The following is a 161,932-nucleotide window of genomic DNA, read 5'->3' as shown; positions in this document are numbered from 1 at the left end:
AAGGGCAGGCCGTGTCGTGGCCACGACCTTCGTCTATCGCACGGCCTCCAGCGGGCTGACCACTTCGCGCAGGAGTTCTGTCGCGACCTGTGCATAGAGGGCTGTGGTGTCGAGCTTCTTGTGACCCAGCAGCACCTGGATAACACGGATATCAACCTTCTGTTCCAGCAGGTGGGTGGCAAAGCTATGGCGCAGGGTATGCATCGACACATTTTTTTCGATCCGGGCCTCGTGCGCTGCTGCATGGATGGCGCGCTTGAGCTGTCGAGCGCTGAGTTGATTGATGGGATTGAGACCCGGGAACAGCCAGCCGCCATCTGGCATTTTTCCCTGGGCGCGTGCCACACGCCACCACAGGCGCAGGCGTTCGAGCAACACCGGCGCGAGCATGGCGTAGCGCTCCTTCTGGCCCTTGCCTTGTTCCACGCGCAGTGTCATGCGCTCGCTATCGATATCAGCGACCTTGAGGGCGACAACCTCGCTGGCGCGCAGCCCCGTGGCGTAGGCCAGTGCGAGCGCCGTTTGATGCTTGAGGTTGCCGGCGGAAATGATCAGGCGACTGACTTCTTCACGGCTTAGTATCACGGGAAGGGTGCGTGGTACGCGCACCGGGCGCATCTTGGCCATCAATTCCGGATGATCGGCCGGTATGTCAAAGAAGAACTTCAGGCCGGTAATGGCCGCGTTCAGCGAGACCGGCGATGTGCCCTGGTCTACCGAATACAGCTGATAGCGCCGCAAATCTTCGGTGCTGGCAGTGTCCGGTGAGCGCTTGAGAAACTCCGCGAACCGGTGCACGGCTCGAACATAGTGTTGCTGCGTCTTGGGCGCGAGCTTGCGCATGCGCATGTCTTCGATCATCCGCTGGCGCAGCGGGCTGGGGGGATTTACTGGCGCTTTCATGGCTTGGCTCCTGTCGGAAACGAGGCGGATTGCCTCTGTTTCACGATAGAAACCGGAGCCATGGTGTCAACTACAAGCTACCTTCAATCGAAGTCCTACCGCGCGAGCGGTTTAGTCCTCTGGCCGGAAGCAGACCTCATGCCGAACTGGCCATTCTCGCCTCCCAAGGCCGCTTTAACTGGCTGGCGCATGCAGTTCCCGTTCAAACATCGTGAGCAAGTTTGCCGGCAATGCCCGCGATCCGCGCCTTAAGCGTCACCACATCGGTGAACTCGGCACGCTCGACCGGCTCGTCCCAGTTGCTATCGCTCACCAGCATCAGCAGAAAGTGGCCATGCTCATCGAACGAGGGAGTCCAGCCGACGTCCAGCACCAGATCGTCGGGAAAGACAATCTGCAGCAGGTCTTCCTTGAGGTAATCGGCATGGTGGGCCGCATCGAACGCGTCGGGAAGAAAAGAAATGTCGTCGAACACGACCACGCCCTGCCCGATATCAGTACTCCAGAACATCAGTGCCTTTCAGTGATCAATCAATCTCCGCTCACCTGCCGCGCTGCGCGGCAGGCACGTGCAGTACACGATATAGGAAAGCCGCCCCCGCCGCCCCCTCCAGCATCGCGATCAGCCAGGATGAGGATGCGAACTCCGGCAAACCCTCCCGCGCCTCGCGCACATCACTCCACTCCTGTGCGACGCACATGGTGTTATACGCGGCATGCAGTCCGATGCAGGGTAGCAAGGACTTGGTGCGCTCATACAGCCAGCCGAGAAACACCCCGATGATCACGGCACCGACATATTGATAGATATTCATGTGCGCAAAGCCGAACAGCCCGGCCGATGCCAGGATGGCAGCCCATTTCGGATATTGGCCCAGAAAGCTGCGCAAGATAATTCCGCGAAATAGCATTTCTTCCAGCACCGGGGCCAGAACGCAGATCACCACGATCATTCCCACGCTGTCGGCCTTCATGTTGGCAAACAGGGCATGCTCCTGGGACGTCATGGGAAACAGCATGAGCATCGCTGCGTCGAGCATGGACATGGCCATGAAGATCAAGGGAAGCGTCAGGGCGAGCGCCGGAAAGACCATCAGCACGGTGGCGCTGGCGGACGCCGGCGACGAGTGAAACAGCGCGCGGTAGCTCAGGCCTTTGTAGTGCATCACCACGGTAAAGATAAGGCCATTGGCGAGCACCATGATCATGCCGGCCAAGTCGCGCGGCTCCATCGACAACGCGCCGCGCACGTCATACAGCGCCGCGCCCACCACATATTCGGCCATATACAGCGCGACAAACAGCATCAGCGCTTCCAGCGCGTTGGGGAAGCTCTCTTTTTTCTTATCCATCAATCAGCAATCGTGTTTCCAGGCAGTGAAGCCAAGCAAAAGCACGAGTAAACGTGATTTCAAGAATTATTACAAGAAGGAAATTTCAATAAGGCCAAAGTGATCCCTGGCGACCGCAGGGGGAAAAGCGACAGCGGCCGCGCTCACACCTGCATATTCATGATCTCGTGATACGCCGACACCAGCTTGTTCCTCACCTGCACGGTTGCCTGAAAGCCAATACTGGCCTTTTGCATCGACACCATCACATCCGACAAACTCACCCTGTCGTCGCCCATGGTGAACGCCTTGCCCTGCTCGCCCGCCTTGAGCTGGGCATCGCTGACCTCGGCGATCGAATTCTTGAGCGCGTCGGCGAAGTCGACCTTGGCGACAGCCGGCTCGGGCACGACCTTGAGCGCCGGCCCGACGCCGCCAGCCGGGCGCGCAGCGGCCGCCTTGAGCTGGGCCATCATCGCTTCGATCCGGTCCGATCCGATTCCGTTCACGTTCATGTTATTTCCTATGTTCACACTGGCGGGCGCATCCCTGCCCCATCCCGCGAGTACAATATGCATACCAGCGAAGTCAGGGTGCCAGAATAGCACCCGGGTGGCGCGCCGGCCCCGCGAGCAGGGGCCAAAAGCGCGCTCTGTTCGATGCTTTGAGCGGGGGCCCCGCCCCACATAATGGAGTCTGAGCCCCAACCTTTGCGCAGGTTTGGGAAATTCCTACCAGTTTGGGCCTAGCCCGTCGGACACCCCCACCATGGCAGCTGCAACCGCAGAAGAACTCGTCGATATCCCCCAGGACACGCCGCCCCCCACGTTCCTGCAGACTCCGCTCGGAAAAAATTTCCTGCGTGGGGGCGGCATCGCGGCGGTGCTGGCCTTGATGCTGGGCATCTGGCTGTGGAGCCAGCGCACTGAATACGGCATCTTGTTTACCAATGTCAGCGACAAGGATGGCGGCGCCATCATGGCTTCGCTCGACCAGATGGCGGTGCCCTACAAGTTTTCCGATGGCGGCGCGTCCATCATGGTGCCCAACGAGCAAGTGCACGGCATCCGTCTCAAGCTGGCCGCGCAAGGCTTGCCCAAGGGCGGCACAGTCGGCTTCGAGCTGATGGAAAACCAGAAACTGGGCGTGTCCCAGTTCCACGAACAAGTCAATTACCAGCGCTCGCTCGAAGGCGAACTGGCGCGCTCGATCGAATCGATCGCCGCCGTCAGCTCGGCGCGCGTGCACCTGGCCCTGCCGAAACCGTCGGTCTTCGTGCGCGAGCAGCAAAAGCCGACCGCCTCGGTGTTGTTGAACCTGCAAACCGGACGCGTCATCGACCAGGCCCAGGTCAACGCCATCGTCCACCTGCTGGCGTCGAGCGTGTCGGAGTTGCCGGTCTCGAACGTGACCGTGGTCGACCAGAACGGCAACCTGCTGTCCGATCCGGACAAATCGGGCAACGCGCGCAAGCTCGATCCGAACCAGCTCAAGTACGTGGAAGCGGTGCAGAAGAACATCATCAAGCAGGTCGAGTCCCTGATCACGCCGCTGGTCGGCCCCGGCAATGTGCGCGCCGAAGCGACCGCCGACATCGACTTCGCCCAGGTCGACACGGCCGCCGAAGTCTACAAGCCAAACTCGCCACCGGAGCCGCAATCGATCCGCAGCCAGCAAACCTCGGAAGCGAACGGCCCCGGCAGCGCCAATCCGGCCGGCGTACCGGGCGCGCTCTCCAACCAGCCGCCGGGCCTGGCCACGGCGCCCCTGACCGCCACCGGAGCGCCCGGTACCGCGCCTGTGGCCACCACCGGCCCGACGCGCAAGGACACCACCACCAATTTTGAAGTCGACAAGACCATCCGCTACGAGCAGCGTCCGATGGGCCTGGTCAAGCGCCTGACCGTCGGGGTGCTGGTCAACCACCGGCGCACGGTCGACGCCAAGACCGGCCGCGTCACGGTGACCCCGCTCGCGCCCGACCTGGTGGCCAAGATCAACGAGCTGGTCAAGCAGGCGATGGGCTACTCCAAGGAGCGCGGCGACACGCTCAACGTGACCAATGCCGCCTTCGATGGCGTGGACAAGCCGGACGTGCCGGCCGCCACGCTCGACTGGTGGCGCGATCCGGCCAACCTGCCGCTGGCCAAGGACGTCGCCAAGTACCTGTTCGTGTTCGCCGTCATCGCGTTCCTGTACTTCCGCCTGCTGCGCCCGATGCTGCGCCCGGTGCTGACCAAGTTCGACAAGGCCCACGAAGTGCCGCCCGAGCCGGTCCCGACTGCGGAAGAAAAGGCCGAGGAAGCCGCCACCGCCGAGGCCGCCCAGCAGGAAGCCGAAGCCCTGGCCGAATCGCAGCAAGACCACAGCTACCGGGCCAACCTGGCGCTGGCCAAGAAACTGGCACAGGAAGATCCGCGCATCGTCGCAAACGTCATCAAGGCATGGGTAGGTACAAATGAATGATAATGGAATCCAGAAGGCAGCCATCCTGATGCTGGCCATCGGCGAGTCCGAGGCGGCCGAGGTGATGCGCTTCCTCGGCCCGCGCGAAGTGCTCAAACTCGGCGCGGCCATGGCCACGATGAAAAACGTGCAGCATGAACAGGTGGTTACCGTGCTCGACTCGTTCCGCGAGCAGACCGAACTGACCTCCACCGTTGGCCTCGATTCGGACGAATACATCCGCCAGGTGCTGACCAAGGCGCTGGGCGACGACAAGGCCGCGGTGCTGCTCTCGCGCATCCTGGGCGGCAAGGATGCGTCCGGCATCGAAAGCCTGAAGTGGATGGACGCCTCGTCGGTGTCGGAACTGATCCGCAACGAGCACCCGCAGATCATCGCCACCATCCTGGTCCACCTGGAGCGCGACCAGGCGTGCGAAATCCTGGGCAACTTCACCGACCGCCTGCGCAACGACGTGGTGCTGCGCATCGCCACCCTCGACGGGGTGCAGCCGGCCGCCCTGCGCGAACTGAACGACGTGCTCACCAAGCTCTTGTCGGGCAATGAAAACATCAAGAAATCCTCGCTCGGCGGCGTACGCGCGGCGGCCGAAATCCTCAACTTCATGAGCGGCGAGCAAGAGGGTTCGGTGATGGATAACATCAAGAACTACGACAACGACATGGCCCAGAAAATCATGGATGAAATGTTCGTGTTCGATAACATCATCGATATCGACGACCGCGGCATCCAGCTGCTGCTGCGCGAAGTGCAGTCCGAAATGCTGATCATGGCGCTCAAGGGCGCCTCGCAGGAATTGCGCGAGAAAATCTTCCGCAATATGTCGGCGCGCGCCGGCGAAATGATGCGTGAAGACCTGGAATCGAAAGGGCCGGTGCGCCTGTCCGAAGTCGAAACCCAGCAAAAGCAAATCCTGCAGATCGTGCGCCGCCTGTCCGACGAAGGCCAGATCGTGCTCGGCAAAGGTGAGGATTCCTTCGTCTGATGGCTACTCTTCCAAAAGAACTGCAAACCGCCTACCAGCGCTGGGAAATGAATTCCTTCGACCGCGTTCCGGAACCGGAACCGGTCTTGCTCGACAGCGCGCCCGTGCAGGAAGCGCTGCCCGACGAACCGCCGGCGCCGGCCTGGCCGAGCGAGGACGAACTGGCCGCCATCCGCGAACAGGCGCGCCTGGAAGGCTACGAAGCGGGCCACGCGGCCGGCTATGCCGATGCGCAGGCGCTCGGGCGCGAGGAAAGCGCGGCCGAGATGGCCAACCTGCAATCGATCGCCGCCACCTTCACCCAGGCGCTCACCCATGCCGACGAGAACATCGCCAACGACTTGCTCGAACTGACCTTGCACCTGGCCAAGAACATGCTGCGCACCGCGCTCACGGTCAAGCCCGAGCTGATCATCGCGGTGGTGCGCGACGCCATCTCCTACCTGCCAGTGCTGCAGCAGCCGGCCGTGCTGATGCTGCACCCGGACGACGCGCGCCTGGTGCGCGACGCCATCGGCGACGAACTCGACAAGGGCGGCTGGCGCGTGACGGACGATGCCCAGATCACGCGCGGCGGCTGCAAGATCGATACCGCCAGCAACCAGATCGATTCCCAGGTCGAGGTGCGCTGGCAGCGCCTGGCCGCCGCGCTCGGCAAGAACGACGTCGAGTGGCTGGACCGATGAGCCGCCCCAAGCCCGAGCTGGACCGCCATACCAGCCGCTGGTCGTCCTACCTGCGCGACTGCGGCACCCTGGTTGGCTTCGTCGAGCCGCAGCTGGTGTCGGGCCGCATCACGCGCGTGGCCGGGCTGGTCATGGAATGCGTGGGCCTCAAGCTGGCCGTCGGCAGCGCCTGCACCATCCCGATGCCGAGCGGCGCCCGGGTTGAAGCGGAAGTGGTCGGCTTCGACGGCGACCGCCTGTTCCTGATGCCGCAAAGCGATGTCGAAGGCATCGTGCCGGGCACCAAGGTGCTGCCGGTCGAAGCCACCCTGCCCCGTCCGGGCTCGGTGGCCCATCCACGGCGCCGTCCGAGCGACCGCGCGCGCCACTTGCCAGTCGGCATGGGCCTGCTGGGCCGGGTGGTCGATGGCGCCGGGCGCCCGCTCGACGGCCTGGGCCCCCTGCTCACCGACGACAGCGGTCCGATCAACGTGCGTCCCGCCAATCCGCTCGACCGCGCCCCCATCGTGGAAACGCTCGATGTCGGCATCCGGGCGATCAACGCCATGCTCACCGTCGGCCGCGGCCAGCGCCTGGGCCTGTTCGCCGGTTCCGGCGTCGGCAAATCGGTACTGCTGGGAATGATGGCGCGCTACACCAAGGCTGACGTGGTCGTGGTCGGCCTGATCGGCGAACGCGGCCGCGAGGTCAAGGAATTCATCGAACACATCCTGGGACCGGAAGGCCTGGCGCGCGCGGCCGTGGTGGCGGCGCCGGCCGACACCCCGCCGCTGATGCGCCTGCAAGGCGCGGCGTACACCACGGCGATTGCCGAACATTTCCGCGACCAGGGCAAGAACGTGCTCATGATCATGGATTCGCTGACCCGCTACGCCATGGCGCAGCGCGAAATCGCGCTGGCCATCGGCGAGCCGCCCGCCACCAAGGGCTATCCGCCATCGGTGTTCGCCAAGCTGCCGGTACTGGTGGAACGGGCCGGCAACGGCCTGGTGGGCGGCGGCTCGATTACCGCCTTCTACACCGTGCTCACCGAGGGCGACGACCAGCAAGACCCGATCGCCGACTCGGCGCGCGCGATCCTGGACGGCCACTTCGTGCTCAACCGGCGCCTGGCCGAGGCTGGCCACTATCCGGCCATCGACATCGAACAGTCGATCAGCCGCGCCATGCACACCATCACCAGCACCGCCCACCAGCACGCCGCGCGCCGCCTCAAGCAACTGTATTCGCGCTTCGAACGCTCGCGCGACCTGATCACGGTCGGCGCCTACGCCCACGGCAGCGACCCGGTGCTCGACCAGGCCATCGCCCTGAACGAGAAAATCGAAGCGTTTCTCTGCCAGGAAATCAAGGACAACGTCGGCATGCCGCAGAGCTTGGCCGAATTGACCTCTCTATTCTCGTGATGGAATCCGAATCGGCGTGCCTATAATGATGCATTATGGCAAAACAAACCGTCCTCGATACCCTGCTCGAACTCGCCCAGCGCGACACCGACGAGGCCGCCAAGCGGCTGGGGGTGGCGATCAAGGCGGCCGAAGAGACCGAACAAAAGCTGCAGATGCTGCTGGGCTATCTGGAGGATTACGCGCTGAAGCTGGACGCGGCCCAGCGCGGCGGCATGACGCCGATGGCGTACGCCAATTTCATTGCCTTCATGGGCAAGCTGGAGCACGCCATCCTGGGCCAGCGCGAGATCGTCAAGCATGCGCACAACCGCAGCGCGGTGGAAAAGGGCTTGTGGCAGGCGAGCGAGCGCAAACGGGTGTCGTACCGCACCCTGAACGAGCGCGCGGCGGCTGAAGCACTGCGCCTGGAAAACAAGCGCGACCAGAAACAGATGGATGAACACGCCGCCCGCCAGGCTTATTACAAACGTTGATGCACCCTGTCATAACCAACCGATCGCCCGCCATGTCCACGTCTCCGATTCCGCAGCCACTGACTTCCCTGAATGCCACGCCGGCACCGGCGCGCACCAATAACGCCGCCTCCACGGCACCGGCGGTGCAGTTCGGCCAGACGCTGTCGCGCGAAATCGCGCAGCGCCAGAGCATGACCCAGCAGCCACCGGCGCCGGCCAAGGCCGCCGCGCCGCGCCCGGCCGAGAAAGCCCCCGCCGCGCGCCCGGAACAAGGCGCCAAGGCGGAGCAGGCCAGCGCGCCCGCTGCGGACGCCGCGCCAGCCCGCCCAGGCGCCCCGGCCGCCGGTAATGGCGGCCATACCCAGTCCGGCGAGAGCGGCAACAGCCCCGCGACCGACGCTAGCGCGGCCGCCGCCGCCGCTGCCGCCGACAGCGCCGCCGCAGCGGCCGCACGCGCCGAACTGCCCCTGGCCGACATGCTGGCCCTGGTCGCCAGCCTGACCCAGCCTGCGCAAGCGGGGGCCGCGCCGGTGGCCACCGATCCGGCCTGGAGCACGCTGGCCGCGACCCGCAGCGCCAGCGGCGCTGCTGGTGCCGCCACCGATCCGGGCTTGGCGGCCGATGCCGCGCTGGCCGCCTTCACCGCGCCGGCCATGGCGGCGGCCGGGCGCTTCCCGACCATCGATGGCGCCCCCACCCCGCCCGCAGTCGGCGCGCTGGGCCTGCCAACCGAACCGGCCCTGGCCATGGAAACCGATGCCGCCCCGGCCGGCGAGCTGCGCGCCCTGCTGGAAGGCGCCATGCCGCGCGCGGCCGGCGCCAGCGCCAGCGCCGCCGCCGACACCACCCAGGCCCAGGGCACCGCCCCGGCGCTGCAAGCGGCGGTGCTGCAAACCGAGGCGGCGCGCATCGCTCCCGCCGCGCGCGAACTGCCCGAGGCGCTCGCCATCGAGACCAAGGCGATCGAGGCGACCCCGGTCGGCGCGCCGCTGCAGCAAGCCGCAGCCGGCCTGGCGCAGGCCGCCAATGCCGGCGCCGACAAGCTGTCGGCGCGCGTCGGCACCCCGGCCTGGGACAACCAGGTCGGCCAGAAAATCGTCTGGATGGTGGCCGGCAAGGAACAAAGCGCGACATTGACGCTCAACCCGCCCGACCTGGGTCCGGTCCAGGTGGTGCTCAACATCAGCGGCGACAATGCCAGCGTGACGTTCTCGTCGGGCGAGCTGGAAGTGCGCCAGGCCCTGGAAAACGCCATGCCCAAGCTGCGCGAGATGATGGATGAAAGCGGCATTTCGCTGGGCAACGCCAGCGTCAACGCCGGCATGCCGGAACAGCGCCAGGACCAGGATCAGGGCGGACGCGCGATGGCGGGCGGCAGCGGCACGGGTGAGGTGCGTGGCCTGGTCAACGGCAGCGCGTCCGACGCCAACGAGCGCCTGGCCGCCAAGGCCCCGGCCCAGGGTGGACGGCTGGGCGTGGTCGACACCTTCGCCTGATGACGGACGGCATGCACTGTCCGGCATTCCCGGCGGCACACCCGGCGCCGCGCTTGCACAGCGCATCGGCTGTCGATAGCTAGCCACGAGTTGGGCCGGGTTCGGCCCTGTTTTCCACGCATCCGCCCGCTCATCTCTTCGCGATAATGACATAATGCAGGCATGATCCACCGACGTCGTCTTGAGGTACTTTGAAAGCGAAAGCAAACATGAAAGCTGCAGCCCCCCCTGATGCGGCCGCCAAGCCGCCGTCGAAGAAACTGGCCATGATCGGTGCGCTGGTGGCCGTGCTTGCGCTGGGCGGCGGCGGTGCGGGCTGGTTTTTCATGCACAAGGGGGGCGATGACACCGAGGAATCGGCCAAGCCGTCCAAGAAAAAGAAAAAGGCCAAGGCCCACGCGGCGCCGGTGTTCGCCCCGCTCGAAGTATTTACCGTCAATCTGCAACCGGATGGCGAAGAAGAGAGCATGCTGCAAACGACCATCACGCTTGAAGTGCTGGGCCCCGAGCAGGCTGACCTGATCAAGGCGAACATGCCCAAGGTGCGCAGCCGCGTGCTGCTGCTGCTGTCGGCCAAGAAAGCCTCGGAAGTGAAGACGGTGGACGGCAAGAACAAGCTGGCCGCGGAAATTCTCGAGGCGCTCAAGAAGCCGTTCGTCGAGCACGACGAGCCGCAGGAAGTGAACGACGTCATGTTCACCCAGTTCATCATCCAGCCCCAATAATGCGCCATGGCCGATAATTTTCTCTCGCAGGAAGAAGTCGATGCCCTGCTCAAGGGCGTCAACGGCGACCAGGATGAAGCGTCCGCGCCCGAAGACAACACGGGCGTACGCACGTACAACCTGGCGACCCAGGAACGGATCGTGCGCGGCCGCATGCCGACGCTCGAAATCATCAACGAGCGTTTCGCGCGCCTGTTGCGGGTCGGCCTGTTCAACTACATCCGGCGCAGCGCCGAGGTCTCGGTCGGCTCGGTGCGGGTTTCCAAGTACAGCGAATTCATCCGTAACCTGGTGGTGCCGACCAACCTCAACCTCGTGCACATGAAGCCGCTGCGCGGCACGGCCCTGATCGTATTCGATCCAGGCCTGGTGTTTTTGCTGGTGGACAATCTGTTCGGCGGCGACGGGCGCTTCCATACCCGGGTCGAGGGGCGCGATTTTACCCAGACCGAGCAGCGCATCATCTTGCGCATCCTCGATATCGTGTTCGATTCGTATGCGAAATCGTGGGAACCGGTGTATCCGGTCGAGTTCGAGTACATCCGTTCCGAGATGAATACCCAGTTCGCCAACATCGCCACCCCGAACGAAGTGGTGGTGTCGTCCACCTTCACCATCGAACTGGGCTCGGTGAGCGGCCAGATTCACATCTGCATGCCGTATTCGATGATCGAACCGATCCGCGACACGCTCACCTCCAGCCTGCAGGGCGAGGCGCTGGAAGTGGACAAGCGCTGGATCCGCCTGATGACCCAGCAGATCCAGATCGCCGAAGTCGAACTGGTGGCCGTGCTGGGCACCGCGCGCGCGTCCTTCGACGAGATTCTCAATTTCAAGGTGGGCGATATCGTCGCCCTCAACGTGCCCGAACAGATCCAGGCCACCGTCGATGGGGTGCCGGTGATGGATTGTACTTACGGCGTGCTCAACGGACAGTACGCGCTCAAGGTCGAGAAACTGCTCGCCAATGCGGACACCAAATAATTTAGGAGAGCAATATGGCCGATAATCTGGAAGATGATGCAATGGACGACGACTGGGGCGCGGCCATCGCCGAACAGGCCAAGGCGGAAGCCGAGGCGCTGCAAAGCCAGGCCGCCAGCGCGGCCGTGTTCAAGGATTTTTCCAACAAGGGCACCAGGCCCGACACGCCGAACGATATCGACTTCATCCTCGACATCCCGGTCCAGCTCACGGTCGAGCTGGGACGGACCAAGATCGCCATCAAGAACCTGCTGCAGCTGGCCCAGGGCTCGGTGGTCGAGCTTGACGGACTGGCGGGCGAGCCGATGGACGTGCTGGTCAACGGCTGCCTGATCGCCCAGGGCGAGGTGGTGGTGGTGAACGATAAATTCGGTATTCGGCTGACGGACATCATCACGCCGTCCGAACGGATTCGAAAACTGAATAAATGACGGCCCGCCTGCTTGCCGCCGTGGCGCTGGCGTGCAGCCTGGCGCCGGCCCTGGCCGCCGATCAGGCGGCTGCGTCCGTTTCCGCCGATAAGGCGGCTGCGTCCGTTCCTGCGGTTCCGACCGCATCCGTGCCTGCCGCCGCCGCGCCGCAGGCCAGTCTTCCGGTTGCGGCCCCGCTTGCGGCCACGCTTGCACCTCCGGCTGCGGCCGCTGTCACGCCGGCGCCCGCCGCCGCCATGCCTGCCCCTGCCGCCGCGCAGCCGGCGCCCGGTCCGATGGCGGGGCCATCGGCCGGCAACCTGCTGCAAACCATTTTCGCCCTGACCCTGGTGCTGGCCTTGTTGGGCGGCATGGTCTGGTTCATGAAACGCTACGGTCCCCAAGCTGCCGCCGGCGCGGCCCAGATCCGCACCGTCGGCGCACTCAGCCTTGGCGGACGCGAACGCATCATCGTGGTCGAAGTGGGCGACCAGTGGATCGTGGTGGGCGCCTCGCCCGGCCGCGTCAACGCGCTGGCCACCATGCCCAAGCGCGATACGCCACCCGGCGGCCCCGCAGTGCTGGGCAACGGCCCGGCGTCCGGTACCTTCGCCGAGTGGCTGAAACAGACCATCGACAAACGCAATGGACGCTAAACCGCCTTCCCTGCCGCCGCTGCCCTCATTGAGCCGCGCGCGGCGCTGGCTGCCGCTGCTGGCGCTGGTGCCGGCCATCGGGCTGCCGGCGCTGGCCTTGGCCGCGCCGGGCATCCCGACCTTCACCAGCACGCCGGCCCCGGGCGGCGGCACGGCGTACTCGCTGCCGGTGCAGACGCTGCTCCTGATGACGGCGCTGTCGTTCCTGCCGGCGGTGCTGCTGATGATGACCAGTTTTACCCGCATCATCATCGTGCTGTCGCTGCTGCGCCAGGCGATCGGCACCCAGTCGGCCCCGCCCAACCAGGTCATGGTCGGGCTGGCGCTGTTCCTGACCCTGTTCGTCATGGGCCCGGTGTTCGACAAGATTTATGTGGAGGCCTACCAGCCCTTGCAGGAAAACAAGATCCAGATGGGCGAAGCCATGGACAAGGGGGTGGCGCCCCTGAAAACCTTCATGATCCGGCAGACGCGCCAGGCCGACCTGGCCATGTTCGTGCGCATTTCGCGCTCGGCGGCGCTGCAAGGGCCGGAAGACATTCCGCTGCGCATACTGATTCCGGCCTTCGTCACCAGCGAACTGAAAACCGCGTTCCAGATCGGCTTTGCCATCTTCATCCCGTTTCTCATCATCGACATGGTGGTGGCCTCGGTGCTGATGTCGATGGGGATGATGATGATGTCGCCGGCCGTCATTTCGCTACCGTTCAAGCTGATGCTGTTCGTGCTGGTCGATGGATGGCAGTTGCTGCTCGGCTCGCTCGCCCAGAGTTTTTACTAGAAAGGCCCGCCATGACCCCCGAAAGCGTGATGACAATGGGCCGCACGGCCATGGAAGTAACCCTGATGGTGGCCGCGCCCATGCTGCTGGTGGCGCTGATCATCGGCCTGATCGTGAGCATCTTCCAGGCCGCCACCCAGATCAACGAAGCGACCTTGTCCTTCATCCCCAAGCTGGTCGGCATCTTTGTTGCCCTGATCGTGGCCGGGCCGTGGATGCTGGCGGTCATGCTCGACTATATGCGCCAGGTGTTCAGCGGCATTCCCGGCCTGGTCGGCTAGGCGCGCCGCGCGCTTCCCGCATGATCACCCTGACCAGCGCCGAGATGAATGCGTGGATCGCCGGCCTGCTGTGGCCGCTGTCGCGCATCCTCGGCCTGATCACGGCCGCGCCCCTGTTCGGCAATGCCAGCGTGCCGGTGCCGGTGAAAATCGGGCTCGGCGTACTGCTGGCGACCATCATCGCGCCGGCCATTTCCGCCGTTCCGGGGGCCGATCCGCTGTCGATGGCCGGTTTGCTGATCCTGGTGCAGGAGTTGCTGATCGGCGTGGCGATGGGTTTCGCCATCCGCCTGGTGTTTGCCGCCATCGAAATGGCCGGCGAAATCTGCAGCCTGACCATGGGCCTGGGCTTCGCCAGCTTTTTCGATCCGCTCACCAAGGGCCGCTCCTCGGCCGTCAGCCAGTTCCTGGCGCTGATCGCGACCATGGCGTTTTTGGCCGCGAATGCGCACCTGGTGCTGCTCGAAGCGCTGGCCGAGAGTTTTATCACGATGCCGATTTCGGCCTCGCCGATGTCGTCGTCCGCGGAATGGGAAATGGCGAAATGGGGCGGCCTGATTTTCAGCGCCGGGCTGCATTTGTCGCTGCCGATCGTCGCCGCCCTGCTCATTACCCAGGTTGCGCTGGGGATCCTGACGCGCGCCGCGCCCCAGCTGAACATCTTCGGGATTGGTTTTCCGATCACCCTGGGGGTGGGCATGCTGGTGATCGTGATGGTGCTGCCGTACCTGGGCAATCCATTTCAGGTGCTGTTCAACCAGGGCATCGAAACGGCACGGCGGGTGCCGCGTATGGCGGCCACGCCGGCGCCGGTACCGGTACCGGCCGCGCCGCCTGCCAGAACCAACTGACATTTGACGATCCAATTGCGCGCCACAGCTACCCCAGCTCATCGCCTCCTTGTTTCGTGCAATTCGCTTGGCAGGAGCTTGCATATACGGATGCAATGAGAATGACGAATGAATTCAAAGGTAACCCAGGTGGCACCGGTTGCGCATGTGAAAAGAGGAAATGAAGATGGAAATCGCTGTCTCTTGGGTCATGTTTGGTGTTCTAGTGTTGATAGTTGTCGCAAACAGGTTTCGAAAAACCAAAGGAACAAAAAAATTCGAAGACGTATTGAGGCGTGGACTCTTCGTTATAGCCTTCATCCTCTTGGCAGGGCTCATCGGAGGAGTATATTTCATGGGGGAACAACTATCCTGAATTTTCCGCACGACATCCGGTGAATCATATTCTCAATTTTTGGCGGGAACGCGGTGGGGGCAGTGGCAGGTCAGCGGTCTATCGCAGTGGGCCTGCGCGATCGAACAAGGTTTCTAAGTGCGTCAGGTCCGCTACCGGGTACGGCGGCTGGCGGGCACGCAAGTGGCGCCTTCGCTGCTGCCAGTGAGAGTCGCATCGATAATCCCAGTAGAGGTCGCCGTCAGCTTGCGCGGCGAGCGCGGTTGGAAGTTGACTTCGCCGAGCGATGTGCCGGCCAGCTGGCTGGCCGAGTGAATGCGCGCCGTATGATGCAGGTGTCGGTTGATGCGATCTGGCTTGCAACGGCAGCGGTAGACACGAGCACTCGGATCGACGGGCTGTCGCCCTATGTTCAGCAAACACTACCCGATGTAGTTAAACAGCGATAATCCCGACAGTATCTTGAACGACTTCTGCGCCGCTTCGAGCGTGGTCTGCTGCTGCGCGAACTGCGACAGGGCCTTGACCATGTCCAGGTCTTGCAGGTTCGACAGCGCGGTCTGGTACTGGATGTCGCGGTCCGAACCGGCGCTGTCGAGGTAATCGAGTTCCTGCATGCGCGAGCCGAACGAGGCGCGCACCGACAGGATGTTGTCGAGCGACGAGCCGAGGTTGGCATTGGCCACGCTCAGGCTGTTGGCCAGCTGGGCCTTGCCACCGGCGCCGATAGTCGGCTGGCGCAGCGCCGCCACCAAATCGGTGATGGTGGTAAACACCGACTGGTTCACGCTCGGCGTGGTGGTAAAACTGTCGCCGTTGGCCGGCTCGCCCTTGACGTCGAGCGCCATGCCGTCGAACGCGATCTGCTGCCCGGTCTTGTAGGGCTGCGGCGTGGCCACGGCCGGCGGGCGCGGAATCGATTCGTTGGTGGTGGTGTCGGTCACCATGTAGGTCGTCACCGGCGGCGTGGTTGCCGTCACCGCGAAGGTCACGCTGTAATCGTGGCCGGTCAGGGCCGCCTTGTTGGTCACCGTGCCCGGCGACACCAGGCCCGAGCCGGTGTTCCCCGGCGCGGCGCGCGTCTGGAAGCTGCCGTTACCGGTCATATTGCGTTCGAAAATGGCGTTGCCGGTCTCGCTCACCGGCATCGTGCGCGATGAGCCCACCTGCAACTGGCGCTGGCCCTGGTCGCCGTTGTACTGGGCACCCGTGGCGGTCTGGGTGAACGGCTGGGTGTTGGCGCGGTGGCCGGCAAACAGGTAGCCGCCCACGCCGTCTTCGGTATTGGCCACGGCCAGCAAATCCTGCATGCGCGATTCGAGGTCAATCGCGATCGCTTCGCGGTCGGGCGGGGTCAGCGAGCCATTGCCGGCATACACGGACAAGCGCTGGATTTCCTGCATCAAGGTGGTAGCGCTGGTGAGCGCACCTTCGACCTGCCCCAGCGAACTGTTGGCGTTCATGCGGTTGACCTTGAACTGCTCGTTGACCGAGGCCGACTGGGTCAGTTCGAGCGCGCGCGCGGCCGCGACCGGATCGTCGGCGGCCGTCACCAGGCGCCGGTTGGTCGACAACTGCATCTGGGTCTTGGCCAGCTGGGTCTGCAAACTGCCGAGCTGGCCCGTGCCGTTGGCAAAAATGGTGCTGGTACTGATACGCATGGTGTTTCCCTCGACTGAACTGCTCAACTACAATGATTAACGGCCGATCGACAGCACCGTATCGAACAGGGTACTGGCCATCTGCATCACCTTGCCGGCCGCCTGGTAGGCTTGCTGGTACCTGAGCAGATTGGTCGCTTCTTCGTCCAGGTTCACGCCCGAGACATCCTGCTGGGCCGCCGTGACCTGCTTGAGCAGGGTATCGCCGGCCTGGCCGTTGACTTGCACTTCGCGCGTCTTGTTGCCGACAAAGCTGACCAGCTCGGCGTAGGCCGACTGGTAGGTGGCCTTGCCGCCATCGAGGATCGGCTTGGTTTGCAAGTTGCCCAAGAGGCGCGCGTTGCGGTTGTCGGCCGTGCCATTGCTGTTGGGAGCGACCGTGAAGGTGTCGCCCGCCACCGGGGTTCCGGCAAATTTGAGGTTGACGCCGCCAAAGTTGTAGTTGGCGCCAGCCGTGAACGGAATCGAGGCGGTGCCGGCCGGGTAGGTGGTCGCCACGCCATTGCTGGTGGTGACGGTCACGGCCTGGGCGGCCGGGAAACCCGACAAGCTGGCTGGCGCGCCACCCACGGTGAGGTTGACCGGGGCCGTCAGTGCATTGCCGGGCGTCAGGTAAGCCGCGTCGACAGTGCCTTCGCTGATGGTCACCGTGCCCTTGTTACTGAGCGGCATGCTGGTGCTGATCGGGGCTGCGGCGGCAATCGAATTGCGCTCGTTGACCATCATCGAAAAATCCGAGGCGCCGTTGATGGTCGGACGCACCAGGAAGCTGTCGCCGGCCGCCGCGCTGCCGGTGACGGTGAAGGCCACGCCATCGATGGTCTGCGGGCCGGTCTGCGGGAACGGGGTGACCGGAAACGGTTTGTTGTCCGACAGGCGGGTCACCATGTAATTGCTGCCGTCGTAGCTGACCTTGTAATCGCTCTGGGTCAGCGCGGTCGGGTCGACAATGGCGGCCTGCACATCGGTGGTGCTGCCGACCGCATTGTTGATATTGCGCCCGACCACGGGCACGCCGACCTTGAAGAAGTCGCCGCCCGGACTGCCAGCGGCATCGATGCCGAGGCGGTGCTGGGCGTTGAAGGTTTGCGCCAGGCCGATGGCCACCCGGCCCAGCGAATTCTGGGTGCGGTCGAGGGTGCCGGAACGAAATTCCATCAGGCCGCCGAGTGCGCCGCCGGTGAACACCTTGTCGTCCAGCACCGTTGTTTTGCTGCCGGTGACGAAGCCGACTTGCACCCGGCTCAGGTCGGTCGGCGAGGTGGTGGCCACCAGTTCGAAGGCCTTGTTGCCCACCACCAGCGGCTGGCCGGTGCCGATTGCGACCGTCATGCTGTTGTTGTTGCCGCGCGTGACGGTGGTCTTGACTTCCTTGTTCAGGTCGGCGATGAGCTGGTCGCGCGCATCCATCAGGTCGTTCGGCTCGTTGCCGGTACCGGTGCTGAGCTGGGCGATCTTGTCGTTGAGCTGGCCGATCTGCTGGGCGTAGGAATTGATGACACCGACCTTGGCCGTGATTTCGCTGTTGACACCCTGGCGGATCTCGGTCAGACGGTCATCGATGCCCTGGAAGCGCGACACCAGCGATTCGCCGTTCGACAACACCGCCTGGCGCGACGCGGCCGAGGACGGGTTCGAGGCCATGTCTTGCACGCCCTTGAAAAAATCTTGCAGCGCCGGCGACAGGCCGGACGTGGTGTCGGACAGCAAGTTGTCGACCTGGCTGATCTGGGAATAGAAGGCGTCGAGCGAGCTGACCTGGGTCTGGGCGGAACGCACCTGGCCGTTCAGGAAGGGGTCGGAAAAGCGCTTGATCTGCTCGACCTCCGTGCCGCTGCCGACGAAGCCATAGCCGAAAGCCTGGGCCGTGCCGCTCGCCTGTACCACTGTCTGGCGGCTATAGCCGGCCACATTGGCGTTGGCGATGTTATGCCCCGCCGTGGACAAGCCTACTTGCGCCGCGAACAGCCCGCTCTTGCCGATGTTAAGTAGATTTCCAGACATGATGTGTTTTCTTTCCTTGAATATCTCTATCTACGGCAGTTTTGCGAGAAACTTGAGCGGGCCGCGCAGGCCGGGCCGCGCAGGCCGGGCCGCGCAGGCCGGGCCGCGCAGGCCGGGCCGCGCAGGCCGGGCCGCGCAGGCCGGGCCGGTCAGGACAGGCGGGAAGTCGTTTCTGGCAGTGCCAGAAACGACGACGGGGTATTGGCCTATGCCAAGTTGCGCTGGATGATCTTGGTCAGCTTGGCCGCGTACAGGGGATCGGTGGCATAGCCGGCCTTTTGCAGCCCGTGGGCGAAGCCGGCCGCATCCTGGGCATTGGCCAGCACTTTCTCGTAGCGCGGGTTATTCGTGATCAGCTTGGCGTAATCCTTGAAACTGTCGGCATACGAATCGTAGGCGCGGAATTTCTCGACCCTGGTCTGCGGCTTGCCGTTGACGTATTCGGTCGTGACCGCGGTGGCAACCTTGCCAGTCCAGCCAGGGCCGGCCTTGATACCGAACAGGTTGTGGCTGGTGCCGCCGTCGGCATTGCGGATTTCGCGCTTGCCCCAGCCCGATTCGAGCGCGGCCTGGCCCAGCATGAACTTGGCCGGGATGCCGGTCGCGCGCGAGGCTTCGTCTGCGTGGGCGCCGAGTTTTTCCTGGAACGCGCGCACGTGCGGCGATTGCGGCCGTCCGCTCGCGCTCACGCCCGGCACCGTGGCGGTCGATGGCGTAACGAGTGCGCCCGGCACGGTGGCCGTCGATGGCGTGACGAGTGCGCCCGGCGTCTTGATCATTTCACCGGCATCGCGCCCGGCCGGCATGGCGATGCGCTTGGCGGGCTGGTCGCCGGCGATGGCGATCGGCTGGGCCGCCTGGACGGACGGATCGCCATTGATCGCCAGCGCCTGCGCATTCGTGGCCTGGCTGCTCAGCTGGCGGATCAGCACGTCGGCCAGGCCGACCCCGCGCTTGGCCAGGTTTTGGCTCATCTGCTGGTCGAGCATGGTGGTGAAGGTCTTGGTTTGCTGGCTGTCGAGCATGCCTTCGCCCTGGGGCGTGGCGTCGCGCATGCTTTTCATCATCATATTGATGAACATCGCCTCGAACTGGGTCGACGCCGTTTTCAGCGCTTCCGGGGAGCCGGCCTTGGCCGACTGCTTGAGCCCACCCAAGGCGTTGGTGTCGAGGGCGAGCTTGCTGCTCAGGTCGTTCGATGGGCCGATCATGATGGCATCCTCAAATGATTTCGAGTTCGGCGCGCAGCGATCCGGCCGCTTTCAGCGCTTGCAGGATCGAGAGCAAGTCTTGCGGCGAGGCCCCGATGGCATTCATGGCCTTGACCACGTCGGCCAGCGAGGCGCCGCCCTTGACCATGACCACCTTGCCCGGGTCTTTCTTGACTTCCACCTGGGTATTCTGGGTGACCACGGTCTGGCCGCCCGAGAACGGCCCCGGCTGGCTCACTTGGGGATCGGAACTGATCGTCACCGACAGGTTGCCATGCGAAATCGCGCACGTGTCCAGGGTCACGGTCTGGTTCATCACCACCGAGCCGGTGCGGGCATTCATGATGACCTTGGCGGCCAGCTTGGACGGATTGACTTCCAGCCCTTCCAGGATGCCGATGAAGGCCACCCGCTGGTCGCTCGACGAGGGCGAGCGTACGCGGATCACGCGTCCATCGAGCGCGGTGGCGATATCCGGGCCGAAATGGTTGTTGATCGCTTCCACCACCCGGGCCACGGTGGAAAAATCGGTGGTGTTCAGTTCCAGGCGGATCTGGTTGTTTTCGCCCAGGTTCGAGGCGACGGCGCGCTCCACCGTGGCGCCGGCCGAAATCTTGCCCACGGACAGATGATTGACCTGCACCTGGGCGCCGCCAGCCTGGGCGCCGACGCCGCCGACCAGCACATTGCCCTGGGCCATGGCGTAGACCTGGCCATCGGCGCCTTGCAGCGGGGTCATGATCAGGGTGCCGCCGCGCAAGCTCTTGGCGTTACCGATGGACGAGACCGTGATATCGATGGTCTGGCCGGGCTGGGCAAAGGCTGGCAGCGAGGCGGTGACCATCACCGCGGCCACGTTCTTCAGTTGCAAGCTGGTGCCGGGCGGCATGTTCACACCCTTCGCTTGCAGCATCGACACGATCGACTGCACCGTGAACGGAGTCTGGGTGGTCTGGTCGCCGCTGCCATCGAGGCCGACCACGATGCCGTAGCCGCTCAGCTGATTCTGGCGCACGCCGGCGATCGTGGTCAGGTCCTTCAGGCGCTCGGCCTGGGCGGCCTGCGGCAGCAGGGCCAGCGACAGCGCGAGAGCGGCGGTATGGAGAAATGCACGCATGGAAATTCCGATCAGAATGGCAGCAGGGACTGGAAGAAGCGCGACACCATCGCCGTCATTTCGGCGCGGTCGATCTGGCTGTTGGTGCGGTACTCGACGCGCGCATCGGCCACCTGGGTCGACGAGACGGTGTTGCCGGTGCCAATATTGTCGGGACTGACCATGCCGGAGAAGCGGATGAACTCGATGCCCTTGTTCATGGCGACCTGTTTCTCGCCGGCCACGATCAGGTTACCGTTCGGCAGCACTTCGGTGACGGTGACGCCGATGGTGCCGGTAAAGGTATTGCTGGCGCTCTGGTTGTCCGAATCGGAAAACTTGTTGGCGCCTTCGACCCCGACCGAGGCCCCGAACACGCCCTTGATCACGCCGGGCGCGGCGAAGCTGGCCGAGCCGGACTTGTTGCCCGAGCTGGCCCCGGCTTTCACGGCCGAGGTTTTCTCGGTGATATTAATGGTCAGCATGTCGCCGATATGCCGCGCGCGGCGGTCTTCGAACAGCGGACGGTACTGGGAACTCTGGTAGATGGCGCCGTTGGCGGGCGCGCTCTGCTCGGCCATGATCGGACGCGCGCTGGTGGGACGCTGCACGATCGAGCTCGGGGTGGCGGCGCAACCGGCCAGCGCCAGCAAGGAAACGATGAGGAAAGGTTTCATGAAGGTTCTCCTGGCCGCGCTTACAGCTGCGACAATTTTTGCAACATCTGGTCGGACGTGGTGATCGCCTTGCTGTTGATCTCGTAGGCGCGCTGGGTCTGGATCATGTTGACCATTTCCTCGACCACGTTCACGTTCGAGGTTTCCACATAGCCTTGCAGCAGCACCCCGGCGCCATTCGTGCCCGGGGTATTGGTGTTGGCATTACCCGAGGCACCAGTTTCCACGTACAGGTTTTCGCCTTTCGATTCCAGCCCGGCCGGGTTGACGAAGGTGGTCACTTGCAGGCTGCCGATCTGGGATGGCGCGTTGGTGCCCGGCAGGGTCACCGACACGGTGCCGTCGCGTCCGATGGTGAGCGACTGGGCATTGGCCGGCACGGTAATGGCCGGCTGGACCACGAAGCCGGACGAGGTCACCAGCTGGCCATTGGAATCGCTCTGGAAGGAGCCGTCGCGGGTGTAGGCGGCGGTACCGTCGGGCATCAGCACGGAAAAGAAGCCGGCGCCGTTGACCATCACGTCTTTCGAGTTGCCGGTCTGCTGGGGATTGCCCTGGGTGTGGATGCGTTCGACCGAGACCGCGCGTACGCCGGTACCGATCTGCTGGCCCGAAGGCAGCTGGGTTTGTTGCGAGGATTGGGCGCCTGGCTGGCGCACATTCTGGTACAGCAAATCTTCGAACACGGCGCGGCTGCGCTTGAAGCCATTGGTGCTGACGTTGGCCAGGTTATTGGTGATGACGTCCAGGTTGGTCTGCTGCGCTTCCAGGCCGGTCTTGGCGATAAAAAGGGAACGAATCATGGTCTTCTCCAGTAACGGCGGCCGGCGAACATCGCCACGCACCGATCAATGAAGAGATTATGCGCGCCCTGTTGTTATCCCAAAGCGAGGATCTGGGTGGCTTTCGCCGCGTTGTTCTCGGCATTCTTCATCAGGCTCATTTGCAGCTCGAAGGAACGGGCCAGCGAAATCATGGTCACCATGGCATCGACCGGGCTGACGTTGGAGCCTTCGAGGGCGCCGCCGGCCACCGCCACTTGCGGGTCGGCCGGGGCTGCCGTGCCGTCTTTCAGGCGGAACAGGCCATCGTCGCCGCGCACCAGGTCCTGCTCGGGCGGGTTGACCAGTTTCAGGCGGCCCAGCACGGTGGGCGCACCCGGTTTGGTGGTGGTGGCGATGGTCGAGATGGTGCCGTCGCCACCGATCGACACGGACACTTCGGGCGGTACGGTGATGGGGCCGCCGTCGCCCTGGATGGTGAAGCCGGCGGTATTGGTGAGCAGCCCGTTTTCATTCATTTGCAGGGCGCCATTGCGGGTATAGGCTTCGCTGCCGTCGGCCATTTGCACGGCGAGGTAACCTTTGCCCTTGAGGGCGACGTCGAGGTCGCGCCCGGTCAATTGCAGGGGGCCGGAGGAAAAATCGGAACTGACCGTAGCGTTGACCACGAAGGCGCGCGTGGCCAGCGGCAGGTTTTCGCCGACGATGGGCACGGCGCGGAAGGCGTCGATCTGGGCGCGGAAACCGGTCGTGGTGACGTTGGCCAGGTTGTGCGAGGTGGTGGCCTGCTGCTCCAGGATGTGCTTGGCGCCGCTGGCGGCTGTGTAGATGAGTCTATCCATGATTTTTCTCCTTGATGCCTACCGCCACTGTTCCCCTAGCCCGTCGTTCCCGGCATTGCCGGAACCGACTTCCCGCAAAGGCGGGAACCCAAGTTTGTTTATCCGCTAGTGGCGTCGGCACGTACTTGGGGGGAACGCATGCGTTCCCGCCGAGTGCCGCCTTGGCGCGGGAACGACGAAGGTGGTGGCCGGAAACGGCGGTACGTGACACGCAACGTATTACGTTTAACGCAGGTTGACCAAGGTCTGCAGCACCGAATCCTGCGTCTTGATGGTCTGCGCGTTGGCCTGGTACACCCGCTGCGCCGTGATCATATTGACCAGTTCGGCCGTCAGGTCGACGTTGGAATTCTCCACCGCCGACGCCTGCAAATTACCAAAACTGCCAGAATTGGGCGTGCCGACCAGCGGCGCACCCGAGGTCGGCGTCTGCGCCCACGCATTATTACCCAGCGGTTGCAGCCCGTTCGGATTGGCAAAATTGGCCAGCACGACCTGTCCCAGCGGACGCGATTCGCCGTTGCTGTACTGTCCCAGGATGGTGCCGTCGGGACCGGCCGAGAAACGCTGCAGGCTGCCGGCCGTGTATCCGTCCTGGCTCGACTTCTTCTCTTCCGTGGCGTCGCCGTACTGGGTCGAGCCGGCGAAATGCAAGTCCATCTGGATCGTCGGCTCGGCACCGGTAAGCGGAAAGACCGGCAATTCGATCTGCAGCGGCAGGGTCTGCGGCGCCATCGCGGCATTGCTCAGCACGCCATTGGTGTCGAAATTAAGGTGACCGACGCTCACACTCGGCACCTTGACGGCGGCGGCGATCAGCTTGTCGATTTCGGCCGGCGTGATGCCGGGAATGCCGCCCGCGCTGGTAGCGGCGGTGTTAATCGCGGTCTGCTGGGCGGGCGTGGCCCCGGCAGTGCCGGCGGCGGCGGCCACGGCGGCGCCGGCGGCGGTCGCGTAGGCAGCCGCGGCAGCGGTCATATTACCCGGCGGTATGCTGGTGGCGGCGGTCTGGAAGGCGTCGCGCGCGGTGCCGGAAGCGGCATCGGTCTGCGCCGCGGCGGCGACCGCCTGGTTGGTCATTTCCACCCCGTCCGAACCGACGTACACATCCCATGAGCCGGGACCGGTCTTGACGTAGAAGGTCGACATCACGTGCGAATTGCCGAGGCTGTCGAACACGTCGATCGAGGTTTGCTTGTTATAGGTTTCCGGATCGGCCGCATTGAAGGGCACGGTCTTGGGCAGCTCGCTGCGCGAGTCGAGATTGAGCTGGGTATCGACGCGGGTCGTTTCCAGCGGACTCATGTCGCTATTGTCGATCTTGAGCGGAATCGGCGAACCGGTCAGGATATTGCCGGTGCTGCTGACGCCATAGCCGGTCAGCTTGGCGCCCTGGGCATTGACCACGAAACCGTTCTTGTCGAGCGAAAACTGGCCATTGCGCGAATACTGGACGTCGCCGTTGACATCGGTGCGGAAAAAGCCGGCGCCGTTGATGGCGATGTCGAGCGGGTTGTTCGAGCTTTCGATATTGCCCTGGGTGAACTGCTGGGCGATCTGCGCCACTTTCACGCCGATCCCGGCCTGGTTGCCGCCGGCGCCGTTGAGCGAATTGGCGTACACGTCGGCAAACTGCGCCTGCGAACCCTTGAAACCGACGGTGCTGGCATTGGCGATGTTGTTGCCGATAACGTCGAGCGATTTGGCTGCGCCATTCAAGCCGCTAAGTCCTTGTTGAAACGACATGGTGTTTCTCCTAAATGGTGATAAGTAGCGGCTTGTTTACAGAATTTGCTTGACGTCGGACATGGTCACGACGCCCCGCGAAGGCAGATTCAGTTTCACGCCATCCTTGGCGCTGGTGGTGACGCTGGCGACCGTGTCGAACGAGAGGGCCTTGGCATCTTTTAAGACTTCGCCGCCGCGCTCGGCGACGACGCGAATCAGGTAATTGCCATCCTTGAGGGCGATCGGTTTCCCGGCCGCATCGAGTTTGGTCGGATCGACCACGCCGTCCCAGGCGATCGGCACGGTGCCGGCCGGCTGCTGGCCGAGGTCGATGGTCTGGATATCCTTGCCGGTCTTCGGATCGGTGATGATCAGCTGCACCTTGTCGGCCGGGCTGCCCACGTCCACGCCCATGATGCCCTTGCCGCCGGCCAGGGTCACGCCATTGCCGCCCACCAGCACGCCGTGGCCGATCAGGTTGGCGGCCTGCAAGCCTTCGGACGATTGGTAGCTCGACTTGAGCGATTCCATGGTCGTGTTCAGCTTGTTAACGCCAGTCACCGTCGACAGCTGGGCCAGCTGGCTGGTGATCTGGGCATTGTCGAGCGGATTCATCGGGTCCTGGTTCTTGAGCTGGGTGACCAGCAGGGTCATGAACTTGTCGGTATCGGCTTCGACGCTGCCTTCGGCCGCCTTGGGCTTCTTGGGATTGACGGCGTTGAGCAAGTCTTGCGACATCACGGGTGCATTCGAACTAACGGTTGCCATGGCGGTTTCTCAGGTTATTGACCGAGGGTCAAGGTTTTCATCAACAACGACTTGGCCGCGTTCATGGTTTCGACGTTGGTCTGGTAAGAACGGGAAGCCGACAGCATGTTGACCATCTCGTCGACCACGTTTACGTTCGGCATGGCCACATAGCCCTTTTCATCGGCCATCGGATGCTTGGGGTCGTACACCTGCTTGAGCGGGGAAGGATCTTCGATCACTTCGCGCACCTTGACGCCGGTGCCGCCGCCATCGGTCGGGACCGCCTCGAACACGACCTGCTTGGCGCGGTAGGCTTCGCCGCTGGCGCTGGTGGCGCTGTCGGCATTGGCCAGGTTGCTGGCGGTGGTGTTGAGGCGCTGGGCTTGGGCGCTCATGGCCGAGCCGGAGACATTGAAGATATTAAATAGGGACATGATTACTGGCCTCCCTGGATCGCCGCGATCATGCCGCGGATTTGCATATTGATCATCGTGACCCCGGCTTCGTAGCGCAGGGCGTTGTCGGCGAACTGGTTGCGCTCGACATCCATGTCGACCGTGTTGCCGTCGACCGCGCCCTGGGCCGGGGTGCGGTACAGCACCGGGGTCCCGTTCGGCAGCAGGTCGCCACGGGCGGTGCCGGTCGGCATGTGGGCCGCGGCGGTTTGCTTGAGCACGCCGGCCGGCGGGGTGGTCCTGGCCAGCACGCCCTGCAGGGCGCTGGCGAAGTCGAAATCGCGCGCCTTGTAGTTCGGCGTGTCCGCATTCGCGATGTTTGACGCCAGCAATTCCTGGCGTTGCGAGCGCAGGCTCAGGGCCGTCTCGTTAAAGCGCATGTAATCGTCGAGTTTGCCAATCATGTCGTGCTCCGCATCTGTCGACTGCCTCCGGGTTGGCGGCAATGTACTGGTGATGACAGGATGAATCATACGGGCCGCGTTGCCGGCCCAATCGAACGATAAGGAACACCAAAACACGGCTATTCGGGAATTCGGCAGCGTCGCGTGAAGCCTATGATGCTCTCATTCCTGAAAGCAATCACTATGAAAATCACCTTTATTACCGCCCTCTTGCTTGCCTCGCAATATTGCTGCGCGCCGCAGGCCGCCGCGCAGGCCGCCGCCGCCACCCCGGCGCTGGCGCTGCAAGATCCGGCCGTGTTAAAGCATGTGGCCGAGCAGTATCTGCAAGCCCAGAGCGCGGCGCTGGCGGGGGAAGTGAGCGTCACGGTCGGCCCCATCAATCAGCGCATGAGCCTCGCTTCGTGCCCGGCGCCGCAGGCATTCCAGCAGCCCGGCGCGCGGACCTGGGGAAAAACCACGGTCGGCGTGCGCTGTACCGCGCCGGTGGCGTGGACGGTGTATATTCAAGCCCAGGTAAGCGTGGTGACCGGGTATGTGGCCACGTCGGTGCCGCTGGCACAGGGCCAGACAATTGAACAGTCGCAATTAGTGCTGCTGAAAGGCGACATTTCCGCGATGCCGAACGGAATCGTCACCGACATGGCGCAGGCGGTCGGACGGACCAGCACGGTATCGCTGGCGTCCGGCGCGCCCTTGCGGCTCGATGCCCTGCGCGGCAAACCGGTGGTGCAGCAGGGACAGCTGGTCAGGGTGGTATCGAGCGGGAATGGCTTTCGCGTCTCGGCCGAGGCGCGCGCGATCGGCAACGCCAGCGATGGCCAGGTAGTCCAGGTGCGGACCCCGGCCGGCGCCATTCTCAGCGGCGTGGCCAAGGCTGGCGGACTGGTCGAAGTGGTGTTTTAGGCAAGGGTGGAAACTCGCGCCGGAAAGCGCTAAAGTTTACGACGCGAGCGCCGTTACTTACGCAGACCCTGGAGTTTTTACCGCTCCGCCCAGAGAAGGATAATGCTGTGAAAATTAACGATACCCTGAAGAGTAATCCCGGCTTGCCGGCGGCCAGTACGTCCGCAGCCAATGCCAAGAGCGCCGAAAAAGCCAGCAGCAGCGCGCCCGCCAGTTCGGACAGCGTCAAGCTGTCGTCGCAGGGCCAGGCCATGGCCAGCGCGGTGGGCAACAGCAATGGCGTGTTCGACACCAAGAAAGTCGAGCGCATCAAGCTGGCGATTGCCGACGGCCAGTTCCAGGTCAATTCCGAGAAAGTCGCGGATGGCTTGCTGGACACCGTGCGCGACCTGCTGCATTCCCGCAAACGCTAACCGCGCCGGTGTTCCGGCGATACCACGACCATGTCCACAGCCAGCCCAAGCACAACCCTGCCGCAGGAACTTGCCTTGATCACTTCCGTGCTGGAATTGATGAAGCAGGAACAGCAATTGCTGGTCAGCGCCGACACGGCCGGCCTGGGCGAGCTGACGCCGCGCAAGGCGCAGCTGGTGGTCGAGATGACGGCGCTGGGGCAGGAGCGCTACCAGCGCCTGGCGGCGGCCGGCTTTGCGGCGGACGACAGCGGCATGCAGGCGTGGATCGATGGCGGCGGCGACGCGCAAGCCTTGTCCAGCTGGCAAGCACTGCTGGACGTGACGCGCGAAGCCAAGGAACTGAACCGCATCAACGGCATGCTGATCAATAAGCAACTGTCGCATACCCAAAGCCTGATCAATGCGATGCGCACCCCGACCAGCGGTGGCGAAGCGGCCGTGTACGGCCCGCGCGGCCAGGCCGCGACCGCCGGGCCATCGAAGCGCTACGTGGTCGGTTAAGCCAGCCCGTTTCCTTGTTCTACCATGCCGGCTGCGCCGGTTCCGGGGCGGGCCGCCCTGGCCGGGTCCCGGACCGGAATGTCCTGAATGACAATCCCCCTTCGCATTCGCCGACCGGCGCGGTTGCTGGAGCAAGATATGATGGCGACCTGTGCAACATCACGCGGCGGCTCGCGCCGCTCCACCCACGCCGGCAAGGCCAGGCAAGCGTTCCTGCGCGGGCTTGCCTGCCTGTGCTGCGCACTCATCCTTCCCCCTCTTGTGCACGGCGCGCTGGCGCCAGTGGCGAAAACAGGCGCACAGGAAGCTGTGCCGGCCTTGCGCCTGTGCGTCGATGAACGATCCCACCTGCCATTCATCACACCCGAGGGCAAAGGAACGGCGGGCGAATTAATCCGCATGGCCGCCAGGGAAGCCGGCGTGGAAGTCGTGTTTTATGGCGCGCCGGTCACCCGCTGCCGTGAAGAGATTCGCGCCGGCATTGCGGACGGCTTTCCGACCGCCCCCTACACGCCCGCCCTGCTCCCGTTCATGTCGTTTCCCATGCATGGGGATGGGCCCGATGCAGCGCGGGCGGTGATGGTGGCGCGCGCGATGGTTTTTCGGCGCAAGGGCAGCGCGGTAGGATGGGATGGCGAGCGCTTTACCGGACGTACGCTGCCCGCCCTGGTGCCGTTCGGGGCAGTCCTGCTGGTCGACCGTTTGCAGGCCATGGGCGTGCCGCTGGACGACAAAGGCAAGACGCTGGACCTGATTTTTGCCAAGCTGGCGGCGCAGCGCGGCGACGTGGCCATTGGCGCCGAATTCAGCGGCATGGCCCATCTCGCCGAGCCGCGCTTCGCGGCGCAACTTGAGATGCTGCCCCAGCCGTTTTCGCAAGAACCGTATTTCCTCGGTGTCTCGAGCGCTTATTACCGGGCGCATTCCGCCCGGGTCGAGCGTCTGTGGGACGCCATCGGCCGGATCGGCAAGTCTGCCGATTACCAGGACTATTACCGCAAAGCGGTGAACGCCGCCATCCACTAACGCCGGGCTTGCAACGAGGAGGCGTACGGGGTCGGACTGTTTCAGGCCCTGGCCGGGTAGCGCCGGGCCGCGTGGGGCCCGCTTGCAGGTCGACGGCGTCCACCGACGGCCTTGCTTCTCCTTGCTAAGGAAAGCCCGGGCTTTGGTGCACGACCTTGCCGCCGACAACCGTCTGCAACACCTTGATGGCGGCGATTTCTTCGTCCGGGATCTGGAAGAAATTGCGGTCCAGCACGATCAAATCGGCCAGCTTGCCCACTTCCAGCGAGCCCACCTGCCCTTCCTGGCGCAAGGTATAGGCGGCATTCATGGTCGCCGCGCGCAAGACGGCGGCGCGCGGCATGCCCGGCGCCGGACCGAGCTTGCCCGCGAACTCGGGGCCGGCCGACGGCGCGTTGGTGCGGGTCACGCCCACCTTGAGCGCGAACCATTCGTCCAGCGCATCGACCGGCCAGTCGCTGCCGAATACCACGCGCGCCCCGGCATCGAGCAGCAGCGACTGCGGTTCGAGAATCGCGTAGCGCTGCGGACCCAGATACTCCTTCAGCCCGGCCACCGTGTCCGGCGCTGGTTTACCCCACTGGAAGGACAGCACCGCGCTCGCATCGAGCGCGGCAAAGCGGCCAAAATCGGCCGGGTCGACGATTTCAGCATGCGCCAGTGCCGGGCGCGCATCCTTGCCGGCGGGCACAGCGCGCAGGGCCTCGATGGCGTCGAGCGTTTCGCGCACCGCGCCGTCACCGTCCACGTGCACGTGGGCATCGATGCCGGCCGTGGCCAGCCCGATCACGATGGCTTTCAGCGCGGCCGGCGGAAAATAGGTGGGCGGCCCCTTGCTGTCGCCCGGCACCCAGTGCGGATGCTGGGGCGTGCCACGGTCGACATAGTAGGGCGCGAGCATGGTGCCGGTCAGGGCCGGCGCGGCGATCACGCCGTCCATGTACAGCTTGGCGTGGCGCACGCGCATGATCGGGGCCACGCCCTTCTTTTCCTGGTGATAGCGCTTGACCATCTTGAGCACCGACGCCACCGCGCGCGCCGGATCGGCGCCATCTTCGGTGGCCACTTCGGCGGCGAAATGGGCGCGCGCGCTCAGCTTGCCCTGGCGCTCGACGGCGGCAAAGGCGGCGAAGATTTCCGGGTCGCTGCTGGCGTCGAGAAAACTGGTCACGCCCTGGCGCCCCAGCGCTTGCATGGCGTAGGTGGCGGCGCTGACGTTTTCGGCCGGGGTGGTCTTCGGCAGCAGCTGGTCGACCAGCTCCATGGCCGCGTCTTCCAGCAGCCCGCTTGGCGCGCCGGTGGCGTCAAGCACGATCTTGCCTGTGGCCGGCTTGGGCGTGGCGCGCGTGATGCCGGCCACTTCCAGGCCGCGCGTATTGACCAGGTTGGAGTGGCCGAACGAGGAGCGCACCACGATCGGGCGCGCGCTGTTGATGGCGTCGAGCGTGGCGCGGGTGCTTACCAGGCCGGCTGGCAGCATGCCTTGCTCGAACCAGTTGACCACCTGTAGCCATTCCTTGTTGCCTTTGGTCTTGCTTTCCTTGTCGACGCAGGCCTGGATGCGCGCCTGGAACTGGGGCACGGTCAGCGCCTCGTAGTTCAGATTGCAACGCAGCAGGCGCTTGCCGCCGGACAGGGGATGCATATGGGCATCGATCAGGCCGGGCATGAGCATGCGTCCCTGCAAGTCGATGACGCGGGTCCCCTTGCCGGCCAGCTTGGCGGCGCCGGTATTGTCGCCCACGTAGACGATGCGCCCGGCGCGCACCGCCAGGGCTTGCTGCACGCTGTCGCCGGCATCCACGGTGTAGACGTAACCGTTGCGGTAGATAAGGTCGGCAGCGTCGATGGCGCTGCGCGGCGCACCCGCGTGAGCGGCGGCAGCTGCGCATGCCAGTATCAATACGGCGCCGGCGCGCCTGCCCAGGACAAGCACCCCGCGCTGCGTGCGTATGGCGCCATCCGGCAGCCGGCCATTGTTCTTTGTCATCGTTTTCCCTTTGCTCAGTTCACGTTATGCGCCCCGGCGCCAGAATACCCGTTTGCCCACGGCGTGGCACACCCTCGTCAAAATTTAACACTTTTGTTAAATACCGATGGAAATTTTTTCCCTCGACAAGCTTGATTTCATTGAGGGAATTGTGCGAAAGCACATTCTTTTAAGGGCGGCAATGATACGTTCAGAATTCGCCGGAAGGACACAATTACCGATGAATATGTATGTCCTGTGCCGATTTCGCGTGTAACGATGAGTTGTTGAGCCCGCTTATGGGCCGGCACTCAGAACAAGCACATTCACTCACGGAGAACTGTATGAACTGGAATCACTTGGTAAAATCAAGCGTCGGTATCGTAGCAGCAGCAGCCTGCCTGGCAGCCCAGGCGGGATCGAACGGGGTGACTGTCAGCCTGACGCCGGAAAAAGCATCGCTGAACAAGGAAGACGACGTCGTCATGCGCGTCACCATCACCAACACCTCGTCCAAGCCGCAATACGTGCTCAAATGGCACACGCCGTTTGCCGGGGTCCAGGATCACCTGTTCGACGTCACCCGCGATGGCGTGAATGTGCCGTACCAGGGCCGCCATTACAAGCGCCCCGCCCCGACCGCCAAGGATTACTACCTGCTCAAGCCGGGCGCTTCGCACACCGCCAAGGTCGAGCTGTCGGCCCTGTACGACATGAGCGTCACGGGTGACTACGCGGTGCGCTACCACGCGGCCTCGCTCAACCTGTTCAATTCCCCGCCGGATGGCAACAGCATGACCATGAGCACCGAACGCGAGATCGGCGAAATCGAATCGGCGCCGGTATCGCTGTGGATTGATGGACGGCTCGAGCGCGGCACGGTGGTGGCCGATCCGGCCGAGCTGGCATCGCGCCAGCAGTTGGCGGGAACGGCTGGCATTTCGTTTGCAAGCTGCAGCTCGGGACAGCAAACCTCGATCAACGCGGGGGTGGCGGCGGCCAAGAGCATGGCCAACAGCGGCGTCAATTACCTCAACAGCGGCCTGACCGGCACGCGCTACAAGAAATGGTTCGGCACCTACTCATCGGGGCGTTACGCGACCGTGAAGACGCACTATGCCAACATCAAGAATGCGCTTGATACCAAGCCGATCGTGGTCGATTGCAGCTGCAAGGAATCCTACTACGCCTATGTGTACCCGAACCAGCCGTACAAGATCTACGTCTGCAACGCCTTCTGGTCGGCACCGACGTCCGGCACCGATTCCAAGGGCGGCACCCTGGTGCATGAGCTGAGCCACTTCAACGTGGTCGGCGCCACCGATGACTGGGCGTACGGCCAGTCATCGGCCGCCAGCCTGGCGACCAGCAATCCGACCAAAGCCGTCGACAATGCCGATTCCCACGAATATTTCGGCGAAAACACCCCGTCGCTGCCATAAGCGAACGATGGAAGAAAAACAGCCTGGCCGCGCAAGCGTCCAGGCTGTTTTTTATTGGCCGGCGGCCTGCCCCTGCGTCGGGGTCTGACCCCGGTTAACAACGATGTGGGACGAGCATTATTGTTCCGCCGGCTGCGCGCCCTGGGTATGCGTGAACCGCGCCGATGCCGGCTTCATCGCCACCGGATTATCCAGCTGCTGCAAGCTGAGCACGTAACTTCCCGTATGGCTGAGCCGGTAGCGGTGCTTGCCCGGCTGGAAGTCATACGCGCCCGTGATGTCGATCGTATTGCTATGCACGCCGTTCGGCTCGACCTTCACATAATCATCCGGCCCCGGCGGCGCGCGCTTGACCACCGGGCCGATGTAATTGACCGGCGCCGCACTGCCCGCCGCGCTGATCTCGAACTCCGGCCCGAACAGTTGCTTGCTTGCGTAGGTGACCTTCCACAGGTAAATCGGCTGTGCCGACTTGTTGCTTACCGTCAGGGTCACCAGCACCTTGCCCTCGCGCGATGCCAGCGCGACTTTTTCGCTCACGCCACTTATCGGTTTATCCTTCGCATAGGCCAGCCCCAGCGCCATGAGCATCAATACGCCCGCCAGTGATCGTTTCATCGCCATGCTCCTTGTTTGGTTCGTCCCGGCTGCGGCTGTCGGTCGGCGGGGCCGGGTCGCCCGCCTGTGCCGTTCCCGGCCATTGTGCCTCGTTTCGCCCGGCCGCCCAGCCCGCTTGGATCAACGGGTTGGAATCTCGGTCGTGGTATCGGGCAGGGCCGACAAGATCGTTACCGCCACGCGCCGGTTGCGCGCGCGGCCTTCCGGCGTGGCGTTGGGCGCCACCGCGATGTTGGCGCCGTGCCCGACCACCGTCAGGCGCGCCGGCGCCACGCCGCTGTCGATGAACAGGCGCACCACGCTGCTCGCGCGCACCGCCGACAATTCCCAGTTGGATGGGAACAGCGCATTCCTGATCGGAGTCGGGTCGGTATGGCCTTCCACCTGCACCGCGTGCGGGTCGTCCTTGAGCAGCACCGCCAGCGCGCGCAGGGCCTGGTCCGATTCCGGCGTGAGCGTGGCGTCGCCCGGGTCGAACAGCACGCTGGCATTGATTTCCACGCTCACCCCGCGGCTGTTCTGGGTCACCCGCACCTTGCCTTCCCTGACCAGTGGCGCCAGGGTCGAGGTGAGTTTCTGCGCGAGGCTGGTCAAGCGGTCTTTTTCGCGCCGCATGGCTTCGGCGCGCCGTTTGATGAGCGGGTCGGGCAGCACGATCAGCTGCGGCACATTGCTGCTGGCGACACTGGCGGTGCTCTTGTCCTTGCCGCCGAAGGCGTCGCCCAGCGACACTGAAAACACCTTGTACTTGCCTTCGTTGACGACCGAGATCGCGTACATCACGACGAAAAAGGCGAACAGCAGGGTGATGAAATCGGCGTACGAAATAAGCCAGCGTTCGTGATTTTCGTGCTCGGCTTCGTACTTTTTGCGCGCCATGGCTCAGGGCCGCGACAGCAGGCAGGCGACCCGCTCTTCGATCACGCGCGAATGGTCGCCGCTGGCGATGTCGTGGAAGACGTCGGTGAGGATTTCGTACTGCGTCACCCGTTCGGCGACGATGGTTTTCAGCTTGTTGGCGATCGGGTAGAAAAACATATTCGCCAGCCCGACCCCATACACGGTCGACACGAAGGCCACCGCGATGCCGCTGCCCAGCTTGGCCGGGTCGCTCAGGTTTTCCATCACGTGGATCAGGCCCAGCACCGCGCCCAGGATGCCGATGGTAGGCGAATAGCCGGCCGCCGATTCCCAGATTTTCACCGCTTGCCGTTCGCCGAATTCGTAGGCCGTCACTTCCATCTCCAGCAGGCTGCGCAGCTTGTCGGGGGCGATGCCATCGACCACCAGGCGCAAGCCCTTCTGCACGAATTTATCCTTGTTGACGGCCATGTACTTTTCCAGCGAGAGCAAGCCGTCGCGCCGCGCGTGCAAGCCCCACACGGCGATCTCGCGCGCCAGGCCGGCGCGCTGGCTGGGCGGCGGCGCAAACACCCAGCGCAGCATGCGCACGCCGCGCATGAAGGTCGGCGCTTCGCTTTGCAGCAGCACGGCGCCGGCGGTACCGATGACGACGATGGCAAACGCCGCCGGCTGCACCAGCGAGGACAGCTTGCCGCCCTCCAGCGCCTGGCCGATCACCAGACCGGCCAGCGCCAGGAAGATCCCCGCTACGCTGGCCCGGTCCACGCCTGCTCCTTCAAGGACGCCCGCAGGCGCGCGACCGCCTGGGTGTGCAATTGCGACACGCGCGATTCCGATACCCCCATGACGGCCCCGATCTCTTTCAGGTTCAGTTCTTCTTCGTAGTACAGGCCCATGAGGATTTTTTCACGCGGCGGCAAATTGTCGATGGCGTCGATGACGGCGTGGCGGAAGTCGCCGTCGAGCAGGCTGCGCAGCGGATCGGCATCGTCCACCGCATAGCGGTCGAGGAAGCTGTCATTGCCGCCTTCGTTGTCGTGGAAATCTTCGTAGTACACCAGCTGGTGGCCGCCGCCGTCGGTGAGCATGTCCTGGTAGTCGGCCAGGGACAGCTTGAGGCTTTTGGCGACTTCGGATTCGGTGGGCGGATGGCCGAGCTTTTGCTGCAGGGTGCTCATCGCCGTTTCGATCTTGCGCATGTTCTGGCGCATCGAGCGCGGCAGCCAGTCGCTGCTGCGCAGTTCGTCGAGCATGGCGCCGCGGATGCGCAGCACCGCATAGGTCTCGAACTGGGCGCCGTGGGTTTCCTCGTAGCGGGTGATGGCGTCGAGCAGGCCGATCATGCCGGCCTGGATCAGGTCATCCACTTCCACGCTGGGCGGCAGCTTGGCCTTCATGTGGTGGGCGAGACGCTTCACCAACGGCATGTGCTCCGTCAGTAAATGGTTCTTGTCCGCTTTCCCTTTGACGGTGTACATAGTTATCAGTATGTTTTAAGAACCAAAATGGGAAGTCCCCCCTGTCCTGCCAAGTTGCGGCATGGCTGTCAGGGCAAAGCGCCCCGCCAGCTGGCGAAATGCCACCGACGCGCCGGCCAGCGGGAACGCATCGACCACGGCCCTGCCCAAGCGCGCGGCCCGGTGCAGGTATTCGTCCGCAGGGACCGAGCCCATCGACGTGAGCTGTACGGCAAGGTAACGACTTGCCGCAGATGACATATTATCGTATACCACCTTGGCTTCGGCTTCGGATGCGCCCGTTACCAGAATTCCGAACGGACGGCGCCCCAACTGTTGCGAAAGTCGCTTGATGAGGGCGTACGCGGCCGTGATCGAGGCGGCGCTGGTGGACACCTGGACCACGATTTCGGCGCTGTCCATGACCGGCACCGGGAAACTGTCGTCGTCGCCGAATTCGCCGTCGACGATGACGATGCCGGTCTGCTTGACCAGCACGTCGAAGGTCTTGGCCAGGCGGCGCGCTTCGTCCGGGCCGCCGCGCGCACGCGCCATGCTGACCACGCCGAAGCCTTGCGGCACCTGGTGGATGATCTGGTTCAGCGCGCACTGCTGGCGCGCCACTTGCAAGAGGCTGGCGCGGTCGGCCACGCCGAGGCGCTGGGCCACGCCGTATTCGCGGTCGCAGGCGTCGACGATGAGCACGTCGTTGCCGGCCCGGGCCAGCGAGGCGCCCAGGTTGACCAGCATGGCGCCCTTGTCGTCTTGCGGGGTGGCCGACAGAAAGGTGACGATGCGCGGCTTGGGGCCGGCCAGCATCCGGCGCAGGCCTTCGGCCTGGTCGAAATCGAAGTGATTAGCCAAGGGACACCTCGCGCAGGCTGCGGTCGTTGCGGGCGGTGCTGGCGTTGGCCATCAGCAGCGGCAGTTCGGCATCCGAAAACTGGGTCGCGGCGGCATCGCGCTTGAGGCGGAAGGCACGGTCGACCAGCATGTTGCGGTCGGCCAGGTGCAGGTCTTCCGGCACGCGCTGGCCGTTCGAGACATAGAACAGGTTCAGTTTCTGGCGGATCACGACGTCGAGCACATTGCCGATCGAGGCCGCTTCATCGAGCTTGGTCATGATGCAGCCGGCCAGGCCACTACCCTGGTAGGCGCGCACCACTTCGTTCAAGGTTTCGTTGGTCGAGGTCGAGTTCAGGCACAGCAGGCGCTTGACGTCGGCGCCGGTCTCGGACAGCATCGCCACCTGTTCGGCCACGTTCTGGTCGCGCTGGGATACGCCGACGGTATCGATCAGCACGGTGTGCTTGTTGCGCAATTCTTTGAGGGCGATGCGCAGGTCCGATTCATCCTTGACCGAGTGCACCATCACGCCCAGGATCTTGCCGTAGATGCGCAGCTGTTCGTGGCCGCCGATACGATAGGCATCGGTGGTGATCAGGGCCAGCTTTTCCGGGCCGTGGCGCATCACGCAGCGCGCGGCCAGCTTGGCGGTGCTGGTGGTCTTGCCGACGCCGGTGGGGCCGACCAGGGCGAACACGCCACCCTTTTCCAGGATTTCATCTTCGTTCGAGATGGTGCTCAGGTTGCGCGCGAGCACGGTTTTAATCCAGCGCAAGCTCTCGGCGGCATCTTTGCCGGCCGGGAGTTTTTCAATCAGGTAGCGCGACAGGCTGGCCGAGAAACCGGCGGCCAGCATGTCGCGCAGCACGCCGGCTTTTTGCGGCTCGCGCTGCTGGGTCGTGCCCCAGGCGATCTCGGCCAGCTGGCTTTCCATCAAGCCACGCATGGCGCGAATTTCATTCATCATGCCCGACATTTCGGCGCTGGCGCTATCCTTGGCCTGGGCCATGGCTTGCTGCATCATCGACGACATTTGCGAGGCCATCATCGACATGTCGAACGATTCCGGGGCGGCGTAGGCCGGGGCCGGCGCGGGTACGCTGCGGCGGTTGGCATAGGATTCGGGCGGGATCGACAGGGATGGGCGCGGCTGGGCCATCTCGGTTTCGTGCGCGGGCGACGAGATCGAGGCGACGTCGTCGCTGGCGAGGGCGAGGATTTCGACCACGCCGTCGACCGGACGGTTGGACAGGATGACGGCGTCGGGCCCGAGCGCTTCGCGTACTTTACGCAGAGCGTCGCGTGATGTTGCAGCCGTAAATTTTTTGACATTCATCGCCAACTCCTGGGTTCCTGCTGGGTGCGCTCACATGAGGCACTGACAGGATCCATTATTGACGATGCAGCTTGGAAATGATCGAGGGAGAAGGATGGTAAAAGGGGTTCATTTCGGAGGAGCTGGCGCGCGCGTTTGAGCGGGATGGGTGGGGCGGTGTTCTCAAGCGTTCACTATGCGCGGATGGACAGGTACAGCTTTGTGTATATTCTCGCCAGCGATGCGTACGACACCTTGTACATCGGGGTAACGTCGGACCTGGTCAAGCGCGTCTGGGAACACCGCAGCGGCGTGGTCGCAGGCTTCACCAAACAGCACAAGATCAACAGGCTGGTCTGGTACGAAACCCATGGCGACATCATGGAAGCGATCAAACGCGAGAAACAACTCAAGAAATGGGAACGAGCATGGAAGGTGAAGCTGATCTCGACCAGCAATCCGACGTGGCGAGACCTGTATGAGGATTTTACGGGCTGATTGCGTGATATCCGACGTTTGAACCACCAGCCTAAAAACCGTCTCTCCCGCGCAGGCGGGAACGACGGGCTAGCTGGAACGACGGGTGTAGGGGGCCGGAACGACGGAGGTATGGGTGCGAACAACGGACTAATTACTGCCCCCCCACCAAACTGGTCACATGAATCGTCTTGGTCTCCGGAATCTCATTGTGCGACAGCACCTTTAACTGCGGCAAGGCCCGGCGCAGGAAACGCGACAGCATCGCCCGCAGCGGACCCGGCACCAGCAGCACCGGCGTCAAGCCCATCTGTTCCTGCTGCGCCGCAGCCGCGCCGGCCTGCTGCGCAATCGTATCGGCCAGGCCCGGCTCGATCCCGGCGCCATCGCCATTCGTCCCCAGCGCCTGCATCAACAGCCGCTCAAGCCGGTTATCCAAGGTCATCACCGACAACTCATTGGTCCCCGGGAACAACTGCTGCACAATCGCCCGCCCCAGCGCGACCCTCACCACGGCGGTCAGGTCGGCCGGATCCTGGGTCTGCGGGGCATATTCGGCCAGGGTTTCGATCACGGTCCGCATGTCACGGATGTGCACGCCTTCGACCAGCAAATTCTGCAACACTTTCTGCAAGGTCGACAGCGATACCAGCTTCGGCACCAGGTCTTCCACCAGTTTCGGCGCTTCCTTGGCCAGATGATCGAGCAGTGCCTGCACTTCGGCCCGGCCCAGCAATTCCGACGCATGCGTCGTGATCAAATGATTCAGGTGCGTTGCCACGACAGTACCGGCATCGACCACGGTATAGCCCATGCTTTGCGCCTCATCGCGCAGCCCGGCATCGATCCACACCGCCGGCAAACCAAACGCAGGATCGGTCGTCACCAGGCCCGCCAGGGTGCCGCTGGCCATGCCCGGATTGATCGCCAGAAATTGCCCGTTCATCGATTCGCCACTCCCCACTTCCACCCCCTTGAGCGTGATCCGGTAGGCCGACGGTTTCAGCTCCAGGTTGTCGCGGATGTGCACCGGCGGCGCCAGGAAACCAACTTCCTGCGCGAACTTCTTGCGAATGCCTTTGATGCGCTTGAGCAGCTCGCCGCCCTGGGTCTTGTCGACCAGCGGAATCAAACGATAGCCCACTTCCAGGCCCAGCGTATCGACCGGCATGATGTCTTGCCAGCTGGCTTCTTCCTGCTCGGGCGCGGCCACCGGTGGCGGCGCTTCGACTTCGGCCGGCGGCGGAGCCTTGGCTTTCTTGTTGATCAGGTAAGCACTGCCGCCCAGCGCGCCGGCCAGCATCAGGAATACCAGGTTCGGCATGCCTGGAATCAAGCCCATGCCGCCGATGATCGCGGCGGTGATGTACAGCACTTCCGGCTTGGCGAACAACTGGTTCATCAGCTGCGTACCGATGTCATGCTCGCTGGCCACGCGCGACACCACGATACCGGCCGCGGTCGAGATGATCAGCGAGGGAATCTGCGCCACCAGGCCGTCACCGATGGCCAGCAGGGTGTAGGTCTTGGCCGCTTCGCCGAAGGCCATGTCGTGCTGCAAAACACCGACCAGCAAGCCGCCGATCACATTGATCACGGTAACCATGATGCCGGCCACGGCATCGCCGCGCACATATTTCGAGGCACCGTCCATGGCGCCGTAGAACTCGGCTTCCTGGGCGACTTCGGTACGGCGGCGGCGCGCTTCGTCTTCGGCGATCAGGCCGGCGTTGAGGTCGGCGTCAATCGCCATCTGTTTGCCAGGCATCGCGTCCAGGGCAAAACGCGCGCCCACTTCAGCGATACGGCCGGCACCTTTGGTGACGACGGTAAAGTTAATGATCGTCAGAATGATAAACACGACAATACCGACCGTGTAGTTGCCGCCAATCAGGAAGTGGCCGAATGCTTCGATCACCTTGCCGGCCGCCGCGCCACCGGTATGACCTTCAGTGAGCACGATACGGGTCGAGGCCACGTTGAGCGACAGGCGCAGCATGGTCGACACCAGCAGGATGGTCGGAAACGCCATGAAGTCGAGTGGCTTGACCGTGTACAGGCTGGTCAGCAGCACGATGACCGACAGGGCGATGTTGAAACTGAAGAACACGTCCAGCACGAAGGCCGGCAGCGGCAGGATCATCATCATGAGCAGCATGATGATGATGGCCGGCGCCGCCAGGGCGTTGCCGCCGCCTTTCATTGCACTTAACCAGGAGGGCATGTTCAGGCGGTTCATGGTGTGGCTCCGTTCTTCGGTTCAGGTTTGGTGTGCGATGCCGGGTCATGCGGGTCGAGCTCGGGTGGTACGCGCAGCCTGGTCGGCCGGTCGGGGTAAGTCCCGCCATCCTTCTTGTAGGCGCGCAGCTGGAACACGTACGCCAGCACTTCGGCCACCGCCGAGTACAGCGCTTCCGGAATCTCGTCGCCGATCTCGGTGTGCTTGTGCAGCGCCCGGGCCAGGGCCGGCGCTTCCAGCATGGCCACATTGTGTTCCTTGGCCAGTTCGCGGATGCGCGCCGCCACTTCATCGCTACCCTTGGCCACCACGCGCGGCGCGCCGCGCTGGCCATCGGCGTACTTCAGCGCCACCGCATAGTGGGTCGGGTTGGTGACCACCACATCGGCGGTCGGCACGTCGGCCATCATGCGGCGCTGCGACATCTCGCGCTGCATCTGGCGGATCTTGCCCTTGATCTGGGGATTGCCGTCCGACTCTTTCGACTCCTGGATCATTTCCTGGCGCGTCATCTTGAGCTTGTTCGCGTAATGCCAGATCTGGTACGGACCGTCAATCGCGGCCACTAGCCCCAAGCCGCCGACGATAAACAGGAACGCCGAGCCGATCAGGTCGACCATATGCGCGCTGCCGCTTTTCAGCGGCTCGACAGCCAGGCCGATCACGGCGTCTTTCTGGCTCATCACCACCATCCAGGCCACGCTGCCGACCACGATGGTCTTGGCGAGGGCCTTGAGCAGCTCGACCAGCGCGTTGGTCGAGACCATATTGCTCAGCCCGCGGATCGGGTTCAACTTGTTGAAATTAGGCATGAACGACTTGCTGCTGAACAGCCAGCCGCCGATCAGCAGGGGCGACGCCAGCGCCACCACCATGACCGCCGCCGCCAGCGGCAGGCAAGCCAGCATGACCTGGGCGATATCGCTGGCCACGCGCAGGATCATGGCGTTCGGGTCGAAGATTTGCTCGCGGCTCATGGCCAGGCCGGACACCATGGTCGCGTTCAGCTGGCGCACGATGCCGGTGCCGAAGAACCACAGGGTGCAGCCGGCCGTCATCAAGACCGTAAACGTCGCCACTTCGCGCGATCGGGGCACGTCGCCTTCTTCGCGCGCCTGCTCCAATCGCTTGGCTGACGCGGCTTCGGTCTTTTCTGCGTCGCTTTCGTCTGACATGCCAGGCTCCCGTTAACAGATGCCATTATTCGCGACATCGCCCTGGCGCTATCCATGGAGCAAGGCGGGAAACAGGGGTCAATTCGGGTGGTGGCAGGCGAACGGGGCTCCGGGGCGGGCTCTCGTATAATCAAAAATTATCAACTTCTACACGATTGCCATGAATTCGCTGGTACCGCCCGATCCCCAAGAGCCGCTGGTCGCGGCCGACCTCAAGGAGGATGGGGACTTTTCCGACATGCTCAGCGAGCAGCGCATCCTGCTGCCGGGAGCGCAGATGCTGACGGCCTTCCTGATCATCCTGCCGTTCAATGGCGGCTTCCGCCAGATCGTGCACACGGAAAAGCTGGTTTTCCTGGCCACCTTCGTGCTGGCGCTGACCAGCCTGGTGTTGCTGAGTGCACCAGCGATCCAGCATCGGCTGATGCGCCCGCTCAACGACCGCGCACGCTTCAAGCGCGTCGCGACGCGCCAGATCGTGGCCGGCGCGTTCACCCTGGCGGTGGCGCTGATCCTGGCGACCAACCTGGTGATGTCGGAAGTCTTCGGTACGCTGGTCGGACTGGCCGTGGCGGCGACGATCGCCACCTTCATCCTGTGCTTATGGTGGCTGTTGCCAGCCTATTTGAAGCGGATGCACGGATATTAGCGAGCGCCCCCGCTAGCGGCTCTTTTTCGCCTCGGCCTGCTTGAGCGTTTGCTCGATCGCCCCGAACACGGACTTGCCTGCGCCATCGAGCATCTCGATCCGGATCGTGTCGCCAAACAGCATGAACGGCGTGCTTGCGACGCCATCGGCGATCATCTCCAGCGCGCGCTTTTCGGCAATGCAGGAGTAGCCGCGCTTGGCATCCTTGTTCGACACCGTGCCGGAACCGAGTATCGTCCCGGCACGCGCATTGCGCGTTTTGCACAAATGTGCGAGCAGTTGCGCGAAGTTGAATACCATATCCACACCGGCATGCGGCTGGCCGACCAGCTTGCCGTTCCAGGTCGAGCGCAGCGGCAGGTGCACCTTGGCATCCTGCCAGTGCTCGCCCAGCTCATCCGGCGTGACTGCCACCGGCGAAAACGACGAGGCCGGCTTGGACTGCAGGAAGCCAAAGCCCTTGGCCAGCTCGGGCGGAATCAGGTTGCGCAGCGAAACGTCATTCACCAGCATGAGCAGGCGGATCTGTTGAAAGGCCTGGTCCGGTGTGCTGCCCATCGGCACGTCGCCCGTGATCACGGCCACCTCGGCCTCGAAATCGATGCCCCACTCCTCGTGCGCCAGCACGATCTCGTCCATCGGCCCGAGAAAATCATCGCTGCCGCCCTGGTACATCAGGGGATCTTCCCAGAACGAAGCCGGCATGTCGGCGTTGCGCGCCTTGCGCACCAGTTCGACGTGATTGACATACGCCGAGCCGTCAGCCCACTGAAAAGCGCGCGGCAAGGGCGCCATGCAGTTGGCGGGATCGAAATCGGCACTGCGCGAAGTCCGTCCGCTGTTGAGCATCTGGTACAAGTCGCCCAGCTGGGGCGAGATGAAGGCCCAGTCGTCCAGCGCCGCCTGCAGGGTCGGCGCGATGCCGTCGGCCACATGCATGGTTTTCAGGTCGCGCGAGACCACCGCCAGCTGGCCGTCGCGGCTACCGTCCTTGAGTGTGGCTAATTTCATGATCTGATTCGGCGCACGGGATCAGCCCGGCACCAGCAAGTCCAGCCGCGCCTGGTCCAGATAGCACCACTCGCCTTCGGCCAGGCCGAGCGATTCCAGGGCCAGCTGGCCGATGGCGGAGCGGTGCAGCGCGCTGCAATGGTTGCCGGCGGCGGCCAGCATGCGTTTGACCTGATGGTACTTGCCTTGTTCCAGCACGATTTCGAGCCGATGCTCGCCGCGCTGGACGCAGCTGAGCGCCGCCAGCGGCGCCGGCTCGTCATGCAGTTTGACGCCGGACAGAAGTTCCGCAATCAGTTCTGGCGTGACGGGGTCCTGGGTGGTGGCCTGATATATCTTGGGGATGTGGCGCTTCGGCGACGATTGGGTGTGGATAAATGGACCATCGTCCGACATCAGCAACATGCCGGTGGTGTCGTGATCGAGCCGGCCCACCGGCTGCACGTCGCGCCAGGTAAATTGCTCCGGGAGCAATGTCAATACGCCGGGGTGGTGGCTCGGCTTGCGCGAACACTCGACATTGACCGGTTTGTGCAGCGCGATATACACATGTTCGCGGTAAACCCATTCGTCGTCGAAGATCGTCATGACCAGCCCAGCGGTGTCGATAGCGGTCTTGTAGTCGGTGTGGGGGGCGCCATTGATGACGACTTCGCCGTCTTCAATGAGGGCGCGGCAATATTTGCGTGTGCCGAAACCCTGCGATTGCAGGATGCGGTCCAGGGATAATTTACTCATGGGCGAGACTTTACCAGATGCGCCCATGACGGCATAGGAATGCGCTTAGCGCTTTGTAGGATAAAGACCCGAGTGATGGCGAGTTAAGGAAGAGCCTTCACGCATCTTTGACACAGATCAAGAATAGCAAGAGCCCGGTTGTTAAACTGAAACTTCAGTAGGAATCGGCCTAACGCCACCTGCGAATGCTTACAGCAGCACCAGGGAAATTGAACAGGACAACATGATGAGGACCAGGATGCGCACTATTACTTCCGCCGCCACGCAATTGAACACCGCCGACTTCCTGGAATCGGCTGCCGACAATCTTCCCGACAATCCCCTGGCCCAGTCGGCGCTGGAGACCACGCGTGACGCGATCGCACGCTGGACCGGCGGCATCCACCTGCCGCGCATGCTGGTGCCGGGCATGGTGCGCGTGTCGCCGCAGGCGCGCTGGTATGCGCAGGCCAACAATGGCTTCCAGGAATGGCTGAGCCAGGGTGGTTTCGGCCAGGGCTTCGATGGCGAGCCGGGGCAAGCCAGCAGTGCCGATTGCGCCGGCGCGGCTGCCCTCGATGTCGACTGCACCGAACGCAGGGTGGCGCGCCTGGGCACGGTCGACGCCGACAGCAGCGATGCCTGCATCGATTAATCCGGGTGGACAGGCTTGCGCCTGCCACCCTTGAGCGCGCCGCCAGGCTCCCGGCGCTGAAGCGGGTCCTTCAGCGCGCCCATGGCGGGCATGACGGATCTGCCGCTCCCGCCGCCCGCAGTGGGGATGCGCCTGGCACCGAAGGCCTCAAGTCCCCTCGCGCGTGGCCAGCACGCGGTCGATCAAACCGTATTGCGCCCCTTGGGCGGCCGACATGTAATTGTCGCGGTCCGAATCCTTGTCGATTTGCGCCAGCGTCTGTCCGGTGCGTTCGGCATAGATGGTGTTGAGACGGTGACGCAGGTACAGCACTTCGCGCGCCTGGATCTCGATATCGGCGGCCACGCCCTGCGACCCGCCATGCGGCTGGTGCATCATCAGGCGCGCATTCGGCAAGGCGTAACGCTTGCCGGTCGCGCCGGCGGCCAGCAGGAACGAACCCATGCTGGCGGCGAAACCCGTGCACAGGGTCGACACGTCCGGCTTGATGAACTGCATCGTGTCGTAGACCGCCATGCCGGCATACACCGAGCCGCCCGGCGAATTGATATAGAGTGAAATATCCTTGTCGGGATTGTCCGATTCCAAAAACAGCAATTGGGCGACGATCAGGTTGGCCGATTGCTCGGTCACTTCCCCCACCAGGAAAATCACGCGTTCTTTCAGCAGGCGCGAGTAAATGTCGAAGGCGCGTTCGCCGCGTCCTGTCTGTTCGATCACGGTGGGCACCAAGCCTAGTCCCATAGGAAAATTCGAAGTCATATGCATTCTTTCGCGGTAGAGTTGAATCGCGGAGCCGATTCCGCCCGCTTGACGCCTGCGCCGCTGCGCCATGTGACAATAAAAAAATAGATCGCTGGCGTGTCACATCCGGGCAATGCCGGGCGTCAGGTGGTACCACACCCTCACAGGAGATTCCCGATGCCGCGCACGACCGATACCGAGGGTGCCTTGTTCGAACAGTTGCGGCCGCGCCTGACCGCGATCAGCCGCCGCATCGTCGGCAGCGAAGCGGAAGCTCAGGACATCGTGCAGGACTGCTTTCTGAAATGGCAAGGCACCGATCAGGCGGCGCTGGCAACGCCGGCGGCCTGGCTGACCACTGTGGTGCGGCACCAGTCGCTCGACTGCCTGCGCAAACGCGCCCGCGACAGCGTGGCCGCGCGCGGCGCCATGGAACTGGTGCCCGAGGCGCCGCCCGCGCCGCCGGAAGAGGGCTTGCTGCGGCGCGCCGAACTGGGCGAGGCGCTGGCCCGCCTGCTGGCCTGCCTGTCGCCGTCCGAGCGCCTGGCATTGATCCTGCATGAAGTGTTCGAACGCGAGCACGCCGACATTGCGGCGGCGCTCGGCACCACTACCGTGAATGCACGCCAGTACCTGGCGCGCGCACGCCGGCGCCTGCGTGAGCACGAGGCCGCAACGCCGGCCAGCGAGAAGCTCTGCCGCGAGCTGATCCGCCGCTTCCAGGCCGCGATCAACGGCCTGGACCTGCCGGCGATGGTGACCCTGCTCGGCGAGGAGCAGCCTGTGCCGGTACGCGCATCGCCCCGGATCCGCGCCGGCGCATGTGCCAACGATGCGGCCTACCGTGTCGTGCTGGCGGCCTAGAAGGCAGGCCACGCGGCAATGGCGGGATCAAAAAGAAGTCGCCAACGGCGAGACCCAAGCCATTTGGCCAAGGGATCGCACATCGACAAGATGGCGGAACAAACAAGGGCGGGAATAACATCGGCCAGATGGAAAACGACGGCTTTCGGCCGCCGTTTCCATGTCCCCAAAGAGGACTTCATGCGAGGAATTGTAATTCTCTCTATGCCGCATCATGATGCGGTTAGTAGTTCATTTCAAACAATATGCTGCCAACACACGCTTTACTTTTTATATCGGCCTCCCTTGGAAAGAACTACAGGTCTAATATAGAACACCTGCCCGAACATTCAAGGAAAATATTTGCCGGCGCTGTCAACGCAACGCTGGCCGTGCCGCTGGACCCAGGGTGTTGACCATCCCCGCGCCCACCGAGGCGCCGAATTTTTTCAGCACCCGCTCCGGCAAACCTTCATGCGCCGTGTAGTCGACAATATCTTCCGCCTTGACCACATCGCGTGCTGTCGTCTCGACCGTACCGAAGCCGTCGGCCAGGCCCATCTCGACCGCCCTGGCACCGCTCCAGAACAGGCCGGAGAAGGTCTCCGGCGTCTCTTTCAGGCGCTTGCCGCGCCCGCTGCGCACCACGGAGATGAATTGCTGGTGAATTTCGTTGAGCATGGCCTGGGCATGCGCCTTGTGCTTGTCGGACTGCGGGCTGAAAGGATCGAGGAAGCCCTTGTTTTCGCCGGCCGTCAGCAAACGCCGCTCGACCCCGAGTTTGTCCATGGTGCCGGTAAAGCCGAAACCGTCCATCAATACCCCGACCGATCCGACAATGCTGGCCTTGTTCACAAAGATCTTGTCGGCGGCGGCGGCAATGTAATAGCCGCCCGAGGCGCAGATTTCATCGACCACCACATACACCGGCTTGTTGGGATAGGCCTGTTTCAGGCGCAGGATCTCATCGACGATATTGCCGGCCTGGACCGGACTGCCGCCCGGGCTGTTAATGCGCAGGACCACCGCCACCGAACCGGCATCGGCAAATGCCTTGTTCAATGACGGAATCACCACATCGGCCGAGCCGCTGCCTTCCGATTCGATGCTGCCGTCGATTTCAATCAGCGCGGTATGGCGCCCCAGCGTTTCCATGTCGGAACCGCTGAAATCGAAATCGAAAAACGCCCACAGCCCGAAAAATGCCAGCCCGAGGAAGGTCAGCTTGAAGAAAATCCCCCAGCGGCGCGTGGCACGCTGTTCCCGCACCGTGGCAAAAACCAGCTTTTCCAGGGTGTCGCGCTCCCAGTTGCCCGTGGTCGGTGCCGCAGCCAGCGTGGTTTCCTTGGAATCGCCGAAAGTGTTGTCGCTCATAAATCGCTTTACGTAATAGGGTGTCAGTACTGCGCGCTCACGCCGCGGGCGGCTTGATGAACTCGTCGGGCTGCCAGTAAATCTGCCCGTCTTCCTCGCGCACGCCGATCGGACGCAGGCGGCCGCCCTTGCACGGTCCACCCGCGCAAAAGCCGCTTTCCGGTACATAAATGGCGCCGTGGGTCGAACACATCAGGTACAGGCCGCTCGACTCGAAGAACTCGCCTTCGGCCCAGTCCAGCTCGATGGGCACGTGGGCGCAGCGGTTCAGGTAGGCGTACACCGTGCCTTTGTGGCGCACCACGAAGCCGGTGGCCTTGTCGCCGAAGGCGCGCACGCCAAAGCGCACGCCGCGCCCGCCCTCGAGCACCTGGTCGGAACCGCAGACGAGCACGCCGCCAGCCTGGTCCGCCATCATGCGTTCTCGCTCAGCCAGGTGCGCAGCTGGGCCACGCTTTCGGCTGAGTAGATAGGATTGCAGGCGCTCAGCTGCTCGTGCGGATGGGCGCCGTACTGCACGGCGATCGCGGCCGCACCGGCGTTATTCGCCATCAGCACATCATGCGTGGTGTCGCCGATCATCACGGTGCGCTTCATATCCTGGCCCAGTTCACGGGTCAGTTCCTGCAGCATAGCTGGATGGGGCTTGGAGAATGTCTCATCGGCGCAACGGGTGGCATCGAACAGCGACAGCAGGCCGACCGCGTTCAGCGAACGGTTCAGGCCCACCCGGCTCTTGCCGGTGGCGACCGCCAAAAAGTAAGCTTCCTGCGAAAGTTCGGTCAACATCTCGCGAACGCCCTTGAACAGCACCAGTTCGTGGTCTTTCGACAAAAAGTGAAAACGGTAGCGTTCGACCATGCGCGGGTAGAAAGCGGGGTCGATATTCGGCATCACGGCCTGCATCGCTTCGTGCAAGCCCAGGCCGATCACGTGCGAAGCGGCATCGTCGCGCGGGATCGGCAAGCCCAAGTCCTTGGCGGCGGCCTGGATGCACTTGACGATGGTGGACGTGCTGTCCATCAAGGTTCCATCCCAGTCGAAAACGATCAGATCAAATTGCTTACGTGCCATGTATTGCGGCCGCTTGTGGCGGCCGGCTCCTTCCAGGATTGATCAACGCGCCAAGTCTAGTGAGACTAGCGCGGTGCTGTGTTCAGCGGTTTCCCCAAGCTTACCAAGAAACGTTCGCATTCTGCTGGCAACGGTGCATTTATCGTCACATCCTTGCCGGTTTCAGGATGGGTAAACGTAATCTGGTGCGCGTGCAGGAACATCCGCTTGAGCGCGCCGCGCGTGGCGTCGGCTTTGAGCAGGACACGGTTTAACGCAAAATCGCCGTACTTATCATCGCCAACAATGGGAAAGCCCGACGAAGCCAGATGAACGCGAATCTGGTGGGTACGCCCGGTTTTCAGCTCGGCTTCGAGCAGGGCGAACTTGTCGAACTTGCGCAGCAGGCTGAACACGGTGTGCGATTCCATGCCGCCGGCCTGCACGCAGACGCGGCGCTCGCCATCGGCCGTGGTGAACTTGTGCAGCGGCAGCTTGATGTGCTGGCGCGCGTTTTTCCAGTCGCCGTACACCATGGTGAGGTAGCGCTTGTCGGTCAGGCCGTCGCGCATCTGCTCGTGCAGATTGGTCAGGGCCGACCGTTTCTTCGCCAGCAACAACAGGCCCGACGTTTCGCGGTCGAGCCGGTGCACCAGTTCCAGGAACTTGGCATCCGGCCGGGCCGCGCGCAACTGTTCGATCACGCCGTAAGACACGCCCGAACCGCCATGCACCGCCACGCCGCAAGGCTTGTCGATGATGAGCAGGTGCGCGTCCTCGAACAGGATCGGAAACTCGGCGCCGGGCACCACGGCGGTCGATTTCTCGGCCACCCGCACCGGCGGAATGCGCACCACGTCGCCGCTTTCGAGCCGGTACAACTGGTCGATACGGCCCTTGTTGACCCTTACCTCGCCCGAGCGCAGGATGCGGTAAATATGGCTTTTCGGAACGCCCTTACAGACCCGCAACAAGTAGTTGTCGATCCGCTGTCCGGCTTCCTCTTCGGTAATTGTGACAAATTGGGCTTGAACGGGGGCCTGTGATGAAGGGGGAACAACATCGTTTTGCATCTTCATTTGCTCTGTCTTCCCAGAAATTCTCTCTAAGTCCTTCATTTTGAATATATAATCGACAGGCGGCGGTCAAACCTCTGCTGGTGTAAGAATTAAAACGATATTTTACACAGGGGCGTCTCCATCGGCCCCGCCAAATTGCAAATTCGATGGAAAAAATGTGTACGCACATCCCGGCGCGAATCAAGGTTGCACCGTTGTTGTAATCGGATAACGCGCAAGGCTGCGGAATGGATTGTTTGGAATTGTAAGGATAAGTACTGGCAAGCTGTCCCTCGGGGCCAGCTTGCCGGATGATGGCGTCGATAACGCTTGTCGTTTTCGCCCGACCCGATGTAAGCCTCATCCTGAAGGCTTGAGAAGAAGGGCTGGTGTTTAAGCCTGGTATCGAGTCTTAGTATGTTCGCTGGCTACGGTTTGGCTCAATGATTTCGCTCAGCCTGGCTTTGTCTGTGCCCCGGTCACACCGGGGCTGCTTCAGCTAAGTTGCAGGTGATGCGTGCACTCGGCATGTCGATCGACCCCACCGCGCCCTGTTGCGGCCGTAACGCTTTGCGTTGCTGCGCCGTGCGAAAAGGCATACCCACCCTCCACTTCCCTTCCCGCGTACATCCCTGTACTTTTCGCCGCCCCGCGCCCAGCGCAGAGCGGCACTAGAACGGCCCCCGGGTCGCGGAGTCAATAAAAATGAAACGCATGTTGTTTAACGCTACGCAGCAGGAAGAACTGCGCGTAGCGATTGTCGACGGTCAGAAACTGATCGACATCGATATCGAAACCGCTGGTCGCGAACAGCGCAAGTCGAATATCTACAAGGGCGTGATTACCCGGATCGAACCCTCGCTCGAAGCTTGCTTCGTCAGCTACGGCGAAGACCGCCACGGTTTCCTGCCATTCAAGGAAGTCGCCCGCACCTATTTCCGCGAAGGCGTCGATGTGCGTACCGCTTCGGTCAAAGAAGCGCTGCGCGAAGGCCAGGAAATCATGGTCCAGGTCGAAAAAGAAGAACGCGGCAACAAGGGCGCCGCCCTGACTTCCTTCGTTTCCCTGGCCGGCCGTTATCTGGTCCTGATGCCGAACAATCCGCGTGGCGGCGGCGTCTCGCGCCGGGTCGAAGGCGAAGAACGCCAGGAACTGCGCGAAACCATGGACAAGCTGGACTTGCCGCAGGGTATGTCAGTGATTGCCCGTACCGCCGGCATCGGCCGCAATGTCGAAGAACTGCAGTGGGACTTGAATTACCTGATGCAACTGTGGCGCGCGATCGAAGGCGCCGGCAAGTCGGCCAGCGGCGCCTTCCTGATCTACCAGGAATCGTCGCTCGTGATCCGCGCGATCCGCGACTACTTCCAGCCCGATATCGGCGAGATCCTGATCGATACCGACGATATCTACGAACAAGCGCACCAGTTCATGCGCCACGTGATGCCCGACATGATCCACCGGGTCAAGCGTTACAGCGACGATGTACCGCTGTTTTCGCGCTTCCAGATCGAACACCAGATCGAAACCGCGTATTCGCGCACGGTGCCCTTGCCATCCGGCGGCGCCATCGTCATCGACCACACCGAAGCCCTGGTTTCCGTCGACGTCAACTCGGCCCGTGCCACGCGCGGCTCCGACATCGAAACCACCGCATTCAATACCAACTGCGAAGCCGCCGAAGAAGTAGCACGCCAGCTGCGCCTGCGCGACCTTGGCGGCCTGATCGTCATCGACTTCATCGACATGGAAGTGGCGAAAAACCAGCGCGAAGTCGAAACCCGCCTCAAGGATGCCCTGCACCACGACCGTGCACGCGTTCAGATGGGCAAGATTTCCCGTTTCGGCCTGATGGAACTGTCGCGCCAGCGCCTGCGCCCTTCGCTGTCCGAAGGCTCGCACGTGACCTGCCCGCGCTGCTCCGGCACCGGCCACATCCGCGATACCGAATCGTCCGCCCTGCAGGTGCTGCGCATCATCCAGGAAGAAGCGATGAAGGAAAACTCGGCCACCATCCACGTGCAAGTGCCCGTCGATGTTGCCGCTTTCCTGCTCAATGAAAAGCGTGGCGAAGTGCTCAAGATCGAGAACCGCCACCGCATCAGCGTGATCCTGATCCCGAACAAGCATCTGGACACGCCGCACTACAAGCTCGAACGCATCAAGCACGACGATCCGCGCCTCGAAGACAGCCAGGCCAGCTACAACCTGGCCGAAGAAGCGGAAACCGACATGGCTTACAGCAAGCGCCAGAAGGAAGAAGTCAAGCCGCGCCAGGAAGCCGTCGTCAAGACCATCACCCCGGACCAGCCGGCCCCAATGGTGGACCGCTCCGAAGTGCTCAAGCCGGTCGCCCCGCCAGTCCAGGCACCGGTACTGACCGCCCCCGAGGAAGAAGGCTTCCTGGCCAAGATCATGGGCTTCTTCTTCAAGAAGGAAGCACCCGTCATCGCCGCTCCGGCGCCAGTCGCCCCGGCCAAGCCGGCCGCTGCGCCTGCCGGCCGCGAAGACCGCAACGGCCGTGGCCCGCGTGCCCGCACCCGTGGCGGCAAGCCGGACGGCCGTCCTGAGCGCGAGCCGGGCAAGCCAGCCGCACTGGAAGATGCCGGCAAGCCGGGCGATGCCGACAAGGCCGCCCGTCCGCCGCGTCCTCCACGTCCACCGCGCGAGCCGCGTGAACCGCAGGTCGACGCCGCCGGCGCGCCAGTGGCAGCGCGCGCCGAACGTGGCGAGCGCGCCGAGCGTGGCGAGCGTCCGGAACGTGGCGAGCGCACCGAGCGCGCACCGCGTCCACCGCGCGAACGCGCCGACTACCGCACCCCGGTAGCCGAAGCGAAAACCGACGAACTGGCCGTGGCGCCGGTCGTGGCTGACCCAGTCATGGTCAATGTCGCCGTGCCGCAAGGCGATGAAGAAGCAGCCGTGCCGAAAATGATCACCACGATCGGCCCGAACGGTGAAGAAATCGAAGTCGAAGCCGGTGGCGATGAGCCGCGCCGTCGCCGTCGTCGTGGCGGACGCAACCGCAATCGCCGCGACCGCGACCAGGCCGAGGGCATGGATGGCGAAGACGGCGACGTTGTCAATGAAGCCAGCTTCACCGTCGAACCAGCGCCAGCGGATGCACCGTCCTTCGAGAAGACCGAAGCGCCGGTGTTCGCCGCTGCCGAACCTGTCGTGGCCCGGCCGGTCGTTGCCGAGGCAGCAGCAGTGGAAGCTGCGCAAGCTGAAGCGGAAGCCGCACCTGAGCCCGTGTCGGAATACGTGGTAGCGCCAGCACCGGTGCAAGCTCCTGCACCTGCACCTGTGGAAGCACCAGCGCCTGCGCCAGTCGAAGCTGCACCAGCAGCCCCGGCTCCGGTAATGGAAGCGGCACCGGCACCTGCCGAGCCAGCTCCAGTGGCCGAGGTAGTTGCCACAGCACCAGTCGAAGCAGCGCCGGAAGTGGCTCCAGTAGTTGCTCCGGTACGCGAAGAAATCGTGCCGGCAACGATGTTCACCCCGGCCGATCCGGTTGCGGAGGAAGCTGCGGCAGCCGAAGCTGCGGCAGCCGAAACAACGGCTGCTGACGCAGCTGCACCGGTCGAAGCAGCGTCTGCGCCTGTTGCAGCACCTGCGCCGGCCCCTGTCGCGCCACCAGCGCCAGTTGCACCAGCACCGGTTGCAGCAGCGCCGGTTGCACCAGCACCGGTTGCAGCAGCGCCAGTTGCAGCGACGCCAGTGGCCGACCTGGCCGAGATCCTCGGTTCTGCCGGCCTGACCCTGGCGGCCACCGATCCTGAAAAGCTGCGTGCAGCCCAGGAAGCGGCCGCCAGCGCAGCGCCACCGGTACGCGTGCCACGCGAGCGCAAGCCGCTGCCGCCGCAAGTCGATGAGCCGCTGGTCCAGGTGGACACCAGCCGCCAGTAATCAAGGCGCAACAAAAAAAGGGGAAGCTGAGGCTTCCCCTTTTTTTACGTGAAAAAAACAGCGTATTTACCTTGAACCTGAGTCAACGATGACCCTTCCGGCCGATCTCCCTCCCGCTCCCGTCACCCTGCGCATGGCGTTCTGGTACTGGCTCAAGCTCGGCTTCATCAGCTTTGGCGGCCCGGCCGGCCAGATCGCGCTGATGCACACCGAACTGGTCGAGCGGCGCCGCTGGATTTCCGAACAGCGCTTCCTGCACGCGCTCAACTACTGCATGCTGCTCCCCGGCCCCGAAGCGACCCAGCTCGCCATCTACATCGGCTGGCTGATGCACAAGACCCGAGGCGGCATCCTGGCCGGACTGCTGTTCTTCCTGCCCTCGCTGCTGATCCTGATCGTGCTGTCGTGGATCTACATGGCGTACGGCACCCTGCCCGTGGTCGCCGGCATCCTGTACGGGATCAAGCCGGCGGTGGTGGCCGTGGTGCTGGCCGCCGCCTGGCGCATCGGCTCGCGCACGCTGAAAAACCGCATCCTGCTGGCGATTGCCTTCGCCGCCTTCCTCGCCATCGCGCTGGCCGAAGTGCCGTTCCCGCTGATCGTGCTGGCGGCGGCCACCATCGGCTTCGTCGGCGCCCGTGTGCTGCCGGCCCAGTTCCAGGTCGGCGGCCAGCAGCCGGACAGCCGCGCCTCGTACGGCCCCGCGCTCATCGACGATGACACCCCCACGCCCGCGCATGCCCGCTTCACCTGGCCGCGCCTGGCGCGGGTAGCCCTTGGCGGCCTGGCCCTGGGCGCCGGCGTGTGGCTGCTGCTGGCGTGGCGCTACGGGGCGGCGGGCGCGCTGGCGCAGATGGGCTGGTTCTTCACCAAGGCCGCGCTGATGACCTTCGGCGGCGCCTACGCCGTGCTGCCCTATGTCTACCAGGGCGGCGTCGAGCACTATCAATGGCTGACCGCGTCCCAGATGATCGATGGCCTGGCGCTGGGCGAAACCACGCCCGGCCCGCTGATCATGATCGTCGCCTTTGTCGGCTTCGTGGGCGCCTGGAGCCACGCCATCTTTGGCCCGGGCGGCGTGCTGCTGGCCGGTGTGGCCGGCGCCTGCGTGGCCACCTTCTTCACCTTCCTGCCCTCGTTCATGTTCATCCTGGCCGGCGGCCCGCTGGTGGAAGCGACGCGCGACAATGTGCGCATGACGGCGCCGCTGACCGCCATTTCGGCGGCGGTAGTGGGCGTGATCGTCAGCCTGGCGCTGTTCTTCGGCCAGCACGTGTTCATGCGTGGCGGAGGGATCGATATCGCGGCACTTGCCATCAGCGCGGCCGCCTGCGTGGCCCTGTTCCGCTTCAAGGTGGGGACCATCAAACTGCTCGCCGCCTGTGCCGCCGCGGGCCTCGTGCTATCGTATCGGCATGGCTGAAAAAATTATCATGCTCAGCGACGGCCGCGCGCCGCCGCCGGCAATCCCCGCGCGGCTCGATGCGCCCACCGGCCTCCTGGCCGACGCGCTCGGGCGGCCGCTGCACGACCTGCGCATTTCCGTCACCGACCGCTGCAATTTCCGCTGCGTGTACTGCATGCCCAAGGAGGTGTTCGACAAGGACTACGCCTACCTGCCGCATGCCTCGCTGCTCTCGTTCGAGGAAATCACCCGCATCGCGACCCTGTTCGTCGCCCACGGGGTGGAAAAGCTGCGCCTGACCGGGGGCGAGCCGCTGCTGCGCAAGAACCTGGAACGCCTGGTCGGCATGCTCAGCGCCCTGCGCACCCCAAGCGGCCGCCCGCTCGACATCACCCTCACCACCAACGGCTCGCTGCTGGCGAAAAAAGCGCAGTCCCTGAAAGATGCGGGCCTGAACCGGGTCACGGTGTCGCTCGATTCGCTCGACGATGCCACCTTCAAGCGCATGAACGATGTCGACTTCGCGGTGGCCGACGTGCTGGCCGGGATCGATCGCGCCCACGCCGTGGGCCTGGGACCGGTCAAGATCAATATGGTCGTCAAGGCCGGCATGAACGACCAGGAAATCGTGCCCATGGCGCGCCACTTCAAGGGCAGCCCGTACATCCTGCGCTTCATCGAATACATGGACGTAGGAGCGTCCAACGGCTGGAACCTGGCCGAAGTGATCCCCTCGGCGGAAGTGGCGCGCCGCATCTCGGCCGAGATGCCTTTGGTGCCGCTGCAAGCGAACTACAGCGGCGAAACTGCGGCGCGCTGGCGCTATGCCGACGGCGGCGGCGAGATCGGCCTGATCTCCAGCGTCACCCAGGCCTTCTGCAAGGATTGCTCGCGCGCGCGCCTGTCGACCGAGGGCAAGCTGTACACCTGCCTGTTCGCCACCCGTGGCCACGACCTGCGCGCCCTGCTACGCGAAGGCCGCGCCGACGCCGAAATCTCGGCCGCCATCGGCGCGCTGTGGCAGGTGCGCGCCGACCGCTATTCCGAAACCCGTACCATCAACACCAGCGGCATTGAAAGAGGCGGAAAACGCGTCGAAATGTCGTACATCGGCGGTTAAATGACACTACTTGACGATATGACCGGCCTGATTCTGGCCGGAGGGCGTGGCACCCGCATGGGCCACGTCGACAAGGGCTTGCAGCCCTTTCGCGGCGCCAGCATGGCCGAGCATGTGATGCGGCGCCTGGCGCCGCAGGTCGGCACGCTGGCCATCAACGCCAACCAGAACCTCAACGTCTACGCCGCTTTCGGCGTGCCGGTGTGGCCCGACCAGCTGACCGGTTTCGAGGGTCCGCTGGCCGGGCTGGCCACCGGCATGGCCCGCTGCGCCACGCCGCTGCTGGTCACGGCGCCATGCGACTCGCCATTCCTGCCGCCCGACCTGGTAGCGCGCCTGCGCCAGGCACTCGACGCCGGCGGCGCCGACCTGGCGCTGGCCGAAACCGAAGAAGCTGGCGCGGATGGCGTGCCGCGCATCCAGCCGCAGCCCGTGTTCGCCCTGGTCCGGACCAGCGCCCTGCCCCGGCTGCAAGCCTACCTTGCCGGCGGCGGACGCCGCATGGATGGCTGGTACGGCGGCATCAGGGTGGTGCGCGTGCGCTTCGACGATGCCAGCGCCTTCCGCAACATCAACACGCTGGACGAACTGCGCCAGTGCGAACCTGAATAATCCCTCACCCAAGCACACCATGACCACGCCAACCCTGAACGACATCACCAGCTGTTTGTCCGCCTACGACCCCGATGCGCTGCCCGTGCGCGACGCGCAGCGCGTCATCCGCGACTTCATCGAGCCGGTCGGCGCCATCGAACAGGTAGCGCTGCTGGCGGCGCTGGACCGGGTGCTGGGCGCGGACATCATCTCGCCGATCAGCGTGCCGGCGCATGACAATTCGGCCATGGACGGCTACGCCCTGCGCGGCGCCGACCTGTCCGGCGATAGCCCGGTCACCCTGGCGGTGGTAGGCACCGTGTTCGCGGGGCGCCCGTCCGGGGTGGTTGCGGGCAGCGGCGAATGCGTGCGCATCATGACCGGCGGCGTCATGCCGGCCGGCTGCGACAGCGTGGTCCCGCAGGAACTGGTCGCGGCAATCGGCGAGGACAGCATCACCATCGCGCCCAATGTGATCCGCAGCGGCGACAACCGCCGTTTTGCGGGCGAAGACCTGATGGCCGGCAGCGCCGCCCTGCGCAAGGGGAAAGTCATCCGCCCGGCCGACCTGGGGCTGCTGGCCTCCCTCGGCATTGCCACGGTGCCGGTGGCGCGGCGCCTGCGCGTGGCATTCTTTTCCACCGGCGACGAACTGCGCTCGATCGGCCAGCCGCTCGACGCCGGCTGCGTCTACGACAGCAACCGCTACACCCTGCACGGCATGCTCACGCGCTTAGGTTGCGAGATCGTCGACATGGGCGTCGTGCGCGACGATCCGCAAGCGCTGGAAGACGCGCTGCGCCACGCCTGCGAAAACGTGGACGCCATCGTCACCTCGGGCGGCGTGTCGGTCGGCGCGGCCGACTACACGCGCCAGATCATGGCCAAACTGGGCGACGTGAGCTTCTGGAAGATCGGCATGCGCCCGGGCCGGCCGCTGGCGTTCGGCCGCATCGCCTCGCACGGCCACAGCGCCTTCCTGTTTGGCCTTCCCGGCAATCCGGTCGCCGTAATGGTGTCGTTCTACTTCTTCGCACGCGACGCGCTGCTGCGCATGATGGGCGCCGATGCGCCGCTGCCGATGCTCAAAGTACGTTCGGCCGGCGCCATCCGCAAAAAACCGGGCCGCACCGAGTACCAACGCGGCATCCTCGAACGCGATGACGAGGGCCTGCAAAGCGTGCGCATCACCGGCTCGCAAGGCTCCGGCATCCTGCGTTCGATGAGCGAGGCGAACTGCATGGTGATCTTGCATGATGAGCAAGGCAACGTCGAGGCGGGCGATCTGGTCGACATCATGTTGTTCGATGGCTTGATTTGAAAAATGCAACTCGTCCTAGTGCCGCTCATCCTGTACGGCATGGCGAAAATGCTTTCCACGCACGTCCTCGATGGATCGCTACCGTCGGCTTAAGCAACATCCCGCTTCCCAGGGGTGTGACACCATTCGATTGAATCGGCTGCGCGCTCAAGACGTAATGGGATGACGCTTACACAATTTTTCATTGATATTTTTTATTACCAGCGCCAGGAATTGTCTCCACGAAGCAAGACTATATTGACTTTTTAGCATTTTTGCATATATAATATCGTGCACCAACTATTGACTCTTCACTCATCCAAAGGAAAAACATGTCCATATCCCATGTTACGGCGGCATTGTTGCTTGCAGCGCTGGCTTCATCGCCTTCGGCTGACGCGGCGGGACGTAACAAAGTCGTCTCACAGATCAGCAACATGAAGATCGAATTGATTGACCTGAACCCCAACGACAACATCACGCCGTCCGTACAGTTTGACACCACGAAATACGATTCACACAGTCGGTACCAGTCGAATGATGGCAATTACAGCAACGATTTGGCCCAGGATACCTACAGTCCCGGTTCCACTGCAATTGGTGTTTCGTACGGTGGAACATCTGCATGGTCGACCCCGACGACGCTGGGCGCCAATGCTCAAATATGGACGATGGAAGGCGTACGCGATTATGATATGTTAAATTCGCGCGGCAGAAGATCGTTACTTTATTACAATCTTACGCCGGACACCCTGATCCGGGTGACGGGCACGGCGATGCTCGATATCAGCGGAACCAGTAGCGAAGGTACTGACGCCATAGCTTGGATCGAAGGCAGGCCTTGGAATGGTCAGGAGGTTGACCAGAAGTTTGAAATTAGGTCAGGGGCGCTGAGCCAAGATTTCACCGTCGACATTGCCAATAGCCCCCTAAAAGGGGGATATATTTACTTTAATACCTATGCGCTTACTTTCGCAACTCCGGTTCCGGAACCGGCCACCTACGGTATGTTACTTGCCGGGTTGAGTGTTGTTGCCCTGCGCCGGCGGAGGCAACGTGCACGTTAGGTAGTGACAGGCCGGCGCGCGTTACGCCTGGGCGTGACATGGCTGGTTCACGCGTGCCTGGCCACTGTATTCCAGGGCTGCGGAAGTAAGGAGCAATGTTTCAAGGTCTCATAAATAGTCACACATTTCCTTCAACTCACGTTATGCAATGAGGTATAAAACATCAGTAATGATATGAAAATCATCTTTGAAATCCATTCAATTGTGATTTTTATGGCAATATCGTTGTTTTTTATTCACTCCATTTTGCCCTAGCTTGTCTATTTATTGCTGCATTTTCTACGGAGTTCTCATAGGAGGAATGCTTTAAAAGCATCATTGATAGTAATTTACTATCACCCTGATCGTTAGGTTTTATGAGAGAACGGACTGGCTCACTTGCTAATATCAATCTCTACCTAACCAATTTGGTCAGAGATCATGATGCCCGCAAGCAGCTTTACAGTTGCAAGTCACAAGGTCCCGAGCGCTGTGCGGGCTTGCGTGTTGATGCTGGGTGCGGCGCTGATGCTGGCGGCGAACCCGGTCAAGGCGGCGTCCAGCGCCCGCATCGAAAAGTGCAACTGGGACCACCCCGGCGTGAACCCCTTCATGGGTGATGTGGTGGCGGCAGTGGACCGTTACCGCGACATTCCGCCGCAGGTGCGTGCGCGCCTGAAGGAGCGCATGGCGGACCGCAATTTCGACGAATTCGTGACCATCGGGCGCGACTCGATCAAGGGCCAGAACTACTACGAATCGAAGATCCGCGACATGCATTTCGGCGCTGGCACGGTGTGCGGGAGCGTCTCGCGCGCCGGCTGGAGCACCAAGACCAAACAGGCGGGCCTGGTGTACTGCGAAGGCGATCACTGCATCCTGGTGCCGACCGTGTGCCGCAACGTGAGCCGCATCCATCGCCTGGGCACCAGCAGGCCGTCCAGACCCCGCACGGCGGGCGGTCCCGGTTCATCGATGTCGCTATCGGAACAGCCGCCGGCAGCGGAGAGCGAACTGGCGCTCGCGCTGCGCGGCACCAGCGCCGAACCCAAATTTCCGGTCCCGGAGCACGCATCGAGCACGCCGCCGGGACTGATTGCCTACCAGGGAGGGGTTCCGGTCCCGCCGATCGGGCCTGGTGGCTTCGGGCCGCCGTTCAGGGATGGGCCGACTACCGGCATCGACCTCACGCCCGTCCCCGACACTAACCTGCCCGCGGTGCCAGTGCCCGAGCCGGAACAATGGATGATGATGGGATTTGGGCTGGCTGCGGTGCTGGCCGCCGCGCGGCGGCGCCGCAGGACGTTGTCGCCGCTGTAGCCTTCGTCGCCGCTGTAGCCTTTGTCGCTGCTGTAGCCTTTGTCGCTGCTGTAGCCTTTGTCGCTGCTGTAGCCTTCGTCGCTGCTGTAGCCTTCGTCGCTGCTGTAGCCTTCGTCGCTGCTTTAGCCTTCGTCGCTGCTTTAGCCTGTGTCGCCGCTGTAGCCTTTCTCGTCGCTGTAGCCTTCGTCGCCGCTGTAGCATCCGTCAACCCGCTAGCCCCAATACCGTCATTCCCGCGCAGGCGGGAATCCAAAGCACCGTCGAGTCGCCGGCAGGGCTTGGGTTCCCGCCTGCGCGGGAACGACGGTTTTACATGTAGCGCTTGCGCTTACGTTTGCGCTTTCCTTTGCGCTTACCTTTGCGCTTGCGCTTACCTTTGCGCTTACGTTTGCACCTTACGCGTCACTGTCAATATCAGGCCCCATCATCAGCTGCGCCGCCTCGCTCGGCAACGCCTCCACCGACTTGAGCTTGCGCGCCATCTGCCGGCTGCGTACTTCCGCGCTCTCGATATTCTTGGCCGCCTTTTCTAGGGTCAGCTTGGTCTGCGTAAGCACATCGCCAAACTTGGTAAATTCCGTCTTCACCGCCCCCAGCACCTGCCACACTTCGGACGAGCGCTTTTCCAGCGCCAAGGTACGGAATCCCATCTGCAAACTGTTCAGAATCGCCGACAGGGTCGACGGTCCCGCAATCGACACGCGCAAGGTGCGCTGCAGATCATCGGCCAGGCCCGGCCTGCGCATGACCTCCGCATAAAGCCCCTCGGTCGGCAGGAACAGGATCGCAAAATCGGTGGTCAGCGGCGGCGAAACGTACTTGTCGCAGATTGTCTTCGCTTCCAGCCGCACGGCGCGTTCGAGCTCACGCCCGGACAGCGCCACGCCGTCGGCGTCGGCCCGGTCGGCCGCGTCGAGCAGGCGTTCGTACTGCTCCTTGGGGAACTTGGCGTCGATCGGCATCCACACCGGCGTGCCACCCTCCACATGGCCGGGCAGCTTGATCGCAAACTCGACCCGCGCCCCGCTGCCAGGAATGGTCTCGACATTCTTGGCATACTGGTCCACCGTCAGCACCTGTTCGAGCAGCATTTCAAGCTGCACTTCGCCCCAGGTGCCGCGCGTCTTCACGTTCGTGAGCACGCGTTTCAGGTCCCCCACGCCGATGGCCAGCTGTTGCATCTCGCCCAACCCCTGGTGCACCCGCTCCAGACGTTCCGACACCTGGCGGAACGATTCGGACAAGCGCGTCTCCAGGGTGGCGTGCAGCTTTTCGTCAACCGTCTTGCGCATCTCTTCCAGGCGCGCACCGTTGTCGTTCTGCAGGTCGCGGATTTTCGCTTCCAGGGTCGAGCGCACTTCCAGCATGCGCTGGGCGTTCGACTCAGTCAGCGCCGACAGGGTCTGGTGCATGGTGTCGGCAAAGCGCTTGAGCGTGGCCGACTGCTCTTCGCGCACACTGACGCTGGCCATGTGAATTTGCTGGCGCATGCTGTCGAGCTGCTGAACGGTGGCGCCGTGGTACTGCGCCAGCGTAGCGCCGATGTCCTGGCGCGTGCCTTGCGCGCCGGCCTGCAGTTCCAGACGCAGTTCGCGCTCCAGCCGTTCGAGCTGCGCGCCCCCGTTACCGGCCCCGCGCGCGCGCAGCAGCAGCAAGGCCTGCAAGACAATGACAATGACCGCCAGCGCGGCGAGAATCAAAAATTCGGTCTGGGTCATGACATCAACCGGGCTGGTTGCGCATCCAGTCGGCGGTCTGGTAGAACGACTCCATCAGGCGCAGGCGCAGCGCTTCATCGATGCCGATATCTTCCATCGCCCATGCCATGGCGCGCAGCCACTGATCGCGCTCGCTGCCGCCGATGGCAAACGGCAGGTGGCGCGCGCGCAGGCGCGGATGGCCGTACTGTTCGACGAACAGGTCGGGCCCGCCCATCCAGCCGCTCAGGAACATGAACAGCTTGTCGCGCGAGCCGTCCATCGACGGCGGATGCAGCGCGCGGATGCCGGCAAACTCGGGCTCCAGCTCCATCAGGTCGTAGAAGCGGTCGACCATCTCGCGCACGCGCGCTTCGCCACCGATGACGTCATACAGGGTTTGTGGTTCACTCATGCCGCCATGATAGCGCAGCGCGCGCGCCGCTGTCAGACCAGTGTGAGGCGGCGCAGGCGGCGCGTCGATGGCCAGCTGTCCATCCCGACCTCCGGACGCATGTCGGCGCAGGCGTCGAGCAGGCGCGCGCACTGGGCGCTTGTCAGGCCGCTGTTGAGCGTGAGGCGCACCAGCGAACGGTTCTTGGCGGTGGCCGGCGCGCAGAACACGGCGCCGTGGATGCCGCGCCGCTCCAGCGCCTTGCGCAGCGCCAGCGTGCGCGGTTCCGGTCCCGCTTCGAGCGCGACGATTTGTTCGCTGCCGTCGTCGACGTTGTAGCCCAACGCACGCAGGCCGTCCCTCACCGTGCGCGTGACGCGGGCCAGCGCCGCGCGGCGGCCATCGGCGGCGGCGATGAAGTCGAGCGCCGCATCGAACCATGCCAGTTCGTGCTCCAGCAGGCAGGAGCTGAAGATCGCCGGGCGCGAGGCCGACAGGAAGTAGCCCTTGAAGTGGCTGGAACAGGTAATGAAGCCGGCCCGCCCGGCGAAGCACTTGGCTAGCGAGGCGGTGCGAAAGTGCACCTGTCCCTCCAGTGCCAGCGCCGCCACCAGCCCGGCCCCGCGCGGGCCGTGGGTGCCGAGCGAATGCGATTCGTCGACCACCAGGATGCTGCCGCTGCCGGTGGCGATGCGCGCCACCTGTTCCAACGGCGCGACGCTGCCGTTGGTGCTGTACAGCGCATCGACCACGATCACGCCGGGACCGTGCTTGCGCACCTGGCGCTCCAGGTGCGCCGCGTCGTTGTGCAGGAACGGCAGCGCGGTGGCCTGCGCCGACTGCACGCCTTCCCACAGCGAGGCATGCGCCATCATGTCGAGATAGACCGGCACCCCCGGCCCGGCGATGGTTTGCAGCAGGCCGACGTTGGCGGCCCATCCGGACTGGGTCAGCACCGCGTCTTCGGCGCCCATGAAGGCCGCCAGCTTCGCTTCCAGCCGGTGCTGGGCGCTGCCCTCTTGCAGGAATACGGAGGACATCAGCATGCCCGCCCGGCTCGTGACGAGGCAGCGCGCCTGCGCCTCCAGCAAGGCCGCTTCGCCGGAAATGCACAGGTAGTCGTTGCTGGCCAACATGATCGCGTCGGGCTGGGGTGGCGTCCAGACATGCAGATGCTCGCCGCCCAGCAACTGCGCGACGCGGGTCACGTAATGCTCATCCATGCGGCCTGTGACGAAGGATGGCATGGCCAGTTCGGCGCGCACGGCAGTCGAAATGTGATCGGCAGCAAAAGACATGAATTCTCCTTGGAAAAATTATCCATTCTGTGCCGCCCTTCCTTGCCATTCCTGCAACATCGATGGAGCTTGACATATATCAAATTGCAAAATATCAACATAGGTCAAGATTGCTCTTCCCCGCCCACCGCTGCGAGTCCGGAAACCCTTCCATGATGTTTGCCAGTGCCCCCGCCCCGTTTTTCACCGACCGTCTGCGCGAGTTCGTGCTGCATTGGCTGCTGCGCTGGCTGGTGCACAACGAGCGTCACCACGCCCACGCGACCGGACCCTTCATCGTGCTGGCATGGATCGGCTTCCTGGGCATGCCGGCCTATTATTCGATCTGGACCTACTGGTTTCCGCAGGAGTTCGAGAGCCTTGCCCTGCGCCTGATCGGCGCGGCCCTGTGCCTGCCCGCGCTGGCCCCGGGGCGCCTGCTGCGCGGGCGTTTCGTGCATGCCTATCTGTTCATCGCGGTGACCTATGTGCTGCCGTTCCAGTTCGCCTTCATGTACCTGATGAATCACGGTTCGGCCGTGTGGAGCCAGTCGCTGCTGATCGCGCTGACGGTGCTGTTCCACTTTCGCACGCGCCTGGCGCTGAGCGCCTGCGCCACCGGCACCGTGCTGGCCTGCGCCCTGTTTGCGCTGGTCGGCGAGCCGGCTTTCATGCTCAGCCCCACGGTGCTGGAACAGCTGCCCATCTACGCCTTCACCATCGTCGCCGTGTCGGTGGCCAAGGCCGGGCGCGGGGCACTGGCGCGCGCGAAGCTGGCCGGCGTGGCGCACGGCCTGGCCAGCGTGTCGCACGAGCTGCGCACGCCCCTGATCAGCGTCGAGGCCAATGTGCGCGGCATCTACCGCCGCATCACGCCGCCGGCCCAGGCCAGCGAGGCCGACTGGCAGGCGATGTGCGAAGCGATGGCGCGCATCCAGTACGAGGTACGCCACATGAACCACATGATCGACCTGTTCCTGCTGTCGGCCAGCGCGGTCCAGCAGCAGCTCGAAGCGAGCGAGGTGATATCGATGCGCGAGGTGGTCGAGTCGGTGATCCGGCGCTATCCGTTCGCCGCGCAAGCGCAGCGCGATGCGGTCAGCGTCGCCATCCGCGCCGACTTCCGCTTCGCCGGCAAGCACGAGCTGTCGGTCGTCGTTTTGCTCAACCTGCTGCGCAACGCGCTCAAGGCGCTGCACCGGGCCGGCAAGGGACGCATCCGCATCGTCGTCGACGGCCGTCCCGACACGCCGCGCCTGCTGGTGATCGATACCGGCTGCGGCATCGCCGCGCGCCAGCTGCCGATGATCTTCCAGCGCTTCTTTTCCTACCCAACCAGTTCCGGCGCCGGCATCGGCCTGGCCCTGTGCAAGGACATCATCGATGCCTGGCAGGCCAGCATCCGCTGCACGTCGCGCGAGCGTGGCTACACCATGTTCGTGCTCGAATTTCCGCGCGTGGCCGCAGAGCCGCCCGCGCATTGACCCGCCATGAAAGGCCCAGCATGCCCCTGCCGATTTACAGCCATCCCAGCCTGACCGTCCTGATCGACGACAGTGACAGCTTCCTGAAAAGCGTCGCCTTCCAGCTCGACCCGGCCCTGGCCAGCAAATGTTTTGCCGACACCAGCAGCGCGCTGGCCTGGATCGGCGCCCACGGCGAACGCCAGCCGGGCCGGCTGGCGGCCAGCTACGATACCTATCCCGGCTCGACGGAGCGCTGCAACGTGGCCTTCGATATCGACCAGATCCACCGCATCAGTTTCGAGCCGCAGCGCTTCATGACGCCGTCGGTGGTGGTGGTCGATTATTCGATGCCGCAGATGGATGGCCTGGAGCTGTGCGAGGCGCTGCGCCACCTGCCCTGCAAGAAGATCCTGTTTACCGGCGTGGCCGACGAAAAGGTGGCGGTCGACGCCTTTAACCGCGGCCTGATCGACCGTTACATCAAAAAGAGCGACGATGGTGCGCTCGACAAGCTCGAAGCCGAAATCGTGTCGCTCCAGCAGGCGTATTTCGCCGCCCGCTCCGACCCGCTGCGCGACCTGCTGGAGCTGCACAACCACAGCTTCCTGAGCGACCCGGCGTTTTCCGCGGTGGTGCGCATGGTGGTGGAGCAGCACGGGATCGTGGAACACTATCTGTATCCGAATCCGGCCGGCATCCTGCTGTACGACGCGCGCGGACGCGCCCAGCTGATGGTGGTCGAAACCGAGGCCGGGATGAACGCGCACTACGAGGTCGGTTGCGACAACGATGCGCCGCAGTCGTTCCTGCAGGCGGTGCGCGAGCGCTGCATCGTGCCGTATTTTCGCGAGGGCGACGGCATGTATGCGCGCGATTTCGCCAAGAACTGGCACCGCTGGACCGCGCCCGCGCAGCGCTGCCGGGGCGGCCAGACCACCTATTACTGGGCACTGTTCGCGCTGGAGCCGGGCGAACTGGAGCAGCCAGCCCACCCGTTCGCGGCCTTCCTGCGCGAGCGCGAGACGGCACCCTGATGCCAGCGTGCTTACGTACCGCGCAAGGTCTGCAAGGGCGGCTGGCGCAGCACATTGCGCAGCCCGAGCCAGCCGCCGATGATGGCGCACAGCGCGCCCACCACCAGCCCGGCCAGCCACACCATCGGGCTGAAAGTCCAGGGGAACTTGAACTGGTAAGTGGCCAGCGCCCAGCCCAGCGCCGCCGCGCCCGACGCGGCCAGCAAACCGGCCAGCCCGCCCACCAGCGAGAACTCGATCCACTGCGCGCGCGAGAGCTGCTTGCGGGTCGCGCCCAGCGCGCGCAGCAAGCCCGCTTCGCGGGTGCGCTCGTCCTGCGATCCCATCAGCGCCGCGTACAGCACCAGCACCCCGGAGGCCAGGGTGAACATGAACAGGAACTCAACCGCGGCCACCACCTGGTCCAGCACTTCCTGCAACTGGCGGATGATGCCGCTCACGTCGATCACCGTCAGGTTCGGGTAGTCGCGCGTCAGCGCATTGGTGAACGTGCTTTGCGCCGGCGGCAGGTGGAAGGCGGTCATGAAGGTTTGCGAGGTTTTCTCCATCGCGGTCGGGTTGATGATCACGAAAAAATTCGCGCGCATCGAGCCCCATTCCAGCTTGCGCAGGCTGGTCACCCTGGCGTCGACCAGGGTGCCGCCGACATCGAAGCGCATCGTGTCGCCCAGTTTCAGGCCGAGCGTCTTGGCGATGCCCTGTTCGACCGAGGCTTCGGCCACGCCCGGCGCATCCTGGTACCAGCGGCCGCCCACGATCTGGTTCGAGGCCGGCATGTCATTCATGGTCGAGAGGTTGAATTCGCGCTCGGCCAGGCGGCGCGCATTGTCGTCCTGGTACGTGGCGGCGCTGATAGTCTGGCCGTTGACGGCGGTCAGGCGTCCGCGGATCATCGGGAACATCTGCGCTTCGCTGACCTTGGCGGCGGCGATGCGCTGGGCCACTTCGTTTTTCTGGTCGGGCAAAATGTTGATGATGAAGCGGTTGGGCGCGTCCGGCGGGGTGGCGCTGCGCCAGGCCGTCATCAGGTCGCCGCGCACCACGGTCAGCAGCAGCAGGGCCATCAGGCCGAGCGCGAGCGACACCACCTGCACGATGGTGGCGCCCGGGCGGCGCTGCAGCGAGGTGACGGCGAAGCGCCAGCTCTGGTTGTCGAGCGCGCCGCGCAGTGTTTTCAGCGCCGCCAGGCCGCCCCAGGCCACCAGCGCGAAAACCGCGAAGCCGCCCAGGAAGCCGGCCGCGGTGGACAGCGCCAGCGTGACGTCGCCCGCCTGCCACAGCATCAGGCCGACGAACACGATCAGGCCCAGGCCGTAGGTGGCCAGCGCCATCGGCTTGGGCGCTGCCTGTTCGCGCCGGATCACGCGGTTGTGCGGCACGTTGCGCAATTGAAGGATCGGCGGCAGCGCAAAGCCGACCAGCAGCAGCATGCCGGTGGCGATGCCTTGCAGCGCCGGCAGGAAGGACACCGGCGGCAGGTCGGTGCTGAGCATGGACCCGATCAGCTGCATCAGCACGAAGTGGCCGCCGAAGCCGGCCAGCACCCCGAGCGCGCTGCCGGCCAGGCCGACCAGGGCGAATTCGATCAGGTACAGCATGGTCACCTGGTTTTGCGTCAGGCCGAGGCAGCGCAGCATGGCGCAGGCGTCCAGGTGGCGCTGCATGAAGCGGCGCGCGGCCATGGCCACGGCGACCGCCGCCAGCATGGCCGAGAGCAGGCCGACCAGCGACAGGAAGCGGTCGGCGCGGTCGAGCGTGGCGCGCATTTCGGGACGGCCGTTTTCGAGCGACTCGACGCGCACGCCGCGCACCTTGTCCGCCTCGATGCGGGCCGTGATCCATTCTTCAAACGCCTTGACGCTGTTGGTGTCGTTGTTGGACGGCGCGCTCACCTGCAAGCGGTAGGTGACGCGCGAACCGTTGTCGATCAGGCCCGTCGCGGCCAGGTCGGCCAGGGGGAGCATCACGCGCGGCGAAAAATTGGCGAACGAGGGGCCGCGGTCCGGTTCCGAAGCGATCAGCTGGGCGATCGTGAATTCCTTGTCGCCCACGCGCATGCGGCCGCCGACGCTGGTCTTGAGCGCGGTAACGATGTTGGGGTCGACCCACACCGTGCCCGCCGCGGGCGTGGTATCGGTTTTCTGGCCCAGCGCGGCGCTGGCCTGCTCCATGCTGGTGGTGATGCGCAGCTGGCCGCGCAGCGGGTAACCGGGCGAAACGGCCTTGACCGCCGCCAGCAGCGACACCGATTGCTCGCCCTCGCCGGCCTGCGCCATGCTGGGGAAGGTCACCGTATCGGCCAGCACCAGGCCGCGCTTGACGGCTTCGGCGCGCCAGGCGGGATCGAGCGGCTGGTCGGCATTGACCAGCAGGTCGGCGCCGAGCAGCTGGTGCGCATCGCGATTGAGGCCGCTGCGCATGCGGTCGATGAAGAAACCGACCGCCGACAGCGAAGAGACGGCGATGATCAGGGCGATCAGCAGGAAACGCAGTTCACCGGCGCGCCAGTCGCGCGCGGTCATTCGAAGCGATTGAATCAGCATGGCGGCGTGGTGATCGATCTAGACGGTGGCGCCGGAGCTGGCAAAGAACTGCTCGACTTCAGCGAGAAAGGCGCGCTTGGCTTCGGGCTCCAGGAAGGAGGCCGTGAAGCTGTTGCGGGCCAGCTGGCGCGCGTGGGCGGCGCTCAGGGGCAGTGCGTCGAACACGGCCAGGAAGTTGGCATTCATGTAGCCGCCGAAATAGGCCGGGTCGTCCGAATTGACGGTGGCCACCAGACCGGCGTCGAGCAGGGTCACGAGGTTGTGTTCCTGCATCTCGCCGAACACGCGCAGCTTGACGTTCGACAGCGGGCAAACGGTCAGCGCGATCTGCTCGCGCGCCAGGCGGGCGGTCAGTTGCGGGTCTTCCAGGCAGCGCACGCCATGGTCGATGCGCTCGACATTGAGCACGTCGAGCGCGGTTTCGATGTAGGCCGGCGGACCTTCTTCGCCGGCATGGGCGACCAGGCGCAGGCCGAGCTGGCGGCAGCGCTCGAACACGCGGGTGAATTTTTCGGGCGGATGGCCGCGCTCGGACGAGTCGAGGCCGACGCCGATGATCTTGTCGCGGAAGGGCAAGGCTTCTTCCAGCGTGGCAATGGCGTCATCTTCGCTCAGGTGGCGCAGGAAACACATGATCAGGGTGGCGCTGATGGGGCCATCCTGGCAGGCGCGCCAGATGCCGTCGATCACCGTCTGGAACGGGACGCCGCGCGCGGTGTGGGTTTGCGGGTCGAAAAAGATTTCGGCATGGCGCACATGGTCGGCATGGGCACGCTCAAGGTAAGCCATGGTCATGTCGTAGAAGTCCTGCTCCTTGAGCAAGACGCTGGCGCCAGCATAATAGATGTCGAGGAAGGATTGCAGGTCGCTGAAGGCGTAGGCGGCGCGCAACGCTTCCACCGAGCCATAGGCCAGGGACACACCGTTTCTTTGCGCGAGCGCAAAAATGAGTTCCGGTTCGAGCGAACCTTCGATGTGGATGTGCAATTCCGCCTTGGGCATCTGTTGCACAATATTTCTCATCTGGTCGTTCAGCATCGTATTTCTCCGTCGGTAATGGGCGTGTCGTCAGACAGCAGTGTAGCGCAAGCGCACGCCGCAAGCGCGCCGCCGCCAAAGTTCACGCCAGAAAATGTGTGACACGAAAGGCGATTTTCGTGCGCCATCGGACGCCGAGTTCGTGCACTATCCAATCACCTTCGATGCGCGCGATGTTCTTCTTTCATTAGTGCAGGAAACCTTGATCAAGACGACATGCATAACGAACATCCAAGGCAAAAATGAGACAGCGAACATGCACGTAAACATGTCATTTTTCCGTTTTAAATCAACTACTTAAGACAGTTACATCAGCTTACTCTACATTACTTTGACTTCCGGAACTATTAGGCACATAATAAATTTCATAGGCGTAAGAAGACCTTGTCGGCACGCGCAAAATCACCGGGAAACACCGGTAAAAATAATAAATATCGTTATCCGTTTTTGTTTCAGAAATGCTGGAACGGGAAAGCACGTGACGGTCCAAAAGGAGTACGCCAACGACCAGGGCTGGACAGCACCCCGATGCTACGTCTGCCAGTGACAGTGAAGTAGTGACAGCACATTAAAGGACATTCAAATGACCATTTTTGACAACTACGCAGCTCGCTACGAGCGTACCCGCGAAGAGGAATATTCCCTTTCTGAGTATCTGGCACTGTGCAAGAAGGACAAGCTCACCTATGCCAGCGCGCCGGAACGCATGCTGGCCGCGATCGGCGAGCCGACCCTGGTGGACACGCGCAACGACACGCGCCTGTCGCGCATCTTCGCCAACAAGGTGATCAAGATTTATCCGGCCTTCCGCGATTTCTACGGCACCGAGGAAGTCATCGAGCAGGTGGTGTCGTACTTCCGCCATGCCGCGCAGGGCCTGGAAGAACGCAAGCAGATCCTGTACCTGCTCGGCCCGGTGGGCGGCGGCAAGTCGTCGATCGCCGAAAAACTCAAGGTACTGATGGAACAGGTGCCCTTCTATGCGCTGAAAGGCTCGCCGGTGAACGAATCGCCGCTCGGCCTGTTCAACGAGGAAGAGGATGGCGTCATCCTGGAAGAGGATTACGGCATTCCGCGCCGCTACCTGCGCACCATTCCAAGTCCATGGGCGGTCAAGCGCCTGCACGAATTCAATGGCGACATCAACCAGTTCCGCGTGGTCAAGCGCTATCCATCGGTGCTCAAGCAGATCGCCATTTCCAAGACCGAACCGGGCGACGAAAACAACCAGGATATTTCTTCGCTGGTCGGCAAGGTCGATATCCGCAAGCTCGAAGATTACGCCCAGGACGATCCGGATGCCTACAGCTACTCCGGCGGCCTGTGCCTGGCCAACCAGGGGCTGATGGAATTCGTCGAGATGTTCAAGGCGCCGATCAAGGTGCTCCATCCCCTGCTGACGGCCACCCAGGAAGGCAATTACAAGGGGACCGAGGGTTTCGGCGCGATTCCTTTCGACGGCATCATCCTGGCGCACTCGAACGAATCGGAGTGGAAAACCTTCCGCAACAACCGCAATAACGAAGCCTTCCTGGACCGGATTTACATCGTCAAGGTACCGTATTGCCTGCGCGTGTCGGACGAAATCAAGATCTACGATAAGCTGATCCGCAATTCCTCGCTCGAGCTGGCCCCGTGCGCGCCGGGCACCATGAAAATGATGGCGCAGTTCGCGATTCTGTCGCGCCTGAAAGACCCGGAAAATTCGAGCGTCTTCTCTAAAATGCTGGTCTACGATGGCGAAAACCTGAAAGACACCGATCCCAAGGCCAAGTCGATGCACGAGTATGTCGATTACGCCGGGGTGGACGAAGGCATGAACGGGCTGTCGACCCGCTTCGCGTTCAAGATTTTGTCGAAGGTCTTCAACTTCGACAATACCGAAGTGGCGGCCAATCCGGTGCACCTGCTGTATGTGCTGGAGCAGCAGATCGAGCGCGAGCAGTTTCCGCCCGAAACCGAGCAGCGCTACTTTTCCTATATTAAGGAGCATCTGGCGCAGCGCTATGTCGAGTTCATCGGCAAGGAAATCCAGACCGCTTACCTGGAAAGCTATTCGGAATACGGCCAGAATATTTTCGACCGCTACGTGACCTTCGCCGACTTCTGGATCCAGGACCAGGAATTCCGCGATCCCGACACGGGCGAAAGCTTCGACCGCGATTCGCTCAACAACGAGCTGGAAAAGATCGAAAAGCCGGCCGGGATCAGCAATCCCAAGGATTTCCGCAACGAGATCGTCAACTTCGGCTTGCGTGCGCGGGCCACCAACGGCGGCAAGAATCCGGCCTGGACCAGTTATGAAAAGTTCCGCACCGTGATCGAGAAAAAGATGTTCTCGAATACCGAGGAACTGTTGCCGGTCATTTCGTTCAATGCCAAGGCCAGTGCCGAGGATGCGAACAAGCACGCCGATTTCGTGGCGCGCATGGTGGAAAAAGGATATACCGCCAAGCAGGTGCGCCTGCTGTGCGAATGGTATCTGCGCGTGCGCAAGTCGTCGTAAGTCGGCCTTTGGCGGGCTGTCATGGTCCGCCTGGCCGCCACGGCGCCCGCCAGGCGCAAACAGGATTTGAAGCAGGAGGCCCGTTTTGACTTACCTCATCGACCGACGCTTGCAAGGCAAGAACAAGTCAGCGATCAACCGAGAGCGCTTCCTCCGGCGATACAAAAGCCAGATCAAGGACGCTGTCGGGCGCGCCATCAAGGGGCGCTCGATCACCGACATTGAAAATGGCGAGAAGGTATCGATTCCCGTCAAGGATGTGAACGAACCGAATTTCGGCCACGCCCACGGCGGCGTGTGGGAAACCATCAACCCCGGCAACAAGGAATACCAGAAGGGCGACCAGTTCAGCCGGCCCAAGGGCGGCGGCGGGTCGGGACGCGGCAAGGCGGGCAACAGCGACCAGCAATCGGAAGACGATTTCATCTTCGAGCTCTCGCGCGAAGAATTCATGAATTACTTCTTCGAAGACCTGGAATTGCCGAACATGGTCAAGACCCAGCTGACCGCGACCACGGAATTCAAGAACCAGCGCGCCGGCTACAATATGTCGGGCACGCCGTCGAATATCCACGTGCTGCGCTCGCTGCGCGGGGCGCTGGGACGGCGCATCGCGGTCGGCGGCAGTTCGCGCAAGGCGGTGCTGCAAGCCGAGAGCGAACTGATCGAACTGCTGGAAGAAGGCACGCCGCTGGACGACCCGCGCGTGGTCGAACTCAAGCGCCTGATCCATCATCTGCACACCAAGCTGCTGGCGATTCCCTTCATCGACCCGTTCGACCTGCGCTACAGCAACCGCATCAAGGTGCCCAAGCCGATGACGCAAGCCGTGATGTTCTGCATCATGGACGTGTCGGGCTCGATGGACGAGACACGCAAGGATACCGCCAAGCGCTTCTTCATCCTGCTGTACCTGTTCCTCAAGCGCGCCTACGACAAGATCGAGGTGGTGTTCATCCGCCATCACACGGCCGCGTCCGAAGTGGACGAGGAAGAATTCTTCCATTCGCGCGAATCGGGCGGCACCGTGGTGTCCTCGGCCCTGCACCTGCTGACCAAGATTATCGGCGAGCGCTACGGCAGCGGCGAGTGGAACAGTTACGTCGCCCAAGCGTCGGACGGCGACAACTGGGACAACGACTCGCTGCTGTGCAAGCAGCTGCTGATCAACACCATCATGCCGTCGGTCCAGTATTACACCTATGTGGAAATCACCGACGGCCCGCCGCAGAACCTGTGGGAGCAGTACGCCGAAGTTTCGGATCACCATGCGAACTTTGCGATGCAAAAAATTGTCACGCCGGCCGACATCTATCCGGTCTTCCGTGAACTATTCAAGAAGCAGCCTAAATAGTTAACTCGTCGGCACCAGGAGAACCAGCCATGCCAAGAGACCCCAAACACCCGCGCGCCTTGCCCGAGCAGTCGGAATGGACTTTCGACCTGATCGAGCACGCGCACGAAGAAATCCGCCGTGTCGCCAAGAAATTCGGCCTCGACACCTACCCCAACCAGCTCGAAATCATCACCGCCGAGCAAATGATGGATGCCTACACCTCGGTCGGCATGCCGGTGTCCTACAACCACTGGTCCTTCGGCAAGCATTTCCTGTCCACGGAAAAGAGCTACAAGCGCGGCCAGATGGGCCTGGCGTACGAGATCGTCATCAACTCGAACCCCTGCATCGCTTACCTGATGGAAGAGAACAGCCTGACCATGCAGGCGCTGGTGATCGCGCACGCTGCTTACGGGCATAATTCATTTTTCAAGGGTAACTACCTGTTTCGCACCTGGACCGATGCCGACGCCATCGTCGACTATATGGTGTTCGCCAAGAACTACATTGCCGAATGCGAACAGCGCTACGGCATCGATGCGGTCGAGCTGCTGCTCGATTCCTGCCATGCGCTGCAAAACTATGGCGTGGACCGCTACAAGCGCCCCGCCAAACTCTCGATGGCGCAAGAAAATGCGCGCCAGAAAGAACGCGAGGAATATGCCCAGTCCCAGGTCAACGCCCTGTGGCGCACGGTGCCGCGGCGCGACGAGGAAGCGGCCGATGTCGCGATCCCGCGCTTCCCGCCCGAGCCCGAAGAAAACTTGCTGTACTTCATAGAAAAGTATGCGCCCCTGCTCGAACCCTGGCAGCGCGAAATGGTGCGCATCACGCGCAAGATTTCCCAATACTTTTATCCGCAACGCCAGACCCAGGTCATGAACGAGGGCTGGGCCACCTTCTGGCACTACACGATTTTGCAGGAACTATATAAGGAGGGCATCGTCGGCGATGGCTTCATGATGGAGTTCCTGCAAAGCCACACCAACGTCGTGTACCAGCCGCCCGCCACCAGCCAGTATTACAACGGCATCAATCCGTACGCGCTCGGCTTTGCCATGATGAGCGATATCCGCCGCATCTGCGAAGAGCCGACCCAGGAAGACCGCGACTGGTTCCCCGCGATTGCCGGCACCGATTGGCGGGTGGCGCTCGACTTTGCGATGCGCAATTTCAAAGATGAAAGTTTCATTGCCCAATACCTATCACCGAAGCTGATCCGCGACTTCCACTTCTTCGCCGTGCTCGACGACGACAAGAATGAAAAGCTGACCATCTCGGCCATCCACGACGAACGCGGCTACCGCTACGTGCGCCAGCAGTTGGCCGAACAGTACAACCTGGGCAACCGCGAACCGAATATCCAGGTCTGGCAAGTCAACACGCGCGATGACCGGGCACTGACCTTGCGCCATACCCAGTTCCAGCGCCGCCCGCTCAACCAGCACGCCCAGGAAGTGCTCAAGCACGTGGCGCGCCTGTGGGGCTTCGACGTCCACCTGGACACCGTGGACCCGTCCGGAACCATCCTCAGCAGCCTGGAGTGCAAGCGCGAGAAGCGCACCCGCGCCTGAGCCACCAGCCGGTGGAAGTCCGGCTGCCGGGTCCTCCACCCGGTCCTACCAGATGAGCGCAACAGAATCGTCCATGCCCGCGCAAAAAAGACTGGTACGCGCGCATCAATATGCTATATTGCTGACGTGATGACAGTCATTAGCCAGGCGCATAGCTTGGCGCGCCAGGCTGGTCCGGCATCCCCGCGATGCCGCCCTTTCCGGCGCTGCGCAGCCAGCCTTTCGACAGCAAGTTCCCGGATGCGCAACCGTGGCTTTCAACAGGACGCCCTCGCTCCATGAAACTGGCTATGCTTAGCATCATCGCCACGGCGGGGGTCGAATGTTATTTGGCGCGATGTCAGCAAGCTGTAAGAAATATTCGCTTCAATCGAGTGTTTCCCTCACGTTGTACGGTTTCAACATGCCCTTCACATTATAGTAGTGCTTTTTTTACCAGAAGATGCAGGTCCGGGCTCTAGCGAGGCTTTGACAATCGTTTTCACACTCTGAATCACACCGTTTTGGAGCTGTAAAAATGTGTGGTAAAAAAAGGATTCGTAGGTATAATTCGCCGACGTCCCGGATGCGGCTCAAGGTCTTGTCGTGTTTTGTGGGTTTAGTAGCAACAAAAAGAGTTGGTATTGGAGAAAGCAGGCATGAATTTTTCGCATGATAAGAACCCCGGGAAGAATTTCACTGGCATTGCGGTCGTTATCGCTATTCACGCATTGGTGGCTTGGGGGATCGTAAGCGGTCTTGGCACCCGCATGGTCACGAAAATGGCTGAAGCAGTGGAAACCAAGATCGTCGAAGAGGTCAAACCTCCTCCTCCGCCGGATGTTCCGCCACCGCCACCGCCGCCTGAAATGAAGGCGCCTCCGCCTCCATTTATTCCGCCGGTCGAAGTGAACGTTCAACAACCGGTACCGGTGCAGAACACGATCGCCGCGGCGACCAATGTCAAGCCGACCACGACGGAACTGCCACGCCCGACAACCCCAGCGCCTCCTGCACCACCAGCGCCGGCTAATCCAAATCCCGTCCGCGTCGCAGCGGTCGCCGATTTCAACACTTGCGCCAAACCGGAGTTTCCAAAAGCTTCCCTGCGTAATGAAGAAACCGGTACGGTAACCTTGTCTTTCCTGATTGGTGTTGACGGTCGCGTCGCCGATTCGAAGATCGTGAAGTCGAGCGGCTTCCGCGATCTGGACAAAGCGGCGCAGGCCGGTATTAGTAAATGCAAGTTCAAGCCAACCATGGTTGATGGCAAGCCGGAACAAGCGTGGATGCAAATGCAATACGTCTGGACGCTGGATTAAGAACCGAGGCGGCAGTTTAGTCTCACTACTGTGATTTTCGTTGTCATTATGTTCAGCGAACTGATTATTTTATAAATTTGGAGGAAGCATGTTTAAGAATACCCGTTTGTCCGCTGCACTGGCGGCTGTCCTGTTCTCGGTTACAGCAGCTACAGCGCTGGTCTCCGCACCAGCTTTCGCTGACGCTCCTGCTCCAGCGGCAGCCCCTGCAGCAGACGCAGCGGCTCCAGCTGCGGCACCAGCACCAGAAGCGGCTGCACCAGCAGCGCCGGCTGCTGAAGCTCCAGCAGTCAAAGAAGGCGAAAAAGAAGCGGTGAAAAACCCGTACGGTATCGAAGCACTGTGGGCTGAAGGCGACTTCGTTTCCAAAGGCACGCTGATCATCCTGTCGCTGATGTCCATGGGTTCGTGGTACATCCTGATCACCAAGCTGATCGACCAGGCCAAGATCTTCAAGCAATCGAAAGAAGCCCAGGCCAAGTTCTGGAAAGCATCGTCGATCGCAGCTGGTTCGGCTACCCTGAAAGAAGGCAGCCCATTCCGCTTCATCGCGGAAACCGGTACCAAGGCAACCAACCACCACGATGGCGCCCTGCTTGAGCAGATCGACCTGTCGACCTGGGTGACGATGTCGGTCCAGCGCGCTGTTGACAAAGTTCAATCGCGTCTGCAAGACGGCCTGTCGTTCCTGGCAACCGTTGGTTCGACCGCACCGTTTATCGGTCTGTTCGGTACGGTGTGGGGTATCTACAATGCGCTGACCGCCATCGGTATGTCGGGTAACGCATCGATCGATAAAGTCGCAGGTCCAGTGGGTGAAGCGCTGATCATGACCGCGTTCGGTCTGTTCGTTGCGGTTCCTGCGGTTCTGGGTTACAACTGGCTGGTTCGTCGTAACAAGTCGGCCATGGAAGATGTCCGCTCGTTCAGCGCTGACGTTCACTCGGTCCTGATTTCGGGTGCCATGTCGACGAGCGAAGCTGGCCGTGCTGCCGGCGCGAAAAAGATCGGATAATTCACCATGTCCATGAGCGTCGGCTCCGATAGCGGAGAAGAAGATGCAGTCATGTCAGAAATCAACACGACGCCGCTTGTCGACATCATGTTGGTTCTGCTGATTATCTTCTTGATTACGAGCCCGGTGGTTCTGAAGCTGCAAACGATCGCATTACCTTCGGAAACCAACCAGGCATTGAAACCTAAGCCAACCACGGTGAACATCGTCGTCAATAAAGAAGGCGACATGTACTGGAACCAGACCCGCCTCAACGACACGAGCGAGCTGTTCGAGTTCCTGAAGAAGGAGTCCGTCAAGTTGCCTCAGCCTGAAGTGCACGTACGCGGCGATCAACAGACGCGTTACGAGTTCATCGGCAAGGTGATCTTCACGGCACAGCGTGCTGGGATTCAGAAGGTCGGCTTCATCACGGAACCACCAGATAAAACTGGCGGCCGCTAAGCCCTCCTTCAGTAGGGCGCGGGACTGGCAGCACGGGTCCCGCGCCTTACGGGTTCCAACATTAGAAAAGGAAACATCATGAGTATGAATGTCGGTTCCCCCGCCGCTGGTGCGGATCCGGAACCAATGATGGAAATGAACATGACCCCCTTGATCGACGTGATGTTGGTCTTGATTATCATGTTGATCATCACGATTCCGAAGCAGAACCACTCGGTCAACCTGAACATGCCTGTCGGTCCGGCCTCAACTCCGCCAGTACCACCGGTGGTCATCACGGTTGACGTCGACTTCGATGGCACGATTTTGTGGAACAACGAGGTTGTTGCTGACCGCCCTGCCCTGGAAGCAAAGATGAACGCCATCTCGTCCATGGCGGATGCGGATCAGCCGGAAGTGCATTTGCGCCCTAACAAGCTGGTCGAGTACAAGTATGTTGCTGGCGTGATGGCAACTGCCCAGCGTCTGGGTGTGAAAAAGATCGGTATGGTTGGTAACGAGCAGTTCCAATAAGCGCTATTGCTAATTGACGATACGGCAGGGTAAACCTGCCGTTTCGCTTTTGATTGAAAGAGTCCCAATGATCAAGTTTCGTCTCGCACATCTCGGCCTCGCCATGGCCGCTCTTGGCTTTACCGCAGCAACGCCCGTCCTCGGTCTGTCCACTGCTTACGCGGCAGAAGCCGTGCGCCCGGAAATCGGTGGCCCTTTGCAAGCCGCCCAGAAAATGATGCAAGCCGGACGCGCGAAGGATGCGCTGAACGAACTGCGCAAGCTCGACGGTAAAAACCCGACCGGCAATGAGCAATACCTGATCGAACGCGTGCGCGCTGCCGCCGCCTCGACCGCCGGCGACTACGATACCGCCGCCCGCTCCTTCGAAAAACTGATCGACTCGGGCAAACTGTCCGCCGGCGAACGCGCCAGTTTCTCCGAAGGCTTGATCGGCATTTACATGCGCGCCAAGGAATTCGGCAAGGCCAACGCCGCCATCCAGCGCTCGCTCAAGGAGCGCGACGATCCGAAGCTGCGCGCCTACCTGATCCAGAATCACATGGCGATGAATAACACCGCCGAAGCGACCAGGCTGCTCGAAGCGGACCTGCGCGCCGCCGAAAAAGCCGGCCGCACCCCGCCGGAAGAAGCGCTGCAAATGATGGCCAACCTGCAGATCAAGAACCCCGACAAATCCGGTTACGTCGCGACGATCGAAAAGCTCGCCGCCCACTATCCGAAGTCCAGCTACTGGGCCGACCTGCTGAACCGTATCACCAGCAAGCCTGGCTTCGCCGACCGCCTGAAGGTCGACGTGGCGCGCCTTCAGCTTGCCAACAACCTGCTGAAAAAGCCGAACGATTACATGGAACTGGCACAGCTGGTCCTGCGCGATGGCGCCGCTGCCGAATCGGTCAAGATCGTCGACAAGGGCTACAAGGCAGGCATCCTGGGTGTGGGCGCCGATGCGCCGCGTCACCAGCGTCTGAAAGACCTGGCCGACAAGACCCTGGCCGACTTCAACAAGAACCTCGCCACCACCGAAGCATCGCTGCAAAAGGTCGCCGATAACGATGGACTGGTGAACCTGGGCTACGCCATGGTGCAAGCCGGCCAGGCCGACAAGGGCCTGGCGCTGATGGAAAAATCCATCGCCGCCGGTAACCTCAAGCGTCCTGACGACGCCAAGCTGCGCCTGGGCCAGGCCTACGCCGCCGCCGGCCAGAAAGCCAAAGCCATCTCCACCCTCAAATCGGTGGGCGGCAAGGACGGCACGGCCGAACTGGCGCGCTACTGGATCATGGCCATCAACCATCCAATGGCTTGATCGTCACCGCTTCACCGTCGTTCCACTGAAAAGCGCTGTCTGCATCTTGCAGGCAGCGCTTTTTAGCTTTGAACGTATAATCGCTGTTTCGATTATGTTGGCCTGTTCATGCACAGTCATCCCAAGAGCACCCTATGAAGGTTTTTCGCGGACTTCCCAACGACAGGGCGCGCGCGCCCTGCGCGCTCACGATCGGTAACTTTGACGGTGTCCATCGCGGCCACCAGGCATTGTTGGCGCGCGTGTGCGCTGCCGCCTCCGACCTGGGACTGGAAGCGGCCGTGATGACGTTCGAGCCGCACCCGCGCGAATTTTTCGCGCGCCGCGCCGGCGACCTGTCGAAAGCGCCGAACCGCATCGCCAACCTGCGCGACAAGCTGCAATCGCTCTCGAACGCCGGCATCGACCGCGTCATCGTCGAACACTTCAACGAACACTTCGCCGCCATCTCGCCCCAGGATTTTGTGGAGCGCGTGCTGGTCGACGGCCTGCACGTCAAGTGGCTGATGGTGGGCGACGACTTTTGTTTCGGCGCGCGGCGCGCCGGCACCGTCGCCATGCTGGTCGAAGCGGGCAAGCGCCACGGCTTTCATGTCGAGACCCTGCCCACCGTGATGCACGGCGCCCAGCGCATTTCCTCGTCGGCGGTGCGCGCCGCGCTCGCCGCGGGCGACTTCGACCAGGCTGGCCAGCTGCTCGGCCACCCCTACGCCATGTCCGGCCACGTGATCCACGGCCAGAAGCTGGGCCGCACGCTGGGCTTCCCGACGCTCAATCTGCGCGTGGCGCACCGCCCTGCCCTGTCGGGCATCTTCATCGTCCAGGTGCATGGCCTGGGGCCCGAACCGCTGCCCGCCGTGGCCAGCCTGGGCGTGCGCCCCACCGTCGACGACAGCGGCCGCGTGCTGCTCGAAGTGCACGTGTTCGACTTCGCCCAGTCCTGCTACGGCAAGATGGTGCGCGTCGAATTCCTGGAAAAGATACGCGACGAAGAAAAGTACGTCGACCTGGCCACCCTGACCGCTGCGATCACGCGCGACAGCGACCAGACGCGCGCCTGGTTCGCGCGGCGCGCCGCCGCCCTCACCGCCACCGACCGAATTTGACGCCGACTCCGCAGCCAGCTGCCCTCCGCGTCACGATCCAAGACACCCAGATACACCTCCTTGAAGAAAAATATGTCCGACAATAGCCAAACCAGCAAACCAGAGCAGAACCAGCAAGCCCCACAGGCCGCCAAAAAAGACGGCAAAAAGGAAGCCAAGCCGGTCAGCAAATACCCGGTCAATATGACCGACACCCCGTTCCCGATGCGCGGCGACCTGGCCAAGCGCGAACCGGGCTGGGTCAAGCAATGGCAGGACAAAAAAATCTATGAGCGCGTGCGCAAGGCGGCCAAGGGCCGTCCGATGTTCGTGCTGCACGACGGCCCGCCATACGCCAACGGCGACATCCACCTCGGCCACGCCGTCAACAAGATCTTGAAAGACATGGTCGTCAAATCGCGCGGCATCGCCGGCTTCGACGCGCCCTACGTGCCGGGTTGGGATTGCCACGGCATGCCGATCGAAATCCAGATCGAAAAACTGCACGGCAAAAACCTGCCGACCGCCGACGTGCTGACCAAGGCACGCGCCTACGCGCTCGAACAGGTCGACCGCCAGCGCGCCGGCTTCATTCGCCTGGGCGTGCTCGGCGAATGGGACAACCCCTACCTGACGATGGCCTTTCGCAACGAGGCCGATGAACTACGCTCGCTCGGCACCCTGCTCGACAAAGGCTATGTGTACCGCGGCCTGAAACCGGTGAACTGGTGCTTCGATTGCGGCTCGGCCCTGGCCGAAGCGGAAGTCGAATACCAGGACAAGCGCGATCCGGCCATCGACGTCGGCTTCCCCTTCGCCCAGCACGACAAACTGGCCGCCGCCTTTGGCCTGCCAGCGCTGCCGGCCGGCGACGGTTTCATCGTCATCTGGACCACCACGCCATGGACCATCCCGTCCAACCAGGCACTGAACGTCAATCCGGAAGTGACCTACGCGCTGGTCGAGACCACGCGCGACGGCAAGCCGCTGCTGCTGATCCTGGCGGCCGACCTGGTCGAATCGTGCCTGCTGCGCTACAAGCTCGAAGGCAAAGTGATTGCCACCTGCCTGGGCCAGGCCCTGGAAGGCATCGGCTTCAAGCACCCGCTGCACGCGGCCGATGCCTTCTTCGACCGCCTCTCGCCAATGTACCTGGCCGACTACGTCACCACCGAAAGCGGCACCGGCGTGGTTCACTCGGCGCCCGCCTACGGCCTGGACGACTTCATTTCGTGCAAGGCGCACGGCATGCAGGACGACCAGATCCTGACCCCGGTGATGGGCGACGGCCGCTTTGCCTCGACCCTGCCGCTGTTCGGCGGCCTGACCATCTGGGAAGCGTCGAAACCAATCTGCGCCGCGCTGACCGATGCCGGCGCCCTGTTCGAACTGAAGATGTTCGACCACAGCTACATGCACTGCTGGCGCCACAAGACCCCGATCGTCTACCGCGCCACCTCGCAATGGTTCGCCGGCATGGACGTCACGCCGAAAGACGGCGGCCCGACCCTGCGCGAAACGGCCCTCAAGGGCATCACCGAAACCCGCTTCTTCCCGGACTGGGGCCAGGCGCGCCTGCACGGCATGATCGAGAACCGTCCCGACTGGACCCTGTCGCGCCAGCGCCAGTGGGGCGTGCCGATGGCCTTCTTCCTGCACAAGGAAACCGGCCAGCTGCACCCGCGCACCCCGGAGCTGCTGGAGAGAATTGCGAAGATGTTCGAAGAACGCGGCATCGATGCCTGGCTCGATATCGAACCAAAGGACCTGCTGGGCGATGAAGCCGGCATGTACGTCAAGAACAAGGACACGCTCGACGTCTGGTTCGATTCCGGCTGCACCCACCAGACCGTGCTGCGCGGCTCGCACGCGGCCCAGTCGCACTTCCCGGCCGACCTGTACCTCGAAGGCTCGGACCAGCACCGCGGCTGGTTCCATTCGTCGCTGCTGACGTCCTCCATGCTCAATGGCTGCCCGCCGTACAAAGCGCTGCTCACGCACGGCTTCACGGTCGACGCCGAGGGCAAGAAGATGTCCAAGTCGCTCGGTAACACCATGGCGCCGCAAAAAATCTCCGACACCCTGGGCGCCGACATCCTGCGCCTGTGGGTCGCCTCGACCGATTACACGGGCGAGCTGTCGATCTCCGAAGAGATTCTCAAGCGCGTGACCGAATCGTACCGCCGCATCCGCAACACCCTGCGCTTCCTGCTGGCGAACACCTCCGACTTCGACCACGCCAAGCACGCGCTGCCGACCGCCGAGCTGCTGGAGATCGACCGCTACGCCATCGCCGCCATGGCCGCGCTGCAAAACGACATCGCCAGCCACTACGAGCGCTACGAGTTCCACCCGGTCGTCTCCAAGCTGCAGAACTACTGCTCGGAAGACCTGGGCGGCTTCTACCTCGACATCCTCAAGGACCGCCTGTACACGTCCGCCGTCGATTCGCCGGCACGCCGCTCGGCCCAGACCGCGCTGTGGCACATCACGCAAAGCCTGCTGCGCGTGATGGCCCCGATGCTCAGCTTCACCGCCGAGGAAGCGTGGGCCGTGTTTGCCGACGCCGACGCCTTTGCCACCAGCGACGAAACCATCTTCACGCAAACCTTCTGGACCCTGCCCGAGGTGGCCGACGGCGCCGCCCTGCTGGAAAAATACGCCACCTTGCGCGCCGTGCGTACCGACGTCACCAAGCAGCTGGAAGAATTGCGCGTCTCCGGCGCCATCGGTTCGTCGCTGCAAGCCGAGCTGACCATCAAGGCCAGCGCCGTCAAGTACCGCCTGCTGGCCAGCCTGGAAGACGATCTCAAATTCGTCTTCATCACCTCGCAGGCACGGGTGACCGAAGTGGCCGACGAAGCGGGCGAAGCGATCGAGGTGGCCGCGTCGGCCGCACCGAAATGCGAGCGTTGCTGGCATTACCGCGCCGACGTCGGCACCCATGCCGAGCACGCGGGCCTGTGCGGCCGCTGCTTCAGCAATTTGTTCGGCAGCGGCGAGAAGCGCGCCTTCGCGTAAACAATAACAAGACACCATCCCATGGCAACCAAAAAGAAACAGCTGTTCTCGTCCGCGCCGCAAGGCGGCTCCGGCATGATGCCCTGGCTGGGCATCGCCGCCATCGTGATCCTGCTCGACCAGCTGACCAAGATAGCGATCCAGAAGACCTTCGTGTTCCACGAAGAGAAGGTCATCACCGCGTTCTTCAACCTGACGCTGACGTATAACAAGGGCGCCGCCTTCGGCCTCTTCGACAACCAGCCGGGCTGGCAGCGCTACTTCTTTACCATCGTCGGGGTGGTTGCGGTCGGCTTCATCATCTACATGCTCAAGCGCCATGCCGGCCAGCGGCTTTTTTGCTGGGCGCTGGCCCTGATCATGGGGGGCGCCATCGGCAACGTCATCGACCGCGTCGCTTACGGGCATGTGGTCGACTTCCTGCACTTCTACCTGCGCGGCGTGGGCGACTTCCCCGTCTTTAACGTGGCCGATTGCGCCATCTGCCTCGGCGCCGGCCTGTTCATCTTCGACGAGCTGCGGCGCGTAAACCGGCAATAAGGAGAACGCGATGACGATGGACCTGCAAGGCAAGAAAATCGTGCTCGGCCTGTCGGGCGGGGTGGCCTGCTACAAGGCGGCGGACCTGTGCCGCGCGCTCATCAAGCAGGGCGCCTCGGTGCAGGTGGTCATGACCGACGCCGCCACTCACTTCATCACGGCGGTGACGATGCAGGCCCTGTCGGGCCATCCGGTCCACACCGACCAGTGGGATCCACGCGTGGCCAACAACATGGCCCACATCGACCTCACGCGCGGTGCCGACGCGATCCTGATCGCGCCCTGCTCGGCCGACTTCATGCGCAAACTCGCGCACGGCGTGTGCGACGACCTGCTCTCGACCCTGTGCCTGGCGCGCCCGCAGCGCGTGCCGCTGCTGGTCGCGCCGGCCATGAATGTCGAGATGTGGGAAAACCCCGCCACCCGCCGCAATGCCGCCCAGCTGCGCGCGGACGGCATCAGCATCTTCGGCCCGGCCGCCGGCGAACAGGCTTGCGGCGAAACGGGCCTGGGCCGCATGCTGGAGCCAAGCGACCTGCTCGACGAAGTGATCGCCTCGTTCCAGGCCAAGGTCCTGGCGGGCAAGCGCGTCCTGATCACCGCCGGACCGACGTTCGAGGCGATCGACCCGGTGCGCGGCATCACCAATCTGTCGTCCGGAAAAATGGGCTATGCGATTGCCCGCGCCGCGCGCGAAGCGGGAGCCGAGGTCACCCTCATCTCCGGCCCGACCGCGCTGGCCACGCCGCACGGGGTGCGCCGCACCGACGTGCAAAGCGCGCGCCAGATGCACGACGCCGTGATGAATGCCGTCGGCGGCCAGCATGTGTTCATCAGCGTGGCGGCGGTGGCCGACTGGCGCGTGGCCAATGCCAGCGCACAGAAAATGAAAAAGCAGGACGACGGCGCCACGCCCAGCCTGCAGTTCGAACAGAACGCCGACATCCTCGCCTCGGTCGCCGCCACCACCTCGCTATCGGGCTGGCCGTACTGCGTCGGCTTTGCCGCCGAATCGGAGAACCTGGTCGAATACGGCGCCATCAAGCGCGAGAAAAAAGGCATTCCCCTTTTGGTCGGCAATATCGGCCACCACACCTTCGGCCAGGACGACAACAGCATCATGCTGTTCGACGACCAGGGCCACACCGTCCTGCCGCGCGCCGACAAGCTTACCCTGGCGCGCCAGCTCATTTCAGAAATCGCAAAGCGCATCGAACAGCGCTCCCTGCTCAAGTAAAAAGTATCCGCACCATGAAAACCATTGACGTCAAAATCCTCGACCCGCGCATGAAAGACCAGATGCCGGCCTACGCCACGCCGGGCAGCGCCGGGCTTGACCTGCGCGCCTGCATCGACGCGCCGATCACCATCGAAGCCGGCGCCACCGTGCTCATTCCGACCGGGCTGGCGATCCATGTGAGCGACCCCGGTTACGCCGCCATGATCCTGCCGCGCAGCGGCATGGGCCACAAGAACGGCATCGTGCTGGGGAATCTGGTAGGCTTGATCGACTCCGACTATCAGGGACAACTGATGGTATCGACCTGGAACCGCGGCCAGGCCGCCTTCACGCTCAACCCCATGGAGCGCCTGGCGCAACTGATCGTGGTGCCGGTGGTGCAGGTCGGATTCAATATCGTCGACGATTTCGACACGAGCGAACGCGGTGCGGGCGGTTTCGGCAGCACCGGCAAACACTAATTTGGAGAAGTCTATGGCCCGTTTCACTGGTCTGCGTCCGGCTATGCCGGTAATCTGCCTGGCACTGCTGCTGTCGGCTTGCGAGACGACCGGGCCAGCGCCTGAACCCACTCCCACTGTCCCGGTTCCGCAAAAACCGGCCGAGCCGGCGCCACGGGTGGTCACGCCACGCCTGGCGGCTGCCGCCGAAGCGCTCACCAAAATGGCGGCCCTGCAGGAACGCCTGTACCGGATCGCCGCCCCGCTCCTGATCAACAACGCCGACTTGTGCAAGACGTCCACGCGCAACCTGCTCGGCTTTACCGCGCGCAACCGCTACTGGTATCCGGGCGAATACAACGAAGCGGCCAACATCGCCTTCGACATGGGCGAGCGCCTGCAAGTGACGGGCGTGCTGGCCGGCAGCGGCGCTGCGCGCGCCGGACTGCGGCGCGGCGACAACCTGGTTTCCGCCAGCGGCAAGGCGCTGCCGGTCGGCCCCAACGCATCGAGCACGGTCGGCGCGGTGTTCGGTCCCCTGGTGGCCAGCCAGGCCAGCCTGGCGCTGCAGATCGAGCGTGACGACAAAACCCGCGAGCTGACCGTTCCCGTCACGCGCGCCTGCGGTTTCGCCGTCGAACTCGGGAACGCCGACAACGTCAACTCCTACGCCGACGGCGCGCGCGTCCTGGTCACGCGCGGCATGCTGCAGTTTGCGAAGAACGACGAAGAAGTCGCCTACCTGCTGGCCAAGGGCATGGCGCACAATATCCTGGGGCACGCCGCCACGCAGCGCAGCACCGGCACCATCGGCAGCATCATCGACAACCTGACCAACGTGCGGCCGGACACCTCGATGCTGATCGGCAGCGGCGGCATCAAGGCCATGCCGCCGGAACTCGACGCCGCCGCCGACCAGCTCAGCATGTACCTGCTGGTGCGCGCCAACGTCGGCATCGACGGCGCTCCGGCGTTCTGGAAGCGCCTGGCCGCCACCTATCCGGCCACGGTGTTGAACGGCTACGTCGCCAACCACCCCGGTACGGCCGTGCGCCTGGCCGCGATCGACAAGGCCACGGCCGATATCAGGGCCAAGCAGACTGCCAAAAAACCGGTCGCGCCATGAAAAAGCTGCTGCTCGCCTGCCTGGCGATTCCCCTGCTGGCGCACGCCGCCCAGTGGGTGAAGGTCGGATCGGCAGCGGGCAGCCAGTCGTACATCGACAAGGGCAGCATCATCCGCAGCGACAAGAACTACAAGGTGTGGTCGCTGGTATCGTACGCGAAGGAGCAGGCCACGCCGGAAGGCACGCCCTACCTGTCGATGAAGGCCCTGCATCTGTATTCATGCGCCGAGCGCACCACGACCTTGCTCAGCCAGGTGTACTACGCCGAGGCGATGGGCAAGGGGCCGGTCTCGCAAAGCTTCAAGTACGAAAAGTTCGCGCCGGAAGACATCGTGCCCGACAGCGTCTCGGACGGTGCGCTACAGGTGATCTGCAAGCGCAGGAAGCGATAGCGCGTTCAGCTCGGGAAATTCGGGAAGAACGTCCCCATCACCCACGTCAGCACGCCGCAAAAAATCACCACCGCCACCAGCACGATCAGCAAACGCCCGAACTTCGGCGAGCCATCGTCATTTTTTGTATCATTGCTCATCTTCCAACCACCATGTGCTCGATTCAGGAGCGCCAGTATATTCGATTCAATGGACAGCATAGACCTGGAAGTATTAAAGAGCGCCTCGGCATGGATCGCCGCCGGTCGCCGCTGCGAATTGATCACAGTGATCAAGACCTGGGGATCGAGCCCGCGCCCGATCGGCGCCACGCTCGCCATTTGCGACGATGGCCGCGTGGTCGGTTCGGTCTCCGGCGGCTGCATCGAGGATGACCTGATCGAGCGCGTGCGCCGGGACGGCATCACGCGCACCACTCCCGAAGTGGTCAGCTACGGCATCAGCGCCGACGAAGCGCACCGTTTCGGCCTGCCCTGCGGCGGCACCATCGAACTGGCGATCGAGCCGCTGTCGCGCGCCAGCGCCATCGACGAACTGCTCGCGCGCCTGGAAGCGCACGAACTGCTGGCGCGCCGGCTCGACCTGGCCAGCGGCGCGGTCAGCCTGGCGCCGGCGCAGGCCGGCGCGGTGCAGCTGCTGGCCGATGGCGCGCTGACCACCGTGCACGGTCCGCGCTGGCGCCTGTTCATCATCGGCGCCGGACAACTCTCGCGCTTCCTGGCGCAGATCGCCACGGCCATGGATTACTACGTCACCGTGTGCGATCCGCGCGAGGAATACCGCTCCGGCTGGAATCTGCCGGGCGTGCAACTGGTGCACATGATGCCGGACGACCTGGTGCTCGAATCGCGCCTGGACCACCGCAGCGCCGTGGTGGCGCTCACGCACGACCCCAAGCTGGACGACCTGGCGCTGATGGAAGCGCTCAAGTCCGATGCGTTCTACGTGGGTGCGATCGGCTCGCGCCTGAATAACGCCAAACGGCGCGAACGGCTCAAGGAGTTCGATCTGTCGGACCACCAGCTGGCCCGCCTGCACGGGCCGATCGGCCTGTACATCGGCAGCAAGACGCCCTCGGAGATCGCCATTTCGATCCTGGCCGAGCTCACCGCCGTCAAGAATGGCGTGCCGGCCGACCTCCAGGTACGCCATGCGGCGGCGCTGGAACCAGCCAGCACCGAGGTGTGCGCGGTGGCGCTGATTCAACAGCAAGCGTAATAACAATAGCAAGAATGGGCTATCCCGCAAGGCGCCGGCGGTGGACAATGCCGCTTCATCATCGAGCGCGAGGGGCGCATTGAGAGTCGACCCATGAACACAGCCAATCTGCTTCGCCTGATCGTCCTCGCCGCCATCTGGGGCAGTTCCTTTCTCTTCATGCGCATCGCCGCGCCGGTGCTCGGGCCGGCCGTGCTGATCGAATACCGGGTCGCCTTTGCCGCCCTGTTCCTGGCCATCGTCGGCGTGATCCTCAAAAAGCGCCTCGACCTGGCAGCCAACTGGAAGCACTACCTGATCCTCGGCTTCATCAACTCCGCCCTGCCCTTTCTGCTGTTCGCTTTTGCCGCGCGCACCTTGTCGGCCTCCGTGCTGTCGGTGCTGAACGCCACCGCGCCGATGTGGGGCGCGCTGATCGGCACGCTCTGGTCGCGCCAGGCCATCGCCGGCAAGCAGGTACTCGGCCTGGTGCTCGGCACCTGCGGCGTGGCCCTGCTGGTCGGCTTCGACGACGTCACCGCGCGCCCCGGCGCGCCGCTCGCCATCGCGGCGGCCCTGCTGGCCGCCTTCTGCTACAGCGTGGCCAGCACCTACGCCAGATCGGCCAAGACCGTCGACCCCTACGCCAACGCGCACGGCAGCATGTGGGCCGCCACCGTGCTGGTGATTCCGGCGCTGCCATTCTTCCCCGCTCCCGCTGCGGCCACGCCGGGCATCATGGCGGCCGCGCTCGCGCTGGGCGTGCTTTGCAGCGGCATCGCCTACATCATGTACTTCAAGCTGATACAGCAGGTCGGCCCGACTTCCGCGCTGACGGTCACCTTCCTCAGTCCCCTGTTCGGCATTTTGTGGGGCGTGCTGTTCTTGTCGGAACACGTGGGCTGGTACACCGTCGCCGGTGCCGCCGTGGTCATCGCCGGCACGGCGCTGGTGACTGGATTCACGCCGTTCGGGCCGCGTGCTATCGTTGCGCCCTCTCCCACCAGCAAATAGGCAGCCGCTTGCAAACGTCGATTCCCCTTCCGGCGCTTTACCGCAGCGCCGATATCCTCACCTTTCACAGCCGCGACCTTGAGGCAGTGGCCGAACAGGTGGAGCCGGCGCGCATCCGCAAGGGCGTCATGATCGGCGGCGTGCCGGTGTTGCTCGATATCGCCCTGGGCGCCGGCGTGGCGCACTGCACGGTGCAGGCCGACGGGCCACTGACGCCCGGCGATCTGCGCCAGATCGACGACGCCCTGCTCAATATCCTGGCGCTGCGCATCGATCCGGCGCCCTTCCTGGCGGCGGTGGCGGGCGATCCGCTGCTGGGGCCCGTGGCGCAGCGCCAGCCTGGTTTGCGCATCGTGCAGTCGGCCACGATTTTCGAGGCGCTGACCTGGGCCATCATCGGCCAGCAAATCAACCTGACCTTCGCCATTGCGCTGCGCCGCACCTTCATTTTGCAGGCTGGACGCCAGCACAGCAGCGGCTTGTGGTGCTATCCGGAGGCGCGCGACGTGGCCCGCCTCGGCGCCGAGGTGCTGACCGGCCGCAAATTCTCGCGCTCCAAGGCCGATACCTTGCTGCGCCTGGCGCAGCTGGTCGACAGCGGCGAACTGACGCTCGATCGCCACCAGGACGCGGCCGACGTGGCGGCCTCGCTGCTGGCCGTCAAGGGCATCGGCCCGTGGACCGTCAACTACGCCCTGCTGCGCGGCTACGGCTACCCCGACTGTTCGCTGCATGGCGACGTGGCGATCCGCGCGGCGTTCCAGCATCTGCTGGGCGAAGACGCCAAGCCGGACATGGCGCGCACCGAAGCGCTGCTGGCGCGCTATGCGCCGCACCGTACCATGGCCGCAGCCCACCTGTGGGCCAGCCTGCATCCGCGCGACGACCAACAAGCCGCTTGACCCTGACGCCACGTCAGACTCCACACTGCGCTGACGCATGAAGACAAGGAGTGATTCGATGAAGTTGAAAATAGGCGAGCTGGCGAAACGGTCGGGACTGACGGTGCGCGCGCTTCATCATTACGACAGCATCGGCCTGCTCTCCCCTTCGGCGCGTTCCGAGGCCGGCTACCGCCTGTACAACCGCGACGACATCGCCCGCCTGCACCAGGTGCAGGCACTACGCCGTTTCGGCGTGTCGCTGGCCGACATCGGAACCTTCCTGGCCAATCCGGGCGCCAGCCTGTCGACCATCGTGGAGCAGCAAATCGCCGCACTGACCCGGCAGATCGACCAGGCCGGCATCTTGCGCGAGCAGCTGACAACGCTGCACCGTGAACTCGATGCCGGCGTGGAGCCCGACCTGGCCGCGTGGCTCACTACTTTGGAGTTGATGACGATGTACGATACTTATTTTTCAAAAGAAGAACTGAAACAGCTGCCCTTTTTCGCCGGCGACGCCGCCTGCATCGCCGAGTGGGATGCGATGGTGGCGCGCTTCAAGCAGATGATCGCTGCGGGCACGCCGCCATCGGCCGTCGAAGCGCAAACGCTGTCGCAGGAATGGATGCTCAAGATGGAACGCGACACCAACGGCGACCCGGACGTGATGGTGCGCATTCTCGCCATGCAGGCGCACGAACCGGCCATGCGCGAGCAGAACGGCGTCACGCCCGACGTCGAGGCGTATCTGAAGGAAGCGTTCGTGCAGTCGCGCCTGGCGATGTTCAAAAAATACCTGTCGCCCGAGGAGTTTGCATACATGGATGCGCACTACCGCATCCGCATGGACGAGTGGCCGGCGCTGATCGCGCGGGTGCGCAAGGCGATTGCAAGCGGCGCCGCGCCGGCCGATCCCCAGGTCGGGCAGTTGATGCGCGAGTGGATCGATTTGTCGCAGTCCTTCGTCGGCGACGATCCCGCCACCCACGCGAAGGTCCGTGTCGCTTACGAGAAGGAGCCGCTGCTGATGATCGGCAGCTGGATCACCGATGAAATGAAGGCGTATATCGGGCAAGCCATGGCGGCAGTGCATCAGAACTCCTGAACGGCGCGCGCCCGGCCATCCGACAAAGCGGTGTTCTTGTCCAGCCTCGGCAGGCGAGAACATCCCTGGACCCACATGACGCCTGCGCCGGACTGCGGACCTGGCAAATTTGCGCTCAAAGCGCGGACAAGCAAAGGAGGCGAGCGCCAAAACGGTAGCGGCAACGACAAGCAGGAAAAAAACAGGCTCTGGGCTGGATGCCGGCGCGCCAATACCAGCACCCACAAAAGCGAAAGCCGCTGATTCCTTTAAGAGAATCAGCGGCTTGCTGTATTTGGTTGCGGGGACAGGATTTGAACCTGTGACCTTCGGGTTATGAGCCCGACGAGCTGCCAGACTGCTCCACCCCGCGTCTGTATGTAGCTATTATAGGGGGCTTTTCAGAATTAGGCAATGTTAATCCAATCAAGAGCTGCGATAGGCCCGGAGCGGACGCAGGCGCAGGGGCGGCAGGTCCGGTTTACCCTCTGCGCGAACCGCATTGGCCCGGCAATCGGTGTAAAGTAAGCGAAAATCATTCTTCCCATTCCCTATGAAATTTTGTTCCGAGTGCGCCCATCCCGTCGACCTGCTCATCCCCGAGGGCGATAACCGTCCACGCTATGTCTGCAAGCAATGCGCGGCGATTCACTACCAGAACCCCAAACTCGTCGTCGGCTCCATTCCCGTCTGGCAACCGGAAGGCGAACAGGTCCGCGTGCTGCTGTGCAAGCGCGCCATCGAACCGCGCCACGGTTTCTGGACCTTGCCGGCCGGCTTCATGGAAAACAGCGAAACAACGGCCGAGGCGGCCGTGCGCGAAACCGAAGAGGAAGCCGGCGCCGACATCGAGATCGGCAGCCTGTTCAGCCTATTGAACGTGGCCCAGGTGCATCAAGTCCATCTGTTCTACCTGGCCCGCCTGCGCAGCCTGGACTTTGCGCCCGGCATCGAAAGCCTGGACGCGCGCATGTTCGCCGAGCACGAGATTCCGTGGGAGGAACTGGCCTTCCCCACCATCCGCAAGACGCTGGAACTGTTTTTCGCCGATTGCGCCAGGATGCGCGACGATGGCGGCTTCGGCTTTCACACGCACGACATCGTGCGCCCGATGCGTATCTCCAGCGATCCCGACTGAGCCATGATTCCCTGGCTTGAAACCGATTCGCCGTTTCCCGACGTCTCCCAAGCGCTCACCTCCGACGCGCCCGGCCTGCTGGCGGCCGGCGCCGACCTGTCGCCCGAGCGCCTGCTGAGCGCCTACCGGCACGGCATCTTTCCCTGGTTTTCCGAAGGCCAGCCCATCCTGTGGTGGAGTACCGACCCGCGCATGGTGCTGATGACTGCCGATTTTCGCATCAGCAACAGTCTGCGCAAAGCCCTGCGCCGGGTCGAGCGCAGCATGGAAGAAGGCGGGCGCTGGCAGATCCGCTTCGACAGCGCATTCGAGGATGTGATGCGCGCCTGTGCCGCGCCGCGCAAGGATGGCCCGGGCACCTGGATTTCGGACGACATCATTGCCGGCTATACCGGCCTGCACGCGATGGGCTACGCCCACTGCTCCGAACTGTGGCTCGATGGCGAACTGGTCGGCGGGGCGTATGGCGTGTGCATCGGACGCATGTTTTACGGCGAATCGATGTTCGCGCGCGTGACCGACGGTTCCAAGATCGCGCTGGCGTGGCTGGTCGCCTTCTTGCGCGGCCAGGGCGTGGCCATGGTCGACTGCCAGCAAGAGACCGGGCACCTGGCCTCGCTGGGCGCCGCCCCCATCGCGCGTGCCGCCTTCCTGGCGCATTTGCGCGACGCCATCGCCAAACCGGGCATCGCCGAATGGAAACCGGGATCGCCATTTACACAGACGCAGTAAACAGCGTAAAGTTTGGCTACAATAGATAATAAGGAAGCAACCAGGGCCACCGATCGCAACCACGCCGTATCGAAAGCGACTGCATGACGCACTTAAACGACCTGCCTTTCTCGACGCTGCAGTTCTACACCACAGCACCCTACCCGTGCAGCTACCTCGACGCACGGCAAGCGCGTTCGCAAGTGGCCACCCCGTCGCACCTGATCAATGCCGACGTCTACTCCGAACTGGTCAAGAATGGCTTCCGGCGCAGCGGCATCTTCACCTACCGCCCTTACTGCGACGGCTGCAACGCCTGCATCCCGGTGCGCGTGCGCGCCGCCGAATTCGCGCCCAGCCGCGGCCAGCGGCGCGCCTGGACCCGCCATGCGGGCCTGGTGGCCACGGTCGCCAACCTGAGTTTTTCGGACGAACACTACGCGCTCTACCTGCGCTACCAGACCACGCGCCACGTCGGCGGCGGCATGGACCAGGATAGCCGCGACCAGTACGCGCAGTTTTTGCTGCAAAGCCGCGTCAACACGCGCCTGGTGGAGTTTCGCGAACCCGATGACGGCGCACTGCGCATGGTCTCGATCATCGACGTGCTCTCCGACGGCCTGTCGTCGGTGTACACGTTTTTCGATCCCGACGTCGCCGGCGCTTCCTTCGGCACCTACAACGTGCTGTGGCAAATCGCCCAGGCCAGCGAACTGAAACTGCCCTTCGTGTATCTGGGCTACTGGATCGAACAAAGTCCCAAGATGGCCTACAAGACCAACTTCCGGCCGCTCGAAACGCGCATCGACGGCATCTGGAGCCTGTTGAACCGATAACAGCTTGTGGGCGGGCAGCGCTGGCACACGGTAAAATGCCGGGACCCGCACCAACCCGAGCACTCCATGTCCCAAAAACTGCTGTATGCCTTAGGCCGTCCCCTGCTGTTTACCCTCAATCCGGAGACGGCGCACAATGTCACCCTGCCCGCGCTGCGCGGCGCGGCCGCGCTGGGCCTGACCGGCCTGTTGAGCAAACCCGCGCCCGACCCGCGCACCGTCATGGGCATCACCTTCCCCAACCCGGTCGGCCTGGCCGCGGGACTGGACAAGGATGGCGCCTACATCGACGGCCTGTCGGCGCTCGGTTTCGGCTTCATCGAAGTGGGCACCGTCACCCCCAAGCCGCAGGCCGGCAATCCCAAGCCGCGCATTTTCCGCATCCCGTCCAAGCGCGCCGTGATCAACCGCATGGGCTTTAACAATGGCGGCGTCGACGCCTTCGTGGCGAACGTGCAGGCGTCGAAGTTTTACCAGGATAAGCGCGGCGTGCTTGGCCTGAACATCGGCAAGAACGCCAGCACGCCGATCGAGAGCGCGGTCGACGATTATCTGCACTGCCTCGAAAAAGTGTACCCGTACGCCAGCTACGTGACGGTCAATATCTCCTCGCCGAATACCGCCAACCTGCGCCAGCTGCAGGGCGCGTCGGAACTGGACGCGCTGCTCACGCGGCTGAAAGATGCGCAACTGCGCCTGGCCGACCAGCACAAGCGCTACGTGCCGCTGGCGCTCAAGATCGCACCGGACGTCGACGGCGACCAGATCAAGGATATCGCCGCCGCCCTGCTGCGCCACAAGATCGATGGCGTCATCGCCACCAACACCACGCTCAGTCACCGCCTGGTCGACCGCGCCCGGCACGGCCAGGAGACCGGCGGCGTGTCGGGCGATCCGGTGTTCGACCTGTCGAACATCGTGATCCGCGCGCTGCGCCAGGAGGTGGGCGACGCGCTGCCGATTATCGGCGTGGGCGGCATCATGCGCGGCGCCGATGCCAAGGAAAAGATGAATCTCGGCGCCTCGCTGGTGCAGCTGTACACTGGCCTGATATATCAAGGACCGGGCTTGATCCGCGAATGCGCGCGAGCCCTTCGACCATAAGGAACGCACCATGATCAAGACCAGGCTCGGACGCACGCCGCTCGAGGTATCGAAGATCTGCCTCGGCAGCATGACCTTCGGCGAGCAAAACAGCGAGGCCGATGCGCACAGCCAGCTCGATTACGCGCTCGAACGCGGGATCAATTTTGTCGACACCGCCGAAATGTATCCGGTCATGCCGCGTCCGCAGACGCAGGGCGACACCGAGCGCTTTATCGGCAGCTGGCTGAAAAAGAGCGGCAGGCGCGGCGACATCGTATTGGCCACCAAGGCGGCCGGTCCGAATCCGAACCTGCACTGGGTCCGCGAAGGAAAGCAGAACCTCGATGCCGCCAGCCTGCGCACGGCGGTGGAAGAGAGCCTGCGGCGCCTGCAAACCGATCATATCGATTTATACCAGCTGCACTGGCCGAGCCGGAATGTGCCGGTTTTCGGCGCGACCGCGTTCGACCCGGCCAAGGAGCGCGCCGCCATTCCGGTCGAAGAGACGCTCGGTGCGCTGGCGCAGCTGATCGAGGCTGGCAAGATTGGGCATATCGGCCTGTCGAACGAGAGCGCGTGGGGCGTGAGCGAATTTATCAAGCAGTCCGACATGCGCGCTCTGCCGCGCATCGCCAGCGTCCAGAACCTGTACAACCTGACCGCGCGCAGTTTCGAGACCAGCCTGATGGACGAGACCTGCTTTCGCGAGGACGTGGGTTTGCTGGCCTATAGTCCGCTGGCGTTCGGGCAGTTGAGCGCGAAGTACCTCGATGATCCCAGGGCGAGCGGACGCTTGACGATTTTCCCGGCCTCGTGGAGCCCGCGCTATCTGCGCGCGCCGGTGCTGGCGGCGGTGAAGGAGTACACGGCGCTGGCGCGCGCGAACGGCATGACGCCGGCGCAGATGGCGCTGGCGTGGTGCTACTCGCGCTGGTTCGTGGCCTCGACCATCATCGGCGCGACCAGCCTGGCGCAGTTGAAGGAAAATATCGATGCGATGTCGGTGACCCTGACCCCGGACGTGGTGGCCGCGATCGACGCCATTCACGCGCGCATGACCAACCCGGGCGCATGATCGTCGTTCGCATGCCTGCGCAGAAAAGCGGGCGGCGCGCATGCGTGCCGCTCGCTCGACAGATCAGGCTTGCATCCTTTTAAGGAAATTCAAGGCGTCCTCGATCTCCGAAGGACAGTAGCTGCCCCAATGGGGATGCGCTTTGCACCACTCGACAAAGTGGACCAGGCAGGCCACTTGCTGCCGGCTCAACGCCGAGAGACGAACCCGCGTTTCGGCCTCGAACTTCTCCACCGGAGCGAGGCTATACAGCAGAAACTCGGTCTCCGTCCGCTTGTCCTGCGCCTCTGGCGAGAGGCAGAACGGCAGATAGTGAGGGAGCGCCCACGCCCACCCCTTCGCCGACAGCGACGACAGTTCCCGATGGAGCACCCAGATGACCGCGGCGCCAACGGGTTCCCCCCTGAATATATCAAGGTCTCGCGCCAGGTAATCGCAGTGGAAGCAGCTGTCCCGATGAAAGCGAAGATCTGATTTCCCCGGCATCTTGACGGGCGGGAAGGCGATGCTGATTTCAGCGAGGAGGGCCTCGGTTGTCATGCTTTGGCAGGGGGAAGAGGATTGCATCGTCACTCAGTTCACGGGCGGTGGAGGGATAGTCAAGCGACACCATGCGACTGGAACAACCATGTTGCAAATTTACCAGCCACGCATATTGTACATGATCGACCAGACGCAGAAACGGCAGCGCGGCTGCTCCTACCCCTCCGCCAGAATCGCGATCTGCCGCAGTCCCCTGGAAAAACTCGTGCTGCTCGGATTCTCCACAAACACGCACTGCTTGCCGGTGCGCTTGCAGTGCTCCTTCACGCGCCAGTAAGCGTTATGGCTGATGCAGCCGGTCTGGCAAATCACCAGGTCGGCCGCCGCCAGGTTCGCATCGAGCAAATCGGCCCCGTGCTCCTGCCCGCCGTCGTGATGGGCAAACCTGGCGCCCGCCTCCTCCGTCATGCAGCGGTAACTGGCCACGCTGGCACTCCTGCCGCCGACGCACAACAAGGTCTTGTCGGCCAGCTGCGCCGCGGCGATCGCTTCGGCCGCATCTTCCTCGCACACCACCGCCTCGGGCGGGCGCGCCGCCTGCAAGGCGTCGAGCTGGCGCGTGGTCGCCGCCAATTGCTGGCGCAACTGCGCCAGCTGCGCATCGCGCGCAGTCAAGCGCTGCGCCGCCTCGTCGAGCTTTTGCTTGAGCCGCGTGCGCGCTTCCAGGTCCGGCACCGACGCGCTCAGTTCCGCCATATCCGCCTGCAAGAACGCAAACTTGCTGTCGCGCGCCACCAGCTCGGCGCGCGCATGCATCAACTGGCCCTGCACCTGTTCCAGCTCGCGCGCCTTGTCGGCCAGGGTGCGCACGTGGCGCTGCTGCGACTGCGCCAGTTCGGCCGCCAGCGCCGCATGCTCTTCCTGCAGCTCGATGTAGTGCGCGTGGTCGATGCGCGTGTTGGCCCCGGCCTGGTGCTGGATCATGTGCATCTCGCGCAGCACGATGTCCTGCACCAGGAAATCGCTGCGCGGGTGCGTCAGCGCGGCCCAGAAGGCACCCGCCACGTCGCCCTGGGCGATCGCCTGGCGCCACAGCAGCATGACGGCGTCGCCGCTGCGCGCGTCGCGAAAGCGCAGCAGCACCAGCGCGTAACGCTGGTCGAGCGCATCCTGCAGCAGGTTCGAGATGCGGTTGCGGCTGGCGCATTCGGCCACCGCGCCGACATGGATTTCGTAGTCGTCGGCCAGCGCCTGGCCGCGCACGCCCTTGTTCACCAGCTTGCGCAGCACGCCGAGCGGCAGGCACACGCCGATCACCGGGCAGTGGGTATTGGCCGGCAGCTCCCACAGGCGCTGGCGGCGCGACGACGAGGTGCGCGAAGCCGCTTCGCCGTCGGGAGGGAAAAACCGCGCGAGCGGCTTTTTGGCATCGTGGTCGCACATGCGCTACTCCTTAATGCAGCTTGGGGCCGTGGCGCGCGTCGTCGATGACGGCGGCGGCGGCAGCAGCGGCGTTGGACTGGGCAACGTGGTCAAGCCGCGCCTGGGCGTCGCCGACCATGCCGGACAGCGCGCGGAACGCTTCCGGCGTGAAGCGCACCGAGACGTGGTTCAGCGACAGGTGCAGCACGCTGCATTCGGGGCAGATGCTGACGTGGCCGATGGTACTGTCGGCGATCGTCACATGCTGGCAAGGTTCGCTTGGATTCTGTGGATGTTTGCTCGGCACGATGCTTCCTTGACGGTATGCAGTGGCTGGCGGCGGCGGGCTATGCGTGGGTGGATGGCTTGCTGAAATCAAGTATAAACGAGAATCATTCGCATTTGCAAGCCATGTCGCATACGTGCCGCGCATCCTCCGCCGCTCCCGCGCCAAGGCGGCGCGCGTGGGAAATCCAAGTCCCCCACGCGCAAACACTACGCCGCTTCGCGCGGCGCGTCGGCGTCGAGCGCGCGCTCGATATCGGCGCGCGAGACATCCGGCGCAAACTGCTCGATGAAGTGATACGCATACGCGCGCAGATATGCGCCGCGCCGCACCGCAAGCCGCGTCACGTTGGCCGCGAACAGATGCGACGCTTCGACCGCGCGCAAGCCCTTGTCGCGCCCATGATCGAACGCCATCGAGGCCACGATCCCCACGCCCATCCCCAGGCTCACATACTGCTTGATGACGTCCGAATCCATCGCCGTGAGCACGATGTCGGTGCCCACCCCCGCCTTGGCGAACGCCGCATCGATATGCCCGCGCCCCGTGAAGCCCACATCGTAGGTAATCAGCGGATAGCCGGCCAGGTCTTCCAGACGGATCGGCGAGCAATTGAGCAGCGGATGCCGGTCCGGCACCACGATCAGATGGCTCCAGCGGTAACACGGGAACGACACCAGGTCGGGGAACTGCGACAGGCCCTCGGTGGCGATGCCGATATCGGCCTTGCCCGACAGGACCCACTCGGCGATATGATCGGGAGCGCTCTGCTGCAGCGCGATGCGCACCTCCGGGAAGTCCTTGCGGAACGACTGCACCACCTTCGGCAGCGCATAGCGCGCCTGGGTGTGGGTGGCGGCGATGGTCAAGGTGCCGCTGTTCTGGCCCGCGTATTCCATGCTGGCCTGCTGCAGGTTCTCGGCCTCCACCAGCAGGCGGTCGATGATTTTCAGGATGCCCTTGCCCGGGTCGGTCAGCCCGGTCAGGCGCTTGCCGTTGCGCTCGAAAATCACCACGCCAAGTTCGTCTTCGAGTTCGCGGATCTGGCGGCTCACGCCCGGCTGCGACGTAAACAGCGCATTGGCGACCTCGGTCAGGTTGTAGCCGCGCCGGGCCGCTTCGCGGATCGAGCGCAGTTGTTGGAAATTCATATCGCTGCTCCCTGATCGACGAACACCTGCATCCGGCGCGGACGCACCACCAGGGTTTCGCCTTCTTTCAATTGCAACTGGCGGTATCGCTCGTTGGGAATGACCGCATCGATCAATTCGGCATTGTCGGCGCGCTCCAGGTCGAGCTGCGCCAGCGGACCGATGGCATGCGCGCGGCGCAGCTTGACGACGATGCCCTCGGCGCCGGGCGTATAGCGGTCGATGTCAAGATCGTGCGGGCGCACGTAGGCGATCCCCTGCCCATTGGTGGCCGACGCATGGCCGGGCACCGAAAAACTGGCGTCGCCGCTGGCCATGACGCCATCGTTCACGCGCCCGTGGAACAGGTTCACATTACCGAGGAAGCCATACACGAACGGCGACGCCGGATTGTTGTACACCTGCTCGGGAGAGCCGAGCTGCTCGACCCGGCCCTTGTTCATCAACACCACCTGGTCCGACACTTCCAGCGCTTCTTCCTGGTCGTGGGTGACGAAGATGCTGGTCACGTGCAGGTCGTCATGCAGGCGGCGCAGCCAGCGCCGCAATTCCTTGCGCACCTTGGCGTCGAGCGCGCCGAACGGCTCGTCGAGCAGCAGCACGCGCGGTTCCACCGCCAGCGCGCGCGCCAGCGCAATGCGCTGGCGCTGCCCGCCCGAGAGCTGCGGCGGATGGCGGTCGGCCAGCCAGTCGAGCTGCACCAGTTCGAGCAGCTGCTGCACCTTGTGGCGGATCTGCTGTTCGTTCGGACGGTCGCGGCGCGGCTTGACGCGCAGCCCGAAGGCGACGTTCTCGAACACGGTCATGTGCTTGAACAGCGCGTAATGCTGGAACACGAAGCCGACCTGGCGTTCGCGCACATGGCGGTCCGACGCATCCTCGCCGTCGAGCAGCACGCGCCCGCTATCGGGATACTCCAGGCCCGCGATAATGCGCAGCAGCGTGGTCTTGCCGCAGCCGGAAGGACCGAGCAGCGCGGTCAGTTCGCCCGAAGGGAACTGCAGCGAGACGTTGTCGAGGGCGACAAAATCGCCGAACCGCTTGTTGATATTACTGACTTCGATCGTCATGATCCGTGCTCCATGTTGCGTGCTTCGGCGTGAAACGCGATCGTTTCGCGCAAACGCCATTCGACAAAGGTTTTGATCGCCAGGGTCACCAGCGCCAGCATGGCCAGCAGCGAGGCGACGGCAAAGGCGGCCGCGAAGTTGTATTCGTTGTAGAGGATTTCGACGTGCAGCGGCATGGTGGTGGTCTCGCCGCGGATATGGCCCGACACCACCGACACCGCGCCGAACTCGCCCATGGCGCGGGCGTTACACAGGATCACGCCGTACAGCAGGCCCCATTTGATGTTGGGCAGCGTCACGCGCCAGAAGGTATTCCAGCCGGAGGCGCCCAGCACCAGCGCGGCTTCTTCTTCCTCGTTGCCCTGCGACTGCATCAGCGGAATGAGTTCGCGCGCCACGAACGGGAAGGTGATGAAGACAGTGGCCAGCACGATGCCCGGCACCGCGAACAGGATCTTGATGTCGTGCGCGGCGAGCCAGCCGCCGAACCAGCCCTGGGCGCCGAACATGAGCACATAGATCAGGCCCGCGATCACCGGCGAGACCGAAAACGGCAGGTCGATCAGCGTGAGCAGAATGGCCTTGCCCCGGAATTCGAACTTGGCGATGCACCAGGCCGCGCATACGCCGAACACCAGGTTGAACGGCACCGAGATGAAGGCCGCGATCAGGGTCAGCTTGATGGCCGCCACCGCGTCCGGGTCGGTGATCGCCTTGACGTAGGTTTCGATGCCCTTCTTGAAGGCTTCCGCAAAGACGGCGGCCAGCGGAATGAACAGGAACAGGGTCAGGAACGCAAAGGCGACCAGCTTGAGCAGCGCGCTGACCCAGACCGGTTCGAGCGGATGCGAGGGGCGCAGGAACAGTTCCCGCAGCGAGCGGCGCTTGGGCGCGGCGCCTTTGCCGGCGGGCGTCGCCGCCTGGTTCAATACGGTGCTCATTTTTTCCCCGTCCTGGCGCGGGTCCACGCCTGTAGCAGATTGATGGCCAACAGCAGCACGAATGAGGCCAGCAGCATCACCACGGCGATGGCGGTGGCGCCGGCGTAGTTGTACGCTTCGAGCTTGATGTAGATGAGCAGCGGCGTGATCTCGGAAATCATCGGCTGGTTGCCGGCGATGAAAATGACGGAACCGAATTCGCCGGTGGCGCGCGCGAACGAGAGCGCAAAGCCGGTCAGCAGGGCCGGCATCACGGCCGGGAACACCACGCGCGAAAAGGTTTGCCAGGCGTTCGCGCCCAGGCTGGCGGCGGCTTCTTCAAGTTCCTTTTCCAGGTCTTCCAGCACCGGCTGCACGGTGCGCACCACGAAAGGCAAGCCGATGAAGGTGAGCGCGACCACCACGCCGAGCGGGGTGTACGAGACCTTGATGCCAAGCTCGGTGAAGTATTTGCCGATCCAGCCGTTGCTCGAGTACAGCGCAGTGAGCGTGATGCCGGCCACCGCCGTGGGCAGGGCGAACGGCAGGTCGACCAGTGCGTCCATGAAGCGCTGGCCCGGGAACTCGTAGCGCACCAGCACCCACGCGACGATGCCGCCGAACACCGTGTTGATCAGCGCCGCGATGAACGAAGCGCCGAAACTGAGGCGGTACGAAGCGAGCGCCTGCTCCGACGCCACCACCTCGCAGAACGCCGCCCAGGTCATGCTGAAGGTCTTGATGAAGACCGACGACAGCGGGATCAGGACGATCAGGCAGAGATAGAAAACGGTGAACCCGAGCGTCAGGCCGAAGCCGGGCAAGACCCGGCGCGGCGTTTTTCTCGGAGGGGGATGAACGGCGGACATGGGGCCTCTTATTACGAATTCGTCTAATAGGCGGCAATAATCGCACCAGAACTACATAACGCAAACGAAGCATTTCTTATTTGTATAGAACGATTGGCTATTAGGATTGCACCGACAGACGCCCTCGCCTGCGGCCCCGCAGGCGATTGAGCGGGCACAAACGCCGGGCTGAACGGCTGAACCCGGCTCGGCCCGGCGCGGTCTGACATGCAACGACCAGGAGGCAGCATGGACCGACTTGAACGTTTGCAGGGTGGCGCGCGTGAACCGGCTGCGCCGGATAGTGGCCGGGCGCCCGAAGCGCTGCTCAGCGTGCGGGTGCCGCCGGCGTTGCGCGCCATCTTCCACGTCTGGGCGCAGGAGTGCGATCCGGCGCCGATGCTGCCGCGCGGCGGCGACATGCGGGCGCTGGTAGCGGCCTACGTGCGCCTGGGCGCCGCGGTGGGGGCGGCGCCGGTCGAGCGCGAGCTGCTGGTGCGGGTGTATGTCAACGCGGCGCTGAACTGCGAATTTGCGCTGTGGACCGAACTGCGCCACGAAGCGGCAGCGGTGCTGCGCTGGCTGGCGCCGCTCGTCGCGGCCGACCCTGCCCTGCGCGCGCGCGTGGCGCAGGCCTGGCCGCGCCTGGGCGGTCCGGACGGCCCTTAATAGACCAGCTTGACCGCGACCAAGGTGAGGGTGGTCGCCAGCAAGGCGCGCAAGAAACCTTCCGGCACCGATTTGGCGATCCAGGAACCGAGGGTGATCCCGGGCAGCGAACCGATCAGCAACATGGCGAGCAAGGCCCAGTTGATCGAGCCCAGCCACCAGTGGCCGAAGGCGGCAATCGCGGTCAGCGGCACGGCGTAGGCGATGTCGGTGCCAGCCACTTCGGCCGCGCTCATGCGGGGATACAGCATGACCAGCAAGGTGGCGCCAATCGCGCCGGCGCCGATCGACGAAACCGTCACCAGCACGCCCAGCAGCGCGCCGGACACGATGGTGGCGGCCGCCAGCGGCTTGCCCTGCAACTGGCGCTCGGGCTTGGCGTTGATCCAGGCCAGCATCTTGCCTTTGAACAGTAGCGCGATCACGGTCAGCATGACCGAGCCGGCGATGGAGTAACGGATGATCTGGCCGATTTCCTTGTCGAGGGTGCCGAATTGCTTGAGCGCCAGGGTAGCGGCCACGGCGGCCGGCAAGGCGCCGTAGCAGAGGTGGCGCACGATATCCCAGCGCACGGTGCCGCGCATGCGGTGAGTGAAGGCGCCGGCCGATTTGGTGATGGAAGCGAAGGCGAGGTCGGTGCCGACGGCGACCGATGGCGGCACGCCGAACAGCAAGGTCAGCAGCGGAGTCATGAGGGAGCCGCCGCCGACGCCGGTCATGCCGACCAGCAGGCCGACCGCGAAACCTGAAATGATGTACGTAAGTTGCATGGATGAGCCCCTAGAATAGCCGCAAGGGTATAGGGACTCAGCCTTTATTCAAACAACGGAAAGCTTATTTGCTTATGCGTTTCGCCGTACCAGCGCCGGGCGGCGCCGCGCGGCGCCCGGTTTTACTTGTTCGGCTGGGGCGTGACGCGCAGGTAAGCACGCGCGGCAGTGTAGCCTTTCGGATACTTCTGCTTGATCAGTTCGGGATCTTGCACGCTCAGCGGGATGATCACATCGTCGCCGTCACGCCAGTTGCCGGGGGTGGCCACGGTGTAGGCGTCGCTCAGTTGCAGGGCGTCGATGACGCGCAGCACTTCGTCGAAATTGCGCCCGGTGCTCATCGGATAAGTGATCGACAGGCGGATCTTTTTCTTGGGATCGATCACGAACAGCGAACGCACGGTGGCCGTGGCCGACTGTTCCGGGTGGATCATGTCATACAGGGATGCCACTTTTTTGTCGGCATCGGCGATGATCGGGAAGCCCACCACGGTTTTTTGCGTCTCTTCGATATCCTTGATCCAGGTTTTGTGCAGCTCGGCCGGATCGACCGACAGGGCGATGGCTTTCACATTGCGCTTGTCGAATTCCGGTTTGAGCTTGGCGGTAAGGCCCAGCTCGGTGGTGCAGACGGGCGTGAAGTCGGCCGGGTGCGAAAACAGCACCACCCAGGAGTCGCCTGCCCATTCGTGAAACTTGATCGTTCCCAGCGAAGAATCCTGCTCGAAATCCGGAGCGGTATCGCCCAAACGTAGACTCATTGTGATCTCCAATCATTCATCAAAAGTAGTAGGCGGATATCAATCATGGCGAAAAGGCCAGCATCCTATTGTGCGCCAATTCGGCCAGCCGCTGCAAATATTGTTGTCCGGCGGGCCAGTCGCCCAGGCCCGACTCCGCATTGATGTGACCCAGCCTGCCCTGCTCGGCCAGCTCGCTGCCCCAGCGGCGCGCCCATAGGGCCGCGTGTGGCGCACTCATCCACGGATCGTTGGCGCTACTGACTAATATGCTAGGGCAGTCGAGCGGCAGCGCCGGCAAGCGCTCGGCCACGCCGAACTTGTCCGGATCGGCGGGCGCGACCAGCAACGCGCCGGCCACGCCCTCGCTGTTGCGGGCGATGCTGTGCACGGCGGTCAGGCAGCCGAAGCTGTGGGCCACCAGCAGCGCGGGACGCGGATCAGCGCGTCGCTGCTGGTCCAGCCGTGCGGCCCAGGTCGCCAGATCGGGCTGGTCGAAGTCATCCTGGCGCACGCGCACGAATGCCGGGTGCAGGCGCTGCCAGCGCGACTGCCAATGGCCCGGTCCGCTGTCATGCAGTCCGCTGACCACGATTACTTGAAAATGGGGAAACAGTTCGGTCATGGCGCCACCTCCTGGACCACCAGAATACGGCGCGCATGCGCGAAAGCGAAGGAATCGTTTCGCGCTTCGATATACCGCCCGCGCATAAGGCGGGCCGGTTGGGAAGGCTAGTAAAAGCGGTTGAACAGTACCACCGTCCAGGAGGCGATGGCGATCAGGACTGCCAGCATGACGGCGGCGCTGCCGAAATCCTTGGCGTTCTTCGAGAGCGGATGGCGTTCGAGCGAGACGCGGTCGACCACGGCTTCGATGGCCGAATTAATCAGTTCGACGATCAGCACCAGCACCAGCACGGCAATCAGGAACAGTTTCTGGAAAGCCGACACCGGCAGCACCAGCGCGACGATGGCGCCGATGATGACGACGATCAATTCCTGGCGGAAGGCGTGTTCGTGGGCCCAGGCGGATTTGAACCCGTCCATCGAGTAGCTTGTCGCTGCCAGAATGCGCTTGAAGCCGCTTTTACTTTTAAAATCACTGACAGGCTGGGTCATGGATACTCTTCAAAATAACAGGTAAAGCACATTATGCCCCGCCCCGCCACCGGCGCGCCATCTTTGCGCGGCGTCTCAGGGAAATTGCCAATCCTTTTCACATTGTGGTATAAAGTGACTACTTATACTGCACTGCACCAACCACATCATGAAAATCGACACCGTTGACGCGCCCAAAACCTCGATCCAGGTGATCGAGCGCATGGTGGCCCTGCTCGACGCGCTGGCCAACTATACCGATCCGGTCAGCCTGAAGGAATTGTCCAAGGTATCCGGACTGCATCCCTCCACCGCACACCGGATTCTCAATGACATGGTCATCACGCGCTTCGTGGACCGGGTCGAGCCGGGCACCTACCGTCTCGGCATGCGCTTGCTGGAACTGGGCAATGTGGTCAAGAGCCGGCTGTCGGTGCGCGAAGCGGCGCTCGATTTCATGCGCTCGCTGCACAAGAAGACGCAGCAAACCATTAATCTGTCGGTGCGCCAGGGCGACGAGATCGTGTATATCGACCGCGCGTTTTCGGAACGCTCCGGGATGCAGGTGGTGCGCGCGATTGGCGGACGCGGTCCGCTGCACCTGACCTCGACCGGGAAGCTGTTTTTGTCGGTGGACGAGCCCAAGGCGATCAGGGCGTATGCCACCCGCACCGGGCTGGCGGGGCATAACAAGAATTCGATCACCGATTTGAGCAAGCTGGAACGCGAATTGAGCCTGGTCCGGTCGCGCGGCTATGCGCGCGATAACGAAGAACTGGAACTGGGCGTGCGCTGCATGGCGGCGGGCATCCATGATGATTCGGGCAAGCTGATTGCGGGCTTGTCGATTTCGGCCCCGGCAGACCGCTTGCAAGAGGAATGGCTGGAAGATCTGGTGATGACGGCGAGCCAGATTTCGGCGACGCTGGGGTACACCGGGCCGACGGTGTAAGCGTTTACTTCAAGTCCGTCATTCCTGCCAGTAGCAGAAATGACGGTTTTAAGTAGAACGGTACTAATTCAAGTCAATCCAGGCGGCCGTAAGGCTTCCAGCCAGCGCCGCATCCGTCCGGCATCGGCCGTGCGCGATTGCTTGCCCTTGGAATCCAAAAACACCATGATCACCGCGCGCCCCTGAATCACGGTCTGCATCACCAGGCAGCGCCCCGCTTCATTAATAAACCCCGTCTTTTGCAAACCAATATCCCAATCCGGCATCGCCACCAGATAGTTGGTATTGTTGTAATGCATCAGCCTGCCACCGGCATCGACCGTCGATTTCGGATCGGTCGAATACTGGCGCAGTAGCGGTTCGTTATAAGCGAACATGGCCAGCTTGGCCAGGTCGCGCGCGCTGGCGACATTGCGGCTGGACAGCCCGCTCGAATCGACATAGCGCGTATCGTGCATGCCCAGCTGGTAAGCCTTGGCATTCATGGCCGCCACGAAGCCCGCCACCCCGCCCGGATAATTGCGCGCCAGCGCGGCGGCGGCGCGGTTCTCCGAGCTCATCAGCGCGATATGCAGCAGGTTGGCGCGCGTCATCTGCGAACCGACGCGCAGGCGCGAACTGGTGAATTTCTCGTGGTCGACATCGTCCTCGGTGACGGTCAGGACCTCATCCAGGTCTTGCCTGGCCTCGACCACGATCAGGCCCGTCATCAGCTTGGTGATCGACGCGATCGGCAAGGCGATATTGGCGTTCTTCTCGAACAAGACCTCGGCATTGTTTTGGTCGAGCACGAAAGCGACGTTGGACTTGAGGTCGAGCGGGTCGCGTGTCTGGTTCAGGCCGGCCAAATCGCCCGCGCTCTGGCGCACCCGTTCGGGCAGCGAGGCGGCGACGATCACGCGCTGGTACACGAGCTTGCGTTTGCCACGGACCATGACCGTGCGCCGCACCATGGTATTGCGGTTTTCGGCCGCCGGACGCAAGGCGATTTCGCGGCGCTGCACGCGCGACTTGACCACGACGTGCTTCTTGGCCTTGCCCGCGCCAACTGCGCGCTCGGCACGGGCCTTGGCCTTGACCCTGGCTTCCACCGGCGGCGTCAATACTAACAGCAGGGAAGCGATGGCGCTCAACACTAACTTATACATCTGGAAATCCTTTGAAGCGAGCTGACCTTGTAACGCTGAAGTCTAGCAAAGCGCTCAGCAATCGCAAGCGAATTTAACATTCGGAGGAAGTCTTGTGCTGAGCTACAACGTTGCGTAGCCAGGCCGCTTCTTGCATGAACACAGTGTACGCGTTTATTCCATGAAGCGAACAAAGCTTGCCAGCGGCTCGCGCGCCGTCAACAGCGTGTTTTCGATCTTGTCGGGATCGGCATAGCCCAGTGCCATGCCGCATACCAGCATCTCAGTGGGGGGCAACTGAAGATGTTCGGCAATGACGCGGTGATACTGGGTAAAGGCCGCTTGCGGACAGGTGTCGAGGCCGCGTCCGCGCGCGGCGACCATGATATTTTCGAGGAACATGCCGTAATCGAGCCAGGAACCCTGCTCCAGCACCCGGTCGATGGTGAAGATCAGCCCCACGGGCGCATCGAAGAAGCGGTAGTTGCGGCCAAACTGCGCTTGCATGCCAGCCTTGTTGTCGCGCTCCAGGCCCAGCAGCGAATACAGGTCCAGGCCCACCTTGCGGCGCCGCTCGATGTAAGGCGAGATCCATGCACGCGGATAGTAGGGATATTCTTCCACATGCTGCCTGGACAGCTCGGGATCGTTGTGGACGGCCAGGATCGCTTGCGCCAGCCGGTCCTTGGCTTGCCCGGTCAGCACGGTTACCTTCCACGGCTGGATATTGGTGCCGGACGGTGCGCGAGCACTTACTTCGAGGATGCGCTCGATATCTTCGCGCGCGACCGGGGTCGGCAGGAAGGCACGGATCGAGCGGCGCGAGCTGATGGCGGCATCCACGATGTCTTGTTCTTTACTTACCAACATTGCTTCTCCTATTTTTTAACGACACACACCACACCGATGACCGCCACCACCATCCCGGCCACGCCCAGCCAGCTGAAGGCTTCGCCGAACATCAGCCAGGCCATGATGGCCGTGGTTGGCGGCGTCAGGTACAGCAAGCTGGTCACCTGGGTCGCATCGCTGCGGCGGATTAACTGAAACAGCAGGAAAATTGCCCCGATCGACAGCGCAAACACCGACCACATCCACGCCCCGACGAAACGCGGCGTCCATGTGATGCTGCTGAGCGCTGGATCGAGTCCCTCAAACATCACGGCCACCGGCAGCAGCACCGCCACCGTGGACGCGAACTGGATCACGGTGCCGGTGCGCAAATCGAAGCGCGGGCAGAAATGCTTCTGGTACATCGTCCCGGCGGTGATCGAGAGCAGCGCCATGACGCTGAAACCGATCGCCAGCCCCGACAGGCCGACCAGGGTGATCTTGGCATACACCACCAGGGCCACGCCGGTCAGGCCGAACAGCAGGCCCAGCCACTGGCGCGGACGCACCGTTTCGCCGATCAGGGGAGCGCAAGCGGCGGTGAGGATGGGTTGCATGCCGACAATCAGGGCGGTGAGCCCGGCCGGCATGCCGAGCTTGATGGCGCACCAGACGCCGCCCAGATAGCCGGCCTGCAACAGCAGCCCGGCCACGGCGATATGGCCGATGCTGCCCCTGGGCCACGGCGCTTTCCAGATCAGGACGATGGGCAGGAGCACCACTAGGACGGCGACGCAGCGCAGCAGCAGGAAGGTCAGCGGCGGCGCGTACGGCAAACCGAACTTCGCGACAATGAATCCCGTACTCCACAATAAGACGAAGAACACCGGCATGGGCGAGAGCCAGGTTGCACTGTGGCGCGGCGCACCATTTTTTTTAGTTTCGTTTGACATATATCAAGGGTCGCGCTCGACGCCAAAACGTCAAGACGCCGCATCAACAGGTTGGACAGCGCGAACAGCGAGTCTAGCATGGCCGGCCTTGCCATGTTATCAAGGCCCAGTTTGTCTATGACACGATGGTGATCGCGGGCATGCCCAGGGGGCCATGCGCGCCGTCCCGCCACATCGTTTCTTCCCGTCAGCACCCATTTGTGCACTGCACAAGATTCGCTTGACACTGCTCAGGAAATCATTAAAATGGGCTTTGTTGCGCTGCACAATCCACTTGTTCAGCCTTGGCTTGACAGATTTTCCTGCCTCACCGGTTCAACGCAGCATTTATCAACAATACGATTAATTATTATTTGGAGAATATATATGTTTGCAATCCCTGAGCAGTTTTCGAACGCCACCAAAGCTAACTTTGAATCGCAGTTCGCGCTGTACTCGTCGCTGACGGCGAAAGCGTTTGAAAGCATTGAAAAGCTGGTCGAGCTGAACATCACCGCTGCCAAGGCAACGCTGGAAGAGTCGTCGATCGCCACCAAGCAGCTGCTGTCGGCCAAGGATCCACAAGAATTTTTCGCGCTGAGCGCCGCCCAGGCCCAGCCGAATGCTGAAAAAGCCCTGTCGTACAGCCGCCAGCTGGCCGCCATCGCGACCGGCACCCAGGCCGAGTTCAGCAAGGCAGCCGAGTTCCAGATCGCCGAAACCAACCGCAAGGTGATTTCGCTGGTTGACGAAGTGAGCAAAAATGCACCGGCCGGTTCGGAAAACGTCGTTGCCGTGATCAAGGCATCGATCGGCAATGCCAACGCCGGCTACGAGCAGCTGACCAAGACTGCCAAGCAAGCTAAAGAAGCCATGGAAACCAATGTGAACGCAGCCGTATCGCAGTTCACCCAGGCTGCACAGAACGTTGCTGCACGTACGACCAAGCGTTAATTTGCTTGTGTAGTGCCGCAGTAAAAAAACCCCGCGCTGCGGGGTTTTTTGTTGCCGTCGTCAGCGCGCGCGGGCGCCGCGACGAGAAGCGGTCCGGTTTTACTCTTCGCCCAGATACGCCGCCTTCACGCGCGGATCATGCAGCATGTCCTGCGCATTGCCCCCCATGATGATCGCGCCCGAATCCATCACATAACCGCGGTTGGCCGCTTCCAGCGCCAGTTTCGCGTTCTGTTCCACTAACAGCACGGTAATGCCCTGCTTGTGCACGTCGCGGATCACTTCAAAGATCTTTTCCACCATGATCGGCGCCAGGCCCATCGATGGCTCGTCGAGCAACAGCAACTTCGGGTGGCTCATCAAGGCGCGCGCCATCGCCAGCATCTGCTGCTCGCCGCCCGACAAGGTGCCCGCCATCTGCGCCGCGCGCTCCTTCAAGCGCGGAAACACCGAGAACCACTTCTCCACGTCGGCCTCGATGCCGGCCTTGTCGTCGCGCGTGTAGGCGCCCATCAGCAGGTTTTCGTGGATCGACATGCGCGTGAACACGCCGCGCCCTTCCGGCACCATGGCCAGCTTCTGCCGCACCAGCTCGAACGACTTGCTGCCCTTGAGCGGCTGGCCCATGTAGCTGATCACGCCTTCGACCTTGCAGTCGGGCAAGGTGCCGGTGATGGCTTTCAGCGTGGTGGTCTTGCCGGCGCCATTGGCACCGATCAGGGTCACCAGCTCACCCTTGTTCACTTCCAGGTCGATGCCCTTGACGGCCTTGATGCCGCCATACGCCACCTTCAATCCCTGGATTTTCAGAATGTTGTCGCTCATGCGTGAGCACCTCCCAGGTAGGCTTCGATCACTGCCGGATTTTTCTGTATGTCGGCCGGTAAGCCTTCCGCGATGGGTTTGCCGTATTCGAGCACGGTGATGCGGTCGCACAAGCCCATCATCAGCTTGACGTCGTGCTCGATCAGCAGCACGGTCTTGCCTTCCTGCTTGATTTTCACCAGCAACTCGCGCAAGGCCAGCTTTTCGGTCGCATTCATGCCGGCCGCCGGTTCGTCCAGCGCCAGCAGTTGCGGATCGGTCGCCAGCGCGCGCGCGATTTCAAGGCGGCGCTGGTCGCCATAGGACAGGAATTTCGAGGTGCGCTTGGCGTACGCGCCGATCCCCACGAAGTCGAGCAGCTCTTGCGCCCGGGCGCGGATCGCCGCCTCTTCCAGGCGCGCCGCCTTGTGCCGGAACACGGCGCCGAACACGCCCTGATGGGTGCGCACATGGCAGCCCACCATCACATTTTCCAGCGCCGTCATCTCGCCGAACAGGCGGATGTTCTGGAAGGTACGGGCAATCCCGGCCTTGGCCACCGCATGCGGGGCCGATGGCGAGTACGGTTTGCCGGCCAGCTCGAAAGTGCCCGTATCAGGCTGGTAGAGCCCGGTAATGACGTTGAAAAAGGTGGTCTTGCCGGCGCCGTTCGGCCCGATCAGGCCGTAAATCTGGCCGCGCATGATCTTGATACCGACGTTGGTCAGCGCTTGCAAACCGCCAAAGCGCTTGTTCACGCCGGAAATATTGAGAATGACTTGTTCGCTCATCTGGATATCCTCACGCGGCCATTACGCCGGCAGCTCGCCGGCTTGGTTGGTCTCGGCGGCCTCGGGCCGGTCTTCGTGCTTGGGCGAGGGCCACAGGCCGGCCGGCTTGCTGAGCATGATCCCCACCAGCGCCAGGCCATACAGGGCCATCCGGGTCACTTCCGCTTCGAGCAGCACCACGCCGAACACGGCCATCTGGAGCGGTTCGACCACGTAGCGCAGGAGGTGCGGCAAGGTCGCCAGCAGCAAGCCGCCCAGGATCACGCCCGGAATGTGGCCGATGCCGCCGAGCACCACCATCGCCAGCACGGCGATCGATTCGGTCAGCGAAAACGATTCCGGCGAAACAAAGCCCTCGAACGAGGCGTACAGGGCGCCGGCCACGCCGCCGAACGAGGCGCCCATGGTAAAGGCCAGCAATTTGACGTTACGGGTGTTGATGCCCATGGCCTTGGCGGCGATTTCATCTTCGCGGATCGCCACCCAGGCGCGCCCCAGGCGCGAATGCTGCAAGCGCCCGGTGACGAACACGATGCCGATGCACACGGCCAGGAACAGGAAGTAGTGCGCGTTCACCGACGGCATGCTGAAGCCGCCGACGATCACATTCGCGCCCGACCCGGCCTCGCCGGACAGGGACACCCCGAAAATGCGGATCGGATCGATCAGGTTGATGCCCTGCGAGCCATTGGTGAAATTGAGCGGCGCATTCAGGTTATTCATGAAAATGCGGACGATCTCGCCGAAACCCAGGGTCACGATGGCCAGGTAGTCGCCGCGCAGCTTGAGTGTCGGCGCGCCCAGCAGGGCACCGAAGAAGCCGGCCGTGGCCGCCGCGATCGGCACGATTACCCACAGCGACAGGTGAATCCCGCTTTCCCGGATTTGCGGTCCCATCAGCGTGACCAGCCATTCGCCCAGGCGCGGGTATTCGTTGACCACCGATTCGAGCAGCACGGCAAATTGCGGCGAGGCCAACAGGCCGGTGACGTAGGCGCCGACGGCAAAGAAGGCAATGTAGCCGAGGTCGAGCAGGCCGGCGAAGCCGACCACGATGTTCAGGCCCAGCGCCAGCATGATGTACAGCAGGGCGATGTCGACCATGCGCACCCACGAGTTACCGAAATTCTGGGCGATAAAGGGGAAGGCCAGCAACACCACCAGCAGCACGCCCATGTTGATGCGGGCCTGGCGCGGATGGGCGTCGAGATCGAAGGAGAGAAGAGCCATGATATTCCTTTCTGTACCCGGTCAGGCGCGGTCGGCGACGCGTTCGCCCATGATGCCGGATGGCCGGATCGTGAGCACGATAATCAAGACCACGAAGGCAAAGATATCCTGGTAGTGGCTGCCGAGAAAACCGCCGGTCAGGTCGCCGATATAGCCGGCGCCCAGCGCTTCGATCAAGCCGAGCAGGATGCCGCCGATCATGGCGCCGTAAATATTGCCGATGCCGCCCAACACCGCCGCCGAAAAGGCTTTCAAGCCCGGCAGGAATCCCATGGCGAACTGGATCGACGAATAGTTGGCGCCCCACATCACGCCGGCGACCGCGGCCAGCGCCGCGCCGATGGCGAAGGTGGCCACGATGACCTTGTTGGCGTCCACGCCCATCAGGCCGGCCACCCGGGGGTTTTCGGCGGTGGCGCGCATCGCGCGGCCCAGTTTGGTTTTCTCGACCAGCATCACCAGCGCGCCCATGCACAGCAGGGCCAGGGCCAGCAGCAGGACCTGGGTCTGGGAAATCACGGCGCCGGCGATGTGGATCGGCTCGCTCGAAAGCAGTTGCGGAAACGGCAGCGGGTTCAAGCCCCAGGTTTTCATCGCAAACGCGTTCAGCAGGATCGAGACGCCGATGGCGGTAATCAGGGGAGCGAGGCGGGGCGCGTTGCGCAGGCGGCGGTAAGCGACCCGCTCGATGAGGACATTGACCAGCATGCAGGCCGGAATGGCACCGATGATGGCGATGGCCAGGTTGGCATAGCCGGGCAAGCCAGGCACGGCCCAGGCCAGCAATTTCAGGATGGACAGGCCGACCATGGCGCCGATCATCAGCACGTCGCCATGGGCGAAGTTAATCAGGTTGAGCACCCCGTAGACCATGGTGTAACCCAGTGCGATCAGGGCGTACATACTGCCGAGCACAAGGCCATTGAGAATTTGTTGGATAAAGATATCCATGATGTTCGCCTCATTTCATTTCGATCTAACAAAAACGGCACCCGGGGAAACCCCCGCAGTGCCGCTCCTGGCCTCATGCCGCTAATTCACAAACGCCGCCTCCCCTGGCCATGCGGGATGACGATTTTTCATGTCTCTGCTGCCGCCGCGCGTCACCGGAACGCGCATGCCGTCCTGATGACAAGCATTCCGAGCGTCGTCATCATAACGAGGTTTGGAAAAAACTAATATCGGAAAATCACACGTGTTCCGAATTTAATTTTGACAAACGGCCATGCCCTGGGTTATGCAAGCCCGGCTTTGACGCCGTCGAGCCCCTTGGGCAGGGGGAAGGTTACATGCTCTTCCACGCCATCGAGCGCGCGCACGCTGCGCGCGCCGAGTTCCTTGAGGCGGTCGATGACGGCCTGGACCAGCACTTCGGGGGCCGAGGCGCCGGCCGTGACGCCGATCCGCAGCTTGCCGACCAGCCATTGCGGATCGATCTGGGAGGCATTGTCGACCATATAGGCCGGCGTGCCCTTCTTTTCGGCCACTTCGCGCAAGCGGTTCGAGTTCGAGCTGTTGGGACTGCCGACGACGATCACCACGTCCACCTGGGGCGCCATGAACTTGACGGCTTCCTGGCGGTTGGTGGTGGCGTAGCAAATGTCGCCCTTCTTCGGCTCGATGATGTTCGGGAATTTTTCCTTGAGCGCGGCGATGATGTCGGCCGTGTCGTCGACCGACAAGGTGGTTTGCGAGACGTAGGCGAGCTGGTCAGGGGTCTTGACTTCCAGGTTGGCCACGTCGGCCACCGTTTCGACCAGGTGCATGCCCTCTTCCGTCTGGCCCATGGTGCCTTCGACTTCCGGATGGCCGTCGTGGCCGATCATGACGATTTCGCAGCCCTGGCGCCGCATCTTGGCCACCTCGACGTGCACCTTGGTGACCAGCGGACAGGTCGCATCAAAAATGGTCAGGCCGCGCGCTTCGGCTTCGGCACGCACCGCTTTCGACACGCCGTGGGCCGAAAACACCAGGGTGTTGCCGGGCGGGACATCATCGAGTTCCTCGATGAAAATCGCGCCCTTGCTGCGCAAGTCCTCGACCACGTAGGCGTTGTGCACGATTTCGTGGCGCACATAGATAGGCGCACCGAATTGTTGCAGGGCGCGCTCGACGATTTCGATCGCGCGGTCGACGCCGGCGCAAAAACCGCGCGGCTGGGCCAGGAGAATTTCGCTGTCCATGATGAACCTCTGTATTATTTATGCAACAGTTATATATACAACACCAATTAAAGTACGGAAATCAGCCGAACTTCGAATTGCAAGGACTGGCCCGCCAGCGGATGGTTGAAGTCGAATGTCACCACACCGTCGCCGAACTGGCGCAGCACACCGGCAAAGCGGCCGCCGCCGGGCGCGGCGAAGTCGACCAGGTCGCCCACTTTATAGTCGGCGCCGGGGGCCGAGTTCTCGTCCAGGGTGGCGCGCGAGACATCGCGCACCAGTTCCGGGTTGCGCTCGCCGAACGCTTGCGCCGGGGCCAGCTGGAAGGTTTCGTGCGTGCCCTCCGGCAAGCCCATCAGGCAGGTTTCGAGGAAGGGCGCGAGCTGGCCGCTGCCCATCATCAGGGTGGCCGGGTTGCCGGCGAAGGTCGTGATCAGGTCGGTACCGTCAGCGGTGGCCAGGCGGTAATGCAGGGTCAGGTAAGCCGATTCGGTGACGACGGCGGGGGAAGTAGTGGACATGGTAGTCATCGAGGCGTGCAAAGCGCCATTGTAAGCCACGCTGGGCCGAATGGCCTCGCCTGCCCGCATTTGATTGCGGGCGGGCGACAAGCGCCGCCTGTTCAGCAGCCGCAGCCGTAGGCGAAGTTGTCGCTGCCGAGCACTTTCCAGCTGCCATTGATGTTGACCAGCACCAGGCGGTACCAGCGGTCGTCGGTGAGAGTGGGGCCGTCCAGATGGCCGGGGCCCTTGCCCTCCCCTTCCCACACGGCCAGGTCGGCAATGCCGTCGGCGTCGATGTCGTAATACAAATGGGTGCCGCGGATAAAGCCCGTTTTGCCACGGTCGAGCGTCATGGCCGCCTCCCTGCGCGCCGCTGAGCCGGGCGGCAGGTCCAGGGTGGTGTAGAAAGCGAACAGGCTGCCGGGTGGATTGAGGGCGGTTTTCCTGGTAGCGGCGGCTTCATTGCCGAAGAAGCGCCAGGGGCCGGCGTCGGCGTCGCCAAAGGCGAAGCCGGGCGTCCAGCCCCAGCATTCGGGTTCGTCGGCATAGCGCCACAAGGTGTCGGTCTTGCGCAGCACGCTCGGCGTGACGCGCAATTGGCCGTCGCGGTTCAGCTGGACGCGCTGCACCGAACGCACCAGGGCATCGGTGCGGCTGAGCATATCGTACAAGCCCGGCGAATTGTCGTCTTCCCCCAGCTGCGCCGGCTTGGGGCGCGGGTTGACCAGTTGCCGGAACACGATGCCGAAACGGCCGCTGGCTTGCTCGGCGGTCGCCTTGGGCGGCGCTATTTGCTCGTCGGTGCGGAATAGGGAAGGCTGGACCTCGGTAAACGCCAGCGCCCCGACCACGGCTGCGATGCGGCGCGCGCCCTCGCTCTCGCTGGCATTGTGCAGCTCGCCCCAGAGGCCGAGCGAATCGCTGAGGTCGGCGGCAATCTGCCGGGCTTCTTGCTCACGCGTGAGTAATCCTGGCGCATCGATCTTGCCTTGCGCCTGCAAACGGCGGGTTTCCTTGTCCACTGCGCCGTATTGCAAGGCGAGGCGCTGCATGGAGGACCAGCTTGCATAGGGGGCCGGCTTGCGGCCATGCGTGCCGAGGGCCAGGTGGGCCTTCATCCGCTCCAGCGCCTCGTTGCGCGGGAAAGGCCCCTGCTGGGGAAGCTTTGGATAACGTTTCTTGAGGAAATCTGCGTACTGCTCCAATGCACTCCAGCTCGGTTGCAGCCAGAACACGCGTTCAGGATCGTAATCGGCGGGCATGGGGGCGCTGTCGTCGTGCCGGTAGCCCTGCACATTGGCCAGGATCACCGGCGTGCGCGCCAGGTAGCGGCACGCGGTATAGCCGACCGCGCCGGTCACGGAGCGCACTTCGCAGTAGCCGCTGGCGCCATCTTCACGCACCAGCTTGACCACGGTGTTGAGCGGCAAGCGCGTCACGGCGGCGGAGGTCGGCAGCGGCGCCTCGCGCAAGGTCAGCGCGCTGCCGCTCACCCAGCGCTGGGCGCCATCGACCCCATCCACGCCGGCCTGGGAGCGCGCCACCGGCTTGGCGCTGAGGAAGTCGCACGCCACATAACCCGCTGTGCCCGCGCCGGATGCTGCGCAAAAGCCATTGGTGCGGGCGCTGCCGTCGAGATTCATCTCGGTGCCGCGCATCAAGACCGCCCTCACCTTGCCATCCGCGCCGGGGTGGGCGCGCAGGCGCACATCGTCCGCGCTCACCCAGCGTTTCGGTGAATCGGCCCCTGCCTGCGCAGTCCCCGCAAGCAGGGCGATTGCCCACATTGCCCATGTTCGCATCACGCTTTCCTGTCTGGTAAAGGGTTTCCGGCGACGCACCCGCCGGATGGTTCCCGCCGCTTGTCACGCCGGGATCAGTACCGTTCGCGATAGCACGCCGATAATGGCGTGTCATGCGCCAGCGCGGCAACGCGCCGGACACGGTATTGACGGCATCTATTGTAATTCCTGCCACATCAATCATGTTGCTCATTCACATCAAACTGGAGGCGCGATGGGGATCAAGGATTGGCCCGAACAGCAGCGGCCGCGCGAACGGCTCATCAGCGAGGGAGCGTCGGCCCTGTCCGATCCGGAATTGCTGGCCGTGTTCCTGCGCGTGGGCGTGCGCGGAAAGAGCGCGGTCGAACTGGGACGCGACCTGCTGCTGCGTTTCGGTTCGATCAATGGCTTGTTCGACGCCAGCTTGGTGCAGTTCTCGACGGTGCACGGGCTGGGACCGGCCAAGTTCGCGCAATTGCAGGCGGTGATGGAACTGGCGCAGCGCGCCATCGGCGAGCGCCTCGAGAGCGGCCCGATCCTGGGCTCGCCGGAGGCGGTGCGCCAATACCTGCGCATGCAGCTGGGCCGCCAGCGGCATGAATCCTTCCTCGTGTTGTTTCTGGACGTCAAAAATCGCTTGATCGCCTGCGACGAAATGTTTCGCGGCACCCTGACCCATACCAGCGTGCATCCGCGCGAGGTGGTGAAAGCGGCGCTGGCGCGCAACGCGGCCAGTATTGTGCTGGCGCACAACCACCCATCGGGCACGCCCGACCCCAGCGAGGCCGATCTGCTGCTGACCCGCGCGCTGGTACAGGCCCTGGCGCTGATCGATGTGCGGGTGCTCGATCATTTCGTGGTGGCGGGGCCGTATGTGCATTCGTTCGCGGAGCATGGGCAGATGTGAGCGGCACCGCACTCGCCAATTGTTAAATTCAACAAATCACAAGACACAATTGTTTTTCACAAGTCATTGATTTGGCTTCGCTTTTCACGCTATACTCTTGTTTTTCCAATTTTGGATATATTCAAGGAGTGCGCTATGGCACGTGTTTGCCAAGTAACTGGCAAGGGCCCGATGGTTGGTAACAACGTCTCCCACGCTAACAACAAAACGAAGCGTCGTTTTTTGCCTAACCTGCAAAACCGTCGTATTTTTGTGGAATCGGAAAACCGCTGGGTCTCCCTGCGCCTGTCCAACGCCGGTCTGCGCGTAATCGACAAAGTCGGCATCGATGCCGTGCTGGTCGACATGCGTGCCCGTGGCGAAAAAGTTTAATTAGGGAGCTATCATGGCAAAAACTGGCCGCGACAAAATCAAGCTGGAATCGACCGCAGGTACGGGTCACTTCTACACTACCGATAAAAACAAGCGCACGATGCCTGCTAAAATGGAGATCATGAAGTTCGATCCTAAAGCACGCAAGCACGTGATGTACAAAGAAACCAAGATCAAGTAATCCGCGATCCCGATTTCAGTACCGAAAGAGCCGCCCACGCAAGTGCGCGGCTCTTTTGTATGATGGGTCCCGTTCAGTCCCTGGCGATGCGCTCGCGCAGGCTGGCAATCAAGCCGTCCGACGCGTCTTCGATATAGTCGAGGACCAGTTCGAAACCATCGATATCGCCGCCGTACGGATCGGGCACCACGTCCGCGTCCGAGCGGGTGGCAAAGTCCATCAGCAGGCCGAGTTTGTGATGGAAGCGCGGCGGGCAGGCGCTTTCGAGCATGGCCAGGTTGTGGCGGTCCATGGCGTAGATATGGTCGAAGTTCTCGAAATCGGCCGGCGTCACCTGGCGCGCGCGCTGGCCGCTCAGGTCGATGCCGCGGCGGGCGGCGTGCTCGCTCGAACGCGGGTCGGGCGCGGAACCGATGCGGTAATTGGAGGTGGCGGCCGAATCGATCAGCAGGAAGGGTTCGAGGCCGGCGGCGGCGGCACGGCTGCGAAACACGCCTTCGGCGGTGGGCGAGCGGCAGTAATTGGCCATGCAGATGAACAGGATGGCGATTTTTTTGGTCATGGGCTTGTCCGACGATGAATGATTACAAACAGGCCGGGCTTGCCGCCGGCAAGCGAACCGTCAACCTCAAAACCGTCATTCCCGCGTCGGCGGGAATCCAATTTCCTCCGCGTATCTGAGAGGCCTTGGATTCCCGTGGGGGCGCCTAGCCCTGCGCGGGAATGACGGTTTTTGAGTTTGAGGCTAAAGAAAGACGTTGCGTGCTATGCGTAGCTGCGCAAGCGCAGCGAGAATTCCTGCAGCGATTTGATACCCGACGCTTCGGCACGGGTGCACCAGTCCTGCAACTGCTGCAGCAACTGGTCGCGCGTGAAATGCGAACGCTCCCAGATCGCGCCCAGTTCCACCCGCATCTGGTGCATCGTTTCCAGTGCCTTGCTGTGCTGGAACAACTCAACCAATTGCTGTTTCTGCGGATCTTCCAGCTTGCCCGGCTCGCGCTGCAGCAGCTTGCGCGAGGACTTCAGGAAGCGCGCTTCCAGCTCGGCCTTGTGCTTGAGGTGCTCGAACTCGTCGCGCCAGGCCTGCTTGACCGATTTGGCATATTTCGCCATCACGTCATACCGGTTGGCGATCACCGACTGCAAGGTATCGAGGTCGGCGACCATCTTGCCATGTTCAAAAGCCGGCTTCGGCGCCACTTTCTTCACCTTGGCCAGGCCCAGGGTTTCCAGCACGCGAATATAGAACCAGCCAATATCGAATTCATACCATTTCGAGGACAGCTTGGCCGACGTGGCAAAGGTGTGGTGATTGTTATGCAACTCTTCGCCGCCGATCAGGATGCCGAACGGGATGATATTGGTGGCCGCGTCGGAGCAGTCGTAATTGCGATAACCCCAGTAGTGGCCAATGCCGTTGATGATGCCGGCCGCGGTGATCGGAATCCACGCCATCTGGATCGCCCAGATGGTCACGCCGATCACGCCGAACAGTGTGAAATTGATCACCAGCAGGGAAGCCACACCCTGCCAGCTGAAACGGGTATACAGATTGCGTTCGATCCAGTCGGTCGGCGTGCCGTGGCCATACTTCTCCATGGTTTCCAGGTTCTTCGATTCGGCGCGATACAGCTCGGCGCCTTCAAACAAGACCTTGCGGATGCCGCGCGTGACCGGGCTGTGCGGATCTTCGACGGTGTCGCATTTGGCGTGGTGCTTGCGGTGAATCGCGGCCCACTCCTTGGTCACCTGGCCGGTGGTCAGCCACAGCCAGAAACGGAAAAAATGACTTGGAATCGGATGCAGGTCCAGCGCGCGGTGCGCCTGGTGGCGGTGTAAATAGATGGTGACGCTGGCAATCGTGATATGCGTCACGATCAGCGTATAAATCACGACTTCCCAGCCGGACAGGCCAACCAGGCCCGTCGTCATAAAATCGAGCACAGCGTTCAAGGTGGTGCTTAACAAATTCATTACCGCTCCAAAATGGTGTTCGTTGCCATCCAGACCATGCCGCATGGAAATGATCGAGTGAGCCATTTTACGACGATACCGTACCGCACGGTACGATTGTCACCAATCATTTCAATTACGGACGAGAAATACCGGCCAGCACGGACACCATCTGGGCATCGAGCAGTCGAGTGTCGCGCGAAGGATACGCCAGCTTGATCTGGCCCGACTGGACCAGGGCGTAAATCTTTCTGTTTACTTCAGACAAAACACCGCCACGGCCATTTTCCGGATCGCTGATCCAGAAGCCCACTTCCAGGTCGTAGCCGTCGGCGCCGAACTTGGTCAGCGACACCCCCGGCGCCGGATCGTCGAGCACGCGCTCGACCCCGTGCGGCTGCTGTTCGAGCAGCGGGATCAGCACATCGAGGTCGCTGCCGTAGGCCACGCTGAGCGTGGTCGCCACCCGGATCGAGCGGTTCGACAGCGACTGGTTCTGTACCGGCCCGGAAATGAGCATTTCATTTGGCAACACCGTCTCGACCCCATCGAGCCCTTGCAGGATGGTGTAGCGGGTATTGATATGGGTAACTTTGCCGGTGAATTTATCGACCGAAATCATATCGCCGATGGCAAGGCTGCGTTCGAGCAAGATGACAAAGCCCGACACATAGTTGCTGGCAATTTTTTGCATACCGAGACCCAGGCCGACGCCGAGCGCGCCGCCGAATACCGACAGCACGGTCAGGTCGATGCCGACCAGGGTCAGGCTGCCGAGCACGGCAATAATGATCAGCACGGCGCGGCTCATGCGCCCGATCACCGCGCGCGACGAGGTATGGATGCCTTGCACGCCCATCAAGCGCTCTTCCAGCGACGCGCCAGCCCACAGCGCCAGCATCAGCAGCACCACCACCGAGACGATGGCTTGCAGGATCGCCGCCATCGATACCTTGTTTTTGCCGAGCGGCAGCTTGGTATCGTCGAGGAACTCGAACACATCCGGCCAGAGCCCGGCGATGTACAGGGCCACCGCCAGCCAGACCAGCATGGCGAAGATTTTTTCGAAGGTGAGAATGGCGGCGCCGACCGGGCCGTGACGCGCAAACACGCGCCGCATCAGGTAAAACGCCAGGCGGATCACCGCCAGCGACGCGAACAGCGGCAGCGCCAGGCGCAGCAGGTGCACATTGTAGCGTTCTGCCACGAACAGCAATTTGGCCAGCCCCAGGAAGCCCACCACGGCCAGCGGGCTGAGCACATAGGAGAAACTCTCCACCCCTATCTGCACCACCCCGTTCCCGGAGCGGCCGCGCAGCCAGGCACGCCGGATCGCGTAACCCAGCCCCCATCCCAATACGATACAAACAACGATGGCCCCAGCTTGGTACAGGAAGCTGGGTTTGTCGAAATCCTCGATCAGGTCGGACAGCACGTTCGATAAGGGCATGGGGCTCGCTGGGCGGGTTATTCGTCGGCGTCGGCGTCGATCTCGTCAGCCGGCTTGTCTTTCGGTGGCTTCGGCGCCATTGGCTTGCGCTCCATCACGGCGGCGAAGAAGCCGTCGGTGTGGTGCTTGTGCGGCAGCAGCTTGAGGTAGTCGCCCATGTCCAGGTCGATCTTTTGCTCAGCCAGCACTTTGCTCATCGGCACCAGGTCGAATTCCGGATGGGCCGCCAGGAATTGCTCGACGATGAAGTCGTTCTCTTCGTCCAGCAGGCTGCAGGTGGCGTACACCAGGCGGCCGCCACCCTTGAGCAGGCGCGCCGCGCCGTCCAGGATCGAGGCTTGCTTTTCCTGCATTTCAGCGACGGCTTCCACCTTCTGGCGCCATTTCACGTCCGGATTGCGGCGCAGGGTACCCAGGCCCGAGCATGGCGCGTCGACCAGCACGCGGTCGATCTTGCCGGCCAGGCGCTTGATCTTGGCATCGCGTTCGTGCGCGATCTGCACCGGATGCACGTTCGACAGGCCGCTGCGCGCCAGGCGCGGCTTGAGCTTGGCGAGACGCTTTTCGGAAATATCGAAGGCGTACAGACGGCCGGTGTTGCGCATCAGCGCACCCAGCGCCAGGGTCTTGCCGCCTGCGCCGGCGCAGAAATCGACCACCATCTCGCCGCGCTTGGCGCCGACGATCTGGGACAGTACCTGGCTGCCCTCGTCCTGCACCTCGATCGCGCCGCTCTTAAACAGCGGCAGGTTTTGCAGGGTTGGCTTTTTCAGCACGCGCAGGCCGAGCGGCGCGTACGGCATCGGCATCGCTTCGATCGGCGCTTCGGCCAGGCCGGCGACGACTTCATCGCGCGTGGCCTTGATCGAATTGACGCGCAGGTCGAGCGGGGCCGGCTGGTTCAGGGCGTGCGACAGGGCCAGCGTTTCGGCTTCGCCATACTGGGCCACGAACTTGTCGAACAGCCACTTCGGCAGGTTCGAGCGCATTTGCGGCGGCATCAGGTTGCGGTCGATTTCCTGGATGCGGTTCAGGAATTCGGTTTCTTCCTCAGTCAGGCCGCCCAGCGAATCGACGCCCACCGCTTCGGCCAGGCCGAGGATGGTCAGGCGGCGCATGGTCGGGCTGGCGCCCGCTTCGGCGAAGTCGGTAAAGAAGGATTTATTGCGCAGGATGGCGTAAATGCCTTCCGCCACGGCGCCGCGCTCGCGCGAACCCAAGCGCGGGTGGTCTTTGAAGTAGCGCGACAAAGTGGAGTCGGCGGGCGCCGAAAAACGCAAGATCTCGCGCAATACTTCTTCGGTATTGGCGAGTATCGCTGGTGGCAATCTCATGGTATTCCTTGGTTAATTATTTGTTGGTTCGGCGATGCGAACGTCGCCGTTGTCGATGCTGAGCCGGTCCTCGACGAACAGGCGGATCGCGCGCGGATAGAGCGTGTGTTCCTGCACCAGCACGCGCGCGGCCAGGGTGTCGGCGGTATCGCCCGGCAGCACCTCGACTTCCGCCTTGAGCACGGCCGGGCCGTGATCGAGTTCGGCAGTGACGAAATGCACCGTGGCGCCGTGCCTGGCCACGCCGGCGTCGAGCGCCTGCTGGTGGGTGTGCAGGCCGGGAAACAGCGGCAGCAGCGAGGGATGAATATTGAGCATGCGCCCGTCGTAATGGGCGACAAAGCCTGGCGTGAGGATGCGCATGAAACCGGCCAGCACCACCAGGTCAGGCGCAAAGCGGTCGATGGTGTCGCGCAGGGCGGCATCGAACGCTTCGCGCGTGGCGAATTCCTTGTTGGCGACCACGGCGGTCGGGATGCCGTGCGACTGGGCAAATTCGAGGCCTTTGGCATCCGCCTTGTTGCTGATGACGGCCGCGATGCGCGCCGGCCACTGCTCTTCCCGAGCAGCATGGACGACGGCTTCCATGTTGCTGCCGCGCCCGGAAATGAGGATCACAATGTTTTTCATAGCGCGCATTGTACCCTGAGCGGCTGGCCGGACCAATAAACCGGGGTACAATTGTTGCAGCGCAGCACGAAGCCGCGACGGAAGGCCAGGCGCGCAACCGTGCCGGCGCTGGCTTACTCGAAGGAGTAGAACACGCGGAAGGGCACTTTTTTCTCGGCCCAGTAGTCGGCCGCGTCGCGGAACACGTCAAGCAGGGTTTCGCGTGCTTCCTTGTCGAATTTCTGCGTATTCGGCAATTGTTCGAGCACGACGATAAAGCCCGGCTGCGGGCCGGCCTTGCCGATGGTATCGGTCAGGCACTCGCGCAGGGCATCGAAATTCTTGCCGCAAGGCTTGGGAAAGTAAAAATTCTCGGCAATGCGGCCGCACACCTGCTGCTTGGTCAGGGTATCGGCGCAATGCGCGTACAGGAAATGCTGTCCCAGTAGGACTGCTTCTTCTTGCAGTTCCACTACACGGAAGGCACGGATGGACTGCACAAGATTGGGCGGCACTGTAATCAACAAACTCATTTTTCCCTCAAGTCGTCCTGGTGTGGTCGGGTGCATTTCTATTCTATTGTTGCCGATGCGTCGCGTTTACCGGGGAAAACGCCGATCTCCTGCTACCGTTGCCACCCGCCAATATACCCCCTAATCGTATAAGGGTAACGTTTTGTGGTTACTGAATCAACCCGAATGTGATTTGAACCACAATATTTGTAATAAATCAGATCGAATTCTGTATAAACCCTCTAATTTATAAGCCCCGCGGGAAGAATGCCCGGCCATTCTGCGACCTGGGGCGGCGGGTGTTCTTCGCTGTTACAAATTGTTGCCATGCGGATTTCACTTCGCGCTCCGACAGGAATACCATGCAGTGGTGGTTCTCAGTGTCGGAACTCAGAGCCGTTTATAGTGTCTTACCCTACATACGAGGTATCCCATGAACATGCACACCAAACTGATCGTGACGGCATTGGGCATCTGCGCCCTGCCGTTCGCCCAGGCGAGCGAATTCGCCGATTACGGCCGCGTCATCCGTGTCCAGCCGCGGGTGGAGCAGGTCCGCCAGCCGCGCGAAGAATGCCGCACCGAGTACGTGCAAGTGCCGGCGCAACAGCAGCAGCAGGAACGCAGCGCGGGCGGCGCCATCATCGGCGGCATCGCCGGCGCGCTGCTGGGCAACCAGGTCGGCGGCGGCAGCGGCCGCGCGGTGGCCACGGCGGCCGGCGCGATTGCCGGCGCGGTCGTGGGCGACCGGGTCGACAACAATGGCCGCGCGGTGCAGAGCCAGCCGCAGTATCCGCAAGAACAAGCCGTGCGCCAGTGCCGCATGGTCGACGCCTACGAGTCGCGCACCACCGGCTACGATGTCACCTACGATTACCGCGGCCAGACCTACACCAGCCTGATGGACCGCGATCCGGGCCAGCGCATCCGCCTGCGGGTGTCCGTGGAGCCGGAACACGGCCAGTAATCCGCAGCGGCTGAGGGCGCCGCTTCCCGCACCAGGCGCCGGCGGGCCCAGGTAACCGTCGCCCCGCGTCGGCGTGCCCCGGATAAGCGTCGCCCCCGCGCCGGCGAAACCCGGATAAGCGTCGCCCCCGCGCCAAGACGGCACTCGGCGGGGGCCCAAGTGAACGCCAGCCCCTCCTTCCGGAAACGTTTCCCCCGCCCAGGTCCGCCTTGGCGCGAGGGCAACGCCTCCCACGGCAGCGCCATGCCATCCATTCCCGCATTTCGCTTGCACTCCGGTAAGCCCTCCATCGATAATGGGCGATCGAATCAGGCGTCCTATGCTCATCAAAAGAAAATCCATCGAACAGGCCGAATCCTCGCGCCGTCCAGCCCGTAAGCCAAAATTTGCGCCCGTGACCTTATCCGAGCAGGATGGCGTGCGTTACCTGCACTTCGGTACCGAATGGGTGCAGGGCGCCATGCGCATCCGCAAGCCCGACTGGCCCGAGCTCGAATACGCGCAGCAAATGATGGCCTGGATGCTGTTCATCGAGGCCCCGCGCGCCATCGCCCAGCTCGGCCTGGGCACCGCCACGCTGACCAAATACTGCTACCGCACTTTCCCCGAGGCGAGCGTGACGGCGGTCGAACTCAATCCCTCCGTCATCGCGATCTGCGCCTCGATGTTCAAGATGCCGCCCGAGGACGAGCGCCTGCGCGTGCTGGAAATGGATGCGCTCGACTTCGTCAACGATCCCGTCAACGCGGATGCCTTCGACGTGCTGCAATGCGACCTGTACGACGCCACCGCGCGCGGCCCGGTGCTCGACACGCCCGAGTTCTACCAGGCCTGCAACGCTTGCCTGCGCGACGGCGGCATGATGACAGTCAACCTGTTCGGCGACCATCCCAGCTTTGCGCGCAATATCAAGGCGATGAAATTCGCCTTTGGCCATGTGATCTGCCTGCCGGAAGTCCACGACGGCAACGTCGTCGCCCTGTGCTTCAAACAACGCCCCGTCATCGATCCGGAAGCGCTCGCTGCGCGTGCCGCACAAATCGTGACGGCGACCAAATTGCCGGCCAAATCCTGGGTCAAGGGCATGCTGGCGGCTAAGTAATTTGCAGTGCCCAAGGGAGAAAACGGATTGAACGCAGAACATACGATCAGCAGCGCGGCGCCCAAGCGCAGTGCCCCCAAATCGCTCGACCTGCAAGCCATCTTTTCATGGCTGCTGGCCGATGGCATCGTGGAGAAGGCCAACGTCAAGGGTAATTATGCCCAGGCCCAGGGCATCCTGAAGACGGCGGTCGGGTCCATGCATCCCCTGTCGGCCGTGGCCCAGTGCAAGCTGGTCTCCGCCCTGCCCCCGCACAACCTGCTCACGCTCGACGTACTGACCGAATGGGCGGCAGGCAAGGTCCGCCTGCCCTTCATTCGCATCGACCCGCTGAAAATCGACTTCACCAAGGTGGCCGATGTGATGACGGCGAGCTACGCGGCGCGCTTTAACATCCTGCCGGTCGAACTGAGCGGCACCAAACTGGTGGTGGCCACCGCCGACCCATTCTCGATCGAGTGGGAAGCCGAGATCATGAAGGTGTCGCGCCGCAAGATCGAGCTGGTGATGGCCAATCCGCTCGAAATCTCGCAATATATTTCGCAGTTTTTCAGCCTGGCCAAATCGATCAAGGATGCCAACAAGTCCAAGGGCCAGGACCTGGCGCTGCGCAACAACTTCGAGCAACTGGTCGAACTGGGCAAGTCGAACAAGCTCGACGCCAATGACCAGCACGTGGTCAACATCGTCGACTGGCTGTGGCAGTACGCCTTCGAGCAGCGCGCCTCCGACATCCACCTGGAACCGAAGCGCGAGATCGCCTCGGTGCGCTTCCGGATCGATGGCGTGCTGCACCAGGTGTACCAGGTGCCGGCGGTGGTGATGATCGCCATGACGGCGCGCATCAAGCTGCTCGGGCGCATGGACGTGATCGAAAAGCGCCGCCCGCAGGACGGGCGCATCAAGACCCGTACTACCGGCGGCCAGGAAGTCGAGCTGCGCCTGTCGACCATGCCGACCGCCTTCGGCGAAAAGCTGGTGATGCGGATTTTCGATCCGGAAGTGGTGGTCAAGACCCTGCCCGAACTGGGCTTTCCGCCGGACGACGCGACGCGCTGGGACTCTCTGACCACGCGCCCGCACGGCATCATCCTGGTGACCGGGCCGACCGGTTCGGGCAAGACCACGACCCTGTACACGACGCTCAAGGCGCTCGCCACCACCGAAGTGAATGTGTGCACGGTGGAAGACCCGATCGAGATGGTCGAGCCCTCGTTCAACCAGATGCAGGTGCAGTCCGGCCTGGACCTGGGCTTTTCGGATGGCGTGCGCGCGCTGATGCGGCAAGATCCCGACATCATCATGGTCGGCGAGATCCGCGACCTGGCCACGGCCGAGATGGCGATCCAGGCGGCCCTGACCGGCCACCTGGTGCTGTCGACCCTGCACACCAACGATGCGCCCTCGGCCGTGATGCGGCTGCTGGAACTGGGCGTGCCGCATTACCTGCTGGAAGCGACGCTGATCGGCATCATGGCGCAGCGCCTGGTGCGCACCCTGTGCGTGCTGTGCAAGGCGCCAGGTGGCGAACTCAACGACGACGTGTGGGACAGCATCGGCGGCTCCTGGAACATTCCCAAGCCGGCGGTGGTGTACCGCCCGATCGGTTGCCCGGAATGCCGCCAGACCGGTTTCCGCGGCCGTACCGGCCTGTACGAACTGCTGACCGTGACCGAGGGCTTTACCAACATGATCGGCAAGGAAACCGACCTGGCCGCCCTGCGCAGGCAGAGCGTGGGCGATGGCATGAAACCGCTGCGCATTGCGGGCGCGTACAAGATCATCGAGGGCGTGACCACGGCCGAGGAAGTACTCAAGGTGACGGCCAAGTTGACCTGAGCAACAGGGTCCGCGACAGCTGTTGCAAAACTTCCTAGCGGAAATCGAAATCGCCAGCTATAATATTGCCTCTTTCGGGGTCGTTAGCTCAGCTGGTAGAGCAGCGGACTTTTAATCCGTTGGTCGCAGGTTCGAATCCCGCACGGCCTACCACGAATTCGCAGTAAGCAAACGAAGCAGTTGCGAGCGATCGCCACTGCTTTTTTTGACCGGTTTTACCTTGGGTCGTTAGCTCAGCTGGTAGAGCAGCGGACTTTTAATCCGTTGGTCGCAGGTTCGAATCCCGCACGGCCTACCAAGAATAAGTAGTAATCAGATCAAGCAGTTACGAGCAATCGTAACTGCTTTTTTGTTTAGAGCACCAGATCCATTTTTCTCGTCTTGTGCCGTGCTTGTGCCGTGATTCTCGGTCAAGAAGGCATCAAGGATCACTTAGGCGCCGACAAGCGCAGCTACCGCGCAGCGCGAAAGCTACCTCCCGGCTGAAAGCCAGCGGCCGTGGCCAGCCGCCATCGACCCGCCATCTGCTTTGTTTGCGCCGCAGCCTCCAACACGACGTTGTTATCTGCCCAGCGAGGATTGAGGTCAAGTAGGAGCTTCCCATCCTGTTGAAAGCCATAATAGTGACCAGGATGTACAGCGCCAATCGGAAAGGCGCCTGTATGCGACTGGAGCTCCCAAGAGCCTTCAAAGTCCTGACCTGAAGCCGGCAACGAGGAGGGAAGTGTTACCGCCAGAGTCGCGACGACGGTGCCAGATTCATCGCTAAGCTCAAGCCTGTGCCTGACTGAGGGCTCGCCGCAAGCGCCAAGGCTCGCGAAAATGAAAAGCACTGACAGTGCATGGAAAATGCGGATTTGTATGGGAGCGTACATGCGGCCAATCGAAGTCCCAGCGAGGTCGGGGTATATTCCGATCATACTGCACTTGGATATAGGGAGAACAAAATCCACAACCAGCAAGCTCTTCAAGGTCGGCTTTTGGCGCTCGATGCCAATGGCACTCGACGGCGCAGCGTTACCAGCCGATGAGGCCGCTCGACGGCGGACGGCTGCCGACACCGCCATGGATGAGATGTGACGAATTTGTGACGCATCCAGCCAGTATCAGAATTTGACGCCCTTGGCTGATATTGAGAACGACGCGCGCCAAGCATCGTTAGTCGTTGACCTAACGGTAAGTTGAAAAAACTCAGCCGTCTTTTAATCCGTTGGTCGCAGCTTAGAATCCCGCACGGCCTACCAAGAATAAACAAAAAGCCCGCAGGTTCGCTTGCGGGCTTTTTCCGTCTGGCGCTTCCTCTCGCGTCCCTAGATTTTGGCCCCGATCGAGAAAAACACTTGACGCGGCGCCCCCGTCAGCAAGGTCGCATAGGTGCCGTTCGGATCGGACTTGAGAAAACCGTTCGATCCGACCGTGCTGATGTATTGCTTGTCGAACAGGTTATTCACGTGCAGCTGGAACGTGACCTCCTTGAGGCGCCACACGGACTTGAGCTTGTAGCCTGCCGACATCGACGCCATCAGGTAGGAATCGACGCCCGCATCGTTGAGGAAGGTGTAGTAGCGCTTGCCCGTGTACTTGACCCCGACCCGGCCGAAGACATGATTGCTTTCGTAATTGAGTTCGGAGCTGAGCATGGTGCGCGGCGTATCGACGACCTGCATGCCGCTGGCCTTGACCAGCACCCCGTTATCCATATAGTTCGACTTGTAGGTCGAGTCGTTATAGGTCACCGAGTTGAACCACGAATAGTCCTTGCTCATTTTCCACATGGCGCTCGCCTCCATGCCGGTGGTGAGCACCTTGCCCACGTTGACCAGGGTGCTCGGACAGCCGGCAATGCCGCTGCATGTGGCCACGCTGAGCTGGCGATCGCTGAAGTCGGCGCGGTACACGGCCACCGAACCTTGCAAGGTATTGCGCCGGAAGCGGTAGCCAAGGTCGACCGAGGTCGAGGTTTCCGGCTTGAGCTTGCCCTTGCCCAGGTCGAACGCCACCTGGGTCTGGGAAAACGGCCCGGCCGAGCCCGGCTGGTAGGCGCGCATGTTCTTCGATGCCGATCCGAAGATTTCGTCATCCTTGTTCAAGGCGTAGATCGCGCCGGCCTGGGGCAGGAAGCTTTTTTCGGCCGTGATCGAACCGGCTGCCCGCGTGCCGAGCGCGCTGGTCGCGTCGATGCTCACCTTGGGGCTCTTGAACCCGGCATTGACCTTGAAGCGGCCATCGGCCATCGAGATCGTGTCTTGCAGGTAGAGCTGGCGCGTGCTGGTGTCGAAGCTCTGGAAAAACGCGCGCGAGCTGGGCTTGGTGAGGAAATGGCCGGTATCTTCCGGACCGCCCACCGCGTAGAAATTGCGCGAAAAATCGTGGGCATTGGTTTCGCCCCACATGCCAGCCTTGAGCGCATGCATGCCGCGCTCCCAGCTCAGGTCGAACACGAAGCCGCGCCGGTGAATATCGTACTCGGAAGCGCGGATCGACATCGGCACCGTTGCCGACGACACCGCGTACGGCGTATACCAGTGGCCCTGCCCCTGGTGCTTGTGGGTGTAGAGCGTGCCTTTGAAGCCGAGCCCGGCACCGAAGTCGAGGTCCAGCGTCAGCCCGCCGAGGCCATCCTTGCGCAGGCCGCGCCCAAGGAAATACGCATCATCCTTGGTGGTGACGCCGCCAGTGTAGACACCGCGCGCGGCCGCCACGGCACGCTCCCAGTCCGGCGCATAGTAGTCGAAGTCGTAGCCGACCTTCGGCAGCATGGCGAGCGACAGATCCTGGTAGTCGCGCTCGATGCGGTCGGAATAGTTATAAAAGCCGCTCAGGGTATGGTCGCCTATCGGTTGCTGGAAGCGGACATTGAACTGTTCCTGGTCATGCGAGCCCTCACCCTTCCATTTGCCGGCGCGCTGGCGCGTTGCGCTCAGGTAGAACTTGCCGCCACCGGAGAGTTCGCCCGAATCGACCCGCGCGAAGGTACGCGAGGTCGCGTTTTCGCCAACGGTCTGGACCACGGCGGTGCCGAACTCGTCGTTCGGCTCCTGCATTGCGAACTGTACCGTCCCGCCAAGGTTGCTGGTCGATGCCGTTCCGAGTGCACCGGCGCCTTGCGACAGCGACACCCGCACCACGTTTTCGGAGGACACCGCGCGGGTGATCTGCAAACCATTGTTGTTACCGTAGCTCATGTCGCCCAGCGGGACATTATCCAAGGTAAACCCGAGCTGGCTCTGGCTGAAGCCGCGCACATTGAAGCGCACCGACCATTCGTAGATGCCGAACGCATCGGCGGCCTGGAAACTCACGCCCGGCAAGCGTTCGAGCGCTTTGAGCGGACTGGTGCCCGGCAACAGCTTGCTCAATTCAGTGCGCGAAATGTTCTGGACCTGGCGGCTTTGGCCACGGCCGAAGGTTTCGACCACGATCGCGGCCGGAGCGGAGGCTGGCGGCGCCGGCGGCTTGGCCGACGCCGCTGGCGCGGCGTCCAGCGCGGCCGGTTCCGGCGGCAGGGCCGCATCGGGAACGGCGGCGTAGGCGAAGCAGGACAGCGCCTGCATGACGAAAAGACAGAGCGGTTTGATCGTTGGCTGCATAGAATTCTCCGTGACAATGCGAATGGAATTGCTTGGATCGGTGACGAGATCCACTGACCGTGCTGCCCTGCATGCGCGCCCTTGTCAGAGCGGTGGCGCATGCAAGTCACATGTGTATATATTGCTTCATGGAATCAATCTAGAGTGAGAAACGCCCGATTATTTTTACTCCATGGAAATAGTGTCGCGAAAATGTCACCCACCGCAGCTGCCGACAGTGGGCCGCGCCGGCCGGGCTAGCGGGCCGGCAAGGGCAGGCGGCGGCGCCGGGCGCCACCATGTGCCTGATGGTTAACATTGTTGCGCCGGGCATACGCGCACGGCCGCGTATCATGCGAATGAGCAAACTTGAGGTAATCTTGAGGAACGATGCGATGAAGGCGGGGATATATGGCGCAATTGGACGAGCGCGCGCAGCGCCTGACCGTGAAACTGGTCTACTATGGCCCCGCCCTCTCCGGCAAGACCAGCAATCTGACGCGCCTGCACGATTTGCTCACGGCCGACCGGGTGGGCGACATGATGCTGCTCGAAACCGAAGGCGACCGCACCTTGTTCTTCGACTTGCTGCCGCTCGGCTTCACCGCGCCATCCGGCCTGCTCGTCAAATTCAAGCTGTTTACCGTGCCCGGACAGGTTGCCCACAATGGCACGCGCAAGGCGGTGCTCTCGCGTGCGGACGGCGCCGTGTTCGTGGCCGACTCCCAGTGTAACCAGGCAGTCAACAATGGCTCCTCATTCGACAACCTGATGGCCAATGCCGCCACCGTCGGGATCGATGTGGCCAGCTTTCCGCTGGTGGTCCAATACAACAAGCGCGACCTGCCCGATATCTTGTCCGAGGAAGACATCGCGCATCGCTGGAGCAAGGCGCCCTGGCCGGTGCTGCTGGCCAGCGCGCTGCGGGGCGACGGGGTCAGGGAAACGTTCTCGGCCTTGCTCAAGCTGGTCTACGTGCGGCTCGACCTTCAGTTCGCGCTGCTGGCCGAGCACGGCCTGGCGCAAGACGCGTTCGTCAAGGCGGCCGGAGGAGAATTGAGGTGAACAAACACCTGCCTGCATTCGACCGCCAGGTCAGCTTGGGCGACATGATGCGCCACGTTCCGGCGGCCGCGCTGGCAACGGCGATGCAGCACAGCGTCGGCCATGCCTGGCGCATCGCCGGCATCGACGACGAGCCCGTGCGCGCGGGCGCGCTGGCGATCGACGGCCCCGTCTGCACGGTCGCGCTGGTGGTCGACATCGACGTGGTGGGGACATTGTGCGCGCCGGCCGAGCGGCAGAGCTGGCTCGCGCCGGCGGGGAAATGGATCGAACTGCTGCTGGGCGCCTCCAACCGTTACCGGATGGCCGCCGACCTGCATCTGGAAACGGTGATGTCCGACCATGACGAACTCATGGCCAAGCACGCGGCGCTGGCCACCTCCGAGGCGCGCTACCGCACCCTGAGCGCGCAGCTCGAAGCGCGCGTGCAGGAGCAGGTCGGCCAGATCGAACAGAGTCAGCGCCGCATGTACCAAGCCGAAAAAATGGCTTCGATCGGCAGCCTGGCAGCCGGCATGGCGCATGAGATCAATAACCCGATCGGTTTCATCAGGAGCAATCTGAGTACCGCCAAGGAGTACGTCGCCACCGTCGCCCAGGCCATCGCGGCGGCGCCCGCGGCGGCGGCCATGGCGGCCAAGCTGGCCTATATCCTCGACGATTTCCCCAACTTGATCAACGAATCGATTGCCGGCGCCGACCGGGTGTCGCGCATCGTCGCGGACCTGAAGGCGTACGCCCATTGCGAGCCGGCGCAGTTCGCCGCCATCGATCCGAACGATGCGCTGCGCGCGGCCGTGAGGATGCTGGGCGAGCTGCCGGCCGGGGTGCGGCTCGAGACCGAGTTCGAGGCGCTGCCGCCAGTCACTTGCGACCCCGACGGCCTGACCCGGGTGGTGCTGGCCTTGCTCCTGAACGCGCGCAGCGCGATGCGCGAGCGCCAGGGCGTGATCCGGCTCGCCAGCGCGGCCCGCGACGGCGAACTGCGCGTGTCGGTGAGCGACCAGGGCTGCGGAATCGAGGACGCGGTGCTGCCGCGCATCTTCGACCCCTTCTTCACCACCCATGGCGTGGGCGGCGGAATCGGGCTCGGCTTGACGGTGGCCGGCGACGTCGTACGCGCGCACAGCGGGCATATCGCGGTGCGCTCGACAGTGGGCGGCGGCAGCGATGTCGACGTGCATATCCCGCTGCAGGCCGGGGGCCGTGCATGAGCTATGGGCATTTGTTCACCGGCGCTGCCCAGGCCAACAGCACGGCGACCGAGGTGCGCGCCTACCGCATCCTGCTGGTGGACGACGAGCCGAACGTGCTGTCGGCCTTGCGCCGCGTATTTCGCCAGGAAAATTACGAGATCGTTACCAGCGGCAGTCCGCGCGAGGCGCTGGCGCTGCTCAAGGCCGGAACCTTTCACTTGATCATCAGCGATTTCATGATGCCGGGCATGGACGGCGGCGAATTGCTGCGCCAGGCGCGCCAGATCGAGCCCGACATGATCCGCATCATGCTCACCGGCCATGCCGACGTGAACGCGGTGGTGGGGGCCGTGAAGACGGGCGCGGTCTATAAATTCATCCTCAAGCCGTGGAACGACGACGACCTGCGCGTGACGGTGGCGCTGGCGCTGGAACGCCAGGAGCTCAACCGGAGCAACAAGGCCCTGATCCAGGACAATGCGCGCAAGTCGCATGAAATCGAGCAGATGGCCAAGTTTTCGGCGGGCAACCGCAGCCGGCTGGCAACGGTGCTGCACCGCCACGGCAAACTCAACCTTGGACAGGTGCAGGAACTGATCCGCATCCAGCAGCAGGCCCAGAAGCAGCAGGCGGTATTAAAGGAAATCGTCGAACGCGGCTGGGTACAGGAAAAGGTCGTCCACGACTTGCTGGCTGCCGAGCTGATGATCCAGCAGGTCAACGTTGACGAGATGTCGGTCGACGTGGCGGTGGCCGCGCTGGTGCCGGCCGCCTTGTGCCAGCGCCACTTGATCATTCCCCTGCGCATTGACGACAAACGCCTGACGGTGGCAATGGCCGACCCGCTGGACGAAGGCTTGCTGCACGACCTGCGCTTCGTGACCGGCCTGGAAATTGCGCCCGTGCTGGCGTCGATGTCAGCTATCGTGGCCAAGATCGCCATCGTCTACAACACCGGGCAAGCCGACCTGACCGACCTGGAGGCGGCCTTCGGCTCGAACGACCCGTATGAAGGAGTGGAAATCGTCATCGAGGACGATGGTGCCGGACAGACGCTCGAAGAGCTGTTGCGCGGCACCGACGAGCCGCCCGCGATCCGGCTGGTCAATGCGATCCTGCTCGAGGCGATCAACGTGGGCGCGTCCGACATCCACATCCAGCCGCGTGCCAAGAATGTGATGGTGCGCTTGCGGGTCGACGGCGTGCTGATCGACAAGATGCAAATTCCGCACAATATGCACCAGTCGATCGTCTCGCGCATCAAGATCATGGGAGAGATGGATATTTCCGAGCGCAGGCGGCCGCAGGACGGACGGCTGGCGGTGAAAACGCCGCAGAAGGTGGTCGACCTGCGGATTTCGACGTTGCCGACCATCAACGGCGAAAAGATTGTCATGCGCATCCTCGACCGCAATGCGGCCGTGCTGCGCCTGGACGGCATCGGTTTCAATCCGATGGACCTGGCCAAGGTGCGCAATGCCAGCGACAAGCCGCAGGGCATCGTCCTGGCGACCGGTCCGACCGGCAGCGGCAAGACCACCACGCTCTACAGCCTGCTCCAGAGCAGCGCCACCTCGGAAAAAAACTACATCACGATCGAAGACCCGGTCGAGTACTACCTCGACTCGGCGGGGCAGGTGGTGGTGCGCGAAAAAATCGGCCTGACCTTCCCGCTGGTGCTGCGCGCCATCTTGCGCCAGGATCCGGACGTCTTGCTGATCGGCGAAATCCGCGATTTTGAAACGGCCGAGGTGGCATTTCACGCGGCGCTGACCGGCCACCAGGTGTATTCGACCCTGCACACCAATTCAGCGATCGCCACCATTTCGCGCCTGTTCGACCTGGGCCTGAAGCCGTTCGTGATCGCGACGGCGCTCGAAGCGGTCATCGCGCAGCGCCTGGTGCGCAAGATATGCGAACGCTGCCGGGCACCGGCGCCAAGCGAGCCGGACCTGCTGCAGCGCCTTGGCGGAAGTTTCGCCGCGCAGCCGTTCACGGCGTTCCACGGCGCCGGATGCGAAACTTGCCACGGCAGCGGTTACAAGGGCCGCCTCGGCCTGTATGAAGTGCTCGCTCCGGACACCCACATGCGGCACTTGATCGCCTCCCAGGTCGCCATCACGGAAATCACGCAATACGCCCGCGAGCAGGGTTTCATGAGCTTGCGCGACGACGCTTTCATCAAGGTGCGCGATGGCTTGACGACAGCGGACGAGGTGTTCCGGGTGCTGGGGCCGGAGTGAGCCCGGAAGGCACTTGCCATGGGAGGGACGGCGTATTCCGGGTGCTGGGGCCGGAGTGAGCCTGGAAGGCACTTGCCATGGTTGGGACGGCGGATGCGCGCAGCGCACGGCGCGCGTCGCCCTTGCGGCGGCCAGGCCAGACGCACGCCACCTGATTATTGCGTGGCTGCGCCTGTGAGCGCAGCGCCAGCGTTCCCGGCTTTCAAATCGGCTTCAACCATGTGGAACAGTCTCACTGCACGGGCACGTCCGCTCTCGCCTTCTGTGGCCAACAAGGGCAGGTCGGGTGCAATGCCGGCCACCTCGTCGCTGCCGTCGGCGCGCAGGCGGACGCAGTCGGGCGCCTGGAAGCGCAATTGCGAATGCGCCAGCACCATCAGCCGCGGCTTTTGCATGTTGCCGCAGCCTAAACCCATGGTCGGAGCGCCGATGATCTTGGCGATGCCGTTGTCACGCATGGTCGCGGCGAACATCTCCGCCGCAGACGCGACCTTGCCGTTGGTCAGGACATAGACCGGCCCGCTCCACGTTCCACGGTAGGCATCGGCAACGGCGGGCCAGTAAAGCGCAGCGGCGGCCCCGGCCTGCCCAGGCGCGGCTGCCGGCAGAAAATCCACAGCGCCGCTGGCAAACCCGCCATCGATCAAACGGCTACAGGCTTCAGGGGAAAATGGCCGCCGTTCACGCCACACCCAGGACATATCGCAAACGCGCCCGGCGATCCCTGTTTTTCTGTTTTCAAAATCGCTCACGCCCTTGCGCAGCGCCGATTGCAGCTCGGCGTGGCCACCGAGGGGCATGGCCAAGGCATTGCGCAAACCAACGAGTTGCTCGTCAAAATACGCCGCGTTGGCCGGCGTCGCCGCCATCAGCAAGCGGGCGGACTTGACCGGCCGCGACGTGAACAGGCGCGCGGCCGAGTCGCCCGTATCGCCACCGCCACCGTTACTACCGACATCGACCACCACAGCGCTCACACCTTGCGCCTGCATTTGCTTGAGTTGGCCTGCCAGGGCTCCCAGCCAAGCCCCTTCCATGGCCTCTTCAAGCATCCTGGCGTCGAGCGGCGTTGCAGCCGTCTTCAATGCGGCCCATGTCGAATGGCAGAGCGCGGTGTATTCGGCCGTCACGAACGTGGGAATGCGGATCACCCCGATCCGCATGCCGGCCTGGGTGTGCAGGACGCCGGCCCGAAATACCTGCGCCATGCCGTCCGCCGTCAGGGTGAAATTGGCCAGGCCTTCGATCGGCAAGGAAAAGGGAATCGCGCTGGTCGGACCGACCCCGATCGCGGCACAGGCGCTCGCCGCATCCATCTTGTCGATCGCCGCCTTGGTCGGATTGTTGGCGTCCGCCCGGGCTGGCGCGATGGACGGTTTCTGGCGAAGATGGCCGTCGTGAAAGGCATTTACAAAAGCAAACAGGGCTGCTTTGGCGTCGTCCTCATTCTCGGCTTGCTGCAATATTCTCTGGGTACGACGATCAAGTTGGGGCAAGTTCACGCCACCTTGTGGGGAAGCAAACCAGGCCAGGTGGGAATACTGTTGTTCCAGGTGCTTTTTCAGCGACGCGTAATCGGCGAGCCATGGCTTGACGTCGAAGGCCGGCACCGGATCCGGGCGCACTGCGGACTGCGCAGCCTTGCTCAACATCGGCGTGCTGGCCACGATAAGCGCCGACAACACCGCCACGGCGGCGCTGCGCAGTCGCTGATGGGAGCCTGCCCGGCATGCGCTCATGTCCGGTGCTGGCGTCTTGTGGCTCGACATGAGGGAATTCCTGATAAAAATGCGTCGGCTGCAAGAAGACAGCGACTGAGTGGATGGGCAAACAGGCTAAATTATATCCCTGGCAATGTTTCTGAGGAAGTATAAGCTGGCTCGCCGATACGCATGCGTCGCTGTGCTGCCTTCCCGTCTTACGCGCTTACCACTTCATCTCGCCTTTGCTGACCTTGGCGCCGATATCCAGTGCCAGACCCGGCGGCGCATCTGGATACGCGCTCTTCATGCGCGCGATCAGCTCGCCGCTGTTGGCGGTCGCGGCCAGCGTTTGCTCGTAGTTCTTGAGGTAATTTTTGGTGTACGCAATGCTGCTGTCGTCAAGTTGCGTGCCCGCCTTCATATGCCCCGGAATGACCACCACGGGCTTGAGCGCCGCCATGTCGTCGAGCTGGGCGCTCCACGCGCCGCGCTGGGCCGCCGTTGGGGCGTCGGCCATCCACACATGCAGGTTGCCGAACACGCCGATGGTGCCCGTGATCGTCTTGATCGATGGAATCCACACGTACGGGCGATGCGCCAGCGCGCCTTGCGTGCCGCGTACTTCCACCGCCTGGCCATCCACGGTCAGGGTCATGCTCTGCAGCGCTGCGGGCAGGCTCGGTGCCGCCGGGGCGTTGGCGCCCATCTTGGGCGTCCAGAAGGCCAGCTTGGCCGCCATCTTTTCCTTGATTTTCTCGATCACTTGCGGCGTGGCCACCACTTGCGCTTGCGGAAAAATCTGCTTGAGCGTGTCGACGCCGAAGTAGTAATCCGGATCGGCCTGGCTGACCAGGATGGTCTTGAGCTGCTTGCCGCTGTCGAGCACGTTGGCGGCGATACGCAGCGCGTCGGCGCGGGTAAAGCCGGCGTCGATCACCATGGCTTCGGTCTCGCCATAAATCAGGGTGGAATTGACGTTGAAGCTGGCGCCATCGGCGTTGTAGACCTTGGTTTGCAGGGCGGGCGCGGCCAGGGCGTTGCTAAAGACCAGCGTGAGGGCGGCGCCGATGGCGGTGGTGCGGAACATAAGGACTCCGATAAAGTTGTTTTAAGGAAGCCTGAAGTGTAGTGAGGTCTTTCGTCCGGATAAACGGGTTAAACTGCTCATCACTGTTTCATGGATCGGACAAATGGATCGAATTACGGCAATGCGCGTCTTCGTCGAGGTGGCCAGCAGCGGCAGCTTCAGCGCCAGCGCGGACAAGCTCGACATGTCGCGGGCGATGGTGACGCGCTATGTGTCTGAAATGGAAACCTGGCTGGGTACGCGCTTGCTCCAGCGCACCACGCGCCGCGTGACGCTCACCGATGCTGGCGAGACCTGCCTGCGGCGCAGCCAGCAAATGCTGGCGCTGAGCGAGAATATGGAAGAGGAAACCGCCAGCGGGGGCGAACTGCGCGGCCTGTTGCGCGTCACCTGCAGCCTGTCCTTCGGCCATGCGCAGCTGGCGCAGGCGCTGGTGCGCTTCACGGCGCTCCACCCGCGTCTGAATCTCGACCTGAATCTGAACGAAGGCGCGCTCAATCTGGTCGAAGCGCGTATCGACCTGGCGATCCGCATCAGTGGCGAACCGTCGCCCTTGCTCATCGCGCGCCCGCTGGCGCAGTGCGATTCGCTGCTGGTGGCCGCGCCCGCTTACCTGGCCGCGCATGGGGCGCCGGCCGCGCCGCAGGAACTGGAAAAGCACCGCTGCCTCAGCCACGCTAACGTGGGGCGCAGCATCTGGTCATTCGCGCGCGACGGCGAAGCGGTCCAGGTCGGCGTGCTCAGCTATTTCAGCGCGAATGACGCAAGCACCCTGCTCGCAGCGGCCGTGGCCGGCGGCGGCATCGCCATGCTGCCGACCTATCTGGTCAACCCGGTGCTCGCCAGCGGGGCGCTGGCGCACGTGCTGCCGCAGTGGCGCGTGCCCGCCCTGACGATCTATGCGATCTATCCGTCGCGCCGGCAATTGTCGCCGGCGGTACGCGCCTTGCTTGATTTTTTGGTGGAATACTTTGCCGTGCTGCCGTGGTGACGCGGCGGCGTTCGGCAAACTCAGTACCGGACAAGTCACCGAAAAACAACGTTTTTTTAATTGTCGAGCGTGGTGGGAATCCCGAACTCGTCGTGCATGCCGCGCCGCAAAGCGGGTTTGGTCAACACTCGCAAGGACACGCTGATATGGACGGCGTTGTCGGACAAATACTCCGCTGCGCCACCCGTGCCCAGCATGGCTTGCAAGATAATGCCGACCTCAACCTTTTGCGCCGTGAGTGTATCGCCGCGCCCGATCACGCGCAAAGGGCGTGACTCGGGCCGCAGCGGGGCGGCCATGGCTGTGGCCACCGCGATGGAATCGTTACTGGCCTGAACAGGTCTGTTCAGCACCGCATCATCGAGTTCAGCGAAAATTTTCATTCTGGGATACTAAGGTTGATCGTACATGTGGTCGGTTCGCCAACACGCATAGAGTAAGGTCGCGAACAAGCATTGTATCTTATGCATTTTTATTAAATTAATGCAACTGAACAGTGCATTCAGGCCAACTTTGTTGCCCTAATGCGCTATCATGGCTTTCAGAGACCCTGATCAGCTCATCCATTTGAGCACAAAAAACGCCATGCAAATACCAAAAAGAGTGTTCCAGCTTGCGAAACAACCCGCACTGTCGGGTTTTAACGTCCTTGCCACGAAAACCCTGGCCGAAGCCGAGGTCAACCTGGAGAAGGCATTGAAAGGGGCCGCGCGCAGCAACGAGCGCCTGCTCATGAATGAGCGCCAGGGTTTGCGCGAGCACGGCACGGTTCTGTTGGCACGGATGCAGCACCATTTTGCCGAGTACCTCGAGCGCGCCATGCAGACCATGTACATGGACACGCGCGCCAGCCTCGAGGAGATCAGTGCGGACAACCTGACCCTCATCGAGGATGACGTCGTAACGCGGCAAATCGAGATCGACCGGATGGTGATGCGCCTGCGCGATGCCGGCCAGCCCAACCTCGGCCGCCTGAACCTCATGATCGCCCAGTTGCACGGCGACCCGGAGGTGCGCGAACGCGAAAATCCTTTCCGTCCCTATCTGCTGGCGCGCTCGCTGCATGAAGCCCTGCGCGAAACCATCAGGGACGAAGCCCAGTCGAAAGGCTTGTTCGATATTCTTTCAGTTGCGATGGTCCATTGCCTGCAAGGATACTACGTTGCGATAGAAGAAGTATTCAAATCGCGGGGCGTGTCCAGCAAGCTGACCGCCCGTCCCACGGCGCTCACGCGCGCCCAGCGCGACCGGCTCGCCTGGCAAAAGGCGGCCGAGCAGCTGATAGGCCATGGGGTGGCGGCCGAGCAGCTCATCGGCCATGGGATGGCGGGTGGGCGCGCCGACACGCAGCTGGGCAAACCAGCGCAGCCCAAGCAAGCCCGCATGCTGCCTGAATTACGCCGCATGATGCAGCAACACGGCGAGCTGCTGCCCGGCGCCCCGGCGCAGCCGCACGCGCCCGACTTGCAGGAAATGGTCTGGAATCTGTTCAACCAGCCGAAAACGCCGCGTCCGCCGCGCCATGACGAGGTCCCGGCCCCGGCCCCAGCCTCCGGCGGCCAGGCGCGCATCGCCCTCGATGCCCAGCTAAAAGAAATGCAACAGGCGCAACCGGCCCCTGCCGTCAGAGGCGCGCGCGCGCCCGGTCCGCTCGACTTGCGCGCCCGGCTTGCCGACGCGGCCGGCAGCGAGCCGGACCGGGTCACCGTCGACCTGGTCAGCCTGCTGTTCGAATCCATCGTGCACGACGAGCAATTGCCAGACGGCGTGCGCCAGCAACTCGGGCGCCTGCACGTGCCGTTCCTGCGCGCCGCCATGCTCGATCCATCGATGCTGCATGACGCCCGCCATCCCGCACGCCGCCTGCTGGACCGCATCGGCACGGTAGCGACCGGCATCACGCCCGAAATGGCATGCTACCCGGCACTGGAAGACGAAATCGACACGGTGCTGGACGGCGTGCTGGCGCGCTTCGACACGGACATGACGACCTTCGCCGACGGCCAGCGCAAGCTCGACCAGTTTGTCTCGACCTTGCTGCCGCGCGGCGACGTGGGCCTGGCGCGCTGCATCGATGCCATCGGCGCGGTCGAAGCGAGCAGTGCCCGCCAGAGCGATACCGCCACCACCCTGGGCGCCCTGCTCGACCCGCTCGATGTCGACCCGCGCATTGGCAATTTCATCACCGATATGTGGAGCCGCGTGCTGGTCCATCCGGGCGGCGACGCAGCCGCCAGCCAGGCGATGCTGGCCGAGCTGGTGTGGAGTGCGCAGGAAAAGAATACCCCTGAGGAGCGTGCCCAGATGGTCCGCATGCTGCCCAGCCTGGTCAAACGGGTACGCGAAGGATTGGCCGCGATCGGCATGGGCGAGACCGTGTCCAAGGCCGCGCTCGACCAGTTGGTGATGGTCCACATGGATGTGCTGGGCCAGCGCCAGCCGCCATCGGCCAACGCCATGGATCTGGAGCAGCTGCGCGCGCACTTCGCCGCGTTCGGCGAGGAGCGCGAAGCGGGCCAGGACGCGGTCAGCATCGGCCACGCCCAGCTTGAAGCGGCGCTGGAGCAGCGCGGCATCCGCGCCGAGCTGTACACGGACGCCGGCAAGAGCGCCGCGCACGCCACCGACGAGCGCGAATGGCTGGGCATGGCACTGCCGGGCGCCGGCTTCGAACTTGCCGTGGACGGGCGCTACGTGCCGGCGCGCCTCTCCGCGGTCAGCCCGCGCGGCAGCCTGTATCTGTTTTCGGTCAAGGGCCAGGCGGCGCCATCCACCTTCACCCGCGATGCCCTGCTGGCGGCGATGCAGAATGAAACCTTGCGCACGGTGGAACACGCGCCCGTGTTCGAGCGCGCCGTCGAGTCGCTGATGGCCGGCGCCGAAGCGCTCAGCGGCCACCACTAGTCACGCGCTTACAGCTGGCGCGCGCCGAAGGTATCGCACGAAGCGACCTTGCCATCGTCGAGGCCGCGCTTGAACCAGCGCGCGCGCTGCTCCGAGCTGCCGTGGGTGAATGAATCGGGCACCACATGGCCTTGCGACTGGCGTTGCAAGGCATCGTCGCCGATGGCGGTTGCCGCTTTCAGTGCGGCATCAACGTCGCCCTGCTCCAGGATTGCGCGCGACTGGTTGGCATGGAACGCCCAGACGCCGGCAAAACAGTCGGCCTGCAATTCCAGGCGCACCGACATCGCGTTCGCCTGTTTTTCGGTGCCGCGCTGGCGCGCCTCGTCGACCTTGTCGGTCAAGCCCATCGCATGCTGCACGTGGTGGCCGATTTCGTGGGCAATCACGTACGCCTGGGCAAACTCGCCCTCGACCTTGAAGCGCTCTTCCATCAGCTGGAAAAAGCTCATGTCCAGATACACCTTGCGATCGGCCGGGCAATAAAAAGGCCCGGTCGCTGCCTGACCGGCGCCGCAAGCGGTCTGGGTGCGGCCGGAATACAGCTGCAAGGCCGGCTTCTGGTAAGTGCCACCCTGTTCGCGGAACAAATTGGTCCAGACATCTTCGGTATCGGCCAGCACCACGCGCACGAATTTGGAACCGCGGTCGTTGGCCGGCACGCCCCGGGCTTGCCCCTGTTGCTGCTGTACCGGCACCGCGCCGCCGCCGCCACTCATGATATTGAGCAGGGTCATCGGATTGATGCCGAAGATCCAGCCGCCGACCAGCGCAATGACGATCGTACCGATGCCGACCGAGCGTCCGCCGAAGCCAAATCCGCCCCCGCCGCCACCGCCCGAACCGCGTACGTCTTCCACGTTGTCGCTTTCGCGATTACCTTCCCATTTCATGTTCTGCTCCACAATGCATTTTGTTAATCTTATAATGACTTTACGCTGAAAGCCAATTTCCTGGCGCACACAGTAACCTTCGCGTCCGCATTCCCGCGACAACCTGCCCTGCTGCCACCCATGCCCGAGCCATCGACTCACTTTCTCCTGACCGGCGCCGCCCTCAGCGCCGCCGCCGCCGCGCTGCATCTGGCTTGCATTGCCGGCGGTCCCGCATGGTACCGCGCCCTCGGTGCCGGCGAGCCGATGGCGCGCATGGCCGAGTCCGGTTCATGGTATCCCGCCATCGTCACCCTGGGCATCACTGTCGTGCTGCTGGTCTGGGCCGCGTACGCCCTGTCGGGCGCCGGCGTGCTGCCGCGCCTGCCATTGCTGCGCATTATCCTGTGCGCCATCACCGCCGTCTACATGGCGCGCGGCCTGGCCTTGGTGCCGATGATGATCCTGATGCCCGGCCGCAGCGTGGTGTTCTGGGGCTGGAGCTCGGCCATTTGCCTCGGTATCGGCATCGTGCACGTGCTCGGCCTGCGCCAGGCCTGGGCCTCGCTGTGAGCGCGCCGCCGGCATGATCGATATCCTGGTGCGCGTACTGCTCATGCCGCCGATGAGCCTGATCGTGCTGATCCTGGCCGGCTACGCCCTGCGGCGGCGCTGGCCGCGCTGCGGACGCGCCGTCAGCGGCGTGGGACTGGCCGCGCTGCTGGTGCTGTCGACCAATGCCGGCTCGCTGCTGCTGGTGCAGCCGCTCGAAGGGCTCACGGCGCCCCTGGCCGACGCCCGCGCCAGCGGTGCCCAGGCCATCGTCGTGCTGGCCGCCGGCAATGTGCATGCCGCACCCGAATACGGCGCCGACATTCCCGACGACGTGGCCCTGGTGCGCTTGCGCTACGCGGCCCACCTGCAGCACGCAACCGACTTGCCGCTGCTGGTCAGCGGGGGCAATGGCGAACCGGACAAGGGTATTCCGCCCAAGGCCAGCACCATGGCGCGCGCCCTGCGCGACGACTTCCGCACCGCCGTCGCCTGGACCGAGGAACGCTCGGCCGACACCACCCAGAACGCCATCTACAGCGCCGCCATCCTCAAGGCGGCCGGCGTGCGGCGCGTGCTGCTGGTCACGCACGCCATGCACATGCCGCGCGCCGAACGCGCCTTCGTGGCGGCCGGACTGGAAGTGGTGCCGGCCCCGACCATGTTCTACGCGCGCAGTACGCTCTCGCCGCTCATGTTCGTGCCCGGCTGGAGCGGCCTGTTCCGTTCGTATTACGCCACCCACGAATGGATCGGCTTGGCGTGGCAGCGCATTAACTGACCGGCCGGCTGCACTGCCGATCTGGCTGTTGGCCGGACCGCCGGGAGCGCTGCCGATTGGGCTATCGACGGGCCCCCCAGGCGCACTGCCGATCTGGCTGTCGGCCGGGCCACCGGCAACGCTGCCGATCTGGCTGTCGGCCGGGCCACCGGCAACGCTGCCGATCTGGCTGTCGACCGAACCGCCGTGAGCGCTGCCGGCCGGTCTGCCGCGTGCGCGCTCGATCAGCCCGCCCAGCATCTCCAGCGGCAGCGGAAAGACAATCGTGGTGCTCTTGTCGCTCGCCAAGGTGCCCAAGGTTTGCAGATAGCGCAACTGCATCGCGCCCTGCTGCTGCGACAGCACATTGGCCGCCTGCATCAATTTTTCCGATGCCTGCAATTCCCCCTCCGCGTGGATGACCTTGGCGCGCCGCTCGCGTTCCGCCTCCGCCTGGCGGGCAATGGCGCGCACCATCGATTCGTCCAGGTCGACATGCTTGATTTCGACATTGGCGACCTTGATGCCCCAGGCGTCGGTCTGGGCATCGAGCACCTGCTGGATATCGATGTTGAGCCGTTCGCGCTCGGCCAGCATGTCGTCGAGCTCATGCTTGCCCAGCACCGAACGCAGGGTGGTCTGCGCCAGCTGGCTGGTCGCTTCGAGAAAGTTGGCCACCTGGATGATGGCGCGCTCGGGATCGATCACGCGGAAGTACAGCACGGCGTTGACCTTGACCGATACATTGTCGCGCGAAATCACGTCCTGCTTGGGCACGTCGAGCACGATGGTGCGCAAGTCCACCCGCACCATTTGCTGCAGCACGGGAATCAGCAGGATCAGCCCCGGTCCCTTGACCGACCAGAAACGCCCCAGCTGGAACACCACGCCCCGTTCGTACTCGCGCAGGATGCGCACTGAGTTCGCCAGCAAAACCAGCAACAACAGCAACAGCAGGAACAGCAGGAACAGCAGCGGGCCGCGTCCAGACCCGAATCCATTATCGAACATCGTTATTCTCCTTGTTTGACATGGTTGACCGGGACCACGTCGAGCCGCGTCCCCTTGCGCGCCAGCACCCGCACCGTCTGCCCGGGCCGCAGGGCGGCGCCGCTGGCCACGCGCCAGGTTTCACCGTTGACGTTGGCCCAGATATCGGTGCCGCCCGCGCCGATGACCTCGGCGAGGCTGCCGACCAGGGCGTTCGGCCCGCCCGCCACCGCGCGCCGGCGCGTCCTGAACGCCCCCCCGCCATGCCCGCCAGCAGCAGCGCGCTGACGATGGCCAGCGGCACCACCACGGCGGCCGGCACGCCATAGCCGGGCAAGTCGGTATCGACCAGGATCAGCGCCCCGGCCACGAAGGCCGTCATGCCGCCCAGGCCGAGCACGCCGAAGCTGGGCAGGAACGCCTCCGCCACCATGAAGGCGAGGCCGAGCAGGATCAGGCCGAGTCCGGCATAGTCGAGGGGAAGCAGGTGCAGGCCGTACAAGCCCGGCAGCAGGCACAGCATACCCACCACGCCGGGCGCGACCGCACCCGGACTCATGAATTCGAACAGCAGGCCGTCAATCCCGATGCTCATCAGGATCAGCGCCACCGAGGGATCGGAGATCACGCCCAGCAGCCGCGTGCGCCAGTCGGGATCGGCCCGATGCAGCGGCGCGCCGCGCGTGTGCAGGGTCGGCGTGCCCGTGCGCAGCGTGACCTGCCTGCCGTCGGCCAGCGCCAGCAGCGCCACCACATCGCCGGCCACGTAGTCGATCACGCGTGCGTCCAGGGCGTCCGCCGCGGGCAGGCTGGACGCGTCGCGCACCGAGCGCTCGGCCCATTCCGCGTTGCGCCCGCGCAGCGCGGCCAGCGCGCGGATGTAGGCGGCGGCATCGTTGAGCTGTTTGCGGGCCATGGGCGTGGCGGCGCGGTCACCGGCGCTGCCGGGTCCATCTTTGGTGGTGTCTTTGTCGTAGCCGCCGCGCGTGCCGCCCGCGCCCCGCCTTGGCGCGGCTCCGGGCAGCCCGTCAGCGCCCCCCGCTGCCGGGCCGCCCAGTTGCACGGGCGTGGCCGCGCCCAGGTTGGTGCCGGGCGCCATGGCGGCGATGTGGCTGGCCATCAGGATGAAGGTGCCGGCGCTGGCCGCGCGCGCCCCCGGGGGCGACACGTAGACGGCCACTGGCAGGCGCGCGCCGGGAATGGCCTTGACCGCCGCGCGCATGGATGTGTCGAGCCCGCCCGGCGTGTCGAGCGCGATGATCACCAGCTGGTGCCCGTCGCGCGCGGCGCGTTCAATGCCACGCGCAATATAGTCGGCACTGGCCGCGCCGATGGCGCCGTCGACCGTGAGCAAGGTGACCGGAGCCGGCGCGGCGGCCGCCGGCGGCCACATCAGCAACAAAAGAAAGGTGGCGCAGGCGACCAGCAAGCGCGGCAGGGACAGCAGCCCGGCTCCGGCAGCGGCAAACCAAGCATGCGTGATGCGCCTCATCGCTCCCCCGGCATGGGACCCCGTGTCCCGCCTTACCTGGGGTTAGAAACCGGACCAGCGTTTTGGTTCCGTATTTTGATTACGCCGGCTAGACCAGCAGTGCGGCGCTCATCGATTTGACTTCGTCGGCCGACTCGTGAAGGATCGCTTGCAGGGTGTCGTTGTCGATGACGAAGTCGAGCACCGAATCGGCATGCTCGGGCAGCGGCTCGTCGGGCACGCCCAGCGGCGAGCGCACGGGCGCGAACTGATTGGCCAGCAGCAGGGTGTCGAGCAAGGTGCTCGGCGGCATGGTGAGCCAGCCATCGCGCAGGGCCAGGATGGCCTGGGTGACGGTCTCGGGAATGGCGAGTTTTTTCAGCACTTCGCGGCTGACCACTTCCTCGCACAATTCCGCCCATTTTTCGGGATCGTCGTCCAGCAGGCCGGGAAATTCATCGGCGCGCGAGAGCAGGTAAAAACCGCCCACCTCGTGCACGATGGCCGCGAACATGGCGGTATCGGGATTGACGAAGGTAACGCGCCGCGCCAGCACCTGGGCCAGCGCCGCCACGTGGGCCGTATGCTCCCACAATTGTTCAGCCTTGGCGCGCAGCACCGGATCGACGATGCGCATGCCGAACTGGCGCACCACGAGGCTGGCGACCAGGGTCTGCAAGCTGCGGTAGCCCACCCGCATGACGGCCGCGCGCACATTCGTGATCGGGGTGTCGCCATTGCGGTTGAATGCGGCCGAGTTGGCCAGCGCGACGGTGCGCGCGGCCAGTTGCGGCTCGCCCAGCACCAGCTTGATGGCATCTTCGATATGACAATCGGGATTGTCGAGTGCGAGTTGCAGGCGCAAGGCGGCGTTCACGCTGGTGGGGAGAGTGATCTCCCCGCGTGCGGCTTGGGCGGCAATATATCCAAAGGCTTCTAGTCTGTTCACGGGAAAATTATACCTTGGGCCGGGTGCCACACCATGGATTGCAGCGACAAAGCCCCGAACGGTGCAGCAATGCAACACAATCGCATCGTCGCGCCGTACGGGGCCGCAGTTTTCTGCTGCCGTCCCGCTGTTCCGGGGCGGCCTGGGTAGTAGGAGAGCCGGCTTACTTGACCTTGATCGCGCTCTTGACCGACGTCACGCCATCGACGCTCTTGGCCAGGCGCACGGCTTTCTCGGCATCGGCCTTGGAATCGACGAAGCCGCTCAGCATGACTACGCCTTTTTCGGTTTCCACGTGGATCGCCATCGATTTCAGCTCAGGCTCCTTGAAAATGTCGGCCTTGACCTTGGTCGTGATGACCGCATCGGCCATGACAGCACCCGATTTGTCGGCCATGCGGTCGGTCTTGTTGGCCATGCTGTCGGCGGCGCGCTCGGTTTTATCGGCCAGGGTATCGATCGCGCGCTCGGTCTTGGCAGCCATGCTGGCGCCGGCGGCACGGGTCTTGTCGGCGGCATTGTCGACCGCGTTGGCGCTGCGCTGGGCGGCGCTGTCGGCCGCCATGTCGGTGCGGTTGGCCACGGCGCCGGTGGTGGTGGTCGTGGTGGCCGCGCTACGGTTATTGTTATCGACCAGGCAGCCGGTATTCGGGCTACCCGCGACCTGGGCGCATTTGTCCACCGCCGCCGCCTTGGTGGCGTCGGTGGTGGTGGTGCGGGTCACCGGGCTCATGGTATCGGTGGTGCCGCTGCTGGCGAGCTGGATGTCGCGGTCCGCCTTGACATCGGCCAGCGCCGCGGTGTGGACCGCGCGCGCATTGCTCAGGCAACTATCTTTTTCGGCGCCCATGGCGTCGGCGCACTTGACCTTGGCCAGCGCGTAGTCGGCGTCAGCCAGGTCGGTGCGGGCCTTGGTACGGCCTTTGAGGGTATTGTTGTAATCGGTCAGGGCTGCCAGGTCGGCGCGCGCGCGCACCACCTTGGCTTCTTCCATGCACAGGCTGCGGGCGTTGCCGCTCATGTCCTTGCACTGCGCCGAGGCGGCCTTGTAGTCGGCGGCGGCCTTGAGCGTCATCGTGCGGTAGGTCGCGGTATCGGTCTTGGTGGGCGTCTCGGCGGCGTAGGCGCTGGCGAAAGCGGCGCTGAGGGCGGCGGCAAGCAATGTGGCGACGATAGGTTTCATGGTGAAGTCCCTTAAATGTATGGTTGTTGGTAGACGGATTTAACATCCTAAGCACGCACAACATCTGTGCGACAACGTACATACGGACGCAAAAGGACTATCGATATCTGTTTAATCGTTCATCGGCCTGGGCAAATAGATTCTCATTGGCATCTTGCGGCCCCTCGGCCAGGGCGCGTTCGAGCAGGGCCACGGTGTCGTGCTTGGGTTCGCGGAAACGGGTGCGCACGCGCAGCATTTCATTGACCAGGGCCGTGTAGCGCTCGGGATGGAAGCGCGCGATCCAGGCCACCGAGGTCATGTCGGCGTAGGCTTCCTCGGTGCGCACGCGGCGCGTGAACCAGTCGCGCAGCGGACCGATCCAGGCCACCACCGGCAGCAGTTTTTCGTTGTGCGGATAGCCGCGCAGGCGGCGGTGGCAATGCCCCACTTCGTGCATCGCCGCGCCCGCCAGAAAAGGTTCGAGCAGGTCGGGGGCAATCATGGAACTGAGCTTGTCGGCGGTCGGATTATTGCTGGCCGAGACGACCAGGGTGCAGCGCCCGTTTTCGCTGGCCAGCCCGACCGGCGTGTGGCCGGGCAAACCATTGCCGTCCACCACTTCCAGGTCGATCGGCAAGCCCTGCGCGCGGCCATACGCGACCGCCTCGGTGGCGGCGGCGATCCACTGGGCTTCGGTGGCGGGAGCGGCTGCCGATGCCGCCGGGCCGGCCAGCGCCAGCAGCACGGCGGCGCACAGCTTATTCATCGTTGAGCAAGCCGGCTTGCCACATCGTCACGGCGTCGTCGAAGGGGCTGGCGCCGTGGCCGAAACCGTCGGCATGCTTCGCCAGGCGCACCCAGGCGCGGGTATCGTGGCCGCTGCGCTCGACCGGCACGGCGTCGCGCAGGGTCGACAGCCAGGCGTACACGCGGCCGTATTGGGCAGGATGCTGGCGCTGGACCCAGGCCAGCGCCACCAGGTCGGCAAAGCCTTCCTCGCGCCGCATTTCACGCATGGCTTTCGATGCGGCCAGCAACTGCCCATCGTGCGCCTGTTCGTCGCCGGTTTCAACGAAGCCGGCCGGCAGCGCGTGCCACACGCCCTGCACGTAACGCCAGCAATGGCCGATTTCGTGGGCGGCCATGGTTTCGATCAGCAGCGCGCGCTCGCCTTCTGGCACGCTGTGCAAGATATGTTCGGCCTCGGGATTGCCGCGCATCGACAGCACCAGCTTGCAGCGGCCATCGACAAATCCCATCGCCAGCGGCACATCGCCGGGGCGGGCTTTTGGTTGTACGGTGATATCTATTGGCAAGTTCATACGTTGCGAATACGCCAACACGGGCGCGGCGGCGTTCAACCAGCGCGTTTCCAGCTCGGTGAGGGTGGCGCCAGCAGTGGCGGCAACGGGAATCAAGGCGAACAGGGCAGTCAAAAGGTGCTTTAACATGGCGTTTCCTCAGGAGGTCTATAAATGCCTAAGAGCAATAATATAGACCTCCCGGACGCTTTGGGAGAAATATCTTTCCTTGTGGAAAATTCTCAACATGGCGCTATGTCAAGCTAGCGCTGGCGCAAACAATCAGATCGTTTCCCACTGGTCAGCAACAATGTTAGTGCTGGCAATCTTGCCGGGCCGGCGCGTCGATAGCGGCGCAGCCGGCACGCTCATTTTGCCTTCGCCAATGCCGCCGCCGTGGTGAATGCCGGCCGGATATCGTTCGGCACCGATTTCATCTTGTCGAGCGCCTTCTGCACATCCGGGCGGATCACCACGTACCTGGCCATCATCTCCTTGGCGCGGGCATAGTCGCCAGTGGCTTCGATGGTCAGGAATTCGCGGTTCAGGTCGATCACCGCCTGCTTGATCTTCTTGAAATCGACCGAGAACGTGCCGTCGCCGTGCGACACGAAGCCGCCCTGATCGAGCAGGTAATTGAGCTGGATCGCCATGCCGCGCGCGTGCGAATCGGTCAGGCCGAAATGCAGCGTGCGAAATGCCGATGCCAGGAAGGTGTTATACAGCTTGCGCTCGGCCAGTTCGCCCTGCCCCAGCGTGTCTTTCAGCTGGCCCTTGTCCATCATGTACGCCAGCGCCCACAGGCCGGCCATGTCGGCCTTGGCTTCCTCGATGGTCGAATACGCGTCTTTCAGGTCCTGGCGCGGGGTCGACGGCTTGCCATCCTGGGTGGTGCTGTGGGGACCGAGGCCATGGGTGATTTCATGCGCCAGGATGTGCGTGAAGAAGGAGTCGAAATCGAGGTCCTTTTGCGCTTCCGGCCGCAGCACCAGTCTGGTGATCGGCGTCAGGGTCGATGTGAACTTCGCTTCCTGGATATTTTTCAGCATCACGCGCCTGGAACCGCGTTGGCTGATGATCCGCTCATCGTTCGGCAGGTTGTAGGCGGCCGTCTGCACGCCCATATTGCCGTCGCCGGCGCCATACACCTGGTTGACCACCACCATCGGCGCGAGCGCACCGACCTTGGGATTGCGGTACTGCTTGTCGAGCGGCAGGTTGTCTTCCAGTTCCTGCATGTGCTTGCTGAAGAAATCGAGCTTCCGGGTTTCTTTCTCATCGCGGATATTCACGTACGCCTCGAACGCCGCCTTGTATCCGAACAGTTCATCGTTATACGTCTCGTAAGGGCCGATGGTGATATCGACCGGGGAATCGAGATCCATCCACGCGAAATCCGAGGCCAGGTAATCGTTCGATAAAAACGCATCGGCGCGCAGGGTCAGGAATTTCTTGAGCGAGGCATTGGCGGTCGATGCCGCCGCGTCGCGCAGCAGCGCGGCCAGTTTTTCCAGCTCGGCCTTGTATTCCCCGGCGTAGGTGACGGTCTTGAATTTGCCCTCGGCGCCAGTGCGGATGGTGGTGAAGAACCACTGCGCCTGTTCCTTGTCCTTGGGCGCGAGCGCGTTCATCCACGCTTCCAGCGACGCCTTGGTCGCGCCTTCGGGGTAGAAATTGGCGCCTTCCGGTTTCTTGGCCGGGATGGTGATGCCGGCGTAGGTGGCGGGCATGAAGGAGTCGTTACCGTCGAGGATGGACCACGGGCCTTTGTTCAGCCAAAAATAATTCAGGCGCGCCTTGCCGACGGCGCTTTTGTCTTTCTTGAGCGCGCTCCACAGGGCTTCGTTGTGGGCCCAGCGCTGGCGCAACTGTAAGGTATCGATGATCTTGGCCGCTTCGATCAGTTTGACGATGGCGGCCTTGTCGCCTTTGGACAGGGTCGAGGTATCGGCGCGCAGGTCGACCGGCGCGAAGCGCTTGGCCATCTGGTTCAGTTGGGCGACGCTGGCGGGCTGCCCGGCGGTGGCGCTGGCGCCGGCCAGCATCAGGAGGACGGGAATAAGAAGTTTTTTCATGAGCCTTGGCATAAATAGGTAGATATCGCCCCACCTACCCGTCGTTCCTGCCATTGGCAGAAACGACTTCCCGCGCAGGCGGGAACGACGCCGTAAGGGAGGTTCCGGCAACGACTGGCAAAAACAGCATCCTGATTCTATCGCGCCCGCGCCCCGCCTTCCATACTCGTTTGCGACAGGACCGGCATTCGGCCCTGCGCCACCTGAAGGAGTGAGCAATGTATCTGATGTCGATCGGAGCCGGCGTGCTGGTAGGGATCATCTACGCACTGATCCAGGTGCGTTCGCCCGCCCCGCCAGCCATCGCACTGCTGGGCCTGCTTGGAATGCTGATCGGCGAACAGATGGTCCCGATCGCCAAGCGCGTCATCGCCGGCGAACCGCTCACGAGCGCCTGGTTCGCCACCGAATGCGCCCCAAAAATCACCGGCCTGCAAGCGCCAGCACAAGACAAGGACCCGGCATGAGCGCCTCCCTCATCCTGATCAACGGCCGCTTCCACACCACCGACCGTTCCAACCCGGCCGCCAACGCGGTCGCCATCGGCGGCGAGCGCTTCATCGCGGTGGGCGATTGCGCCGACGTGATGCGCCACCGCGACGCCAGCACCCAGGTCATCGACCTGGCCGGCCGCACTGTCATCCCGGGCCTGAACGACTCGCACATGCACCTGATCCGCGGAGGCCTGAACTACAACCTGGAACTGCGCTGGGAAGGCGTGCCCTCGCTGGCCGATGCCATGCGCATGCTGCGCGAACAGGCCGCACGCACGCCATCGCCGCAATGGGTACGCGTGGTCGGCGGCTGGACCGAATTCCAGTTCGCCGAAAAGCGCATGCCGACCATCGAGGAACTCAACGCCGCCGCCCCCGACACGCCGGTCTTCGTGCTGCACCTGTACGACCGCGCCCTGCTCAACCGCGCCGCGCTGCGGGCGGTCGGCTACACCCGCGACACGCCCAACCCGCCGGGCGGCGAAATCGTGCGCGACGCCGCCGGCAACCCGACCGGCATGCTGATCGCCCGGCCCAACGCGATGATCCTGTACGCCACCCTGGCCAAGGGCCCTGCCCTGCCGCTCGAACACCAGGTCAACTCCACGCGCCAGTTCATGCGCGAACTCAATCGCCTGGGCGTGACCAGCGTGATCGACGCCGGCGGCGGCTTCCAGAACTTCCCCGACGATTACGCCATCGTCGACCAGCTCGCGCGCGACAACCAGCTCACGGTGCGCATCGCCTACAACCTGTTCACCCAAAACAAGGGCGCCGAACTGCAGGACTTCCAGGCCTGGAGCAGATTGATCAAGCCGGGCGACGGCAGCGACTACTACCGCCACAACGGCGCCGGCGAAATGCTGGTGTTCTCGGCCGCCGACTTCGAGGATTTCCTCGAACCGCGTCCCGAACTGGCCGCCGGCATGGAAGACGAACTCGAAAAAGTCGTGCGCCACCTGGTCGAACAGCGCTGGCCGTTCCGCCTGCACGCCACCTACGATGAATCGATCTCGCGCATGCTCGACGTGTTTGAAAAGGTCAACCGCGACATTCCCTTCGACGGCCTGCGCTGGATGTTCGACCACGCCGAAACCATCACCCCGCGCAATATCGACCGCGTGCGCGCGCTCGGCGGCGGCATCGCGATCCAGCACCGCATGGCCTTCCAGGGCGAGTATTTCGTCGAACGCTACGGCGCCGAAGCGGCCCGCCACACCCCGCCCATCGCACGCATGCTGGAGGCCGGCGTGCCGGTCGGCGCCGGCACCGACGCCACCCGCGTGGCCAGCTACAACCCGTGGACCGCGCTGTACTGGCTGGTGTCCGGCCGGACCGTCGGCGGCTTGCGCCTGTATGGCGCCGACCAGCAGATGCCGCGCGCCACCGCGCTCGAACTGTGGACCTCGGGCAGCGCCTGGTTCTCCAGCGAGCAGCACCAGAAGGGCCGTATCAAGGCAGGACAGCTGGCCGACCTGGCGGTGCTGTCGGCCGACTTTTTCAGCGTGCTTGACGACGACATCAAGGCGCTCGAATCGGTGCTCACGGTGGTCGGCGGCAAGGTGGTATACGGCGCCGGCGACTTCGCGCCGCTGGCGCCGGCCCCGATTCCCGTGCTGCCCGACTGGTCGCCCGTGAAGACCTTCGGCGGCCATTACCGGCCAGCGGCAAGCCGCACGGCGCTGCCGCACCTGTGCGCCGGGTCTTGCGGCGTGCATGGCCATGCCCATGGCATCGCGCGCAAATCGACCGTTCCTGTGACCAGCCATAACGGCTTCTGGGGTGCGCTCGGCTGCAACTGCTTCGCGTTCTGACCAACCCAATTTTTCAACCAAGGAGTGCATTGCATGAATCCGAAACTCGACGTCCTGACGCCACACAACTCGCAACTGATCTTCATCGACCACCAGCCGCAAATGGCGTTTGGCGTGCAGTCGATCGACCGCCAGGTCCTCAAGAACAACACGGTGGCGCTGGCCAAGGCCGCCAAGGCGTTCAACATCCCGACCGTGATCACCACCGTCGAAACGCAAGCGTTTTCCGGCCACACCTATCCGGAACTGCTGGACGTGTTCCCGGGCCAGAAGATCCTTGAGCGCAGCTCGATGAATTCGTGGGATGACCAGAAGGTGCGCGATGCCTTGAAAGCCAACGGCCGCAAAAAGGTCATCGTGGCCGGTTTGTGGACGGAAGTGTGCAACAACAGCTTCGCGCTGTGCGCCATGGCGGAAGGCGACTACGAGATCTACATGGTGGCCGATGCATCGGGTGGCACCTCGAAGGAAGCGCACGACTACGCGATGCAGCGCATGATCCAGGCCGGCGTGGTGCCGGTGACCTGGCAGCAGGTGATGCTGGAATGGCAGCGCGACTGGGCACACCGCGAGACCTATGACGCGGTAATGGCGATCGTGCGCGAACACTCGGGCGCGTACGGCATGGGCGTCGATTACGCCTACACGATGGTGCACAAGGCAGCCGAACGCACGACGGGCGAACACGAAGTGCTGGCGCCAGTACCGGCACGCTAAAAAAATGCCGTCGTTCCCGCGCCAAGGCGGCACTCGGCGGGAACCCAGGTAAGTGCCGCAGACGGAGCGCAAAACTTGGGTTATCGCCGGGGCGCCCACCCCTGTACGGGAAGTCGTTTCTGGCAATGCCAGGAACGACGGTGGTTAAATCAAGCACCTACAAAAATATACCTACCATGTCCACAAACGACAACCAGAAAACCCTCTCCCGCCGCGCAGCCATCACCGCCGGCGCTTCCCTGGCCGCCGCCATCCCGCTGGCCGCCCTCACCTCCAGCGCCCAGGCAGCACCCGTCGCCGCCATCAAACGCACCTCCAGCACCATCACCACCAAAGACGGCGTCGAACTGTATTACAAAGACTGGGGCACCGGCCAGCCGGTCGTGTTCTGCCACGGCTGGCCCCTGAACAGCGACAGCTGGGAATCGCAGATGTTCCACCTTGCGAACAATGGCTTCCGCGTCATCGCCCACGACCGCCGTGGCCACGGCCGTTCCAGCCAGCCCTGGACCGGCAACGACATGGACCACTACGCCGACGACCTGGCCCAGGTCATCGAAGCGCTGGACCTGAAAAACGCCATCCTGATCGGCTTCTCGACCGGTGGCGGCGAAGTGGCCCGCTACGTCGGCCGCCACGGCACCAAGCGCGTCGCCAAACTCGGCCTGATCTCGGCGGTCCCGCCGCTCATGCTCAAAACCGCCGACAACCCGGGCGGCCTGCCGATGGATGTCTTCGACGGCATCCGCAGCGCCTGCGTCAAGGACCGCTCGCAGTTCTACCTCGACCTCGCCTCCGGCCCGTTCTACGGCTTCAACCGCCCTGGCGCCAAGCCATCGCAAGGCCTGATCAACGCCTGGTGGATGCAGGGCATGATGGCCGGCCACAAGAACACCTACGATTCGATCAAGGCGTTCTCCGAAACCGACTTCCGCGCCGACCTGAAAAAGTTCGACAAGCCGACCCTGATCATCCACGGCGCCGACGACCAGATCGTGCCGATCGACGCCGCCGGCAAGGCGTCTGCCGCCATCGTCAAGGACGCCAAGCTGATTATCTACCCCGGCGCCCCGCACGGCCTGACCGACACCCACAAGGACAAGGTCAACGCCGACATTCTCGCTTTCGCCAAATCGTGACTCCCGACCAGCGCAACCGCCTTCGCAGCATCGACATGGGCTTCCTGGCGGGCTACGTGGACACCCTGGGCTTCGTCGCCCTGTTCGGATTGTTCACCGCCCATGTGACCGGCAACTTCGTGTTGATCGGGGTTGCGCTGGCCGACGCTTCCAAGGCGTCGATCCTGCTCAAGTTCCTGGCCTTCCCCGCCTTCATCGCGGGCATCGCCATGGCGCGCCTGCTGATCCTCGCCGCCGAACGGCGCCAGTGGCCGGTGCTGAAACTGGCCTTGCTGCTGCAAGTGGTCCTGCTGGCCGGCTTCATGCTGGCCGGGATGGCCGCCGCGCCCATCGGCGAGGGCGCCTCCTTCCTGGCCATGACGGCAGGCCTGTCAGGCACTGCCGCCATGGGCGCACACAGCGCCAGCAGCCGCCTGCTGCTCGCGCAACTGGCGCCCACCTCCATGATGACCGGGAACGTGACCCAGGTCGTCATCGACAGCATCGACGTGCTGCGCGGCGCCGGCGACGCCGCCATCAGCGCGCGCTGCGGCAAATTCTTCTGGCCCCTGCTGGCCTTCGGCACCGGCGCCATCGCCGCCGCCTTTGCGTTCATGGCGTTCGGCTTCATCGCGCTGCTCGTCCCGATCGCCATCCTGTGCGCCGAAATGGCGCTGCCCGAACCGGCCAAGGGGCCCGCATGAACAAAGTCCGCCTCGAAGCGTTCAGCGATGGCGTCATCGCCATCATCATCACCATCATGGTGCTGGAACTGAAAACCCCGCACGGCACGGCGCCGCACGACCTGGCGCCGGTACTGCCGGTGATGCTGCGCTACCTGCTCAGCTTCATCTACGTGGGCATCTACTGGATCAACCACCACTACCTGTTCGACCAGGTGCAGAAGGTCGACGGCCTGGCCATGTGGGCCAACCTGCACCTGCTGTTCTGGATTTCGCTGATCCCGTTCGTCACCGCCTGGGCCGGCGAACATCCGTTCGAATCGGTCCCGGTGGCCATGTACGGCGCGGTGCTGCTGATGTGCTCCATCGGCTTCGTGGTGCTCGACGAGGTGCTGCGCCGGCGCGGCGCGGGCAGCGCGCACCCGAGCTGGATGGAACGCAAGAACCTGGCGTCGATGCTGCTGTATGCGCTCGCGATCCCGCTCGCCCTGTGGTACGCGCCAGCCGGCTCCATCGTGCACGTGGTCGTCGCCGCGATGTGGCTGCGCCCGCGCTCACCCGCTTGATGCCACGGCGCGGATGGTATCATCGCGCGCCATGAACAGCGACCGGCCGAGCGCGCAGCGAACAGGACGAACAACGTATGAAACCGCACAGCATGTCCCGCACACGCTGGTGGCCCCGGGCCATCCTTGCGCTGCTGCTCGCGTTCAGCGCCTCCGCACAGGCGCAAGTGCGCTCGCTCGACCAGCTGGAGCACCGGCGCTGGGTCGCGGCCGACGGCGGTCCGAGCCAGGTCGGCGCCATCGCCCAGACGCGCGACGGCTACCTGTGGCTGGGCACCAATGAATCGCTGTTCCGCTTCGACGGCTTTCGCTTCGTGCGCTACGAAGCGCCCGGCCTGAACACGCTGAACATCGTCGCTTCGCTGCTGGCGGTCGACGATGAACTGTGGGTCGGCCTGCGTTTCGGCGGCGTGCGCGTGATCGGCCCGCACGGCATGCGCGAACACCTGCCCGGCCCCAACCTGCCGGAAGGCGCCATCTACGGCATCGCGCGCGACCGCGCCGGTGCGGTCTGGGTCGCCGCCGACGACGGCCTGGCGCGCTACGACGGCAGCCACTGGGAACTGGTCAGCGCCAACTGGCACTTCCCCGGCAAAAAAGCGCGCGCTGTCTTCGTCGACGGCGGCGGCGCCGTGTGGGCCGCCAACGAAAACCGCCTCCTGTACCTGCCCAAGGGCGAACGCCGTTTCATCGACAGCGGCCTGGCGGTCGACTGGGTCAGCCAGATCGCGCAGGCGCCCGATGGCGCCATCTGGCTCACGGAACGCTACAGCGGCAAGATCCACCGCGTGGTACTGCTGGACGGCCACCTCACTTACGGCTCCCTCGCCACCGGCACGCCGGCCATCGGCCTGCTGTTCGACCGCAGCGGCGGCCTGTGGCTCAGCACCACCGGCAACGGCGTCCAGTACGTCGCCAACCCCACCAGCATCGGCGCCCTGAAATCGCGCACCGCGTTTACCGCGCGCGACGGCTTGAGTTCGGACTTCATCTGGAAGATGCTCGAGGACGGCGAAGGCAACCTCTGGGTCGGCAGCAACGGGGGGCTGGACCGCTTCCGCCAGCGCGCGCTGATGCCGGCCGGCTTTCCACCCGGGTCGCTCAACTTCGCCCTCGTCGCCGGCAACGACGGCAGCCTGTGGGCGGGACCGAGCAACCGGCCCGCCATGCGCCTGATGGACGGCGGCATGGACATGCTGGACATGCCGGCGCCGGTATCGTGCGCGATGCGCGATCTTGAGGGCACCATCTGGATGGGCGGCCCTTCCGGCATCTGGCGCTCGCGCGGCGCGCGCCTGGAAAAATTCGCCGACCTGCCGCCGGCCGCCCTGGCCGAATCATCGGTGCGGGCGATGGCGCGCGACGCCGCCGGCGACCTGTGGGTATCGTTCAACCGCCTTGGCCTGTTCCGCCTGCACGACGGCGTGTGGATCGCCACGCCGCCGCCGTCGCCCGCGGCCAACCAGCGCATGCCGGTCACCGCCTCGGCCGACGCCAAAGGGCGGCTATGGTTCGGCTACCGCGACAACCTGCTGGTCACGCGCGAAGGCGACGGCGAAAAGCGCTGGGGCCAGGCGGACGGCATGGACATTGGCCACGTCACCGCCCTTACCCATCACGGCCAGCGCACCTGGGTCGGCGGCCAGCGTGGCATCGGCTACATCGACGGCGAGCGCTATCACGCGCTGCGCCTGCCCGACAATGGCCTGTTCGCCAATATCTACGCCATCATCGTGGTGCCGCTCAAGGATGGCAGCGGCGATGACCTGTGGGTGCACTCGCGCTCGGGCATTTTCCAGCTGACCGCCGCCGAACTGGCGCGCGCCTACGCCACTGCGGATTACCGCATCGGCTACCGCTCGTACGACCTGATGGGCGGGCTGGCCAACGACCCGTACCAGGTGCTGCCGCTGCCCACGGCGGTGCGCAGCCGCGACGGCCGGCTGTGGTTCTCGACCAGTAACGGCGTGGCCTGGATCGATCCGGAGCGTCCGCATCCCGAACTGGCCGGACCGACGGTGCTGATCGAATCGGTGCACGTGGACGGCGTGCGCGCCGCCCGCGGCGCGCCCGCCCCCCATGCCGCCGGCGCCCCGCGCAACGCGCTCGCCGACACGGCGGGGGGGTTGTGGGCCCCCGCACGGCGGAGCGTTGGCTATG

154 protein-coding genes, 3 tRNA genes and 2 pseudogenes are annotated in these 161,932 nt (G+C 63.4%); 81 read left to right on the top strand and 78 right to left on the bottom strand.

Annotated features, from left to right (window positions below):
* Window positions 1-33: 33 nt before the first annotated feature.
* The 4 genes from F2P44_RS15895 to fliE all read right to left on the bottom strand — a co-directional run bounded on the left by F2P44_RS15895 (window position 34) and on the right by fliE (window position 2,749).
* Window positions 34-903, bottom strand: a complete 870-nt coding sequence (locus F2P44_RS15895; protein WP_167088037.1) for a tyrosine-type recombinase/integrase — start codon at window positions 901-903, stop codon at window positions 34-36.
* A gap of 202 nt (window positions 904-1,105) precedes the next feature.
* On the bottom strand, window positions 1,106-1,414 hold the full coding sequence (locus F2P44_RS15890) for a hypothetical protein (protein WP_167088035.1): 309 nt from the start codon (window positions 1,412-1,414) through the stop codon (window positions 1,106-1,108).
* Window positions 1,415-1,445: 31 nt separating this feature from the next.
* Window positions 1,446-2,255, bottom strand: coding sequence for a CPBP family intramembrane glutamic endopeptidase (locus tag F2P44_RS15885; RefSeq protein ID WP_167088033.1), 810 nt, complete (start codon window positions 2,253-2,255; stop codon window positions 1,446-1,448).
* A gap of 143 nt (window positions 2,256-2,398) precedes the next feature.
* Window positions 2,399-2,749: a flagellar hook-basal body complex protein FliE gene (fliE, locus tag F2P44_RS15880; RefSeq protein WP_167088031.1), complete on the bottom strand. Its 351-nt coding sequence runs from the start codon at window positions 2,747-2,749 to the stop codon at window positions 2,399-2,401.
* Window positions 2,750-3,002: 253 nt separating this feature from the next.
* Here fliE and fliF point away from each other — a divergent pair, with 253 nt between their 5' ends.
* The 14 genes from fliF (at window position 3,003) to F2P44_RS15810 (ending at window position 14,774) form a co-directional block, all read left to right on the top strand.
* Window positions 3,003-4,700 carry a flagellar basal-body MS-ring/collar protein FliF gene (gene fliF, locus F2P44_RS15875; RefSeq protein ID WP_167088029.1) on the top strand — a complete coding sequence of 566 codons (1,698 nt, stop codon included), beginning with the start codon at window positions 3,003-3,005 and terminating at the stop codon, window positions 4,698-4,700.
* Complete coding sequence (gene fliG, locus F2P44_RS15870) at window positions 4,693-5,685, top strand: flagellar motor switch protein FliG (protein WP_167088027.1); 993 nt, start codon at window positions 4,693-4,695, stop codon at window positions 5,683-5,685. Before fliF ends, fliG begins: the two co-directional genes overlap by 8 nt.
* Window positions 5,685-6,371, top strand: a complete 687-nt coding sequence (locus F2P44_RS15865; RefSeq protein WP_167088025.1) for a flagellar assembly protein FliH — start codon at window positions 5,685-5,687, stop codon at window positions 6,369-6,371. Before fliG ends, F2P44_RS15865 begins: the two co-directional genes overlap by 1 nt.
* Window positions 6,368-7,777 carry a flagellar protein export ATPase FliI gene (fliI, locus tag F2P44_RS15860; protein WP_167088023.1) on the top strand — a complete coding sequence of 470 codons (1,410 nt, stop codon included), beginning with the start codon at window positions 6,368-6,370 and terminating at the stop codon, window positions 7,775-7,777. Before F2P44_RS15865 ends, fliI begins: the two co-directional genes overlap by 4 nt.
* A 35-nt stretch (window positions 7,778-7,812) precedes the next feature.
* Window positions 7,813-8,253, top strand: a complete 441-nt coding sequence (gene fliJ, locus F2P44_RS15855) for a flagellar export protein FliJ (RefSeq protein ID WP_167088021.1) — start codon at window positions 7,813-7,815, stop codon at window positions 8,251-8,253.
* Between the two features lie 32 nt (window positions 8,254-8,285).
* Window positions 8,286-9,731 (top strand): flagellar hook-length control protein FliK, encoded by a 1,446-nt coding sequence (locus F2P44_RS15850; protein ID WP_167088019.1) that lies wholly within the window; start codon window positions 8,286-8,288, stop codon window positions 9,729-9,731.
* A gap of 209 nt (window positions 9,732-9,940) precedes the next feature.
* Window positions 9,941-10,456 (top strand): flagellar basal body-associated protein FliL, encoded by a 516-nt coding sequence (fliL, locus tag F2P44_RS15845; protein WP_167088017.1) that lies wholly within the window; start codon window positions 9,941-9,943, stop codon window positions 10,454-10,456.
* Between the two features lie 6 nt (window positions 10,457-10,462).
* Entirely contained in the window at window positions 10,463-11,440 is a 978-nt protein-coding gene (gene fliM / locus F2P44_RS15840; RefSeq protein WP_054264144.1) for a flagellar motor switch protein FliM, read from the top strand.
* A gap of 14 nt (window positions 11,441-11,454) precedes the next feature.
* Complete coding sequence (gene fliN / locus F2P44_RS15835; protein WP_167088015.1) at window positions 11,455-11,871, top strand: flagellar motor switch protein FliN; 417 nt, start codon at window positions 11,455-11,457, stop codon at window positions 11,869-11,871.
* Window positions 11,868-12,506: a flagellar biosynthetic protein FliO gene (gene fliO, locus F2P44_RS15830; protein ID WP_167088013.1), complete on the top strand. Its 639-nt coding sequence runs from the start codon at window positions 11,868-11,870 to the stop codon at window positions 12,504-12,506. The genes fliN and fliO overlap by 4 nt, the downstream gene beginning before the upstream one ends.
* Window positions 12,496-13,287: a flagellar type III secretion system pore protein FliP gene (gene fliP / locus F2P44_RS15825; RefSeq protein WP_167088011.1), complete on the top strand. Its 792-nt coding sequence runs from the start codon at window positions 12,496-12,498 to the stop codon at window positions 13,285-13,287. Before fliO ends, fliP begins: the two co-directional genes overlap by 11 nt.
* 11 nt (window positions 13,288-13,298) lie before the next feature.
* Window positions 13,299-13,568 carry a flagellar biosynthesis protein FliQ gene (gene fliQ, locus F2P44_RS15820; protein WP_167088009.1) on the top strand — a complete coding sequence of 90 codons (270 nt, stop codon included), beginning with the start codon at window positions 13,299-13,301 and terminating at the stop codon, window positions 13,566-13,568.
* Between the two features lie 20 nt (window positions 13,569-13,588).
* Window positions 13,589-14,419: a flagellar biosynthetic protein FliR gene (fliR, locus tag F2P44_RS15815; protein WP_167088007.1), complete on the top strand. Its 831-nt coding sequence runs from the start codon at window positions 13,589-13,591 to the stop codon at window positions 14,417-14,419.
* A gap of 166 nt (window positions 14,420-14,585) precedes the next feature.
* Window positions 14,586-14,774 carry a hypothetical protein gene (locus F2P44_RS15810; RefSeq protein ID WP_167088006.1) on the top strand — a complete coding sequence of 63 codons (189 nt, stop codon included), beginning with the start codon at window positions 14,586-14,588 and terminating at the stop codon, window positions 14,772-14,774.
* Between the two features lie 401 nt (window positions 14,775-15,175).
* Here the strand turns inward: F2P44_RS15810 and flgL are convergent, their stop codons facing one another.
* The 11 genes from flgL to flgB all read right to left on the bottom strand — a co-directional run bounded on the left by flgL (window position 15,176) and on the right by flgB (window position 26,363).
* Entirely contained in the window at window positions 15,176-16,414 is a 1,239-nt protein-coding gene (flgL, locus tag F2P44_RS15805; RefSeq protein WP_167088004.1) for a flagellar hook-associated protein FlgL, read from the bottom strand.
* Window positions 16,415-16,450: 36 nt separating this feature from the next.
* Complete coding sequence (gene flgK, locus F2P44_RS15800; protein ID WP_167088002.1) at window positions 16,451-18,418, bottom strand: flagellar hook-associated protein FlgK; 1,968 nt, start codon at window positions 18,416-18,418, stop codon at window positions 16,451-16,453.
* Between the two features lie 206 nt (window positions 18,419-18,624).
* Window positions 18,625-19,629, bottom strand: a complete 1,005-nt coding sequence (flgJ, locus tag F2P44_RS15795; RefSeq protein WP_167088000.1) for a flagellar assembly peptidoglycan hydrolase FlgJ — start codon at window positions 19,627-19,629, stop codon at window positions 18,625-18,627.
* Window positions 19,630-19,639: 10 nt separating this feature from the next.
* Window positions 19,640-20,746, bottom strand: coding sequence for a flagellar basal body P-ring protein FlgI (locus tag F2P44_RS15790; protein WP_167087998.1), 1,107 nt, complete (start codon window positions 20,744-20,746; stop codon window positions 19,640-19,642).
* 11 nt (window positions 20,747-20,757) lie between these two features.
* Window positions 20,758-21,402, bottom strand: coding sequence for a flagellar basal body L-ring protein FlgH (locus F2P44_RS15785; protein ID WP_167087996.1), 645 nt, complete (start codon window positions 21,400-21,402; stop codon window positions 20,758-20,760).
* A gap of 20 nt (window positions 21,403-21,422) precedes the next feature.
* Window positions 21,423-22,205, bottom strand: coding sequence for a flagellar basal-body rod protein FlgG (gene flgG / locus F2P44_RS15780; protein WP_167087994.1), 783 nt, complete (start codon window positions 22,203-22,205; stop codon window positions 21,423-21,425).
* Window positions 22,206-22,279: 74 nt separating this feature from the next.
* Window positions 22,280-23,026 carry a flagellar basal body rod protein FlgF gene (locus tag F2P44_RS15775; RefSeq protein ID WP_167087992.1) on the bottom strand — a complete coding sequence of 249 codons (747 nt, stop codon included), beginning with the start codon at window positions 23,024-23,026 and terminating at the stop codon, window positions 22,280-22,282.
* Between the two features lie 225 nt (window positions 23,027-23,251).
* On the bottom strand, window positions 23,252-24,772 hold the full coding sequence (locus tag F2P44_RS15770; protein ID WP_167087990.1) for a flagellar hook protein FlgE: 1,521 nt from the start codon (window positions 24,770-24,772) through the stop codon (window positions 23,252-23,254).
* A gap of 36 nt (window positions 24,773-24,808) precedes the next feature.
* Window positions 24,809-25,522, bottom strand: a complete 714-nt coding sequence (locus F2P44_RS15765) for a flagellar hook assembly protein FlgD (RefSeq protein WP_167087988.1) — start codon at window positions 25,520-25,522, stop codon at window positions 24,809-24,811.
* Window positions 25,523-25,536: 14 nt separating this feature from the next.
* Complete coding sequence (gene flgC, locus F2P44_RS15760) at window positions 25,537-25,938, bottom strand: flagellar basal body rod protein FlgC (RefSeq protein ID WP_167087986.1); 402 nt, start codon at window positions 25,936-25,938, stop codon at window positions 25,537-25,539.
* A gap of 2 nt (window positions 25,939-25,940) precedes the next feature.
* Complete coding sequence (flgB, locus tag F2P44_RS15755; protein ID WP_167087984.1) at window positions 25,941-26,363, bottom strand: flagellar basal body rod protein FlgB; 423 nt, start codon at window positions 26,361-26,363, stop codon at window positions 25,941-25,943.
* 183 nt (window positions 26,364-26,546) lie between these two features.
* Between flgB and flgA the strand changes: the two genes are divergently transcribed.
* From flgA to F2P44_RS15735, 4 genes are all read left to right on the top strand, one after another.
* Window positions 26,547-27,269: a flagellar basal body P-ring formation chaperone FlgA gene (gene flgA / locus F2P44_RS15750; protein WP_167087982.1), complete on the top strand. Its 723-nt coding sequence runs from the start codon at window positions 26,547-26,549 to the stop codon at window positions 27,267-27,269.
* Window positions 27,270-27,376: 107 nt separating this feature from the next.
* Window positions 27,377-27,682, top strand: a complete 306-nt coding sequence (gene flgM / locus F2P44_RS15745; protein WP_167087980.1) for a flagellar biosynthesis anti-sigma factor FlgM — start codon at window positions 27,377-27,379, stop codon at window positions 27,680-27,682.
* A gap of 30 nt (window positions 27,683-27,712) precedes the next feature.
* Window positions 27,713-28,186 carry a flagella synthesis protein FlgN gene (locus F2P44_RS15740; protein ID WP_167087978.1) on the top strand — a complete coding sequence of 158 codons (474 nt, stop codon included), beginning with the start codon at window positions 27,713-27,715 and terminating at the stop codon, window positions 28,184-28,186.
* A gap of 138 nt (window positions 28,187-28,324) precedes the next feature.
* Window positions 28,325-29,212 (top strand): transporter substrate-binding domain-containing protein, encoded by an 888-nt coding sequence (locus F2P44_RS15735; protein WP_167087976.1) that lies wholly within the window; start codon window positions 28,325-28,327, stop codon window positions 29,210-29,212.
* Window positions 29,213-29,336: 124 nt separating this feature from the next.
* Here the strand turns inward: F2P44_RS15735 and F2P44_RS15730 are convergent, their stop codons facing one another.
* A complete protein-coding gene (locus F2P44_RS15730; RefSeq protein WP_167087974.1) occupies window positions 29,337-31,202 on the bottom strand; it encodes an amidohydrolase in 1,866 nt (621 codons plus the stop codon).
* Window positions 31,203-31,525: 323 nt separating this feature from the next.
* On the opposite strand from F2P44_RS15730, the gene F2P44_RS15725 reads away from it, so the two are divergent.
* Window positions 31,526-32,623: a M35 family metalloendopeptidase gene (locus tag F2P44_RS15725; RefSeq protein WP_167087973.1), complete on the top strand. Its 1,098-nt coding sequence runs from the start codon at window positions 31,526-31,528 to the stop codon at window positions 32,621-32,623.
* A 117-nt stretch (window positions 32,624-32,740) separates the two neighbouring features.
* Here F2P44_RS15725 and F2P44_RS15720 read toward each other — a convergent pair whose 3' ends face one another.
* The 6 genes from F2P44_RS15720 to flhF form a co-directional block, all read right to left on the bottom strand.
* Entirely contained in the window at window positions 32,741-33,241 is a 501-nt protein-coding gene (locus tag F2P44_RS15720; protein ID WP_167087971.1) for a hypothetical protein, read from the bottom strand.
* 120 nt (window positions 33,242-33,361) lie between these two features.
* The gene (motD, locus tag F2P44_RS15715) at window positions 33,362-34,120 is read right to left on the bottom strand and encodes a flagellar motor protein MotD (protein ID WP_167087968.1); all 759 of its coding nucleotides are present in this window, start codon (window positions 34,118-34,120) and stop codon (window positions 33,362-33,364) included.
* A gap of 3 nt (window positions 34,121-34,123) precedes the next feature.
* On the bottom strand, window positions 34,124-34,870 hold the full coding sequence (locus tag F2P44_RS15710) for a flagellar motor protein (RefSeq protein WP_167087966.1): 747 nt from the start codon (window positions 34,868-34,870) through the stop codon (window positions 34,124-34,126).
* The gene (locus F2P44_RS15705) at window positions 34,852-35,583 is read right to left on the bottom strand and encodes an RNA polymerase sigma factor FliA (protein ID WP_167087964.1); all 732 of its coding nucleotides are present in this window, start codon (window positions 35,581-35,583) and stop codon (window positions 34,852-34,854) included. Before F2P44_RS15705 ends, F2P44_RS15710 begins: the two co-directional genes overlap by 19 nt.
* A 15-nt stretch (window positions 35,584-35,598) precedes the next feature.
* Window positions 35,599-36,381, bottom strand: a complete 783-nt coding sequence (locus tag F2P44_RS15700; RefSeq protein ID WP_370662701.1) for a MinD/ParA family ATP-binding protein — start codon at window positions 36,379-36,381, stop codon at window positions 35,599-35,601.
* Window positions 36,382-36,418: 37 nt separating this feature from the next.
* Window positions 36,419-37,744: a flagellar biosynthesis GTPase FlhF gene (gene flhF / locus F2P44_RS15695; RefSeq protein ID WP_167087962.1), complete on the bottom strand. Its 1,326-nt coding sequence runs from the start codon at window positions 37,742-37,744 to the stop codon at window positions 36,419-36,421.
* A 201-nt stretch (window positions 37,745-37,945) separates the two neighbouring features.
* Here flhF and F2P44_RS15690 point away from each other — a divergent pair, with 201 nt between their 5' ends.
* Window positions 37,946-38,221, top strand: a complete 276-nt coding sequence (locus F2P44_RS15690) for a GIY-YIG nuclease family protein (RefSeq protein WP_370662699.1) — start codon at window positions 37,946-37,948, stop codon at window positions 38,219-38,221.
* A 133-nt stretch (window positions 38,222-38,354) separates the two neighbouring features.
* Here F2P44_RS15690 and flhA read toward each other — a convergent pair whose 3' ends face one another.
* Window positions 38,355-40,439 carry a flagellar biosynthesis protein FlhA gene (flhA, locus tag F2P44_RS15685; RefSeq protein WP_167087958.1) on the bottom strand — a complete coding sequence of 695 codons (2,085 nt, stop codon included), beginning with the start codon at window positions 40,437-40,439 and terminating at the stop codon, window positions 38,355-38,357.
* Entirely contained in the window at window positions 40,436-41,614 is a 1,179-nt protein-coding gene (gene flhB / locus F2P44_RS15680; RefSeq protein ID WP_167087956.1) for a flagellar biosynthesis protein FlhB, read from the bottom strand. Before flhB ends, flhA begins: the two co-directional genes overlap by 4 nt.
* Before the next feature lie 160 nt (window positions 41,615-41,774).
* On the opposite strand from flhB, the gene F2P44_RS15675 reads away from it, so the two are divergent.
* Window positions 41,775-42,263, top strand: a complete 489-nt coding sequence (locus tag F2P44_RS15675; RefSeq protein WP_167087954.1) for a DUF6328 family protein — start codon at window positions 41,775-41,777, stop codon at window positions 42,261-42,263.
* Between the two features lie 12 nt (window positions 42,264-42,275).
* On the opposite strand, the gene F2P44_RS15670 is transcribed toward F2P44_RS15675, so the two are convergent.
* Both F2P44_RS15670 and F2P44_RS15665 read right to left on the bottom strand, forming a co-directional pair.
* Window positions 42,276-43,274, bottom strand: coding sequence for a fumarylacetoacetate hydrolase family protein (locus F2P44_RS15670; protein ID WP_167087953.1), 999 nt, complete (start codon window positions 43,272-43,274; stop codon window positions 42,276-42,278).
* Between the two features lie 21 nt (window positions 43,275-43,295).
* The gene (locus F2P44_RS15665; RefSeq protein WP_167087951.1) at window positions 43,296-44,012 is read right to left on the bottom strand and encodes a pseudouridine synthase; all 717 of its coding nucleotides are present in this window, start codon (window positions 44,010-44,012) and stop codon (window positions 43,296-43,298) included.
* 238 nt (window positions 44,013-44,250) lie between these two features.
* Between F2P44_RS15665 and F2P44_RS15660 the strand changes: the two genes are divergently transcribed.
* Window positions 44,251-44,646, top strand: a complete 396-nt coding sequence (locus F2P44_RS15660; RefSeq protein ID WP_167087949.1) for a hypothetical protein — start codon at window positions 44,251-44,253, stop codon at window positions 44,644-44,646.
* A gap of 147 nt (window positions 44,647-44,793) precedes the next feature.
* Here F2P44_RS15660 and clpP read toward each other — a convergent pair whose 3' ends face one another.
* Entirely contained in the window at window positions 44,794-45,408 is a 615-nt protein-coding gene (gene clpP / locus F2P44_RS15655) for an ATP-dependent Clp endopeptidase proteolytic subunit ClpP (protein ID WP_308610163.1), read from the bottom strand.
* A gap of 159 nt (window positions 45,409-45,567) precedes the next feature.
* On the opposite strand from clpP, the gene F2P44_RS15650 reads away from it, so the two are divergent.
* Window positions 45,568-46,254, top strand: coding sequence for a sigma-70 family RNA polymerase sigma factor (locus F2P44_RS15650; protein ID WP_167087945.1), 687 nt, complete (start codon window positions 45,568-45,570; stop codon window positions 46,252-46,254).
* A gap of 354 nt (window positions 46,255-46,608) precedes the next feature.
* Here the strand turns inward: F2P44_RS15650 and F2P44_RS15645 are convergent, their stop codons facing one another.
* The 4 genes from F2P44_RS15645 to F2P44_RS15630 all read right to left on the bottom strand — a co-directional run bounded on the left by F2P44_RS15645 (window position 46,609) and on the right by F2P44_RS15630 (window position 49,739).
* Window positions 46,609-47,607 carry a S49 family peptidase gene (locus tag F2P44_RS15645; protein WP_167087943.1) on the bottom strand — a complete coding sequence of 333 codons (999 nt, stop codon included), beginning with the start codon at window positions 47,605-47,607 and terminating at the stop codon, window positions 46,609-46,611.
* 37 nt (window positions 47,608-47,644) lie between these two features.
* Window positions 47,645-48,025 carry a Rieske (2Fe-2S) protein gene (locus tag F2P44_RS15640; protein ID WP_229423569.1) on the bottom strand — a complete coding sequence of 127 codons (381 nt, stop codon included), beginning with the start codon at window positions 48,023-48,025 and terminating at the stop codon, window positions 47,645-47,647.
* A complete protein-coding gene (locus tag F2P44_RS15635; protein ID WP_167087941.1) occupies window positions 48,022-48,681 on the bottom strand; it encodes an HAD-IIIA family hydrolase in 660 nt (219 codons plus the stop codon). Before F2P44_RS15635 ends, F2P44_RS15640 begins: the two co-directional genes overlap by 4 nt.
* Before the next feature lie 65 nt (window positions 48,682-48,746).
* A complete protein-coding gene (locus F2P44_RS15630) occupies window positions 48,747-49,739 on the bottom strand; it encodes an RluA family pseudouridine synthase (RefSeq protein ID WP_187363333.1) in 993 nt (330 codons plus the stop codon).
* Between the two features lie 684 nt (window positions 49,740-50,423).
* Here F2P44_RS15630 and F2P44_RS15625 point away from each other — a divergent pair.
* The 7 genes from F2P44_RS15625 (at window position 50,424) to F2P44_RS15595 (ending at window position 60,412) form a co-directional block, all read left to right on the top strand.
* The gene (locus F2P44_RS15625) at window positions 50,424-53,627 is read left to right on the top strand and encodes an Rne/Rng family ribonuclease (protein WP_167087938.1); all 3,204 of its coding nucleotides are present in this window, start codon (window positions 50,424-50,426) and stop codon (window positions 53,625-53,627) included.
* A gap of 88 nt (window positions 53,628-53,715) precedes the next feature.
* Window positions 53,716-55,050 (top strand): chromate efflux transporter, encoded by a 1,335-nt coding sequence (gene chrA, locus F2P44_RS15620; protein WP_167087936.1) that lies wholly within the window; start codon window positions 53,716-53,718, stop codon window positions 55,048-55,050.
* Window positions 55,043-56,152: a GTP 3',8-cyclase MoaA gene (gene moaA, locus F2P44_RS15615; RefSeq protein WP_167087934.1), complete on the top strand. Its 1,110-nt coding sequence runs from the start codon at window positions 55,043-55,045 to the stop codon at window positions 56,150-56,152. The genes chrA and moaA overlap by 8 nt, the downstream gene beginning before the upstream one ends.
* A complete protein-coding gene (mobA, locus tag F2P44_RS15610; RefSeq protein WP_167087932.1) occupies window positions 56,153-56,764 on the top strand; it encodes a molybdenum cofactor guanylyltransferase MobA in 612 nt (203 codons plus the stop codon).
* 19 nt (window positions 56,765-56,783) lie between these two features.
* On the top strand, window positions 56,784-58,067 hold the full coding sequence (gene moeA, locus F2P44_RS15605; protein ID WP_167087930.1) for a molybdopterin molybdotransferase MoeA: 1,284 nt from the start codon (window positions 56,784-56,786) through the stop codon (window positions 58,065-58,067).
* A 311-nt stretch (window positions 58,068-58,378) separates the two neighbouring features.
* Complete coding sequence (locus F2P44_RS15600; RefSeq protein WP_167087928.1) at window positions 58,379-59,113, top strand: PEP-CTERM sorting domain-containing protein; 735 nt, start codon at window positions 58,379-58,381, stop codon at window positions 59,111-59,113.
* 489 nt (window positions 59,114-59,602) lie between these two features.
* On the top strand, window positions 59,603-60,412 hold the full coding sequence (locus F2P44_RS15595; RefSeq protein WP_229423575.1) for an MHFG family PEP-CTERM protein: 810 nt from the start codon (window positions 59,603-59,605) through the stop codon (window positions 60,410-60,412).
* 395 nt (window positions 60,413-60,807) lie between these two features.
* On the opposite strand, the gene F2P44_RS15590 is transcribed toward F2P44_RS15595, so the two are convergent.
* The 3 genes from F2P44_RS15590 to cqsA are packed head-to-tail and all read right to left on the bottom strand — an operon-like array spanning window position 60,808 to window position 63,801.
* Window positions 60,808-62,130 (bottom strand): DNA recombination protein RmuC, encoded by a 1,323-nt coding sequence (locus F2P44_RS15590; protein ID WP_167087924.1) that lies wholly within the window; start codon window positions 62,128-62,130, stop codon window positions 60,808-60,810.
* A 4-nt stretch (window positions 62,131-62,134) separates the two neighbouring features.
* A complete protein-coding gene (locus tag F2P44_RS15585; protein ID WP_167087922.1) occupies window positions 62,135-62,524 on the bottom strand; it encodes a group II truncated hemoglobin in 390 nt (129 codons plus the stop codon).
* 32 nt (window positions 62,525-62,556) lie between these two features.
* The gene (gene cqsA / locus F2P44_RS15580; protein WP_167087920.1) at window positions 62,557-63,801 is read right to left on the bottom strand and encodes an alpha-hydroxyketone-type quorum-sensing autoinducer synthase; all 1,245 of its coding nucleotides are present in this window, start codon (window positions 63,799-63,801) and stop codon (window positions 62,557-62,559) included.
* A 152-nt stretch (window positions 63,802-63,953) separates the two neighbouring features.
* Between cqsA and F2P44_RS15575 the strand changes: the two genes are divergently transcribed.
* Window positions 63,954-65,264, top strand: coding sequence for a sensor histidine kinase (locus F2P44_RS15575; RefSeq protein ID WP_229423568.1), 1,311 nt, complete (start codon window positions 63,954-63,956; stop codon window positions 65,262-65,264).
* Between the two features lie 20 nt (window positions 65,265-65,284).
* On the top strand, window positions 65,285-66,280 hold the full coding sequence (locus F2P44_RS15570; RefSeq protein WP_167087918.1) for a response regulator: 996 nt from the start codon (window positions 65,285-65,287) through the stop codon (window positions 66,278-66,280).
* Window positions 66,281-66,291: 11 nt separating this feature from the next.
* On the opposite strand, the gene F2P44_RS15565 is transcribed toward F2P44_RS15570, so the two are convergent.
* Both F2P44_RS15565 and F2P44_RS15560 read right to left on the bottom strand, forming a co-directional pair.
* Window positions 66,292-68,802, bottom strand: a complete 2,511-nt coding sequence (locus tag F2P44_RS15565; protein WP_370662698.1) for an ABC transporter permease — start codon at window positions 68,800-68,802, stop codon at window positions 66,292-66,294.
* A gap of 39 nt (window positions 68,803-68,841) precedes the next feature.
* Entirely contained in the window at window positions 68,842-69,861 is a 1,020-nt protein-coding gene (locus F2P44_RS15560; protein ID WP_167087914.1) for an adenosine deaminase, read from the bottom strand.
* Window positions 69,862-70,444: 583 nt separating this feature from the next.
* On the opposite strand from F2P44_RS15560, the gene F2P44_RS15555 reads away from it, so the two are divergent.
* From F2P44_RS15555 to F2P44_RS15485, 15 genes are all read left to right on the top strand, one after another.
* Window positions 70,445-72,367: a PrkA family serine protein kinase gene (locus F2P44_RS15555; protein WP_054264203.1), complete on the top strand. Its 1,923-nt coding sequence runs from the start codon at window positions 70,445-70,447 to the stop codon at window positions 72,365-72,367.
* Window positions 72,368-72,452: 85 nt separating this feature from the next.
* Window positions 72,453-73,721, top strand: a complete 1,269-nt coding sequence (locus F2P44_RS15550) for a YeaH/YhbH family protein (protein WP_167087912.1) — start codon at window positions 72,453-72,455, stop codon at window positions 73,719-73,721.
* 29 nt (window positions 73,722-73,750) lie between these two features.
* Entirely contained in the window at window positions 73,751-75,277 is a 1,527-nt protein-coding gene (locus F2P44_RS15545; RefSeq protein ID WP_167087910.1) for a SpoVR family protein, read from the top strand.
* Window positions 75,278-75,915: 638 nt separating this feature from the next.
* Window positions 75,916-76,578, top strand: coding sequence for an energy transducer TonB (locus tag F2P44_RS15540; protein ID WP_167087908.1), 663 nt, complete (start codon window positions 75,916-75,918; stop codon window positions 76,576-76,578).
* Window positions 76,579-76,666: 88 nt separating this feature from the next.
* Window positions 76,667-77,593, top strand: coding sequence for a MotA/TolQ/ExbB proton channel family protein (locus F2P44_RS15535; RefSeq protein WP_223165043.1), 927 nt, complete (start codon window positions 76,667-76,669; stop codon window positions 77,591-77,593).
* Window positions 77,594-77,599: 6 nt separating this feature from the next.
* On the top strand, window positions 77,600-78,037 hold the full coding sequence (locus tag F2P44_RS15530) for an ExbD/TolR family protein (protein ID WP_167087906.1): 438 nt from the start codon (window positions 77,600-77,602) through the stop codon (window positions 78,035-78,037).
* Window positions 78,038-78,115: 78 nt separating this feature from the next.
* On the top strand, window positions 78,116-78,550 hold the full coding sequence (locus F2P44_RS15525) for an ExbD/TolR family protein (protein ID WP_187363332.1): 435 nt from the start codon (window positions 78,116-78,118) through the stop codon (window positions 78,548-78,550).
* A 67-nt stretch (window positions 78,551-78,617) separates the two neighbouring features.
* Window positions 78,618-79,859, top strand: coding sequence for a tetratricopeptide repeat protein (locus tag F2P44_RS15520; RefSeq protein ID WP_167087904.1), 1,242 nt, complete (start codon window positions 78,618-78,620; stop codon window positions 79,857-79,859).
* A gap of 134 nt (window positions 79,860-79,993) precedes the next feature.
* Window positions 79,994-80,965 carry a bifunctional riboflavin kinase/FAD synthetase gene (locus tag F2P44_RS15515; protein ID WP_167087902.1) on the top strand — a complete coding sequence of 324 codons (972 nt, stop codon included), beginning with the start codon at window positions 79,994-79,996 and terminating at the stop codon, window positions 80,963-80,965.
* Between the two features lie 72 nt (window positions 80,966-81,037).
* Window positions 81,038-83,965, top strand: coding sequence for an isoleucine--tRNA ligase (gene ileS / locus F2P44_RS15510; protein ID WP_167087900.1), 2,928 nt, complete (start codon window positions 81,038-81,040; stop codon window positions 83,963-83,965).
* 21 nt (window positions 83,966-83,986) lie between these two features.
* The gene (gene lspA / locus F2P44_RS15505; protein ID WP_167087898.1) at window positions 83,987-84,505 is read left to right on the top strand and encodes a signal peptidase II; all 519 of its coding nucleotides are present in this window, start codon (window positions 83,987-83,989) and stop codon (window positions 84,503-84,505) included.
* A gap of 16 nt (window positions 84,506-84,521) precedes the next feature.
* Window positions 84,522-85,742: a bifunctional phosphopantothenoylcysteine decarboxylase/phosphopantothenate--cysteine ligase CoaBC gene (coaBC, locus tag F2P44_RS15500; protein WP_167088043.1), complete on the top strand. Its 1,221-nt coding sequence runs from the start codon at window positions 84,522-84,524 to the stop codon at window positions 85,740-85,742.
* A gap of 14 nt (window positions 85,743-85,756) precedes the next feature.
* Window positions 85,757-86,206 (top strand): dUTP diphosphatase, encoded by a 450-nt coding sequence (dut, locus tag F2P44_RS15495; RefSeq protein ID WP_167087896.1) that lies wholly within the window; start codon window positions 85,757-85,759, stop codon window positions 86,204-86,206.
* Between the two features lie 13 nt (window positions 86,207-86,219).
* Entirely contained in the window at window positions 86,220-87,311 is a 1,092-nt protein-coding gene (locus F2P44_RS15490) for a M48 family metallopeptidase (protein ID WP_167087894.1), read from the top strand.
* Window positions 87,308-87,703 carry a surface-adhesin E family protein gene (locus tag F2P44_RS15485; RefSeq protein ID WP_167087892.1) on the top strand — a complete coding sequence of 132 codons (396 nt, stop codon included), beginning with the start codon at window positions 87,308-87,310 and terminating at the stop codon, window positions 87,701-87,703. The genes F2P44_RS15490 and F2P44_RS15485 overlap by 4 nt, the downstream gene beginning before the upstream one ends.
* Window positions 87,704-87,708: 5 nt before the next feature.
* Here the strand turns inward: F2P44_RS15485 and F2P44_RS36125 are convergent, their stop codons facing one another.
* Entirely contained in the window at window positions 87,709-87,843 is a 135-nt protein-coding gene (locus F2P44_RS36125) for a hypothetical protein (protein WP_267877607.1), read from the bottom strand.
* 49 nt (window positions 87,844-87,892) lie between these two features.
* Between F2P44_RS36125 and F2P44_RS15480 the strand changes: the two genes are divergently transcribed.
* From F2P44_RS15480 to F2P44_RS15465, 4 genes are all read left to right on the top strand, one after another.
* Window positions 87,893-88,921, top strand: a complete 1,029-nt coding sequence (locus tag F2P44_RS15480; RefSeq protein ID WP_167087890.1) for an XdhC family protein — start codon at window positions 87,893-87,895, stop codon at window positions 88,919-88,921.
* A gap of 93 nt (window positions 88,922-89,014) precedes the next feature.
* Window positions 89,015-89,914 (top strand): DMT family transporter, encoded by a 900-nt coding sequence (locus F2P44_RS15475; RefSeq protein WP_167087889.1) that lies wholly within the window; start codon window positions 89,015-89,017, stop codon window positions 89,912-89,914.
* A gap of 8 nt (window positions 89,915-89,922) precedes the next feature.
* Entirely contained in the window at window positions 89,923-90,816 is an 894-nt protein-coding gene (locus tag F2P44_RS15470; protein WP_167087887.1) for a DNA-3-methyladenine glycosylase family protein, read from the top strand.
* 58 nt (window positions 90,817-90,874) lie between these two features.
* A complete protein-coding gene (locus F2P44_RS15465) occupies window positions 90,875-91,903 on the top strand; it encodes a MerR family transcriptional regulator (protein ID WP_167087885.1) in 1,029 nt (342 codons plus the stop codon).
* A 275-nt stretch (window positions 91,904-92,178) separates the two neighbouring features.
* Here the strand turns inward: F2P44_RS15465 and F2P44_RS15460 are convergent.
* Window positions 92,179-92,255, bottom strand: a tRNA-Met gene (locus F2P44_RS15460).
* Window positions 92,256-92,435: 180 nt separating this feature from the next.
* On the opposite strand from F2P44_RS15460, the gene F2P44_RS15455 reads away from it, so the two are divergent.
* From F2P44_RS15455 to F2P44_RS15435, 5 genes are all read left to right on the top strand, one after another.
* Window positions 92,436-93,020 (top strand): NUDIX hydrolase, encoded by a 585-nt coding sequence (locus F2P44_RS15455; RefSeq protein ID WP_167087883.1) that lies wholly within the window; start codon window positions 92,436-92,438, stop codon window positions 93,018-93,020.
* 3 nt (window positions 93,021-93,023) lie between these two features.
* Window positions 93,024-93,752: a leucyl/phenylalanyl-tRNA--protein transferase gene (gene aat, locus F2P44_RS15450; protein WP_167087882.1), complete on the top strand. Its 729-nt coding sequence runs from the start codon at window positions 93,024-93,026 to the stop codon at window positions 93,750-93,752.
* Between the two features lie 83 nt (window positions 93,753-93,835).
* Entirely contained in the window at window positions 93,836-94,567 is a 732-nt protein-coding gene (locus F2P44_RS15445) for an arginyltransferase (RefSeq protein WP_167087880.1), read from the top strand.
* Between the two features lie 66 nt (window positions 94,568-94,633).
* Complete coding sequence (locus F2P44_RS15440; RefSeq protein WP_167087878.1) at window positions 94,634-95,671, top strand: quinone-dependent dihydroorotate dehydrogenase; 1,038 nt, start codon at window positions 94,634-94,636, stop codon at window positions 95,669-95,671.
* 10 nt (window positions 95,672-95,681) lie between these two features.
* A complete protein-coding gene (locus F2P44_RS15435; protein WP_167087876.1) occupies window positions 95,682-96,728 on the top strand; it encodes an aldo/keto reductase in 1,047 nt (348 codons plus the stop codon).
* 63 nt (window positions 96,729-96,791) lie between these two features.
* Here F2P44_RS15435 and F2P44_RS15430 read toward each other — a convergent pair whose 3' ends face one another.
* The 7 genes from F2P44_RS15430 to cysT all read right to left on the bottom strand — a co-directional run bounded on the left by F2P44_RS15430 (window position 96,792) and on the right by cysT (window position 102,929).
* The gene (locus F2P44_RS15430; protein WP_223165042.1) at window positions 96,792-97,268 is read right to left on the bottom strand and encodes a DUF6714 family protein; all 477 of its coding nucleotides are present in this window, start codon (window positions 97,266-97,268) and stop codon (window positions 96,792-96,794) included.
* Between the two features lie 159 nt (window positions 97,269-97,427).
* Entirely contained in the window at window positions 97,428-98,654 is a 1,227-nt protein-coding gene (locus F2P44_RS15425; RefSeq protein WP_167087874.1) for a DUF2325 domain-containing protein, read from the bottom strand.
* A gap of 10 nt (window positions 98,655-98,664) precedes the next feature.
* A complete protein-coding gene (locus tag F2P44_RS15420) occupies window positions 98,665-98,940 on the bottom strand; it encodes a hypothetical protein (protein ID WP_187363331.1) in 276 nt (91 codons plus the stop codon).
* Between the two features lie 188 nt (window positions 98,941-99,128).
* The gene (locus F2P44_RS15415; RefSeq protein WP_167087872.1) at window positions 99,129-100,070 is read right to left on the bottom strand and encodes a CysB family HTH-type transcriptional regulator; all 942 of its coding nucleotides are present in this window, start codon (window positions 100,068-100,070) and stop codon (window positions 99,129-99,131) included.
* Complete coding sequence (locus F2P44_RS15410) at window positions 100,067-101,140, bottom strand: sulfate/molybdate ABC transporter ATP-binding protein (RefSeq protein WP_167087871.1); 1,074 nt, start codon at window positions 101,138-101,140, stop codon at window positions 100,067-100,069. The genes F2P44_RS15415 and F2P44_RS15410 overlap by 4 nt, the downstream gene beginning before the upstream one ends.
* Entirely contained in the window at window positions 101,137-102,081 is a 945-nt protein-coding gene (cysW, locus tag F2P44_RS15405; RefSeq protein ID WP_167087869.1) for a sulfate ABC transporter permease subunit CysW, read from the bottom strand. The genes F2P44_RS15410 and cysW overlap by 4 nt, the downstream gene beginning before the upstream one ends.
* Window positions 102,078-102,929: a sulfate ABC transporter permease subunit CysT gene (gene cysT / locus F2P44_RS15400; RefSeq protein ID WP_167087867.1), complete on the bottom strand. Its 852-nt coding sequence runs from the start codon at window positions 102,927-102,929 to the stop codon at window positions 102,078-102,080. The genes cysW and cysT overlap by 4 nt, the downstream gene beginning before the upstream one ends.
* A gap of 228 nt (window positions 102,930-103,157) precedes the next feature.
* Here cysT and F2P44_RS15395 point away from each other — a divergent pair, with 228 nt between their 5' ends.
* Window positions 103,158-103,577 (top strand): hypothetical protein, encoded by a 420-nt coding sequence (locus F2P44_RS15395; protein WP_167087865.1) that lies wholly within the window; start codon window positions 103,158-103,160, stop codon window positions 103,575-103,577.
* Here the strand turns inward: F2P44_RS15395 and F2P44_RS15390 are convergent.
* From F2P44_RS15390 to F2P44_RS15375, 4 genes are all read right to left on the bottom strand, one after another.
* Entirely contained in the window at window positions 103,574-104,347 is a 774-nt protein-coding gene (locus tag F2P44_RS15390) for a sulfite exporter TauE/SafE family protein (protein WP_167087863.1), read from the bottom strand. The two genes, F2P44_RS15395 and F2P44_RS15390, sit on opposite strands and share 4 nt — an antisense overlap.
* A 122-nt stretch (window positions 104,348-104,469) precedes the next feature.
* Window positions 104,470-105,108 carry a peroxiredoxin gene (locus F2P44_RS15385; protein WP_167087861.1) on the bottom strand — a complete coding sequence of 213 codons (639 nt, stop codon included), beginning with the start codon at window positions 105,106-105,108 and terminating at the stop codon, window positions 104,470-104,472.
* Between the two features lie 43 nt (window positions 105,109-105,151).
* The gene (locus F2P44_RS15380) at window positions 105,152-105,712 is read right to left on the bottom strand and encodes an RBBP9/YdeN family alpha/beta hydrolase (protein WP_167087859.1); all 561 of its coding nucleotides are present in this window, start codon (window positions 105,710-105,712) and stop codon (window positions 105,152-105,154) included.
* A 107-nt stretch (window positions 105,713-105,819) separates the two neighbouring features.
* On the bottom strand, window positions 105,820-106,206 hold the full coding sequence (locus F2P44_RS15375) for a diacylglycerol kinase (protein WP_167087857.1): 387 nt from the start codon (window positions 106,204-106,206) through the stop codon (window positions 105,820-105,822).
* Window positions 106,207-106,354: 148 nt separating this feature from the next.
* On the opposite strand from F2P44_RS15375, the gene F2P44_RS15370 reads away from it, so the two are divergent.
* The gene (locus tag F2P44_RS15370) at window positions 106,355-107,137 is read left to right on the top strand and encodes an IclR family transcriptional regulator (protein WP_099875505.1); all 783 of its coding nucleotides are present in this window, start codon (window positions 106,355-106,357) and stop codon (window positions 107,135-107,137) included.
* 68 nt (window positions 107,138-107,205) lie between these two features.
* On the opposite strand, the gene pbpG is transcribed toward F2P44_RS15370, so the two are convergent.
* The 3 genes from pbpG to F2P44_RS15355 all read right to left on the bottom strand — a co-directional run bounded on the left by pbpG (window position 107,206) and on the right by F2P44_RS15355 (window position 110,048).
* A complete protein-coding gene (gene pbpG, locus F2P44_RS15365) occupies window positions 107,206-108,285 on the bottom strand; it encodes a D-alanyl-D-alanine endopeptidase (protein ID WP_167087855.1) in 1,080 nt (359 codons plus the stop codon).
* Between the two features lie 153 nt (window positions 108,286-108,438).
* Window positions 108,439-109,134 (bottom strand): nitroreductase, encoded by a 696-nt coding sequence (locus F2P44_RS15360; protein WP_167087853.1) that lies wholly within the window; start codon window positions 109,132-109,134, stop codon window positions 108,439-108,441.
* Between the two features lie 8 nt (window positions 109,135-109,142).
* The gene (locus F2P44_RS15355) at window positions 109,143-110,048 is read right to left on the bottom strand and encodes a DMT family transporter (protein WP_167087851.1); all 906 of its coding nucleotides are present in this window, start codon (window positions 110,046-110,048) and stop codon (window positions 109,143-109,145) included.
* A gap of 366 nt (window positions 110,049-110,414) precedes the next feature.
* Here F2P44_RS15355 and phaP point away from each other — a divergent pair, with 366 nt between their 5' ends.
* Complete coding sequence (phaP, locus tag F2P44_RS15350; RefSeq protein ID WP_167087849.1) at window positions 110,415-110,981, top strand: TIGR01841 family phasin; 567 nt, start codon at window positions 110,415-110,417, stop codon at window positions 110,979-110,981.
* A gap of 99 nt (window positions 110,982-111,080) precedes the next feature.
* On the opposite strand, the gene F2P44_RS15345 is transcribed toward phaP, so the two are convergent.
* From F2P44_RS15345 to F2P44_RS15315, 7 genes are all read right to left on the bottom strand, one after another.
* A complete protein-coding gene (locus F2P44_RS15345; protein WP_167087847.1) occupies window positions 111,081-111,806 on the bottom strand; it encodes an ABC transporter ATP-binding protein in 726 nt (241 codons plus the stop codon).
* Entirely contained in the window at window positions 111,803-112,576 is a 774-nt protein-coding gene (locus tag F2P44_RS15340) for an ABC transporter ATP-binding protein (protein WP_167087845.1), read from the bottom strand. Before F2P44_RS15340 ends, F2P44_RS15345 begins: the two co-directional genes overlap by 4 nt.
* 21 nt (window positions 112,577-112,597) lie before the next feature.
* A complete protein-coding gene (locus tag F2P44_RS15335; RefSeq protein WP_167087843.1) occupies window positions 112,598-113,806 on the bottom strand; it encodes an ABC transporter permease subunit in 1,209 nt (402 codons plus the stop codon).
* Window positions 113,807-113,827: 21 nt separating this feature from the next.
* A complete protein-coding gene (locus tag F2P44_RS15330) occupies window positions 113,828-114,757 on the bottom strand; it encodes a branched-chain amino acid ABC transporter permease (protein ID WP_167087841.1) in 930 nt (309 codons plus the stop codon).
* Window positions 114,758-115,041: 284 nt separating this feature from the next.
* Window positions 115,042-115,989, bottom strand: coding sequence for a 4-hydroxy-3-methylbut-2-enyl diphosphate reductase (gene ispH / locus F2P44_RS15325; protein WP_187363330.1), 948 nt, complete (start codon window positions 115,987-115,989; stop codon window positions 115,042-115,044).
* Between the two features lie 47 nt (window positions 115,990-116,036).
* Window positions 116,037-116,492 (bottom strand): FKBP-type peptidyl-prolyl cis-trans isomerase, encoded by a 456-nt coding sequence (locus tag F2P44_RS15320; protein ID WP_167087839.1) that lies wholly within the window; start codon window positions 116,490-116,492, stop codon window positions 116,037-116,039.
* Window positions 116,493-116,593: 101 nt separating this feature from the next.
* Window positions 116,594-118,276: an SH3 domain-containing protein gene (locus tag F2P44_RS15315; RefSeq protein ID WP_167087837.1), complete on the bottom strand. Its 1,683-nt coding sequence runs from the start codon at window positions 118,274-118,276 to the stop codon at window positions 116,594-116,596.
* Window positions 118,277-118,490: 214 nt separating this feature from the next.
* Between F2P44_RS15315 and radC the strand changes: the two genes are divergently transcribed.
* The 3 genes from radC to rpmG all read left to right on the top strand — a co-directional run bounded on the left by radC (window position 118,491) and on the right by rpmG (window position 119,718).
* The gene (radC, locus tag F2P44_RS15310; RefSeq protein WP_167087835.1) at window positions 118,491-119,165 is read left to right on the top strand and encodes a RadC family protein; all 675 of its coding nucleotides are present in this window, start codon (window positions 118,491-118,493) and stop codon (window positions 119,163-119,165) included.
* 135 nt (window positions 119,166-119,300) lie between these two features.
* Complete coding sequence (gene rpmB, locus F2P44_RS15305; RefSeq protein ID WP_054264245.1) at window positions 119,301-119,537, top strand: 50S ribosomal protein L28; 237 nt, start codon at window positions 119,301-119,303, stop codon at window positions 119,535-119,537.
* A gap of 10 nt (window positions 119,538-119,547) precedes the next feature.
* On the top strand, window positions 119,548-119,718 hold the full coding sequence (rpmG, locus tag F2P44_RS15300; RefSeq protein WP_197422130.1) for a 50S ribosomal protein L33: 171 nt from the start codon (window positions 119,548-119,550) through the stop codon (window positions 119,716-119,718).
* A 73-nt stretch (window positions 119,719-119,791) separates the two neighbouring features.
* Here the strand turns inward: rpmG and F2P44_RS15295 are convergent, their stop codons facing one another.
* From F2P44_RS15295 to F2P44_RS15270, 6 genes are all read right to left on the bottom strand, one after another.
* Window positions 119,792-120,280, bottom strand: a complete 489-nt coding sequence (locus F2P44_RS15295) for a low molecular weight protein-tyrosine-phosphatase (RefSeq protein ID WP_167087833.1) — start codon at window positions 120,278-120,280, stop codon at window positions 119,792-119,794.
* 203 nt (window positions 120,281-120,483) lie between these two features.
* The gene (locus F2P44_RS15290) at window positions 120,484-121,695 is read right to left on the bottom strand and encodes a DesA family fatty acid desaturase (protein ID WP_167087832.1); all 1,212 of its coding nucleotides are present in this window, start codon (window positions 121,693-121,695) and stop codon (window positions 120,484-120,486) included.
* A gap of 115 nt (window positions 121,696-121,810) precedes the next feature.
* Window positions 121,811-123,124: a mechanosensitive ion channel family protein gene (locus F2P44_RS15285; RefSeq protein WP_167087831.1), complete on the bottom strand. Its 1,314-nt coding sequence runs from the start codon at window positions 123,122-123,124 to the stop codon at window positions 121,811-121,813.
* A 17-nt stretch (window positions 123,125-123,141) separates the two neighbouring features.
* On the bottom strand, window positions 123,142-124,458 hold the full coding sequence (locus tag F2P44_RS15280) for an RsmB/NOP family class I SAM-dependent RNA methyltransferase (RefSeq protein ID WP_167087829.1): 1,317 nt from the start codon (window positions 124,456-124,458) through the stop codon (window positions 123,142-123,144).
* 12 nt (window positions 124,459-124,470) lie between these two features.
* Window positions 124,471-125,088, bottom strand: a complete 618-nt coding sequence (purN, locus tag F2P44_RS15275) for a phosphoribosylglycinamide formyltransferase (protein WP_167087827.1) — start codon at window positions 125,086-125,088, stop codon at window positions 124,471-124,473.
* Window positions 125,089-125,201: 113 nt separating this feature from the next.
* Window positions 125,202-125,600 carry a barstar family protein gene (locus tag F2P44_RS15270; RefSeq protein ID WP_167087825.1) on the bottom strand — a complete coding sequence of 133 codons (399 nt, stop codon included), beginning with the start codon at window positions 125,598-125,600 and terminating at the stop codon, window positions 125,202-125,204.
* Window positions 125,601-126,012: 412 nt separating this feature from the next.
* Between F2P44_RS15270 and F2P44_RS15265 the strand changes: the two genes are divergently transcribed.
* The 5 genes from F2P44_RS15265 (at window position 126,013) to F2P44_RS15245 (ending at window position 129,785) form a co-directional block, all read left to right on the top strand.
* Window positions 126,013-126,546, top strand: a complete 534-nt coding sequence (locus F2P44_RS15265; protein WP_167087823.1) for a glycine zipper 2TM domain-containing protein — start codon at window positions 126,013-126,015, stop codon at window positions 126,544-126,546.
* A gap of 319 nt (window positions 126,547-126,865) precedes the next feature.
* Window positions 126,866-127,648 (top strand): spermine/spermidine synthase domain-containing protein, encoded by a 783-nt coding sequence (locus F2P44_RS15260; protein ID WP_167087821.1) that lies wholly within the window; start codon window positions 126,866-126,868, stop codon window positions 127,646-127,648.
* Between the two features lie 27 nt (window positions 127,649-127,675).
* Complete coding sequence (tfpB, locus tag F2P44_RS15255) at window positions 127,676-129,487, top strand: type IV pilus assembly ATPase TfpB (protein ID WP_187363329.1); 1,812 nt, start codon at window positions 127,676-127,678, stop codon at window positions 129,485-129,487.
* 77 nt (window positions 129,488-129,564) lie between these two features.
* Window positions 129,565-129,640 (top strand) — tRNA-Lys (locus F2P44_RS15250).
* A 69-nt stretch (window positions 129,641-129,709) separates the two neighbouring features.
* Window positions 129,710-129,785, top strand: a tRNA-Lys gene (locus F2P44_RS15245).
* A 1,012-nt stretch (window positions 129,786-130,797) separates the two neighbouring features.
* Here F2P44_RS15245 and F2P44_RS15240 read toward each other — a convergent pair.
* Window positions 130,798-133,077 carry a TonB-dependent receptor gene (locus F2P44_RS15240; protein WP_167087819.1) on the bottom strand — a complete coding sequence of 760 codons (2,280 nt, stop codon included), beginning with the start codon at window positions 133,075-133,077 and terminating at the stop codon, window positions 130,798-130,800.
* Between the two features lie 390 nt (window positions 133,078-133,467).
* On the opposite strand from F2P44_RS15240, the gene F2P44_RS15235 reads away from it, so the two are divergent.
* Genes F2P44_RS15235 through F2P44_RS15225 form a run of 3 tightly spaced genes read left to right on the top strand, consistent with a single transcriptional unit; the run spans window position 133,468 to window position 137,560 of the window.
* Complete coding sequence (locus F2P44_RS15235) at window positions 133,468-134,121, top strand: GTP-binding protein (protein WP_167087817.1); 654 nt, start codon at window positions 133,468-133,470, stop codon at window positions 134,119-134,121.
* On the top strand, window positions 134,118-135,335 hold the full coding sequence (locus F2P44_RS36375) for a sensor histidine kinase (RefSeq protein ID WP_167087815.1): 1,218 nt from the start codon (window positions 134,118-134,120) through the stop codon (window positions 135,333-135,335). The genes F2P44_RS15235 and F2P44_RS36375 overlap by 4 nt, the downstream gene beginning before the upstream one ends.
* The gene (locus F2P44_RS15225; RefSeq protein ID WP_167087813.1) at window positions 135,332-137,560 is read left to right on the top strand and encodes an ATPase, T2SS/T4P/T4SS family; all 2,229 of its coding nucleotides are present in this window, start codon (window positions 135,332-135,334) and stop codon (window positions 137,558-137,560) included. The genes F2P44_RS36375 and F2P44_RS15225 overlap by 4 nt, the downstream gene beginning before the upstream one ends.
* A gap of 155 nt (window positions 137,561-137,715) precedes the next feature.
* Here the strand turns inward: F2P44_RS15225 and F2P44_RS15220 are convergent, their stop codons facing one another.
* Entirely contained in the window at window positions 137,716-139,329 is a 1,614-nt protein-coding gene (locus tag F2P44_RS15220) for a S41 family peptidase (RefSeq protein ID WP_167087811.1), read from the bottom strand.
* Between the two features lie 157 nt (window positions 139,330-139,486).
* Window positions 139,487-140,350, bottom strand: coding sequence for an MBL fold metallo-hydrolase (locus F2P44_RS15215; protein ID WP_167087809.1), 864 nt, complete (start codon window positions 140,348-140,350; stop codon window positions 139,487-139,489).
* Between the two features lie 103 nt (window positions 140,351-140,453).
* On the opposite strand from F2P44_RS15215, the gene F2P44_RS15210 reads away from it, so the two are divergent.
* On the top strand, window positions 140,454-141,341 hold the full coding sequence (locus tag F2P44_RS15210; RefSeq protein WP_167087807.1) for a LysR family transcriptional regulator: 888 nt from the start codon (window positions 140,454-140,456) through the stop codon (window positions 141,339-141,341).
* A gap of 56 nt (window positions 141,342-141,397) precedes the next feature.
* On the opposite strand, the gene F2P44_RS15205 is transcribed toward F2P44_RS15210, so the two are convergent.
* Window positions 141,398-141,724: a hypothetical protein gene (locus tag F2P44_RS15205; RefSeq protein ID WP_167087805.1), complete on the bottom strand. Its 327-nt coding sequence runs from the start codon at window positions 141,722-141,724 to the stop codon at window positions 141,398-141,400.
* Window positions 141,725-141,926: 202 nt separating this feature from the next.
* On the opposite strand from F2P44_RS15205, the gene F2P44_RS15200 reads away from it, so the two are divergent.
* A complete protein-coding gene (locus F2P44_RS15200; RefSeq protein WP_167087803.1) occupies window positions 141,927-144,245 on the top strand; it encodes a DUF1631 family protein in 2,319 nt (772 codons plus the stop codon).
* Window positions 144,246-144,253: 8 nt separating this feature from the next.
* On the opposite strand, the gene ypfJ is transcribed toward F2P44_RS15200, so the two are convergent.
* Window positions 144,254-145,138, bottom strand: a complete 885-nt coding sequence (ypfJ, locus tag F2P44_RS15195; RefSeq protein ID WP_167087801.1) for a KPN_02809 family neutral zinc metallopeptidase — start codon at window positions 145,136-145,138, stop codon at window positions 144,254-144,256.
* A gap of 120 nt (window positions 145,139-145,258) precedes the next feature.
* On the opposite strand from ypfJ, the gene F2P44_RS15190 reads away from it, so the two are divergent.
* On the top strand, window positions 145,259-145,690 hold the full coding sequence (locus F2P44_RS15190; RefSeq protein WP_167087799.1) for a hypothetical protein: 432 nt from the start codon (window positions 145,259-145,261) through the stop codon (window positions 145,688-145,690).
* A 13-nt stretch (window positions 145,691-145,703) separates the two neighbouring features.
* The gene (locus F2P44_RS15185) at window positions 145,704-146,450 is read left to right on the top strand and encodes a YdcF family protein (protein ID WP_167087797.1); all 747 of its coding nucleotides are present in this window, start codon (window positions 145,704-145,706) and stop codon (window positions 146,448-146,450) included.
* Between the two features lie 216 nt (window positions 146,451-146,666).
* On the opposite strand, the pseudogene F2P44_RS15180 reads toward F2P44_RS15185, so the two are convergent.
* The 8 genes and pseudogenes from F2P44_RS15180 to F2P44_RS15150 form a co-directional block, all read right to left on the bottom strand.
* Window positions 146,667-147,440, bottom strand: a pseudogene (locus tag F2P44_RS15180) (slipin family protein); the annotation flags it as partial.
* A gap of 2 nt (window positions 147,441-147,442) precedes the next feature.
* Window positions 147,443-147,649 (bottom strand): NfeD family protein, encoded by a 207-nt coding sequence (locus F2P44_RS35535; protein ID WP_370662700.1) that lies wholly within the window; start codon window positions 147,647-147,649, stop codon window positions 147,443-147,445.
* Window positions 147,650-147,744: 95 nt separating this feature from the next.
* Window positions 147,745-148,812, bottom strand: a pseudogene (locus tag F2P44_RS36815) (NfeD family protein); the annotation flags it as partial.
* Window positions 148,813-148,999: 187 nt separating this feature from the next.
* Window positions 149,000-149,839, bottom strand: a complete 840-nt coding sequence (locus F2P44_RS15170) for an HDOD domain-containing protein (RefSeq protein WP_167087795.1) — start codon at window positions 149,837-149,839, stop codon at window positions 149,000-149,002.
* Window positions 149,840-150,002: 163 nt separating this feature from the next.
* Window positions 150,003-151,022, bottom strand: coding sequence for a BON domain-containing protein (locus tag F2P44_RS35530; protein WP_167087794.1), 1,020 nt, complete (start codon window positions 151,020-151,022; stop codon window positions 150,003-150,005).
* Window positions 151,023-151,119: 97 nt separating this feature from the next.
* Window positions 151,120-151,770: a hypothetical protein gene (locus F2P44_RS15160; protein ID WP_167087792.1), complete on the bottom strand. Its 651-nt coding sequence runs from the start codon at window positions 151,768-151,770 to the stop codon at window positions 151,120-151,122.
* On the bottom strand, window positions 151,763-152,455 hold the full coding sequence (locus tag F2P44_RS15155) for a hypothetical protein (RefSeq protein WP_167087790.1): 693 nt from the start codon (window positions 152,453-152,455) through the stop codon (window positions 151,763-151,765). The genes F2P44_RS15160 and F2P44_RS15155 overlap by 8 nt, the downstream gene beginning before the upstream one ends.
* 218 nt (window positions 152,456-152,673) lie before the next feature.
* The gene (locus tag F2P44_RS15150) at window positions 152,674-154,380 is read right to left on the bottom strand and encodes a DUF8614 domain-containing protein (protein WP_167087788.1); all 1,707 of its coding nucleotides are present in this window, start codon (window positions 154,378-154,380) and stop codon (window positions 152,674-152,676) included.
* 218 nt (window positions 154,381-154,598) lie between these two features.
* Between F2P44_RS15150 and F2P44_RS15145 the strand changes: the two genes are divergently transcribed.
* From F2P44_RS15145 to F2P44_RS15115, 7 genes are all read left to right on the top strand, one after another.
* Window positions 154,599-154,847 (top strand): DUF1427 family protein, encoded by a 249-nt coding sequence (locus F2P44_RS15145; protein WP_167087786.1) that lies wholly within the window; start codon window positions 154,599-154,601, stop codon window positions 154,845-154,847.
* Entirely contained in the window at window positions 154,844-156,688 is a 1,845-nt protein-coding gene (locus F2P44_RS15140; RefSeq protein ID WP_167087784.1) for an amidohydrolase, read from the top strand. The genes F2P44_RS15145 and F2P44_RS15140 overlap by 4 nt, the downstream gene beginning before the upstream one ends.
* 33 nt (window positions 156,689-156,721) lie before the next feature.
* Entirely contained in the window at window positions 156,722-157,405 is a 684-nt protein-coding gene (locus F2P44_RS15135; RefSeq protein WP_167087782.1) for a hydrolase, read from the top strand.
* A 176-nt stretch (window positions 157,406-157,581) separates the two neighbouring features.
* A complete protein-coding gene (locus F2P44_RS15130; protein ID WP_167087780.1) occupies window positions 157,582-158,544 on the top strand; it encodes an alpha/beta fold hydrolase in 963 nt (320 codons plus the stop codon).
* Window positions 158,541-159,227 (top strand): YoaK family protein, encoded by a 687-nt coding sequence (locus F2P44_RS15125; protein WP_167087778.1) that lies wholly within the window; start codon window positions 158,541-158,543, stop codon window positions 159,225-159,227. Before F2P44_RS15130 ends, F2P44_RS15125 begins: the two co-directional genes overlap by 4 nt.
* Window positions 159,224-159,772: a TMEM175 family protein gene (locus F2P44_RS15120; protein ID WP_167087776.1), complete on the top strand. Its 549-nt coding sequence runs from the start codon at window positions 159,224-159,226 to the stop codon at window positions 159,770-159,772. Before F2P44_RS15125 ends, F2P44_RS15120 begins: the two co-directional genes overlap by 4 nt.
* Before the next feature lie 92 nt (window positions 159,773-159,864).
* Window positions 159,865-161,932, top strand: a 2,068-nt coding sequence (locus F2P44_RS15115; RefSeq protein WP_223165041.1) for a ligand-binding sensor domain-containing protein, incomplete at its 3' end; no start/stop codon positions are given.

It is taken from the genome of Massilia frigida (assembly GCF_011682175.1).
In the GTDB taxonomy this organism is placed as follows: domain Bacteria; phylum Pseudomonadota; class Gammaproteobacteria; order Burkholderiales; family Burkholderiaceae_D; genus Telluria_A; species Telluria_A frigida.
The sequence above is the reverse complement of the archived record's forward strand: the minus strand, read 5'-3'. Positions and strand labels throughout refer to the sequence as shown.

Bases quoted from the DNA above. Each gene is read 5' to 3' on its own strand.
- F2P44_RS15410 (WP_167087871.1), bottom strand. From the start codon at position 101,140: ATGACGATCGAAGTCAGTAATATCAACAAGCGGTTCGGCGATTTTGTC.
- F2P44_RS15425 (WP_167087874.1), bottom strand. From the start codon at position 98,654: ATGTGCGACCACGATGCCAAAAAGCCGCTCGCGCGGTTTTTCCCTCCC.
- F2P44_RS15575 (WP_229423568.1), top strand. From the start codon at position 63,954: ATGATGTTTGCCAGTGCCCCCGCCCCGTTTTTCACCGACCGTCTGCGC.
- flhA (WP_167087958.1), bottom strand. From the start codon at position 40,439: ATGAACCGCCTGAACATGCCCTCCTGGTTAAGTGCAATGAAAGGCGGC.
- F2P44_RS15185 (WP_167087797.1), top strand. From the start codon at position 145,704: ATGATCGATATCCTGGTGCGCGTACTGCTCATGCCGCCGATGAGCCTG.
- flhB (WP_167087956.1), bottom strand. From the start codon at position 41,614: ATGTCAGACGAAAGCGACGCAGAAAAGACCGAAGCCGCGTCAGCCAAG.
- flgA (WP_167087982.1), top strand. From the start codon at position 26,547: ATGAAAATCACCTTTATTACCGCCCTCTTGCTTGCCTCGCAATATTGC.
- F2P44_RS15135 (WP_167087782.1), top strand. From the start codon at position 156,722: ATGAATCCGAAACTCGACGTCCTGACGCCACACAACTCGCAACTGATC.
- F2P44_RS15585 (WP_167087922.1), bottom strand. From the start codon at position 62,524: ATGAGTGAACCACAAACCCTGTATGACGTCATCGGTGGCGAAGCGCGC.
- flhF (WP_167087962.1), bottom strand. From the start codon at position 37,744: ATGAATGTCAAAAAATTTACGGCTGCAACATCACGCGACGCTCTGCGT.
- F2P44_RS15895 (WP_167088037.1), bottom strand. From the start codon at position 903: ATGAAAGCGCCAGTAAATCCCCCCAGCCCGCTGCGCCAGCGGATGATC.
- F2P44_RS15630 (WP_187363333.1), bottom strand. From the start codon at position 49,739: ATGAAGATGCAAAACGATGTTGTTCCCCCTTCATCACAGGCCCCCGTT.
- F2P44_RS15415 (WP_167087872.1), bottom strand. From the start codon at position 100,070: ATGAATTTCCAACAACTGCGCTCGATCCGCGAAGCGGCCCGGCGCGGC.
- cysW (WP_167087869.1), bottom strand. From the start codon at position 102,081: ATGAGCACCGTATTGAACCAGGCGGCGACGCCCGCCGGCAAAGGCGCC.
- fliP (WP_167088011.1), top strand. From the start codon at position 12,496: ATGGACGCTAAACCGCCTTCCCTGCCGCCGCTGCCCTCATTGAGCCGC.
- F2P44_RS15290 (WP_167087832.1), bottom strand. From the start codon at position 121,695: ATGAATTTGTTAAGCACCACCTTGAACGCTGTGCTCGATTTTATGACG.
- F2P44_RS15740 (WP_167087978.1), top strand. From the start codon at position 27,713: ATGTCCACAGCCAGCCCAAGCACAACCCTGCCGCAGGAACTTGCCTTG.
- F2P44_RS15650 (WP_167087945.1), top strand. From the start codon at position 45,568: ATGCCGCGCACGACCGATACCGAGGGTGCCTTGTTCGAACAGTTGCGG.
- F2P44_RS15440 (WP_167087878.1), top strand. From the start codon at position 94,634: ATGTCCCAAAAACTGCTGTATGCCTTAGGCCGTCCCCTGCTGTTTACC.
- F2P44_RS15155 (WP_167087790.1), bottom strand. From the start codon at position 152,455: ATGTTAAAGCACCTTTTGACTGCCCTGTTCGCCTTGATTCCCGTTGCC.
- F2P44_RS15640 (WP_229423569.1), bottom strand. From the start codon at position 48,025: ATGATGGCGGACCAGGCTGGCGGCGTGCTCGTCTGCGGTTCCGACCAG.
- F2P44_RS15395 (WP_167087865.1), top strand. From the start codon at position 103,158: ATGGACCGACTTGAACGTTTGCAGGGTGGCGCGCGTGAACCGGCTGCG.
- F2P44_RS15735 (WP_167087976.1), top strand. From the start codon at position 28,325: ATGATGGCGACCTGTGCAACATCACGCGGCGGCTCGCGCCGCTCCACC.
- F2P44_RS15190 (WP_167087799.1), top strand. From the start codon at position 145,259: ATGCCCGAGCCATCGACTCACTTTCTCCTGACCGGCGCCGCCCTCAGC.
- fliL (WP_167088017.1), top strand. From the start codon at position 9,941: ATGAAAGCTGCAGCCCCCCCTGATGCGGCCGCCAAGCCGCCGTCGAAG.
- flgK (WP_167088002.1), bottom strand. From the start codon at position 18,418: ATGTCTGGAAATCTACTTAACATCGGCAAGAGCGGGCTGTTCGCGGCG.
- fliG (WP_167088027.1), top strand. From the start codon at position 4,693: ATGAATGATAATGGAATCCAGAAGGCAGCCATCCTGATGCTGGCCATC.
- flgJ (WP_167088000.1), bottom strand. From the start codon at position 19,629: ATGATCGGCCCATCGAACGACCTGAGCAGCAAGCTCGCCCTCGACACC.
- flgB (WP_167087984.1), bottom strand. From the start codon at position 26,363: ATGATTGGCAAACTCGACGATTACATGCGCTTTAACGAGACGGCCCTG.
- fliJ (WP_167088021.1), top strand. From the start codon at position 7,813: ATGGCAAAACAAACCGTCCTCGATACCCTGCTCGAACTCGCCCAGCGC.
- F2P44_RS15235 (WP_167087817.1), top strand. From the start codon at position 133,468: ATGGCGCAATTGGACGAGCGCGCGCAGCGCCTGACCGTGAAACTGGTC.
- F2P44_RS15885 (WP_167088033.1), bottom strand. From the start codon at position 2,255: ATGGATAAGAAAAAAGAGAGCTTCCCCAACGCGCTGGAAGCGCTGATG.
- fliO (WP_167088013.1), top strand. From the start codon at position 11,868: ATGACGGCCCGCCTGCTTGCCGCCGTGGCGCTGGCGTGCAGCCTGGCG.
- F2P44_RS15340 (WP_167087845.1), bottom strand. From the start codon at position 112,576: ATGAGCGAACAAGTCATTCTCAATATTTCCGGCGTGAACAAGCGCTTT.
- F2P44_RS15345 (WP_167087847.1), bottom strand. From the start codon at position 111,806: ATGAGCGACAACATTCTGAAAATCCAGGGATTGAAGGTGGCGTATGGC.
- F2P44_RS15380 (WP_167087859.1), bottom strand. From the start codon at position 105,712: ATGACCGAACTGTTTCCCCATTTTCAAGTAATCGTGGTCAGCGGACTG.
- fliF (WP_167088029.1), top strand. From the start codon at position 3,003: ATGGCAGCTGCAACCGCAGAAGAACTCGTCGATATCCCCCAGGACACG.
- F2P44_RS15725 (WP_167087973.1), top strand. From the start codon at position 31,526: ATGAACTGGAATCACTTGGTAAAATCAAGCGTCGGTATCGTAGCAGCA.
- F2P44_RS15785 (WP_167087996.1), bottom strand. From the start codon at position 21,402: ATGAAACCTTTCCTCATCGTTTCCTTGCTGGCGCTGGCCGGTTGCGCC.
- F2P44_RS15225 (WP_167087813.1), top strand. From the start codon at position 135,332: ATGAGCTATGGGCATTTGTTCACCGGCGCTGCCCAGGCCAACAGCACG.
- rpmB (WP_054264245.1), top strand. From the start codon at position 119,301: ATGGCACGTGTTTGCCAAGTAACTGGCAAGGGCCCGATGGTTGGTAAC.
- F2P44_RS15160 (WP_167087792.1), bottom strand. From the start codon at position 151,770: ATGAATAAGCTGTGCGCCGCCGTGCTGCTGGCGCTGGCCGGCCCGGCG.
- F2P44_RS15220 (WP_167087811.1), bottom strand. From the start codon at position 139,329: ATGTCGAGCCACAAGACGCCAGCACCGGACATGAGCGCATGCCGGGCA.
- cqsA (WP_167087920.1), bottom strand. From the start codon at position 63,801: ATGTCTTTTGCTGCCGATCACATTTCGACTGCCGTGCGCGCCGAACTG.
- F2P44_RS15765 (WP_167087988.1), bottom strand. From the start codon at position 25,522: ATGGCAACCGTTAGTTCGAATGCACCCGTGATGTCGCAAGACTTGCTC.
- F2P44_RS15545 (WP_167087910.1), top strand. From the start codon at position 73,751: ATGCCAAGAGACCCCAAACACCCGCGCGCCTTGCCCGAGCAGTCGGAA.
- F2P44_RS15120 (WP_167087776.1), top strand. From the start codon at position 159,224: ATGAACAAAGTCCGCCTCGAAGCGTTCAGCGATGGCGTCATCGCCATC.
- F2P44_RS15480 (WP_167087890.1), top strand. From the start codon at position 87,893: ATGGACAGCATAGACCTGGAAGTATTAAAGAGCGCCTCGGCATGGATC.
- F2P44_RS15285 (WP_167087831.1), bottom strand. From the start codon at position 123,124: ATGCCCTTATCGAACGTGCTGTCCGACCTGATCGAGGATTTCGACAAA.
- F2P44_RS15665 (WP_167087951.1), bottom strand. From the start codon at position 44,012: ATGAGTAAATTATCCCTGGACCGCATCCTGCAATCGCAGGGTTTCGGC.
- F2P44_RS15660 (WP_167087949.1), top strand. From the start codon at position 44,251: ATGCGCACTATTACTTCCGCCGCCACGCAATTGAACACCGCCGACTTC.
- fliE (WP_167088031.1), bottom strand. From the start codon at position 2,749: ATGAACGTGAACGGAATCGGATCGGACCGGATCGAAGCGATGATGGCC.
- F2P44_RS15315 (WP_167087837.1), bottom strand. From the start codon at position 118,276: ATGCGAACATGGGCAATGTGGGCAATCGCCCTGCTTGCGGGGACTGCG.
- F2P44_RS15375 (WP_167087857.1), bottom strand. From the start codon at position 106,206: ATGACCCAGCCTGTCAGTGATTTTAAAAGTAAAAGCGGCTTCAAGCGC.
- F2P44_RS15645 (WP_167087943.1), bottom strand. From the start codon at position 47,607: ATGAGCGACAACACTTTCGGCGATTCCAAGGAAACCACGCTGGCTGCG.
- purN (WP_167087827.1), bottom strand. From the start codon at position 125,088: ATGAAAAACATTGTGATCCTCATTTCCGGGCGCGGCAGCAACATGGAA.
- radC (WP_167087835.1), top strand. From the start codon at position 118,491: ATGGGGATCAAGGATTGGCCCGAACAGCAGCGGCCGCGCGAACGGCTC.
- F2P44_RS15530 (WP_167087906.1), top strand. From the start codon at position 77,600: ATGTCCATGAGCGTCGGCTCCGATAGCGGAGAAGAAGATGCAGTCATG.
- moeA (WP_167087930.1), top strand. From the start codon at position 56,784: ATGACCACGCCAACCCTGAACGACATCACCAGCTGTTTGTCCGCCTAC.
- F2P44_RS15705 (WP_167087964.1), bottom strand. From the start codon at position 35,583: ATGTACACCGTCAAAGGGAAAGCGGACAAGAACCATTTACTGACGGAG.
- F2P44_RS15535 (WP_223165043.1), top strand. From the start codon at position 76,667: ATGTTTAAGAATACCCGTTTGTCCGCTGCACTGGCGGCTGTCCTGTTC.
- F2P44_RS35530 (WP_167087794.1), bottom strand. From the start codon at position 151,022: ATGAAACCTATCGTCGCCACATTGCTTGCCGCCGCCCTCAGCGCCGCT.
- F2P44_RS15200 (WP_167087803.1), top strand. From the start codon at position 141,927: ATGCAAATACCAAAAAGAGTGTTCCAGCTTGCGAAACAACCCGCACTG.
- F2P44_RS15850 (WP_167088019.1), top strand. From the start codon at position 8,286: ATGTCCACGTCTCCGATTCCGCAGCCACTGACTTCCCTGAATGCCACG.
- F2P44_RS15590 (WP_167087924.1), bottom strand. From the start codon at position 62,130: ATGACCCAGACCGAATTTTTGATTCTCGCCGCGCTGGCGGTCATTGTC.
- moaA (WP_167087934.1), top strand. From the start codon at position 55,043: ATGGCTGAAAAAATTATCATGCTCAGCGACGGCCGCGCGCCGCCGCCG.
- fliI (WP_167088023.1), top strand. From the start codon at position 6,368: ATGAGCCGCCCCAAGCCCGAGCTGGACCGCCATACCAGCCGCTGGTCG.
- F2P44_RS15360 (WP_167087853.1), bottom strand. From the start codon at position 109,134: ATGTTGGTAAGTAAAGAACAAGACATCGTGGATGCCGCCATCAGCTCG.
- lspA (WP_167087898.1), top strand. From the start codon at position 83,987: ATGGCAACCAAAAAGAAACAGCTGTTCTCGTCCGCGCCGCAAGGCGGC.
- cysT (WP_167087867.1), bottom strand. From the start codon at position 102,929: ATGTCCGCCGTTCATCCCCCTCCGAGAAAAACGCCGCGCCGGGTCTTG.
- F2P44_RS15465 (WP_167087885.1), top strand. From the start codon at position 90,875: ATGAAGTTGAAAATAGGCGAGCTGGCGAAACGGTCGGGACTGACGGTG.
- F2P44_RS15635 (WP_167087941.1), bottom strand. From the start codon at position 48,681: ATGGCACGTAAGCAATTTGATCTGATCGTTTTCGACTGGGATGGAACC.
- F2P44_RS15335 (WP_167087843.1), bottom strand. From the start codon at position 113,806: ATGGCTCTTCTCTCCTTCGATCTCGACGCCCATCCGCGCCAGGCCCGC.
- F2P44_RS15600 (WP_167087928.1), top strand. From the start codon at position 58,379: ATGTCCATATCCCATGTTACGGCGGCATTGTTGCTTGCAGCGCTGGCT.
- motD (WP_167087968.1), bottom strand. From the start codon at position 34,120: ATGGCGCGCAAAAAGTACGAAGCCGAGCACGAAAATCACGAACGCTGG.
- flgG (WP_167087994.1), bottom strand. From the start codon at position 22,205: ATGATTCGTTCCCTTTTTATCGCCAAGACCGGCCTGGAAGCGCAGCAG.
- F2P44_RS15540 (WP_167087908.1), top strand. From the start codon at position 75,916: ATGAATTTTTCGCATGATAAGAACCCCGGGAAGAATTTCACTGGCATT.
- F2P44_RS15370 (WP_099875505.1), top strand. From the start codon at position 106,355: ATGAAAATCGACACCGTTGACGCGCCCAAAACCTCGATCCAGGTGATC.
- F2P44_RS15520 (WP_167087904.1), top strand. From the start codon at position 78,618: ATGATCAAGTTTCGTCTCGCACATCTCGGCCTCGCCATGGCCGCTCTT.
- F2P44_RS15515 (WP_167087902.1), top strand. From the start codon at position 79,994: ATGAAGGTTTTTCGCGGACTTCCCAACGACAGGGCGCGCGCGCCCTGC.
- F2P44_RS15330 (WP_167087841.1), bottom strand. From the start codon at position 114,757: ATGGATATCTTTATCCAACAAATTCTCAATGGCCTTGTGCTCGGCAGT.
- fliR (WP_167088007.1), top strand. From the start codon at position 13,589: ATGATCACCCTGACCAGCGCCGAGATGAATGCGTGGATCGCCGGCCTG.
- F2P44_RS15565 (WP_370662698.1), bottom strand. From the start codon at position 68,802: ATGACCGCGCGCGACTGGCGCGCCGGTGAACTGCGTTTCCTGCTGATC.
- F2P44_RS15775 (WP_167087992.1), bottom strand. From the start codon at position 23,026: ATGGATAGACTCATCTACACAGCCGCCAGCGGCGCCAAGCACATCCTG.
- F2P44_RS15280 (WP_167087829.1), bottom strand. From the start codon at position 124,458: ATGAGATTGCCACCAGCGATACTCGCCAATACCGAAGAAGTATTGCGC.
- F2P44_RS15865 (WP_167088025.1), top strand. From the start codon at position 5,685: ATGGCTACTCTTCCAAAAGAACTGCAAACCGCCTACCAGCGCTGGGAA.
- F2P44_RS15675 (WP_167087954.1), top strand. From the start codon at position 41,775: ATGAATTCGCTGGTACCGCCCGATCCCCAAGAGCCGCTGGTCGCGGCC.
- F2P44_RS15240 (WP_167087819.1), bottom strand. From the start codon at position 133,077: ATGCAGCCAACGATCAAACCGCTCTGTCTTTTCGTCATGCAGGCGCTG.
- clpP (WP_308610163.1), bottom strand. From the start codon at position 45,408: ATGACTTCGAATTTTCCTATGGGACTAGGCTTGGTGCCCACCGTGATC.
- chrA (WP_167087936.1), top strand. From the start codon at position 53,716: ATGACCCTTCCGGCCGATCTCCCTCCCGCTCCCGTCACCCTGCGCATG.
- F2P44_RS15720 (WP_167087971.1), bottom strand. From the start codon at position 33,241: ATGAAACGATCACTGGCGGGCGTATTGATGCTCATGGCGCTGGGGCTG.
- F2P44_RS15700 (WP_370662701.1), bottom strand. From the start codon at position 36,381: ATGCTGGCCGGCCCCAAGCCGCGCATCGTCACCTTTCTGTCGGCCACC.
- F2P44_RS15770 (WP_167087990.1), bottom strand. From the start codon at position 24,772: ATGTCGTTTCAACAAGGACTTAGCGGCTTGAATGGCGCAGCCAAATCG.
- F2P44_RS15490 (WP_167087894.1), top strand. From the start codon at position 86,220: ATGGCCCGTTTCACTGGTCTGCGTCCGGCTATGCCGGTAATCTGCCTG.
- F2P44_RS15570 (WP_167087918.1), top strand. From the start codon at position 65,285: ATGCCCCTGCCGATTTACAGCCATCCCAGCCTGACCGTCCTGATCGAC.
- F2P44_RS15295 (WP_167087833.1), bottom strand. From the start codon at position 120,280: ATGACCAAAAAAATCGCCATCCTGTTCATCTGCATGGCCAATTACTGC.
- F2P44_RS15890 (WP_167088035.1), bottom strand. From the start codon at position 1,414: ATGTTCTGGAGTACTGATATCGGGCAGGGCGTGGTCGTGTTCGACGAC.
- flgC (WP_167087986.1), bottom strand. From the start codon at position 25,938: ATGTCCCTATTTAATATCTTCAATGTCTCCGGCTCGGCCATGAGCGCC.
- F2P44_RS15435 (WP_167087876.1), top strand. From the start codon at position 95,682: ATGATCAAGACCAGGCTCGGACGCACGCCGCTCGAGGTATCGAAGATC.
- F2P44_RS15555 (WP_054264203.1), top strand. From the start codon at position 70,445: ATGACCATTTTTGACAACTACGCAGCTCGCTACGAGCGTACCCGCGAA.
- F2P44_RS15390 (WP_167087863.1), bottom strand. From the start codon at position 104,347: ATGCAACTTACGTACATCATTTCAGGTTTCGCGGTCGGCCTGCTGGTC.
- F2P44_RS15210 (WP_167087807.1), top strand. From the start codon at position 140,454: ATGGATCGAATTACGGCAATGCGCGTCTTCGTCGAGGTGGCCAGCAGC.
- F2P44_RS15475 (WP_167087889.1), top strand. From the start codon at position 89,015: ATGAACACAGCCAATCTGCTTCGCCTGATCGTCCTCGCCGCCATCTGG.
- F2P44_RS15150 (WP_167087788.1), bottom strand. From the start codon at position 154,380: ATGAAAAAACTTCTTATTCCCGTCCTCCTGATGCTGGCCGGCGCCAGC.
- F2P44_RS15560 (WP_167087914.1), bottom strand. From the start codon at position 69,861: ATGCTGAACGACCAGATGAGAAATATTGTGCAACAGATGCCCAAGGCG.
- F2P44_RS15810 (WP_167088006.1), top strand. From the start codon at position 14,586: ATGGAAATCGCTGTCTCTTGGGTCATGTTTGGTGTTCTAGTGTTGATA.
- coaBC (WP_167088043.1), top strand. From the start codon at position 84,522: ATGGACCTGCAAGGCAAGAAAATCGTGCTCGGCCTGTCGGGCGGGGTG.
- F2P44_RS15595 (WP_229423575.1), top strand. From the start codon at position 59,603: ATGCTGGGTGCGGCGCTGATGCTGGCGGCGAACCCGGTCAAGGCGGCG.
- F2P44_RS15385 (WP_167087861.1), bottom strand. From the start codon at position 105,108: ATGAGTCTACGTTTGGGCGATACCGCTCCGGATTTCGAGCAGGATTCT.
- F2P44_RS15215 (WP_167087809.1), bottom strand. From the start codon at position 140,350: ATGTTCCGCACCACCGCCATCGGCGCCGCCCTCACGCTGGTCTTTAGC.
- F2P44_RS15485 (WP_167087892.1), top strand. From the start codon at position 87,308: ATGAAAAAGCTGCTGCTCGCCTGCCTGGCGATTCCCCTGCTGGCGCAC.
- F2P44_RS15270 (WP_167087825.1), bottom strand. From the start codon at position 125,600: ATGAGTTTGTTGATTACAGTGCCGCCCAATCTTGTGCAGTCCATCCGT.
- F2P44_RS15320 (WP_167087839.1), bottom strand. From the start codon at position 116,492: ATGTCCACTACTTCCCCCGCCGTCGTCACCGAATCGGCTTACCTGACC.
- ispH (WP_187363330.1), bottom strand. From the start codon at position 115,989: ATGGACAGCGAAATTCTCCTGGCCCAGCCGCGCGGTTTTTGCGCCGGC.
- dut (WP_167087896.1), top strand. From the start codon at position 85,757: ATGAAAACCATTGACGTCAAAATCCTCGACCCGCGCATGAAAGACCAG.
- ileS (WP_167087900.1), top strand. From the start codon at position 81,038: ATGTCCGACAATAGCCAAACCAGCAAACCAGAGCAGAACCAGCAAGCC.
- F2P44_RS15730 (WP_167087974.1), bottom strand. From the start codon at position 31,202: ATGACAAAGAACAATGGCCGGCTGCCGGATGGCGCCATACGCACGCAG.
- F2P44_RS15145 (WP_167087786.1), top strand. From the start codon at position 154,599: ATGTATCTGATGTCGATCGGAGCCGGCGTGCTGGTAGGGATCATCTAC.
- F2P44_RS15445 (WP_167087880.1), top strand. From the start codon at position 93,836: ATGACGCACTTAAACGACCTGCCTTTCTCGACGCTGCAGTTCTACACC.
- fliN (WP_167088015.1), top strand. From the start codon at position 11,455: ATGGCCGATAATCTGGAAGATGATGCAATGGACGACGACTGGGGCGCG.
- F2P44_RS15790 (WP_167087998.1), bottom strand. From the start codon at position 20,746: ATGCGTGCATTTCTCCATACCGCCGCTCTCGCGCTGTCGCTGGCCCTG.
- aat (WP_167087882.1), top strand. From the start codon at position 93,024: ATGATTCCCTGGCTTGAAACCGATTCGCCGTTTCCCGACGTCTCCCAA.
- F2P44_RS15455 (WP_167087883.1), top strand. From the start codon at position 92,436: ATGAAATTTTGTTCCGAGTGCGCCCATCCCGTCGACCTGCTCATCCCC.
- F2P44_RS15625 (WP_167087938.1), top strand. From the start codon at position 50,424: ATGAAACGCATGTTGTTTAACGCTACGCAGCAGGAAGAACTGCGCGTA.
- F2P44_RS15140 (WP_167087784.1), top strand. From the start codon at position 154,844: ATGAGCGCCTCCCTCATCCTGATCAACGGCCGCTTCCACACCACCGAC.
- flgL (WP_167088004.1), bottom strand. From the start codon at position 16,414: ATGCGTATCAGTACCAGCACCATTTTTGCCAACGGCACGGGCCAGCTC.
- phaP (WP_167087849.1), top strand. From the start codon at position 110,415: ATGTTTGCAATCCCTGAGCAGTTTTCGAACGCCACCAAAGCTAACTTT.
- ypfJ (WP_167087801.1), bottom strand. From the start codon at position 145,138: ATGAAATGGGAAGGTAATCGCGAAAGCGACAACGTGGAAGACGTACGC.
- F2P44_RS15670 (WP_167087953.1), bottom strand. From the start codon at position 43,274: ATGAAATTAGCCACACTCAAGGACGGTAGCCGCGACGGCCAGCTGGCG.
- mobA (WP_167087932.1), top strand. From the start codon at position 56,153: ATGACACTACTTGACGATATGACCGGCCTGATTCTGGCCGGAGGGCGT.
- F2P44_RS15430 (WP_223165042.1), bottom strand. From the start codon at position 97,268: ATGACAACCGAGGCCCTCCTCGCTGAAATCAGCATCGCCTTCCCGCCC.
- F2P44_RS15265 (WP_167087823.1), top strand. From the start codon at position 126,013: ATGAACATGCACACCAAACTGATCGTGACGGCATTGGGCATCTGCGCC.
- fliQ (WP_167088009.1), top strand. From the start codon at position 13,299: ATGACCCCCGAAAGCGTGATGACAATGGGCCGCACGGCCATGGAAGTA.
- fliM (WP_054264144.1), top strand. From the start codon at position 10,463: ATGGCCGATAATTTTCTCTCGCAGGAAGAAGTCGATGCCCTGCTCAAG.
- F2P44_RS15130 (WP_167087780.1), top strand. From the start codon at position 157,582: ATGTCCACAAACGACAACCAGAAAACCCTCTCCCGCCGCGCAGCCATC.
- F2P44_RS15355 (WP_167087851.1), bottom strand. From the start codon at position 110,048: ATGTCAAACGAAACTAAAAAAAATGGTGCGCCGCGCCACAGTGCAACC.
- F2P44_RS36125 (WP_267877607.1), bottom strand. From the start codon at position 87,843: ATGAGCAATGATACAAAAAATGACGATGGCTCGCCGAAGTTCGGGCGT.
- F2P44_RS15205 (WP_167087805.1), bottom strand. From the start codon at position 141,724: ATGAAAATTTTCGCTGAACTCGATGATGCGGTGCTGAACAGACCTGTT.
- F2P44_RS15260 (WP_167087821.1), top strand. From the start codon at position 126,866: ATGCTCATCAAAAGAAAATCCATCGAACAGGCCGAATCCTCGCGCCGT.
- F2P44_RS15525 (WP_187363332.1), top strand. From the start codon at position 78,116: ATGAGTATGAATGTCGGTTCCCCCGCCGCTGGTGCGGATCCGGAACCA.
- pbpG (WP_167087855.1), bottom strand. From the start codon at position 108,285: ATGTATAAGTTAGTGTTGAGCGCCATCGCTTCCCTGCTGTTAGTATTG.